Source organism: Methylobacter sp. S3L5C (assembly GCF_022788635.1).
Classification (GTDB): Bacteria; Pseudomonadota; Gammaproteobacteria; order Methylococcales; family Methylomonadaceae; genus Methylobacter_C.
On sequence record NZ_CP076024.1, the window covers coordinates 2939322 to 3170007 of the forward strand.

Here is a 230686-nt window from a genome sequence, read left to right on the forward strand (position 1 = left end):
TTTTAATACAGAATTTGTCAGGCCCGTACACTGGGCAGTTTTACTGTACGGCGATAGTGTTATTAATACGGAAATTTTAGGTTTGGAAACGGGTGTGACTACGCAGGGACACCGCTTCCATGCACCAGAAAAATTGACTATTAGCAATCCTGAAACCTATCAAGACCTCTTGTATCAGCAAGGTAAAGTGATTGTTGATTTTGAACAAAGAAAAGAGCTGATTCGTAAGGCGGCACAAGCCGCAGCTTTAGCGGTCAACGGTATTGCTTACATAGAAGACGATTTGCTGGAAGAAATTGCCGCTTTAAATGAATGGCCGGTACCGATTACCGGATGTTTTGATCCGCGATTTCTTGATTTGCCCGCAGAAGTGTTAATTACCACCATGCAAACCAACCAGAAATACTTCCCGGTTAAAAATGCGGAGGGTGGTTTATTGGCGAATTTTATTACTTTTAGTAATATTGAAAGTAGCCGGCCCGAATCCATACAACACGGTAATGAACGGGTGGTTACACCGCGACTTGCAGATGCTGAATTTTTCTGGAAACAGGATAGAAAAAAATCACTGGCGGATAGGGTTGAAAGTTTATCAACCATTGTTTTTCAAGAAAAATTAGGCACCGTTGCCGAAAAATCGCAACGAGTCAGCAAGCTTGCCGAATTTATTGCCCTGCGTTTCAATGCCGATGTTACCTTGGCAAAACGTGCCGCTTTGTTAGCAAAAACTGATTTAATGACGGAAATGGTCGGCGAATTTGGCAATCTACAAGGTCTTATGGGCCGCTATTATGCACTGGCTGATAACGAACCTGCTGAAGTGGCGTTGGCGTTGGAAGAGCAGTATTTTCCAAAACAGTCTGGCAGTGCTACTGCGAGCAGCCCAATCGGGCAAGTTTTGGCGATTGCTGAAAAAATTGACACGCTTACCGGTATTTTTAGTGCCGGTATGATTCCGACCGGCGATAAAGACCCGTATGCGTTACGTCGCGCTGCCCTGGGCACATTACGCACGCTGATTGAAAATAAGTTAACCCTCGATATTCGGGAATTAATAGCCTTTTCTTCTAAGCTGTTCACGCATTCATTTGATGTTGCCGGTACTCAAACGGCGGTGATTGATTTTGTTTTTGACCGTTTAAAAGGCTATTGTTTGGATAAAGGTTATAGCGCCGATGAATTTGATGCGGTGATGACAGTGAAACCGGTTGATCCTTTGGATTTCATGCAACGCTTGGCGGCTGTTAAAGCTTTTAGACAGTTACCCGAAGCCGAAAGCCTTGCCTCTGCCAATAAACGCATACACAATATTCTAAAAAAATCAGAGTCATCGCCAGTAACGACGGTAGGTACTTTGGTTGAGCCTGCCGAATTGCAATTGTTGGCTAGCGCAAAGCTCGCCGCTATCGCCATTACTCCGCTACTTGCCGAGCATGATTATGCGGCAACACTAACTCGTTTAGCGGCTTTACGCCAAGATGTCGATACGTTTTTTGATAGTGTTATGGTGATGTGCGATGATCTTGATTTACGCGCTAATCGCTTGGCTTTGCTTAATATGTTATCGGAACAGTTTTTAACTTGTGCGGATATTTCCAGGTTGCAATCTTGATGCGGTGTTGTTGGGTTACAACTAGTGCTTAACCCAACAAACAATATTGTTACCCTAAAAATCGGCTTGCGTAAATAAATACTCATGCTTAAAAAACGTTATATTTTACTGGATCGGGATGGTGTGATTAATCACGATTCCGATGCCTTTATCAAATCTCCCGATGAGTGGCTGCCGATTGAAGGGAGTCTTGAAGCGATTGCCTTGCTTAATACACAGGGCTACCAAGTCATTGTTGTTACCAATCAATCAGGTGTTGCGCGAGGCTTGTTTGATGAAGCTATGCTGGGAAAAATACACACTAAAATGCGCCGTTTGGTCAGTGAAAAAGGCGGTGATATTACTGCCATTTATTATTGTCCACACGGTGCGGATAGTGCTTGTGAATGCCGTAAACCCAAGTCGGGTTTACTAAAAGCCTTTGCGGCTGATTTTAATGCCGATTTAACGACGGTTTCAGTCATTGGTGATTCCTTGCGTGATTTGCAAGCCGCCGAGGCTGTTGGTGCTCAGCCAATACTGGTTAAAACCGGCAAAGGACAAAAAACTTTGCTAAATAATCAACAACTCAACATTCTTGTTTTTGAAAACTTATATGACGCAGCAAAATACATTACATCAAGACACGCGGCCTAAAAATTACCTGGGCTCGGTGTTGTTATTTCTGGGTATTTTTATTACCGCCACTATCGTTGGTATATTACTTATTTTAGGTATGCTAACGACCTTTAAAATACGCTGGAAAATAGGTTATATTTGGTGTGCTATTATCGGCTGGATGACCAAGGTTTTTTGCGGCTTAACCTACGAAATAGAAGGGCTGGAAAATATCAATCCACAGCAACCGGCAATTTTATTAAGTAATCATCAGTCAGCATGGGAAACACTGGCATTACGATATATTCTGCCGCCGCATTCCGTTGTCATAAAGCGAGAATTATTATTTCTGCCGATTTGGGGCTGGTCTCTACTCACATTAAAATCCATCGTGATAGACAGGAAAAACCAACGAGCTTCATTACGTGTTTTACTCAAAGACGGTGCTGAATATTTAAATCAGGGCTTATCGGTGCTGATTTTTCCGGAAGGCACTCGCGCCCCAGCCAGGGAAGTTTTGAAGTTTAATATTGGCGGTGCCATTCTGGCTCAAAAAACGGGTTTTCCCATTATTCCCATCGCGCATAACGCCGGTGATTATTGGCCTCGCTATAGTTTTTTTAAATATCCAGGAGTCATCAAAGTGAAAATTGGCCCGATGATTGAAACTAAAGGACGTAAAGCTGCAGATATTAATGCTGAAGCTGAAGGCTGGATAACGCAAGCAATGAAGGCGATGGATTAAGGACTTAAGTAATTTCCAACCTTTTATCTTGAACCGGGCTTACATTCGTATAAATTCCGCATATTGCATTTTTACTAAATAATGGTAACTCACATGAAAAAACTACTACTAATTTCCCTATCCGTATTAATACTTCCGGCTTGCGCTGATAAAAATCAATATGAACAAGCCGTATTAGAACAAATGCAGAAAGAGGCTGATATTAAGGATTATAAAATAACACCTGAATATATGACTAAATGTGTCGTAGATACAACTGCACAAAATATGCCCGGTATTTTTGCTTTTGACCCTACTCGTATGACAGCTTATCGTAACTATACAAAAATGTTGACGTTAACCAATTCTGGAGATCCTAAAAAGACGCTGGAAGAATTGCGTGTTGATTTTGGGTCAGCTAAAGATCTTGCTGAAGCACATACTAATTACACTGAAAGTTTAATGGAATGTTATTCTGCAGTTATTTCAGAATCTGAAAAATTAGCAAAAGAAGAAAAATAAAATCTGTACAGCCAGTGGAATACTTTTAAAGTTCTGCTTTTGTTAAATGGTAATGTAATAATTTTTTTGGCAAAAAACGGAGTATTTACGTTTTTTATTGCTGATCTTGTCAAAGAAATGCCTTGGAAGAGTTGGTCGTCAAACGTTTACCGTCTATTGAGAGGAAGCGCATTGATCACACATTCCGCACCCGTCATAAATAGGCTTGATTAATATTGGTATTTATAATGGGTGCGGAATAGAGATTGTTTTATTTAACAATCCAGCATCAGTCTCATTTTACACGCATTCCTGCAACGGCTCCTTCGTCAGGGCTTAAAATCCAAATATCTTTATCGCCAGGGCCTGCTGCTAATACCATGCCTTCAGAGATCCCAAAACGCATTTTTCTGGGTGCAAGATTAGCAATGACGAGGGTTAATTTACCTTCCAGATCTTCCGGTGCGTAAGCTGATTTAATGCCAGCCAATATATTGCGGGTTTCATCTCCAATATCAACGGTTAGTTGCAGTAATTTATCCGAGTCTTTTACATGATTGGCTTTGATGATTTTGGCAATACGTAAATCCAGTTTGGCAAAATCATCAAATTGGATGGTTTCGGCTATAGGTTCAAATTTTTTCTCGGGTTTAACGGGAGTCTGTTGATCAACGGCTTTTTCCAGGTTATCTTTTGAAGCTTCAACAATCGCAGTAATTTTATCTGCTTCAACCCGGGTCATTAATGGTTTAAATTCATTAACGGCGAGATTTAACAAGGGCTGTAGAGTGGCAGTTGGCCAAGCTTGTGAGTCTATATTTAAAAAGCTTTCAGCTTCCTTTACCAAAGCCGGAATGACCGGTTTAAGATAAGCCGTCAGTAAGCAGAACAGGTTAATACCCATTGAGCAAACATCGTGTAATTCTGTGTCACTACCTTCCTGTTTGGCAATCAACCAGGGCTTCTTTTCATCAATATATTGGTTGGCTTTATCTGCCAGCGCCATAATTTCACGCATGGCTTTACCAAACTCACGGGTTTCATAAAACTCGGCAATTTGCTCGTTAGTGTTGATAAAGTCTTGAAATAAAACCGGTTCCGGGCAGTTGGCAGATAGTTTATTGGCAAAACGTTTGCTGATAAAACCGCTGCATCGGCTGGCAATATTAACAACTTTACCGACCAGGTCTGAGTTAACTCGTTGACTGAAATCATCAAAGTTTAAGTCTATATCATCAATGCCCGCACTGAGTTTGGCGGTAAAATAATAACGCAGGTATTCCGGGTTTAAGTGTTCCAGATAAGTTCTTGCCGTAATAAAAGTACCACGGGATTTGGACATTTTTTCGCCATTGACAGTTAAAAAACCGTGCGCAAAAATCGCAGTAGGTGTTCTAAATTGAGCACCGTTTAACATTGCCGGCCAAAACAAAGCGTGGAAATAAATAATGTCTTTACCGATAAAATGGTATAGCTCTGCACTGCTGTCCAGTGCCCAAAAGTCATCAAAATTCAGCCCTTGTTTGGTACATAGATTTTTAAAACTGGCCATGTAACCTATCGGAGCATCCAGCCACACATAAAAATATTTTCCTGGAGCATCCGGAATTTCAAAGCCAAAATAAGGTGCGTCGCGGGAAATATCCCATTGTTGCAAGCCACCCTCTAACCATTCTGCCAACTTATTACGCACTTCTGCTTGCAAATGACCGGCGCTGGTCCATTCTCTAAGCATTTCGGTAAAATCAGCCAGATTAAAAAAGTAATGTACAGAGTCTTTTTCAACAGGTTTAGCGCCAGAAATAGCGGAAACCGCATTTTTGAGGTCAGTTGGGGAATAGGTTGCACCGCATACTTCACAACCATCGCCGTATTGATCAGCCGCCCCGCATTTTGGACATTCACCTTTAATAAAGCGGTCGGACAAAAACATGTTTTTAACCGGATCATAGGCTTGGGTAATCGTCCGTGAACTGATATGTCCGGCATCCCGCAAACGTGTATAGATAAGCGATGAAAAGCTTCGGTTTTCTTCGGAGTGAGTACTATGATAATTATCAAACTCCACGCCAAATTCAGTAAAATCAGCTAAGTGCTCTTTACCCACCTGGGCGATGAGCTGTTCAGGGGTAATACCCTCCCGATCAGCCTTTAGCATAATAGGTGTGCCGTGAGTATCATCCGCGCAAACAAAATAACATTGGTTACCACGTTGTTTTTGGAATCGCACCCAGACATCGGTTTGAATATATTCAACCAGATGACCTAAATGAATTGGACCGTTGGCATAGGGTAGGGCGCTGGTGACGAGAATTTTTCTATCTGACATGATGCAAAGGATTAAGGGCTATGAAAACAAACAATTAGGTGATTATCGCATAAAATTAACGCTGCTAGAGAATAGAACATCGCTAAAAAATAAATTTTATTAAAAAAACTGTAGAATACTCATTATCTTAAGTGGGTTCAGTGGTTAAAATTGAATTTACTTACAAGTCGTATCGACTAAAATTACTGAGGGAATAAGCATGGGACACCTGGAAAAAACGGCTGTAGAAAATCTTTTAAGGACATTTATTGATCCTAATCATGGTGTCGATCTGGTTACCGCCAAATCCGTTAAAGCCATTAAAATAGACGGTGCCAACATCAATGTTAATCTGGAGTTGGGGTATCCTGCAAAAAGCACTATGAATGACCTAAAAGTCGCTGTTGAGCAGCTTTTGAGAACGCTGGACGGAGTCGAGTCTGTTACTGTTGACGTTACTGTAAAAATTCTTTCTCATGCTGTGCAGCAAGCCTTAAAACCTCAGGTTAATATAAAAAATATTATTGCTGTCGCTTCCGGGAAAGGTGGGGTAGGTAAGTCAACGACGGCAGTTAATATTGCGTTGGCATTGGCGGCAGAAGGCGCTAATGTAGGTATACTTGATGCTGATATTTATGGTCCCAGTATTCCAACCATGTTGGGCTTGTCCGGTTTACCTGAAAGCGTTGATAACAAAACCATGATGCCTAAAATGGCTTATGGGTTGCAAACCATGTCAATTGGTTATTTAATTGATGCCGGTCAGCCGATGATTTGGCGAGGACCAATGGCGACCAACACCCTGCAGCAATTATTAAGAGATACCAACTGGGTTGATGTCGATTATTTAATCATTGATTTACCGCCGGGTACCGGTGATATTCAATTGACCTTGGCGCAACAAATTCCTGTTAGTGGTGCAATTATAGTTACGACACCTCAGGATATCTCTCTAATTGACGCGCAGCGCGGCTTGGGTATGTTTGCAAAGGTTAATGTGCCAATATTGGGCATTGTTGAAAATATGAGTATGCATATTTGCAGTGCCTGTGGCCATGCAGAAGCTATTTTTGGGGAAGGTGGCGGTATTGCCATGTCTGATAAAAACAAGGTGGATTTTTTGGGATCCCTACCGCTGGATATTGCCATCCGACAATGTGCAGATTCAGGAAAACCTACCGTAGTTGCTGATCCTGATGGGCAAGCAGCCCAAATGTATAAAACAATTGCACGTAAGGCAGCAGCTATGTTGGCATTAAAAACCAAAGATTTTAGCACCCGATTTCCCAATATTGTGGTGCAGAATACTTGAGATATAATGTCTACGGTGCGATTGGCCTTTAGCCTAATCCATCGCTATGTAAAAATTAAATAATTTAACAAATCAGGTAATTAATATTTCATGAGTATAAAGTCGGACAAGTGGATACGCCGGATGGCGCAACAGCACGGCATGATAGAACCGTTTGAAAGTGGTCAGGTCAAGGATACTGAAAACGGGCGAGTTATTTCTTACGGCACGTCGAGTTATGGCTACGATGTTCGTTGCTCTGACGAGTTTAAGATTTTTACCAACATTAATTCTGCTATTGTTGATCCCAAAAACTTTGATTCAAACAGCTTTGTTGATGTTAAAGCGGATGTTTGTATTATTCCACCCAATTCTTTTGCGTTAGCTCGCACCGTTGAGTTTTTTCGGATCCCGCGTGATGTGTTGACTATCTGTTTAGGCAAATCAACTTACGCTCGCTGCGGGATTATTGTTAACGTTACACCGCTGGAACCAGAATGGGAAGGTCATGTAACATTAGAGTTTTCCAATACCACAACGCTTCCTGCAAAAATATATGCCAATGAAGGTGTTGCTCAAATGCTCTTTTTTGGTAGCGATGAAGTGTGTGAGACTTCTTATAAAGACAGGGCAGGCAAGTATCAGGGGCAGACCGGAGTTACTTTACCAAAAGCGTAAACAGACTGTCTCTTGGCCAGGATAGCAAAGAGTGATGCTGTTTACGCAGTCTCTCTTTGCGGTGGCAACTGTACAAAAAAACCTGACTCCTTAAGGGTGGCGATAACTTTCATGGCATCTTCCCTCGCTAACTTGCTATCTGGAGATAGCTCTATATTCATCACAAATTCCATTTTTCCAAAACTGCCAAGCAGTGCTTCCGGCACTTTTGAAAAATCATCTTTGTTAACTATATACAAATAAAGGTAGTCTTTTTTCAGGCTTTTATAGATAAAACACTGCATGATATTGAGTAATAATGAATTAAAACAACTATTTTAACCATTTTTGTTTAGAATGCCTCATTGTTAATTTTTACAAATACAGTCAATGAGTAAATCTCCATTCAAATCTAATGATTTTTTTAAATCGGCCTGTTATTTTGAGGCATCACTGGTTTTGGTCGCCATTATTTTAGGGTGGGTTGCTGATATCAATCCGTTTCAAAATATTTATTTTTCGGAAGCAGCCATTACTTATGGCTTGATAGGGACAATACCTTTATTTTTGATGTTTCTGGCGCTGGAAAAAATACAGGGGGGATCAGTCGTCAAAATCAGGGAATTATTGCTGGATACGTTAGGGCCAGGATTACATCGTTATCGTTGGACAGACTTATTTTTACTGGCTGCAATAGCAGGAATAGCAGAAGAATTGCTGTTTCGCGGTGTAATTCAACCATGGATAGAGGGAGCGTGGGGTCTTACAGCAGGATTGGTTGTTAGTAATGTTGTTTTTGGCTTGGTGCACGCAGTGACACCACTTTATGCTGTGTTGGCGGCTTTAGTTGGGTTTTATTTAGGTTTATCTTTAGATTATGGTGGTGAAAGAAACTTGCTAATTCCTGTCATTATTCACGGATTTTATGATTTTCTGGCTTTTGTTGCGTTGATGCGAGTGTATCGCTCCAGTTTGACAGCCTCGACAAAGGATTAATGCGTATAGTTTCCGCAAACGTCTCAATTTACTCCCGAAACTGATGCGGATCCTCCTACATTATGGATTGTTGGTTTGGGGCTATGTTTGGTTTCTTTGGGCTTTAAAATAAAATAAAATCGAATCGAATAAAATACAGCGGAATTAATGTACTGTTAATCTTGCGGGATGTTCGCTCACCAATATCTTTGCAAAGTTAATTTATAGGACATTAATAATTAATTCCAACAAAAACCAATCGCTCCAGTGAGTGAGCAGTCCAGTGAGTGAGCAGTCCAGTAACCGACCATAAAGTACAATAAGCATTTTTTTGTACTCCTTTATAACTTTTTTCACGCGCTGTTATGCCCCAAAAACCATCTCCATTTAAAAGGTCTTTATCATTCCAAAATCGGACGATAGCTTTTTTTTATACGCAAATTGAGCAACAACAACGAATTTTGCAACGCATACGGACGGTTTTGCCTGAAGTATTGGCAAAACAGGTTCGGCATAGTCTTATAAGGGACAAAAAATTGCTGATTTATACGGATTCTGCCGCATGGGCATCACAGTTACGATTTTATAAAAGCGTAATTCTTGCTTCTACTGCAACATTAACCAGAGCGCCCGCTGAAATATTGCAAATCAAAATTATTTCCGGTCAAACAGGGCTTTTTTTAGGGACTGAACGGAAGGCAAAAATACCCTCTATAGATAAAATAGAGGTTATCCGAAACCATGGCCTGACAGTTTCGGATAATCAACTCAGATCTGCACTGCTAAGACTAAGTACAACACTGGAAAGGCTATCCAGTAAGGTTTAACTGGTTTTCTACGCTTTATCAGGAATCCAATCGGGGAGATTCTGCGGAACGCATAAAAGAAATTGGCGCTTCATCTTCATCAGAAAAAGTAACCATTTCCCAGGCATCTTTGTTATCCAATAAGGTACGAAGTAATTTATTATTTAAGCCGTGACCTGATTTATAGCCGGTAAATTCACCAATCAAGCTGTGTCCCAACAAATATAAGTCGCCAATCGCGTCAAGAATTTTATGCTTTACAAATTCATCAGCGTAGCGGAGTCCATCTTCGTTGAGGATTTTATTATCATCAACAACTATAGCATTATCAAGACTTCCACCCAGAGCAAGATTGTTTTCTCTTAGCATATCGATATCTTTCATGAAGCCAAAGGTTCTTGCTCGACTCACTTCTTTAACAAAAGTAGTTGAAGAAAAATCCATCGTGGCTGTTTTCACATGTTCTTCAAAAGCCGGATGCTCAAAGTCAATCGTAAAAGTTACTTTAAAGCCTTCGAATGGATTAAATTCAGCCCATTTATCGTCATCTTCAACCCTGATGCTTTGCTTGATTCGAATATATTGTTTTGGGGAGTCCTGCTCCTCAACTCCGGCTGCTTGAAGCAAAAATACAAAGGGCCCTGCGCTACCGTCCATGATCGGTATTTCTGCCGCATCGACATCAATAATAGCGTTGTCTATTCCTAATCCCGCAAAAGCCGAGAGTAAATGCTCTATTGTTGAAATCTTTACCTCACCGACAACCAACGTCGTTGATAGTACAGTTTCACCAACGTTTTTTGGTGTTGCCTGAATAGTCACTGGTTCGGCCAAATCCACTCTGCGAAATCTGATCCCCGTATTGGGTTCAGCAGGCCGTAAAGTTAAATTTACTTTATCGCCTGTATGTAATCCTACGCCTGTAGCTCTTATGGTATTTTTTAAAGTTCGCTGTTTAATCATAAAATAAATAACGCCGAATGGATTGGCAAAAAATTGCTAATTCTACCACAATTTGATTCCAAAAAAGATATTGAATCTACTTTCATTTTAATTAGGGCAAGGTGGCAATATTTTTTTGTCAAAAAAGACCTAATCTGAGTATTGATAGTTAAGCTTTACTCATTAAATGCCCGGACATTTGGATTAGCTAAACCCGTTATAATTAATGCTAATATAAGCAATGTTTTTTAGTCACTGCCGATATGTTAAAGAAAATCTTTCAACGAAAAATTCCTCAGCAATTTCCTGATTTAACAGGATTACTTGAAAAGCAATATTACGATCAGGTAGCCCAACAACATATACAGTTTGATAACGCGCAATTTTTAGCCTTACAACACTTACAGATTCTTCTTGATCATCTCTTGGATACTGTCAATTATGGCCAAAAATCAGCTACGTATAAGTTATTTTCCGTGCCGCCAGAAAAATGCCAAAGTTTGTATCTATACGGCGACGTTGGTCGCGGCAAATCAATGTTGATGACGTTATTTTATGAAACTTGCCCTATTGAGCAAAAAAAACGCATACACTTCACTATGTTTATGTTGGACGTTCATGCTTTTATTCACAAATGGCGACAGCATAATAATACCGATGCGGTTTCTGCTTTGGCAAAAAAAACCAGATCATCGGCTCTGCTGCTTTGTGTGGATGAGTTTCATGTTACTGATATAGCGGATGCCATGATTTTGAAAAGATTGTTCACTCAGCTTTTTAAGTTGGGGGTATTAGTGGTTATAACGTCTAACCGTCATCCGGATGATTTATATCAGGGTGGCTTGCAAAGAGAACAATTCTTGGGCTTCACCAAGTTGTTGCAAGAAGAATCCAAAATTATTGAACTAGTTACCAAAGAAGATTATCGTCTCATGCATTTATGTTCACTTAAAACGACTTATTATTTTCCTTTGGATACACAGTCGGGCAGCTTTGTGCAGCGAACTTATAACGAATTGACGCATTGTTCAGCACTCAAAACCGGTATTTTGTCCTTGTTGGGAAGGCAGCTTATGTTATCCTCCGTACACGAAGATATTGCTCTTGGTACTTTTGATGAGCTCTGTGTGCAACCTTTGGGTTCGGCTGACTATAAGCTGATTGCTCATAAATTCAGTACGTTGATTATCTCTGAAATTCCCAAGCTATCAGCAGAAAGGCATAATCAGGCCAAACGTTTTATGACATTAATAGATGCGCTTTATGAGTATAAAGTAAAGGTGGTATGTACCGCTGAAGTCCCACCTCAAGAGCTTTATGCCGAAGGTGAAGGAGCATTTGAATTTAGACGTACAGTATCAAGATTAATTGAAATGCAATCAGAGGCTTATTTGCAGAGCAAGCATATTAATGACTTATAAACAGGCTTTATTTACCATGAAGATAGCAGTTGTTTTTGTGCGTATCCTTCGGTAATTATGAATTTTCAAGGTTTTCTGTTTGGTTACCTTCCGCTAACAAGCAGTTGTCTGGCAAGATATTTATGAGGTGTAATAATGGTATTATTAACAACGCCAATTTGTGATTTTGGTAAAAAATCGGTTGATTTTAGCTTGCCGGGTGTTGATGGTCGCATCTGGTCGCTAGAACAATGCCGGGGGAAAAATGGTTTATTGATACTGTTTATTTGTAATCATTGCCCTTATGTTAAAGCGGTGCAAGAACGGATTGTTAGAGATACTCTCGAACTTAAAAAGTTTGGTATTGGATCGGTTGCCATTATGTCGAATGATCCTTCTGAATACCCGGAAGATTCGTTCAATAATATGAAGTTGCTTGCTTCCCGACTTGATTTTGGTTTTCCTTATTTATTAGACGAAACCCAGCAGGTTGCCAAGCAGTACGATGCTATCTGCACACCAGACTTTTTTGGGTATAATAGCCGTCTTGAATTACAGTGTAGAGGCCGACTTGATGCCAGCAGAAAGGAAACCGCTCCTGCTGATACCCGTCGCGACCTTTTTGAAGCCATGAAGCTGGTTGCTGAAACTGGCAAAGGCCCGCAACAACAGATTTCCGGCATGGGTTGTTCCATCAAATGGAAATAGACACATTAAACACACAAACTGAGAGAGTAAAATATGTCAATTCAAAACATGGTTGATCTGGATTTATCAGGAAAGCGGGTATTAATTCGTCAGGATCTTAATGTCCCTGTAAAAAATGGCGAAGTCACCAGCGATATTCGCATTCAGGCCAGTGTTCCAACCATTGAAAAAGCATTGTCTGCGGGCGCTGCCGTGATGTTGTTATCACATCTTGGTCGCCCTGTTGAAGGTCAGTATGACGAAGCATCTTCTTTAAAACCTGTTGCTGAACGCTTGTCAAAATTGTTGGGCAAGCCTGTCAGATTAGAACAGGACTGGCTGGAGGGTATTGTTATTGCACCGGGCGAAGTTGTACTGTGTGAAAACGTGCGCTTTAATGTGGGTGAAGAAAAAAATAGTGACGAGTTAGGCAGGAAAATGGCTACCCTTTGTGACGTTTTTGTGATGGATGCTTTTGGTACTGCTCACAGGGCACAAGCTTCAACCCACAGTGTCGCCAAATTTGCACCGATTGTTTGTGCAGGGCCTTTATTGGCCAGCGAACTGGAAGCCTTGGGTAAGGCATTGGAAACACCTGCCAAGCCATTGGTAGCGATAGTTGGTGGCTCTAAAGTATCAACCAAATTAACGGTATTAAAATCATTATCTGAAAAAGTCGATCAGTTAATTGTTGGTGGCGGCATTGCCAATACTTTTATAGCTGCTGCCGGTTTTGAAGTTGGTAAATCGCTATATGAAGCTGATTTATTGGAAGAGGCAAAACAATTAATCGCTGCTGCAAAAAAAGCAGGCTCTGCCATCCCTATTCCTGTTGATGTGGTTTGTGCCAAAGAATTCTCTGAAACTGCAATCGCCACAATAAAGAAGGTTGAAGATGTTGAAGCCGATGATTTAATTCTGGATATAGGGCCTGATACAGCAAAACAGTATGCCGAATTGATAAAATCTGCCGGTACTATTGTTTGGAATGGCCCGGTCGGCGTATTTGAAATTGAACAGTTTAGCCATGGCACCCAAGCACTGGCAACGGCTATCGCTGAAAGCAGTGCTTTTTCAATTGCCGGTGGTGGTGATACCTTGGCGGCTATTGATAAATACGGCATCAATGATCATGTCTCATATACATCTACAGGTGGCGGTGCTTTTCTTGAGTTTCTTGAGGGTAAAGAGCTACCGGCTGTTGCCATCTTAAAAACACGCAGCCAGTAATAAAACAGGGTATCAAGATTATAAAATCTTGTACCTTGACCCTGTATCCTGTAACTTGTACTGTGGAATCACCTTCAGCCTGATTAGTCGGGCTGATTATTTTTTACTTATTTTAGGTTTAATAATGGCCAGAGTTACTATCGAAGATTGTTTGGAAAATGTAGAAAACCGTTTTAAACTGGTTTTATTGGCTAGCACAAGAGCGCGTCAGTTAAGCCATGGTGCGACCGAGTTCCTTCCTCGTGATAAAGATAAAGATACCGTTCTTGCCTTGCGCGAAATCGCTGCAGGTCACGTCACCACCGAGAATATCAATCTGCTTCATCGTGTTGGTGAAACTCACGACCATAACCCCATTTTCTAATTATCTGCATTAATGTCGAAAATAGCTGACACTATTGGATCAGCACTGCTTCAGGACGAACTGATTCAGCGTTTATGTACCACGTTGTCCAGCTATTTAGATCAAACACAAATTGATGATTGTGTCCGTGCTTATGAATTTAGCGCGGACGCACATTCAGGTCAATTTCGTAAAAGTGGCGAAGCTTATATTTGCCATCCGGTTTCCGTTGCTATCACGCTTGCCGAGATGCGCATGGATGCCAGCGGCATTATGGCGGCTATTCTGCATGATGTCATTGAAGATACCCCAATCAGCAAAAAAGAACTGGCTAGTCAGTTTAGTGAAGAAGTTGCCGAACTGGTTGATGGCGTTACCAAATTAACAAAAATTGACGGTAAGTCGCAAACTCGGGCTGAAGCGCAAGCTGAAAATGTTCGTAAAATGTTTCTGGCGATGGGTAAGGACTTGCGAGTAATTTTGGTCAAGCTGGCAGATCGATTGCATAACATGCAAACGCTAGGTGTCATGCCCGCAGAAAAAAAACGCCGCATTGCACGAGAAACTCTGGATATTTACGCCCCGATTGCCAATCGTCTGGGGATGAATAAAATCCGACACAAACTTGAAGCGCTCAGCTTTGAAGCTATGTACCCACGGCGTTATGTTATTTTAACCAATGCCATAAAAAAAGCCCGTGGTAATCGCAGTAAAATCGTCTCTACCATTGAAAGTACGATAAAAAATCGTCTGGAACAAGCCGGTCTCGATTGTGAAGTTTCAGGACGGGAAAAAAATATTTACAGCATTTATCAAAAAATGCTCCAGAAAAAAGTGTCTTTGGCATCAATTTTTGATCTGTATGCTTTTAGAATTTTTTGTGTTGATGTGGATGCCTGTTACCGCTCATTAGGTGTTATCCATAACTTGTATAAACCGATTCCAGGTCGATTTAAAGATTATATCGCCCTGCCCAAAGCCAATGGTTATCAATCTTTACATACCATTGTTATTGGTCCTTATGGCGTTCCTATCGAGATACAGATCAGAACTCATGATATGCATCGCATGGCGGAATCGGGTATTGCCGCGCACTGGCTCTATAAATCTGATGATGATAAATCTGAAAAATTTCAGACACGAGCCAATGAATGGCTAAGAGATTTATTGGAGATTCAGAAGACTGTCGGTGATTCGCTCGAATTTATTGATAATTTAAAAGTTGATCTGTTTCCACAGGAAGTTTTTGTATTTACTCCGAAAGGAGGGATTATTAAAATACCCAGAGGCGCAACAATCATCGATTTTGCTTACGCCGTACATACCGATATCGGTAATGCCTGCGTATCTGCCAGAATAGATAAACAACTGGTGCCGCTGCAAACCAAGCTGGAAAATGGCATGACCGTAGAAATTATCACGGCGACCTGGGCAAGACCTAATGCGCTGTGGCTTAATTATGTGACTACGGTAAAAGCGCGTTCCAGTATCCGTAACCATCTGAAAAATTTTAAACAGCAAGAAGCGATTAGTTTAGGTAGGCGATTACTGGAAAAAGAATTGCAAACCATGCACCTGAATCTGGAAAATATTGATGAGATTCGGATACAAGCATTGCTTAACGTCATGGCTATACCCTCCATGAACGAGTTAATGGAAGATATTGGCTTGGGCAACAAAATGCCTTTTCTTATTGCAAAACAGTTAACTCAGGATGATATTAACGCCAACATTAAACTGGATGATACCGGCAAAATTCAGCAAACCCCCCTTATTATAAAAGGTACGGAAGGCATGGTGATCACTATGGCAAAATGCTGTAGACCCATTCCTGGTGATTCAATCATTGGTTATTTTAATCCGGGAAAAGGCATTGTGGTGCATCATCATGAATGCCGCAATCGCTCTATTGTCAGAAAAAAGCACACTAACTGGTTGGATGTTGAGTGGTTTAATGAGGTAGTAGGAGATTTTCCTACTGAACTTCGTATTGAAATTCTTAACCAGCGCGGAACGTTGGCGACTATTGCTTCAACTATTTCCGAAGAAGGGTCGAATATTGAAAATGTCACCGTTGTCGATCAGGATGATCGCGTTTGCGTTGATTTAATTACCCTGACAGTTAAAGACCGCGTACATTTAGCCAAAATTATGCGCCGCTTGAAAGAATTATCTATCGTTTTAAAGATTACCCGGGTTAAGGGTTAGTCAATTAAGGTCTGAAAAAAGGCCGAAGACAAGCTATAGCGCCTAGTACCGGTCCTGTGTCTATCCTCAGTGTAACCATAATGAATCCCCCTGAAGTAATTGAAGTCAGCTTAATCTTTACTGTTTATTTTTGACAGGTAGACGTGCTTTTTTAAGCATGTTTTTTATACGTTGTGCGTTAATGATGATAAAAAAAGGTATCGCACCGCCTATTAATGCACTCAGCAGCAATACCGCCACCGTTAACCGAGTCCAGTTAACAGGGTAAACATCGGCTCTGACGGGTTTGCTGATGCCGGGAATACTGGGTAAATCACCATCCCCTCCATCAACTTTTAATTGCGCTTTCATGCCTTTTTCCATGTGTTGCGGTAATTCGCAATGAACCAGATAGGTTTTTTTCTGGCTGGGCATAATCAGGGATGCCTGCAACTGACCTGCGCCGTAAAGTTCTAAATGGAACATGCCTTCAGGGTATATATAACCGGGTAAACCATGAATCATCAGTTGGTGACGTATCTGGTCATCGTTGATAAAGGTAATGTTTATTTTGGCGCAGGGTTTGACATCCCACTCTTGCTGGTCAAAAGCAAACATTTTTCCGGTAAATTTCAACGCATGTTTTTGACCGGCATGAATCGTTATATCGACATTTTCAGAAATTTTGGTGCAGTCACGCGGAAGGTTGTCACTATTGGCATTCATAATCATGCCCTTTTCATCCATCAACATGCCACCATGGTTCATTGCAGCAACCGACTGCATAACGCCCAGCATGATTAAACCCAGCATTAATGCTTTCATTGATTTTGTTTCCGTTTATAAATCAGCACACTAAACACCAGCAGGCCGATGATTAAACCCACAATCAGGCCAAAAATAATAATCTGCAAATAATTCGGTGCGAGTAGACCTGCATCTCCCAGTAACGGAGCAAAATCACCAACACCCCATATCGCCATTTTTTTAGCATAGTAGTCTTTATTAAATACCTGATCGAATAATTCATTGTGCATGGTTGGCATCCCTTGCTCGTCAAGATAAGGCTTGTAAGCCAGTATTGCCATATTACCACCCGGTTCCATACCATCCGTCGTAGTACCCGTTGGCACATGGTCATGAAACATCCAGAGACCGGGGCCATAACTGTGTAAACCATCGTTTTGGGTTTGCAGGTGTAAATCAGTTCGTTGCGCCGGAGCAATATCAAAAACATCACGCGTTATTTGCATCCCAACCGGTTGGTCAACACCATCCAATGCCGTAATGGTGGCTTTATGGCCGTGGATATGCAGTGCCACTGAAGAGCGCTGTAAGTTGGCAACATGCAATTTAATATTTTCATTTTCAGAAGCAATAATCATCCCGTCACGTAGTGTATAAGGGAAAGAATGGCCATTGAGCATGAAGTAGTTTTCAAACGATTCTGTCATGTTATAGTCACGGCCCATGCGTTGCGCAATTAATCTGGGATCATTGGCCGTCTGGATGATTTTTGCCAGTTTTTTATCGACGGATTGATAATGCAAATCATATTCCTGACTGTAAGATTTTTTTACGGCAACCGAAGGGTGGCGTACTTGTCCGGCACCGATATTGAAGGTTTGCAGCCAGTTATCAGGCTGATTTTCTTCGACAATAAACATCCCGCTCAAGCCCATCATAAAATGCTGCGCCGTTTGCACATGGCAATGATAGAGCATGGTGCCGGCATGTCTGGGCTGGATTTCATAGGTATGGCTTTTCCCGGGAAAAACCGCATGTTCTTCCATGCCATCATTATCCTCACCTTTTGCCGTTAGCCAGGGATGATCGACACCATGCAGATGAATGGTGTGGGGTAAATAATGGGTATTTTCCAGGGTGATATAAACCTTGTCACCTTGTTCAACGCGAATAACCGGGGAGGGCGCTCGCAACAAGGGATTAGCGACTACCGAGTTAAAATTTTTAAGCGCCATACCACGAGATTTAGGTGCATAAACCCAAAGCCCCGGCTGAATTCCAGGGGCAATGTTAAAGGTATTAATTAAAAATTCGCCATCAGGGCTTGCGCCATTAAGCTCGACAACTTCCAGCTTAATGTGAATAACATCAGGATCGCCATCATTATCCAGATCGTCGGTCATGGTTAGCGCGTCCTGAGCCAGATTGGTCTGCATCAGTGTTGCCATGGATACATTATTAGTGCCTTTAACCGACGCAGCCACATCATAAGGATTGTCAGGTTCACAAGCCGGTGACTCATCAATGTTTACACCCTCAATTACTTGCGCGGGACGCCATTCCGGATGCTCATTAGAGCAAGGCTTTTCAATACTGTTATTGTCTGAGCGACTATAAACAGTTTCAGGGGGGGCAACACCCGCTTGCTGTTGTAATCCGGGCACCACAAAAACAGCGATGGTAATTAATACAGGGACAAGAAACAGCAGCAGTATTAATAAAATTAGGTGTTTTTTGATCATATACCGATAAGATAATTTTAAAATTATCGCTATTGTAAAGGTCGGATTGATTTAAGCCTAGGCACGTTTTTAAAGCGCTATAACGGGAGCGCTTTAACGGGGTAAGTTTTTACGTTATAGCCATTATTTAACTGCCCAAGGTAGCTAACTGGTTAGCTTTCCAGTTAGCTCACAGAGGCGTTAATTTTACAATCTTGTTATGTAAATCCCCCTTGGAGGAATTTATAGTCAGTTTCGTATATCGACTTCAAGAGTATTCGTTAAATCGCCAGCGTTATCCCTTACACCCGGCAGAGGTTCAAGCCCAAAGCGGCGAGTAATAAATTTGATGATGGAGGTGGTATCGTAGAGTGTATTGTCGATGCTGTGTTTTTTAGCGAATGGTGAAATGATGATGGCAGGAATTCTTGATCCCGGGCCCCAGCGATCACCTTTTGGCGGTGATACGTGATCCCAAAATCCGCCATTTTCATCGTACGTAACGATGATGAACATGTTCGGCCATTGCGGACTGGCTTGTAGTTGTTTGACAAGCTCGGCGATATGCGCATCACCTGACATTACGTCGGTATAGCCAGGATGCTGATTCAAGCTACCCTGAGGTTTGTAGAAAGTCACGGCTGGCAGCGTACCTTTAGCAATATCTGTTTGTAAATCGGTATAATCTTTGAGATGTGCGATGCGTTGTTCGCGACCGTTCGCTGTCGTTGGATCAAAGCGGCTAAAGTAATTGAAGGGCTGATGATGAGCTTGAAAGTTAGCGGCACCTGCGCCGGTTTTATAAATAACGCTACGCGCTTTGTCAGGGCTTTGCATTCCGTCGGTTACCGCTGCATCCCATGCTCCAGCATACCAGGCCCAATTAATTTGCCTTGCCGACAAAGTATCTCCAAGCGTTTTTTCAGTTTGAGGGTCAAGGACAACTACCCCGTTTTTAATACCTGAATCGGCCAACAGCCGATTACCGGTCTTTGCTGGTGGAGTGCCACTGGGCTGAAAGGGTGGTTGAGCCATATTAACAGCATAGTTGCGTTGGTTGGTGTTATCGGCGGGCGTAAAGTTAAAATCACCCAAATAGTGAGGTGCCATCTGCAAAGCACTGGAGGGTTTAAATGCCAACATACCGGTTTTATCGTCAAGTATCGATACTTGGTCAGTCGATACATTTGCCATCGAAGGTGTACAGGCACAGACCAGCCAAAAATGATTAAGAAAGGATCCCCCAAAAGCACCCATAAAAAAATTGTCAGCCAGCGTGTATTCCTTAGCAAGCTGCCAAAGCGCCATGCTTGAGCCGTCATAATAACCCATCGTCAAGCCACCGGCATTGGAAAACGCCGCAAATTGGTTATTACTGCCAACATTAATTTGCATTTGGTTATGATAAAATTTATGCACTAAATCCGGTGAAACGTTTTTTATACCATTACTTGAAGGCGCGTCGCCAGGAGCGGCATCAATTTGAAACGGTTTATTGGGCAAGTCGGCAATAAACGACCAGTTTGGATTGTTTTTGTTCCAAATAGGTGGCAATGAAGGTAGTACGGTTTTGCCATCACGATCCAGTTGCAAATAAGTTTCGGGGTGCTCCAAGGCATTGTGGATGCCATTGGCACCTGGAAATAATCCGTAAAGGTTATCAAAACTGCGGTTTTCGGCATAGATCACCACAATCGTATTGATCTTGTTTAGTGTCGATTCAGCGATAGTTGAGTCTGAATTGATCTGGCCATTACTGGTGCAACCAGTGATTATTAGCACATAACTTATCAATAATACGATAGTGATGTGGTGAAGTTTGACGGCCATACTAAATTCCTGTGTCGACTAAAAAAAAATCTGCTCAACCACGTATTATCCATGTTTCATGAACGAAGCCAGCATCTGTTAGGTAGTGATGGGGTTACTGGCATTGATTAAGCATTCGGATGAATCTTATCTTTCTCGCAATTCGCTGGTTTAGTTTTTATAAAGAATGGTTTTTAGAAAGCACTGGTTTAGTGCGTGCTGGCCCTTTAACTCACTATTTTGGTACGCTTATATTGAGCCTCCAGAACGACTATTATTGGGTGATTATTGTCAGGGCACGTCAGTGGCGGGCTAATAACAATCAAAAAATACAGTCCATTATTGGTATAAATAGTGCATGTTTTTTATTATCAGGAATCAATGTCTTGCGCTACCTGGTTTAGATACTTAAGGAGAAAATTATGATGGCTATAATACTTTCTTTTTTGTTGCTGCTGTATATATGTGTTTAATAAAATCACATTTTAAGGACAATGACCATAAATAGTACTAAATTCGGCCTCCAGGAGGCTATCCGACTACTGGTGAAGATCAATATTCAACCTAAACAGGACGAGGTATGTAGCCTCGTCCTACTTCAAAAATACCAATAATGACTTGTTCAGAATTAACGAACGGTTACATAAAAGTTGAATTATTGGCTGATGGTCCGTTCATTACTATCGAAATATGCATTATTTCAGATCATACTGGTCATCAAAAATCTTATTGTTTGAATTGACGAGGTGCTGAATGCTCGATAAAACCCTGACGATTATACTGGCTGGCGGTGTCGGTTCGCGATTACATCCATTGACTGCCGACCGAGCCAAGCCAGCCGTTCCCTTCGGTGGCAATTACCGGATAATCGACTTTACACTGTCGAACTGCCTGCACTCTGGCTTAAGACGTATATTGGTGCTCACTCAATACAAGTCGCATTCATTACAAAAGCATCTACGTGATGGCTGGTCTATCTTTAATCCTGAAATCTCTGAATACATTACACCTGTGCCGCCACAGATGCGAACCGGAGAGTCTTGGTACTCAGGCACAGCCGATGCCATCCGCCAGAATCTGTACTTACTTCAACGTAGTAACGCCAACTATATAGTCATCTTATCTGGAGACCATATTTATCGAATGGATTACGCTGCCATGCTCCAGTTTCATCGTGATCAGGGAGCGGGATTAACGATTGCCTGCATGCCTGTGCCGCTCCACAGTGCCAGCTCTTTTGGTATTATGTCGGTAGATGATACACAGCGAATTCGGGCATTTAATGAGAAACCAAAACAACCCAAGCCCTTGCCGAATGACCCGCATCATGCACTGGCATCAATGGGTATCTATATTTTCAATATGGATTTACTTAGCCGCGAATTACAAACTGACTCGGGTCTCAGCGCATCAAGTCATGATTTCGGTAAGGACATTATCCCGCGACTCATTGAGACACATTGTGTCTGCGCTTACCGGTTTGGCGGAGAAACCGGGCGCGTAACGCAGGATAAATACTGGCGTGATGTCGGTACAATTGATTCATATTACACCGCGAATATGGATTTACTTGCGTTGGTTCCTCCACTGAACCTCTATCAACCGGACTGGCCTATTCGCACCTACCAAGGACAAAATCCTCCTGCACGCATGGCCCCAGGACCTCTCGGGAAAGAAGGGCAACTGGTCAATTCTCAGCTCGGTAGCGGAACCGTTGTTTATGGTGGTACAGTCAGGCACTCAATCCTGTTCTCGCAAGTCCAGGTCGATGAAAATGCCGTTGTCGAAGATTCCATTTTGTTTGATGGGGTACATGTTGGAGTCGGTGCACATTTGAAACGTTGTATCATTGACAAAAATGTGTGGATTCCACCCGGTGAGCGGATTGGGTTTAACCATGTTGTCGATGCAACCCGTTTTGCTGTTTCGGAATCGGGTATTACTGTAATTCCCAAGGATTATCATTTTCTGGCTAATACTGGATAACATCAGTAATTAATATTCCCATCCACCGGAAACCGTAAGACATGATCCTGTCATAGCTTCCGGGCTGTCAAAAAAATCAACCATTTGACGGTTTTTCCTATTTCATCAGGATATATCGGGCGGCCGTAGGGGATTTGATTCGCCATATCTTGCCGCTCTTCAATGGAAATATTGCCTTCCTCGACCAGACCTGGACAGATTGCGTTGACTCTTGCTTTAAATGGCGCCAAAGCGGTAGCCTCGCTGATCTTTGTTTCGACTAAGTTCGCGTGAAAGGCTACTTTGGTTTCGCCCCAGGGATTTAGCGATTTGATTCTGAGGTATTCCCTTTTTTAATTCGATTTCTATATAATGTTTCTCTTCAGGACGTAGGTGTTTATAGCTCATTTGTAGCCTTTGTAGATCGTTTGGTAGCTGTTTACATTACGCCTATGTCTTGATTCAATTCAATTATGGTGTATTGCTAACAGTTACTTGCAGAAGTTATGCACTTATTATACGAATTCAGGTTTTATTAATTAAATCCACTTTTAAAATATCTTTATTCGCCAAGAAAGGCAATACTGTTGCTTTGTTATTGCCGGTTAACGTATTCATAATTACTCGATATCAATATGTACTTCATTATGACGAAGAAACGGCAACGTCCAAGGTGGGTCATAAGCGGCAGAACGAGAGGGAGAAATAATTTTGTAATCGTGATTGGTTAACCAGGTTGTTAATTCATCCGACTTTAATTTAATGTCTTGTCCAGATAATTCTCCCGAATAGCGAATAACAGCAACTTTTTTTTCGGGTATGGCCTTAATCGATACCTTGCCATCTCCGGGTACCGGTGCTGTTGTTAACGTATAGCCTTGGGGAAGTACAAAAGCCATAAGCCAAATTTCGTCCGACTTTTGTTGAAGGACAGGTGCTGTCATGGCTATTTTTTCAGCTTGTTGTTCCTGAATAACCGGTGCTGTCATGCTTAATTTTTGCTGTTTTTGGTTGTTGCCAAAAATATATCCGGCAAGGCGTTTAAATCCCTTATTACTACTGTTTTTATAATCGCCAATAATTTCAGTTTGAGCTATAAGCAGGGCGGGGTAGTGTCTTATTTGGATGTGTCCGTAATCATTAAGTACTTGGTAATTTGGCTGATCTGCAGATCGTATTCCAAACAGACTACAGCCGGTGAGAAAAAGGGTAGTTATAACAGTGATCAGTTTCTGCATGGGATGTCCTTGGGACGGTTGTAAATCAGTTTAGCCGCAGCGGATTCGAAAAATCATTATAATCCGCGAAGTGAATGTCAATCCAATGTTGTTTATCGAGCAATGATAAAGGTGTAGAGAAATTCTTTAAAACAGTTTGTAAAAGCAGTTTTCTGGTGAGCCGAAAGTAGATAAAAAGACAAATCAAGATATGCAAGTTATAAAATTACCATTCGTTGATAGCATTCTTGTTTATATTGCCCTACTATGACAGATTTTTAGCTACGCCTGGTCGGCATTTACTCAAGTGACAGAATTGGAATCATTTTTTAGCGATAATGGCGCTTTATCCACCGTTATATCAGGTTACCAGCCACGTTCGGCTCAGCTTGAAATGGCGACAGCCATTGCTGATGCGATTAAACAAAAGCAGAATCTGATAGCAGAAGCGGGAACCGGAACCGGCAAGACGTTTGCCTATCTGGTGCCTGCTATTTTATCGGGCAAAAAAGCTATTATTTCGACTGGAACCAAAAATCTTCAGGATCAACTGTTTAATAAAGATTTGCCGGTTATTCGTAAAGCCATAAAAAAGCCTTTTATTGCTGCGCTATTAAAAGGCAGAAGCAATTATTTATGTACCTATCGATTACAAAATGCACTAGCGTCCAATTTGGGTTTTAGTAAAGAAGATGCGCTTGCTTTAGGGAAAATAAAAGCTTGGGCGCAACGTACCAAAGCGGGTGATATTTCTGAAATGTCCGGTGTCACTGAAGGTGATCCGGTTTGGTATCAGGCAACGTCTACCCAAGATAATTGTTTGGGACAGGATTGCCCTGATTACGCTGAGTGCTTTTTGGTTAAGGCACGTAAGAAAGCTCAGGAAGCCGATGTCTTGGTGGTTAATCATCATTTATTATGTGCCGACTGGTCACTACGAGATGGTGGTTTTGGTGAATTATTACCCAATGCCGAAGTGGTTGTTATTGACGAAGCCCATCAATTAGCTGAAACCGCATCCAATTTTCTAGGGATTAACATCGGCGCCAAGCAATTGAATGATTTGGCGCAGGATTCGCTGGTGGAATATTACAAAGATGCGACTGATATACCGGCTTTGCGAACCGCCTGCGAAGATCTTGATCATGAAATTAAAGATTTGCGCTTGGCTTTTGGCATGGAGCTTAAGCGGGGTGAGTGGCAGGATATTGAAAATAATCCAAAAATATGGGGTGGGTTAAATGCGGTTAAAGAGCAATTGCAGCGTTTGACTGATCAATTAATGCTGGCAGCCGTTAAAACCAAAGCATTGGACGCCTGTTTTAAACGCGCAGAGGAGATGGTTCAGAGGCTGGATTTAATTCTGAATGATCATAGTGGCAAATGGATTCGCTGGTACGAGATACATAGGAAGACATTTACGTTAAGTCTTACACCGCTGGACATTGCGGCAGAATTTCATGGTTTTATGCAGCAACATAAGGCGGCATGGATTTTTACGTCAGCGACTTTGAGTATTGCCAGCAAGTTTGATTATTTTTCCCATAATCTGGGTCTTAATAATGCCGCCAGTGCAAGCTGGGGCAGTCCTTTTGATTATCCTAATCAATCCCTTTTTTATCATCCTAAAGGCTTGCCACAGCCGAATGACCCCGGTTTTATCCCCATGATTGTTGATTTTGCCTTGCCGGTGTTACAGGCAAGCAAGGGCAGGGCATTCTTTTTATTCACCAGTCATCGTGCCCTTAATCAAGCGGCGGAAATACTGGGAAAAAAACTAACTTATCCCTTGTTGATTCAAGGGAGTCGGCCTAAGGCGCTGTTGTTGAAACAGTTTAAAGAAGCCGGGAATGCCGTTTTGTTGGGAACATCCAGTTTTTGGGAGGGCGTGGATGTCAGAGGGGAAGCATTATCCTGCGTTATTATTGACAAGCTTCCTTTTGCATCTCCTGGGGATCCGGTGTTAAAAGCGCGTCTGGAAGCGATGGCACAACAGGGCAAAAATCCGTTTTTTGAATATCAACTACCTACTGCGGTGATTGCTTTAAGGCAGGGTATCGGCCGATTGATTCGTGATGTAACTGATCGGGGAGTATTGATGGTTTGTGATCCACGGTTATTAAAGCGATCTTACGGGCAGTTATTTTTAGATAGTATTCCAGCCATGAGGCGGACGCGCGATATAACGGATGTACATGCATTTTTTCAAGAAGAGAAGCAATCATGAAATTATTGGCGGTAGAGACGTCGACTGAGGCTTGTTCAGCCGCATTAATTATTGATGGTGTTGTTAGTGAGCGTTTTGAATTGGCACCTAAAGAACATACACGACTGATTTTGCCGATGATAGATGCATTAATGTCAGAAGCTGGATTGAAGCCCCAGCAACTTGATGCGCTGGCATTTAGTTGTGGTCCCGGTTCGTTTACCGGCGTGCGGATTGCTACCGCAGTGATTCAGGGTATCGCTTTGGGTGCCGATTTGCCGATAGTGCCGGTATCTACCTTGGCGGCAATCGCCCAGGATTTTTTTGATAAAAATAATGATAAGCCTCAAATCGAAAGTTTAAAAATAGCGTCGACAAGTTGCAATATTGCTTTTACGGCAATGGATGCCAGAATGGGTGAGATATTTTGGGGGGTTTATCAATGTAACGAACAGGGGTTTGCCGAATTAATTGGCAAAGAAGCTGTTACGCCTGCTGTTGATGTCGAGTTTCCCAATTTGATAGGTATTGGTGTTGGTTCAGGATGGGGCGTTTACCATGATGCGTTAATTGGGCGGTTGGCAGGTCGGGTTAGTTACTGTGAAAGCGATAATCTACCCAGAGCTGGGGCGATTGCAAGATTAGGCGTGAAAGCCTTCGAGCAGGGTCTGGCAGTAGCGGTTGAACAGGCCATGCCGGTTTATTTGCGCGATAAGGTGGCAAAAAAAGAATCAGAGCGATAATCTCTGCATGCGCTGATGCTATTTAAGCTGGTATTCATGTATTTTTACCCTATTGGTAAGTGATAAAAAGATTTGTACATTGGACATATTCTGCACAGGAAGTCGCTTGGGGGGTTGCGTAACTAAAATCTATAGGTATAATAGCCGGCTATTGAAGAGATAATACTTCAGGCGCGTAGCTCAGCTGGTTAGAGCACCACCTTGACATGGTGGGGGTCGTTGGTTCGAGTCCAATCGTGCCTACCAACATTAAAGCACTGCTAAAGCGGTGCTTTTTTTATTGTAGCAACCAGAAAAATATAAACATGCCCGTAATTACCCTTCCGGATGGTTCCCGTCGTGAGTTTGATCACGCTGTTACAGTAATGGATGTCGCTCAATCCATTGGTTCAGGATTGGCCAAGGCAACTTTGGCTGGTCGGGTTAACGATGTATTGGTTGATGCCAGTACCTTAATCGACCAGGATGCTACCTTAAAAATTATTACCGCAAAAGATGAAGAGGGTGTTGACGTCATTCGTCATTCCACGGCACATCTTTTGGCTCAGGCCGTAAAACAATTATTTCCTGATGCACAAGTCACTATTGGCCCGGTTATAGAAAACGGCTTTTACTATGACTTTGCTTACCAACGGCCTTTTACGCCTGATGATCTGACAGCTATTGAAGCAAAAATGCAGCAGCTGGTCTCTGAAGATCATGCAATTAGTCGTACGGTATTGGGTAGGGATGACGCAGTAAAGTTTTTTAAAGGTCAGGGCGAAAGCTATAAAGCCGAGCTTATCGAATCCATACCGGCAGATCAGGATTTATCCCTTTATCAACAAGGTGGATTTACTGATCTTTGTCGCGGTCCACATGTACCCAGTACCGGTAAAATAAGTGCTTTTAAATTAATGAAGATTGCCGGCGCTTATTGGCGAGGCAACTCTGACAATGAAATGTTACAGCGCATATACGGTACAGCATGGGGCGACAAAAAAGAATTACAGGCTTATTTGCATCGTTTGGAAGAAGCAGAAAAACGTGATCACCGTAAGCTGGCAAAAACGCTGAATTTGTTTCATACCCAAGAAGAAGCTCCCGGCATGGTCTTCTGGCACGAGAAAGGCTGGATCATTTACCAACAGGTCGAGCAATTTATTCGTGAAAAATTACGGGTAAACGGTTACGGCGAAGTTAAAACGCCGCAACTGGTAGACCGGTCCCTTTGGGAAAAATCAGGTCACTGGGATAAATTCGGTGCCATGATTTTTACCACACATTCGGAAAATCGTGATTATGCGATTAAGCCAATGAATTGTCCTTGTCATGTGCAAATTTATAACCAAGGTATAAAAAGTTATCGCGATTTACCTATTCGTATCGCAGAGTTTGGTTCTTGTCACCGTAATGAGCCCTCAGGTACGCTGCATGGGTTGATGAGAGTCAGGAATTTTGTTCAGGATGATGCGCATATCTTTTGTACAGAAAGCCAAATTCAGGATGAGGTATCGACTTTTATTGATATGTTGTTCTCTGTTTATAAAGACTTTGGCTTTGAAGAAGTTATTATGAAATTATCAACACGTCCTGAAAGCAGGGTGGGTGATGATTCGGTCTGGGATAAAGCAGAGAATGCCCTTGAATTGGCACTAAACAACAAGGGCCTGAAATGGGATTTACAGCCGGGTGAGGGTGCTTTTTACGGACCTAAAATTGAATTTTCTTTAAAAGACTGTATTGGACGCGTTTGGCAATGCGGTACCATTCAAGTTGATTTTTCCATGCCGGGTCGCTTGGGCGCAACCTATATTGCTGAAGACGGTTCAAAACAGGTTCCGGTTATGCTTCATAGGGCTATATTGGGTTCCCTGGAGCGTTTTATCGGTATTTTGATCGAAGAATATGCTGGAACCTTCCCTGTTTGGCTATCTCCCGTTCAAGTTATGGTAATTAATATTGCTGGCCGACATGCAGACTATGCATCAAAAATCATGAATGATCTAGAGCAACAAGGCTTCAGGGCAAAAATAGACTTGAGAAATGAGAAGATCGGGTTTAAAATTCGCGATCACTCTATGCAACGAGTGCCGTATCTTGTCATTATTGGTGATAAAGAGTTAGAAGATCAAAATATTACGGTACGTACGCAAAAAGGTGAAGATTTAGGTAGTCTGTCAATCTGTGAATTTGCCGAACGGCTAAAGCAAGAGATTGCGGACAGAAAACAATAGTATTTTTGGAGGATTAGGGTATCGCTGCTAAAAAAGATGAAACGCGCCTGAATGATGCAATCACTGCAAGAAGAGTGAGAGTAACAGGTGCTGAGGGTGAAGCATTAGGTATTATCTCGCTGGATGAGGCCAAACAGATTGCTTATGCAGCAGACTTGGATTTAGTAGAAATATCACCAAACGCGGATCCACCCGTTTGCAAGATAATGAACTACGGCAAATACCAGTTTGAGCTTAATAAAAAACTTCAAATTGCCAAAAAGAAACAAAAGCAAATCCAGGTTAAAGAAATTAAATTCAGACCCGGTACTGACGAAGGTGATTACCAGGTTAAGTTACGGAGTTTGGTTAAATTTCTTAACGATGGTGATAAAACCAAAGTTACCGTACGTTACCGTGGTCGTGAAATGGCGCATCGGGAAATCGGTATGGATTTGCTAAAGCGTATCGAAAAAGATTTGGAAGAAATAGCCATTGTCGAGCAGTTCCCAAAAATGGAAGGTCGACAAATGATTATGGTTATGTCACCAAAAAAGAAAAAATAATAATGATTAAGCCACATTGTTCGCACAGTTTATAGTTGTTTATCAGCGCTGTGCAGACAATGGTAATAATTGTCGAGTCGTTGCCTTGCAACGTCTCTGCACAAAGTAGCAAAGGATCTGCTATTTAAAGGGATCATTTATGATCCCGGTAATTCTTCAGGGCCATGCATTTTGCCTTGTTGGGTTATATCTCAGGGACTTTTTTTATATTATTGGAGCAAACAAATGCCAAAAATAAAAACTAACCGTGGTGCTGCCAAGCGTTTTAGACGTACTGGCAATGGCGGTTTTAAGTGTGGACAGTCGCATCGTCGTCATATTTTGACCAAGAAATCGACCAAGAGAAAAAGACAGTTACGCTCGCCCGCAACTATTCATCCATCAGATGTGCGCATGGCCGCACGTATGATGCCTTACAGTTAATAATAGAGGAGAATAGGAATGCCTAGAGTTAAACGCGGCGTAACAGCCAGAGCAAGACATAAAAAAGTTTTAAAACAAGCCAAAGGTTACTATGGTGCCCGTAGTCGGGTTTATCGTGTAGCTAAACAAGCGGTAATCAAAGCGGGTCAATATGCGTACCGCGATCGCAAACAAAGAAAACGTCAATTCCGCGCCTTGTGGATTGTCCGTATTAATGCTGCTGCACGCATGTATGGAATATCTTACAGTCGCTTGATCAATGGCTTAACAAAAGCCAATGTAAAGATTGACCGTAAAGTTTTAGCGGACATCGCAGTACGTGACATTGAATCATTTGGCAAAATAGCAGAAATCGCTATAGCCAATCAAAGTCAGCCTTAAGAAAGACGCAGTTTTTCATTTCTGAGGCATCTTTATGATGCCACTCGTCTCTTGTTAAAGAGGCGAGTGTTTCAGGATCGTTATCCTGAAACTTATTTAAAAATTCTCCTACCCCTAATCAAAGCGAGCAGTGCAGTGTCGGCTATCCTTGAAGAGATTCTCGCGCAGGCATTACAAGAGCTTGCGGCAGTAAATGACCTTAATCAATTCGATAAGGTTCGTGTCCACTACCTTGGTAAAAAAGGTTTGTTTACCCTACAGATGAAAGAGCTTGGCAACCTTGAGCCCGAGCAGCGACGATCTGTTGGACAAATAATCAACCAGGCTAAAGATCAGTTTCAGCAACAGCTGGAAACTTGCAAAAATCAGTTGGAAAACGTCGCGTTAGCTGAAAGACTAGCTGGCGAACGTATTGACGTGAGCTTGCCTGGACGCGGTCAATCAGTGGCAGGATTACATCCTGTGACTACAACGCTTCGGCGTATTTCTAAAATATTTGCCAGTGTCGGCTTTAAAGTGGTTGAAGGTCCTGAAATCGAAGACGATTATCATAACTTTGAAGCGCTTAATATTCCCAGTTCTCATCCGGCCAGGGCAATGCATGATACGTTTTATTTTGACGCCCATATTCTTCTAAGAACGCATACATCCCCAGTGCAAATTAGAACGATGGAATCCGAACAGCCGCCATTAAAAGTGATTGCGCCTGGTCGAGTTTATCGTTGCGATTCAGATATTACGCATACCCCCATGTTTCATCAAGTAGAAGGCTTTTTGGTTGATACCGATGTCAGCTTTGCCGACTTGAAAGGTGTGGTTTACGAATTTCTTCGCGCATTTTTTGAAAAAGATATTCAAGTACGATTTAGACCTTCTTACTTTCCCTTTACCGAGCCTTCTGCGGAAGTTGATATTGAATGCGTTATGTGTAATGGCGAAGGCTGTCGCGTATGTAGTCAAACCGGATGGTTGGAAGTGATGGGTTGCGGCATGATTCATCCCGAAGTTTTTAAAGCAGTTAATATTGATAGCGAACAATACGGCGGCTTTGCTTTTGGTATGGGTGTCGAACGCCTCGCAATGTTGCGCTATGGTATTAATGATTTACGGTTGTTTTTTGAAAATGATCTTAAATTTTTAGAGCAATTTCATTAAGTTGTTGTTACACAGGAAAATTTGAATCATGCAAATTAGTGAAGCTTGGTTAAGATCGTATGTTAATCCGGCAATCAGTACTGAAGAACTGGTTGAACAGTTAACAATGGCAGGACTGGAGGTCGGATCTGTAGAGCCCGCCGCTGCAATATTCAGCGGTGTTGTTGTTGGTGAAGTCATGTCTATGCATCAGCATCCTGATGCCGATCGCCTGCGTATTTGTCATGTGGCTGTAGGTCAGGCAGAGCCTTTACAAATTGTCTGCGGTGCAAGTAATGTCCGTGTCGGCTTAAAAATCCCTGCGGCATTAATCGGTGCCATCTTGCCGGGTGATTTTAAAATAAAAAGATCAAAGCTGCGTGGCGAAGAATCTTTTGGCATGTTGTGTTCAGAAAAGGAATTGGGGTTGGCGACGGATGCCAATGGTTTAATGGAATTGGCCGATGATGCTCCTGTTGGTGTTGATATTCGTGACTATTTATCACTTGATGACAATATTATCGAAGTTGATTTAACGCCTAACAGAGCTGATTGTTTATGTGTTGAAGGTTTAGCGCGTGAAGTCGCAGTTCTCAACAAGATGGATTGGACCACGACTCAGATTGATAGTGTTACGATTGGCTGCCAAGACGTCTTAAGCGTATCAGTAGAAGCGACAGAAGCCTGTCCTCGTTATCTGGGACGCTTGATTAATAGTGTAAATGCCAAAGCAGTAACACCACACTGGATGCAGGAGCGTCTTCGTCGTTCCGGTTTAAGAAGCCTCGGGCCTTTGGTCGATGTTACTAATTATGTATTGATAGAACTGGGACAGCCTTTGCATGTATTTGATACGGCAAAGCTGTCTGGTGGTATTACCGTCCGTTTGGCTAAAGCCGATGAAGCTCTAACATTGTTAAATAATCAGGTTATTAAACTTGATAATGAAGCTTTGGTTATTGCCGATGACAAGCAAGTTCTGGCACTTGCCGGTATTATGGGTGGCAGTGATTCTGCTGTTAATAACGATACCCGGTCAGTATTTTTGGAATGTGCGTTCTTTGCACCTCATGCGATAGCTGGCAAAGCCCGTCGATTTGGTTTACATACCGATTCGTCACATCGTTTTGAGCGAGGCGTTGATGCGACTTTGCAATTAAGAGCCATTGAGCGTGCTACGCAATTAATCATTGATATTACTGGCGGCGAGCCAGGTCCTATTACCGAGGTAACAACTGACGTGGCTTTGCCACAACGCCAGGCGGTCTTGTTAAGGCGAGAACGCATAGCGAAAACGCTGGGTATTGCCTTGGCCGATGAACACGTTGTTGATATTTTTCAACGCTTGGCAATGGTTGTCCAAACACAAACCGATGGCTGGCAAATTAGTCCGCCGGGTTTTCGTTTTGACATTGCTATTGAAGCCGATTTAATTGAAGAAGTAGCCCGCATCTATGGTTATAACAATTTACCAAGCAGTAGCTTGTTAATGCGTTCCGAATTAAGCTCAGTTACTGAAGCATTACTGGAAATTGACAGGGTTAAAGATTTACTGGTTGACAGAGGTTACCAAGAAGCAATTACTTATAGCTTTGTTGATGAAGATATCCAAAAAGCTATCGCCCCTGAAATGGACGTTATTCGCTTACAAAATCCGATTTCTTCAGAGTTGGCGGTGATGCGCACGACGCTTTGGTGTGGCTTGTTAAAAGCGGCTCTTTACAACACCAATCGTCAGCAAAATAGGGTTCGACTATTCGAAGCGGGTCTACGTTTTATTAAAAAAGACGGTGAAACGCAGCAACAGAAAATGCTGGCAGGTTTAGTTTTAGGCGATGTTTATAGCGATCAATGGGGCGATAAAGCCCGTAAAGTTGATTTTTTTGATATGAAAGCCGATATAGAAGCAATTTTTACATTAACTGGTTGTCAGGTAAAATTTTCATCGGCACAGCAACCGGCATTGCATCCCGGACAAACCGCTGAAATTTTGACATCCGATTGTGAAACAGTCGGATGGATGGGGATGTTGCATCCAAATCTGGAAAAACAATTAGGCTTTGACACTCAGGTTTTTTTATTTGAACTGGATCAAAACCGGTTACTTAACAAGCGTATTCCTGTCTTTAAATCGCTGTCAAAGTATCCATCCGTAAAACGTGATTTAGCATTAATCGTTAACGAAGATGTCTCTGCGAGTGAAATCGTCAACTGCATAATGGCCAGTGCAGAGCCAGCTTTGCAAGAGGTCGTTATTTTTGACATATACCGTGGTAAAGGTGTCGAAGAAGGCAGTAAAAGTATCGCCTTAACGTTAGTTATGCAAGATTATAAACAAACACTAACAGATCCTGAAATAGATGCTATCGTTGGCAGGCTGTTAACCCTATTGAACACTGAAAAAAATGCAAGGCTGAGGGATTGATTTATGGCATTAACAAAAGCAGATTTTGCCGAAAGGCTGTTCGACGAGCTAGGCTTAAACAAGCGCGAAGCAAAAGAAATGGTGGAGCTGTTTTTTGAAGAAATCAAAAGTTCTTTGGAGCAGGGTAAGCAGGTAAAAATTTCTGGTTTTGGAAAATTTGAACTTCGTGATAAAACCAGTCGTCCGGGTAGAAATCCAAAAACTGGAGAAGAAATCCCCATAACTGCCAGGCGTGTGGTAACATTCAGGTCCGGACAGAAACTTAAGGCCCGAGTAGAAACGTATGTTGGAGTCGAGCAATAAGAATGAACACCCAGCCATACCTGAAAAGCGTTATTTCACAATAGGTGAAGTGAGTGAGTTGTGTGGTGTTAAGCCACACGTACTCCGCTATTGGGAGCAAGAATTTACCGAGTTGAGTCCGGTAAAAAGGCGTGGTAATCGTCGTTATTATCAGCATCACGAAGTCCTGATGATACGACAAATAAGGGCATTGTTATATGAGCAAGGCTACACAATCGGTGGTGCCAGGGCACATTTAATTAGTGATAGTACAAAAGAAGACGTCAACAAGTCAAAGCAATTAATACGCCAAATGATTGCTGAACTTGAAGATATTTTATACTTACTTAAATAGGCGCTTACAGTTAAGCGTATTATGTAGTATAATTTGCGCTTAGTTGTTAGGGATTGTGTTCACAATCCTTTCAGTTTTATACAATTATTTCAATGTCGGGGCGTAGCGCAGCTTGGTAGCGCACTTGTCTGGGGGACAAGGGGTCACAGGTTCAAATCCTGTCGTCCCGACCAATTGAAACAATGACTTACGGGTATTTTACCCTAGTCATTTTTATCCTCTGTAGTAAATTTGTCACAACTTTTTGAATTTTCCGCATATTCCTCCAAGTGTCGACTGGATAAATGAGCGTATCTCAGCACCATACTCAAATCAGCCCATCCTCCTAATTCTTTAAGTATATGTAATGGAGTTCCATTTTGGATATGCCATGATGCCCATGTATGTCTTAAATCATGCCACCGAAAATCTTCAATGCCAGCGCGTTTTAATGCGTTACGCCACGATTTGGTGCTTGCATCATTAACTGTTTTACCTTTAAATGTAAATACCCGTACAGGATGCTTACCAATTTGGCTACGAATAACCGTGAGCGCATCGTCATTTAAAGGAACGGCTATGGCTTTCTTGCCTTTTGCCTGGTCAGCATGAATCCACGCACAACGCCGTTGTATATCTATTTGTCGCCATTCAAGCTTGGTGACATTGGATTCTCGTAATCCTGTCGCTAATGTAAACCGCATCATTGCTTGAAGGTGGTCTGGTAACTCCTTCAATAAGTGAGTCGCTTCATCATGAGTAAGCCAGCGGACTCGACCTGACGGCTCTGGCAATAAACGAATACCAGGTACAGAATCAAGCCATTCCCAGTCATTTTGTGCACGGGTCAGAATAGACCTTAATATTGCAAGCACCCGATTGACAGTTGAATTACTGACACCTGTTTGCTTTTTAGCCTGTTTTATCTGGTCTATCATGGCCTTATTTATCTCATCAAGTCGGTTATTTTGCAAATGCTCATTAAGCCATCGCAAGTGTACCTTATCTGTTTCGATGCTTTTTTTGTGGCTTTGTTCAGTTAACCATCTGACGACGGCTTCTTGCCAAGTATGGCGGGGTTTATCACCCAAATTTTTAACTCGCCACGCCTCTGCTTTTAATTGATCATGTAATTGTTGTGCCTCCTGTTTTATTTGAGTCCCAGTAGTTTGTTGTACTCTGCGTCCGTCAGGTGCGGTGAACTGAATCCACCACGTTTCTTTTCGCTTGTAGATTGACATGGTTTTTTATCCTCTTGCGTCGATTTGTCAATCACTTGCAGTTCTCGCCGGGGTTCAGAATAACGCCCGGACACCCAATCAGCAAGATGTTCTTTAACAAAAATCCAGCATTTCCCTGCCTTTCTTCCCGGTACCTGTCCAGCCCTGGCTTTACGGCGTAAAACTTCTGGGTTCATTTTAAGAAAGCTGGCGGCTTCATTTAAATCTAGCGTATTCACATTTTCTCCGGTGCAGTATTGGGTCACACACAGTCTATGATGCTGTCACGTACGATTGGCTAATCAACAAATATCAGATATTTTGCAATCCATTTTAAAACGCCATGATTAATTAAAAGTCTCTACTTGTTTCGGTGACCTTAGTTTTGCAAACACAGCAACGCTCTACATTATATTCGCGTGCATTTAATAGAACCGGTGCGCGACAATGGTGACATTTGATAATATGAGTTATACCGCGTTGCAAATCTCTTGCGACTACCCAGGCCGCAGAAAAATCAAGTTGACTGACGGGATATGATTTTTTATAAATATCAAAAGCGTTAATAATGATCCGGATGTCGCTGTTCTGGCTTCTAGAGACGACTTTTTCAAAGCAAACTGCAAACAATGTCACCTCTTTGTACTTTTTGAGCGTCCTGGTCAGTCCTTGCGTTGAATATTTTAATGCGCCCGGATGCGCAGAGCAGCCATGAAACTCCCGATAGGTTTTCCGAAGCAGTGGTTTGGATAAGCCGGTTTCCCGATGAACAATTGAAACTCTGGCATGACGTTTCAGTAACTCCAGTGCCAATAACTGTTTATTGATGGTTTTTAACATACACCACCTCATTAGAGTGAGCCACTGAGACCTAGCAGTACATCCACCACGTCACGGCGTTGGGTGGTCATGCTATGGATAAAGTGAGTCGTAAAGCGTGGCGAAAAGCATAACCATCCGGATTGGGCAATATGCCGAATGTCTTCAATGGATAACTGGGTGAGAGCTAAGCGCATGTCGTCTTCCCCAATACCCATCGTCAACTCCGCCAGCAGTGAATTTTCTTTAGCTAATTCACGGGCCTTGATCAACCAGGCTACATTCAGCTCATAAAAATCTACGTCACAGGCCTTGTTTGTAAATAGTGGCCGTTGTTCAGAATAATCGTCTGTATTTTTAAAGGGCCATTGTATACAGGCTTTGATAGAAGAACTGACGTTAGTTAACTGTAAATGCTGATTTAGAAATTCGCTGCCAAATTCTGTTATCAATGGCTTTATAAAGGCCTGAAAAAATTCCTCAGCAAAGTTGTCAACGCCAGTAAAATCTATCGTCAGTGGTTGACGATTAACGAAACATTCACGGGCTAATCGTGCCAGATTACTGCCATGACAAGGTTGGTGTGTTTGTCGATCGGTGATGCTGCTAACAACGATATACACTTAAGTTCTCCTAGTCGGTTATAAAGATTCACTGGTTAAGCTGGTTAGGCGTCAGTGATCCTGATTTTTAGTGTTTTTTCGGGGCTTAACGGTCATCCATCGTCGCCGTCCTGATTTATCTGCCCAGACAGCGCAGATGGGGCATTGCTGAAAAGGTTTTGGCATATTATTTACCACCACATAACGGGCTTGGCACTGTGCGCAGTGCATCAGGCTCATTACACCGGCAGTCAATTGTCCGAACAACTGCCAGGCACGGTTGATATCCAGTAAAATAGCATGGGGAGCATTCGCTTCCCGCTTGCCGGGATTAGGGTTAGTTGTAACGATACGGCAATACAAGTCATATGCAGTAATGAGTATCTCAGCATTGCAGGGGACTTGGCTTTGCTGTTGCTGCTGTTGAGAAAAATCGTGGATAAGGCCAAGGAAAATTGAGGCATGACAGTTATGTACCGAGGATCGTACAGTCCAAAAGGGATCATAAGGCAACATACCTTGTCGGGGTGAGCGCTGGTGAATAGTCTTGTAAAGACGTATGGCGGTTTTTTTGCCTAGATGACAGACAGCACAGACGACCGGTGGCCGAGCACCCAAGCTATAAAGTTTATCGGCCAGGACTAAGTAGTGTTTGAACGGTAATAAATTATTTAATACAAAACAATAAGTTGCGATAAAATAGGCTATTGAAAATCAAATAACAGCCTATTGGCGTATAAAATGCTGAATTTAAGTAACTTGCTGATAATTATGATTATTATTTTCATCGAAAAGGGCTTGGCAAAAGCTACCTCCCGGATAAGCGCCTCAGCTTTCAAATTCTCGTTGGAAAACTCCCGATGAGAAAGGTATTTTCTCCACAAATGAGCATCGGTCAACGCGATATTGCTGATATCAAAATAGATGTTTCCTCCCGTGATGACATTCCGATCATCTTGCTGGGCTTGCAACACATTTATACGACTCAGCCATTAAGGGATGCTGTTTTTAAAATACTGGAGGATGTGGTGCCTACTAAAATTGACGCCGAAGTGACAAAAATCGTTGCCATCGACAAAGGCCGCCCCGGTATGAATCAATGGTCGATTTTGGTGTTAGGATCGCTACGCGTAGGACTGAATACAGACTATGATCGCATTCTGGAGTTGGCCAATCAGCATAACACCCTACGTGAAATGCTCGGTCTTGGTTGCTTTGATGCCGACAAACGCTATCGCCTGCAAACCTTGAAAGACAATCTCAAGCTGTTTACGCCAGCGATCATGGCGCGTATTAGTACTGAAGTTATTCGAGCCGGCTATCAATTACTGGATCTGGATATTCATGCGCTGATCAGAGGCCGTTGCGATTCTTTTGTGTTAAAAACCAACGTGCATTTTCCAACCGATATCAGTTTACTGCATGATGCGATCCGGATTCTGATTCGGACGTGCGTCAAATGGAGCTTGCAACATGCCTTGCCTGAATGGCGATTGCATAAGCACAACCTGTCTAAATTTAAAAGGCGGTATCGCACGCTGCAAAAACTCAAACATTCCACGTCAAAAAATGACGCTATCAAGGCCGCCAAAGCACTTGAGATCAAACAGGCCTACCAGGACTATATTGATTTGGCAGGGTTTTATCTTGAGCGCACTAAAGCCAGTATGTTGACGTTAAAAAATCACTTTCACATACCAGAAGTGTTGCTTACCGATCTGAGCACTTTTAGCCTGCATGCCGAACGTCAAATCGAGCAGATTAGACGTCGCGCTATTCAAGGAGAAACCATTCCCCATGATGAAAAAGTCTTTTCCCTGTTCCAGACCCACACCGAATGGATCAGCAAAGGCAAAGCCGGAGTCCCGGTTGAACTGGGCTTGCGGGTCTGTATCATGGAAGACCATCAGGGCTTTATATTGCACAGTCAAGTCATGCAAAAGACTACCGACGACAAAGTCGCCGTGCCGATGGTTAAAGCGACTCAAGTAAAATTCCCAAGTTTTAACGCCTGTAGCTTTGACAAAGGTTTCCACAGTCCGGCCAATCAAACCGACCTGAAAGCCCTCCTTGAGCAAGTCGTTTTACCCAAAAAAGGCAAGCTATCCAAAGCCGACCAGAATCGTGAATACACCGCGGAATTTAAACAGGCAAAAAAGCAACATTCCGCCGTAGAATCGGCTATTAATGCGTTAGAAGTACATGGGCTGGATAAGTGCCTTGATCATGGCATTGAAGCCTTCGAGCGTTATGTTGGCTTAGCCGTGTTATCGCGTAACATTCAAAAGCTCGGCACAATTAAACGCGACATGGAACGGCTAAGGCTTGTTAACGAGCAACAAAAACTAGCTGCCTGACGCTTTTTTGAGAACAGCCAACAGGTTATCCACAGGAAAGGTGCGCTTATAATTTGTGATTATTAGAAATAATTCTGAAAAACTGATGGTAAATCAGAAAATAAGTCGTTTGTTCCACTCCGGAAAGATTTTTCCAAAAAATATTTCCGGATGTTGAGCTGGTTTTTTTGAAAAGTGGCTTTTTCGTTCAGGCACTAAGTAATAGCCCTGGTTTGACAACTTCGTCAAGCGTAAGTGAATCATTGCGTTTCCCTCCCTGTCACTTTAGGCAATGTCAGCAAAGCCGCGTGTGTCGCTAACGAAATATTTTTGGGCGTATCCATGGGTATTACCGTCACCACCGTTCTGGCAATACTGGCTAATTCCCGAATATTTTCCACAGAAAATTCAGCAATTTCTTCTATTTGTTTACGGTCAACACCAAATCGCCACGCAGCTTCCATGAGATTGTTTCTGGCACATTCACGTGCCAGCATTAAGTATTCAAAATTCAGGTGAGCAAGATCTTGTTCGAGAGTGGACATGATGTAGTTTCCTCGGCTAAATAACGATAGTGGGTTTTATGGTAGAGGGGCATAGCGTATTTGTCCCGAACGAAAGGTTGCTGTAGGGAGTACACAAAACGCGAGAAGACTCATGGTTCGGGAGATTACGAATTTTTGAAAAAATCCCAATAGGTATAATTGGTTCTTGAAATGCCTGGGTGTAAGCTAATTTAGGCATTATGCTTACAAAAAAGCATGGTTCACTTGTATCTACCGGCTTTATAGCTATGCTGTTAGATAAGACTACAAATAAGCCGTTACTGCATGATCCGTAGCTGGCTTCTAAAATATGAGTCATCTGATTTAATGATCCAATCTCAAACTGAGTGCTCATTGTTATCTCCCGCAAACTTAAGTTATGGAGGTACAATTTTATGAATCCATTGCTCAGTAACCAGATGCAAACCCCCAGTAACCTGGTTGGAGGTAGTTTGCGTGAAGTGATTCAGTGTCTGATTGACTGGCTTGAGAAGGAGCCTAGCGATGAGAAGTCGCATCGTCTATTGCATGCCTTAGCGAATGAATCGCTCAAAAAAGCCGGTTTCGAAGACCGTAAGCGACGCTTTACCGCTGATGAACTGGTGGCTGCTGCAGGGGAAATACCTGTACCCGCCGATGCCAAAAAATGGCTTGATTGGCCAGGGTCTTTTTCAAATTACTGGCAGACCCGAGAGCTCCAAGTAATAGAATTTGCCAGGCAACAAGGATTACAGTTTTATCCCAAACCGGAACGTATTAGTACCAAAGGCGGACCGGGGAACTTTGTTACTTTTTGCATTAAAGCACTGCCTATTCCTGAAATGAGCGATGAGGAGAAACTGTTTCAGTCGCAACAAGACAGGGACTCCGGATTACAGCAGGCCTGTTATGAAACGGCCTTACTCGGTGAAGTAAAAACATCCTGGTTGGTAAAAGGATTATTTCGTGATGGTCAGATACACTTAAAACGTTGGCATATTGGCTTGATCTTAACGGGTATTAGTGTGACTGCATTAGTCTATGTGAGTTGGCTCGCACTCTCTGTACCTCAACCAGTTACTACGCGCGACTTAACTCTGTTTTTAAGCATTTTTGGGCTGCCTTATCTCGTTTGGACTATGGTTATCAGGCCTTGGGTGCGCCTTTTCGATGACCGTATTGTGCTTGCGCATGATCTATTGGTAGACTTTAATGAAAAGCCGGCACAATTTGAATTATTAAAAGATGGCGAGTTAAGGCTCATTCGACTGGTTCGTTATTCCGCTTCTTGTCCAATCTGCGGTGCTACTCTTTATCTTAAGGATGGTGCGCCTGATTATCCGCGCCGCTTGGTTGGGCGTTGTCATGAAAGTCCCAGGGAGCATGTGTTCAGTTTTGATCGCGTGACGCGGAGAGGAAGTATCTTGAGAGCGAAGTAATTGAAATTTTCTTATTGATTATTTTTACATTTCAGTTAAAGAGTTCACTCAAAATAACAACTAAGGAACGAGCACGAAATAACTTGAGCAACTTATAAAATTGCCGATTCAGGCATGGCGACATAATTCCATTGCCTCAGATGCTTATCAAATACAATTCGCATTGATTCTTTAAACCCTGCCATAACTTTTCTGCCTGTTTCATAAACCCTATTAAAAATACAGGCAAAGACTTTTAAGCCTGTTTTTGTTGTTGTTTTTTCTATTAACTCTTTCATAAATAGATGGCTGGTTAAAACCATGCCAGACATGGCGCGAGTAATATGAGGGAATACCAGATGCTCAATAGGGTTCCATTTAGACGTGTACGGGGGATAATGCGCTATCCTTATTTCAATGCCAATTTTTTCCACTAATGCCTGTAAATCCTGCTTGAAAATATAGTGTCTGGAGGAGTTACTACCGCCGCCATCCATTAACATTAAAATGGATGTTGCCAGTGGATAATACTGGATGCCATAGGTGTACCACCAGTGCCGAATCGAATCACAGGAAAACTCGCTGGTGTCACGACTCGTCCCAATGTTAACGTAGGCTTCGTTGCGGTCTATGTCATAAAGTGTATGAGGTACGCCTACACCTTCGGCTAATGAAGGAAAATCATGATCAAAAACCTCGATAGTTTTAGTCGTATAGACCTTACCTTCGCGAAACAGATCACCTATCAATTCCTTTTTTTTGCTATCCACGCTGAGAACAGGATTGCCCGTAGCCGTATATAAATCCCTCAACTCAGCGATCCGTTCAAACTGGGCGTTGCGGTTTATATGCCCGCCAGTCGCTTTGTTTTTCAGGGCCTTGCGCTTCACATAACTATTCTTTTTTAATAATTTCCTGACAATATTACGACTGACTTTAAAATTCTCTTCAGCCAATAGAGAGCCAATTTTGGCACAGGTCAAATTTGTCCATTTTTTCATTTCATCCATCGGATCACCTGCCGTATGTTCTTTTAAAATAGACAAAAATACGTCATTAATATCTGTTTTTTTTTGAATAATTTGTTTTCGGCCACCGCCCGCTTTTCTGTCCCGTCTTTTGGGGATAGTTGCCTTCTCTTTCAGTTCATTTATCCCGCGTCCAATAGTATTGCGAGAACAGAAAAACAGTTGAGCAATATAACTGATGCCCCCATAAGGAAATTTTGATGCTTCAACCCCCGCATACAACCGCTTATCTTTTTCGGATAGGCGGTTGAACACTTCTTGCATTTGTTTTTCAATTTCTATTGGGTAAGCCGGCTGCATTATAAGTTTTTTGGGCAATGTTTTAGTTCTTTAACTTTACCGCATTACAACGACTACTTGCTCAAGTTATTTCGTGCTCGTTCCTAAGCAGCCGTTGGTGATTAAGGAATTTGTGTTGATTGGCGGTCTCAGAACGGCCACTTGGCCGGACAGTTACTGTAATAAACGTCAGATTCTTTACCCATAGCTGACCTTCATGACCGGTTGGCAGTGTTTTTTCAAAATGCACCGCGAGATTCAATAAATAATTAGTTGGCCGACCTTAAAGATTCGTGCCAGCACTTTAGTTACTATCGGAGGAACGGCAGGTTTTGTCTGGATTATTTTAGCTAAATAATTACTTATACGACTTCACGTCGCATTATGCAGGAATCCTTACGATCGGCCTATATTCACTTAATAATATACCAGCCAATACACAATAAAACTTACCTTCGCTGGCATCTAACAGCAATGAATTAAATAATGATCCAATAACAATTGTTAATATCAACCCACGCAATGCTGAACTATCTTGAGCAGAGCCAATATGGTAAGAAGCTTTCCAATGGGATAGCCACATTAAAATGAGCATGGCAAGCCCAATAATACCAAGCTCTTGGGTAGTGAGTAAAAATTGATTATGAGGATTAGTGACGTTTGTCAAAGTAAAGTTTTTATTTTTAGCGAGTATCTCGTATTCATTTGCCAAACTGGCAGTTCCACCACCAAACAGAGGATGATCTTTTATTAAAGTAAGAGTATTTTTATACATTTCCATACGCTCTCCTGAAGACGTTTGAACGCCATTCGGTTGGTGGTCTGAAATTTCTTGTTGTATGCTCATCAAACGCGAGTTTGATAAACCAGGCATCGTCTGGTGGAATGCCATTCCTATCAGAACCAAACCAATCCAGTATTTTAATGATTTTATTCCCCATACTTCAATCGTAAACCAAACGATTAGAGTCATCATAGTAATCTGGCCTGTACGACCATTCACTAAAAACAGAATATTTAACACTGCTAATAGGCTGAGTATTATCCAGGTCACTCGTATTAATCTTGCTGATTTCAGTGCGCGATACATCATCAGAAACATCGCAAAAGACATAAAAATGTTATGGGCTATTCTGCCTTTAAATACAAAATAACCTTCGCCAATATCATCATGTGGCACAATACCCAGCCATTTTAGATAAGAAATAATCAGCACCATAATCATGCTTAATAAAAAAGCATTCATAGCGTATTGTCTTAGCTTTTCAGAGTGAATTACACTCACGATTAAAGGGATATATAAAAGCTTCTGATATTTCCCTAAAAAGCATAGCCGATGATCCCAAGATGCACTGGAATATAAAGTCCCTATGGCATATAAGCAAAATAAAGCTATGGATGCAAGCGCTGCAGGATTGCTACTGATACGTTCAAATTTGATTTTATAATCGCCCGAAATAGCCCAAAAAATCATAAACAGCACCGTAGCTATGCTCATGAAAGTAGTAGGCAATACAATGCTAACACTTGTAAAAACGATGAGCCATAAAGTGGTACTTTGCGTAACTTTCAAATAACTACTTATCATCAGAAATATATTTAATAAATCCATTCAGAATTATATTCATCATTTCCTCTTTTTTTCGCCTCCTCCTTCGTGTCCTGGAATGATGATTTCCCGATACTGATTCTGATCCATCCTTACTTGCACTGGTGGGCATTACATAAAAAAAAGGTGATTCTTCCCCATAATTTTTAACCCAAAGATCATCATATCCATAATGTCCTTTTGTTGCTGAACTTCCTTTTATAGAAACATGATATTGCGCTTTTAAACCAAGAATGGTTTTTATATCAAGAGCCTGGGTTATTGCTTTAAGAGCTATAACAAGTGCTGTAGCAGGACATATTTCATTATTCTTCTTTGATGCCGCTCTTATCAGTTCAGAGCTCCCACGAAGCCCTTGCGATCCTCCAATTAATATCATTTGTTCGTCGTTCATTTCCATCAGTTTTCCATCAACAAATGAGAATGTAAGTTGATAAATTAAGTTTTTATTAAAGTGATACTCTAACAGTAAGTCACCCTCTGAGCTTGTTTTCTCAGGAACCTTTAATAAAATCTGATGCGCATCACATTCACTCTCTAATTCCCATACGACAATGCCCTTATTCAGATGTATAAAGAAATTATCATTAAGGTTCTTGTCAATAAAATCGTAATGACGACTATAAATGTTAATTCTGTGCTCTAAAAGTAGAAAACTCGTCAAATAGGGGAATGAAAATTTTCTTTTAATTTTTTTCCTTACAGAAGGCGTCACTTCATTTAGGACTACACTGAATTTACTCGCACATAATTTCCTATAAAAAACGCTAAACTGATAAAAATAATAAACTCGAATTCCTATCCTTAATGTCCTGTTTTTCCACTTGGTTAAACTTAACCAAATAGCATTATTTACTTCCAATTTGTTACTTATTAACATAAAAAAATTACAAAATAATATAAAATAGTTAAAATAAAATCAACTGAAGTTTTCCAGTTTTTGTGTTCCTGACGTATATTAGGAAAACCAATACCTTATAGCTGTCGGATTTAGTAAGCTGTCACGCGAAAATTAAGTGCGAATGACTGCTATGGAGCTACATGAAATTCCCGGTATCAATGCCGAGCTTATCGAAACAAATCACTTATGGAAAAATTAAAGGTCTTAAGCAGGGCATGGAATTCGGGGATTCCCACCCTTGGCTGTTGGAAGATCAGGTACAACGGTTCCCTGTGCACGATGCCGAATTTCTCCCAGAAGCGGGTTTTTCCGTGCTGAGGTACCATCTTGTTTGATAGCTTGTAGAACCTGCGTGCCAAAGCAGAAGAGAGGGCGCCAAATCCCTGAATTTCTCCAAGTAAAGCCTTTGGTCCGACACCAAGGCACACGGCTTCCTCGCCTTCTTCGCGCAATGCTTGGAAGGCGGACACCACCATAAGTTCGTTGGTTTGTCGCGGTGCGCCCGGTGTGGAGAAAACGAGGTCAATCAAATACCGGGAACCGACGCAGTTTATTTGCATCATGTAGAGCACGCCGACGACACTGCCGGCATATTCAGCAACGAACCAGCGGCATCCCGACCGGTTCGCGAAGAGGCGGGGCGACCCGAGATACATTTGGAAGCCCTTGCGGCCGGCACGCCAACTAGCCAAGGCCGCCATGGCCTGAGCTTCCAGTTCGTTATCGGGTGATCCACTCCCTTGGTATTCGCGAACCGTCACACCCTGCCGGCGGGTATGGTTAAGGTTCCAACGAAGGTGGCGCCCCTTCGAGCCTGCCTCCAGATTATGCTGCGGGTTGGCTATTAACAGGTCGGCAAACTCGAGCATACCGCCACCGGATTTGTTGACGAAGTTTCGCATATTTCCCGTGGCGACGGCGTAAATAACCGACCAATTGTTGTCTGCGCAATATTTCACGAAGGCGGCAGTCAATTCATCACGCTGTGCGGGCGGACACATCGGGTCCCCTAATACCACCGCGCACCGGTGAGTGAGCAAGAACCCGACTAAGCCGTCGATGCCGGGAGTCCGGAAAGTGCGATGAGATGGGTTCAACGCGGCATGCGAGACAGGTCCACCGTATCGCCGCACCAGGTCTATGTCGGATGACGGTCGCAAATCGAAGGCGCAAGTCGGGTTGGTTTCGTGATTGAGCCCCCATGCCTTTCTGTCTAAATATAAGGAATCCTCATAATCAAGCAGCATTCCCGGTCCTCCAGACCTTGACATACTTCAATACATTGATCACGTAGACATGCATATTATCTGGCGCGATGTTTTTCCTGCCGAAGCTTTGGTATTGGCTTAAGGTCACGGGAATATCTTTCTGGTTTGGTAACGGGTCACCTAGCGCGAGAGGCTGAATATAAGCGCATACTTTTTTCATGGGTTTTACCGTTGACTGAAAATTGAATATAAATTGTTATATAGCAATTGTCATGCCGTCATGTGAAGTATAGTAACTCTATGGATATCCACCGATAGATCACAGGAAAAAGGTTGAATGCGACCATATTTAGCGGTGGTTTTCAACCACTAGACTGGGTGCCCACCAATTAATTATCATCTGGATTTGTTTGGGTTCTCTGATGGCGCTATCTATCCGATGCTGGTTTCGCACTAGGGCCTCACTCATCCAGAAAAAATGGAATTTACCGGTTTTAGCCATGTAACCTATAGAGAAGCTGAAGACAAAGGCATTGCCCAAGAGGGGACATGTGAAATGGTTTAATAAAACAGGACTCTTCTAAAAGACAACTTTATAATGTCAACATAAAGTGAATATGAGTAATAAAACTAAACAAACACCATCGGCGACTAAGAAAAGCGTTTTGAACTTGATTGATCAAGGTTAGTTAGCTCGTTTATGTAAAGAAGTTGAATAGTTGCAAATGGAGTGCAAAATATTACAACAAGATGCCCTTACGTTGTCGTAGTATCAGTTGATTTATTAAAATTGACTGACAGCTATATGTGAAACTGCTGCCGCTCGTAAATCTTGCTTCAATGACGGCTGTGGGTCGATTGAACTCAGTGACGAACGACCGCTTTCCGGTGATGAATCTGATGAGACGACGGTCGCGTCGCGACCCACTGTCGTCATTCAGATATGTATTTAAGTTTCCCAAAACCTGCCATTCACCGAGTAGCATTATCGACCCCAAGGGGTTGTTCGTCCAATGCTTACGAATAGCCGCATACCAACATAAAGCTGACAGTGGATCCCTGTGGACAAGTTTCAATCATAATGACTTAATTATGACAAAATTGTAATGTTCTTGTCATGCTGCTGTTTGGAATGAATTGTTAATATCCAGACATGCAAAAACTATTTCGTTTATTTTTTATATTCAGCTTTTTGAGTCTATTACTCATCAGCTGCGCTCAATTTCAAGATCGTCCGCTAAAGCCCGACGAAACTGCCCTGCGCATAGAGTCACGCACATTGACTGGCGCAGGACTACAGGTGTTTATCGAGAGTGTTGTTGGGCGGAAGACTATCTGGCCTTTTAAACTGTGGGATATTGATCAGCTAACCCTTGCTGCGATTTATTACCATCCCGACTTGGCATTGGCACGCGCCCAAGCTGATACTGCAGAGGCCGCCAACATCACGGCAGCACAACGTCCTAATCCCAGTATCACAGTCACACCGACCTGGGTACGCAATCTAGCGACAGCCGCAGTCCCGTGGATTGCGGCCAGCGCCATTAGTATTCCTATTGAAACCGCCGGTAAACGCGATTTTCGGATCAAGAAAGCCGACCATCTTGCTGACGCAGCTCGTTTACGAATAAGGGATGCGGCCTGGCTAGCGCGTGGACGATTACGCTTGGCTATGCTGGAAGTGTTTGCTGCTCAGGAAGCCGAAAGGCTACTGCAACAGCAAGTCAGTATTCAAAAAGCGATGTCTGAACGCTTGGAACAGCAATTATCAGCCGGTGAAATATCGCGACTCGAAGTGATGCGAGCACATATTACATTGAACCAATTGCAACTTAACGTCAGTACGGCACGAAAACGAGTCGCGGAAAGCCGGGTGATGTTAGCCGCTTCTATCGGGGTAGGAGTCGATGCACTATCTGATATTAAACTCGACTTTACTACTCTATCCAAACCGTCCGTATTGGATAGCATCCCCACCCAAAACTTGAAAGAAGTCGCCTTGCGAGAGCGTTCCGATTTATTAGCTGCTTTGGCGGACTACGATGCTGCTCAATCTGCCTTACAACTCGAAATCGCCAACCAGTATCCCAACATTCAAGCTAACCCTGGTTACGCCTGGGAAATGGGTGAGCATCGCTGGGCATTGGGAGCAACCATGCCGTTGCCGGTATTGCATCAAAATCAAGGTCCCATTGCTGAAGCCGATGCTAAACGACGAGAGCTGATGATACGTTTTGAAGCCTTGCAACTGCGCATACTGGGAGACGTTGATCGTGCTCGGGCAGGTTTGGAAGCTGTACTTACCAAGTGGAGTGATGCCGAACAGCAAAAGCAGCTACAGCAAGATAATCTGAATTCAGCGCAGGCCTTATTCAACGTAGGGGAAACCGACCATCTGGCTTTGCTCGGTACGGAACTAGAAAATGCAGTTGCTGAACGTGCTCGTCTGGATGTTTTGATCGAGATACAACAAGCACTTAATGCACTGGAAGATACCTTGCGTTATCCCATTTCCTCCAAGCTCACGACGACAATGATCGCTGATTCTGCCAATAAAAAAATACCTCAATGAAATTCAGCCCTTGGTTAATAGTCACAATCATACTGGGTTATATTTGTTGGGGTATTACCGCTGTTTCAGGGGAAGCACCAGAACTTGCCACCGAAGTATCTGTGCATACAAGTAAGGTCATCAAGACAACTTTGCATAGATATATTTCAGCATACGGCATGATTGAGCCAGAACCAGCCAGGAATGGAAAATCATCGGCAAGTTCGAAGATTGCTGCACCGATGGCGGGACTCCTTATGCAAATTTATTGTGAGGAAGGCCAACAGGTTAAAAAAGGCGATTTATTGTTTGAACTGGATACACGCAGTAGCGATGCGCTGATAGCCAAGGCAGAAGTGGCGGTTGAATTTGCCCAAAAGAATTTTGCCCGTAAACAGCAACTCAATATAACTGATAATATCTCGCGCAAACTTTACGATGAAGGAGAACAACTACTGCAAACTGCCCGTAAGGACTTAATCAGCGCAAAAACTCAACGCGAGTTATTACAAATCAAGGCGCCTTTGTCCGGTACCGTGGCAGTGATTTATTTCAAAGTCGGTGAGATGATTAATTTGGCAACGGTATTGGCAGACGTGATTAATCTAAATCGTTTGAATATCGCTATCCGAGTACCTAGTCCCGAAGCTACCGATATCCGTTTAGGGCAATCCGTAGCAATCACAGTTGGATCTTCACCTGTAACAGCGCCCATGAACGCGCCACCGATTCAACGTGGGACAGTGACTTTTATCAGCTCTCAAATTGATCCATTGACCGATACTGTTTTGGTTCGGACGTCCCTAAACGCATACGTCGGCTTACGCTCTGGTCAATTTGTCAGTGTCCGACTCCTCGTTGAAAAACGGCCAGATCGTTTCGCTGTACCCGTCGAAAGCGTGGTCAGCAACGACGGAGGGAGTGTGATTGCCGTGGTTGAAGGGGATAGGGCCAAGCAGAAGATTATCAAGCGGGGTTTACGGGATGGCAACCTCATTGAAATAGAAGGCGATGATTTGCGAGACGGCATGACTATCGTGACTCAAGGCATGTATGGCTTACCGCCGGAAACACGGATTCGGGTGATAAAATAATGCGCAGTTCACCAATCGCATCGTTCGCGACTCATAACGGTTTGGCCATCGTTTTTTTGTGTATCGCACTGTGTCTGGCCGGTGCCTATGCCGCACTGGGTATGCCCTCATCAATCTTTCCGCAGACCAACTTTCCCCGCGTGGTCATTCTGATTGACAATGGCGTGATGCCGGCCAACGAAATGATGGCCACCATCACTCGACCGGTCGAAGAAGCGATGAAAGACATTCCTGGGGTGCGCACCGTGCGTTCTAAAACAGGCCGTGGTTCGGCGGAAATCAATGTGTTTTTCACCTGGCAAACCGATATGGTGCATGCTGAGCTTTTTGTCCAGGGCCGCCTGGCTGTCGTGCAAAAATCGCTGCCGGTGACGGCAAGTTCAGCTGTGTGGCGCTTGACGTTTGCTGCTTTTCCGGTCGTAGGGCTGAGTCTGACTGGTTCCAATCACTCGCTGACCGAGTTGTGGGAAACCGCGCGCTACACGATACAGCCACGATTGTTACGCATACCTGGCGTAGCCCGCACGGGTATCGTCGGCGGACGAGCGCCGGAATATCACATCATCGTTGATCCTTTACGCTTGCAGGCCGTGAATCTAAGTATCAGCCAAGTCAGCGATGCCTTGGTCAGAAACAATATGATCACACCCACCGGAATGCTGGAAGAAGATTACAAGCTCTATCTGACGTTGGTAGATGGCCGCGTTCATACACTCGAAGACATAGAAAATCTCACGGTCTCGGTATCTGGCAATACACTCGTTGCGGCTGGTTTACCTCCGATTGCAATTCCTCATCCGATTCGTATCAAGGATTTTGCGCACGTTGAACGTAGTCAAGAACCGGTTTTTAATGTCGTAACGGCTAACGGTGTTAATGCCGTGCTGCTCAATATCTACAGTCAGCCGGACGGCAGTACTCTCGATATTGCCAAGCAACTAAAACAGGAACTGGAAGCGCTAAAAAAATCGTTGCCGCCGGGTATGCAAGCGAGCGTGTTTTACGACCAGTCGCTGTTAGTCGGCGATTCTATCCAAAGTGTTTGGGAGGCGATAATTTTAGGTCTGATTCTATCCATCGCCATTCTTTATATTTTCTTGAAGAATTGGGGGGCGACGTTGATCGCGGCAGTGGTGATTCCAGTCACGGTATTGATAACCTTGCTCGCTCTTCGCATGATAGGTTTGGGTTTTAATTTAATGACGCTGGGCGGCATTGCGGCGGCCATTGGTTTGATTATTGATGATGCTATTGTGGTGGTTGAAGCGGTCCACGCCAAAATTTCTACCGGTGTACAGCGCTTGGCAGCAGTCCAGCAAGCCGTAGCAGAAATTTTCCGGCCTTTGTTGGCTTCGACACTGACACCCGTGGTGGTGTTTATCCCGCTGGCCTTTCTCGATGGTGTCGCTGGTAGTTTTTTCCAAGCCTTAGCATTAACCATGGTTGTCTCGTTGTTAACCTCGTTAGTGTTGGCCGTCACGCTGATTCCAACGTTGGCCGCTTGGTGGATGCCGAATACCGGGCATTTGCCTATCCAACCGGTACCAATTAATACAGTCACGTCTCCAGCAGACTGCTCAAGTTGGCTTGAGCACTTGATTATAGTCTATGAAAAAATGCTGCGTACCGTTCTCAAGCAGGCAGGTAAGGTACTGATTGGTTGCACATTAATATTAATACTGGGTGTCTGGTTATACGGACGATTGGACAGTGAGTTCTTGCCTTTCATGGATGAAGGTGGCTTTGTACTGGATTACCATGCACCGTGGGGAACCAGTCTGACCGAAACTGACCGACAATTGCGACAAGCTGAAACTGTTCTGCGAGCCGTCCCGGAGTTAGAAGGCTATTCACGACGTACAGGTGCGCGATTGGCATTGGGTATTTCCCAAGCGCATAAAGGTGATTTTTTGGTGAAGTTGAAAACTAACCGCCAACGAAAAACCGATGAAGTCGTTGCCGAACTCCGTCAGCAACTGAATTCTGCCGTACCTGGGTTGCATTGGGAATTTGCCGGTATTCTTGGCGATCTGATCGGCGATTTAACCTGGTCACCTCGACCAATTGAAGTCAAACTCTTTTCTACTGATGTTGAATGGCTAAAGCAAAAAGCCCCGCAAATAGAAGCCGAACTGGGCAAAATTCAAGGCGTGGTTGATACCTTTGACGGCTTGGAAACCACCGGTCCTTCATTGAATTTACGTGTGCGCTACAGTGATGCCCAGCGCTTTGGTCTGACTGTTAATGATGTCGCATTAGCGGTCAGTACCGCCATGCTTGGACAAAAGGCCTCTTATGTTTTGGAAGGCGACCGTATTATCAATATCCGTGTAAGAATGAATACCGAAACGACCAGTCAAATTGCCAACCTGCGCGACTTGCCGTTGCGATCCTTGGATGGTAGAACCATCAAATTATCGCAAGTAGCCGAGGTAATCACCGAGTCAGGACAATTGGAACTACACCGTGAAGATCTACGCCAACTCGTAGCGGTGTCAGCCCGCTTGGAGAATCGTGACTTGGGCAGTGCCATCGCCGAAATCAAGGCCAAATTCAGTCAGGATCAGACACTGCCGCCAGGTATATTGGAGTTCGGCGGACTCTATCAGCAACAACAGGAGTCCTTCCATAATCTGTTGATAGTGCTACTAGCATCGGTCTTCCTGGTGTTCACCGTTTTGCTGATTGAATTCGGATCATTTTACGAACCTGTTGCCATCGTGTTCGGTTCTCTGCTGGCCTTGTGCGGCACCGTTCTGGCATGGTTTATAACCGGTACTTCGGTCAATATTGTGTCTATACTGGGCGCAATTATTGGTATTGGTGTGGTCGCTAAAAATGGTATCCTGATGCTGGATTCAGTGCATCGCTTCGAGTCGCAAGGTAAAAATCTGGCCGATGCACTGGCTGAATCTGGCCGGCGGCGATTACGTCCAGTGTTGATGACATCATTGGCGGCGGCGCTGGGTCTGTTACCCTTAGCCTACGGCATTGGCGCTGGCTCGGACATGCTTAAACCCTTGGCTATCGCGGTCATTGGTGCATTGACACTTTCGGTACTATTATCTTTGATTGCCACTCCGACGGTATATTTTTTGATGCGGACATTAAGAAAATAATTCGATGAACCATACTTTCCATACAATGCCACTTATTTTCTTCCCGTTATGATTAGCTTCGATACTCTTCAATGACAACTCAACCAGATTGCCAGATCAGCGTTGGATTGCGAAGTTTCAGGGCGAGTCTATCTCATAGAAAAGTTAAGCCATGCACATCCTGATTATTGAAGACGAAAAGAAAACTGCAGCTTATTTGCAAAAAGGGTTGACCGAGCAAGGTTTTACCGTCGATGTTAGTAACGATGGCGCAGAAGGACTGCTGCTTGCCAGCACGGTAGACTATGACCTCATCATTCTCGACGTGATGATGCCGCTGCGGGATGGTTGGTCGGTACTTCAAGAGCTTCGCCAAAGTGGCAAGCTGACACCTGTGCTATTTTTGACTGCGCGGGATTCTGTTGATGACCGGGTGAAAGGCTTGGAACTGGGGGCCGATGACTATTTGGTCAAACCGTTTGCCTTTGTTGAATTACTCGCCCGCATCCGCTCAATTTTACGGCGTGGTCCGGTGCGACAAACAGAACAGTTGGGAGTGGCCGATCTGATGCTTGATCCTTTTCGGCACAAGGCATTTCGTAACAACCAGCGGCTAGATTTATCGCCCAAAGAGTTTGCCTTGCTATCGCTATTCCTACAACGGCCTGGGGAAGTATTATCTCGGACGCTGATTGCTGAGCAGGTCTGGGATGTTCACTTCGACAGTGATACCAATATTGTCGATGTGGCAGTGCGCCGTTTACGGCAGAAGATTGACGATCCATTCCCCCAAAAACTGCTGCACACTGTTCGCGGAGTGGGTTATGTCCTTGAAGAGCGTTAATCCTTGGTCGATAACTGCCCGTCTTACCTTTTTATCTATTCTTTCGGCGTCAATCATTTTGTCTGCGATAGGCGGGTACCTGTATCAATCCTTAGGGGATACCTTTACTCAAGATAACAGGCAGTTTCTCATCAAAGAAATCCGGTTATTAAAAATGGTATTGCAAGAACAACCGGTTAATCTTGAACGATTGGCAGATGAACAGAGCGAAGGGCTTGATCTGTCTGTAGGCCAATATTATTCGAAAATTCTGGATGGATCGGGTTATCGCTTGATTGAAACACCCGGGATGGAATTATTACCGAAGGTCATAGCGTTTCCAGTAGCCACCGAAATATCCGCTGCAAAAGGTACGATACAGAAAATTTCTGATGGCCGCACATTTATGCTTATGACAGTGCTGGATAAAACCAGTCCGTCATACACTATTCAAATAGCGCTGGATATTACTCACGAAGCGAAACTCTTGGCTAAATACCAGCGCAATCTCATAGGTGTACTGTGTTTGGGGTTGCTGTTTTCAACGTTAGCCGCTATGTTGGTTGTCAGGCGAGGGTTAAGTCCTCTTACTGATATGACACGATACATGGAGGGCATCACTGCCAACCAGCTTCACGAACAACTTAATGTGGCCGATTGGCCGAAAGAGTTATCGATAATGGCCGTGGCCTTTAATGCCATGCTGCTGCGTCTTGCCAAATCCTTTACTCAACTGAATCAGTTCTCCGCCGATTTATCTCATGAACTGCGCACACCAATCAATAATCTGATGGGAGAAACTGAGGTAGCTTTATCAAAATCAAGAAATGCCGACGAATACCGTGAAATTCTTGAATCCAATCTTGAAGAATATGGACGACTGTCTCGAATCGTCAAAACGCTATTGTTTTTAGCGCGTGCGGAGAATACAGAGATTTCCTTGCGCAAAACACGACTGGATGGCAAAGCTGAATTGGCAGCAATCTGCAGCTATCATGAAGCAATGGCAGAGGAAAAAAGTATTCAGTTGGTTTGCCAAGGCCAGGGATTCCTGAATGCCGATGCCCAGTTGTTAAAACGTGTTCTCAGTAATTTATTACTGAATGCCATTCAGCATACGGCTATCGGTGGCGAAGTCCGCTTAACATTGTGTTCTGGTGACGATGGATCAGTAGATATCTGTGTGCAGGATAACGGCTACGGTATTACGGCAGAACATTTGCCAAAATTATTTGACCGATTTTATCGGGTAGATCCCGCTCGCTCCGAGGAAGGCACGGGGCTGGGTTTAGCCATTGTCAAATCCATCATGGACTTACATGGCGGTTCAGTGACCGTTAGTAGCAAAATTGGAAAGGGCACTGTTGTTAAGCTTCATTTCTTGGCTCAATAAAGATCTGGCTGATATCAAACAGCATTGGTATTTGAACTCTATTCATACCCTAACACTTGTCACACTGCATAAAAATTTCGGAAAATGCATGCGTCAGTAGTCAATTCAAATCTGATACAGTGGATGTTTGATTTGAACGGGTAGTTTCTCGGATAAAATTGATCAGTTTCTGATGCCTTTTATCCCAGGGAGTACAAAGGACCTATGTTAAGTACTCTTGTGTAATTTGCCGTGGTAATATTAGCTAAATGAAACCAATCTTACTGCTGCTGTTAATCATTCCCCTCAATTCCTATGCCAAGGGAGCGCATAAGCTATCTAAAACGGTCACCAGTATTATGGGTATTGATGCCGAGGATAAGGACGAAGATCGACTGGCGCTGAACTTTGAAACGGATGTCTATTACTACCAAGCAACGGATTACGCGGCACCTATGCTCACTTACTCGACGCATGGTTGGGATATGGGAGTCTCGTCGCAAAACGTGTTGATGAGTGGCGGAGGTGGTTCACAGAACTTCCAGAACGACACCTATTTGAACATAGCAAAGACCTTCAAATATGGCCAGTTTCATAAACATCTGGACTCGCTATCCACGACAGTTGGTACACAGAATGGTTTGGTGATACCGCTCAACAACAGCGTGGAACCAGGCAAGATCAATCACAACACCCTGCATCAGTTCTACTTTATCGATACCGATATTACGCTTATCAAGAATCGTCTGTCGATACATGTTGGTCCATACTATGTCAATCAGGCACTTTCCACAACAACCTCGTATTTTGGCTATGAGACCGGCATTCAGGTGGTGCTAATACCGAAAAAGCTTAGATTTAATGCGGATTATTATTCCGGCAACCATGGAGTAAATTCCAATGTCAGCGGTGCCGTCGCTCAAATGACCTACTCGTACATCAGGTCGTTTGAGCTGTTTGCTGGCGTAGGTGTACCGGAAACTGCAAGTGGTAATGAGTTTTACGGCTTGATGGGTTTCAATCTTTTCAAGATTTTTAACTAATTTTAGTCGTGATAGTTTAATCGATTTTTTATGGAAACAAATCAACCAGAACCGTAAAGAACACCTAACTAGTGCCTGAACGAAAAAGCCACTTTTCAAAAAAACCAGCTCAACATCCGGAAATATTTTTTGGAAAAATCTTTCCGGAGTGGAACAAACGACTCAATTTCTGCTTTACCATCAGTTTTTCAGAATTATTCCTAACAATCATAAATTATAAGCGCACCTTTCCTGTGGAACCTGTTGGCTGTTCTCAAAAAAGTGTCAGGCAACTAGTTTTTGTTGCCCGTTAAAAAGCCTTAGCCGGTCCATGTCGCGTTTAATTGTGCCGAGCTTTTGAATGTTACGCGATAACACGGCTAAGCCAACATAACGCTCGAAAGCCTCAATGCCATGATCAAGGCACTTATCCAGTCCATGTACTTCTAGCGCATTAATAGCCGATTCTACGGCGGAATGTTGCTTTTTTGCCTGTTTAAATTCCGCTGCGTATTCACGATTCTGGTCGGCTTTGGATAGCTTGCCTTTTTTGGGTAAAACGACTTGCTCAAGGAGGGCTTTCAGGTCGGTTTGATTGGCGGGACTGTGGAAGCCTTTGTCAAAGCTACAGGCGTTAAAGCGTAGGAATTTTGCTTGAGTCGCTTTAACCATCGGTACGGCGACTTTGTCGTCGGTAGTTTTTTGCATGACTTGACTGTGCAAGATAAAGCCCTGATGATCTTCCATGATACAGACCCGCAAGCCCAGTTCAACCGGGACTCCGGCTTTGCCTTTGCTGATCCATTCGGTGTGGGTCTGGAACAGGGAAAAGACTTTTTCATCATGGGGAATGGTTTCTCCTTGAATAGCGCGACGTCTAATCTGCTCGATTTGACGTTCGGCATGCAGGCTAAAAGTGCTCAGATCGGTAAGCAACACTTCTGGTATGTGAAAGTGATTTTTTAACGTCAACATACTGGCTTTAGTGCGCTCAAGATAAAACCCTGCCAAATCAATATAGTCCTGGTAGGCCTGTTTGATCTCAAGTGCTTTGGCGGCCTTGATAGCGTCATTTTTTGACGTGGAATGTTTGAGTTTTTGCAGCGTGCGATACCGCCTTTTAAATTTAGACAGGTTGTGCTTATGCAATCGCCATTCAGGCAAGGCATGTTGCAAGCTCCATTTGACGCACGTCCGAATCAGAATCCGGATCGCATCATGCAGTAAACTGATATCGGTTGGAAAATGCACGTTGGTTTTTAACACAAAAGAATCGCAACGGCCTCTGATCAGCGCATGAATATCCAGATCCAGTAATTGATAGCCGGCTCGAATAACTTCAGTACTAATACGCGCCATGATCGCTGGCGTAAACAGCTTGAGATTGTCTTTCAAGGTTTGCAGGCGATAGCGTTTGTCGGCATCAAAGCAACCAAGACCGAGCATTTCACGTAGGGTGTTATGCTGATTGGCCAACTCCAGAATGCGATCATAGTCTGTATTCAGTCCTACGCGTAGCGATCCTAACACCAAAATCGACCATTGATTCATACCGGGGCGGCCTTTGTCGATGGCAACGATTTTTGTCACTTCGGCGTCAATTTTAGTAGGCACCACATCCTCCAGTATTTTAAAAACAGCATCCCTTAATGGCTGAGTCGTATAAATGTGTTGCAAGCCCAGCAAGATGATCGGAATGTCATCACGGGAGGAAACATCTATTTTGATATCAGCAATATCGCGTTGACCGATGCTCATTTGTGGAGAAAATACCTTTCTCATCGGGAGTTTTCCAACGAGAATTTGAAAGCTGAGGCGCTTATCCGGGAGGTAGCTTTTGCCAAGCCCTTTTCGATGAAAATAATAATCATAATTATCAGCAAGTTACTTAAATTCAGCATTTTATACGCCAATAGGCTGTTATTTGATTTTCAATAGCCTATTTTATCGCAACTTATTGTTTTGTATTAAATAATTTATTACCGTTCAAACACTAAATAATTTATTACCGTTCAAGCACTAACTATTATTTGACAGTTTTAAAAAACCAATCTTAATGCCGGCCATTTAAAGCTGTAACTCCACGTTCGCTCATTTTTTCTAGTGGTTCGTAAGATTTAAAAACACTACATATAGTGTTTTCAGGAGTTTTTATAAGAAATTATCGCCTGGCGATGATTTGATGTCAGAAACTTCATGTCTTGTATCTAAAAAAATGATATTTAAAATTGAAAGCGAGTGATTTTGTCTTTTTTATGCAACAAATAATACCAATCTTTCGAACTGCCTTTAAAAATGGGCGAACCGTGAGCTGTAATATCGGTAACGCGATAAAAGTCTCCATCCGACCCACAAGAGTGACTAAATCGATATTTCCGACTGGTCGCCTGCTCATGGAAATAGGCAATTCAGAGATTCTCGGTGAGCTGCAGCGGCATACAATGAGACACAACTCTGGTTGAAAAGACAAGTCACAACCACATCGTCATCTTGCAAAAAAAAACGCTAGTACAGCTATCATTGAAGCTTCCGATTTAACCTTGGGCAAGCCGGCTTACTGTCGAAAGATGGAGGGAACTATAAAATAGGGACTTATTTTTAGTTCTGTTAGGCAAGCCTAAAATAGCCCGGCGTGCAATCAGGCGTTTTTTTTATAGGAGGCAAGTCACTTTTCGTTGAAAATAGTCCTTTTATAAAAGGCTATACCACAAACAATAATGCTCACACCTCCATTTACAATACGGCCTTGGCTGGCGGCTTTACCCTTTTCTCTGTTGACAGTGCCGGTGTATGCGGCAGATATTTCTTCAACGCCTCTCATCCAGCCCGTGCCACTATTTAGTCGTTCGTTTATGGCCCCAGAGCAGTCTGAAACTAAAGCGCCTGTAAAAGCTGATGATAAAGAACTCAAGGTAGCCGGTAACGGGGGAAATCAGACTGTCGTTACTGCGCATCCGGTTGATGTTTTTGAACTGCCCGATATAGAAGTCGTCAGTAATACGCCGTTGGGAACTACTGGCCTTGAACTTAAAAAAATTCCCGGTAATGTCCAGTCTGCTGAGGATGAGGACATTAATCGTCACGAAGCTTTTGGTTTGACGGACTTTATGAATCGTCGCCTGGAAAGCGTCAATATTAATGACACCCAGAACAATACCTACCAGCCGGATATTTCTTATCGTGGCTTTACTGCATCTCCTCTTTTGGGTACGCCTATAGGCATATCCGTTTATCAGGATGGCGTGCGTGTCAACGAACCGTTTGGCGACACCGTCAACTGGGATTTGATTCCGCAAATAGCAATTGCCAGCATGGAAATGATTCCGGGCTCCAACCCGTTATTTGGTTTAAATACACTCGGCGGCGCATTGTCAGTCAGAACCAAAAGCGGGATTAGTCATCCCGGCTTTAATGCGCAATCCAGTGGCGGCTCTTATGGTCGCCAAACTTATCAGGCCGAATACGGTGGCTCCAAAGGTAATTTTGATTGGTATGTTGCCGGCAATATTTTCCGTGACAATGGCTGGCGTCCTTATTCTCCAACCAGTGTTAATCAGACGTTTGGTAAGGTCGGCTGGGAAAATGATCGTACCGATCTTGATCTATCATTTACTTTTGCCGACAACAATATGCAAGGTGTAGGTGGTACCCCGCAAAACATGTTAGAGCAAAGCTGGACTGCTATTTATACGGCTCCAGACGTGACTAAAAATACCCTGTATTTTTTTAATCTAAAAGGTAGCCATAAGATTACTGATAAATTGCAATTGACCGGCAATAGCTATAATCGCAATAACAACAGCAGTAGCCTTAACAGTAATACCGATGGAAACTGTTCTAACGGGGTTACTGGGGTCACGGACTCTCAATGTTTTGATATCGACGGTAATCTTCTTGTTGATGCTAAAACTGGCGCTCCCGGCTCTTTTCAAGCCACTCAAACGAAACAAAACGGAACGGGTGTCAATTTACAATTAACTTCCGATTACAAAATCTACGCACATGATAATCAACTGGTCGTTGGTGGTGGTTATAATGTTGGTGATACCCATTTTTCTATGGGATCGCAGGATGCGGTTTTTATGCCAAACCGGAATGAAGTCGCCACCACTCCACTGGCAACCAGTGTGATGATCAATGGGCAAAATACTTACTCGACTGTTTTTGCTACCAATACTTATTCCTTGTTTGACTGGCTACATGCCAACACGTCAATAAACTGGATGCAGGCACAGGTTCGAACTACCGATCAAATAGGAACGGCACTGAACGGTAAAGACGTTTATCAACGTGCAAACCCGTCAGCAGGCTTAACGTTTAATCCATTGGATGCGTTTGCGTTGGACACCCCGCTTGAAGAATTTACGACCTATTTTAACTACAACGAAGGTTTTCGGGCACCGACTGCGGTTGAGTTAAGCTGCGCAGATCCCCTTGCACCGTGTAGTTTGCCGAACAGCATGATTTCCGATCCACCCTTGAAGGCCGTGGTTTCTCATACTTTAGAAGTGGGTGCGCGTGGCAAATTTAGTCAGGTGCTCAAATGGAATTTTGCGTTGTATCAGACTCGCAATACCGATGATATCTTGTTTCTGAGTAGCGAAGGTAGCAATGTAAATGGTTATTTTCAAAATGTAGGCGCAACACTACGTCAAGGTGCAGAGTTTGGTTTAAGCGGTCTGGCCTGGAATAAATTGAATTGGTATATGAGTTACGGTTTTGTTAATGCGACCTATCAAACGACAGCCGTGCTCAATAATGCACTGGGGCCGGAAACGGTTACACCGGGTAGTAGAATCCCCAGTATTCCGCAAAACACACTTAAGATTGGTGTCGAATATCAAGTATTTCATAACGGTTTTTTGGGCAGCGATTTACAGCATGTTTCCAGCCAATATGCCCGCGGCGATGATCAGAATCTCTATTCACAAATACCGGGTTATACGGTGGTTAACCTTAATGCCCGTTATGTTGTAACCAAAAATATTGAGTTGTTTGCCACAGGTCGCAACATTCTCGATAACCACTACACTTCGTTTGGACAACTGGGAACAAATTTTTTCCAAAACAATCAGTCAACTACATTTATGGGGCCGGGTGCGCCTGCAACCGGTTATGCTGGCATCCGCGTACATTGGAACTGATTAGTATTTTGTGGTTTATCTTCCTGAAAATATAACGTAAAACTAACCGGGCGAGGCTTGAAAAGCTGAAAAAATCGCCTGATAACCTCGCTCCGGCTGAGCATTGATGTGGTATACGTATCAGGAAGCTGAGGTCGCTGCTGTTAATCTCTAACGGTGCAAAAAGCACCGCTAGTCTACACACTCTTTTTTCCTTAAAGTAAAAACTGTCAAAGTTAAGAAAAAATAATCTCTGATTTTTATGTAACCATAAAATACTGTCTATTTTAACTAAAAATTGATTGTAGAGGCTAGCGTGAATTTTGCTGCTGTTGTACAATAATGCGCGTCATCTGCTTTAGGGATCAAACTTTTAAGTGTGGACTCATGGCGTTTAGTATTTTTATGTTTTCGTTCATCGTCAGTTTGGGTGCGAATGCTGTTTTATAAGCCGTATTCCAGCTTCTTTAATCTTTCTTCATCTTCTGATAGCGCTATAAATTACTCATATCAATTAGCAAAGATATTGATTTATAAAATACCATGAAATAAGGTTGTTTTATTAAATTATAGTTTATGGTTTTTGTAACAAGAATGAAGTACTATACCCACACAAATTTTAGTGTTTTTATTTTCACTAACTTTGTATCTGCGTAGTTCATTTTTGTTAAAAGACTTTAAACTTAGCCCTTGTAAAGTGAAAATTAGCTAATCAGATTCCGTAAACAATACTTATTCCATCAGCATCACGACAACTATGTGTCAATTAGCAGATGGGCATAATTTCAACGTTAAAAATAAGGCGTACTATGCAGATTTTTTTAAAACGGACGTACGATGCAGGCTTTTTTTTGCATCGCCTTTAGCTCTTGCATCAATTATTTTAGTAGCCAGTCCGGGTGTGGAAGCTACGCCAAGTTTTTCCCGGCAAACAGGGCAAAACTGTAGTACCTGCCATACGCAAGCTTTCGGGCCTAACTTGACGCCTTTCGGTCGCGATTTCAAATTGGGTGGCTATACCATGAGTGGCGGTTCCGGCATTGCTGCCAAATTACCAGCACTGAGCGGCATGGTAACGGGATCATTTACCAATACTCAAAAAGATCAACCCAGCGGCACTCTCGCTCCTGGTTATAATCAAAACAATAATTTCACTTTTGACCAAGCGTCTTTGTTTTATGCGGGTCGTGTCTATGGCAAAGTGGGCGCCTTCAGTCAGTTAACGTATGACGGTTATAGTGATCGGCTTGCCTTGGATAATACCGATATCCGTTTTGCCGACCAATTAGATTTGGATTCCTTAATAGGTTTGGATATTCCAATGACTTATGGGGTGTCTTTAAATAATAATCCAACCGTTCAGGACTTATGGAATACAACGCCAGTCTGGGGCTTTCCTTATACCAGTAGCGGCGTGCAACCGGGTAGTGTAGCTGCACCCTTGATTGACGGTGCATTGGGATCTCAAGTAGGCGGAGCTACCGCCTATACCATGATTAATAACCTGCTTTATCTGGAAGCGGGCGCTTATGGTTCATTTTCCAGCAATTCCCAGAGAGCCTTTGGTGTTGCCGGGCCTGACCGGGTTAGTCTGAGTAGTCCTGCGCCTTATTGGCGTGCCGCATTGCAACAGAACTGGAAAGGGCACTATTTCTCGGTAGGCCATTACGGTATGAGTGCCGATGTTGTTCCCGGACGTGACCAGACCAATGGTGCCGATCATTATACGGATGTTGCTGTCGATGCGAATTATCAATATATGGCGAATCCAAAACATATTTTTGAAGCCAAAACATCATATATCTATGAAGATCAGCGACTGTCTGCAGGACGACAGGCAGTCGGTGATCCTTCTACCGGTAACACCTTTTTGACGTCGTATAAACTGAATCTGGCTTATACCTTCAACCAGACTTACGGTATTACTTTCGCTTATAACAAAACTAACGGATCACGCGGCCCCATTATTGACCCTGCTGCTCCCGCTGATGCAATCAAACCCAATAGTCAATTTTATACCGCAGAATTGGTTTATGTCCCGTTTGGTAAATCCAGTTCGTATTTATATCTGATGAATTTGCGTACCAGCCTGCAGTATATAGGTTACTCTCAATATAACGGCACCAATACTGATGCCCAGAATAATAATACTTTCATGGTCAATGGTTGGTTGGCGTTCTAAGCCCAATTAACCTACCTGTTTTTTTCGAATCGATTTGCTGACCTTACAAAGTATGGGCAAGGTAAAAATGACCTTGCCTGTAGCTCTGCTTTCAGAAAACTTCACCACGATACTCATCTCCTCATTGTTTAAAAAATATTATGGTCAAAGAACGTTATACCCGCTTTAAAGATATTTCCGTTAGCGAACGAATTTTAAATACGGTGTTTTTGTTAACCATAGGTTTAGGTTATCTGATGGCGCTTGCGAATATGTATTACACCCATCAAGGGCTTGACGGTAAAGCAGGACTGTCTATTGAAGATGTTGTCATTAGTTATCATGGCTCAAGTAATCAAACGCGATTGGGTAGCGCAATTAACGGGATTATGGAATCCAATTTAAAATATAACAGCGATAAAGATATTATTTTGCAATGGATAGAGCATGGCGCCAACGAGCCGGAATATAACGAAAAAATCGCTCCGATATTAAATCGTGATTGTATCCTGTGTCATACACCCAGTGTTAATCCGTCATTACCTGATTTAACGCATTATGCGACGGTATCAGAGGTTGCGCATGCCGGTGGTGCAACAATTCCTACTTTGGTTCGCGTATCGCATATTCATTTATTTGGCATTGCCTTTATTCTGTTTTTTATTGGAGCCACTTGCAAAATTATCGACCGAAAAACGCGGTAAGTTGCACATGACTTCTAATAAGTCGTTTTTTGAACAAATGGCTCACTATTAGGCCATTTACACTGTAATCTTATCGTTTGTATAAGAATCAGGACATAGTTATCCCTACTATCCATAAAATAACCTTGTTATAGCCGTCAAAATGATTTCTAGGTCACTAAAATCACCATCTGATTGGCTGTTAAGGCAAGAAGGCCAAACATCAAATGACACATCACCTTTGCATGACCGCGGACTCGCACAACCCGTCCACCAAACTCATCTTTCAGTCGACCATTAACACGCTCAACAGTACTACGCTCGTTATAGCGTATTGCTTCGGCCATTCTATGTCCGACCAATCGACAACGTTTATTTTCAGCCGTCAGTTCTTCTTTTAAGGCTTTATCCCGACGAGGATGCACATCAATCAGCGGAATGTGCCCCAACTGTCGGCTCATGTCGTGAATCTGCGGCACATCATAAGCAGAATCCATGACATCATAAAGATTAGTAACGCGCTCATTACTTATTATTGCTAATGGAATAGCAACCTGGCTGTCGTGAGTAGAGGCGGAGGTCAATACCGCGCTGATAGGAATACCGCCATCCGCCACATCGATGTGTAACTTATAGCCGATCCAGCTGACTTTATAACCCTTACTGTTTTTCTTGGTGCCTACGTCGCAAGCTGTCGGCAAATCGTTAAGCATGTCCGCCATATCCATACCACTGGCTTGCCGCTCAATACGGGTCAATGGTTTAATGCGTTCTTCGCCTTTTTTAGGACGTCCACGTTTTGCTGCTATTTTCTGGATAGGTTCCTTTTTGAGCGGCTTTTCCCGTGCCTCTATCGCGGTTGAATCGCGAGAATTATGCCCCACGATTTCGCCTGCATAGCTTTTTTTAATAAACGCTTCATGAACCCGCTCAGGTAAACGATATTTCGAGAACTCGGCAAATGCCCTTGAGAATGTCCACTCATCAGGGACATCGTTTTTGCGCTCCCAACCGCAAATCCTTCTTAAGGCGCTATCAGCCTCTAATCGATCCAGTAAAGCGCGTGTCGTCGGCAGGTTATAAATCGTTTTTGCCACAAATGCCCTGGCTATGGCCGAGCGGTCTTGAGGCGGACGTCCTGGAAATCCAGCACTGGAATAGATGAATTCTTCGATGCGTACCACTTCTAAGGTGGTCACCAATTCCTGTTGTTTCTCGGTCAGTGGCCCCAGTTCTTCTGATAACCAAGGAAATAATGAGCTTTGTATATTAAGCCATGTCTGTGATAATGTATCTCGTAACCTACTCATACTATTAATAATAATTAGATTTTTAATCTTCTATTTTATCATTTTGAGCCAGTTGTTTTTCTTTTTTGGCTATTCTGGCTACTAATTCCGCTCGCTTTAACGGGTTTTGCAAGTTCCTCATTGGTAAAATGTTTTTGCTCTGTGACCTTAATGTTTATGTGAAAAGAGTCGCGGTAGTTATTCCTTTTGCTGCCATGCTTTTGGATATTTTGTCCTGGTTTATTACCAAATCCACGCCTGCGTTTGCCTATGTGGTTGTATATAGCGGAGCCTTAATGGGCTTGTCAATGGGCCTGCAAATCCTGCTCAGCATTTATCAGATGTGGTTTTATTCCAGGAAAATAACGGATAATTGATTGTTTCAGTATGTCACGTAGTGGTTCAAGCTTGTAACTATACAAGATATAACGGGGTGAGTTTTAAGAATAGTTTTATAAGCTTTTGAGCTGCGATAAGGCCTAAATTTCTATGAATACCAGAATGTTATGCAGTAATTGGGTTTGCCACACCCAGCACCGAAGCTTTTAACAGGAATATCTTAAAAGCGAGGCGAACAGGATTAATCGGTAACCTGGCAGGTTTTAGCTCGTTCTCAAGTTTCGGTTGGGAGCGCCATTTTCTTTTGCCGGGCAAAGAAAATGTTTTTGCCTTCGGGGCGATAATCAGATCAACATCACACGTTGCAATAATGCAACGAACGCTGGCTATATAATTATCTGCTTAACAGCAGTTAGCTTATGATAAAAATATCAAACCCCCGTTATTTTTCTCCCATTTTTACCTCGTGATGACCTTATTTTTTGGAAAAAAAGGTGATTTGATTAGCTGACAAATGCTGGCAGCTTATTAAACTATGTTATTTAACACAACGTAGTCTGTTTATTGTGTTAAATAACATAGTTTAATAAATAACATAATTCTATTTATAGGCTGTAGTCAGTATTTTCGTGGTGTGTGCTGATTGGCATCAAACGTGCTTTATCATATGAAGATTCTTTTTTCAAATATAACCACACGACACTTGCGATGCTTAACCTTATATTTTTTAACGAGCAAAAAAAATGGTTTCTTTTATATGGCATTTTTTTGATATTACCATTTCAAAATGTGTTGGCAACTACGTCGTTCGCAAGACAAACCGGTGAACCTTGTACGGCATGTCATGTGCAGGCTTATGGGCCTTGGTTAACGCAATACGGCCAAAAATTCAAGCTTGATGGCTATGTTGCCGGTCATGCCAACAAGTTACCTGACGTAATCAATCCGTTAGCCGTCCAAATAATAGGCTCGGTGACTAATACGCAGCAGAACAATGATAGTGACCCGTATTACAGTAATACCGCCGGACACTCAAACTCCAACAATAATGTGCTGGCTGACTGGGCGGCGGTGTATTACACCGGCCGGATTACTGATAAAATCGGCAGTTATCTTCAGTTGAACATCAATCCGCAAGCGGGACGCTCAGTCAGTCTTGCCATGGCCGATATACGGGTGGCTGATCATGCAAATATCAGGGGCAACGCTATTACTTACGGACTTACCGTAAATAATGCGCCGACTATATCTGATTTTTGGATGACAACGCCAGCGTGGATGTATCCTTACACCCAATCTTCAGTGACCATAAAACCCGCTGCCCAGCCTTGGCTACAGGCTTTAATGGCGGGTGCCAATACGGCCGGTGCAACCGCTTATACAATGATCAATAATCATCTTTATCTGGAAGCCGGTGGTTATACGTCTCAGTCGCAAAATATGGCGCAAGGCTTGGGAGTGTGGAACGCCGGCTCTCAAAGTTCAGGGCCGCAAGGTGGGCTTATTGATGGTGGTGCCCCTTATTGGCGGATGTTTCTACAACACAGTATGGGGCCACATACCATGATGATTGGCACTTACGGCTTGGCAGCCAAAGTTATTCCCTATTATACAACCGGTATTGGCAGCAATTCTTATGTGGAATACAATGCTGACGCCAATTATTCGTACATGCTGGATGACGATAATATGCTAATGGCAATGACCAAATATACGCATGACACGATGAAGATGGACGCTTCTTATCGGGGTGGCTATGCGAGCAATACCAGTAATTATCTCGACAGCGTTATGATGATGGGAATGTGGACTTACCGGCAGACTTACAATTTGTCGGTAGGGTGGAACTATATGAAAGGCAGTTCAGATATGACAATTTATAACGGTGCTGCAAATTATAATCCTGATAACCCGGTAAATCCTGTGTTTGGCAGTGCCAACGGCTCGCCAAACACTAATTCGTTTCTTTTTGAAGCGGACTATATACCGTTTGGTAAGGGCACCTTTGGCGCTGACCCCTATTTAAATATGCGTCTTTCGATACAATATTGGGCTTATACCCAATTTAATGGCGCATCGACAAACTATGATGGTTCAGGACGTAATGCGGCAGGAAACAACACGCTTTACTTTGTCGGCAACGTAATGTTTTGAGGTAAATCGCTATGAAATATAATTCAAAAACGAAGACTGTTGTAATGACTTCCATCCTGTTATGCCTGTTGGGTTTTTTCATCCAGTCTCATGCCGTGCGTCTATCCGGTTCATGCCCTACAAGCCACACTATGGATATGAGCGGGATGGCTACGAATAATAATGCAATTAAATCCGTTGGCAAGCTTGCAGAAGCGCAATGTAGTAATTGCCACGGGATAGACGGTAATGGCGTCAATGCCTCTGATGATGTACCTAATTTAGCGGGGCAAGAATTTATGTATTTGTGTGCCTGGCTAAGTGAATGTCGTAAACGAGGCAATAAATGTGAAGGTCATGAAGATATTGCTGCTCATCTTAGCGATCATGACATTGTTGGTTTAGCCATGTTTTATACCCACTCCCCCTCTAAATGGTAGCCTGAGTTATGGAAACTATTAAAATATTGCGGCTATTGATGGCCTGTGGCCTTATAGCGTTCACTTTCTATCTGTCTGGATGCTCAATCTTTGAAAAAGAAAATGCCGCCGATACCATGGCTGCGACAGAACAAACGGCTTACTATACTTGCGATGGATGCCATGGACCCAATAATATCCGTGTTGAGTCTATGTCACCAAAAATTATAGGACAGAAGAAAGTTTATCTTGCTGCCAAATTACGTGATTTCCGGGATATGAAACGGATTAATCCCTATATGAATGGTGTTGTGGCAAAACTTACCGATCAGGATATCGATAATTTGGCCGCTTATTATTCAAATTATGGGCGCAATTGATATGACTGTGCTTCGTCAATTGGGTTACCTTTATTCTCATGTTTGAGAGTGTATCCAAGGTGATTTTATAACCAGAAGCCAAGATAATTAGTCTTTCTAATAGAGGCATTAAGTCTTTAGAGCCCAAGCTGTTAACTTACAAAAGATCATCATGAAATATATAGGCATCGCTCTCCTGGCCAGTTTGGTCATTACTTTTTCTGCCAGGGCAGAGCAACCGCAGGATTTTCTCAGTATCTTTGCTGCACAGGCAAAGCTGGATAAGGCTGGTTTTGCCGGCTTTGATGTCAGTCGTGGTCAGCAATTCTTTAAGTCACAACACGGTGCTGACTGGAGTTGTTCTAGTTGCCACACCGATAATCCCACTTCGATGGGTCAACATATTGTGACTAAAAAAGACATAAAGCCAATGGCGCCATTAGTTAATTCTGAACGCTTTACCAATCCCGAAAAAGTTGAAAAATGGTTTAAACGCAATTGCAAGGATGTGCTGAAGCGTGAATGCACCGCTCAAGAGAAAGGTGATGTATTAGTCTACTTACTGTCATTGGGTCGCTAAAAAGATGAGAGAAATTTCGTGAGTCAACGCATACTCGTATGGGATCTGCCGACCCGTATTTTTCACTGGATGCTGGTGCTGAGCTTTACCGGGGCCTTTTTAACTGGTGAAAGCGAGCGTTGGCGTGACTTCCATGTGCTGTTTGGCTATACCGTGCTGGGTCTGGTCACGTTTCGTCTGATCTGGGGCGTTATTGGTTCGCGCTATTCACGTTTCTCGGAATTTGTGCGCAATCCGGTTTATGTCATTCGTTATCTTGTCCAATTAGTTAGAAGGCATGAACGGCATTCTGTCGGTCATAATCCACTGGGCGCATTTGCCATTCTGTTACTATTGCTGCTTGGCATTGCCAGTGGCATATCCGGTTGGGCAGTTTACGAAGAAATTGATAGTGATTGGTTGGAAGCGTTTCACAACTTAACATCTACTGCAATGTTGGTAGTGGTCTTTATACATATTACCGGTGTATTGTTTAGCAGTTACTTTCATGGTGAAAATCTTATCATTGCGATGATTACAGGTAAAAAGCGAGGAAGAACCGATCAGGGTATCTCTACTAGTCACCCTCTGATAACCATGCTCTTGTTAACAGCACTTATCGGCTTTTGGATTTTTGCCTGGCCCGGAGTCAAGAGATGAACAATGGTTTCGTAAAGTCTTACAGGGAGTTATGATAATCTTCTACGAACCATCTTTATTGGTACTGATGAGGTAGCATGGAATGTTATCGTTCAGCAGATTATGCTGCTTTATCAGAACGATTTAAGTCAATTTTTGGTATTTTATGCTTTAACTTGATGTTTAAGTTTTTAATTCTTGATTTTAAAGAATGCTGTTAAATAAGGCATTACAATCAATCATCTATGATGCTACACCTGAACTCATTGACGAAAATTCCTTGATTTATCTATCCTGGATAATTATAAGCGATAGTCTGACTTATAAAAGTATTAACACCGTTTCAATATAATGCCGTTAGCCACTGATATGGAACCGTCCTGATGGATTATCATAACCGCTAACGAACTGCGTCCCCGAAGTTTGGGAGGTTCTAGTTGCTTGCCGCTTTGGTTATCGGGCAACCATTTCGTAACGACTACCCGCACACGGTTTTAGCATTTTTTATAAGGCACAGAAACATTACATTTTTACCAACCGGTAAAAGATATATTTGGCTATTTCAGCCGTTGCAAGGTAAAGCACCACAATCACAGTCAGCATAACGATTAAAGACAACGGTAGCGGCACAAAGCCGACTAAATGTGCGATCGGTGTATAGGGCAAGATCAGCGTGATGATGACAACGGTTAAGGTTGCCGCTACCAGATATTTACCGGGTCGGGTTTTAAAAAAAGGGCTGCTGCTACGTACTACAAACACAATCATCGCCGCCGAAACCACCGATTCCAAAAACCAGGCCGTACGAAATTGTTCAGCCGAGACGTCTAGCGTTAGCAATAATCCAAAAGTCATAAAATCGAATAAGGAACTGACGATGCCAAAAGTGATCATGAATTTACGAATAAATTTAATATCCCAGCGTCGGGGCTGCGCGACCATTTGTGCATCAACATTATCAGAGGCTATGGTCATTTCCGGAAAATCAGTCAGCAAATTGGTCAACAGTATTTGCTTGGGTAACAACGGTAAAAAGGGCAGAAACAACGAGGCACCTGCCATACTGAACATATTACCAAAATTTGAACTGGTGGCCATAAAGACATACTTTAAGGTATTGGCAAAAGTCATCCGCCCCTCTTTTACACCTTGTACCAGTACCCCCAGATCTTTTTCAAGCAGGACAATTTGCGCCGTTTCCTTGGCGACATCCGCCGCGCTATCGACAGATATGCCAACATCGGCGGCGTGTAAGGCAGAGACATCATTAATACCATCACCCATATAACCCACGACAAAACCGGCTTTTTTCAACGCGAGGATAATACGTTCTTTTTGGTTCGGTTCGATTTCGGCAAATAAATTGACTCCCGCCACCTGATTAATTAGCGCCAGATCACTCATTTCGCGAATTTCGGAACCGGTAAGAATTTCGTGCTCGGCAACTCCCAGTTGCTTGGCGACTGTCGCTGCCACCAGTCGATTATCGCCGGTAATAATCTTGAGCGTTAACCCCAGTTCTCGTAATTGCTTGATCGTTTCAGTGCAGTCTGCTTTGGGTGGATCGAAAAATACCAGAAAACCCAAAAAACACATATCGCTTTCATCGGTTTTATCCAGATCGTTTTGGTTTGCCAATGTCTTACAGGCCAGTCCCAATGTACGAAACCCCTGCCTGCTAAAGGCATCATAACGCTGTTCAATTTGAGCACGCGCTTGGTCAATAGCAACCGAAGAGCCATCACTCATTTCTGCCTCAGAGCAAATGGCAAGAACATTAGTCAATGCACCTTTAGTCACCAGAATAGTGTTACCTTGATCTTTCAACAACAGGCTCAAGCGTTTACGATAAAAATCATAAGGAATTTTCGCGAGCTTCTCACAACCTTTTAAATCAAATTGCCGATACTGTCTGATCGCTTCATCAATGGGATTGCAAAAGCCGGTTTCGTAAACCGCATTGAGATAGGCATATCGCGCTATTTTATCGCTGGTGTTACCTGATAAATCCACGGCACTTTGCAGGTTAACAACGCCTTCGGTTAGTGTGCCGGTTTTATCTGAACAAAGTACGTTCATGCTACCAAAGTTTTCAATGGCGGCCAGTTGTTTGACGATAACTTTCTGTTCTGCCATGCGTCTGGCACCGTGAGCCAGATTGACACTGATTATTGCCGGCAATAATTGCGGTGTTAAACCAACGGCCAGTGCCAAGGCAAACAAGAACGAATCAATAACCGGTTTGGCAAGATAAACATTCACGGCAAAAATGAGTATGACCAAAATTAAAGTGATTTCCATCAGTAGATAGCCGAAACGTCTGACACCACGTTCAAATTCTGTTTCAGGCGCTTTGAGTTTGATACGGAGTGACAGTTTGCCGAATTCTGTCGCTTGACCTGTGGTAATCACCACGGCGGTAGCTTTGCCGCTTTGTACGTGTGTCCCCATCCATAAGGCGTTAGTACGCTGACTTAATGGTGTCTCTGCAGGCAATACTCCCGGCAGTTTTTCTGCCGGATAACTTTCTCCGGTTAAAATGGCTTCATCGATAAAAAGATTGTCGGACTCCAGAATTAAACAATCTCCCGGAATAACGTCCCCGGCTTTGAGCAAGATGATATCGCCAGGAATCAGGTTTTCGCTGGGAATCTCCGTTGCAATGCCATCGCGCAGCACGCTAACGGTAATTTGCACCATGGCGAGTAAGTTCTTTACGGCATTGGCTGCGCCTTTTTCTTGCCAGAAACCCAAACAACCGCTGATTAAAACAATGGTTAAAATTATGCATGCGTCCAGCCGGTCATTTAAAAAGAATGATAAGCCGGTAGCAAAGAGCAGAATGAGGATAATGGAGTTTTTAAACTGGGCAAAAAACAGCCGTATATTGCCATTTTGGTTGTTGTTATTTAATCGATTGGCACCATAGCGTTTTATTCGTCGCCCGGCTTCTTCATTGCTGAGTCCTTCAGGTGTTGTCGTTAACCGATTGAGTTGCTGCTGTGCGGAACAATTCCAGAAAGTGCTACCATTATCTGGAGTATTCGATTTTTCTGTGTTGTTCATTGCTGCATTCCATTGAGATTTAATTTTCACTTTTACCCGTTCAAAAGGGACAATGGTATATTGGCACCGATGTAGTTAACTCACCAAAATGCAATTCAAGGAGAAATAACTAATTTAGGGAAGTCCAAAACGCGATTTGACTTGTCCTGTATTACTCTGCGCCTTTTATGTAGTATTATCAGCTTATGATATATCGCATAGTAAAATGACTGTATGACTATTATTGTTCTTGTCTTTCTGATCGTTCTCAGCGGTGTCTTCGTTATGTCGGAAATGGCGATTGTGTCGGCACGCAAGGCGCGCTTGCAACAGTGGCGCGAAGACGGCCGAACCGGTGCCGGTTGTGCGCTCGCACTCGCCAATAAGCCCGCGAATTTTCTTTCGACAGTACAGTTTGTTATCACGGTTATCTCGATTCTTAGTGGTGCAATAGGCGAACACACCTTGTCCGAACAAGTTGCCGGAAGTCTCGCTCAGATCGCATGGCTAGAGCCTTATGCCGACCGACTGGCATTCTGGATCCCGGTGACAGGAATAGCGGTTTTCTCGCTAATTATTGGCGAACTCGTCCCCAAGCGCTTGGCCCTTTTAAATCCGGAAGGCATCGCCAGCACCATGGCTCAGCCGATGGAGCTTATCTCAGTAATCGCATTTCCTCTGGTGCGGTTAATGAACTTCGCTACTAATCTGGTGCTTTGGATGCTCAGGGTAAGGACACCGGGATATCCTCCCATCACCAAAGAAGAAATCAACGTGCTCATGGAGCAGGGCGCGGAAGCGGGGGTGTTCGAAAAGCACGAGCAGGCACTGGTGTCGCGTATTTTTCGGCTGGACGATCAAGCGATCAGGAGCGTGATGACACCTCGGGGCGATATCGTGTATGTTGATCTGAATGACTCCTTTGAGACCAACCGTAAAAAGTTGTTGCGCAGTGGTCACTCGCGGCTTCTCATCTGCTACGGTGGGCTCGGTAATGTGGCCGGTATACTTCGGGCCAAATCCGTGCTGGATGCTTTCCTTGAAAGCAAGCCATTTGATTTTGCAAGCGATGCTATTAAGCCGCTTTATGTGCCGGAAACCTTGACGATGATCGAATTGCTCGAAGCCTTCTAAAAGCACCGCCAGCATCTCGCCTTGGTAATTGATGAATATGGCGAGCATCAGGGACTGGTGACGCTGAATAACGTGATGGAGATATTGGTCGGAGATGTCGCGATCGTCGAAGACGAAGCGCAACCCGAAATTGTGCAAAGAGAAGATGGATCATGGCTAGTTAGCGGCAATATTTCAATCGAACGTTTTAAGGTGGCTTTGAAACTCGATTACCACCTACCGGGTGAGGATATTCAGGCCTACCGGACGTTGGGTGGCTTTGCCATGATCTGCCTCGGACGCGTGCCACATGTCGAAGATCAATTCGTCAGTACCGGCCTTCGGTTCGAGGTCGTCGACATGGATCAGAATCGTGTGGACAAACTCATCGTCTCTAGGATCAGCGTGGAACCGATCCCTCTGGATGAAGTAAAGCTCGGTAAGCAAGACGAAGATAAGTAAGAGCCGCTGTTATTCGAAACCGAACGTGAGTCAAGGCGAAAATCTGCAAATGACTTCGTTTAATTTTGTCCTAAATAAAGGCTGCTTAAGGAGCTGCGATAGAACTATCAAAGTAACCATTGAAAATCAATAAATTTGCAGTTAGCTGGTCGGCATTAGTACTCCGGACTTATGAGGATTGCGATGCCCGACATATTCTTCAAGTGCTGCACGGAATTACCAGCGATTTACTCTGTGTACCAGTTTAACTATATGAAGATAGCTCTCGTTATGTTTGCCTTGTGTGAAACTGATTGAAGAACTCATTACAAAATGAAGCCATCTAACCAACCTTACTGTTGAAAAATTGATTTCTTTAATGACTCTAATTTGAAAGAAGAATCTATGCAAAAAAAATGAACTCCTGTCTTAAGTTAAACACTTAGAAGCGTAAATCACCTCTATTGACGTGTTAGACTTTGGGCGTCCAAATCGATCCAGTATGTATATTCAAATTAACCGAAATATACAAAAAACACTGCCTCGAAATTTATTAACGCTGAGCTAATATAAAAAGACAATGAATCTATCAAAAAGTGGATATGTTTTTTCCGGCACTTGCCTTTCTGCTTTATGCTTGTAGCAGCAAGGCACCTGTCGTCAAGTACGATAACACTATGATATACCAAACCATGATTCAACCGCGAACGGTTCCATGGCAAAATATCTATAACTCGAAGGCTCGCTCCGGCATATTCCAAAAACCAGTCGAACTAGAACCTGCAGTAGAATTCTGATGTAAAACCTATGCGACATGGCATCGTTCGGAAATCGCAATTCACGACGACCGTTATCTGGATGTGATATACGAAGTGATGGTATTGCCCGGCTATGTCGATGAAAGTCTGACCAGCGAGCAAAAGGAAATGATCAAGCAACGCTGTGATTTTTGGAAAGTCCAATTGTTCGTTTTAGAGAGTAAATTTCGCTACCACGCACCGTTAAATCCTATTGACAGGCAAATAATCGCTAAATTGCAAAGTAGCGGCAGACAACTTAACAGCGCATTGAACGGCGCTGCCGAGCGGGTGCGTTCCCAACGTGGTACCCGCGAACGTTTCATACATGGACTCGAGATCAGTCGCCGCTATGATGGGCCATTTAGAAAAATATTCCGTGATGCCAGCTTACCGGAAGATTTGGCCTACCTGCCACATGTCGAATCCTCGTTTCAACCGGCAGCCAAATCCTCCGCCGGTGCCATGGGCATGTGGCAATTTACCAAAGGCGCAGCGAAAACTTTCATGCCCGGCGGGAGAGTGGATCTATGCCTTGATCCTTTTCTTCAGCCATCGGTGCAGCCAATTACCTGAGTTACGCCTATAGTAAACTGGGTGACTGGCCAGCAGCGATTACCTCCTACAACCACGGTATCGGCGGCATGAAACGTGCACAAAATCAAGTCGGTCGGGATTTTGCTCACATCGTAAAGCTGTATGACGGCCCGGCGTTCGGTTTTGCCTCCCGAAACTATTATGCCCAATTTTTAGCGGCACGTGAAATTGCCAGCAACCCGATGCAATATTTTCCGTAAGGCGCGTAATACGAAAATATCTAAAGATAAGCGTTTGTATACGGGGATCGTGTATTACCATTTTCTTACAGTGGTATTGGCTATATTAATCAACTGTTTGCCTAATCTCGCAATATAATTTAGCGAGATAAAGAAAGATCTGTCCTTCCATATATTGGGTGTTTTACACTACATATTTGATGATAACTGGTTGCTTTTCACCTTTTATACTGAAATGATTATTACCAATCATATCTTACTGATTGAATTATATAAATTTTCAGTTATTGGCCTATAAATTGCTAAAAATATGTAGAACGTCTTAATAAACGTAGTCTTGCAAAAATTGACTTCATCAATATCCGAGGTAACAATGATGAATAAAAATAGATCGGCGTCTTATGGAGTTTTATGCTTTTTTTTAAAAAAATAATGTAGGGATTACTTTATGAAATACACACATCAAATGACGATATCTATTTTTGTTCGATCAGTTCTAATAACTGATCGAAATGCCGTGGCTAAATCGACGGATGTCGCTGATACACTCTGACAGAATGACTAGTGCATAGAGAATCCGGTATAAAACAAACTACGGTCTAAGCAGGAAAACCAAGCTGCACGGCCTTTTCGGCAGCGTTATGTCGGATTTAATTTTTGAAAAATACCGCCGATGCGGAATGGAGATTTCAATGAAACAAATCACAGCAGTATTTATGGTCATTGCCTTAATCGGCCTAATGACGGGCAATCCTGTATGGGCGCATGGTGGTGGGGGTGGTCATTATGGCGGTGGTTATGGTGGAGGCGGTCATTATGGCGGTGGTCACTATTATGGTCATGGCTATTATAACGGCTACTATTATGGGGGGCTCGGCTTGGGACTGGGTCTAGGGTATGGTCTGGGCTATTATGGGAATCCTTATTATGTCTATCCCCCCGCTGTGATCGCTGTGCCGACAGCACCGCCGGTTTATATCCAACAAGCCCCTCCGGTAGTCCAACAAAATCCATCCGGTTACTGGTATTACTGTAACAACCCACAAGGTTATTACCCTTCTATCAAGGAGTGCCTCGGCGGTTGGCAACAAGTAGCACCAATACTGCCACGCTAAGCAAAGGAGAATTAATATGTCACGTTTTATTATGGTAATTTCTATCACAATCATACTGGCAGTAACGGGTTGTGTCAGCATGCCCAGTGGCCCTAGCGTTATGGTACTGCCTGGCTCAGGAATGTCTTTTGAACGGTTTAGTACTGACAATTCTGTCTGTCAGCAATTCGCCTCTTTTCAGGTAGGCGGTACTACTGCCAATCAGGCGCAAATGAGTAGCGGCTTTACTAGCGCCGCAGTCGGGACAGCTGTCGGGGCGGCTGCTGGCGCTGCCATAGGTGCAGCTAGCGGCAATGCAGCCGCCGGCGCTGCTATAGGCAGTGGCACCGGCTTAATTGGCGGTAGTATGGTCGGAGTAGGGAAGGCCAGTAGCTCCTATTACGAGGCTCAACAGCGCTACGATACCGCTTATATACAGTGCATGTACGCCAAAGGCCATCAAGTTCCGGTATCTGGGCAGTTCTCAGGGGCAATACCAAAAGAAGTAATTGTTTTACCGCCACCTACTTTATCTGGTCCATCCTCATCCGAGGATATTCCACCCCCGCCATCCGGCTCACCACCACCAGCGCCACACAATAGTATTGTCGGAGTTATGCATTGACAAATAGACACACATATTGCGCTGCTGGTAATAATACCTCCCCTCCGCCAAAATTCAAACTGCTCTTACATGAATCCTATCATTTTCTACGGCTTAAAAGTTTGTAAATACGGTAAAAGTAATAGCGAATAATAAGAAGATTCTGAACAAGTGCATCGAAGCTAATTTTTTAATAACTAATTTCCATGCATTTTATTGAGGTATATACGATCAATACTTCGGATAGTTTTTATCAGATCACAGTCCGTAGAAAGTTAACTAATTAAAAAATATAGAGTTTAACTTTTTAAGTGATATTTTTAAAGTTCTTTAAAATAACAATACTTCGGACAGTTTTGATTTGATTAAAAAATAGTCTGGAAGCCTCCAACATGTGAAGATGTAGTCAACGACGATAACAGCCCAACACGCCAAAGGCTTCCATGCACTTAATAGAACCCATTCTGCAGCAAATGTCCAGCGTAGCAAAACCACAACGTAAGTGAAATGGTTTAATTAAACAGGACACTTCTACAATACCTTCGCCAATTGGTATGAGTGATTTATACTCGATGTTCAAGTTTTTAAATTCTTTACATTCTTATTTTTGGCAAATCATCCAGCGGCACGGTACTGTAGCGAAGTCGTGGGTTCCAGTCGGCCTAAATCTCTGCCAACCATATGCTTGCCGGAAGGCATTAACTGAAAAATATCGTCAACAAGTACAGCCAATTCTTTAAGTTTCTCTGCTGGATTCTGGTGCTCCAGCAATGTTTTGATAAATTCGAGCAGCACATCCATTTGAGACTTTCTTTGCAGGCTACCTACGGTATACGCGGGCAGTTTGTTTTCTATACGGGCCATCTGCTCTGGGTGAAGGAGAAGGCAATGGTCAAGCAACAGACTCAGAATCAGGCCACGGCTTGATCCCTCTTCATCCAATTGTTTGGCCTCACGCCCCCATCCTTCATAAAGCTTCCAGTCCTCAAAGAAAACCTCTACAAGCCATCTCAATGTGTAGGCTTGAATAATATCCATGGTGCGCCACGTCATATTGGTGGCCACTAAATAGCGGTAATCGCTTTCGCCTTCATATTTCAGGGCAACGACTAAGCGTTTCTTGCCATGCGCAAGCACTTTTAATCGAGCACTGCTCACGGTCGCTTTAACCTCTTCACCGCCACGCACCCGCAAAGTCACTTCTACGCCGTTGTTGATGGTATTGAAATAGTCCTTCAAATTCCTTTTCTTGCTTCGATATTCAATGATCTGGTTCTCGCGTAACTGGCTGATAACTTGGTTAATATCAAATATCCGTGAAGCGGTATCCATAAAACCCGCTTCGCCGTACAAGGCATCAGCCAACACGGCTTTGATTTTGATATCACCATGGGCATCCTTAAAAGCTTGCAGCAGTCGTAAAGCAAGTTGCGTTTTTGTTGGATACCGACTATCGCGCATAGGCTGAACAGGGCGATCTTTTTTCGCCATGCCCGCTTTTTTCAAGCGTTTATCTTCCTTACTCCATGCCGTTAGCGCCGGATCAGGCCTGTAAAAAGCAAAGCCTACCGGAAGCGTGACGGTCTGCGTCACCAGCAATAATAAAACCACCGTCTGTCCGTTGACATAGCCCCCTGAAACCTTGTGTTTTTGCTTATGAACGCCATAAATTCGCTTGGTTCGCTTTGAGCGTGCCCGATCCGATTCATCGAGGACCAGTACACCTTCTGTAATCCCGTGCCGTTTCAAAACCAATGTCACACTCGCCAAAAGCAAATAATCCCAGGCTACTTTTGCTTCGCGAAACATCCACGAAAGTGCGGCAATCTTGCGTTCTCCCAAGCTCGCACGCTCGAACTTCGCCCAGCACACCGAATTGGTCAGTAATATTCCCGTCAAACAAAATCCCAACCAAATCTTTTGTAGTGGCGTCAGTTTAGCGGTGGGCTTTAGCTTTCTCAGAGCCGCATCTAAATCGGTGACAAAAGTTTTTATAAACTGCGCAGGCTCGTTCATCAACATATTGTTGAAATACGTCCAATTCTAGCACTGATTGGCTTACCCGTTTTCCTGCTGTTTTTCTAAGCTAAAAAACTTGAACATTGAGTGATCAGACTTTGTAATACTCAAAATTCTACCAGAATAGTGCTTGATCTTTATCTTATTATTTGCGTATCTAACTGTAACTTATAGATTAATTACATTTGCGGTAGCAGTATTAGTGTGGGACGCCTATTTATCTGTCAAAGCCAATAAAGGCTCTGCAGGTATTGATGGGCAAACAATGGAGGATTTTGAGTCTGAATTGAAAAACAATTTGTATAAAATCTGGAATCGACTGTCATCAGGAAGTTATTTCCCTCCACCCGTAAGGCGTGTAGAGATTCCGAAGTCTAATGGTCAGGTACGGCCACTAGGAATACCAACCATTTCGGACAGAATTGCACAAATGGTCATTAAGAAACGTTTGGAACCCCTTGTGGAACCTTACTTTCACCCTGATTCGTATGGGTATCGTCCGGGAAAATCAGCGCTTGACGCCATAGCGAAAGCCCGTGAGCGGTGCTGGAGAGATGACTGGGTTTTAGATATGGATATTAAAGGATTCTTTGATGCTTTAGATCATGCATTAGTATTGAGAGGCGTATCAAAATTTACTCAGTGTAAATGGACACTGCTTTACATCGAACGTTGGTTAAAAGCCGATGTCATTCTCCCAAATGGTGAGCTATTGCAACGTACGCAAGGCACTCCACAATGGGGCGTGATCACGCCATAGACACAAAAGATAACTTTGAATTTGAACGGCAGATAGAATTCAGTCGTTCAAATTTACCAGTTGACATGAGACGTAAAAGGTAATAAATATATGTCTCATGACGCGATCCTCAAATACCGACAAAACCCACCGGCTGAATGCCGCATTCAACTTGCTGGCACAGGACTGCCCCTTGGCCGAAGCTGCCGAAGCATTGACCCAACAGTTTGGCTTGTCTCGCCGACAGGCATACCGATATCTTCAGGAAGCGCAGGGAATCGATGCGCCAGTCTTGGTCGCTTCACCCTCTATTCCGATCACCATCAAAATACCTGCGGATGTCGTGGAGCGGCTTCGGTCGCATGCTCAAACCAGCGGTATGGCTATTGGCGAGATTGTGGCACATGCCATCGTCAGTTTTCTCGACAAGTTGCACCGCCATGGCTAATCGCCATCGGCGAAGTCATGATATTGAGTTGGAATTTGCTTTTGATCGTCTGCATGTCACAAAACTGGAGCAGGTCTTTGCCATCCTGGTTCCGAACCAGGAACGTCGAATTGATGAATCCACAGGACTAAAAGGAGAAAGCCATGAAAATAGCCGCCATCTACGCCCGTGTCTCTTCGGATCAACAGAAAGAGGAGAAGACCATAGCCAGCCAGACGGCGGCGCTGATAGAATTTTCCCGCCAAGAAAATTACCAAGTACCGGATGAATGGGTTTTCGAAGATGAAGGTTATAGTGGGGCCAATTTAATCAGGCCAGGGCTTGAGCGAATAAGAGATTTAGCCGCAGAAGGTCAAATCCAAGCGGTTTTGGCGCTGTCACCTGATCGGTTGAGCCGGAAATACGCCTATCAGGTCTTGCTGATTGAGGAATTAGCCCGTCATGGCGTCGATATGGTCTTCATCAAAGCGCCGCATTCAGGTACCCCAGAAGATCAATTGCTGTTACAGTTTCAAGGTATGATTGCTGAATACGAGCGGGCGCAAATTTTGGAACGCTCACGGCGTGGCAAGCGTCATCGGGCAAAACAAGGTAAAGTCAGCGTATTAAGTGGTGCGCCCTATGGTTATCGCTATATCCGTAAGACCGAGGAAACGGCAGCCTACTACGAAATTATCGAAACCGAAGCAGATGTGGTGCGTAAGGTGTTCAATCTCTACACAGTTGAAGGACTGAGCATTGGTGCGATTACTCGCCAGTTAACTGAATTAGGTTTGCCAACCCGTAAACAAAAGGCCCGTTGGGAACGTTCTGTTATATGGGCAATGCTGCGTAATCCTGCCTACCAAGGCCGCGCCTGTTTTGGTAAAACGGGTATGGCGGCACGTCAACGCATTACCCGACCACTACGTTTACGCGGCGGTTTTGCAGAATCAAACAGTGCTAGCCATGAGTGTCCACGCACCGAATGGTTAGAGATTCCTGTACCCGCTTTAATCAGTGAAGAAACATTTGCCATGGCTCAGGAAAATTTGGAATACAACAAACAGCATGGGCCACGACGTACCATTGAGCCCAGTATTCTCCAGGGAATGGTGCATTGTCGTCAGTGTAGCTATGCGCTCTATCGAAGCTCGACACGTACGTCAGCACGTAAAATTTACTATTATCGTTGTTCCGGATCCGATGCCTATCGTCATGGTGGGAAAGCCATCTGTGATCAAAAACCCATTCGTCAGGATTTACTCGATCAGCTGGTTTGGACTGAAATTCTCCGCCTACTGGAGGATCCGACACTCATCCAGAACGAGCTAAATCGCCGACTGGAAGCCGCCCGTGATTCCAGTCCAACCAAACGTCGGCAGGAAACGCTGAACCGCGATTTGATTCGGGTGCGTAAAAGCATGGAGCGATTATTAACGGCCTACCAGGAAGAACTGCTGACGCTTGACGAACTTCGCGTCAGAATGCCGCCATTGCGGCAACGAGAACAAACGATACAGGCAGAACTTCAAGCGATCAATCACCAAACAGCGGATCGTGCGGCGTATTTACAGCTTGCCGAAACCCTCACAGCGTTTCTGGAACGCTTGCGCTCAAACGCCGATACCCTCGACATTGGTCAACGCCAACGAATTATGAGACTGCTGGTCAAAGAGGTGATTGTGGGAAAAGATTTGATCACAATTAAACATTCGATACCAAGACAGGTTACGCCGACGGGAGGCAATCCGCAATCGTCGAAACCGCCTACACAGCACAATACGACTCAGATCGATAAAAGTTATCCTTTGTGTAAGGGGCGTGGCTAGTCCGTTACTGGCAAATATATTTCTTCATCTTGGCTTTGATCAATGGATGCACAAAGAATTTCCCTGCATTCATTTTGAAAGATATGCTGACGATATTGTAGTGCATTGTCGCAGTCAGAAGCAGCTGGAATATATTGAAAGTAAAATAAAAGTACGATTTACTCAATGTAAACTTGAGCTTTGCCCAGAGAAAACCAAGATTGTTTATTGCAAGGATACTAACCGTAATGGGGATTATCCAATTCAGAGCTTTGATTTTCTGGGTTACACATTCAGACCAAGAAGTAGTCGGAGCCGTGATGGTAGGTTTTTCGTTAGTTTTTCACCTGCTGTAAGTCGTAAAGCGTTAAAAGCGATGCGGCTTAAGGTAAAAGAGCATCCTGTGGTTGAACGATGCTTTAGTAACAGTGTTGAGGAACTAGCCATAGCGATTAATCCGATGATTCAAGGCTGGATAAATTATTATAGTCGTTTCAGGAAATCAGCAATGTCGACTATTTATGATTATATCAATGGTAAAATCATAAAATGGGCGAGACGAAAATTCAAGCAATTGAAAAGTCGAAAATGGCGCTCTGGTGAATGGTTGCGAAAATTGTACTTAGAAAATCCATTGTTGTTTGCACATTGGCGAGTTTGGAATTGGATGGCTAAATAACAAGAGCCGTATGAGTCGAGAGGCTCACGTACGGTTCTGTGAGAAACTGAAGGGGGCAGTTCCCTTCGGTTTACTCGACCGCCGACCGAGCGGTTTTTTCGAAGCTTAAAACATGAGCAACTAAACTACGAAAAATTCAAGACTAAAGAGGCGGCAAAGCTGAGTATTATTGATTATTTGGCGTTTTATAATGGCAAACGATTGCATTCAACATTAGGCTACCAATCCCCGCTGGAATTTGAACGGGAATTTTACAAGAAGACTGCTTAAGAAAGTGTCCGGTTTTACTTGACCATTACACATAAGGAGTCATGGCTATCCGTGTTTTCAGAGGTAGATCGCTATTTTAATCCTATCAAAGCCAAATTCTCTGTCAATTATTTAGGAAAGATGTCTAGTGTTGCTTATGAAAGTCTGGTGCAACAAGTCGGGCATCACCATCACCCCGTTATTGGCTCTTATGCAGCAACCAGTCCAGCCGAGTTTTTTGCGGTAATCAGCGAATATTTTTTCTGCGCGCCGGAAATTTTGCAGTCGCATTTTGCTGAAGTTTATCAACAACTACAACTTTATTACCGGCAAGATCCGTTACTGCGGCAACATCCTGTTTGCTGAAAATTCCTTACCAGTATCGGGAAGTTCCTGAGGCAATTATACACTGCCATTCATGTTTAGGCAGTTAATCAAGCCGTATGGTGTTTTGGTATTTTGATAGATAGCGCTACTTTTGTATCAAGTTCTTCTGTCATTATATTAAGTTCAGTCGGGCTGCCCATACACAGTCTTTGGAATACCCGGGCGGCAGCGATACCATTGATAACGAAAGCAACAGTGATAGGCAGTGCAAACCAGGGTGCATGATTACTGGCATGAGAAAGCAATAAATCTTCGCCGAGAAAAGCCGGTGAAATAGGAAAGCCGACTAGCCCCAAGAAACTCAAAAACAATAGCAGAGAAAGTTTCGGCTGGGTTTCTGCCATCGCCCGATAAGCAAAGGGTGATTCGGAAAAGTTGTCATTTTTTAGCAGTTTTGCCAAGACAACTATCCCTAATATCCAGGCGGGGATAATGCCACTGGCAAATATCACCACATCGAACCAGGCGGCAGGATTTAAAAACCAAACTGCGACGCCTGCCAAAATCGCGCTTAAGCCGATGGCATTCCAAACCTTGAAGGGGCTGTGTTTTTGACTGAAGGCGCTTAATGATGCCAATACCATCAATACGGATATCGGTATCGATAGATATTTGGTATTAATGCTGGCGGCTACGATGATCAAGCCAACCAAAGCGAAACTGCCTAAAGCATACAGGAGTTTTAGCCAGATATTTAGCGCATTAATAGTTGCACCTATACGTTTTAAGGGATTCCACAGTACAGAGCGCACCAAAAGTTCCAAATTACCTTCTTGCAGCGAGAAGACATACAGTGTGTTTTGTAAGACTTCCGGCAAGGTATTGCGAAGTGATACTGGCAGAAACTCGAATCTTGAATGATTTCTGATATAGAAATCGCTATCAGCAGAGCCTTCCACTCTTAATAAATGGGCTACGATTGATGGTGAAACTAATAATTGATAGCACCGCAGAAAAGCATTACCCAGAAAGTGAATAAGCACCAGCGATTCAAGACCCAAAGCTAGTTCCATGAACATAAAGCCCACTTGGGTAATTGAGGCATAAGCAATTTGGCCTTTGATATTGGACTGTGTTTTCTCAGAAATACTGGCCACAATGACGGTCAGTAAACCAATCATAAATACGCTAAAGCGGGTTGAATAATAATAAGACCATATTGGCGTAGTTCTCAGTAATAAAAATACTCCCAGATGCACTGATAAGGCACCATAAAAAATAGCGCTGGAAGGCGTTGGCCCTTCCATAGCCCTGGGTAGCCAAAAGCAGAAAGGGAACTGTGCCGATTTACCGGAGGCTGCAATCAGGATTAAGGTCGATACCAATAGTAAAGAGGCGTAGCCTGCCGGAGGCATCGCCGGGTTATTAAACAAGTCGGCCAGTTGACTAAAATGCTGGCTTTCATGAAATAATAAATGGCTCATCCAGGCACCCAACAATAAGCCAATGTCGCAAAACCGGTAAATCGTATAAGCTCTTAAGGCGTTACGTACCGGTTGTGCGCGGTGTCTATAAAAAGCGATTAACAAAAATGAGGCGATGCCGACAATTTCCCAACCGGCAAACAATATATCGATAGAACCTGACAAGATGACCAGATTCAGTCCGAACACAAAACCAAAAATAGTCAGGAAAAAACGCTTATAACCGCTTTCCCGATGTAAATAGACGCGGCAATATTTGACGATAATGGAGAAAATTGCCCATACGCAAAAAAGATAAACAGCGCCGATTCGATCCAGATAAAACAAGATGGGGAAGCTGTAGTCGCCGGTTTCATAGAGTGTAAACCACTCATATTCATGATTTGGAAAACCGGCAAGCGCCCACACGATCAGTAAGGCAATAATACTGAGCCCCATGACGTGACTACACCAGAAACTGATGGTCGCAATTTTTTTCTCGTTCCTGTCAGTTAGGAAAATCAATAAAAAGCCCAATAAAGGGAGCGCCAGACTGGTTAAGAGTAAGCCGTTCATGCGTGTATCCGAATAAATTGATGCACCGGTATGGTTTCTGTTTGGCCCAAAAGTATTTCCTCTGAAAGGTTCGCTTGGGGAGTTTCGTTGTCATCCGCAAACTCAACTGTTTCCCAGCCGTTAACGGAATACAGGAAAAGTTGACGGTTTTCAGGGTGGCAAGCAACGAATCTAACCCATTCGTTATCCAACCATTCCTTAAGCGCCCCCAATTTGGCGATGGTTTTATCCAGAATAGCGGGCGTTTGCTCGACGACGATCAGTAATCTCGAAGGCTGATGTACTTCGATCATTTGCGATGGTAAACCCGTGCGTAGATCGCCTTCGACACCGTTGGCAACGCCAAGCAAGCCGATGACATTATGGGGTAGTTTTGTGCCAGCTCCATAAACTGAATTGTCGATGCGTGAAAACAGGTATTCCAGATTAATGCCGCCGCAGACCGGAATAACGGCGGACAGAATTCGGGCCATAATGTCGCCTTGCGCATCCGTCTGAGAGTCGTAGGAATGCAAAAAAGCACGTCGATCCATAAACAAATTTTTGGTTAACGCTCTTCGACCGACGATAGCATAAAGATTATTGGAGTGATTGTATTCCGGGCGCGGTTCAAATATCGAAGACGATCGTTCTATAACATGCTGGTGCGCTTTTTCATTGGGTTGCGATTGTGGGCCCAGCTCAAACCAGCGGCAGCGTTCTCCGGCATTGTTTTCTAAAGCCTGTTTCATGGCTTTCTGAAAAGCAGGTAAACCGGGAGCCGGATGCTGTTCCAACAACTGTTTGTCGAAATAGGTGATTTCATCACGACTGGTATTGTGTAGCGCAGCTACAAATCGGGTGCTGACGGGAATTTCGATGCCGCGATCAAACAGGATTGCCCGCACTGCGTCATGATTAGCCATCCAGGCAAAGGCACGGGCATTGGGTGCGCCAGGCTTTCCTGAACACGCGCCGCAATCGTAAGCGGCAAAATGTGGATTGTTGACGCTACTGGAGCCGTGCGCAACGATGACCACCAGCGGTGAAAAATGTTGTGTCAAGCCGATATTGCGCAATAATCCACCCACGCGGTCCGCCATTTCCGGAAAGGAAAAGCCCAGTAAATAACCCTCTTCCGTGGGTTCCTCTGATTCTCGGAGCAAATGCAGGTGAGTGTGTGTTTCAACTTCGCTTAAGGTTCTTATGTTGGGCAATTTGGAACCTGGACGAAATACATTCCAGGCCATTCTAATGGCGTAACCAATTCCCAGTGTTTGAGTAAAGAGCCAGCCCCTGAACATTGAATGTGCAGTAAAGTGCATATTGGTCAGGTTACCTGACTTGCTCCTGGTTTTATCGCTTGGTTTTTGTTGACTGCTGGCTTCCTTGATCAGATGCTTGGGAATAATAATGTTGGGACATTGGGCAACCGGGTAAGCATCATCCAGGCCTTGATAGAGAAAGTCAATGCCAAAAAATCCGGCAGCACCGAGTGTTTCTATAGCCGGATTGCTTGCTTCAAGATGACGTCTTAATGAACATTCGCGGTCATCGATACAGAATAGTGCCTGGGCTTCAGGTAGAAGCTTTGATTCGGATGCATTAGTTTGCGTATCTTTGGGTTTTAGAGCCTGGAGTAATTCGCTATGCAGCGACCATTCCATCGCTTCGTGCCAGACTCTCAGACGTAACGGAATGATTGGCTTAAAACCGCCATCTTTAAGTAGCGGCGTTCCACTGGTATAGGGCAGGGCGGCAATACCTAAAAACTGGGTGCCTTTTTTCTTATGCAGAAAAGCCAGTTCAATAGCCAGCTCTACAGCAATCATTTCTTTCAGTGAAATTTCGCGGCGGGCAAGCAGGGATTTCGGATTTTGTTCAATGACGTGTACCATACCGGCCCAGCCAGGGTGAGCCAAGAGCATTTCTAAAAGGTATTGTTCGTAAAGTTCCTCATTACCAACTATTTTTTTCAGGCAAACTTTAATGACATCATCAGGGCTTGCAGATAATAATTCATGGACAACGGGTTCATTTAACGGATATAGCGGTAATAAACTGTTTTTTGCCAAGCGCAGTACGCTGTCCCAGAAATGTTCGCCATTTTTGGGTAAGCTCCAGCGACTAATTCCCTGATCCAAAAAGTTACCCAACAACCGGAATAATATCGGATGCACCAGAGCATTGAGATTAACTTCAAGCTGAGTCAACCAGGCGTTGCGAATCCCATGGTTAGCCAGCGAAATGGGTGGATAATGACTGGTCGCATCGGCTTCGAACAAGGTTTCTCTAAGTGCCTCTTGCTTTGGTTTTGTGCAATCGGAGTGTTCGATAGCCCATTCAATCGCCGCTTTGTTAATCCGGCCTTGTTGGTACATTGCTTGATAATCTTCCAAAGGCAAATAACTACGTGCGCCGAAAGTTTTTGCGGCGATAGCGATACCTTCATGAAAAGGATGTTGCTGAAAAGCGTGTAAGGTATTGTGATGAATAAAATCTTTTATCGGCCCCTGGGCAGGAAGCCAGTGAGCAATATGTTCTATTGAGGCATCCAGATTAAACACAGTTTTTTTTGATGTTGCCGTGGAGTTTTCCACAAGCGGTTGGGTGATTTCACGATAAGCCATGTTGTTATTTTTAACCTCGGCATTGTTGGTAAAGGTGCGATACCGTATAAGAGTTAATATCTGATAAAGACTGCATTACACATTAACAAGCACCAAACATGCCAAGCAATAAATGGTTTACCAACGAGCCTGATAGTTTTATTTAACCAATTAATAACTCGATGATAAATAATAGTAATTTACTCTTTATGGGATAGTTTATTGTTATCACCGGAGGTGTTTTAATTGGCTAAAGGTTGAAAATTCTGCCGGGGCAGTGTTTAAATCAACCAAAGCTTTTGGTTGAAATCCCCCGATTCCAATTTTTCTGGTGCAGTAGGAGGCTGTCCGAAAATAGAAAACCTACTGCGGAAAAGCTATTTTGGCCATATTTTCCGTTTATTTTCGTTTAATAGAACAGCTATTTGTCTCAAATGACCAAAATAGCTTTCCCTAGTCGCTACGGTTCCTATTCTCGGACAGACTTCTTGAGTCAATGGCAAATAGATTCTTTAAGATAGATAACTCTGAAATCGGTTTTTGTGGCGTTTTGTATTTGCTTGGTTTTATCAGCAATTCTCATTATGACGAAAACCTATCCGATTTCAGGCTTCGGGGGGCGATTGATTGGGCTTCCCGGTTTATATGACCAGCCTTCCAGCATGAAATCGAGCAGGTGCTCCCAGTTATCGAAACAAAAGTAGGTAGTCAGAGCCTTCATATCATCAAACAAACGTTTACGGGAAGGTAGTTTTTGACGAAGCAAGCAAAACTTGTCGTCCATTAAATCCAGCAGGGTATGTAACAAGTAGGCGAGTAAAATCAGAGTCGCCAGCAAGGAAGACAAGAATTGCTGGCCGTGACCGAAGTTATGCTCGAAGCGATAGCCCTTGGTCTTCAGGGTATTATTGTTTTCATTTTCAATCTTCCACCTGGCGCGTCCGGAGGCAACTATTTCGACAACGTTAGCGTCATCAATCCTCAAGGAGGTTGCGAACGCATTTCGATACAGTACCTTACCGTCTGCCGTGCGGGTGGTGATCTCGCACCAGTTCACCATTAAGGCATCATCGGCATCACGCAAGGGCACGTTGCTGACATAACGATAAGTGTCTGTTTCATGGCGTTTGCCGGTCCAGCGAGTCTGCACCAAGGTTTTAACAATACCGTTACGCGCCAGATCATCAACCCATTCGTACAGCGTCTTATGAGAGTCGGGTTTACAGACCAGGGTGAATTCAAGTCCTTTGGCCAGCAACGCCCGACAAAATGGCTCGTGACAATACAAATCATCGCCGAGCACGGTAGTGCGCAGCGCGGCGTACTGGCTACCCCGACTTTCCAGCCAGCGCAGAGAGGCGTTGATCTCGCAATCCTGTTTTTCATGACCGTCCTGCGGGCGAACAAATTCTGGCGCCAGTGAAATAACCTTGTCACTGCCAGACTTAACCAGCACCGGCGTTATTACTTTGTGCGAATAGCTGACTTTACCGTTACGGTGTGTTTTGCTTGAACAGCAGGGACCGTGGAGCTTTTGTGACGAAAAATAGTCGGTTCCATCCAATGCCAGCAGTAATCGATTGTCTGCTGAGCGAAAAGTATCGATTACCCCCGCCCGTTACAAACCGTCAAATACAAAATCAAACAGCGGATACACTGTCGCAGGCTCTACCGCATCAAGCAGGCTTCGGATGTGATTGTCTGTTGGGATCTTAAAAACACCGAACAGTGTTTGTGCATTGTTTTTCCCTTGTGTATCTTGCATGGTCCGCTGAAAATCTAAAAATGACGGGCTTTGCATGAAAAATACTGAAAATGCACTTAGTCCAGCATCAGTCATCGTATAGTTCGTATTTTTGCCGGTTCGCGGATCAGAAAAAGTTTCAAAAGTGGTATGTAATTGTTTGACTACATCACTAAAGGTCAAGGCATTTAATCCAAAGGGGGCACTCATATCATAGGTCTCAATAAGAATCGGTCTGCCATTTTAGGTGATTAACGTCATAATGAGAATTGCTGTGGTTTTATGGCTTATCACCCTGATTTATCGAAGACATTCATTAATTGCTTAGCCGACAAATCGGCTTGATAATTAAAACTTGGCATATCAATCTCGATTACCAGAGACAAGATTATGAAAAATTTTAATGAGTTGAATAAAAAGTGAAAGAGATTGAGTGGCTTACCGATCTGGAAGAGCATAACTACTCTGCGGCTGAATCTTATCTTATGCTTTTGTACAATAGACATCTTTCCTAAATAATCGACATAGAATTTGGCCTTTATAAGGTTAAAATAGCGATCTACCTCTGAAAACACGGATAGCCATGACACTCCTTATGCCCAATTGCCAAGACACAAGCCTGAAGAATTTTTAAGGACTGTCGGCCTGTCACCAGAAGATTTTCTGCATCTTCACGGTAAGCTGGCGACTTACCTGGACGAACAAAAAGTCCTTAATCCACTGACTAGACGGGGACGAAAAGACTCTAAGCTGGCTTTAGAAGACCGCTTGTTACTGACACTCTATTATCTTCGTCACTATCCGACGTTGATAAACCTGGCTGCGGTCTTCGACATCAGCGAATCTTATTGCCATAAAATTTATGCTCGCACAGTAAGGCTATTGGTCAAAATCGAAAAACTGCCCAACCGCAAGGCACTGTTGGAAGATCCCGCAGCTACCGTGGTCATTGATGTTTCGGAGCAGCCTATCGAGCGCCCTGTTAAAAACCAGAAAGCGTACTTTTCAGGAAAAAAAACGCCACACGATCAAAGTCCAACTCGTGATCTGCCTATTGACGATGACTATACTCTCCGTAGTGATAGGTAAAGGTCAACAGCATGATTTTTCTATCTTCAAAGACAGCCGTCTATTGTTACATCCTGATGCCCTGTTGTTGGCGGATTCCGGATACCAAGGGATAAAGAAACACCATCAGAACTCGACTCTACCGGTTAAAAAGAAAAAAAGGCCAACCGCTTTCGGCAGAAGACAAAGCCGATAATAAGGCACTATCAAAACAGCGTATTTTTATTGAGCATGTTAATCGTCGATGCAAAATTTTCAGGATTACCAAAGATGTTTATCGGGGCAAGCATAAGCATTACTCCCTGACCTGGAATTTAGTGGCTGCTCTTGTTAACTTACGCTATGGCTGTATTTAGGAAAGATGTCTAGTGAATAATCAGTATGGTTACGCTATAGACGATTTAGTTTTAAATTAACATTAAAGCGAACAGTAGAGAGATATAGATTTTTAAATAAATAATCTCTATGCAAAAAGATACTATTCCTTGAAGAGATATTATCTGTGTGAACTTACCGCGGTGTGAATTGGAAAATTTAATTTTCAAAAGGTTATAGATTTAATGACACCCGCTTTTCGGTAAAAAACTGGCATCGATTGCAGTTACCTATTTACTTTTATCCGGTAAGTTATTTAAGGTTAGAAAATTAAAAGAGCGGAGAGATTATCGTAAAAAGGTTTTTTCATTCAGAGAGCTATAATGGCTAAGGTTTCGAAAATTTATCCGTCCTGGCAGGTACGTTAGAGTAGTTAGTAAGATGAAGACAAGCTTACTCTACAGTTTTTCTACGCGGGACATTTTCTGTAGAACAGATGCTATGTAAGTGCATGGAAGCCTTTGGTATGTCGGGCTATTATCATCGTTAACTACATCTTTACATCTTGGAAGCTTCCAGACGGTTTTTTAAATAAAAACTGTCCAAAAATTCGCTTTCATAGCCACATCCATAATGTACCGATCACCAGGGTAATAATGGTTAACGGTGCCCCGACCCGGAAATAATCCCAAAAGCTGATCACAACGCCTTGCTCGGCGGCTTTTTGCACGACAATCAAATTCGCGATTGAACCCAAAATGGTAAAGTTACCCGCCAAAGTCGACGACATGGCGATCGTCAGCCAAGCCGTGTCATGATTTGCCAGTGACTCAACAAACGGCTTTATTATCAGTACAGCAGGTACGTTACTAACCAGATTAGACAGTACCGCCGTGACTGCACTCAAGATGGGTACCTGATCCAAATGCAGATGACTCACGGCAATAATCCAGTCAGGTGTCAACAGGGTACGCTGCGCTCCCGCGACGATAATAAACAAGCCGGCAAACATCAACAAAAGCGACCAATCTATTTCCGCATAAATACGTTTGCTTTTAACGCGCCGCGTCAATAACAGTAAACCACCAATGATGATTGCGGCCTTGGCGGGCGGTTGACCGGCAAAAAACAGCGCAATCATAACGACAGTCGCCAATAACGCGCGTATGACCAGCACACGCTTAATGCGCAGTTTTGGCTTTACCACGAGCAGCGGTTCGGCACCAACAAATTCTTTACGGTAAAACAGGACTATCAATGCCGCTGTTATCAACAACCCGATTAACGCTACCGGCCCCAGTGCCAGCGCAAAGGTCGGGTAAGGAATACGGGAAAAACTGCCAATCATAATATTCTGAGGATTGCCGGTGATTGTAGCTGTCGACCCCACATTCGATGCCATCGCAACTGCCAACAGATAAGGCACCGGATTACGCCCCATTCGCCGCGTCAGTTCCAGCACCAAGGGTGCGAGTACCAGACAAATTGCGTCGTTAACCAAAAAAGCAGAAAATATCCCGGATATTGCAGTAATTGCGCACAGTAAAATTAATGGTTTTTTCGCGTGCTCCATAACCCAAATGGTGGCAATCGCAAAGAAACCGGACAGACGCAAACTAGCGACAAGAATCATCATGCCGAGCAGCAAGGTAATCGTATCAAGATCAACGGCTTTATAGGCTTCTTCCAGCGACAGTGCACCGGAAGTGACCATTAAACCGGCACCGACCAGCGCCACACCAGCCCGATCGATATTCAATCCGGGTATTTTACCAATAGCCAGCGCCAGATAACTGCCAACGAAGATAACAGCGGCCGCGATTTTCTTGATTTCATCATCGAAGCCCAAACTGGCCGGTAGCAAGCCGGGGGTTACGGCAGCGATCAGCGCGATAGCGATGATGAGGAGAATCAAAGTAATACTGGCAAAGCGAGGCCAATGACGCTGCCTTGACAGTGACTTTATCTTTAGTGGGATGGTTTCGGGTACCGAGGAGCTTACCTTAGGCATCCTGCATAGCCGTCGTTAAGATCGGTATTAATTTGGCAGGACCTGTTTCAGGCATCGCTATCCAATACAACAAGAAAGCGATTAACGCAATACCCGAGAGAAACAAGAAGGCCGCATCAAAGCCTGCCGAATCGACGATCAGACCCGCCACCATATGGCTCATTGCAGCGCCCAAGCTCCAGCATGTTGAGAGCACACCAAGAGCGAAGCCATAATGTCCGGTTCCTTTGGTAAGGTCGGCAACCACAATAAAAAACAGGGCGCCAAAAATACCGGCACCGATACCGTCAAGAACTTGTATCGACACCAAAAAAATCGGATCTTGTGAAAACGTATAAAGCAAACCGCGGAGAGGCAGTACGGCAAAACCCACCAGAAAAAATGCTTTGCGCCCCCAAATATCGGCTTTACTGCCGACCAACATCGCGGTGGGAATCATGACAATTTGTGCCGTGATAATGCAGGCTGCCATAACCAGACTCTCGGAACCGGGTTGACTTTGTGCAAGCTCTTGGCCCAACATGGGTAACATTGCCGCATTGGCAAAATGGAACAGGGTGATTAAAGCGGCAAAGATTTGCAATGGCTTGCTCTGAAACAATTCACGCAGGCTCACCGGTTGTTGGTTATGATCATGTTCCTCCATGCCACGCGCCTTATCGTTGTCGATTGCCGTAGCCTTTATGCTCAATACGGCCACTATGCTGAAAACCGCTGCCAGGGCAACCAACCATAACATCGCTTCTTGAGCCAGTGCCCAACCAGCGACACCCGCCAGCAGAGCCGTGACTACATTACCGGCATGATTAAACGCTTCATTACGCCCGATCCTATAAGTAATGGCCCGAGAACCGACCAGGCCCAAAGAAATAGCCGCGATAGCAGAGGGTAACAAGGCATCGGCGACACCAATCACCGTTTGGGCGACAGCCACCGCCCAAAAACCATGAAACCAGGTGATCAGTAACGAACAGATAGCAACCACAACTGCCGCACCGACAATAAGACCACGTTTGGATGAGCTCCAATCGATAAGTGCGCCCATGGGGGCTCGTGCCAAAGCGGTTGCCGTGCCACCAATCATCATAATGATCCCGATCTGGCCAGAGTCCCAATGTTGGCTGGAAAAAAGGTATATAGCCAAGAAAGGGCCAAGACCGTCTTTAACATCGGCAATAAGAAAATTTAGCCAATCGAGAGCAGAGGTACTTTTAATGGTTCGAGTAAATTTTCCGAGAGGGGTATTATTTTGGTCATTAATGGCTGTTGTGGTCATGGAATAGCTCACTTGGGTTGGTATTGTTGAGTTGTTACTATTAATCCATTAAAAGCAGTCAAACCGCTTTCTAAAGACCGTTGATGAAGATGTTATCGTTATTAGTACTTACCTGTACCAAGTAACGAGACTATCAAAATCTTATTATCATTCTAGCTTTAACTATTGAAGCATTCCGTACGGTGGCGCACATGGAAGCATAATGTAGCTACACTTAACCGTACACCTATTTTAAAACAACCCGAAAAATAGGGAATGTGTGTCGAATATGAATCAAGAAAAAACAAAAAATAAAAGTATATGCTCGATACTCACGTTTTTAAGCTTAGGAAAACAGCGGATAATCAGGTGACTGTTAGAATCTGATATATTCCAGCAATATGTTAATGCACGAGTTAGCGCACATTATAAAAACCTTTGTAGTTGATTTAGGTGTAGCGTTAGCTAAGGAACGAGCACGAAATAACTTGAGCAACTTATAAAATTGCCGATTCAGGCATGGCGACATAATTCCATTGCCTCAGATGTTTATCAAATACAATTCGCATTGATTCTTTAAACCCTGCCATAACTTTTCTGCCTGTTTCATAAACCCTATTAAAAATACAGGCAAAGACTTTTAAGCCTGTTTTTGTTGTTGTTTTTTCTATTAACTCTTTCATAAATAGATGGCTGGTTAAAACCATGCCAGACATGGCGCGAGTAATATGAGGGAATACCAGATGCTCAATAGGGTTCCATTTAGACGTGTACGGGGGATAATGCGCTATCCTTATTTCAATGCCAATTTTTTCCACTAATGCCTGTAAATCCTGCTTGAAAATATAGTGTCTGGAGGAGTTACTACCGCCGCCATCCATTAACATTAAAATGGATGTTGCCAGTGGATAATACTGGATGCCATAGGTGTACCACCAGTGCCGAATCGAATCACAGGAAAACTCGCTGGTGTCACGACTCGTCCCAATGTTAACGTAGGCTTCGTTGCGGTCTATGTCATAAAGTGTATGAGGTACGCCTACACCTTCGGCTAATGAAGGAAAATCATGATCAAAAACCTCGATAGTTTTAGTCGTATAGACCTTACCTTCGCGAAACAGATCACCTATCAATTCCTTTTTTTTGCTATCCACGCTGAGAACAGGATTGCCCGTAGCCGTATATAAATCCCTAAACTCAGCGATCCGTTCAAACTGGGCGTTGCGGTTTATATGCCCGCCAGTCGCTTTGTTTTTCAGGGCCTTGCGCTTCACATAACTATTCTGTTTTAATAATTTTCTGACAATATTGCGACTGACTTTAAAATTCTCTTCAGCCAATAGAGAGCCAATTTTGGCACAGGTCAAATTTGTCCATTTTTTCATTTCATTCATCGGATCACCTGCCGTATGTTCTTTTAAAATAGACAAAAATACGTCATTAATATCTGTTTGTTTTTGAATAATTTGTTTTCGGCCACCGCCCGCTTTTCTGTCCCGTCTTTTGGGGATAGTTGCCTTCTCTTTCAGTTCATTTATCCCGCGTCCAATAGTATTGCGAGAACAGAAAAACAGTTGAGCAATATAACTGATGCCCCCATAAGGAAATTTTGATGCTTCAACCCCCGCATACAACCGCTTATCTTTTTCGGATAGGCGGTTGAACACTTCTTGCATTTGTTTTTCAATTTCTATTGGGTAAGCCGGCTGCATTATAAGTTTTTTTGGCAATGTTTTAGTTCTTTAACTTTACCGCATTACAACGACTACTTGCTCAAGTTATTTCGTGCTCGTTCCTAAGCTGTAACCTAAGCAAGGATTTACTAATATACAAAAATTTTGGTTGGTTTTTTGTTTGACGGGGATGTCAAAAATATCCACTGACAGTTTACTGATGCTGATTGTCAGGAGAGCATCAGTAGTTGAAAAAAACCTTATTTAAAGGCTTATTTCAACCGTTAGCATCCTTCCCAATTGTTTTAAGCCCCTTTTGTTTAGCATATCATATTGATTTTACTACTGTTATTTTTATCGTTAACTTATGGCACAGAAATAGCTTAATTGTGTAAGAGAAGACAATTTAATTTTACTCGAGAGAAGTGACATGAAAAAAACATATCAATAAAACAGCTAGAGATGATGACTATTACAAAAGTGGCGTGAATTTTTATGGTTGTATGCTATCCGCTCGTTGTATTTACAGTTGATGCCACCGACAGTGATCAATATTGCAGCCGACTATATCGGTCGCTTTGTAAAAGCTATATAACCTAAGGACTCCTGATGACTTTATCCACAAATATTAACCGTTATCAAGGTGACGGTTTCAAGGCAAAAAATATGAAAAACATAGTAGGTATATTTATCATAATTTTTTTTATCACGGGATGTGATAGTAAGATTTTTTTAGAAAAAATAGGCTTGAAAGAAAAAATTAGTACGGTTATTCAAACAAGAAATGAGCTTGTATATTTACCTAATAGTGATGAACCCTTTACAGGTAGCTACGTAACCTATTATTTAAACGGGCAGAAAAAGACTGCAATAAATTACAAAAACGGGAAAAGAAATGGATTAACTACCGGATGGTATGAAAATGGGCAGAAGGAGAGTGAAACAAACTTCAAAGAGGGTAAGGAAAATATATTAGCTACCGCGTGGTATGAAAATGGACAGAAAGAGAGTGAGACAAATTTCAAAGAGGGAAAACGAAATGGATTAACGACTCTGTGGGACAAAAACGGACATAAAGAAACTGAAAACAATTACAAAGAGGGAAAGGAAAATGGACTAGCCATACTGTGGTATGAAAATGGAAAGAAAGAGAGTGAAACACTTTACAACGATGGAAAGGAAAATGGATTAGCCACTCTGTGGCATGAAAACGGGCAGAAAGACAGTGAAATAAATTATAAGGATGGGAAACGAAATGGGTTATCTATTGGATGGTATGAAAACGGTCAGAAAAATAGTGAAATAAACTATCAAGATGGAAAGTTACATGGATTAGCTACCGAGTGGTTTGAAGATGGCCAGAAAGAGAGTGAAATAAATTACCAAGGTGGGCAGAAAAATGGATTAGCGACCGAATGGTATGAAAATGGCCAGAAAGAGAGTGAAACAAACTACCAAGACGGGCAAAAGGTAAGCCAAACAAATTACCAAGACGAACAGGAAAGTGGATTAGTTAACGGGCGATATGAAAACGGACCCAAAAAGAATGAAACAAACGACGGTAATGGAATTTGACATAGTTTTGTAGGATTTAAAACCAAAAACAAACCCAGTGCTCTCAATGGTGCTGGATTGGGCTTAGAAGACAGAAACAGGGTACGCGATATGATGAATGAAAAAATAAAGACAGTAGCAATGACGGTAACGATTCTATGTTCTACATGCATGGTAACGACAGCAGAGTCGTCGACCGCGGTGGTACAGGATGATTTGCTTCAGGATGCCGGCGCTTGGGCGCAGGTCGTGGGAGAGGGTAGTCTGAAGGTGGTAGATCCGAGTCTGGAAAAAACGCGTATCTGGCTGGAGGGGCAATCTCGTTGGGACGATAACTTTAGTCATTGGTATCAAGGCATGGCACGCGCAGCGGTTGGCTATTCGCTTACTGACCGCGCAACGATTTGGGCAGGTTACACCTATCTACCCACTCAAAATGTTGGCAAGCACTCGGTCGCTCAGCAAGATGTGTGGCCCGCATTCCGCTATGTCATGCCGACCAGTCTTGGAACGCTCAGTTTTAGAACCATGATCGAAAGCAATTTCTTACCGGGCAATAATAATGAAGTCAGGGTACGTCCACGGCAGATGATTAAATTCATGCACCCGTTGGATTTTGATCCGCGCTTGAGCGTGATTGCATGGGATGAGTTCTTCGTGATACTCAATTCGACGCGCTCAGGGGGACAATCCGGCTTTAATCAAAACCGTGCATTTGCTGGACTTGGCTGGACTTTTAATAAAAACTTCCGGGTCGAAGGTGGATATCTCAATCAGTATCTGGATGATGCGACACATACCAATAACACCATGCACCACTTAATGATGGGGTCTTTGTTTGCCAATTTTTAACTTTATTTGAAAAACTTTTCATCGACTTGCCAGTTTATTAGTAAGCCATTGAACGATTGGCTGACTACATAGGGGGTTAATGTGCAGTGGAACGAATAACTGTGTTAGCGTCTAACAATACTTCAGGCAGTTATCGTTGTTGAGTACATTTTTACCTGCTGGAGGTTCCCTAGCCATTTTTTAATCAAATCAAAACTGTTCGAAGTATTGATTAATTGACTCGATTTATAAAGAAATGTGTTAAGAAGAAAACGCTTCGGACTTCGCTTAATCCGCATTGCCGTTCACTATAATCTTGAATTAGGTACTTTAATGAGTTACATAGGAAGTTTAAATGTGTGTTTGTCCAGAAAATAAGCTGTAAAATGTATCTTAAAGCACTGCTTCGGTCTTTGTCGCACCGTAATTTTCGCCTTTTTTTTCTTGGACAAGGCATTTCGCTGATCGGTACGTGGATGCAGCAAATCGGCATGTCGTGGGTGGTATTCCAGTTGACGGGATCTTCTTTTCAGTTGGGTCTTGTGCTTTTCTGTGGACAGCTTCCCGCGCTCTTTCTATCTCCGCTGGCAGGCGTATTGGTTGATCGCTGGAACCGCCGTCGATTACTGTTGCTTACCCAAAGCATTGCCATGATTCAGGCATTTGGGCTGGCTGTTCTTGACATGTCCGGAACGATCGCCGTTTGGCAGATATTGTTGGCCGATTGGGTGAGGTCGCCAACGACTGCTTTGTAGCACTCCAGTTCTCAGAATCTGGATTTGACTGACTGACCGCTTTGGAGAAACGCGACAGGCGGGTTTGGGTCGAAACTGCTCATTGAACAAAGAATAGCTCCATTCATTTTTTTATCAAACTTGGCAGTCCCAGTTCGGCCAACAGCTGCCCGACAGCTACTCCCAACCAGCATCTGCAATATGTGCAATTGCTGTCGTTTAGGCACTTTTTACTACTAGAGATTTGAAGCGCAACGGTACGAAAAGTAACGGTAGTCTCTAAATTTAGAGTACATAGAACTGACAATTGTCCTATAGTAGCTCGACTAATAGATTATTTTCCAAGAATTAGAATGCAAAAAATTTAAAAACTTGAACATCAATTTATAGGTAATATTGAAAAGTCGTACGGCATTAAGTACATTAACCTGCATTATTTTGTTTCATTATATTATCGTATTCACCGGTGACTGCATCAGGACTTATAAATCCTTCTAACCTAATCCAAGGTTTACCTGCGTATGCTCTCATAAAAATAACAGGCGTATGGTTCATCTTGTCACCTCGATAAACATTAAAAGCCTTTTGAATAGCGATACTTGCCTCTCTGGTACCTGTGTAAAAATCCCAGCCTGATCCTGCACCAAATTTTTTGGCATATTCAGTTAAAGTTGCTGGTGTATCGCTTTCCGGATCAATTGAAATAGATATTAAATGAGCTTTCTTGCCGTCCTTATTCAATTGCGTTTCGATTTTTGAAAAGACATGACTAAGCATTGGGCATATTGCCGAACAAGAGACAAATACAAAATTGAGAATCACCGGACGACCATCGTCTAATTCTTGGCTAAAAACTAATTTTTTGCCATCCTGACGAACCATGCCAACATCAGGTACTTCGTAATTAACAACGGTACGGATAAAATCGGAAGTAGCCGTTTTTTGCCCAGGATCATTTAACGCCGTAGCCCTTAAAGGATAAGACGAACAGAAAACAACACAGAAAATTATAAGGGGTAGTTTAGTCAAAAGGCTCATTAAATGCCTGGTTTGATTGAAGTAATACATATTATTTTTCATTGGGTTATATTGTTCTTTCTGTGAAGTCACGGCACTATCCACCCGGAATCAGTCACCAACTTGCCATCATGGGCAATGTGCGCAATATATGCACCCTTGGAAGCAAAACGTTGTTCACGAGCAAGGCTTAAGTGCGGATAGGCTGAGACATTGGAACCCGTGCTCAACATGTCCTCGGCACGTTCTATCATATAATCTCGATAAAGATTATCCAGCATTTGAGAACTAAGATCAGTCAAGAACAACACGTTAAAAAAAACCTCGGCCTGAAATGCCTCATTAACCAATGGCAGTTGCCAGGTTTTTAACCATTCTTTCATTGTTGCTATATTTTTCTGTCGTTTATCACCCAATTCATAAGGATAAACTACTTGAACATGAGACTTCCATGGCTTTGAAACAAAGCTATAGTTATCCTCAGACAAAAACCCGGATAAATAGATTACAGCTGGTGGATGTTTTTGTGCGGCTTTGTTGACCGCCGACAAATCTGCCGGACGTAACCACAACATGACTGCATCTTTACTGGAAAGACCTTTCAATGCCGCTTTCAAACCTGCCGGTTCTTGACCGTGAAGCACACGATTTTCAATCTTGATATGAGAACCTTGCAAAGCATTGGTCAGCGCATTGGCCGCCCCACGCCCCATTTCGTCATCTTGGTAGATTTGAAGTAACCGGCTAGGCGCTTTTTTTCCTTTATCGCGTAAATGTTTGGCGAGAACGTCTGCTTCCAACGCCACACCCCGAGAATAATAAAGTGAATAAAAATTCGTCTGGGCAGGCAACAGGAAAACACTAGGAAACAAACACGGTAATTTTTCTTGCTGACAAAACGTATCTACCGGTGCCCAAGTGGTTGTTGAAAGTCCCGAAATCACCGAAAAAACAGGTTCTTTATTATATTTTTCAACTAGTTGCTTACCCCAGGTGTCTGGCGCTCCCTGTAATTCCCAAACCGTCAACTCCCAATTACGCAAAGTACGTGGAATAAGGTCCAGAGGCGAGCGCATACGTCCAGAGTATGATTGTTGACTGGCATTGCGCTGAGCAAAAGCTGAACGAATCATCTTTACCATCACTTCACTTTGTTTCGGATCAACATCTGGCGTAATGATAGTAGCAAAATGCAGGCTATCAGCACCGACACCAGGCGACACTTCGGTGGATAGTTGCCGCAAATAAGCTGTTAATGCCTTAATCTCTATATCGTTTAAGGCATATTTTGGCATCAGAGGACTCAGTGGGCTTCCATTGATATTAACTCCCTCTCGGAGTGACTTGCTTAACGATGCTTCAGTATAAGGTGCATGTGCTCTTGTTAAGTTTTTGGCTGCACGCGGGTCAACCAAGGCAAGTGGACGATTATCTTCCGTAGCAAACAAAAAATGGCCAGTAATGGGTGTTATTGCAATATTACCTTCCAGACTTCCCATACCACTATTCCGATGACAGGTCTCACAGGATGCTGAAGGTCCTTCGACATCAACGGCATTAAGACGCTTACCAATCAACGGTTCACCGGACGGTAAAATACCTTCCATATAAATTCGTTTACCCAGCCCCACTTCCTCGTTACTGGTAACTGACTGTTCGGCAGGCGCAATTAATGCCAAGGAAACTAACCCCAAACAAATTAACCAGCGGCTTGACAATAACCATGAAAATTCCTTACGAGTACTTGGAGAAACAGCAGTTTTTGGCATTATGTAAATTTCCCAATAAAATTAATAAATCAGACTGTAAGCCTGATTTAAAGTGAAGTTGGTTTCGCTTCGCCTGACTGTATACCGATCAGTTCCACCTCAAAAGATAACGTAGCGTTCGGACCGATATCGCGACCAGCACCCCTCTGTGCATAAGCGAGTTGCGGTGGAACGATGATCAGCCATTTAGAACCTACCGGCATCAACTTTAGCGCTTCCTGCCAGCCGGGAATAACACCACCAACCATAAATAATGCAGGCTTACCCGTCTGGTAAGAGCTATCAAATACAGTTCCGTCAAGTAGCGTACCTCGATAATTACATAACACAGTATCTTCTGCTGTTGGTACATTACCCTCTCCTTTGGTAAGAATTTTGTACTGCAAGCCACTTGGTAGAGTCACCACACCTTCCTTCTTGCTATTTTCAGCCAGAAAAGCCTCACCCGCTTTTTGATTGGCATCGCCTATCGTTTTCAGGGCAATGATCTGCTTTTGCTTTAGTTCATTTTGATAAGTACTCATAATAGTGCGCAATTCGTCCTCTGAGAGGTCAAGCTTTTTACCTGCATTGGCATCTTTAAGGCCTTTAGCCAGGATATCTAAATCCAGATCAAGTCCGAGACGTTTAAAGTTCCTGCCGATATCAACACCGACGCCGTAACTGACCGACTTCTTATCAAACTTTTCTACGACTGCTACAGTGCTTTTCACAGCAGATTTCAAAGGGGCAGAATCGTTGGCATTAGCCATCGATAACAAAGCGCAACCCGTTATCAAGGCTGCCAACCCGTTCCATTTTTTTTGCATTGTCATTATGACCTCATAAATAATTAAACTTGCGGATAAAATCCACCTTAAAAAATCATCGTTTAAACTGCCAAAACCAGATTATCTTAGGTCTATATACAATTGCTAACGAGTACATTTTTTTGGATAAGTAATTAGTAAAATGTTAAGCCCAATTTTTTCAACAATATATTGGATTATGACAAAACTGTTGTAATTGTGTATTTACAGCAAACCATTACTTTTACTTTGTTAATCAATCTTCCTTGTTGCTTTAAATCTTAGCCTTTAGGCAGAATAGAGCACCCCATAAAAAGCTGAGTAAAGCTACTTTATTGGTCCCGGATTGGGAAGGGATGTATACATCTTCCCAATCTTTGGCTTCATTCCAGCATCCCCAACGGGATGTTTCCTTATTGCTGATTAAAAATTAGCTGTTTTTTTACGATGGCTTAATGACAATAAACCCATCAAACCACTACCGAATAACCAGACAGCAACAGGTGTCGGTACAGCCGTAACTAGCGTACCGTTAAGGGAGAACGCACGGTCCCTAGATCCTGGATTACAACTATAACTATTTGCATCGCAATATTGAATATTAGAACTGCCACCGGTCCCACTGGCTGCCCAGCTCCACAGGGTGCTACCGTTGGATTCAATGTTAATCCAGTAACCGGTGTTCTTGACAAGATTGAACGGAGTCGGCAGATCCATAGTAAAATTATAATATAAGGGAAGTGTATTTGTGCCGACTGGGCCGTCAGTCTGATTAGCATTTCCCGGAACAGTGCTAGTCATCAGAGGCTTCACGGTTGAGAGCTCGGGAAGCACAGCTGAATCGATTAAACCTGAGAGGATCGAGATGGTAAACCCGCTATTGATAACGGGTTGCGCGTCGCCCTGCCAAGTGATGTTTGAAACGGCACCGGATTGAGTGGCTATAAAATAGTTATAGAGCCAGCCATTGCCAGTCGACGAATCCATGGGATTAAGGAAAGATGACGGTGTCTGGGAATAAAGTGTACTGGCAAAAGCCGGGAGCGAAGCCAAGGATGCACAAATGACACCCCCTAAGACAAACGCTTGTCTTGCGCTTCGCATGACACCGTTGAATCCGTTCAAAGGTAAGTTTTTTGATGCCTGTGGCCCTAACAAAGAAATTTGATCCTGCCCATGATATAAGCCCGCTTCCACTTTATGTTGTTGTTTTTTTTTCATTATTTCTTTCCTCTTGTAAAGATTGTTTTAAAAATTTTTATTTCGGTTGTTCAACAGGGATAGCGTTGATCCAGCTTTAATTTATTAAGTGTAGTTATTAAGGTGGTCAACGTCAGTTTATCTGCCACCTAAAATGTTTAAACCAGCCTTCCTGTCAAGCCGGTATTATTTCTTTTTTGGATGCTATCGAAACCTTCTATAGCATCCAAAAAAGATCGGGAATCCCTCCCGACCGTATTTAAAATGGGTCAACGATAGTGCTGCTGACCCGGTTTTATTAAAATAAGGCTAACTTCACGGTGGTTTGTCAAGCCGGCCTGATCAGTTTAGTTAACAATAATGGTAACGGTAGCTGGATTTGAAGTGACGCCGCCATAAGTGACTGTATAGGTAAAGCTATAGGTACCTCGCTTCGATACTTGTCTAGCAGAATTGCCTGCATTGCCATTAGTGGTAACCGGTGAAGTCAATACCATACTTACAGCCCCAGTACCCGTTATAGATACAATTGCCGTAGCGGGAGTAGTGCCTCCACCTGTATGAGTTACCATACTGACATTGGTTACCGTCCGACCAGCGATACCTAAAGGCAGTGAATTGGTCAATACGTTCACCCCAATATTCGTAGCGCTAAGATTTTGCGATGCAGTAGCTGTTGCAGTTGCATTTGCACCAGATGTCACTGAATACGCAGCCGCCACAGGAATTGCTATACCCGTTGCCGTCAGCACCACATTCTGCGTACCGGCACCGTCAACAATAGCCAGGGTCGCAGGCAAAGCCGCCGCTGTAGCCCCCGGCGTGAATGTCACTCCGATGTTACAAGCCGCGCCTACTGCCAGAGGTGAAACACAGGTGTTCGATGTCAGTGAGTACTTGGCAGGATTAGTGCCAGCTAACGTTGCACTGGTGTAGCTTAGCTGACCGATCCCCGTGTTGGTCAGTGTCACGAGCATTGGAGTGCTGGTAGTACCTACCTGAACATTTCCAAATGCAAGCGACGTGGTAGCTGTTGCTGCCGGATTGGTCGCTGTTGCTGTCAATGCCACCGCACCGTAAACAGCTGGCGCAGTCCCCAAGGTACCGAAGTTAGCCACTCTCATATAGGCAGTTTTAGCACCGGCAGTTGTAGGCGTCAGTGTGATGGTAATAGTACAACTTGCGCCTGCAGCAACTCTCGTACCGCAAGTATTCACTTGTGAATAGTTTGCAGGTGCGCCAGTTTTAGTGCAATTACTGAGAGCACCAGTACCTGTCGTACATAACACCGGAGTAGTAAACGTCTTTGCAACTGCACTCGTGTTAGTGACAGTCACAAGTTGTACGCTGGATGAAGGTACAAGGGCTGAAGTGACCTGCATGTTTCCAAAAGCAAGTGCTGTTGGCGATAACAGTAGTATTCGCGAGCCTACTCCGGTTGCACCGGAAGAAAAGGCTGACTCGGTCGTGACATTGTCATAACCTGCCAAACCAGGCGTTAACGGAGTGACAGCACCATTAGCAATGGTTGGAAGCAGAACGGGAAGCGTACGATTGGCATCGCCAGCACCCACTGTATTGTTAGCCATTACCCGGTAATAGACCGAGCTTTGTAATGCTCCAACAGAACTATCAACAAAGTTACGGGCACAGCCTGTCTGAACAGTACACTCTGGTTCTTGCACATTGAAGGTCGTCAAGCCGGTCGTGAAACCCATATCTGACGCCCGTTGGATAGTAACCCAGTTAGATATAAGGGAGTTATCGATCCAGTTGACAGTAACAGTAGTGGCAGTACCTGTAACCGATACGGCACTAGGAGTATCTGGCGTTTGTGCTACAGCGATAGTCCGCATCATGTCGTTTTCTTCATGACCCAGAATATGGCAATGCCAGATGTATTCCCAACCGTAATTAACATTGACGTTAGTGACGGTGGACGCATTACCGGTAATTGGATCCAGATTAAAGAAGCCATTACCGGCACCAGGTACCTGTGCTGGATCCAAAAGACGATGACTATTAGGTACTTTAAATGGCAGTGTGGTCATGACCTTGGGACGCAGGGCGACAACAACATCCTCCAACGGATTCATTCGCACGGTGTCTTTCCAACCTAGTTCGTTAGGTTCTGTTGGACGGATAGTGCCATCCCAACCGACCCGGTTGACTATTTGAACATGAAACAGATGGAAATGCATCGCATGAGAATCAACACCATTGTGAGTAATTCTCCACAATGTAGTACCATCCGTAAGTGGTGCAGCGCCAACAGCAGAACTGTCGTTGGGCGATATTTTGACCAGCTCGGTAGGTGGATCAATATAACCCAAGGGCAACGCAGTATTGGTAGTTGCCGTCGTTTTTGGAAGTTCTACACCGAGCAGAGCGTTCATACGGCCATAATCCATCGTCCAATCTTCGATGATGGTTTTTGGCTGCATGTCCATCAATACCGGCGCAGTGACTGCACCACTATTTACTGGATCGGCATAAGGCGTGTAGTTCAGCGAATAATCCTGAATCAGCGCTAGGTTATGGTTCGCATTACTTGCCAGCGTACTATCGTTAACAGTCGAATTGTAAACTGCATTGTATGCAGCTTGCGGAACGATAATCGGCTCTTGGCTGGTTCTGAACGCTGTTTGTACGGCAGTGGTAAGATTGGCTATGTTAATGGTGCCGGTATCATCCACAGGGTGGGAGCCACCTGAACCGCTAACCTGAATCTGCATGAGAGTACGGGTATTTGGCCCGTAGCCTGGCAGAGTCGAAAACGCGCCACCGGTATCGGTATTGTCATAATCGCCGGTAAAGTAATCCAAACGTAAATCAAATGCCGGCATCGGCGCTGGCGCGTCATTGTACATCAGCAACGTAGAGCCAGCGAAGTTACTAAAATCAACCACAACATCGGCACGTTCTGCAGGGCCTAGCAACAAAGCATGTTGTTTGACATTGGTAACGACGATATTTTTCAGGTTATATTCGTAGTTAACTGGCTGATTTTGGATGACCACTGGCGTCGACAAAAAGCCGCCATCGGTGCCAATTTGAACCATCGCAGGACCACGTGAAGCCGGATCGAACACGCCCGATGGACGTCCATCAAACGTTACGCCACCTTTTTGCAGGGTATACCACCAATCCGGAAATTTGGACACCTTATGCTGAGTGGCATTGAACGGCACCATTCTGGCTTCGGTACATAATGAGGGATCAACTGTTGTACTGCCATCGCACATTACCGTAGGGTTGGCAGTCGGGACTGCTGTCTGAAGTGCAGTGTTTGGGGTGTCATTTTTTGCTGCTACGACCAGCGACAAATTAAGCATGCGGTCGTTACCAACACTTAGAATACGCAAACGATACTGCTTGGGATCCACTTTTAATACAGGGTAAGCTGTACCATTAACCAGAGGGGTGTCATTGAAGGATTCCGGTGTGCCGGTAGGTTGGCCCAGCGTTAAAAGAGTGGGGTCAAAAGTAACCGGTAAAGTTGTTGAAGTATAGGTATTACCGTTAGGTACACCCGGTATGTACTGCCCTTCGCAATAGTTAGATACCGATGATACACAAGTAGCATCGTAATAAGGATTAACAACTGCTCCGTGCGTTATGCCAGTGAACGGTGGCCAGAACCAAGGACCATAATCCCAACGCCCGAAACTGTTGGCACCGGAAATATCACCAGGATTCTGGTTCGGCATGTAAACATGGGGAACCCAGAGGTCGCCAGTACCGTTGGGGTTTATGCTGGTAGCAGCCACGCCGCTACCCCAGCGCCATGTTGGATCAGAGGAACTAAGCTGGGAAGCAAACGGACCGAAAAAATTTAATACTGGTGTAGTATTGTCAGGCACAAAGGTCTTTTCTTGAATCACCAGAGGAATAGTGTCCTCAATAGGTGGCAAGACTTGAAGCAGTGCTGCGTTATTTCCCGATACATTGGTTCCCTTGACCAGATCCTGCTCGGTATCATCTTGAAGTATATAGCCAGCCGCCAGACCGTCATATACGTTCAAACGAGTAAGGCCTTCAGCGTGATCGTGATAAAACATTAATCGGGCACTTTGCTCGTTGGTAAAGAAGAAAGTAAGCGCACCATCACCAGGATTAGTAGTTGCGTTTGCAGGAAGTTTGGTTTGCGATTGGCCTGCTGGTAATGAACAGCTCGACGTAACTGTTGTACTACAGGCTCGCACAACCGCACCCGCTACAAAATACATATCCGGAACATTAGTTGTACTGACACCTTTGTTGGCACCCACTTCACCAGCAGGTTTAATCCACTCGCGAGGTGTTCCATCACTGATCCACGGAGTGTTACCGCCATGCATGTGTAAGGCAGTACGGTTATCGGTGTCAGTAGCGCCGGTAGCACCCATGTAAGTATGATCAACCGGGAGTGGCAACTGATCACCGTTATTAGTGCCTTTAATCGGCAACTGGTTAACCAGCTTCACCCGCACTGGACGGTTTTTTAGGGCGATAATGATCGGGCCTAAATACTGGTTACTGACTGATGCACTACCGACAGGAGCATTTAGTTGCTTGTAACCACGCAAATGGGTAGCCGGCAGGCCGGAGTGTAGTTGCTGAATATACGCCGTTTCAGCGATTTCATAATAATCGGAACCTGGGAAAGTAGTGGTATCGGCAACCGCTACTGGTAAACCTTGACCGAGGTCATTAAATCCTTTGGTGTAATCAGCGCCTGAGGTGTACGAAGAAACACCTGGAATACCTGATAAATAGTTGATAAATTTCTTCAGACCGGTTCCGGTGACTGGAACGGTAAAGCCTGTACCTAAATAAGTTACTGGTGTCGCCAGGTTACCGATGTAACTTGGATTAGGTGCAGTGGTATTAAGGCCTGTAGTTGTATCCCGTACAAAAGGATTAAACTCCAAAATACCAACAATGACCCCATTAAAAATTTCCGGAGTTACCGTAATTGAGGTTACACCGACACCACCGTTAATGGTAACCACTGTACTTGCATCGTAGCCAATGCCGCCATTAAGAATCTGGACATCAGAAATACCACCTGTATAAGCCCCGGGCTCGATAGATTGGTAATCATAAGTAGTTGCCGCCGCGATTGCGCCAGTGCCTGATCCAGTAATTGCAACCTTAGCCAAAACCGGCTGCGGGCTGTTTGCGTAGTTACCTGTTACACCAAAATAATCCGGTATTTGGCCTGGTCCCGGCGGTGGATTTTGAAGGCCAATCGCAGCCAGCGAACCCGCAGCAAAAGTGGCTGTGCCACAAGCCAACATTATTTGCCTGATCGATTTATTTAGATTCATTGTTCACCTCTCTGACCATTTCCAGTGTAGCCTATTTCCAGCTTGGCAATACCTTGTAGTTGTTGTTGATGTTGTTGCCCATGAGACTGTCTGAGACGAACAGCAGAAGCTTTGCGGTCACTATGAGGCATCTTATGCCGACTGTTTCTTGACTGAATCTGATCTGAGTTGTTTATTTGATCAGGAGTTGAGTTATCGCCTTTAGCATACGCTACCCCCCATCCCCAGATCACACCGAAAATTATCAAAGATAACCCCGTTACAAATTTATTTTTTTTCATTACGTTTATCCTTCATTCTCGGAATTTAAAAAGTTGTTTTTTTATTCTTGGCCATAAGCTTTATCTAAATGATTTTTTGTTAATAAAATTTTTAGTAACCTGACTCATTTCGATAGGAGCATGGGTCCAACATAAACTTCAATTAGACTTACAGAAGTAACAAGCAAATTTTAAGCCAAAAACATATACTGATGATTTCAATAGATATTTCTCAATCTATTGAAAATAAAGACTGGATACATGCAAGTATCACTGTAATATTTTTATTACATAAAAAGAGGCCTTGCATAAAGAGAACACAAGAATAATGCGAGGAGTCACTGTAATATTTCTGATACACAGAAAAAATACTTAATCAGTGCAGAATGAAAAAAAACAAGAAAATGATGCTAATGACTGGCAATCGCTGAAAATCTTAGAAACGGAGCGACAGCGAAGTGGTGCGACTGGCATGGTAGTCAGCTAGCTGGTGTAAGTCCAGCCATTGCCCTGTGAGAAGGGAAAATGTAGGCGAAGGCAAGGGTGTCCAAAGAAACTTTCAATAGCTACTCAACAGGGAAACACGGTTATTGATAGCCAATGCGGAATCTGAAGGAAGCCCTAGCCAAATCAGTCACCTAAACGAAAGTGAACCTTCGTAAGGCGGCAACATGAGGGTAAGGTGCCCGCGACCACCGAAGCCCAATATTCTCACCGTAAACGTGTTGTCGTATTGAAGGTAGGTGGATTGAGAAAGTAGACTATCTTACCCAGTGACGGGCCGTCGGATTCGGGTCGGAGTAACTGCGACTCTTTAAGCCCTAAGCGCAGCAGTAATGTTGACGTTATGAACCGAGGGTCTTCAGACGAAGCCATAGTAATCGTAAAGTTCTGTGCCGTTGAATTCATGGTGACATGAAGGAGGGTAAAACACAGGATCAGCAACAGGATGTTAGAGGTGAAGGGCGGAACATGTAAGCGGCCATGGTCGTTACATTTGACTGGCAGTTTGAGATCAGCCAACTAAGGAGCCAACGACTATCCGCGCCGTAAACAGTGGACGAATCGTTGGTGCACGATTGACGAAAGACTGCTGCAACATGAGTAAAATGAGCGATATGAGCCTATTAATAGAGGAACCAAGACTTTTCGACAACCTATGCTCAACGCTGTATTTGGGAGTAGGCTTTAAATTGGTTAAGAAGAACAAAGGTGCGGCCGGTATAGATGGTGTGAGCATTGATGACTTTGAAGCCAATTTAGACGAGGAGCTAAGTCAATTGCAACAGGAGCTTTGTAATTGGACTTATCAACCTTCGCCGGTACGACGAGTAGAAATCCTTAAGCCTGATGGCAAAGGTGTGCGTTTACTTGGCATACCGACGGTGCGTGACCGCGTGGTGCAAACAACACTAAAGCTGTTACTGGAACCGATTTTTGAGCCGTGTTTTTCACCGCACAGTTACGGATTTCGTCCAAGTCGCAGCGCGCATCAAGCCGTAGCAGCGGCACAACAGATTATCAATAATGGTAAACCTTACGTGGTGGACATCGACCTAGAAAAGTTCTTTGATCGAATAAATCACGATCGGCTGATAGCCCGCATGGGTGAAAAGATCAGCGATAAACGGCTACTGAGATTGGTGGGGATACTGTTGCGCAGCGGCGTTATGGTCAATGGTGTTGTTAACCCCAGCAAGGAAGGTGCAATGCAGGGCGGTCCTTTAAGCCCGTTGCTTAGCAATATAGTACTGGATGAGTTAGATCAGGAATTGGAGCGGCGAGATCTGGAATTTTGCCGGTTTGCTGATGATTGCAATATATTCGTAAAATCGCAAAAAGCAGCGGAACGGGTGATGGAAAAGGTCAGCCAATTCATAGAAAAGAAACTGAAGTTAAAAGTGAATCAAGATAAAAGCCAAGTTGCTTTATCTGATAAGGTGAAGTTCTTAGGTTTTACCGTGGTCAACGGGACGATTGCGATAGCGCATAAAGCCCTGCAAATGGCCATGAATAAAGTCAAAGCACTGATACCAAGAGGCACTCATAACACTCTGGAAACGACCATGGACAAGATCAATCAATGGTATGTGGGCTGGTCGAACTATTATAATTTGACCAACTATCCCTCACAATTGGGGAAAATAGAAGCCCATATCCGGCGGAGACTAAGATCAAGGCTAGTGAGTCAACAAAAGAGAAGACAGTTTCTTTATCAAAACCTGGTAAAACGGGGAGTACCGTTCAAGCAAGCGTCAAAAGCCGCCTTTTCAAATAACAAACGATGGGCGCTCTCTAATACCCGAGCGGTAACGAAAGCCTATCCCAATAGTTGGTTTATTAACCTGAAAGGGCAGGAAATACGCTCCGATCAAAAGCTAGCGCATTGGTTTGATGTTTCTCAATGGATAAGCCTTGCATGAGGAGCCGTGTACGGATCCGTACGCACGGTTCTGTGGGCAGACGGAGGCTGCGGCCTCCTCTGACCCGATAAGATTTTTAGTCCGCGATAGCTGTAGGGCATGTGTTTTCACGAAGCGTAGCGTAGTGAAAATGCAGGCTTTACGAAACAGCGTCAAGTCATTTGGAACCTATGTTTCGACCCCTTGTTGGGTCGAAACGAGGTGACGAGGACGAATCGGGGCAGCCGAAGGCATTGGCGGTCGCGTAATTTTTTGCTGATTTTTCGAGCAGGAAGCCCGGAAAAATCTTTCGCAAAAATAGCGACTCCCTTTTAGGCATTAAAAATTTACCGATAACAGGCTATTAAATTCAAAGGCTTAGAAATTAATAAGCGTTGCAGGAATTATCGCAAGTGCTTCAACTTTTTTTAAGAATGACCAAGTGGTTAATAAACCGGATTAGGTATTATTTTTTAACTGTTACCTAATTGATATACTTGGAGGCTGACCGGGAATAGGAACCATAGCGAGGGGGTAGCTATTTTGGTCATTTAAGGTAAATAATTGTTCTATATAAACGAAAATGAGCGGAAAAATGGATCCAAAATAACTTTTCCGCAGTCGATTTTTTATTCATGGACAGCCTGCAAATAAACCTATTGATTAAAAAAATATACCAATTTAAGTTCGGGCAGGATGAGTTTGAGCCGTTCATGGTGAGTCATTTACACCATGAACGGCTCAACCATCAACCTTCGATTAACTCAGGGCAAATTGACCTCTACTTGTTAAGATACCCATGACTAAAGGCCAAAGTTTAGGTCAGCATGGATTATTGATTAAAAATTTAGGCATTCTTCATCCCTCGGAGGAACTTGCAAAACCCGTTAAAGCGAGCGGAATTAGTAGCCAGAATAGCCAAAAAAGAAAAACAACTGGTTCAAAATGATAAAATAAAAGATTAAAAATCTAATTATTATTAATAGTATGAGTAGGTTACGAGATACATTATCACAGACATGGCTTAATATACAAAGCTCATTATTTCCTTGGTTATCAGAAGAACTGGGGCCACTGACCGAGAAACAACAGGAATTGGTGACCACCTTAGAAGTGGTGCGTATCGAAGAATTCATCTATTCCAGTGCTGGATTTCCAGGACGTCCGCCTCAAGACCGCTCGGCCATAGCCAGGGCATTTGTGGCAAAAACGATTTATAACCTGCCGACGACACGCGCTTTACTGGATCGATTAGAGGCTGATAGTGCCTTAAGAAGGATTTGCGGTTGGGAGCGCAAAAACGATGTCCACTGATGAGTGGACATTCTCAAGGGCATTTGCCGAGTTCTCGAAATATCGTTTACCTGAGCGGGTTCATGAAGCGTTTATTAAAAAAAGCTATGCAGGCGAAATCGTGGGGCATAATTCTCGCGATTCAACCGCGATAGAGGCACGGGAAAAGCCGCTCAAAAAGGAACCTATCCAGAAAATAGCAGCAAAACGTGGACGTCCTAAAAAAGGCGAAGAACGCATTAAACCATTGACCCGTATTGAGCGGCAAGCCAGTGGTATGGATATGGCGGACATGCTTAACGATTTGCCGACAGCTTGCGACGTAGGCACCAAGAAAAACAGTAAGGGTTATAAAGTCAGCTGGATCGGCTATAAGTTACACATCGATGTGGCGGATGGCGGTATTCCTATCAGCGCGGTATTGACCTCCGCCTCTACTCACGACAGCCAGGTTGCTATTCCATTAGCAATAATAAGTAATGAGCGCGTTACTAATCTTTATGATGTCATGGATTCTGCTTATGATGTGCCGCAGATTCACGACATGAGCCGACAGTTGGGGCACATTCCGCTGATTGATGTGCATCCTCGTCGGGATAAAGCCTTAAAAGAAGAGCTGACGGCTGAAAATAAACGTTGTCGATTGGTCGGACATAGAATGGCCGAAGCAATACGCTATAACGAGCGTAGTACTGTTGAGCGTGTTAATGGTCGACTGAAAGATGAGTTTGGTGGACGGGTTGTGCGAGTCCGCGGTCATGCAAAGGTGATGTGTCATTTGATGTTTGGCCTTCTGGCCTTAACAGCCAATCAGATGGTGATTTTAGTGACCTAGAAATCATTTTGACGGCTATAACATGGTTATTTTATGGATAGTAGGGATAACTATGCCCTGATTCTTATACAAACGATAAGATTACAGTGTAAATGGCCTAATAGTGAGCCATTTGTTCAAAAAACGACTTATTAGAAGTCATGTGCAACTTACCGCGTTTTTCGGTCGATAATTTTGCAAGTGGCTCCTCGGTTTACACTTTTTGCAATTACAGGTTTTATAAACCAAGAAAAAGGGATCCCTTCGATGTACAAATGAATCAGAAAAACCTTCAGCTCATTGTACACTGAAGGTTTATATTCATGCCATTTGCCAATCCAGCAGATTTCCACTTTCCACTTGAAGAGCCTTTTTACGGAAGGCTATTTACGCGGCCTCCCGATCTTACCAACGATATTCGTTTACTCATCGGCACTAACGCTCTTCATGCCCTATTGAACGGTGTCTGGGGAACAATAACTCATTTGGCGGATCAATATGGCATTTCCAGAACGTTCATTTATGCGCTGGCAAATATAGATACCGAAGCTAATAAAAGGCCATGATAAAAAATTAGCCAATGCTGACCTTGGTTAGCAAGCTCACCTATGTAGTTTAATTAGCTTCGATATCTATAGTTATTCTAAATAAATGAAAATGATCGGAAAATTTATGTGCTGCCAGATAGATGAAGCTCTAAAAATCCAAATTCTCTATAGTATACTTATGCATCAACCGGTAGAGGCTTACACGCGAAATACCCAGTAATTGCGCAGAGCGACTAATATTGTTGTTGGTATGACGCAGGGTTGTAAAGATCAACTCACGGTCGGTAATTGCCCTAGCCTGCTCAAGGGTCTGTAATGTACGATTTTTATGACGTTTCTCCAGCCCTAGATCCATCGGAGTAAGTAGACGATTTTCCGACAAGACAATAGCATGACGAATAACATTCATTAATTGCCGGACATTGCCAGGCCACTCGTAATTTTTTAACAGGAAAAGAGCATCTAAACTAAATCCTCTCGACTTGTAATTTCTACCTGCAGAAAATTTATTGAAATAATAGTAAGCAAGTAGTTCTATGTCATTTTCCCTCATTCGCAATGATGGCGTTTTTATTTGCAGTACCTGAAGACGGTAATAAAGATCTTCCCTGAAGGTTCCGTTTAGTACCGCTGCTTTAAGATCTACATGGGTTGCAGCAATTACCCGCACATCAATAGCAATTTTCGCTGACCCACCAATACGCTCAATTGTTCTGTCCTCAAGAAAACGTAACAGATTAATTTGTTGTTCAAAAGGTAAATCCCCTATCTCATCCAAAAACAGGGTTCCACCCTGTGCCGATTCAATACGGCCAATTTTAGATTGCTGTGCTCCGGTAAATGCGCCTTTTTCATAGCCAAATAACTCTGCCTGAATTAAATCTTTTGGAAATGCACCACAGTTTATTGCAACAAGCGGATATTTGGAGCGGTTAGAATTATTATGAATGGCGTTAGCAACCAATTCCTTGCCGGTTCCGGTTTCGCCTTCGATAAGAACTGAACAGTCTTCTTTAGAAACTTTTTGAAGCCGGTTAAATAAATCAACCATCAATGAACTATTGCCAATAATTCCAAAGCGGGAAGGATAGTGAGTGATTTGTTTTTCGACAGGCAGATCAAATTTATTTGTACCATAAGCATGACCCAAAGCAATTAACAAGTCCTTAATATCAACTGACAAACTGGTGTCATCGTCGCAATATTTAGCGATTAACTTACTGGAATTAAAATCAGGCGATATTTGTGATCGGCACTCTTTATGCAAACCTGTTATCCAATTAATGGGTACATCTGAATTAAATAATAAATGTAGCTTGGCCAGCAGCTTTCCGTTTGTGCAATTATCGATCAAACAGTTGTCGCCGCACATCATGTCGTTCAGATACAAGCCTACCTTGAACTTATGTTTATATAATAATTGTGTCGCTTGCTCCAGATCATTGGCAATATACACAACCCAATTGTGAAGCAATAATTGATTACTAATTTGATTTCCAAATATCGATGGCTGAAAAACGATCAAATTGCGAGTTGCTACAGACATAAGTCAATAAACTCCTTATCAAACGTTAATATAAATTTTAGCATTAGCCATATACAATTCTAATCTATCTATTCCATGTGTGTAAGTATTCAGTCCCCCCCTCTTTGAAAAAGAGGGGTTAGGGGAGATTTTATTAGATTAATTCCCTTCAATCCCTTTTTTTCAAAGGGGGTGGTGAATATTTACCAATGTGTTTGTCTATTTATTTATAGTCTTTACTAAAGTTACAATAGCGAAAATAGTACATCTTTTACCCCTATAGATTCTCAAATAAATAATTTCGATGCTACCAGATAACCTTCGCTGGAAGGGAGGTTATCTGGTAGCCTTAAAACGAAAATTTAATCTACATGTAAAGCATAGTTTACAAAATAACATTCAACTCATAAGTACTGTCGATAATTATTGGATTTGCAGAAGAACACCCAAAATCAGATTTTCGTGTTTATGTATTCAAATGGCGTGTAAGCAAAAGTACAATGCGTGTTACCGGTCACTATTAGCCATTGACGCACGAATGGGAGTCCACCTTGGCTCAAGTATTTGCCTTCAGGGCATAATTTCGGCAATAGTCGAAAGAGCTATGGTACTAAGTCACTCAAAGGACATCAGGACATACTTCAAATCGAAACGCCACAAGACCGTAACGGCACTTTTGAACCCCTGTTTTTAAACAAAGCCAATCACGCTGTCTATGCTGAATAGAGTTTTATGAAGGAGTTGCGTCATTTATAGAAAACCCCACTTTAATTGGTTTTGCTATAACCTGAGTTCGAGATAAGAGATAATCACAATGATAACAAATCTCTTCTTCGTAAATTGAACTCAGGCTTTTTATCTTGGTAAAAATTAAGCGACTAAAAAGACGATAACATTGATCATATAATTTGTCATGGAACGATGCCTGGAGTGCTAAGCTGAAAAATATTTTTGAGCCCACCATTAATAGTTTTAATAATCCTGGATTTTCTCAGTAAAAGTACATCAACAGCGCTGATAAATTTGGGTTTCATATTTTTTTTGATTGTTGTAATTAACTCAACATCAATTGCCAATAGTTTATTTTCTTTCACCAGTTTCTATTAACTTTTTCCCATTCTGGAGTAAATGTCTGACATAAATCGTCCATATCACAAAATAATCTCGTTAAAATTATAATTCGACAGCCTTTTAAAAAATATAATCTTGATCGATTTTATAAAAGCTGCCAATTTTTTTATCCAGAACTCAGGTTATATAAGTCACAAGTACAAAAACTGGCAAACTTAGATGCACAAAAACAATTGGAATATTAAGCCACTTCTTTTACTCAAAACTTGTTATTCAAATAAATAATGATAAATTTAAGTACATGAAGTTTCCAGTTTTAAAATATAGCCAATTACGTAGCCTATGCGGGATAAAGACTTAATGAAGAGTTTTAGTAATTTATAGCAAACCTCAGTTTAATTAGTTTCCCTATATGTAACGAGAAAAAAATGGCAATCTTCAGCTTTTAACTAAAGCAACTGTAAATGGTGAGTCTTCGAATTATTATTTGTTTCTTATAGGCAGGTATAGAGCTATGGCCAAGCAAAACAGGACCATAAAAAATGGTTTTTTAAAGGAACAAAAAATCTGGCGCTTTTTGTTAACTGTGATGGCATTAAGTATGATTTCTCCCGTGCTTTCTGCAAATATGCCGGATTCTATAGCGATGATTCAACAATTAGGAATTAAACCACAAGATCTTGCGAGCCTGGATCAGGGAGGAATTGTTTTTTTCAATGTTGCAGGAAGTAGCGAAAAAGAGTTAACCATAGGTGCTGCAATGTATTTGTTGGCAGAGCCCTCCAAAATTATTGAGTTGATCAAGAGGGAAGACTTGGTATCCTTGGATACCGGCGTTCTTGCTGCGGGTGACATTCCGTTACAGGCAACGCAGGATGTGTTCAAAGGTTTTGCTTTGCGAGCTGGGAGCGCTGCCGCTGAAGATTTTTTGGCGGCAACGCCAGGCAGTCAATTTAATTTGTCCACACAAGAATTTCAGATTATACGAACTATAAGTACGGCACTACCTGATGCGGCATCCGAAGTTTATAGAAAGATTTTATGGCAGCGATGGCAGTCTTATCGTAAGACAGGCTTGAAGGGCATTGCAAATTATGATCGTGGTGATGGCACGGAAGCTAATCCGGCGGGAGAGTTACAGACAGCGGCGTTAGAAAGCAAAGTGCTGGCGCATTATTTTCCTGAATTATTTAAGGCTTGGCTGAATTATCCGGTTGCTTTACCGATTGGTGTCGAAGAAGCATTTTTCTGGAGTAATCGCGAAGTCCAAGGTAGTCCCACGGCTATTCTTGTTCACCGTGTCATGTTGAGTGAGCGTGGTGGCGAGTTGATTCTTACCCTGCAATTTTATGCCGGGCATTCTTTTAATTCTAATCAGCTAGTTATTGTTTGCTTACCCTATCGTGATGGTTCCCTGGTTTTCTATGAAAATCGAAACTTTACTGATCAAGTTGCTGGTTTTGGAAGCAATTTAAAACATGCTATAGGCAATAGTATGGCGCAAAATGAAATCAGTAAGTTACTGAAAGATTTGCGTAAGTCTCTTAAATAGAAATCTTTTCTAAATACTGCCATAGCGTAAGTTAACAAGAGCAGCCACTAAATGACATATCAGGGAGTAATGTGTGTGCTCTTCCAAGTAAGCTGCCAGCTTGAGGTGAAGATGCAGAAAATATTCTGGTGATAGGCCGCAATCCCTGGGAATTCTTCAGGCTTGTGTGCGGCCAGTTGGTCATAAGGGATTGGGTATCCAGGTTTTCAGCGGTGGATTGTTATTTTAACCTTATCAAGGCCAATTTTTATGTCGGTTATTTAAGAAATATATCTAATTAAAATAATCAGTTACACGAAATCATTTACACCCTTTGGAAAATATTATGAAAACCTCGTTAGAAAACGAAAAGCAACTTTTTGACCGTAATTCCTTGGTAAACCTGGTGCGTAAATGGGGCGATGTAAATACCGAAGGTATATTGTCAGCCACATGCCAAATTTTTTCCGATCCATGTATCGAAGGTTTTATTGGCTATCGTATCGAAACCGGTAACGCAGTAGTTTTTGGTGATCCAGTATGCGCCGCAGTAAATAAACAAGCACTAGCCAAAATGTTTCAACAGTATTGCCTAAGCCTGAAAATAGGTGTTGTTTACATCATTGTATCAGAAGAATTTGCCAACTTGGCAGTGCAAAATCTCGGTTCTGTTCTGATTGAATTCGGGGAAAAATTTGTATTAAATCCTCTCAGTAATCCCATTGACCGTAAAGGCTCAAAAGCTGGACTTGTCCGCAACAGGGTGAAGCGCGCACGACTGGAAGGGGCTTTGGTACAAGAATACTCTGGAGATAATTCTGACATTGAAAAAGCATTGCAAGAAGTCGCAATAACATGGCAAAAGGAACGCCAAGGACCTCAAGTCTTTTTAGCTGACTTTACTTTGTTTAATGATCGTGTAGGCAAACGTTGGTTCTATGCCAAAAAAGAAGAAAAAATAGTTGGAGTTATACTACTCAGCGAACTTCAATCGCATAATGGATGGCTTATAAATAGTATTCTAACAACTAAAGATGCCCCCCATGGTATTTCAGAATTATTGGTCATCTCTGTGCTACAAACTTTAGCACAAGAGAATTGTCAATACGTTTCAATGGGGCCTGTTCCGGGGAACCAACTGGGAGAAATCATCGGACTGAATGACTTTTCCAAAACAGTTGCACACTGGGTCTATCAATTAGCAAAGAAAGTTTTTCATCTCGGCGGCCGAGCAGCCTTCTGGAAAAAATTCGAACCAATAATTCACCCCTCATATTTGTTGTTTCCTGAAAAAAACCTATCCTATTCAAGTATAAAATCTCTTCTTAAAGCCCTCAATGCTCATGTTTAAAAAACCAAACACCTCACTTCCAATCCTAGATTAATATCAAGGATGCTTACACAAAACATGGTGTTAATTATCTGAAAATATATAGATCACTTGGTATAACTTCCAATGGAGCAATATAGCACTGACACAGCGTAGCAGAAAAAATTCAAATCTATCGGCAATTGTGGGATAGCTATTTTTGGTCATTTAAGCCAAATATAGATACCGAAGCTAATAAAAGGCCATGATAAAAAATTAGCCAATGCTGACCTTGGTTAGCAAGCTCACCTATGTAGTTTAATTAGCTTCGATATCTATAGTTATTCTAAATAAATGAAAATGATCGGAAAATTTATGTGCTGCCAGATAGATAAAGCTCTAAAAATCCAAATTCTCTATAGTATACTTATGCATCAACCGGTAGAGGCTTACACGCGAAATACCCAGTAATTGCGCAGAGCGACTAATATTGTTGTTGGTATGACGCAGGGTTGTAAAGATCAACTCACGGTCGGTAATTGCCCTAGCCTGCTCAAGGGTCTGTAATGTGCTATTTTTATGATGCTTATCCAACCCTAGATCCGCCGGAGTAAGTAGACGATTTTCCGACAAGACAATAGCATGACGAATAACATTCATTAATTGCCGAACATTGCCAGGCCACTCGTAATTTTTTAACAGGAAAAGAGCATCTAAATTAAATCCTCTCGACTTGTAATTTCCACCTGCAGAAAATTTATTGAAATAATAGTAAGCAAGTAGTTCTATGTCATTTTCCCTCATTCGCAATGATGGCGTTTTTATTTGCAGTACCTGAAGACGGTAATAAAGATCTTCCCTGAAGGTTCCGTTTAGTACCGCTGCTTTAAGATCTACATGGGTTGCAGCAATTACCCGCACATCAATAGCAATTTTCGCTGACCCACCAATACGCTCAATTGTTCTGTCCTCAAGAAAACGTAACAGATTAATTTGTTGTTCAAAAGGTAAATCCCCTATCTCATCCAAAAACAGGGTTCCACCCTGTGCCGATTCAATACGGCCAATTTTAGATTGCTGTGCTCCGGTAAATGCGCCTTTTTCATAGCCAAATAACTCTGCCTGAATTAAATCTTTTGGAAATGCACCACAGTTTATTGCAACAAGCGGATATTTGGAGCGGTTAGAATTATTATGAATGGCGTTAGCAACCAATTCCTTGCCGGTTCCGGTTTCGCCTTCGATAAGAACTGAACAGTTTTCTTTAGAAACTTTTTGAAGCCGGTTAAATAAATCAACCATCAATGAACTATTGCCAATAATTCCAAAGCGGGAAGGATAGTGAGTGATTTGTTTTTCGACAGGCAGATCAAATTTATTTGTACCATAAGCATGACCCAAAGCAATTAACAAGTCCTCAATATCAACTGACAAACTGGTGTCATCGTCGCAATATTTAGCAATTAACTTACTGGAATTAAAATCAGGCGATATTGGACATCGGCACTCTTTATGCAAACCCATTATCCAGTTAATAGGTACATCTGAATTAAATAATAAATGTAGCTTGGCCAGAAGCTTCCCGTTTGTACAATTATCGATCAAACAGTTGTTGTCGCACATCATGTCGCTCAAATACAAGCCTACCTTGAACTTATGTTTATATAATAATTGTGTCGCTTGCTCCAGATCATTGGCAATATAAACTTCCCAATTGCGTACTAATAATTGATTTATAATTTGATTTCCAAATATAAATGGTTGATAAACAATCAAGTTGCGTGTTGTGAAAGGCATAAACTAATAAGCTCCTTATCAAGTATCACTGAACGACCATCAGCTAAAGCTGGTGGGTTAGTATAATGAACTGACATCTGGATACGGGTTATAAAGCCCGTTTAACCCTTTGTTTTAAAAATTTTATTCTATTTTATCGTCAGAAAATTTTTTAACGTGAAAAAGTCGGGCACGAAAATATGTGCCCGACCTGGCTAAAATAAGCGGACGGTGATTTATAGAGCGGATCCGGTAATATTAATAGCTCCCATCATCCCGCCATCTTCATGATCTAAAATATGGCAATGGAACACAAAGTCACCTGCGATAGCAAAAGGAATTTCTACAACAACCGGAGTGGTTTGACAAGAACCATTTCTCCAACTTGCAACCGTACCATCACAATTAACCGTTCCCGATAAAATCGGCACATTGTCTTGTAATATCGCTTTGGAAGACCGGCCTGACGTCCCATCCAATATTTCTCCAGCCGTTAAAACCCGAAATTTAGTTTGATGAATATGGAAGTTATGATCTTCATTGGCTAAGTTAATTAGTTCCCATTTTTCATAGACGGGGGTATTGCCCGTACCTAAAGGTAGACAAATTGATTTGGCTGCATTTGGATATGCTGCTACATCCTGAAATGAATTAGGTACTTGGTTACCTTTATCATCTACTAATTCAAAGCCCAGACCAAAATTATCTATAGTAGGATTACCATAAAAAATTCGGCGTTTCCAACCTTTAGGTAATGGTTTGCAAGCCGCATTGGGTAAAACTGAGGCATTTGATGTCGCGAGATCTTTAGCAAGTGCAATATTATTGATGCCACTACCGCCATTGTGCATGGGGTCATTGATTTGCAGTACCTTGGGAATATTGCTTTGACCAGGACCGGTAAATGTAATTTGCGCTAAATCAATTGCTGGCCATGCATCACCGCTGATTCCTGTTATATAACCAGTGGTTTGTAATACCGCTTTACTGTCGTCCGGATTGATAATGCTGCCATTGGCATCACGATTAATTACCCATACTTCAGCACGAGCTGATGGCATTAAGTGTAGTTTATCGGTACAAATGGTTGGAGGGCTATTACTGGTGATGCCAGGACAAGGAATAGGTCTGAATTTACCGCCGCCTATTTGTTTCAAATCCCCCATACTTATAGCAGCGGTCGGTGTTGCACTAATACCATCTACTGATAGTATTTGTAACGCCATACCGGTTGATGAAGCTGCTCCGCCTGTAATCTTCTTGGAAAGTTGCAAGTCATAAGTAACACTACCGGACGAATTGACAATTCTTCAAACTTGTCCTGTTGCATTTACATTAATGGATGGGTTTAATTGACCGCTTAAAGTAAAATACCATTTGCCATTGTTAGCACCATTGCAAAAACCGGGTTGAGTTGCTAATGAAGTGCAAAATCCGGGGTCCTCTTGATCATTTATTGTGTTATCGCCATTGACCTGAATATCTTTCAAAATAAGATTGTTGACTTTTGTACTTGCAGGAAGTCCTGTAACATAATCAGTTAACTGTCCAACCGTAAGAGCACCGGATAAGCCTGCAGAAATCTGATTCATCGAAATTCCATGCGCATGCGGATGAAACCAAAATAATCCAGAGGGGTGATGTGCAGGAACAGTGATTTGATAATCCGTTGAATCCATATTGACATCGCCATGAACGTGTGTGTTGGGCGTGATTATCGGTTGGCCATTATTAATATTAAAAGTTAAGACAAATATATTGTCACCGTATTTGGTATTCGGGGTATTGGGCAATAAAGAAGTGGGGGTTACCAGCATCCCATGGGTATGGATGTTAGTCGGGTTTTGTATTAAGAATTGTTCACCCGGATCAAATTGGTGTATTGCTTCTGGCGCTAAAGGAAGTTCATTGATTAGATGTATTTTTAAGGTATCCCCTTGGTTAATTTGTAAGCGAGATCCACCATAAGGATTCGGGTTGGTTTTATCCTTCTGGCATTGATCACCTATGCTGTATTTACGTTCGCAAATATTATAGACCCAGCCATTAACGCCCGGTAAGGCATTGATGGGCCCAGGTTTAGCGACCATTAGTAAATCCAGTGTTTTAGTATTACGGTCACTGGTAAAGACAAAAGGGTCTACAAATTGGGTTGCATTTGCAATTAGACTTGTGCTGGCTAATACCAAACCGTACAAGGTGTTTCTACATAATTTTGTTTTCATGATCTATTCAGAATGGTTAGATTTAAAGTTGCTAATTTGTAGGTAAATACCCACAAAAATGATTATGGCGTTTTCTTTTTTACAAGAAATCAAATACAGTGCCATTCTGTAGATTGCTAACAAAAACTACTGTTGCGAATCTCACATCAAATCATCTTTAGCTGATAGTTACTTTATATCAACTCCAAGAAACACTATATGTAGTGTTTTTTAAATCTCACGAACCACTAGAAAAATAAGCGAAGGGTGGGTGTAATGCCTTAGTCCCGATTTTTAACCGCATTGATGAATTGCAGATAATTTTAAATATATGACTTCCAAGTAGGTAATCAAAAATATCTTAACAAAATCAATTATTACTAACGCCATATTGATGTATCAGCTACTTGCTATATAGCAAATTATTAATGCAGGGTACGTTTAAAAAAACGACAGATTTGTTTCGCGGGGCTTTTTCAATGCTACGGCTGGCATAGCTTTAGAGTACTTTTGAACTTCTGAAATTTAATTATGTCTGATTATACTTTTTTGAAAAGTATCTGCCATCGGTGCTCACAAGTAGATCGGCCACACTGAGCGAAAATAACCGTTCAAAGGTTATTTAACATTTTTAGGGGAATTTTACTTTCAGGCGAAATTTACGGTATAAGATTTGCTAATGTTAGCCAAGATTTCAAAACGATTCATAGGTATAAAAAGATATCCTACTTATCTGTCAATGAAGACTAATTTAATACGTTTATCCACCTCATTTTCAAGATAACTTTGAATAAATTTGACTTGTTTTATTTAAAATAATTTATGATGTTTGAATGACTATTGTTACATAATTAGCTGATAATTTTAAATATGTCGTAAATGTCGCTTATATGTCAAGAATTCGTGAAAAATACAATTTATGCAAAATATGGCTTTCATAAGGCTATCTGCCAAGTTCTGGGGTTACTATTTGTCGACTATTTTGTGTGTGGTTTTTATCCTGTAAAAACTAGAAGTATAACTCAGCGCTGATAAAAGCATAAATCCCTTCGAAGAATTCATTTCTGCGACTAAAAGAAGGCTTTTATGCCCCCAATGCGGTTATGAGAGCCGCAGTGCCCATGATATTCATGACTCGCTTCAAATTATAGGCAAGCACATGCAAGCTCATTTCTGCACTAACCTTATCTAATGTTCGCATTTGGAAGTGCGTGTAACTCATCCAGAGCTTAAGCGTTCCAAAAGGATGCTCTACATTTTCTCGCCTGACTTTCATCATTTCCGGTGCTTGGTTAATGCGTTTTTCTAAAGCATCTAATACGGCTTCATGTTCCCAGCGACTAATGCGCCGATTGACACCGGTGGTACATTGCGGTTTCATGGTACATTTAACACAGGAAGAAGACCAATAACGCCGCATGGTTTTACCTTTGTCCAGTGAATCATAGCGGAAGATTGCCCGCTCACCAGCAGGGCATTCGTACTCATCATCTTCAGGTTTATAGATAAAATCCCGCTTACCGAAGAGTCCTTTGGCTTGATTACCCGACGTTTCTGATTTAGGGAGATACAACTCGATATTTGCTTCACCGCAAGATTTTATTTCTTGGCCACTGTAATAACCCCGATCAGCGACGGCGGTTAAGGCATCAACGTCAAGAGCGGCTTTAGCTTGCCGAGCCATATTGGCTAACTGGGCACGATCATTACCTACATTAGTCACTTCGTGAGCAACGATAAGGTGATGTTTAGTATCTACGGCGGTTTGCACGTTATAGCCAACCAGGCCGTTACCCGCACTGATCATGGAGCGAGCATCCGGATCGGTTAGCGAAATTTGCTTATCGGGGCTGGCCTGTAATTGCACTTCAATTATACTTCAATTATATTGAGTCGCCCGATTTCCTTTTTGAGTTTTTCAATCTTATTTTCCAGTCGTTCTGTTTTACCCTTAGCAACTGAATCGTCCAGTCGATCTGCGCTGGTAATTTGCCCCAGATAGCGGGCAATACTTTCATCAATTAATTCGAGTCTGCGCTTTAATTTAGCTTGCGTGTAATTCCGGTCACGGTTGTTGACGGCCTTAAATTTACTACCATCAATGGCAACAAACGCCTCACTAAAAAGCTTGAGTTTACGGCAAATAATAACAAACTCACGACAAACCAATCTGATGGCTTTAGTATTATTTTTGCGAAAATCAGCAATGGTTTTAAAATCCGGAGCCAAACGCTTCAGTAACCACATCAGCTCAACATTACATCCGGCTTCCCGTTCTAATCGGCGCGATGATTGAACGCGATTTAGGTAGCCATACACATAAAGCTTTAGCAGGGTTTCAGGATGATATCCAGGTCGACCAGTGGCAGCCGCTAGGGTTTTAAACCCCGTAGCCGACAGATCAATACCATCAATGAATATGTCGATTACTCTGGTGGCATTGTCTGCCGAGATGTAATCATCGAGTTTTTCTGGAAATAAGGTCGCATGAGTGCGAGCTTCGCCCGTTATAAATCCGCTCATATTGATATACTTTCAATTGAAAATATAATTATAGCTGGATTGTAGTTTTCACACAGTCTGGGCCAATTGCGGACCGCTACGTTGTATGCGTCAGTGACAGCAGTTGAGTCGATAGCTGCCTGTTAGACAAGATGCGTGATTGCAAGACCCCTTGGCCTCTTGTTAGGTGCTTAGTATTTTTTATAGCTATCAAGTGACAGTCCTTGCTCACCAGATATTTTAATAATGTCACAAACAATTTCAAAGTATTGAGGCTGAATACCCGGTTATTTTGGGCTACGTCGCTTATTCGAAGTTTGACCAGATCGCAGCCACGTAATTTGCTGTCAATGGCCAAGTTGAACAACGCCAACTCCCGAGTGTTTTTAGCCATCTGCAAACGAATCCGAATTGCCCAAATCTCTTTCAATTTGAGCGGTGATTTCTGACCAATCAATTTGCCCTTGTTCCATGGGACTTGATAGTTCTTTTGATCGTTGGTATCTTGCTTCATAACAAACTCCTAAAATGTAAGTAAAGGAGTCTTATTGTTATACTGCTTCCAGTAAGTGGTCAGTGACTAATTGGCTATAAACCAACCGACCAGTATGAGACAGATGCTGGTTTACAATGAACGGCTGCTTAACCCTTGAAAACAGTCATTCAGAGTCCTCCAGAGATAGGCACCCAAGTGTCCAATCGACCCTATTCTCAGACAGCAAAATAGGATCCAAGCCATCCTTTTTTCTTCCCTAGTACTCATCTAATGAACGCCATATTAATGGTGATAACGTCTGAAGCAATTGATCATCTTGTGCAGGTTTTTTGACTTGATATAAACATATTGTCAATTCTGGCTATCTAAAAAATCAACATTTTAGCTTATCCCTCCAAAGACACCGGAATGTAATCAGGGTCTTATTATTATGTTTTATGGAATGGTATCTTGCAAATGATGGCTATTCTTCTTTTCAAATAGGTCTTGTAAACTTTAACCACTCGCAACACTGTGAGTAAGGCAACTACATTAACTTATCTTGGAGAATCATCATGAACCGAATTGCTATCCCAACTACAGAACAAACCCCTGCCGCCTCTTTGCCGTTACTGGATGCTGTTAAAAAGCAATTGGGTGTCGTGCCCAATTTAATGAAGCTGGTGGGCAATAGTCCGGCAGCTTTGGAAGGCTATTTGAGCCTTAATAATGCTTTAGGTAAAGGAGCGCTTGATCCAAAAACCAGAGAACGTATCGCCCTGGCTATTGCAGAAATCAATGGTTGCAGTTACTGTCTGTCCGCTCATACTTATCTCGGCAAAAACATCGCAAAGCTTGATGATGCTGAAATCGCGGCGAACCGTAACGGGCATTCATCTGATCTTAAAGCCGCCGCTGCCGTCAAATTTGCCACCCGCGTGGCGCTGGAACGTGGACATGTTTCCGATGCCGACCTTGCTGCGGTAAAAGCGGCTGGCTACAGTAATGCTGAAATTGTGGAAATAGTGCTTCATGTTGCACTGAATACATTGACCAACTATATCAACGAGGTTGCCCAGACTGAAATAGATTTTCCTAAAGTTGATCTGAAAATCGCGGCATAAACGTTATGTTTTGAACCTTATCCGGCGGCGATCAATACCGCCGGTTCTTTTTGGAGATCTATCATGGCTACTGCCTTTGCTGAAATCGCCTTTACTCCCAGCGTCAAAGCAGCTCAAAACCGTTATGGTAGCCGGGAGGCCAATAGTCGCTTTGAATTGGCCGATGATCCAGGGTTTGGGATGACTGAACAGGAAATTGACTTTATCGGCGAACGAGACAGTTTTTATCAAGCCACGGTATCGGAAACCGGCTGGCCTTATGTCCAGCATCGGGGCGGAGCTAAAGGCTATTTAAAAGTGCTTGATGAATGCACCATCGGTTTTGCCGACTTTCGCGGCAATCGTCAATACCTGAGCGTCGGCAATCTCAATGCGAATGATCGTATCTCGATGATTTTGATGGACTACCCGAACCGGCAACGCCTTAAAATTTGGGGGCGAGCGCGTATTGTCCATGAACACGAAGATCCCGAATTAATTGCGCAACTCCAAGTACCGTCCTGTCGCGCCCGTGTTGAACGCGGTATCGTCATTCATGTTGAAGCCTGTGAATGGAATTGCCCTCAACACATTACACCGCGCTATTCTAAAGCTGAAGTCGATCATTTATTAACGCCCTTGCTTGAGGAAATTCAATCGCTAAAAGCACAGCTTTCTTTGTCAAGGCTATCAACTTAAAGAGAGAAAACTCACAAATATTTATTCAATTAACCAGGAGTTATCAATGAACACTACCGAAGCAGCACGTCCACCCCTACCGCCTTTTACTCATGAAACGGCGGCCCAAAAAGTACGCATGGCCGAAGATGGCTGGAATGGCCGCAATCCGGAAAAAGTTGCCTTGGCCTATACGATTGACAGCCAGTGGCGAAATCGTGCCGAATTTCCCGTAGGCCGGGAGCAAATCATCGCGTTCCTAACACAAAAATGGGCGAAAGAGCATGAGTATCGCTTGATAAAAGAGCTTTGGGCTTATGAAGGCAACCGCATCGCAGTCCGCTTTGCCTACGAGTGGCACAGCGACAACGACGAGTGGTTCCGTTCTTACGGCAATGAAAACTGGGAATTCGACCAGAACGGCTTGATGCAGCGTCGCTACGCCTGTATCAATGATTTACCAATTAAAGAATCTGACCGAAAATTCCATTGGCCGCTGGGGCGTCGACCGGATGATCATCCTGGATTAAGCGACCTCGGACTGTAAAGCACCCATCAATACAGGGCTATATGAAAGCCTGAAGCTCCCATTTGTAATGGAATACGTTGTGCCCTACTTCTTTTTTCATAAACGCACTATTTAAAAAATGAGGCCTGAACATGACCCAGAACTCCAGAAGTTATCACCTTGTTCGATCAGGTGAAACAAACAAGCTTATTTGTAGCGATAATGCAGCTCCCAAACCTGATCATCATCAGGTATTGATTCGGATGGGCGCAGCCAGCCTCAACTATCGAGACCTGCTAACCCGGCAGGACATCACTTCAAACCGTGCCGGCTTGATCCCTCTGTCTGACGGTGCCGGCACCGTTGTGGCCGTGGGTTCTGAGGTGTCGCAATGGAAAGAAGGCGACCGTGTCAGTCCCAACTTTTTCCCGAACTGGCACGGCGGTGCTTTCTCGCTCACATATCCTGCAAAGGCCTTGGGTGGTGGCCAGACCGATGGTGTTCTGAGTGACTACATCGTCACCGAGGAATCTTCCCTGGTCGAGGTTGCGTCGCACCTGACGCTGGCCGAAGCGGCCTGTTTGCCTTGTGCAGGTCTGACTGCCTGGCAGGCGCTATTCGAGCGTGGCGGACTGAAGGCTGGCGATACGGTTCTCGTTCAAGGCACGGGAGGAGTGGCTTTATTCGGTCTTCAGTTGGCCACCGCATACGGTGCTCGGGTGATAATGATTTCGTCGTCAGACGCCAAGCTGGAACGCGCACGTAACTTCGGCGCCTGGCAAACTATCAACTACCGCACCCAACCCGAGTGGGACAAGGTCGCACTTGATCTTACCGATGGCAAGGAGGTGGATCATATTCTTGAGCTTGGTGGTCCCGATACCTACAACCGTTCTATTGCCGCGATTGCTGCCGGTGGCCGTATTGCTCAAATCGGCGTGCTGACCGGCTTTGCCTTACAGCCTGACATTCTCCCGTTAATGTTCAAGAACGCCAGTATTAACGGCATCTGCGTAGGATCGGTCACGCATTTTGAGCGGCTCAATCGCTATATCTCCGATCATCAGATTCACCCGGTGATCGAACAGGTTTTCGGCTTCGATGACGTGCCTGAAGCCTATGAACTGCTGAAGTCCGCGTCTCATTTCGGCAAGATTGTTATCGACCTGTCCTGAACCGTGGTGCGGGTGACGGAAGGCATTCGCACTAACCCTCGTGACTATAATGATTCAGATTTTCTGCCTGACTGTCAAAGTCGACAGATTAAGCATTGCCTCTGGAATGAGGACGTCGTATTCTAATGATACAGGGACACGAAGCCTGGCTCGAGGGAATACGCTTACGCGAAAGCTATAACACGACTTCTACAGGTGATGAGGATAGGACAATGATTACTCTCTGCGGTTTTGGTGTCAGCAATTATTACAACAAACTCAAGCTGATACTGCTTGAGAAGGAAATCCCGTTTCACGAACGATTGGTCTATCCGTGGCAGCGTGAATCGTTCAGGGAATCTTCGCCGCTCGGCAAGATTCCCTTTATAGAGACAGAGTATGGCAGTTTGTCAGAATCCCAGGTTATTCTGGACTACTTGGTAGAACGCTATCCAGAACAGCCACTGTATCCAGCGACGGTATTTGCGCGGGCCAAGTGTCGGGAGCTTATTCAGAACCTTGAACTTAACTCAGAGTGGGTGGCCCGGCGTCTCTATAAGGAGTCATTCTTTGGCGGCAGCGTTTCGGAAGAAACCAAACGCGAAGCCAAAGAAAGATTAACCAGCGGTCTGAAAGCCGTGGCTCAGTTGGCACAGTTTTCCCCATACATTTTAGGTTCCACTTTCACCGCAGCCGACTGTGTCGCCTACGTCCACTTTTTGATGATTGACCAGACAACGATGAAGATCTATGGTGAAAACATGCTTGAGCGATATCTGCCCAATGTAGTCGCCTATATGAAGTTTATGGACTCCCGTCCCCCTATTCAGACTATGATGGAGGATCGGGATGCCGCCCTAGCCGCTTTCCTGAAGCTTAACGTAAAATACGATGGCTAGCGATAGCTTGCAGTTCAAAAAGAGCACTGGCAATGGCTATCGATATTTCCGGGTGATTCGCAATTTCATCTTCTGTGAGCGAGGAGCTTAGCAGCCGAACGGAGATAGATGCAGACTCGACAAGCTCAGCGGACATGGTTTTGAGTATTTCACGCAATGCTGCATCGGAATGACGTGCCCGTGGCGACGCATTCAGCAACGCCACGGGTTTATTGGCGAACGGCTCGAAGCTAACCAGCCAATCCAGCGCATTTTTGAGGCTGCCGGTCACGCCGTGCGCATATTCCGGACTTGCGATCAGCAATGCCTGTGAGTCAGCCACTTGAGTACGAAACTTCGCAACTTGGACAGGGACGCAATGTTCAAGGTCTGGATTGTACGAGGGCAATTTCCCAATGTCCGGAAACATGACAATTTCCATGTCGGGTGGCGATAGCCGAATTGCGGCATGCAGCAGCATACGGTTGATTGACACTGACCGCAAACTGCCACAGATCGCCAGTACGTTCATGATAGCCATCCTTTGCGGGGTATCATGGGTATGTTCAATCCACTCAGCCAATAGATCAAACGAATCCCCAGCAACAGGCCAAGCAACACTGCAAAAGTCAGCGGATTGGTCAGGTCTTTTTTTACCAGCCACCAATAATGCACGACGCCACCAACGGCACACAGATACACCAAGCGATGTAACAGCAGCCAGCGTTTGCCGCCCAATAACTTGATCATACGATTATTTGAGGTAATGGCGAGTGGAACAAGTAGGATAAAAGCTGGGAAACCGACCGTAATATAAGGCCGCTTGACAATATCGTTAACGATACTTGCCCAATCGAAAAATTGATCCAGCACCAAGTAGGTCAAAAAATGCAGACTGGCGTAAAAGAACACGAACAAGCCCAACATACGCCGCAAACGCATTAGCCAATTCCAGCCTGAGACGCGCCGCAACGGTGTAATTGTTAACGAAATTAATAAAAAAGTAAGCGCCCAATAACCTGTTGTTCGGGTTATTTTTTCAATAGGATTGGCACCCAGACTGTCTAAATAAGCAGAGATTCCTAAGTTAGCCAACGGAATTAAGGCCAGCAGAAACACGGTGATTTTCACCCAGGCGATTATCTTGTTATCAAGCTTTTTAATCGAGATCATCTTCAGAAATTTTTAGTCAGATCCATGCCGGAATACAATTGCGCAACTTGGTCTGCGTAACCGTTAAAAGGCAGGGTGGGGCGTTTTAAAAACTCGCCGATGCGTCGCTCTTTCGCCTGCGTCCAGCGTGGATGATCGACGGCTGGATTCACATTTGAGTAAAAACCGTATTCGTTAGGTCCGGCTTCCATCCAGCTGGTCATGGGCTGTTTTTCCACCAGGCGGATTTTTACGATGGATTTGGCGCTTTTATAACCGTACTTCCACGGCACCACGAGGCGTATCGGTGCGCCATTCTGATTGGGCAATACTTCACCATAAAGACCGACGGCCAGCAATGTTAAGGGATGCATGGCTTCGTCAATGCGCAAGCCTTCCCGATAAGGCCAGTTTAACGTAGCTGATTTTTGTCCGGGCATTTGCTTAGGGTCTTCCAGACTGACGAATTCGACAAATTTGGCCTTACCGGTTGGTTCTACGTGTTTAAGTAATTCAGCTAACGAATAGCCAATCCAGGGAATGACCATCGACCAGGCTTCTACGCAACGCAGGCGATAAACGCGCTCTTCCAATGGGGCAAGCTTTAGCAGTTCCTCCATATCAAATACTTTGGGTTTATTAACTTCGCCTTCCACGGTGATAGACCACGGGCGCGTTTTTAGGCTACCCGCGTTTTGGGCAGGGTCTTCCTTACCGGTACCAAATTCATAGAAGTTGTTGTAATGGGTCACATCTTTGAAAGGCGTTAATTCGTCAGGTAAACTTCCAGCCGCTTTTTTAACGTTTGCCAATTGTTCACCAGCTAAGACACTATGAGGCAATAAACTCGCCAGGGTCGCGCCTGCTGCTAACTCCATAAAATGCCGCCTGTTATAAAATAATTCTCGTGGCGTGATCTCTGATGATGGGATGATGGGGATAAGAGCAGTCATGGTTTTAATCTCAATTAATAGGATAGCAAGCGCTAAGGACAGGAGGCCTAAGCGCTTGCTAAATCCAATGCTATTGGTTTAACGTACAATTAGCCCGGTGACGCCGATGGGCAGGGCGTCGAGATTTTCCAGTTGTTGCAGTGTACCGCCTTTTTGAATTTTGTAAACGCCGATATGATGTTCGCCGCCACTGAGCGTATAGAGAACCGAACCATCCGAGGCCACGGCCAAGTCTGTTGGCCGGGTTTCTTGGGCTGCTTTCGAATTCAACAGCGCTACATGACCGGTACGGTCGATCGCAAACGAGGAAATGGCACTGGCCGGGGTATCGGCAGTGAAGGCCATCCGCCCGTTGGGCGTAGTGATCAGCCAGCAGGCTGCCGTTTGTCCAGCCGCAATGGCACCGTCTATCAGTTGAGCAGTTCCATCTTCCAGTAGTTGATAAGAAGAAACCGTTGCGCCGTTGACGGCACCGCCCTGGGCTTCGGCGACAAAAAATTGACCGTGTTTACCGAAGGAGAAACCAAACGGTGTCGTTCCGGCAGAGTCGATAACATGACGTTCCAACGGCAGACCTTCTTTATTCAGAGAGAAGGTAGTGATTTTGTTGGTCGCTTTTTCGGTGACGACCAACGCATCCGCATCCCTATCAAAGCTGATTTGGGCAGGACTGGTGCCTTCGGCACTGAGTTTACGGTATGATTTTGGTAGTGGTTTCAGTTTGCCGGTTTCAGGATTGAATTCAAACCCGAAGATCGAATCATCACCCGCATTGACCACATAAACCCGGTTATGACTGACGGTCACACTAACTGGCGTCAAGCCTTTATCAGCAGCACGGTCGACCAGTATCAGCTCATCATCCTTTACGCGAAATACCGAAACGTCGTTGCTACCGGCATTGACGGCAAACAAATAACGTTTGTTGTCGCTGAGCGCCAGAGCACCCTGGTTGCCCAGGCCGTGACCAGTCCCCACGCCGCCGGTGGCAAAATGACCGGCAGCTTCCATGTGTCCGTTAGTAAAACGCTGAAAAGCCAGTACCTCATTTTGTCCGGCATCGTTGGACAGGGTATATAGGGTTTCGTTGGACTTATCCGAATCGGCAAAGCCGACGGTGGGTAGGCATGAGGCGAAACACAGTGAGATAGCGGTCAGTTTGAATTTGTTTTTAATGAGGATGGCGGTGGTTGGATTAACGGCAGTAATGCTTGACATAATGGTTCTCCCAAGACGAGTAGTTTAAGATTTATGATAGTGCCTGGCTTTATTCTTGGCACGGAGATAGGTTACGGTATTTTAAAAAAGTAATGAATAGTCTAAAATCACAAGACACTCTTTCATTATTTGGAATAATTTATGGATCGCTTTCACTCCATGCAGGTGTTCGCTGCGGTAGCGGATACTCAAGGTTTTGCTTCGGCGGCCAGGAAACTGTATATGTCACCGCCTGCTGTCACGCGAACCATCGCGGCCTTGGAAGATCATCTTGGTGTGATGCTTTTTCATCGAACGACCCGGTTAGTTAAGCCGACTGACGCGGGTATACGTTTTTTGGAAGATTGCCGACGTATTCTGGCTGATCTTGATGAAGCCGAGGAATCTGTAGCCGGTGCTCACCGCGTTCCCCGGGGAAAATTATTCGTAACGGCATCCTCGCGATTTGGATGTCTGCACGTAGCACCGCTGTTAATTGAATTTCTGGAACGTTACCCCGAAGTTTCTGTGCAAACGCTATTCGTGGATCGTGTGGTCAATCTGATTGATGAGGGACTCGATGTGGCAATACGGATTGGCGAATTGCCGGATTCGTCCTTGACAGCCATTCGAGTAGGGTGGGTGCGCAGGGTGATTTGTGCTTCGCCCGAGTACCTTGATGCTCGCGGTATCCCGCAAGTGCCAGAGGGCATCAGAGCACACGACATCGTGCAGTTTTCGAGTCTGGCGTCTAAGGCCGAATGGCACTTCAAAGGACAATATGGTGACATCACCGTCCCTTTCTCAACCCGACTTACCGTCAACACCGCAGATGTCGCGATTGCAGCCGCCGTTGCCGGACGCGGGTTAACCCTGGTCTTGTCGTACATGATTGCGCCCGAGGTTGTATCAGGAAGACTCAAGATTGTTCTCGCCGACTATGAAAATGCGTCATTACCTGTTCATGTGGTCTATCAGGAAGGCCGAAAAGCGGCTGCGAAGGTACGCGCCTTTGTCGATTTCGCAGTAGAACGCTTGCGGGAACTGACATCAATTAATTGACAGTTATTGCACTGAATAAAAAACGCTGCTAATTTATCAGCAAACTAAGAATTCGTGGATGATTCAAATGTTACCCGGGCTTTCAAGGTGACTGTCTGCGGTACTCACGCGAATAATGATACGACAAAGAAGTGCTGCTTTTTGACATACTGATAGTCGATAGTCGGCCAATTGATCTAATTGCCCCGTTGAATTGACCGTCAGCTTAGGGTTAGTTAGCCGACAGTCGAAAATCTGAGGTGAATGTCTCTTATGGGTCGCTATGTATAGCTATGCATAGTGGTAAATAAGAGTCCGATATTGGAGGCATGAATGATACCGTTTGTCGGCGGTGTTAAAGCTGCGGCCAGAAAAAGATAACGCAGCTTGGCGATAACGACGCCAAACCCCATCATTGCCATGCCCGTTCTGAGCCAAGCGAGGGATGTAAGCTCATTTGCAAGGTGATCGCGTATGCGTTCATCATCGTTTGAATCTTGCATTTTGTTGTCCGGTAGACTGTACTTCGAGATTCTATAGAAGAAACGAGAAGACGTTATTTATAAATTATCCGTTGAGTGCCGTTGACCTCCATGTGATCTGGGGCAAGCCCTCCTAGCGTTTACTATTAACGGCTTTTATCAATAGTTAAAAGCTGCTTACGGAACCGTGATAACTTTATAATTTTGCTGTCAATCCGGCTCGGCCAAAATTGATCGAACTGTTTCTATTGTCATAACGAGGGTCATTGGTTGCAAGGGCGATTCCACAAAGCCGCGTGACAGATAGAACTGCTTGGCTTGGTCAGAAAGAGCATGAACCAATAGGGCGAACACACCCGCATCGCTGGAGACGTTGATCGCCCGCATCATCGCATCGCGCAGTAGTGCCTGCCCAATTCCCTGATTGTGGTAGCGCTTATCGACGGCGAGTCGACCAAGCAACAGGACTGGTAACGGGTTGGGCATATTGCGCCGCATCGCTTTGGGGGCGGCCTCATGGCTGATCGCACCAGCCGATAGGCTGTAGAAGCCAATAACGTCCGAACCGGTACACAACACGAAGCAGCGCGAAGCCCCAGTCGCATGGTTCTTGAACGCCCGCTTCTTGAGCCATTCGTTCAGGGACAATTCGCCGCTGTCAAAATTTGCCAGTTTTTGATCAGCCGTGATCGGTGCGGGCGGTGTGAGATTGAGCGCGATCATTTTTCCCAAGGTGCTTTCGTCTTGAGTAACCGACGGAGCTTGTCAGTTGGCGGTAACGGTTGATCGAGCAGTGCATGAAATTTAGCAAAGGTGCCTTCATCGACCGTAAAGAACGCCTGATCGAGCAAAACATCTTCCGCTTCACGACAAGCGGCTTCAAGCATAAAATCCGACCGACTGCGGCCTAGACGTTCTGCGGCCTGATCAATGAGATCGCGCTGCCTGGCCTTTGCGCGGATATTGATGGAAACGGAAACCGTTTCTCTGGTTTGTGCATGGAACATGGTAATACTCCTTTGTATATGCTTTAACTATACATTTCTGTATAGAATATTACAACACAAATAACGTTGTGTCCCATCCTCTTTTATACATATAATGTCCTTTGACAAACTAACGAAAGCGGTTTGTCTCGATCATTTAGGCCTGAAAACATTCATTTTTTTTTTGCCCGAATTAATTGCAAATCAGAAAATACAGGCTATTCCAATGAAAGCAATGGGATGGACTCCTCTCATCTTGCTGCATCGAAGCGCCAGATTGCTAGAATATAATTTTCCAAACATACATCGGAGGAATCCGAAATGAATATTAAACACATAGACATTGATTTAGCAAAAACAGTATTTCAATTACATGGTGTGGAGTCGCGAACAACCGGTATTGCGCAAGAAATTGAAACGTGAGCAGATGTTAATCTATTTTCGCATTATCGCTCCCTGTTTGACTGGCATGGAAGCCTGCAGTGGGACCCATTATTAGGCACGGGAACTACAAAAACTTGGGCATTCTGTTAAACTGACTGCGCCCCAATTTGTGAAGCCTTGTCCCGGCAAACGATGTGGCTAATTTGTTTCATTAAGGTGGATAGGTTGTTTATTTTAGACTGAGTCACGACTTTACTTAAGGTGGCGAAACCCACGGTATATTGAGCAGTTTTGGGTCATGACCCCGATTCAAATGGCTGATTTTATGCCTGACCTGGATTAAGCAAAACCGCTAAAGCCGTCTGTCTTTTGCTAACATCCTGTTGGCGTATGGCCATGGCTAAGGCTTTCCGGGTGCCGACCAGAACCGCCAAGGTCTTGGCCCTGGTTAATGCGGTATAAATAAGGTTCCGATACAGCATCTTAAAATGTTGGCCAAGGACAGGAATAATAACGGCTTTAAATTCACTGCCCTGAGACTTATGAATGGTAATCGCATAAGCCAGATCGAGTTCCATAATGTCGTCTTTTTGATAGTGCACGACCCGGTGATCCGGATAAAAACTGACCACAGCCGTCAACTCCTCATTATCCAGGCTAACGATTTTGCCAATGTCGCCATTGAACACATTAAGATCGTAATTATTACGTCGATGAATCACTCGATCGCCTTCCCTGAACAGGCGTTCTCCCACTTTCAATTGGCACTTGTTGTCTGCGGGCGGATTGGCTTGTTCCTGAATCACCCTGTTGAGATTGGCAGAACCCAGACTGCCACGGGTCATGGGGGTTAAAATTTGAATTTCGGTATCCGCACCGTGATATTTGGGAATCCATTCAAGATAGAGTTTAACCACACTGTCAACCGCAGAGAGGCCATAATGCAGTGACGACCACGGATGTATCTTCCTGACCACGGCTTTCAGCGCCTCAACCTGATCCTCGCTTTGCGTTAATTGCGCAATAGCGACATGTTTGAATTTATCGGGGACGACGAATTCTACTTCATAAGCAGACTTGATCGGCTCTTCTATTCTGAACTCAAAAGGTGATTGCGTGAACTGATCGGCGGTCAATGTCTCCAGTTCCGTTGTTTTCCAATCAAAATGCCGCTTCACCCGGGTAATAAAACCCAGTTGCTCTTGCGTCGCCTCATCCGAATCAATAAACAAACAATCGGCTTGGGTATGCCAGAGTTCAGGATTTTTAAACGGCGACCCCATGGCCGGTGTTTGGCCCTTATTAATCTGGTGGGCGTATTGGATGATCAAGGACGCTTGCGCCTGCCGAAACACCTGCGTTAATCGAAAGCAAGGGATAACCGCAGAAGCGATCATATCCTTGAGGACATTACCGGCACCGACGGCGGGTAATTGATCCGGATCACCGATAAACAGTACCTGACAGTCAAGTGGTACCGCTTTTAATAAGGCCGCTGTTAAGCTGATATCCAACATTGAGCATTCATCAACAATCAGGACATCGGTTGTTAAGGTGGAGTCGGCATTCATCTGAAACTCACCGCCTTTCCATTCCAGCAGTCGATGAATGGTTTTGGCTTCTCGGCCAATCACCTCGCTCATCCGTTGTGCAGCGCGTCCGGTTGGCGCTGCCAGTAACACGGTCTTGTTCATGGCCTCCAACAACCGCACGATGACGAGAGTCGTCGTAGTTTTACCGCAGCCCGGCCCGCCTGTGAGTATTGAAAAACGCTGTTGTGCCACGCCGTTAACGGCATCGGTTTGTTCTTCGCTTAACGCGATGTTTTCACGCTCACAATAACGGCTGACCCATTGGGCAATGCGTGCCGGCTCACTGACAATAGGATCCTGCATGCCGCGTAGTATCGTGGCAACCGCCGTTTCATCATAAAAAAGACTCTTTGAGTAATAGCCGATGCAATCCACGTTCTCGTGCTTAAGGTATCGGGTACACAGTAAACCGGTTTGCTTCATGACACCCAGATAGTCGTTTAATCGTTCGCCCAGGTTAATATCAATCAGTTCAATGATGCCGGTAGTAATCTGCTGTGCCGTCAGATAACAATGGCCTTGCTCACGACTCGCGGCCCCCCTGCGTCAGAATAGTTGTCGCCTCAACTTTTAAGAAAAAATAAAATTTGAGAGTAGAAATGAAAAAATATAAAAGGTATTCAGTAGGCTTCAGAGAGCAGGCCCTGGTAAAAGTATACAATCGTAGTAATGACCAATCAGTTCAGTCCGTCGCAAACGAATTGAATATCCATTTAACAACCTTGAAGGCTTGGATGAAACAGAAGGAACAGGACGTCAAACTTGCACCGCTAAAATCAAAGCGTCCCGAAGATTGGAGCTCTGAAGAACGCTTTACTGCTTTACAAAAAACCTATAATTTGATCGGTGAAGACTTAAATGCCTGGTGTCGTGAACGCGGCGTTTTTATTCATCAGTTGGAACAATGGAAAGCTGATTTCTGCCGCCAGGATGACTTAGTAGACAAGCGTGAAGAAGCGCGGGTCCTGCGTATATTGAAAGAAGAAGTCCAAAGCCTTGAGCGCAATTTATTGCGTAAAGACAAAGCCTTAGCAGAAGCCGCAGCGCTGTTGGTACTGCAAAAAAAGTTCCGGGCGCTCTTGGGGGGAGAGGTCGAATGACTGGCCACGAAGAGCGCGAACAAGTGATTGCTTTACTTAATGAATCAGTAACTGCGGGAGCACGTCAAGCTAAAGCCTGTGAAGTATTAGGACTTAGTGAGCGTACCTTACAACGCTGGCAGACAGGTGAGACGATTCACTGCGATCAACGCCCCTTGCGTGACTATCAACCGCCACACAAACTAACAGCAATCGAGCGTGCCGAGGTGCTGATCGTCGCTAATTCAGATGAATTTGGTCATCTGCCACCGAGTCAGATCGTGCCACGACTGGCCGACCAAGGTAGCTATCTGGCGTCTGAGTCGACCTTCTATCGCATCCTGCGCGAGGAAAAACAGCTTACCCATCGGCGTAGCGAACGTCCGGCTCAAACACGAACAAAGCCACGCGCGGCATGTGCTACAGCACCTAATCAACTGTACAGTTGGGACATTACTTATCTGCCATCACTGATCCGTGGACAGTTTTTCTATCTGTATCTATTTGTTGATATTTTCAGCCGAAAGATCGTCGGTTGGCAGGTGTATGAAGAAGAAAACAGCGCCTTGGCTGGCGAATTGTTACGTGATCTCTGTCATCGTGAAGGGATACAGGCAGAACAGCTTATCCTGCATTCTGACAACGGCAGTCCGATGAAGGGATCGACTATGCTGGCGACCTTGCAACAACTGGGTGTCATGCCTTCGTTTAGTCGGCCATCGGTTAGCAACGATAATCCGTACTCAGAATCGTTGTTTAAGACCTTGAAATATCGTCCTAACTATCCGCTAAAGCCGTTCGCCGATGTTACGGAAGCGCGTCAGTGGGTCACAAGCTTAGTGGAATGGTACAACCATGAGCATCGTCACAGCGCTATTCGGTTTATTACTCCAGCGCAACGCCATGAAGGCTTGGACGACAAGCTTCTGGATAACCGTAAAGTCGTCTACGAAGCAGCACGTGCTAAACATCCGCAACGCTGGACTGGAAGTTCCCGTAATTGGGAAAAAATCCAGACAGCCCACCTTAACCCAGACAAGGTCTAAACAAAAAAATGCTACCAAGGAAGTGATTATTTAGAAAACAAACCAGAGTAAGATTTAACCGTCGAGGCGACAACTACATTGACAATTACCGCGGCCAAGACATGGCGGATAGCGGCAAGCAGTCGTTGTTGACTGTCTTTTGCCAAACCAATACTCAGCGCGACTTTATCCGCCGAGAAAAAGCCAATCCCATAAAAATCATTAGCCAGCCGATAGGGATCTTCAGTGACCATCGCTATCGCCTTATCGCCATAGACTTTGTAAATACGCACCGCAAACAGGGTGCTGATACCATGACCCTGAAGAAACAGCATTACGGTTCTAATGGCGCGATGCTCAATCCAGGCCTGCTCAATGATGTTCAGTTTCTTGGTGGCGATGCCCGGTACTTCCATTAAGCGGTGAATGGCATGTTCAAAAATATCCAGGGTTTCTTTCTGGAAATAATGCACGATCTTTTTGGCGGTTTGCGGGCCCACCCCTTTAATAAGACCCGAGCCCAGATATTTTTCAATGGCGGCGGTAGTGGCCGGTTTTTTTTCCAGTGCTTCGGTGGCTTTGAATTGGCGCCCGTACTTATTATCAAGAGTCCAGGCACCACGAAATTCCATGGTGGCACCGGCAAAAACTTTGGTTTGATGCACTGTCACCGTTTCTTGTTGTGCTGATTGAAACGGCTGCACACGCAAAACAGACCAGCCCGTCGCGGCGTTGTGATAGGTTACCCGATTGACAATGCCGGTCAACGTTTCGGTAAGCGTGGGTGTCGACGCCACTTTAACGTACGTTGCTCATGAACGGCTAGCGGGTAACAGCGATGAAACAGGGGGTATGTCGGTATTATGAGGCCGGGATGAACTGATATCAGGCAAGCCTTGCCGATAAATCACCTCAGGTTGGTGACTAACATAAGACGGGGAAATAACTTCCTGCCAATAATTATCCGATAAACCGTATTTCAGCAGACTTTCTAACGAACGAGTTAAAGCCTTTTCATCAATCGTTGGCAGGGCTTCTATTCGCTGTTGGGTATGGCTATAAATCGCCGGTAACGGATTATGTGCCGCTTTAATAACTGCTTCTGTGGTCATGATTTGCTTGAGCGGCGCTTCTGTTGATAGGCATTGAGATCAATAATCTTATTCACCAGGGACTGGTTGAGTCGTTTTGATACATTAGCGGCTATTTTTCTCATGGCTTACTGTACGTGAATGAGGATAAATGAACAAGGGGTGACAACTTTTCAAGATGCTCGGTCCATAAAGGGCAAGTTAACAGCTTAGGTTGTCAGGTAATGTTACGTGCTGCCGTTCATAAAATTTATAAGCACTCATCATATTCACAAGTCGGCGGTCATAATGCTGTTATGTGTCGCCAGGTATAGGCTGGAATCAGATCGACCAAAAATTGGTCAATTGATGGCATAATAACGGGAGCCATCGGATTACTTATCGCGGGGTATGCCTAAATAAGGCAGTCTTCTTGTCGACGGTTCTGCTGCACTCAACCGTTCCGGTATTTTGTAGCCATATCATTGATACGCCCGGGCATCGGTGTAAAATACCAAGCGGTTTGTCGGGATCATCGTCAGAAGTGGATACGCGGCCTAAAACGCCGTACCTTTCAGGTTCGTTTAACTGACCGCGCTATAATCAAAACGTGAGTAAAATGCTACGATCAAGACTGCCTCACCATTTATTCGCCAGTATTTTATTTAAGGAGCTTTTTATGAACAAGTCGGAATTAATTGCCGCCATCGCTGAACACGCCAATCTCACCAAAACCGATGCAAACCGTGCGTTGGACGGCTTGCTTAAAGCCGTTGAAACCACCCTGGCATCGGGTGATTCCGTGGCATTGGTCGGTTTTGGCTCATTCGAGGTGAAGGCAAGGGCAGAACGTAAGGGCCGTAACCCACAAACTGGCGCGGAAATTACCATTTCTGCGGCAAATATCCCTTCTTTTAAGCCCGGTAAGGCTTTGAAAGACGCTGTTAATCAGTAACGTTAACAGGTTAAGAGCCTTATAGCATAGATTTTTAACCGATACCCATCATGAAAAAAGGCAGAAAGCATGGCATTAACGAAGGCAGATTTCAGCGCACAATTGTTTGATGAATTGCGCTTAAGCAAGCCCATGATAAAAGACCTGGTTGATTTGTTTTTTGAAGAAATCAAAGTGACTTTGGAGCACGGTGAGTTTGTCAAAATATCCGGCTTCGGTAAATTTGAGCTTCGCGACAAAGTTGCCCGCCCCGGCAGGAATCCGAAAACCGGTGTAGCGATACCCATCACTGCCCGGCGAGTGGTCACCTTCAAACCCGGCACTCTGCTAAAAGCAAAAATTGACAGGGTAGCGACTGCCTCTTAACGGTATATAACGGTTTTTTGTGGATCGTTAGGAATATTCTAAATTGTTGTTAGTTAAAATGCGGTAATGGGTATAAGGCCATTAGCGGTTTGTCATGAAGGACCGCTAATATGGCGATGAATATAGCTGAGTGAAATTGACCATTACATTGGCCAAAAAATCGTTTATAGAAATCAAGTAAGCTCCAGTCGTTTTAGTAAGCGATGGAAATTACCCCGTTCCAGACCCAGCATGCGTGCAGTAGCGGCTATATTGCCCTGCTGTGCTGCAAGCTGTTGCTGAATCAGTTGACGCTGAAACTCGTCAACGGAATTTTTTAAATTTATGGGCGCAGATGGCGCTGTTATTGTCTTTAAATCCTGATGACTCAACTGCTTGGCCTGAACAGGCATGATGTTCAGATAAGCGAGTGACAGGGTTATAAAATCCGCTTGACGATTTTCCGTAGTCGCTGATTTCAATGCCGCGCGACTCAATAAATGCTCAAGCTCACGAATATTCCCAGGCCAGTCGTAAGCCAATAAGGCTTGTTTGGCATCTTGATCCAGACGCAATTTTTTAATGCCCAGACGTTGCTGATTTTTTTCCAGAAAGGCACCCGTTAGCAATAACACGTCTTTGCCTCGTTCCCGCAAGGCCGAAACCTGCATGGGATAAACCGCTAATCGATGATAAAGATCCGGACGAAACAAGCCTGCAGAGACTTCCTGTTGCAAATTACGGTTGGTTGCGGCAATAATCCGCAGATTGACTTTAATTTGCCGATCGCTACCGACGCGCTGGATCTCGCCATTTTGCAGAGTGCGTAATAATTTGGCCTGAATAGACAGCGGTAATTCTCCGATCTCATCCAGAAAAATCGTGCCGCCGTCAGCTAATTCAAACTTGCCGGTTCGATCAGCAATAGCACCGGAAAATGCCCCTTTGACGTGACCAAACAATTCACTTTCGGCAATACTCTCAGGCAAGGCCGCGCAATTGACATACACCATGACTTGATCGGCGCGATTCGATTCACTATGGATGCGCTGTGCAACCAATTCTTTACCGACACCCGTTTCGCCCAAAATTAAAACGGCCAAATCCGACGGTGCGACGATAGAAATTTCGTTACGCAATGTTTTCATGCAATCACTATCACCGATCATCTGCTGGGCAGTATTATCCTTTAATAAGGTTTGCGTCGCATAACGTACGCGCTGCTCTAAAGAAGTAATTAGTCCGGCCGCCTTGACTGTGGCAGCGGTCAGGCTGATAAAGGTACTCAGTTCGATCGGATCAATATGATCAAAAGTTCCGGGAGTCAGTGCATCCAGCGTTAAAACCCCCCAAGGTTCTCCATCGATAAACAGCGTAACGCCCATACAATCATGCACCAGTAATTGATCATCAGCTGATTCAACGAGTCCATCGTAAGGATCGGGCAGGTCGGAATCAGCAGCAAAGCGCACCGCTTGATCGGATGCTAAAATCCGGGCCAGACGCGGATGTTCACTGACGATAAAACGCCGACCCAAGGTGTCTTCCGATAAGCCGTTAACTGCCAGTGGTATCAAACTATGGTTTTCAAACTTCAATAATGCAGAGGCATCACAAGGAAAAATTCGGCCTAAGTGTTGTAATAAACGTTGATAACGTTGCTCGGCAGACATGCGTATAGACAGGTCGGCAACCATCGAAATTAGCGAAGTAAAAAACAGGTTTGTAGTCATAATGATAGCATTGTTGTTAATTTAACACCTTGCGGCGATGTTAAATTGACAACAATACCTTTAATAGCCCTATAAATACAAGGTTTATTGCTTGGCATGGTAAGTGCTTTTACGTAGGCAGTGGGGAAGAAATTCCAATTAACCTATGTCCGACCTTCCATTCAATCCAGTTAGGAGAATATTTGATGTTTTGTTACCAATGCGAACAAACCGATCGTTCCAATATCGACAGCGGTTGTGCAAGTGCCAAAGGCATGTGTGGCAAAGATGCTACAACCTCTGATTTGCAGGATTTACTGATACACGGCATCGAGGGTATAGCCCAATATGCCAAACGCGCTCGCGCCCTGAATGTACCGGATAATGCAGCCGGTGAATTTATGCTGTATGGAATGTTTACTACCCTAACTAATGTCAATTTCAATGCGACCCGTTTCAGTACGCTGCTACAGGAAGCTGCGCTGGTGCGTGACCGGGTCAAGACCGGTTATATTACTGCTGCGCTTGCCGCCGGCCAAATACCTGAAGAACTGACCGGTTCTGCTGTCTGGCAACCGGCTGCGGACCTGGAGGGTTTACTCAAACAAGCTGCCGAAGTGGGTATCAATGCCGGACTTGAAGTAGTCGGTCCAGACATCATCGGCTTACGCTCATTGGTACTTTATGGTCTAAAGGGTGTTTGCGCCTATGCTCATCATGCTTATGCATTGGGCAGGGAAAGCGCTACCGTTTATGCGGGTATCGAAGAGGCGCTGGATTTTTTAAGCTCGGCGCCTACCGATGTCGACGCGTTACTGAATCAATCAATGGCGTTGGGTACCTTAAACCTTGAAGTAATGGCTTTACTGGATGAAGCCAACACCGGCAGTTTTGGTGCGCAACAGCCGACTCAGGTCTTGGTCACACCGACTATGGGTAAAGCCATCCTGGTTTCCGGTCACGATTTGGGTGATCTGGCGGCATTGCTGGAGCAAACCAAAGATGCCGGTGTCAATATTTATACGCACGGCGAGATGCTGCCTGCTCATGCATACCCAAAGCTGAAAGCTTATCCGCATCTGGTTGGAAATTACGGGGGTGCCTGGCAGGATCAGCAAAAAGAATTTTCCGAGTTTCCCGGTGCCATTTTAATGACATCCAACTGTATCATTGAGCCGCAACCCCAATACCGTCAACGTATTTTTACCGCAGGTCCGGTAGGCTGGCCCGGCGTCCGTCATATCAGCGACAAGAACTTTACGCCATTAATTCAGGCGGCGAAGGCCTCGCCCGGTTTTAAAGATAATGTCATCGAAAAAACCATTACCATTGGTTTCGGTCATGATGCGGTACTGAGTGTGGCCGACAAAGTGATAGCGGCGGTCAAGTCGGGGGCGATCAGGCACTTCTTTTTGGTCGGTGGTTGTGATGGCGCGGCATCCGGTCGTAATTATTACACTGATTTTGCCGAACAAGCACCACAGGATACCGTGATCATGACCTTGGGCTGTGCCAAATATCGCTTTAATCAGCATGACTTTGGTGATATTGGTGGTATTCCACGCCTGCTGGATTTAGGGCAATGTAACGATAGTTATTCGGCAATTAAAATTGCTACCGCGCTGGCTGGTGCTTTTGAATGCGGTGTCAATGAACTGCCCTTATCATTGGTGATATCCTGGTTTGAACAAAAAGCCGCCGCTGTGTTACTGACCTTACTGGCGTTGGGTGTCCGTAATATTCGTCTGGGACCCACGCTACCGGCTTTCCTGACACCCAATCTGGTTCAGGTCATGGTCGACAAGTTTGGACTACTACCCAATACCACTGCACAGGCTGACATCGAGGCATCATTGTCACGCAAAGCGGCTTAATCCTTTTTGCTGCCGGAATTATTTTAGTGCTTCCGGTAGTGCTTTTCTGAAGCCCGGATAAAACATGAATATACACGCTATTGAACTCACTACCCGCGACGGTAATCAGCTTCGTTTCGATTGCACAGACGATCAGAATCTGCTGGAAGCCGCCGTTAATGCTCATATTGTTTTACCTGCCCAGTGTGGCCAAGGAAATTGCGGTACTTGTTATGCCGAGATTACCCATGGCGACTTTACACTTGGCAAGCATAATCCTTCCGCACTGTCCTTGGAAGATAAAGAAAAAGGTGGAACACTGCTGTGCTGCACCTTTCCTCATAGTGATTTACATATTTCGTTGCCCTTTAATCATGACCGTATTTTAATCGGTGAAATAAAGAGTAGAAATGCCGAAATTATCGCCATCGAAACGGTGGGTGAAAACACCCTGCGCCTCGAACTACAATTAGCAGCAGATGAAGACGGCAATAGCGTGGCCGAATTTGAGCCTGGCCAGTTTATGGAACTAGAGGTGCCGGAACGGGGCATCAAACGTGCCTATTCTCTGTCCAATACCGGAAACTGGGAAGGGCGTCTGGAATTTTTGATTCGTCTGCAACCCGGTGGATTATTTTCTACCTGGTTAAAAGAACAGGCAGCAATTGGACAGACGCTGCTCGTACATGGCCCCAAAGGTGCATTCGGCTTGTACGAGAGCGGCTTAAGACCCCGCTGGTTTGTGGCTGGCGGCACCGGTCTGGCACCGATGCTGTCGATGTTAAGGCGCATGGCCGAGTTTCAGGAACCCCATCCCGCCCGGCTTTATTTTGGCGCAAATCGGGCTGAAGACTTGTTTTGCCTGACCGAACTAAAAACCTTGCAAGCAGAACTGCCTCAGCTCCAAGTCATTTACTGCGTATGGAAGCCTGATGAGAGCTGGGAGGGTTTTCGTGGTACGCCGGTGGATGCGTTAACTAAAGATCTAGCGGCCGCGACAGTTATACCGGATATTTATCTGTGCGGCCCACCAGCGCTGATAGATGCTGCTGAAGCGACCGCAAGAGCTCATGGCGTACCCCATAAACAAATATTAATTGAAAGATTTCTGCCTGCGTAAATTTTTACAAAGATGGCGTCAATTAATAGCGCTACTTTGCCAATGACCGGTATCGAAAAGTGTAAATACCTATACCAAGGCTTGGCGTGGATCGTGTGCTGACTGTTGATAGCGACTCTGGCCAACACTGTTTGCGGGTACATTTTTTTGCATAAAAATATCGCTTATGTCACAAGTCGAGGTTCTTCGCGGCGGTGAAAATAGGGGCTACTTCAATCAGTTTTGTTTTTCTGTAATCAACTGCTTCAATAACGCTTTGCAGTCAGCCATTTTCTTCTCGGCATGCTCGTTGTGATCACTATACCACCAGTCTTGCCTAACCTGGTATTTTGGAGCCAGTCGATCAATCATTAACAACTTATAGATATTGATCCATTCATCATCGACTTTGAGTGCCAGTTTGGGATTGAAAATATAAGCCCCGCGCAACACACGACAGAACAGTTTGCGGTTATATTTATCGTCTTTGTCGATTTCGTTTTTGGACAAAATACCGGATAAATAAGCGCGTTGTTTGCGGCGTTCCGGCAGAATGCTGTCGGGGATGTGGTGCATGGCAGCGATGAAATCCTGGGTAGAAAAACCTTCAATGCGATAGGTCATTTTTTTCGGCATCACCCGGTAAAATAGCGCAATCATTAGATTGAGCATAAAAAACTCCATGCTGTTTTTGTCGAGCTTGATCAGGCGACCATCGACCTGAATACTCATGCTGGTCGGTTCCAGTTGTTCGTAAATATCAACCAGCTTCTTTTTGGCGTAAGTTTCACTGCGATCGGTTTGCGCCAAGGCGATTTGAAAAGCCGTTAGCCCGTTGCCGTCGACTTTTTCGGTGTTGGCACCCAGTTCAAATAGTGCCTTAATCACTTCGGTATTACCCATCCAGGCCGCAACCATTAACGGCGTTTGATTAAAAATATTGCGAAAATCAGGGCCGTATTGATCAATTTGTTTGAGTACGGCATCCGGTTTTTTAAAGCTGTAACTGCTGTAATGCTTTTGCTGTAGTAGCTGCAAGCCTTTGTCCAGTTGCTTGGCGGCTTTAAAATCGATTTTAAGCAAGCTGTTGATGATGTCACGGTCTTCATAAACCAAGCCATATTCAAACAAGGTCATCTTGGCATTTTTATCGTTGCCTTCAAAGGCCTTACGTTTTAGCTCGACCAGTGTTGCCGGTGTAATAACTTCCCAGTCAGGGGTTTTTTGTTTAAGGATTTCGCTGCGAATTCGCTCGGCTTGTTCCTGTTTGCCTTGCAGTTCAAGTTTATGTGCTTCCTGACGCCAAGCGTCAAGACTGGAATTTTGATTGGCGAGTTGCAAACTGCCCTGGGCATCGCGTAAACCCACCAGACCGAGTAACGGTTGCTTGGGGCTACTCTCAATCCAATACAGATTTTTAACGGCCCGGGTGATGGCAACATACAAGGCGTTAACATAAAACTTATAGACCTCCAGGGATTTGTCGGTTTTATCCTTGCCACGGGTATATTTAAGATCCAGTTCCAAATCTGCCGCACTGACGCCTTTAGTGATTTCCCGGTAGCGGGCTTCTTCCTGGCTTAAAAAGTTATAGAGAATAATATTTTCATATTCCAGACCTTTGGCTTCCTGGATGGTAAACACCAAGGGCGTACTAAAATGTTGCTGTGCTGCGGGTTTTTGGTCGATTGTCATAACAATAACCGCAAACAGCGTAGAGGCTTTGGTTTTACTGTCCAGCTCTTGGCGAATGGTGGCCGTGTCTTGCAAAAACAGCACTTCGCCCTGATTATGGCCGTTACTTTCCACCAGATAATGACTTTCTTTATCAATAGAGCCAAAGCGCTGGTTTTTAATTTTTAAAATCTTGTTGGCAATATCGGTAACTTGCGGCGAATTGCGATAATTGGTGTTAAGAATCCGGATCAGCTCATCAGAGGTTTGTAACTCATCCTGCCGGTAAAACAGGCTTTTCACTTTCGACCAGGAAAAGAAGTTGGGATGGACAATCTGATTGGAATCGCCGCACAAGATAAAATCCTGCGCCCGGCGTAGTGATTTGATAATCAGATACAGTTGGATATTGGTTAAATCCTGTACTTCATCGACAATGACAAAATCGTAACGGGGTTCAATAGACTGTAGATAGTGGTGACTGACAATGTTGCTGTCGTAGAGCTGCTGTTCTTGTAAAAAAACCAGATATTTTTCAAAAACGGCATACACCGACTCCCGTTCTTCCGCGAGAAAGATGGATTCTTTAATGCCCAGATTTAGATAATCTTCACGGCTTAACCAGCTTTTATCGGTAGCAGGGCCGGTGATAACGCCGCGAAACTCCTCAAACAGTTTATGCGCATCTTTCAGCTGACCGTGGCGATGGCGGCTAAACCATTGCTGAAAAGCCTGAAAAGTAACCGGTTTACCGGCTGGTACCTGGATGCTCTCCAGAAACTCTTGAAACGATAAAAAGTCGATTTGTTGATCAGCATTATCGTAATGATGAGCGTAATACAGGTCCCGGGAGTTTTTAACCAGATAAGCCGACTGCGTTACATACAGCACATCGCCCACGGCCTGTTTCATTTTTTCCAGGGTCAGGGCAGTTTTACCACTACCGGCTGAACCGATCACAATCAACGGTGGTTGCAAATCAAAAATCGACTGCTGACGATCATCAAACGAGATAATTTTATCCAGCAGGTTAAATGAGCCGTGGTTGGGATTAAGATAAACCAGGGCTTTCTCACTGGTTTCATCGGGCTTGTCTATAACGGGGATTTTATCTTCATCGATACTGCTGACCTGGCGTAAAAAGCGCGAATCCTGGTAAGTGTGGTTTTTGATAAACTCCAGCAGCAGTGCGTAGTTTTGTTCCTGATGACGATAAATGGAAAACAATAAGCGGTCGCGTTGATTAAGGCGTGCCCGGTATAAATTATCACCGACTTTTTTAACCTCAGCCGATTTAAAATCATCATCTTCCAGATAGCTTTTAAGTTTGGCAAAGCCCGGAATGGTTTTGGGATTAAGTTCGTTGTAGACCAGGACTTTCATTTTTCTGATAACAGTTAGGCTGTGGCAGCGGTTAAAAAATAATTTATTGGGTTTTCTGATTATACCGGTTTTTACCAAGCCTTTTAGCCTGACAGCGATTGCTGATTTAATTTCATTCCTCCATTCAGTATTAATGATATCAGGCATTACGTAGTTATCACTGGAAAATAAACAGACAAATCAGCGCTTTCAAAAAAACTGATTTATTCACCAGTCCTTCTCAAAGCGTGTTGATTTTTAGCTCGGATTTAGTATGCTATTAACAGGATGGTCTGGTGTATAGCATGGAAAAAATTATGCGATTGCCGTCGCGTATGTAAACTCTCCTCGATAAAGTATTGTGCAAACAATGGCTCTGCTTTGATGCCATGTAAAACTTCCTGCGTAGCGCAAGCAATCAGCATCTTGATCTTAACGGGACGATAGTGAAGTTTCTTCAGCAACGGCATAATCTTCAATCAGCGTAATGAAATTACTGTTAATGGCAGCGCAGATGCTATCAAACGCGCACACCAGTTCGACACGATTACGCAGCGCTGCCATTGACCAGTCGCCGGACACGATATAAAGTAACTAAATCCTTTAACTTTAAGGAAAAGCTATGTTTAAGCCATTTTCCAGCATTTTTCATTTCCTCAGTCCTGGCAGGACCGGGCAATGCTTTCAGCCACGAAAACCGATGGCCATTCCGGTTGCTACGGACGCTCATAACATTCAGTTATGCAAAAAACTTTTCACTCAACTGGATGACGCGGAAGCCGAGATATTGAATGACATCAACGATCCGGAAAAGGCTTGGCAACTCTTGAGTAAAATTCGCCAACTGAGACGAGAAAGCCAACAAGAATTTGCCATCCTGTTACCGGCGGGTTCAATAGCAATCATTAGTGATAATGAAACCGCACTAAATCCTGTTCGCACCGTGATGACGCGAACAGGTTTTCAGTGGACTATTTTCAATGGCGGACGTTCTGGGTAGATGCATCTGCCTTAATGTTGCCGCCCTTCAAAGCTGCGCGTAATTGCTGCACCTGATGTGATCTTGTGGAGGGCAGGGTGTCTAAAACCTCGGAAGTATCCTGTTTTGATGGTCTGCGCTTTTTTCCTGTCTCCGGCTCTTGTAAAACCACAGCGGGTTTGATTTTGAGTAATTCCTGCTCCAGTTTGGCGATTTGAATATCGGCTTTGAATAACTCCATGGTTTTCAATTTCACCTGTAACTGGGCATCCAATCGATCGGCTTCACGGCTAACCCCGGTGTTGCGCCGATGAATTTCATGGCGAAGACTATCCGCCATTATGTCCCACTCAACAGGGTGTGGCAGACAGGGCATAATAACAGGCGCGGATGCTCGTAAAGCTTGCTTTGCCATACGCTGTTGGAGAACCTGAAGTCCGGATTTCAAAAAAACGAGAGTTTGCAACAACGTTGCCCAAATCACCCTGACGGCGATGATGAGCAACGCCAACACAATAATGCCAAAAATAAAGTTCATGGAAAGTCTCCTTAAAAGTACCTCGAATAAACAGTTCCCCATCGGGCCATGATCGTCCGAAGCGGGATTAAAAAATAATGCCAAAGGCAATACAAATAACTGACGGGCTTGACGCACCCGATACATGCTGGGTTTCCCCTGCTCGCCGCCTAAAGACGGAACGCCGGTCAAAGCCGGATTCAGCATTCCCGAAGGAACGCATGAATAGTCTGTTTTTCCATTGGTCTCGACTAATAACAAGACCATTGGAAAAAACCTCTGATTAATAAGCGATCAATAGCCACAACCCCCCGGCTTGATGCCAGGGATTGGGCTACTGATTGCTGACCAGGGCTTAGGCCACCAGCAACAACGCTTTCGAGAGTTCGAACAATTGCGTTCGCAACGCCTGAAGATCGCTAATGGCAAGGGCGACCGGAAACAGATGACTGACATCGACTCCCAAGCCAATACCCACGGTTTCGATACCGCTGTCACGGCAGCGCTGCAAAATATCCAGCGTACTCCCGATATCATCCGGTTGACCATCGGTAATCACCATCAGCACTTTGCGGGGTTCCCGGCAGTGCAACAAAGCAGCAGCACTAAACCAAACAGCTTCAGTCATCGGCGTACTGCCAGTCCCTGCCAACGAAAAGTTCCCCGTTCGTTGCCGGATGCGTTGACCATGATCCAGCAGACGGTATACCGAACCTTCTTCCTGGTTACCCGGAAAGGCGGTTATGCCCGGATTAACTCCGGCCATACCTTCAAATGCCAAGGCCAGCGCCAACGTCGCTTCCAGGGCAATCGGGATGCGCGAACCCAGGGGTTGTCCCAGTCTGTCCAACACCGGATAGCCCATGCTTTCCGATTTGTCGAGCAACAAATGAATAGCCGTATTCGGTGACGGTTTGACGCTACTACGCTGAAATACGTGGGTATCTCCCAAGCATAAACGGTGTAAACGCTTACCATTGAGTCGTCCCCGGCCGCCAGGCTGCGAGTGGTTCAAGCTATGCGACTGCACCAGTCCTTGCAGCGCGGCGCGGATTTTTCCCGATTCACCCTGTACCTTTTGAAACAGCTGCAAACCGGCCCGATTATCCGTCGGCGGTTCATCGCCGACGGGCATGACGTACTCGGACACACTGTCAGGTTCCAAAGCCAGTGCCGCTTTAACGGTTTCAAACACATCCTGTTCAATATCGCCCTCTTCAGTAGTCAATAACGCTGTCAAGACCGGATTGTGATCAGGGCTTTCACCGTCATCATCGCCGCCAGGGTTGGCGGTAGGGTCTTCGGCCGGATGGCTTGGCTCATCGTCAGCTTGCGTAGCCTGAGTGATGTCGTCATCCACCTCGTCAGCATGACCGGACTCATCGGAAGTCGTGGAGTCATCCGCTTGCTTCGCTTCGGCGTCAGCAGAGGATGGATTATCCTTCGCCAACGCAGGGGCTGACTGATTACTTTGTCTTGGCTGCTCGCATTCTTGTTGAATCATCGTCAGTATGCGATCGGCCAGATGCAGGCAATCGCTTTCCGAGGTCAGGCCATTGGGCACTTCCGACAACAAATCCTTAAGCCGTATCACGGCACCTTTAGGAAAACAGGCGTTCAGCGCCGTTTCAGTCAAGTCGACCAACGGCTTCAAGGCTGCTTGGCCAAGTACCCTTGCTCGCAGGCTTTTCAACACATAGCCATAAAGAATATTGGCCGGATGTTCAGCGCTGCTGCAGGCGGTAAAACCACCGTTGGCGATCATTTTTTCAATCACCGCTCTGAGCGTCAGCCGGGTGCCGGGAAAATCTTTCGCCAGTTCATGTTCGATACGGACATCTTCAATAGCCCCGCATAAGCGCCGACGCAATACCGAGTCGCCATAAGTAAGGGTAAAGTCCGAATAACGAATATGGGCGGCCTCGTGCGCCAGCAGTCCCCAGGCAACTTCCTGATAATCCGGATCATCGCCATCGTAAGCCGGCAACTGGATTGCCGAGCCCGTGGTATAAGCCTGATCGCCGCCGACACTGACCTTGATGCCAAAGCGATTGCCAATCGCGGCGGCAACAATGGGAAATGCGTGTTGCAATGTTTTGTTTTTCATGAATTGCTCCTGTTGGTGAGGGCAAACCATGCTCCCGCCGGGACAATGGTTTGCCCCAAGGGGTTAAAAAATACGCAGGGTCAGAACCAGTAGTCCTGAGCCGTGCTTTCCTCTGACGTTACCACTTCAAGCCCGGCTTCATCATTGGGTCGGGTCAAAATCGCTGCAGTGCTTTGACGTTGAGCGATCAGCGTATCGATCGCCTCGTTGCCTGCTTCATCCTCACTCTCAATATCGCCATCAAAAATGCCGTCAAACAGATTGGAAAAACCAGTCGGAATCTGCTCTGCATCAGCATCAATGACGTTTGGAATTTTATCAACCGGTACAAACGTTTCCGGCACCGGTGTCGGTATTGCCAACACAGATACTGGTTCATCGACAGTCAATTCAGCAATTTCATCCTCGGCACTGTCTGCCTTCGGTAAATTCTGAGCTACCAACAAGCCCTCACCGTGACGCCGGGTTTTAACCGGATCGGCCAACAGCAGGGCAGTCGCTAGTATCTCTTGCAAAATACCGCCGGTAATTGCGCCTTTGACAGGGATTTTTACCAACAAGTCGTCAATGGTATTGACCACCGGTGCAACCCGATAATCGAGAAAGCTCAAGCCATCAAGTTTCTCACGCATGCGGCGTATCGGTCGTAGCGCGCTACGCGTGACTTGATCCTTACCCAATAGTGATTGCTCGATAAATTGATTGGCTTCCACCGCTATTTCGTAGAACATCTGCTCGCTCATAGAACCTATTTTGGTCTCCAATCGCGTAACATCTTCCAGTGGTAGTGCTTCTGGCATGCCGACGGTGACCAGTAAATAGTCAAACGATAACCGCGTCGACACAAACTCAACCGAATCCACGGCTTGCTCGATGATGCCGGCAAATTCAGGATGGCGCACCACCCAATCGGTCACCGCTGCATCATAGCCGGCCAAAAAATTGGTTTTTGCCACAGCAAAGTCTCGGGCAATACGCTCAAGCTCTGCGGTAATATCTGCGGCCGACTCGTTAGGGATGGCAAAACCGCCCAAAAATCGGGTGCCGACTCGCAAACAAATGCGTTCGGCTTCCTTTTTCAGACGGTTGAATACCGTTAACTGGTCTGGATCAAGTAAGCGCTTGGAACCCAGACTGGCCAAATCCTCGGGTGGCAGTTTGCTGCCATCGGCCAGCACCAGATCTTCTTTTTTCAGTTTTTTACGGGCACCGTAGATGTTGGCTTCGACTTTTACCAATACAACGCGCTCTAAAATGATGTTTGCTTCATGAGTCATGTGAACCTCCTGAGTGAAAGAGGCACACCACGTCCCGAATGGGCTGGATTGCCCCTTTCGGGTTAAATAAAATGCATAAAACGTTGTTTAAAACCAGCAATCGTCAGTGTCGCATAAAGCTAAAGCCAGATTCAATCGGGGTTTAAGCAAGCCTAACAGTTCAGCTATTGCTCTAATGCTATCCAGATCAGTGCCGAAAAACGCCAGAATGTCCGGCTCAGCCTTCAGATCGACTGACACCTCGCGACTGCTTTCGGTGGCCATGCCGATCTCAACGCCGTTAATGGCTTGGCGTTTTAATGCCAGTAAAAATAACCAGGGTAGAACACCGTGCGCTTGTCTGATCTGCCCGCTTTGTACAAACGGCTCGGCGTTTACACTGAGATCAAGTAGTTGTTGCCATCCCGACCAGGTTTGCTCGTGGATAGCTTCATACTCTGTCAAAGCTTGCACAACGTCGAACAGTCGTCTGATTTCGCTGGCCAAAGCCATGCCGGTGGCAGGATTGGCTCGATATTCGATATGCCAATACAACGTACCAATCGCGGGTAGTGGCGATTCTGGATGTTCATGCATGGCTTGCCCAGATAAAAACACTTGGCCTTCGCTGTCAATGTCGACTTCGGCCACGAATACATAACCTTTGGCCTGTTTCTGCCGTTCAATGTCGAACTGCCTGATACCGTTGCGGGTACTAACCCCTGGCAAGCGGGCTGCGGTTTTTCCCCAACGGCTGGTAATACTGCCATCAGGGTTGGTTTTGACCGCCCAGTCTTTGGAGCCGCCGTCACTGTTACGGTGACGGTATAAACGCCAGGCTGCCATGACTATACCTGCCAGTCATCACCGAACACGTCCCGTGCGATGCGATGAATCGCTTCGCGTTCGGCCGGTTCTGCCCTGAAAGTTAACGCTCTGTCCAGGGAATAGGCCAAGGCATTGGGAGCACTTTTAAAGGTGGCTACCAGGGACGCCCAGCGTACCAAGCCTCGGGTCGAAAGCGTTACCGACAACATGCCGCCGCCATCTTGCCCACCAATAAACACCTTGCGGATCTGATTGGCGACCTTGATCATACTTGCGCGTACCGTTTCCGGCATGCTAGGCACCACAGTAGCCAGCAGTTTCATTTCGTCTTCCGGGTCGGGGTAACCCACTTCCAGTAAACGAAAACGATCCAGGAATGCCAAGTTTTGTCTCAACACGCCCTGATACAAGCCCGACTGATCGCCAGAACCCCGACTGTTGCCGGTGGCCGCCAGTCTAAACTTGGGGTGCGGCATGATCACATCTCCGGTTTGCGGAATTGTCAACGGCTTACCTTCAACGACTTCGTTCAAGCCAATCAATTCAGCCGGATCGACCGCATCAATTTCATTAAGTAATAACACATGGCCTAGACGCACCGCCAGGGTCAACGGGCCATCAACCCATCGCATGGCACCGCTCTCGACCAGCATATACTGACCCAGTAAATCGTTGAGCTCCAAACGACCGTGCCCGGTGACGGCATGGACGCCCCATTGCAGTCTTGCAGCAACCTGTTCCAGTAACGAGGTTTTACCTGAGCCGGTAGGGCCGGTCAGATACAAACCATCGCCATTAGGAAAGCCCAGAAAAGCCAGCACATCACGTAAGTGATCTTTACGAAACACATATGGCTTGTTAACCGGCACATACGGATTTTGTGCAGGACTAAAACCTTCCACCGTCATGGCCGCCGGCGCCAAAATGCCGAAAGTGTCGGCAATAGAGTAATGTTGAATCATGGTGAACTCCTTAAAATTGGGTTGAAACCCGAAAGATAAGGCACACCAAACCCCGGAAGGGCATAGTGTCGCCCCTTCGGGTTGATTGGTTTCCTGAAAATAACCAGGGATGTGTCAGTTGAATTTAGGTTAAGAAATCCCGCTTATCGAGCCATGGATAACCGACTGACGTTCGCCACTTCCGCGCGGGCGACAAACTCCTCGTCCATTAAGCGCAAGATCCGGCGAATATCGGTTTTTAGACCCAGATCGTTGGACTCGCCGAGCATGTGCTGCACTAATTGTTGCTTGACAGTGATTTCTTCCAGACTGGCCGTTTCCAGCCAGCAATACAGGGTTTTCCAAAAGTCTTTGTTCATGAGTGACCTCCTACAATGAAAACAGGGGGCACCCTGACCCGACCGGGCAAGAAACCCCGACGGGACTGAAAAATCAGGCTTGACGCACCTGATACAGGAAAGGGCTTACCTTTTCCTGCCGCTGAACAGCGGAACGCCGGTTGAGACCGGATTCGGGCCTCCTCGAAAGGAATGCCTGAAATGTGCTGATTTTTCCTTTAGCCTTGGCTGACAAGGACAGAGGAAAAACCAGGACACCCTGCAGGCCTCAGTAGCCATGCAGGGCGTTCTGTTCTGGATAAAAACAACCCTTAAAACCAGTAGTCGACCCGGATCAGGTCTTTCAACACCTCGGCATCGAAAGGCACTTCAGCCCGTTTTCCGTCATCCTCGCGACAGGTGATACGGACTCGGTTAGCCGGTTTTTTGCGATAAGCCTCCAGCACAGCTTCTTGCAATTCAGGCAACTGAGCGTTCAGCACCGCTTTGTAATCAATACTGCCTTGCACCTGAAAGCGATTGACCCGCAAGCCGGAGTGCTCGGCCGACATGAATTCGCCCATCAAGCCCACCAAGGTTTGTTCGATGCCGGCTTGCTGTAATTCCAGAGCTTTGAGCCGAGTTTTGATATCGTCAATCTTCATTGCGTTCTGACGATAGTTAGCCGCCAGCTGTTGCCACTGTTGTTTTGTAGTGCCGTTGGGTAAATAAAGATCACGTTCAGTATCTTTCGGCGGCTCCCTCCCGGTTTTTACCGCTGACAAAAAGTCCATGGCGGTTGCGATGAGCTGCGTAAGAAAGGCTTCATTACGCGCAATCTCAAACTCTACATCTTGCCCTTGGTGATAAAAGAACAAGAAACCGCGCGTTGCATCGGCTACCAGCAGTTGTTGTTGTACTTGGCACCAATACAGTTGATAGGCCGCAGCTTGCTTGCGGTTTAACAGCACATCCAGAAAAGTCGTTTCATGAGGACATTTGACTTCTACCGGCTCATTGTTTTCGGATAAACCATCAAACGACGCTCGCATCAGCGGATAGCGCTCGGACTCGCCGCACAACGGCAGCAACAGGACATCGTGTTTTTCCTCAAAGCATTGCAGGGCTTTGGATTCGGTTTCGATACCGAACCGGATCAAGGGATTGTTGTCCAGCGGTTGTTCCAGCACCAGTCCGGTCTTTTCTGCCCACAATCGCCAGGGCGTCTTATACGGAGAGCGCCCCATGATAATCGCCGCCTCACTGGCGCTAAGGCCTTGTGAGCGCCACAAGCGCCATTCGGGTGAACGTTGCGATACATTAATGACGTTCATCAGTCAGCTCCGTGCAGTTGAATATGGCAACCCCAACGCTGGGTCGACAGACCGAGCTTAAGCAGTTGAAGGTCGCAACGTCTGGCCCAGTGATAGTCATCAAAAATCAGCAGTAGCTGACCGGCCGTAGTCAGGCATTGGCCGCCATAGCTTTCAGCCAGCTTGTGCAATTGGGTATCGGATAACGTGGCTGAGTTTTTTATTGTCAATCCCGATTTCCAGGAGCACTCCAGAAAATCGCGACCGTGGCGGCGAAGCACTGTGGGTGAATCGTAGCGGTGCCAGTCGGTATGCCAGGGTATTCGGTTGGATGATTGATCAATGGCATTCATAACATCTCCTTTTAATAAAGAGCATCATCCATCGTCCCTAGGGCGATGGATGATGCCCGGAAGGGTTTGATAAAGACGAGCTTGGTAGCCGGTATGAACAGAAACGGTTTTTACGTCAATTAGCGTAGCGAAGCCAAGGTCTCGCGTGCTTTGGTTAAGGCTTCCGATGCTGGCGTAGATACTGACGGTATGGCAGCATCATCGGTCGGCGCAGTCTCACCGTCAAAGGAATATGACTCCATCTTGGTGACTTGTTCTGCTTGTGCCGCTTTGTCCAGTTCGGCGTTGGCGTAAGTCAAATCAAGGCCCGAGAACTTGCAGTTGGCATAGTCGTAAGCGGCTTTCCAGGCACCGGCCAGGGTGGTGCGCCTGACCAGTTCCGTGACCGCTTTTTGAATACGGGGGCTGATCATGGACAGATCTACCACGCGGTGTAATTCCCCTCTATCGACTTCATTAATGCGACTGGCCGTGCCGTTAAGCACCGTGCCATCATTTATATCGTTCAGGCTTTTACCGTCCATTTCCTCGGCGGCATAGCCGCATTCTTCGGGAAAAGCAGCTCGTAGCGAGGCCGCTTTGCCGCATTTACCTAACTGGCCTTTAGGGCGTTTTATCCACATGGCCGTCGGTAACTGCGAGTTTTTCCCGCCAGCCGTGCTGTAGGCCTCCAGCCAGTACACTTCTTCAGTGAAGGGACAGCGACGACCACCAACCAGACGGTAAACCGTCACCGCCACCCACTCGGGAAACGTCACCGTAATGGTATTTTCTTGCCAGGTGTCATTGTCGTCTTTAAAGCGCCCGGTAAAGGACTGAGTCACATCAGGGCCCCAGACCGGTCTATCCATCCCTGCCCACAGACCGGTTCGGGATGCCGTGGTCTGGATTTCCATAATCGAAGGCCAGACGGTTTCGACACTACGCCCCAAAGCGGCACTCCACATTGGCACCACATGCACCGGTTTTTTAAAAATATCAAGCTTGCGGGCTTTGCAGTAATCCAGTGCCATCATGATGGCTTCCGGAGTTTTGGCCGTGGGGAAAGTCACTTCGGTGAGTACTTTCCAGGATTGTTCAGACAGACCGTAAACCTGATTGGCGTCAACCGGCATCGGCAGGTTGCGGGTTTTTTGAGGATTATTTATGGATGAATTGCTCATTGCGTTTCTCCTTGTAAAAAACAGAGGACGCACTGCCCCAACTTGGGAACGCGTCCCCAGAGGGTTAAAAACCGGTACAGCGGTGACTGTAACGGCAGGATTATCAATGTTGGGTTTGCATTTAAAATCATCGGGCTTAACGCACCCGACACGTCGATGAATCTCATCCACGCCGCCTAAAGGCGGAACGCCGACGAAAAGTCGGATCAAACCATCCCGAAAGACAGCATGAATTGTTAGGTTTTAGTTAAAAGGTAATACGCCCAAGGAAAAAACGAATCAGCGTAATTGCCGGCTATTGAAACGGATACCATTGGCTTAGTGTTTGCAAAAGATTGTTAAAACGGCTATTTTTTGCAGGTTTGGACAGACAAAAGAAACCTACCATCGAATATTATTCGACCCTCCTCAGAGGAAAAGGTATGGCAGACAATACCGCCCAGGAAAAGATCGTTCGTCCGGCGATTAGTCGTCCGGTATTTGAACGCAGTATTAAAATTCAAAGCGAACAAGCGATTCGGGTGATTCGCCGCAGTTATGGCCGCTTGATTCGATCGCTGTATGCGATTGATGTCATCTTGCGGATAGTTGGACAAGAGCAGGCAATTGACGATGTCGAAGACGTGGTCAGTAAAATGATCAGTGACTGTGCCGAGCAGTTGCAGCAGGAAAAAGCCCGCCTTGACAAATTGTGTACTGATAACGGCATTGCCGAGGCGCCGGGCTATACTCATCCCGCCGATTTTAAAGCCAGAATCACTTCGCCGCAGATTGCCCAGTTTGTGGAGCTGATCCGGTTATTGGATCAATTGATGATTGCCATGGATACCCTGTGGTTGTGCCAGATACTCACCAGCAAACAATGCTCAGTTGCCAGGTATCAATGGCAACAACGGTTACACCGATTAGCGCGGCGAATTATCTTGATAGAACAGCGTGCCCATCAGGCCGCTTATGCGCAGGGTCGGGGGGAAGAAATCCGGTTGGCCAGGGAAGAGTCGGGATTGATGGCAGAACCCGAGTTTATAAAAGAAAATGATAATGAAGGTAGTGGGTTTGAGGAAAAAGCCGATGAAAATTGACCAGCCCATCCGAGGAATCCAATCATAATTTATCAGCTATTTGTGGTGATGAAAGGCCGCGAGAATGCTGTTAAATTTAATGACTTAGGGGGGCGCTTGACCAAAACGCTACACAAACTTGACCTTATTGCCGTTCGGAAGGCTATTCGCAGGGTTATTATCCAAGTCAGGATCGAAACCAGCCTCAACATACTGTTGGATAACATCTCTACAACTATTCTGACTCAGGGGGCCTACAGAGACCCTAAGTTTGAGCTTGTGAACTAGCGGTAATGCTTCCGGCTTTCCATGAAGATCAAAACTAAAGAGTTTAAATTTTCAACAGGTATTCATCAAATACCCAACGCAGATAAGATTTTTAAACTATTTGTTATCGTTACAATACTTCCTTAATAGCCCTACACGCTGGATAACCCGTACAGCCCAAAAACTGTTTTCCTTGATTAACGCCGCTTCTTGCCGTTCTTAATACCATAGGCTTACCGCATTTCAAGCAAAAACTCTCATCTTGTTTCTGTTTTGCCACGACAATCGTTTTAACATGTTTGACGTGATTAATATGTGTTCTAAGTGAGGGTTTTAAACGATTGGCTTTAATTTTATTACAAATAACCGCCACTTCATGGTCACTTAAGAGTAGTTGCTTTTTACTCTTGATAAACCGGATATAACCACCCGCGTAAACAACATTTTCCGGCATAGTAGTTTTAAATGTACTATCGCCTACAAAAATAACCACTGAAAAAACCTTGCCGGAATCAAGCTCCAAAGCTGCTTGCAAGGTTTGGGTATGCTTATAATTTTGATGCAAGGGATTCTGGAATTTCGTGGTGTGCCGATAAATTTTTTGAGTCCAAGTTTTTTGTTGAGGATCACCAAATATCCAACCTTTCATATTTTTGGTTTCGATAACAAAAACACCATGTCTTGATACGATGACATGATCAATTTGGGTCGTGCCATCTTCTGTTGGTAGCGTAATATTTTTAAACAATGTGTAGATTCGTTTATCCAGACGTACTTTAGCGACAATATTAACAAATAGTTCCCCTAACATCCCTTTCATGAAAGGAGTTTTAAATATGGAAAGCAGAAAAAGCAGTGGAATTATCCACCAATAGGTTTTTATAAACGGGGTAAAAGCATTAATAAGTATTTGCTGAATATTCATTGGTTTCCTTGATTAACGTGAGATTACTCTTGGTAAGTTGATCAGACTTTTTCCGGCTCTTGGGCAAAAAAATAAAAACGGTCTTAAGCTGACAGATCCTATTAACGTCAAAAACCATAGGACTATATCAGTATTTAAATTTATCGATCAGATCATGAACTGTAAATTTCTGCCAGAATTTTAATTCACAAATCCGCCATAAGCAGGCCATAAAAGCCTAGCTGTAAGCCAAGCTGGAACTTGGTAACCTGTAAAAATTACAAAAATACAGCAGTAAAAAGGCTGTTATCAAGGCCGGAAAACTAACCCCAAAATGGGTTCACCGTCAGGCCGATATTTATGTAAATGCTTTGTATGAAAGCCCAAGGTCTATCGCTGGGTGCAAGTTTTTATAAAAGCAATCAATGCCCACAGTACAGGATTTGATCGGTTATTGATGGATTACCTGTTTGCCTAAAATAATAAAACCATACGCTTTAGTTCCTAATCACTAGTTAATCGATACTTAAAACAATAAATATAATTATATTAGAAGATTTGCGTCGTATTAGTGCTAAACTACGCCATAAGTTATTTTTTATGCTAAAAAATTATAAAATTAGCACTTTTTACATAAAATAATTTTTAAAATTAAAAATGGATAGTCTGATCAAACCACCATTAAGTTGGGCTCTGGAAAAAAACAGGGTTAACAATATTAATATTGGTTGCGTGCCATCTCAATGCTTGACGATTCAGTAGAGGGGTTTGTTGTAACAGCTATTGGTAACGCCGTTTTTTCCGAAGACGGCTGGGATCAGTATCTTGAAGACGAAGTCACTATTTGGTTAGTTCATTGGTTATTGGAAACCTATTTTTTGAGACGGCTACGGCCTGGTATTGGTTTTTTAATTGCTTTCATACATCAGAATTTACTAATAAATAAGCCTTAGCAGAGTTTGTCAGAATTAACCTATCGGGTAAGCATTCCGAAAAAACGGTCAAACAAGAAGTGGCCATGATCTTGAGGATTTACACATTACCCCGGATACATGCCAAAGTAGAAATGGAAGACGGTTTGGATGCACGATTAACTTCCTTAAAGTTAATCGTAGCCGCTGAAAGCGTACATCTGTATCGCTCTTTTGCCAGTATCCAGCTTTATCGTTAGATTTTCTACGTAACCATTATCAACCAACGGCATGAACAATATCATACAGCTAGATGCACACTACACGCGCTCTATCAATCTTGAAAGAGATGCGGATTCCAGTGACGTACTTAATGCTTATATTCCAAATTATGGCTCTTAATATTGCTCATCTATCGGACATACATTTTTCCTGCGACTCTGATCAAATTGGTCATAATCCTAATGAGTATATGCGCAACGAATTGGTTCGTGACCTTGTTAAACAAACAAATAAGTACGGTGGTTTACACGCAATTATTATTTCAGGAGATATTGCCTACGGGGGAAAAGTTGAGGAATATAAACTCGCTAATGACTGGATTCAGCAATTGTGTGCAAAAACAGATTGTCCAATCACGAACGTTTTCATCTGTCCAGGTAACCATGACATCGACCATGATGTTCTTAAAAAAAGTAGAATGCTTGAAGACGCGCATAAAATTATTCGGTCAGCATCAAATAACGAACAACGTAATGCTGAACTGATAAACCGATTACAAGAGCCTAATTATAAAAAGTTATTTTACGAACCGTTAGGCAACTATAATGATTTTGCCAAAAACTATAATAGCTGTTTTTTTGCGAATCGTGAAAATTACGCTTGGTCTCGGGATTTAGAATTAAATGATGGTTCGATACTTCGTATTCGCGGATTGAATTCGGCAATTCTGTCAGGGCAGAAAGACAATAAAGAGTCTTTATTTTTAGGCCGGCAGGCATGGAGTATTAATCAAGAAGACGGTGTCGAGTATTTGGCTTTTTCACATCATCCTCCTATATGGTTGTTGGACGGTAACGATATGCTAAATGAGTTAAATGATCGTGCTCGTATTCAGTTGTATGGACATGAACATAGCGCTCGTATTGAACGCCTTCAAGAAACTATTAAGCTATATGCGGGTGCAGTTAATCCGCATCGTGACCAGAGTAATTGGTCGCCAGGCTATAATTTTCTACAGATTTCTGTTCATAATGATGGCCATAATCGAATAATGAAAGTGAAGGTTCATGCTCTTGAATGGCAAGATAAAAGTCCTGCGCAGTTCAAAGTGTATGCTGGAAATTCCAATGATGATGGTAGCCACGAGGTTGATTTTAAACTCAGTCCGTGGACTGCTAAGTCTTCAATACCGGAAGAAAGTACACCAACTCATTCCCCTATTTCTCCAAACGATCAACCGAGGGTTGCTGATCCGATAATTTTTGCTAAAGAACCTTCTCTGGATAAGCTCCTTTTTCCATTTATGTATCTTGATCGTCAGCAGCAGAAAGAAATTATTGAACAACTCAATCTTAAAGACGATATGGATAATGAGTTAACTGAATTGTTAAAATTAAATACTGCATTACAACGTGCTAAAGAACGTGGGCAGCTTACGCAGTTAGAAGAACTTATAAAACGGATGAATGTAAATGGCCATTGAACAACAATATCTCGGCGCTCTGTATAAAAAATTGGGTTTGCAAGTCGAGGCTCAATTAATTGAACGGCGTGCGAAAGTTTTAGAATCTCTTACTGACAATATAGGTAAGAAAGAAACTCTATCATTAGTTGCTATAGTCTATGGCGTCGAAATACCAGAAGATGACATTAGTTGGTTTCTTTCGGCATTTCAACAAGATGATCCTGGATTTGCTTCAGATGGAGTTGATCGAGAGATTGAACTATTAGCTACCGCATCTCTTCGGAACGAAATTGATAGTTATAATGATGACTCTGGAATATGGCCTTGTCTTTTATTAGAGACTGCCAACTTTGGTGGTTTGCGGATATGCAAAGGCGATCCGACACTTATAGACCATGCTCGTAAGAAATTGCAAGAATTTCAAACAGCTCATAACGTCTTAAAGCAAGCTGCACATCAAAAAAAAATTGATATTAATGCGCTTTACCAACCTGTTGAAACGGCAGCACAACAAAACAATTGGCCTATAGCTCTACAATCCGTGAAACAAACGATCGAGGCTGCTTTAGATTACACCGAACAGGGGCTAATATCGCAGGCAACTCAGTTGAACAATGCCATCAACTATATTCAGTACCTAGAAGAGCAGACGCAGACGCAATGGTGGGCTATAGCTGGCTGGAGTCGAAGCACGAACACGCCATATGCAAAGCAGAAACTAGAAGAAGCTATTGTGCGCTCTGCTGTCGAGTTAAAAAACATCACTCTATCCACTTTAGCAGGGCCCGTTGCTGCGCCTGCATTATTCAGCATGGTTCTTACACAAGATCGAAAACCTGCTCAATTGAAAAAAATGGCATTAAAAAATGTCATTACTGCTACACCGAGAGAATGGAGAAAGTCTTGGCTAAATATAGATACGAAAGACCCTTATGTTCACCTGTTTCCAATAGCATTAGCTATTGGGCTGGCGACAGAAAGTAATGACGAACCAGACTGGGAAGCTCAGTTTGCACGAAAAGTAACTATTAACCTCGCAGCCGAAATGACACCAATCGAAATTGCTACGCAGCTGTTTCGCGAGCTTCTCGTTTTAAAAGGACGTGATTGAGACATGTCAACAGTGAATACCGATTTTCGCTGTAAGCGAGATGGATGTACGCCGGAAGAATCTGGTGACTGTATTGATGGACTTCCATTATCGGATTGTCCCAATCGTTATGTTTTTGAGCCTGTAGATGAAGAGTTTGTAAATATAGATTCTTCTTTAGTGAAATCTTTTGAGGCTGATGGAATTCGACATCATAACGGGGAAGCCTTAAATACAACTGAGGCAGATATACATCTTCGTAAACATGGAGCAACTGTGGTGGCTTTTATAGGGTATCCAGGTGCAGGAAAAACTACAACGGCTGTCATGTTGTATGAGTTATCAAAGCGACGCAATCTTGAGCCGTTCGGTTTTGCTGGCTCTTACACAATTCGAGGATTTCAAGAGCGAGCTCACATGGCACTGTTGACATCTGGTCGACGAATTCCTGATACAGCACGCACAACTTTAGGTACTCCCGTTTCGTTTTTGCATTTGCGATTGCAAAAAACAGGGGGAGACAATGAGTCCATTGAATTGTTGCTATCTGACCGATCAGGGGAAGATTTTGAACAATGTCTTAATAAACCAGCTCTATGCGAGACATTTCCTGAAATTATCCGTGCAAATTGTCATGTTTTGCTGATCGATGGAGAAAAACTAGTAAATTCAGATGTCGCCTCAAAACATATTAGCGATATTAAACGACTTGTTTTAGCTCTAAATCAATACGGCCTCCTTTCTGCGTCTGGATTAGTGCAGGTTGTGTTGACTAAGTACGATTTAGTGAATCAGTCCGAGCATAGAGAAAAAGCGCTTCAGCGATTTAACCTCATCATCGAAGAGATAAAAAAGAGGCTATATGGGACAGTTCGAATAACAGAGTATAAACTTGCAGCAAGACCGTTATGTAGTCAATTTAACTTAGGGGATGGGCTTGTGAATTTGATTAATGATTGGTTTCCAACAAAGCAGGAAGCCGAGTACCATTTAGTCATACCGACACTGACGACCGGAACTCCCTATGATCTTCTGATTAATACGGTTCGGGAGTAGCTTTATGGAACATACGCAACTTATTGTTGGCATGCCTAGTTCAGGGAAGTCTACGTTTATTGCTGCTTTCGGTGAAGTGCTCCTTAGCGACGACATCAAGTCAAAGTTAACTATAAAATCTTTGGCAGAAAGCGAAAGTCACATGATTTCATTGCAAGAACATTGGCTCACGTTTCAAGTTTTGGACCGTACTAGTAACGGGGATGAAAATTGGCTCTCGTTTCATGTAATCGGCGAAAACAATATTAGCTCAACAATCCACTTGCCTGATTTGTCAGGTGAGTCACTCCGCGATGCTGTTGTTACAGGTGTTTACCCTGAGAAGTTACATCAAGCGCTAAATAACTGTGATGGTATATTATTGTTTACCAATGCGATTACACGACACGATGACGTTCCTATAACAGCATTCTCAGATATACTTAGCACTGAAACGTCAACTATCAACACGAAGGCAGAATCCGAAATCGAAGATAACAACGGTAAACCGTTTGATCCGTTTGAAATGCCTGAACAACCAAAACTCGTTCAATTGCTTCAAACAATAGCCAGACTAAATTTTTCTCACCAGAGGCGTTTAGTCGTCATGGTGTCTGCGTGGGATACGGTGGTTGAGCAAGAAAAAACACCAGACGAATGGTTCTACGAAAATCGAAGCATGTTATCGCAGTATCTTCAATTTAATCCAAAACAATGGAATATACGTATCTATGGAGTTAGTGCACAAGGTGGTGTTCTTCCTGGTGACAAAGAAATATTACAAAATATACTGAAGCCTTCAGAACGTGTCCTAATTGTTGGTCACGAAGCTGCAGTGCATGACCTTACTGCTCCCATTAAGTGGCTGTTGGATGGCCAATCAGGTTGAACAATATGGTTGCTGTTAAAAAAAGAAATATTATTGAAAATGTATTGCACGGCTATCGTGATGGCCATAAATTGCTCGCAAGTTCATCAAAAATCGATGAATCATCCACAACAATAATGGCACGTATGAGTGATATGCACCCTAGGGCGCTAAATAGCTCATCTTCATACATTAGTGCTTATCCCTTGAAGAAAGCAAGCAAATACGTTATCGCCAGGACTTGGCCTGCGAATGAAATGCGTCGGCCAGGATGTGTATGGACGCATTCGCTATTAGTAGATTATGCAACTATCGCAAAAATCGATGATATTACAAAATTATTTGATCTTTTGAGACGGCCACAAGATAGCCATTTCGAGTCCTATCATCAACCGACAGATATTACAGATATTATTCAAGTAGATTCGCTATATGTTATGCCACAAAGGCTTGAAAGTACGAATATTGAGGATTTTAGGGAAGCTATAACTACACTCTATGGTCGTGATGAGAACAGGACTTTACTGGCTGCACATTGCGATGAACGAATTGATGAAGCTATTGTAATTGCAATCTGGAACCAAATGCCGCCCCGGTTGCGTCGAGATTTTGTAGTCTGTACAGCCGCAAACCTTCAGTCAAATATGCCAGAGGCGGAAATTTATCTTTTGTTTTGCAGAGACTCCGATATAGAAAGAGTACAAGCAATTCAAAAATCACCTGTCCAAGTCGATGATTCTATAAATTTTTTAGCGTTTGATGCATTGCATGCAAATAGATCATCACTAAGATCATTTCTTGCCCGTTATATAGTAGATGCTGAATATCCCCGAAAATCGGTCTTAAAGTTGGTACGTGTTGCTTCAAACCTTTTTTTGGAAGACATCAGAATCGGGCTTAGAAGTGCAGCAGCTGAAATCGTGTCGTCGTTTTCCAGTCCAAATGATTGCAAACTATTAAAGAAAGACCTTCTAACAGGAGAGTTCTTCGTTAACTCAAATAACAAATTGCTAGAACATGCTATCCCACTTATAGTATCGGAGATTCTGCCTTTGCTGGGGCCGCTTACTGAGTTCGATGTTACTGCAATAGATAGCTTTTTGAATTTGGTAGTCAACAACAATCAGTTCTTGCTCAACAATGTTGTGGATATATGTGAGAGCTATAATAGCGATACCTTCGGGGCGCTTGTTATACAAAGAATAGCGGAAATATTGCCAACGGAAGTTGTCGCAGGGATTTGCGCGAACGCGGGAGCGAAATTCAAGTTGGCATCATGGAAACCTGAATTGCTAACCCATAGGAGTTTTTGGACATCCCTTAACTCTAAACCCACAGAGATAGAATGGAGTTTACTTAACATTAGGGGGCAGATAAAAAAGCTTCTTTTAGATTTTCTAAATGCAAGGATGTTCGAGGCGCTTTGTGAATTAGTTATTAAGCAACCATCATTTTTCACATCAATCCTGGTTCTTGAATTGGGTCGATTTGATAGTGATACACAACTAGCTATTTTCGCTGCACTGAGAAATTATCGATTTGAACTCATAGCAGCTATGTCCTCGGCACGTCCAATGTCAGTACAAGTTGTTGAGTCATTAGCCAAAGATATCTTCTTACATCAATATCCCGAGCCTAGGCCAATAGCATGGCAAGCATTGCTTGTCATGCTGCAAAATGATGGGATAGCTGCTTCACCTTTTCTATCGTATGTTTTGTTTTTAACGGCAAAAAATGCAGATTTAAAAAGCGCAAAAGACTTATATACTTACTCTTTTCAATCACTTCATAACTTACTGACAGAAGGACATAAACCAGAGTTGGAGGACATTCGCTCAAGAGTTCTTCGTGACTTCTCCGCAATAAGTTACGGAAATGATTGGGATTTATGCGGGCGTATTCGTGGTGCTCTTGCAAGACATTTTGTCAGCGCCGTAGATGTTGACGAACAGTTTTTGCGATGTGCGAAAGATATTCTGACGCTCACAGCCTTAGTTAGATCAATGGCAGAGACGCCAAAAGGCAGAAGTTGGCTGAAATTGCTGCTCAAGGCAAACATAAAAAAAGATATTCTTTTAACTGAAAGGGAGGTTTCAGTTATGGAAGCGGCAATTGCTGAGACTCGTAGATTTTTTTGAGCAATGGCTTATCTCGGAATGTTAATATGTACTTGTAAAAAGAGCTTGGAAAATTTGCCAGATTTACAAAAAATATGTTCGTATGGCAGGTAATTTGATCGGGTGGAGATAACGGGCGCAATCCCATTATTTCCGCCCGATCGCCATGCTATTTTCGTTGTTTCCTAAGCTCCAACTTGAAAATCCGCAACAGGGTTTTATCACTTAATGTCTAAATTTTATGAAATAGAACCAAATCTGGAAAACTACTGGCGTTCAATCATTCTGTTTGGCCGTAATGTTGCGTCGTATAAATTTGCCTTAGCCAAAGCACTCTATGATTTAAAAGATAGCGGTGATTCTGTTATTAGCCTGGAACAATTGGCGGTGCCGTTTTCCAGACATATTGCCGAACATTTGGTTATTTGTGATAAACAAATTACTTCGGCAAGTAGTAAGTTTCTGGATGGCTGTCGGGATTTTAATGCCAAGCAAATCAATCAGGATGCTTTGATTGATTTAACCGTTCAGTTGGGTTTTAACAATGTGCTGGATGCCTTTCATAATGTCCATAATATAGTGGATCCCGAAATCCGGACAATAGTTTAAGCTATAGCCTGTCATGAAAAGAGAGGTCGATAATGAGCCAGACTGTGTGAAAACTCCAATTTATGCAAGATATGGCCTTCATAAGACTATCTGCCAAGTTCTGGGGGTACTATTTGTCGACTATTTTGTGTGTGGTTTTTATCCTGTAAAAACTAAAAGTGCAATTCAGCGCTGATAAAGACAAAAATCCTGTTGAAGAATTCCTTTCTGCGACTAAAGAAGGCTTTTATGCCTTCAAAGCCTCTATGAGAGCCGCAGTGCCCATGATATTCATGACTCGCTTCAAATTATAGGCAAGCACATGTAAGCTCATTTCTGCACTAACCTTATCTAATGTTCGCATTTGGAAGTGCGTGTAACCCATCCAGAGCTTAAGCGTTCCAAAAGGATGCTCTACAGTTTCTCGCCTGACTTTCATCATTTCCGGTGCTTGGTTAATGCGTTTTTCTAAAGCATCTACTACGGCTTCATGTTCCCAGCGACTAATGCGCCGATTGACACCGGTGGTACATTGCGGTTTCATGGTACATTTAACACAGGAAGAAGACCAATAACGCCGCATGGTTTTACCTTTGTCCAGTGAATTATAGCGGAAGATTGCCCGCTCACCAGCAATAAAAAAACAGGCTATCGATTTTAAGGCTATAGGGGTGTCAATATAACCGAATTACGCAGGACTTTTGGGATTTATTTTCATCATAAACTGGTACAAAAGGTGTGCATCAGTTTTTATATGGCAGTTAATTAGTTACTGTTATGCCATTTGTTGACTGATTTTTATGGGATACATAACTACGGGCCCATGCTCCAGCCTTCGAGTTCTGCCTGCCGTTTGACACTCGGTGCGTCCAGTCCGGTCATGCGGCCTTGGGTACGGGTTAATGTATCCAGGCGGTTGCTGGTTGCAGCTCCGTATTTTTGGGGATTCAATCGGCTGCCCGTACCGGTCAATTGATCAAGATTGAGCAGGGCAGCGGCGTTTCCTGCGGTGGGCAAATGGTCGGTTTCTGCGAGAATGCCCAACCATTCATCGAGATTAACCCGGCTCCAGTCAACTTTATCCAGATCAGACACCAAGATACCAGTACAGACGGGGCTTTCAGGTGTGCCAAAATCAATGCCTAATTGCGGCTTGATTTGTTCATTTAGTATGCGTGCCAGCGGCGAGTTATAGCAGCAGTAGCTTTCCTTACGGATCAGACAGAGTCCAGTGATCGGTTCCTTACTGGCACAGAAGGTCCCCAAGTCTTTACAGACTTTCAGTTGTTTTTTGGCAGCCAATTCGTATTCCGGCATTTCGCATGACCAGATCATCTGGATAACCATGATCACGATCATCACTACCGTGTAGGCTGCCATCAGGGTACTGAGCATTTCACCGGCAAGCGCAGCACCACCGCCAAGTTCGACACCGCCCGATTGCGCGGCCGGCGTCAGGTTGCCCATCGCATCAAACGCCACCTGACCGCCGGCACTGAACAAGGCATTGCCGGCGGCTTCCCCAAAAGTACTACCGATCCATTCGGCCACCGAAGTCATCAGTTCGCCTTTCAGTGAGTCCAGCAAACCTTGTTCCGCGACATCGCTGACACTGAGCATATCCGAGCCGACCAAAGCGTTAACATTCGAGGAAAAATCTGCCTGTACACTGTTCCAGGCATCACCCGCCATAGTCAAAGGCGTGCGCATCGTTTCCCAAGCACCCCTCACTGCAAAAGTGCTATCCATGCGCATCACTGCATTATCCAGTTGACTGGTGGCCACTAATAAATCGATATACTGACCCAGTCCCATACTACCAGACGGTGCTTGACAACAATCGACCAGTGTTACTACGCCCCCGACGATTTTACAACTAGCATCTTTACCTTTAAACACTTGGCAGGTACCAGGATCTTTTTGTTGCAGGCCGGTATTGGCATAATCACAGGTCATATCCATTGCCATTTGCTGGGCGGTATTGAGTAAAGCGACTGCCTTGGTGAAATCCTGGCTCTGGGTACGATTGACGGTGATACAGTCTTCACCCATGCAGCGAATCGGTCCTGAGCATTGTTGTTGCGTGCTGCTTTGAATGCCGGGAATGCCGACTTGCTGGCCACAGTCATAGGTATCCACGCTATCCCAGCAAGTACCTGACGTCAGGGTATCGAGGCATTGGCTTTTAATGAAGGCACAACCCTGGTTTTCCAACGCGGAGCAGTTGGTGGTCGGCGTTCCAGAAACAGGCGGCGTCAGACAGTGGGTACCCGCAGTGTCGGTCCAGCATTGTCCGGTACTGTTGAGATCGCATTGGCCTGTCGCAGTGATGTTCATACAGGTATTTGTAATACCTGTGGAACCGGCCACCGGGGCAGGGCGCAGGGCAGTGTCACAGATCATGATTTGTGACACCGGATCGAGATAACACCCCGAGCCATTGGCCGGATCATTGCTACAACCAAGTTGGCTGCCTGCTTGGCAAATGCCGTCGGTGATTGCATTGGCAAGATTTTGGCAGTTCGGGCCGCTCCAGCTCCATTGATCCCGAGTTATTAGTTTGGATACATCATAGTGAAGTCGGATACGGGCATAGCCTTCACCCTGGTCGCCGACGAGCGTATCTTGTCGGAAGACCTTATTGCCGGTGCTGTTAAATACCGACGTGATATCGGTATTGGGATGATCCACCCAGTTTTTACTGAGTTCACAAGCGCCACCCCAACCGGTTGACCCGGTATAAATCAGGTTGCCGCCATAAAAAACCCGGGCATGATCGTCGAACTCGACATCGGCAAGGGTCGCACTGATAATCGCTTCCGGATGCAATACGTTATAAGTGACCTGCCAGGTAAAAACTGCGCAGCCTGCCGACCAGTAATTGTCGCCGACTACACCAACATACAGATCCATGCACCCCGGCCCGCAATTTGATAAGCCGCCGTTACCCGAGACATAAGTCAGCAAGGGGGCGACAGTAACTTGATGGCTTGCGGTGCAACTTTGCGGTACCGTCGATTGGCGCAGGCATAACTGATAGTCAGGTACATGTACTGTATGGCTGGTCGCGGTTTGAGTGGTCGTGGTGGTACAGTCTGAAAACGACTGTGCCCAGGGCGTAAAATTGGCAAACACCTGATCGCCGCTTTTCCAAAGCGTATCATTTTGTAAATCCGGATGCGATTGGTGGGCATTGTTGATCAGCGTGCGATAAGCTTCTCCGGTAGCACTGGTTTCGCCGTTCAGTGTGGTTTGGGCATTGAGTCCTGCGGCCATCGTGCCGGGATTATTGCCATACAAACTGGTTATGTTGGCAGTGGTACTATTACTGCTGGCCGAATCCGGAAACAGCGTGTTGATAGTGATCGCGCTTTGCTGAGATGTACCGGGATTTAGGGTTATGACGCCACTACCGGCATCCACTGGGAACTGAAAACTACCCAGAATTTGGTGTCCGGTTTGCTGCCCGTCATTACCTGCCGTCTGCATGGCATCGGCCCAGACTACAGCGAACGGTGTCCAGGCCATAGCGATGCTCAATATCATGGCCAGACTGCGGGTGAAGCGCACATGACCGTCAAAAAATGCGCCCAGTTCCATCTACAGTCCTACACAACAATCTTGCCAGCGCCAAAGGATATAAAGATGATCTTCACCTGGCCCCGGATAACTGCGACCGGCACCCCAGGTAAAGGTGGTTTCGCCGATGGCATGATTGGAGTCGGTTTCCGCCACCGGATAAAACAGACTGAGTCGGTATTGTGATTTGGGAATAAACGGATAAATCATCCCACCACATAAGGCATCGTTTCCGGCGGTTTTCCAGGCTAGCCCTCGGCGATGCAAGGCTGCCGTTGCGCGGGTTGCCAATAAACTGGTAATGCGCGGATCGGTGCCGTAACTGGTTGGTGAAATACCGGACAAGGGATAGAGGTGGCCCCACGCTCCGGCACACCAGAACAAGGCGTCGATTGGCTTGCCGGTAGCCGCAGCCGCCGCATCGGCGACACAAGCAGCAATCGCTGCCGGATTGGCAAACAACGCCGTTTCCGGACTGGTGAAAAAGGCCAGCAAATCGCTGTTCCAGGTGGGATCGAGTTCCGAGACATACAGCAGATCAAAATCCCGATAGCCGTCGGCGTTACAGCGGTCATCCCAAAACAGATCCAACATAATGGTAAGCGGAAAGGCGAAGTAATGGTAATTGAAAAACGACATCTCGCTGGCATCAAAATCCGCCTTGCCGGTAGTGGCGATCAAACGCACTTGTGACGCGCTAAAGGTTATGCCGCCCAAGGCTGGTGAGCACCAAGGGTTTCTGACCACTTCGATCAATCGTGCCGGATTCCACAAGCCCACAGTCATTCCCAATTGTGGCAGCCCCAGTGGGTCGTTGCAAAAGCAGAATTTCTGGTCAGTAGCGATAGAAGGGACATTGCCGCCGCCTAACGACGCACCGGCGGCACGAATAGGAAATAAACAGTTCCAGCAAATATCGCTGACCAGTTTTCCTGACCACAGTTCGGCATCGGCGCATAGCGGATCAATAGATTTGTTGACTGTTTCAGCATGACAGACGACAGCCAGATTTAGCAAAACCCATAATAATAGCCCCTTAGAAAGCATCCGATTCATGACGGTTCACCGGTCGCCGCAGAAATAATCACTTTTCGTTCCCGTATCACCACCCGGTTGCCGGACTGTTCCACCAGTGTTGGTGTTTTTTGTAACTGAAAGCGCTGCCGTACATCAGGGGTCAGTAAATACACCGGTGCATTCAGAACCGTTTCCAGTGCTTTCAAGCCTTCCCAACCGTCTTGGCGAGACAGAGATGTTGCCAGATACAACATCCGTGCTTTCTTGTCCCGGCAGGATAACTTCCGGACAGTATCAATCTGGGCTTTTTGGGTGGCATCGAAGATAAACAAACACAGGTCAAAAGCCATCTTGTCCAAGGGATTGACTGTTTGTCCGGCCTGGATAATAAGCTTGCCATTCGAGGCGATAAGATCGCGTGGCGCGGTGACAGTCAGATCAATCATTCGATCCCGATCTTCTTGAGCGACGGGCAATACTTCAAACCGGTGCTGTTCCCAAAAGCGGACAAGGGCCTGTCGTTGTTTCTGCGGCCAATTGATTGCCGCCAGACGGCGTTTGATTTCTTCGAGCAGATCAATTTCGGCAATCTCATATACTTCGCCGAAACGCCCCAGATCGCCTTGCCGACCAGCCTCCTGACGGGATTTTAACCACGCCAGACTGGTCACGCCCTTAACGCGGAGACGGGTTTTATCATGATCTTCTACCACAATCTCGGGCACGGTGGTCACCGCCCATTTCTGGAAACGGGTGGGATCAATGACAATATTGGGCACCGGTTCGATGTCTTTCAATAATACCTTCAGTTCAGCGAACAGATCCGGTAGCTTTTGCCTTGGCCTGGGGCCGCGCAGGACCAGTAATACGTCATCCTGCCCCGAAGCTTCTTCAAAAATACCTTTGAGCACCGACTTGCCCAGCGAGAACGACACAAACATCACCCGTAACGGTTTGGACTTATCATTATTCAGCGGTTTTTGGGTGTCGGATAGCGTATTCAAGATAACAGGCTTGGAGGCGTTGACGATGTCTGATGCTTGCCGCTGGGCATCAGCTTGATAGGGATTACTGTTCAACCAGTCTGGCCGTGATTGTCCTGCCAGATTATTGAGGATGTGTTGGGAGCGGGTGAACCACTCCTCTTCGGCATGAGCGGACCACTGTCCACACAAAGCGGCGATCAGCAAAGTATTTTTAAAAAAGTGCATAAGCCCTGCCAATTACCTGATAGTCGTAGACATAGCCCCAGTAACGCGAATCAAAACTTTTCGGTGCTTTACCTGTTACCCAATAAGCTCCTGCGGGTATGGTTTCGTCGCGTTTGAATGTGACCGGCAATTTTCTGAGTTTGTCGGCCAGTGGTAAACCATCAATAATCAATGAGTCATTGATCGTGGTTTGCTGACTATCGACCTGGACGTGGTCACCGGCAACGCCGGCGGCAATTTTGATAATCACCTGGCTATCCTTAAAATACGGGGCCATGCGTTCAGCCCGAAAGGCGATCAGATCGCCCCGCCAGATATCCTTGTTGTAGGTGTCGATGATATAAATACGTTTGTCAGGTAAACAGCGGTCGACCTGATCATCACCGCCGATTAAAAACCGTTGGCCGATAGTATGTTCAACAGTCAACACTAACAACAGGATGGGTACGGCTTTAAGCAAGAATACCTTGAGTGGCATTTTAGGTTTAATGACGGGAGGAGGGGGCTTTGCTTTCATGATCTTAATGTCCCTCGGGTCGAACATAGATATCGTCGGGCGCGGCCAGTACGGCCGTCGAATCCAATATCAGGTAACCGGCATCGCTTAAGCGGTTGGCCAGGCGTTGCCAGTCTTCCACCGCCCTGGTCATTTGTTCGGGTGTTGCATTTGGTGACAAGTCTCTGATTAGTCGGCTACGATCCAGTACAAAAGCCGGTGTGGACAGACTCAAGCGTTGTAATGGTACTTTCATGAGTTGATTAACCGCCAATGCGCCACCGGCCAAGCCTGATACAAAAGCCAACAGACCCAAGGCAAACCAGAACCAGCGGGTTGACCACTCTGGTTTATTTTCCATAGCAGGCCTCCCGCTCTTTGGGTTTACGGTTGTTGAGCAATTGCTGAATGGCCTCACCCAAACTCAAACCTTGGCGTCTGAGTTGCCGCAGTGCCTGAACATCTTCGGGTTTCGTAGAAAACAAAATCCGTTTGAACGGATCTACGATCAGGCGACCTATGCCCGAACCCATTTCGGTCAGGAAGAAGATTTCCGAATAAACACCGGGCAGGGTATGGACGGTTTTGAGCAATTCGTAACCGCCGTCCGATAGCGGTAAGCGCCGATCCTGTTTCATGCCTTCAATGACTTCTGCTTTCTGGCCTAACAGATACATATTGGCCGAGTTTTCAACAATGGCACGGCCAGCAGCATTACGGTACAGGTCGTTCACCGACTGGGTGATGGTGACCGCCGCACCGCCATATTTACGAAAGCGCCGATAGCCGTGCTCCATGAATTTGGCGACATCACCTTCGGTAAGCAAGTCCCAGGCTTCATCGATGATCACGATCTTGGGCCGATTGCGTTCGCCCAGATACATCTCCTGCTGGATTTGGTAAATCAGTTGCAGTAGCACCACTTGTTGCAGGTGTTTGCGGCCTTTCAGTTCTTCCAGTTCCAGGACAGTGAAATCATTGGCAAAGCGGGCATTATTACGACCGTTGAAATAGCGGCCGTATTCGCCTCGGGTGGTAAAAGGAAATAGTTGCTCACCGACATCCTTCAGGCGTTGATCGTCTTCTGCGCATAACGCAAAAGCGATGTCATCAACGGACATGGATTGGGCTTTTTCGGTCCACAGCGTTTTCAGGATGCGTTTTAAGCCGGCTGTTTGGAAGTCGCTGAGTTTTTCCGTAGGCGCGGCCATTTGACTGACCAGTCCTGCCAGCATGTCGGCTTCTTCTTCAAAGTTCTGCACGATTTCGAAGGGATTCATACAAATTCCCGAGCTATGGGTAAACTTGACGAAATCACCTTCCAGCACTTCACAAAGGTTTTCATAAGACCGGCCGACATCAATCGCCCAGATTTGTGCCCCTTCGGTTAAATAGCTGACGATGATCTCGTTGGTTAAAAACGATTTGCCCTTGCCGGATTCGGCGGCTATGCACAGATTGTAGTTGCCGGTCGTATCGAACAATGACACCGCCATGTGTTCGCCATTGCGGGAGACAAAATTTAAGGTTGGTGTACCGGTGCCGGCCCAATCACCGAATAGCGGTAGTAACGGAATAGCATGGCGAGTGGCCAGGGTACGATAGCGCTTAAGATCGGATATCGCCGCCCGTTCCGCACCGAACGGCAGGCAGTTGAGAAAAAACGGCAGACAAAAAAACTTATCTTCCAATAATTGAAAGCCAAGTTCCCGAAAGTAGACACGGGCATTGGAAATGGCGGCCGCTTCCTCCTGGTCATCGCAGAACAACACCATCCCAAAATAACTGCGTATCGGCCGGTCGCCGTCGCTATAGGCATCAAACAGTACATCAAAGTTATGTTTACGTTGCACCAACACCGGCAAAAAGCGAGCAATCGGGGTATTAACCTGATTAGTGATGAACTGTCTGAGGCCTTCCTGACGGGTGCGAGTGGATTCGGCATCCGGGTAATGCAAGGTCAGACTGATTAACGCATTCTGGCGGATACCACGAGTGCCAGACAACAGATCGCCCAGATAGCTTTTGGCGCTGCCAAAATAAAAATGATCGGGCGTGCGTTTGGCCGATAAGGTTTTAACCCGTTTTAGGCCAAGCCAAACGCCTTTTTCATCTGTTTGTAATGCATTGTCATAATCCATTAGTTGATCGCGAATCAATTGGGTCGGATCACATTCGGGCACCACCCGATCTTTCCAACCGGCATCGGGACTCCAGTTCAGCAAGGTGTTGAGCAAGCGGACGTAGTGATCGGCATCGAGAATCCCCGGATAAAGCCCGATGGTAGCCAACGATTGTTGGGTCGCCATCTGCAATTCAGCGGCACTCCGCAGCTCGCCGTCACTGGGTTTTGGGGTATTAATGGGCAGTTTGACGGTGACGATCACATGACTCCGTCTTAGGCATGCCCCTGAAATCGCTTCTGGTGCTTTGCAAGTCCCTTGCCGTAAAAAATCGATACTGGCCTGGGTCATGGCTTTATACGTGGACTTTTGCTGTTTCAGCCGACGGGTTTGCATCACCGCCAAGGCTTCTTCAATATCCGGTGATGTCCACAGACTGACTTGTAGTAAGGTTTCGGTGGGCCAATCTTGATTTAGCAACACATTGACTCGGGCCGAAACGCTGGCATCGGCACCGGTCAGCGGTTGGCAGATAAAGCCAAAGCCGATACTGGCGTCGGCCAGCAGAAAGAGGTGTTGATCGGGGTCGTAAGCCAAGGCTGAAAACAGGGTATCGGCGGTATGAATGCGGGGTTGTTTCATGAGGGTTCCTGTTGAGTAGGGATGGCATGAACCTCGTGCCGACTTACATCCAACAAGCGTATTGTGTACGGATGGCGGCAAATGCGAATGGCACGTTGCTTCCGAATGAGTTCACGGGCGCGGGCCGGATGACAGGGATTAAGTGGTCGGCCATCGCCAGCCACCACGAGAACTGTCAACAAGGGTGAAAGACGAGGAGCAACCCGAGTTAAGGTACGACGGTTGCCCGCCGTCTTCTCGGTACGGTGTCCGGTGTTATTACTCATACCGGGTTTACAGCGTTGCGGTGACAATATTGGTAATGATTGTCGGTGCTGCAAACAAGCCGACACCGCTGGCAATGCCCAGTACAAAGCCCATAATGCTGCCTCGCACTACGCCCGCGACCAAGCCCACAATCACAAAAACGATGGCGATAATCCGGCCGAGTAAACCTTCGACCCAGCCGGTGAGTAGCGTCCAGACGTTGTTGAACTCGGTGCCACCGGCACCGGCCAGTGCGTCAGGGGCCAGCAACACCAGCATTACGGACACCAGGGCTGCCAGCGTCCCGGTTCGACGTGACAATTTCATAGTAAACGACCTCATGGGTAAATGAAAAAGCGGTTGCCCGCTGGTTCTCGCTCATCCCGATGGAACTGGCGGTACGTTGCATCAATGCGTGTTCGTCGCCTTTAACGGCTCTGGCGGAAAATTACGTGGCTCGGTATCCGTTTGTTCACGCTCCAGGGTTTTTTCCGATGGACGTTGTTCGATTTGTAGCGGAATCAGTGACGGACTTAACGTCGGTGCGCTTTTACCGATCATCCAGCGCCTTGGTTCCAGTTCGGTATAGACATAATTGGAGACCATCAGATCGCCTTCGTTATCTTCCCAGGGTGCAATCCAAATGCGCATCACCTGTGCCGGGGTGCGAATCGGCGTGGGGTCATCGATTTTGGGAACCGGTTGTCGCTGTGCTGGAGACAGCTTGCTCACTGTCACGCCGGGTTGGACTGTGGCATCCAGTTTCGGTGGTTCGGGTAAGGCTTTATCGGTAAGCTGATAGGCTTCGGTAGTTGACAGGCAGGTGGGATCGTCGGGCATGCCTTTACAGCCGTATTGCGTCGCGCAACCGTCTAATAAAGCAGTCAGCAACACAACAATGATTCGGTTTAACAGGCGAGAGTTCACGGTTTCTTCTCCGATTTATCAGCGTTGGCAGGCGCTGCTACGACAGCTGGTTTGTTTGCCAGCCAGTCGGTTAATGAGTCGGGCGCACCGCTGTGGATACGGCCATCCGGGGCAATCAGATACGGCACACCGGGCAGGCCAAACAGCTTGGCGGTAACAATGGCTTTTTGCAAGGGTTCCTTGTTGCATTGCGCGGGGTTATCGGTAGGCAGACCTGCAAAATCCTGTGTCAATAAACGCTGACGGACACTGTCCTGAATTTTTTTATCCCCTGAGGCTTGCTGACAGGCTAATTGCACCACGACATTTTGCGATTCCTGACCCAGTATCGGCACCATCACCAGTTTAAAAGTGTAGCGATCTTGCAAGGCTTGCAGATCTTTCATGACTTTGCCGCAATAAGGGCAGCGAGGATCGATGATAACCAGTACGATCTCTTTGCCGTGACCGACAGTGACCGGCCCCAAATCGTCGATGTTGAGCTTCATTCGAGACAAATCAATACGATTGGCGACCCGGTCAATATCGGAAAGCTCCTTGATTTCCTGCTGCATCCAGACATCGAGTAATTTGCCGTCGTACAAGGCAAAGCGGCCATTGCTGGACATAAATACGACCTTGTCGCCGGTTTTGATCATCTTGAGACCGGTAATCGGCAAATCCTGCATGCCATCGATTTTTACCGACAGTAAACCTGCGGCGATGTCGGCAGAGCTGAGTTTGGGCGTAGTGTCTGCCATGACGGCAGCACCTGTAAAAAGTAGCGGTAGCAGGGTTAAGCGTCTGAGAGTGTTCATAATGACTATCACAGATAATGGGTCAATGGATACGGTATTAGCTTACTTATTCGTAGCAGGGTGGTACTGACAAAAAATTACTAAAACGGCGATTTTTTGCATTAGGCCGGTGTTTTTAGTTTAAGCGCAGTGCCTTTTTGCACGATAAAATTGACCTGCCGGGTGGCGTCGACTTCGATCACCGGATAAATCTCTTCGGCCATATCCATATAAAAGTGTGAAAGCCGTTCCATGGCGTAACCGGCTCCTTTCAAGGTGCCACCCTCCATGGATTGGGCCGAGAAGGCGCTTTGAAACGGTGTGGTGGCGGGTAGGCCACCCACGCCGCCGGTCATCAGCATCGGAATCTGGTTGCGGCCAAAAGCATCGGAAAAGCCACGCAGAAAACCGGCCATCATGGCTTGGGCCAGTAACGCGCCTTGCTTGGAGACAACACGGCCTCTGACGCCATTTTTGCCATCTTCGCCGGTGGCATAGGCGTTCATTGGTACTTCAATGACGCCGCCGTCCTGGCGCACACAGGAAAAAGTCTCGCCGCGAAAATAAGCCCGCTCGGCGCTTAAATCGCCAAAGCCTGCTGCCAGTAGAAAGCATTCGCGTAAATCGGCATGAAAGCGATTAGGCAGTATGGCTTCTTTTTTAATCCGAAACAGTACCGGCATCGGTTCCTTCTTGGATTTTTTACCGGTAGGCGCATCCAGACCATTTAACAAGACACCTGTTAAAATAGTGCCGGCGGGAATGAACACGTCACTGTGCCTGGACATCTGATCTGAGACTGGTTTAGCGTCCTGTGCAGACGGTGACGCTTTTTCATCTTTGATCACTCGGATTTGTAAAGCGGCTTGAGCTTGGGTATTTTGAGATGAACGTCCGCTCGAGATACCTGGATTGCCTAAATTCGGTCCGGGTACGGCGGCCTGATCGAAAACACTGGCCAGATCATTGGGATCAGGTCTTGATCTTGGTGTACTTAATCGTCGATCGGCAGGATTTGACGTAGACAACACCGTGTCCGGTGATGTCAAAGGGTTAGCTGAAGCTGATTGACCGGAAGCGCCCGGTTTGTTTTTGAGTGATTCCACTTCACCGGAAACTGCTTTTAATTTACTGTCATAGGCTTCCCGCTCCGACAACGTCCATTGTTTAAAACGCTGTTCATCGGATTGTTGTTCGTGTTTTTGTTGTTCTTCAAGGGTGGCCAGACGCCGGTTTTGCTCTTCGTTTTTTTGCAATAGATCACGCAACTGGGCGGAAATGCCATCGATTCCCAATGAACGGGGATCGCTGTCGGTAAGTATGTGCTGGATAGTGGCTTGTTTACTGGAAGGCTTGGCCACCTCTGGAGAAACCGAAGCCAGCGCGATGATAGCAGCAATTAACACCGTGCCGATGCTGCCCACCGCCAGATTACGTTTGGCAGTTGGACTAAGCGCCGACCACCAGTTATCAATGCTCACCATTAGGGTACGCTCCTGTTGAGTAACGACGGCCTGAGCGTGGCAGTCTGTTCGGCAGGTCGTCTGACTGCGACATAAAGCTCGGTAGCTTCACCGGGTCTTAGCACCACTTTAGGCCAGGCGGCAACGGCCAATACCTCATCGTTGCCGGTGGCGCAGGCACGTTCATTGAATTCGGTTGAAGTAACGCCGGTGTTACGGGCGACACCCACTAAAATCAACAGATCCTGGCCTTCGAGTAGCTGGCCGGTGCTAATTTGAAGCCGGTCTTGGTGACAGTGGATGCTTTCTGCGTGACTAGGTTCGCGTAAAGAGAATCCCGGCGGTGTTTTTTGCAGTCCCAGATTACGAAACAACTGCTTTAGCGTGGTAATGTATTCCTGTTCCTTATCTGCTGCTTTTCCAACAGTATTCGAGGACTGCTGCTGCAATTTGGTCAGTATTTTATAGGTGTCTATGTCCAAGCTGAGATGAATTTCACGGGCGGGAATACGTTTGGGAATCAGCGTCAGCGATAAGGCGATGTCCTGATTGTCGCCGGGCGTAATATACAAGGTAACCGGCGTTTCATCAGGGGTAGCGACATAGACGATCTTGCCTTTGGTACTGGTGGTCGCTTGACTGGTGGTGGTCACCACCGGATTGTCAAACGGCGTCACCAGACGGTTTAAATGCCCGACCGCAATCGGTATCAGTTCGTTGATGCCGGGTTTGACTTGAAGTTGTTGCGGGACTACCGAAGTAGCCTGTTGATTGGCGGCTTTTAAAATGTTGGCATCGACCGGCGGCAGTTCGATTTGTGGAGCAGTCACAGTATCCGGCATAGCCACCAAAGGCATGACTTCCATAGCGTTACCCGCCGATGGCGGTACAGCGGGCAAACCGTTAACCGGTAATTCCTGAGCGGATAAGGGTGTACTGATGATCAGTAGTAACACGAAGGGGTAGCAGTTTTTTTTCATGGTTGTGATGCTCTCTGTTGCGACTGCACGGCTTTTAGCCGTTCCACCGTTCTGGGATCTTCAGGGTAGACATCGATAAACTCCAGGCGTGGGCGGTAATTTTTGATGGCGATGATGAATTCGTAGGTGCGCGGCTTGATGTCCGGCTTGGAACTGGGACCCTGGCTTTTGAGCTCGCCGCTAACAAAGACCTTGTTGGTCTCGGTTTCATAAGCGACATGCCGGGGTGTGAAGCTAATGGCGACCCGGTCCATCTTGATTGCCTTGATCTGATCGGTCATCGCATCCAGTACGGTGCGGTAGATGTCAGGGGCTAGCAACGGTTCGATGGCAGTTTTCAGGAAATCGGCATTGGCGGGGGTCGTATTGCCCAACAGTTCGGCCAGAAACAAGCCCCAGGACTCCTTAAATTCACTGGATGCGGTGGTTCGGGTGACTTCGACTTCCTTGGTTAGCGTCGGTGGTACCAGAATGATACTGCGCTCGGTACGCCAGGCGGCTAATGACGTGATCACGGACACCACCAGCAAGCCCAGAATGATCAGGCGACTAAACCGGTTCTCGGCCTCATGACCTTCCCAGGTACGAAGAAAGTCCGAAAGCCTCACGGGTAAAATCGCCGGATAAAGGGATTGGGAATAGTGATTGCCTTGCTGGGCAGCAAACCCAGCCAGTAGATGGTATGCAAGGTATAACCGTCCGGGCGGTTGTCACGAAAGCGTCGGTAGAATTTTACGGCGATGACGCCAATAGCCAACGCGGGAATGAGTTGGTCAATCAGCATGCCGGTGAGCATGCACACCATGAAGGGCACTATCTCGTCGGCACTCCACAACAGAATGTGGATAGGATCGTCGATGGCTTTAGGGATCGCAACGGGTTCCATAATGAGCTCCAGTAAGGATGATCATTATTTTGATGAATTGAATGAACTTAGAGGCAGCAATAAATCGGGTTATTGCGAATTTTTTGTTATAGGCGGTGCTGTTTACTGTGGTCGGTAGCCAACATAATCAGGGCGATTTGTTTATTATGTGAGATAACAAAAGAAGCCACTACTGCCGATTATTCTTGGTTCTATTAATTTTTGGATATCACCTTAAAAGGCTAGACTTGCCGGACCAGCTTTTAATACCTGTGTAATAGTAGAATCAAATGCCCTCTTAAAATCCGGGTCTGTGGAATAACGCTTATATAGATCAAGCTCGCGTTTTCGTTCTATGCTGATGGCGCTCTGTATCAACTTTTCCAGAGCCAACTGTCGATTCTGACTGTCTTGATTATCTTCGACTTGCGCCTTGTAGTCGGGATTTTTCATGACATGCTTGGCGATGTTAATGAGTTTCACCCGTTGCTCTTCGGGTGTGGCTTCCCAGCCTGCAAAGTGCCGGTCATTGAAGGCTTTAAGGATTTCATCAAGCGGATCTTTTTCCATGCCGCCGGGGAAATAGCCACGCAGTTTCGGATTCTGTGGCTCTAATTCGGTTTCGGATGAGTCCAGGCCGATTACAGTATTCAGCTTGGATCGCTCCAAGCCATAGGTAGAAAGGTCTACGCTGTTCAGTAGTTCATCCAGCTTATCCTGATCAGGGTCTTTAACCTTGAGCTTCGGTATCAGAAACTTGAGAAACCAGTGCAACATTTCCCAGTTCACGATGTTGAACGGAGTAATGGAAGCGATCTGTGCATAGATTTTGACAAATTGCTTGGCTTTGATCTTGAAATCAATGCGTTGCTCGTCATCGAGATCAGCGTCGAAGCGGTCGACGACTCTATCGATTATCGGGTGCAGTTCTTCAGCTTCTGCGCTGGCGAAGAATTTGTCGTTAAAATCGGTTACCTCGGCCCAATCGTAGAGGGCAAAGTTATCTAACTCAACCTTCAGATCATGCAGCACGTTGACGTCGGTAGGTTCGCTGAGAGTAGTCGAAGTATAGAACGGATCGAAAGCCGACTTGATATCCTCTACCGAGTTGTAGAAGTCGAGCACGAAGGTGTCGGTTTTGCCCAGCTTCCAATTACAGCGGTTCAAACGCGACAAAGCCTGTACGGCAAGAACGCCTTGCAGTTTCTTGTCCACATACATGGTGTGCAACATGGGTTCATCAAAGCCGGTCAAATATTTGTTGGCGACCACTAATATTTTATAATCGTCCTTCTCGAATGCTTCGGGTAAGTCGCGAGCAGCAATACCGTTGATACTGTCTTCGGTGTACTTGATTCCGTCTACCGTTTTTTCGCCTGAAAATGCTATCAGCACCTTGAATGGTGAATTGGCTTCAAGTAAGGCGGCGCGAATAGCAAAAAAGTAGCGGATGGTGCATTCGATATTGCGGGTTACCACCATCGCCTTGGCTTTACCTTTCAATTTCTTGGGCTGCCATACGTTTGACATGAAATGGTCGACGATAATCCGGGCCTTGACTTCAATGGTTTTCGGGCTGGCCTCGACAAAAGCCTTGAGCTTTTTTTGTGCCTTGGCGGTGTTAAACAGCGGATTTTCTTCCACCGATTTCTGTATTTCGTAGTAACTTTTATAGGTGGTGTAGTTGGCCAGCACGTCGAGGATGAATTTTTCTTCGATGGCCTGCTTCATTGAGTACAGATGAAAGGGGTAGAACTTACCATCAGGCCCTTGGCGACCAAACTTTTCCAGAGTCGCAGGCTTGGGCGTGGCAGTAAATGCAAAGTAGCTGGCGTTCTTGCTCATCTTGCGGCTAGCCATTATCGCCAGAATCTTGTCCTGAGTATCTTCAGGTTCATCTTCATCCAGTCCGGTTAAGGTTTCATTAATCCTGTCAGCAGCTGTGCCGGATTGCGATGAATGGGCTTCGTCAATGATCACGGCAAAGTTACGGTTCGATAGCTCCCCAATGCCGTCCACGATAAAAGGAAATTTCTGTACCGTGGTGATGATGATCTTTTTACCCGCCTCCAGATTGTATTTCAACTCAACGGCGCTTTCGCAGTAGGCGATGATGTTCTTGGTTTCGGAGAACAGCTTGATGTTATCTTTGAGCTGGGTATCCAGTACGCGGCGGTCGGTTACTACCACTACCGAATCAAATACATTTTTGTTGCCTGTGATGTCGTACAACTCCACCAGTTGGTATGCCAGCCAAGTCAGCGAATTAGACTTGCCGGAACCGGCCGAGTGATGGATTAAATAGGTCTGGCCAACACCGTTCTGCTTGGCGTCGGCGAGTATGCCCAGCACCACGTCCCGCTGATGATAGCGGGGGAAGTACAACGATTTACGCTCCTTACCGGTCTTTTTGTCTTTCTCAATCGTGAATTTGGCAAACTGCTCGATGATATTGGTCAGGCTTTTTCGGGTCAGAATATCTTGCCAGAGATAGGCTGATTTGTGTCCATTCGGGTTGACCGGGTTGCCTTTACCATAGTTATAACCCTTGTTAAACGGCAGGAAGTTGCTGTCGTTGCCGGTAAGCCGGGTACACATATAAGCTTCGTCCGGGTCTACGGCGAAGTGAACCAGGCAGCGACCAAACTCGAACAGCGGTTCTTTTGGATCGCGGTCAGTACGGTATTGCTTGATGGCATTGTAGATATTCTGGCCGGTCCAGGGATTCTTGAGTTCCAGTGTAGATAAGGCCAAACCGTTGACAAAAAGGACCATATCCACTGACTTGAGACTGGTAGCTTCGCTGTAATGTACTTGCCGGGTAACACTGAAGATGTTGGCTTCGAAATTGGCCAGCACCTCGGGATTCAGATCATTGTAAGGTAATCGGTACAGCAGATCAAAGTGGGCATCATCGATGTCCAGGCCTTTTTTGAGTACCGCCAGAATGCTGCTTTTTTTAATCCTTTTGTTCAGCCGCTCCAGTACCAGTCGCTGCCAGTTGGGCCAGTCTTTTAGCTTAACCAGTTCCTTGGGCTGAGTGGCTTCCAGAAACTCCCAAAATAGCTTGCCGTCGATAGCGAACTCCCGGTCAAAGTCTGCCGGTAAACCTAGGTGATAACCCTCTTTGGCGAGAGCCTGTTCGATATGGTTTTCCAGTGCTGCTTCGTTGGTTTGGCTGGTCATGGTAGCATCCTTGTCAGTGAGTGATGGCGGCGTCTTTTTTTAGCAAGGCAGCAGAATAGCGCAGGAATTCATCCAAATGTTGAGTAATGATATTCACCGTGATCGGCATTTGCAGGCTTTGATAATCATGCACCGCGATATTGCGAAAGCCGACCATGCGCTTTAGCGACTCTGCCAATGCGCTATCTATCCAGTCGGCTTGTGCCAACAACGCAAATACATCACGGGCGCTTTGCGGCACACCCAGTTTTTCGCGTCTTATCAAGTGCTGACCCATATCCAAAGCGGCTTCGCATGCGCGTTGAATATTTAAAATCGCCGCGTCCTGGCGAGTATGATTATCGGCAAAACCAGCCGGATCGATTTGGTATTCTTCACGGGCACGAGCCACGCAGCGTTCTATGCTGGCGGCTTTATTGAGTAATACATCATCGACCATAAATATGTCCCCGGGTTTGAATATCGGCCAACAAGTCGGCGCGGGCGCTATTGAGCGCGGTTTTTTCACTGAGCACATAACATTCGAACAAACCGGCCGCCGGCTCTTGTCCCCACAGGCGGCGACCGGTTTGCAAAATTTGGTGCTGCATCACTGTTGATGCGGCGCGCATATCCAGCAAATCCACGGGACATCCGGTAAGGTCGGCCAATTCGCCGGATAAATCCCAAAGCTGTAACGGCTCGGCATAACCTGCGACCAGTACCGCCAAATCCAGATCGCTGTCGGCATGGGCAGTGGCCTTGATGCGGCTGCCAAAGGCATAAATAGCCAAGGACTGGGGAAAGGCCGAACGGATTGCGTTCACTACTGCACCGTTGCTGGCGAGGATGGTTTCTATGTGGGTATAAGGCATGGTCATAAGATGTCTTCCCACAAGTCACGCCACGTTGGATTGTCTTTTTCGATCATCATTAGTTTCCAATTACGATTCCATTTTTTCAATTGCTTTTCACGAGTAATCGCTGACAACATGTCGTTGTGTAGCTCATAATAAACCAATATATGTACTTGATATTTTTTCGTAAAACCTTCAAACAGATCAATCTTATGTTGCCATACACGCTGAATCAAATTACTGGTTACACCGATATACAAAGTGCCATTACGGTGGCTGGCGAGAATGTAAACAGCTGGTTGTTTTGTATCCGCCATACCCAACTCAATATTTGCAGAAGTGCTCGTCATACCCGCCGGGAAGCGGGTATCCAGTGCCAGGGATAGCGGGCTTTAGCTTCATAACGTGTAGTTTCACCTCCCTGTGATGGATTCCGGCCAACCCTCGCTTCGCTCTCCCTGCCGGAACGACGGAGGCTTTTGAAGTTGCTGCGTTAGTTTGGTTCATATCATGTTATTTACAGGTATTGTCATACTCGTCGGGAAGCGGGTATCCAGTGCCAGGGATGGCAAGCTTGAATTACATAACGGTATTTGCCATATTGTAGCTTCACCTCTCTGTGACTGGATTCCGGCCAACCCTCGCTTCGCTCTCCCTGCCGGAACGACGGAGGCTTTTGAAGTTGCTGCGTTGGTTTGGTTCATATCATGTTATTTACAGGTATCGTCATACTCGTCGGGAAGCGGGTATCCAGTGCCAGGGATGGCAAGCTTGAATTACATAACGGTATTTGCCATATTGTAGTTTCACCTCCCTGTGACTGGATTCCGGCAATCCCTGCCGGAATGACGGGGACTTTTGAAGTTGCTGAGTTAGTTTGATTGATCATGATGTTCATTAAATTTTTGTGCCTCCTGTGACTACAGCGGCAACGAGTGAATTGCGAAATACGTGCAAGTTCTCGATCTGAACAAGGGTCTTTTCAATTAATGATGCAGTTTTTGCGAGCACACGATCTGCATAGGCGGCTATCTGTACCTGCTCATCAATTGGTGGCAACAGGGATGTGAGCTGTTTGAATTCATTCCAGTATAAGCGCTTTCGGAAGTCCGTGATGCCTTTAGAATAGCGATCCATTTCACGTATGAATCCTTGCGTTCGGTATAGGTACTCGAAGTAGGAGCCGTTAATCGACTCCCTAGGCTCAGCAACTACATAGGCGGGACTAACCAAACCATCAACGCGAACAACCCCAATTGCACCTTGCCATGCTCGCATCATATTGTACGCAACATCCCCTGGATACACTCGCTTATACATGGTTTTGTCCTGTATACGTACCTTTGCCCTGATATTCTCTGTCTCGTCCTGTTCTTTGTCAGATATACCGGAATGAAGTGACACAGAAAGAATTGGCAGGTCATTTTTACCGGGTTCATTCCGTTGGTGAAACAAGGCCTTATTTCGTAGTTGTTGCCAATGCTTTGGAATCTCACCAATCCATTCGACACCAGAATCACGCATAGTCACATTTGGGTTCAGGCCACGAGTGACGGCCTGATTTATCAGGATGTTTTTCTGCTCTTGCAGCAACTCAATTAGCCGTTTCTTTTTGGCAATGGCTACGTCGATCTCGGTGGTTTTTTGGTCAAGGAAGGTGACGATGCGGTCTTGCTCGGCTCGTGGTGGCAGAGGGATTTGTATTTTTCGGAATGAATCACGCTGCAATTCAGTTTGATTGGTTGAACCTTCTGATAGACAAGCATTAATCATTTCATATTGCGTGCTCAGTAGATAAAATACGAACTTTGCGGGTAACCTTCCCTTCGAGTCGCGTACAATTGTGACATGAGAGTCAACAAAACCTTCGACTTCAGAATTGACAAAGCAACATTTCCCAAGTACACCACGTCCTGTAGAAGCGATTAGTATATCTCCTTTTTTAAGAAGTCCTCGGGACTTACGAAAATCTTCCTTTGAAAAGTGATATTTTGCTTTGCTCAAGTTTAATTCATAGGTACTCAAGCACGCTTGGTTAATTACCAATATTCCGTTATCAGCATACGATGGAGCTGTGCCGCGCTCTACAAAATCAGCTAACCATCGTAATTGCCTTGTTTTCCAATGATCCGGAATATCTCCTAACCACTCAACGCCACTCGGTTTATAGCTTTCATACCGCTGCATTAGACGGCCTCTACAAAACTGATCAATTGTTTCAATAAACCATCAGTCTCCGTTTCCAGAGTCAGAATTTCCTGGGTGACTTCTTGCAAGCTACGTAGCGGTTTGTGCTGGTAGAAGTATTTGTTGAAACTGATTTCATAGCCAATTACGGTTTTGTTCAGCGTGATCCAGGCGTCGTCAACATGTGGGCGCACTTCCAGCATGAAGTAGTCATGGATAATGCTGGAAGTTGACGTTTCGGCATTGTTAGCCAATGGTATATTTTCGGTGTCACGCAGTTCGCTGTCAGCTTCGTATTCAATATAGTCGCCCGCCTTATTGGTCGGCCAGTAGCCATAGTCGATCAGTTTGTCATTTGTGGTTTTCAGATCTTCTTCTAAATCGCGTAGCTTTGAACCACTGAGCTTATGCAGTTTTTTGATCACTTTGGCGGCACGCTCGTCACGCCAGCTTACTGCATTGATTATTTGCTTAAGCTCTTGAGCCGATAGCTTTAAGCCTAAAGCTTTGATGGTATCGTCTATCTGCGCCTCAAATTGATTAAAGTCGAGATACTCATCAGTGCCGATTTTTTCGGCGATTTGTTGCGCTGCCTGCATAATGTTTCGCTGTGCGCACCAGGTTGCCTCAGAAACCAGCTCTTTGCAATTCTTGGGCGAAAGGGTTATTTCCTCGTGCTCCAGATGCGTTTCGATAGCTTTGGCATGGGGTTTCAGGTCGGCGTAGACTTCTTCGCCGTATTTACCGTAGGCCCATTCCATGATTTCCTGCATGCCCGGCGTAAACCGGAGAGTGGCGATACGTTCGGCGTTAAATTGTGCCGCAAGCCGCAAGGGCCTATCAATGGTGACTTTGTAGTAGCCAAAATCACGATTACTAAAAACTTTGGATATACCTTCATCGGGTATATCGAGATAAAGCCGGGTAATCTGGCTGATATGATCGTCGCTAAACTCGCAGTTTTTTGCGCCAAGGTTTTTGCGTAGCTTCTGATACAGATTTGAAGCATCGATCAACTGAACTTTGCCCTGGCGTTGTTTAGTCTTGTGATTCGACAGTACCCAGACGTAAGTGATGATTCCGGTGTTATAGAAGAGGTTATTGGGCAGTTGGATAATAGCTTCAAGATAGTCGTTCTCGATGATATGACGGCGGATGTTGCTTTCGCCGCTGCCCGCGTCACCGGTGAAGAGCGCCGACCCGTTATGAACGGAGGCAATACGTGAGCCCAACGGGCTGTCGGTGCGACGCTTCATCTTGTCTACCATTTCCATCAGAAATAGCAGTTGACCATCTGACGAACGGGGTATGGCGCGTTCTTTTTTGGCGTCGCCATTGCGAAAATCGCTAAGTTCAACTTCAAAACGTTGATCCACAACATCTTTACCATCCAGAATATGTCGTTGCTCGCTGGACCATGATTTTCCATAGGGCGGATTGGTCAACATAAAGTCAAAGCGTTTGCCCGAGAAGTCGTTAGTCGCCAACGTGGAGCCAAAGCGGATGTTCTCGGGATCGTTGCCCTTGATCATCATATCGGATTTACAGATGGCGTAAGTTTCCGGGTTGATCTCTTTGCCGTACAGGTACACGCCGACTTTGGCTTTGATCTCACCTTCAGGATCGGTGATGAAGTCCTGCGACTCGGTGAGCATGCCGCCGCTACCGCAAGCCGGGTCGTAGATTGTCAGTGGATTTGGTAGCTGATCTTTAACCGGAATGAAGACCAAATTCGTCATCAATTTAATAACTTCGCGCGGCGTGAAATGCTCGCCGGCCTCTTCGTTATTTTCTTCGTTGAATTTACGGATCAGCTCTTCGAACACATAACCCATGCCAAGGTTGGATAGGCCGGTCAGCGTGCGGCCATCAGGCCCTTTACGATCATCCGGGCTGAGATTGATCTCTTCGGAGACAAATTTCTCAATCACATCGTGCAACACATCAGATTGCTGCATCTTGCGAATCTGGTTGCGTAAATCAAATTTGTCGATTATTTCCTTTACGTTATCCGAGAAACCGTCCAGATAATTCTTGAGATTGGCTTCCAACTGGGAATGATTTCCGAGCAGGGTTTTTAACGTAAAGCGGGAGGTATTGTAAAACACATAGCCGGAAGCATCGCGAAGGCCGTGGGGATCAAGATCGGCCATGTCGGCGTCATCATGCTGAAAGCGAATTTCTTCGAGTACAGCTGCTTTGCTTGGCTCTAATAAACAGTCCAAACGCCGCAAGACGAACATCGGCAGAATGACATCGCGATACTTGCCGCGTACAAAAACATCCCTAAGGCAGTCGTCTGCGATTGACCAGATAAAGCTGACAATTTTATTATGTGTAGAGTGATCCATGTGCTCTTTTTGTTGAATGACGGGGCGACAAGCTCCATAAACGATCTGCTTTAACGGCATCTTGCCGATCGTAAACGTCAGGAAGGAAAAAACAGTACTGGCTGCAATGATACCTTTTTAATCATTGGAATGCACTCAGCCCGGTTGCTCAACTATCGGTATAAATTACCGTTAACAGCTATTTTTACCTAAAAATTATATAAATAGTCTATGTTATTTAGTCTTTGATAAATAATTTATTAACATTTTATAAAAGAACAGGATGAAATCCAAATCTTGGCTAATGTTGGAAAAATCAATCGCAGCAATGTTTTCTGCTATTGAAATCTACAATAAACATCCTTCCTAAATACAGTCATAGCGTAAGTTAACAAGAGCAATCACTAAATTCCATGTCAGGAAATAATGTTTGTGCTTGCCTGTAACTGCTTGGGATGCTTGAGTAAATGAGCTATTTTTACAGGCTGAACATTTATGAGTGAATTGGCGCTGATTGAGTACCGTGATGAATGATGGGTGCTAATAAACAAAAGGCACTAAAGTTCACAGAATTTAATGGGGGTTATTTAACCGTTGCGGCTTGGTAATGTTGCATAAATTTAGCAACGAAGAGTACGTCCTTTTTAACAGCAAGGTTCAGAATCATTTTTGGCCAGAAAAATCGGTTCAACAATCTTGGTAAAGAACAGTGAGTCCGGACAGGGTAATTGTCGTCGAACAAAGCTAAGGTAACTCGCAATAAATACCACCCAATCATTGCCTGACTCTGGGAGTACCATCGACTTAATGATTCCTGCAACGCTGTGTACGAAGCGTGTGGAGACTATTGCGAGTTGCCTAACCTAAAGGCCGGAGTACAAACTTAGGTTTGCACTCCAAATTATCAAGGTGTCAGGTATAGTCACTGCCATTACGTTAAGTATGTGGAGACTATAAATTGTGGGCTTATTTATTGCGAGTTACCTAACATACAATTTTTCCGAATTCTACGGCTACCCCTTGTAGGAAAAAAATTTATTGACAAAATATATGACCGGTCGTATATTTTGTACCCACTATGAACAGCAAGCTATCCAAACGCACAAAATTACTAGATCAGGGGGTTTATCTGATGATGAACCAGGGCTATCATGCAACCGGTATTAACGAAATTGTAAATGCCGTACAGGTGCCCAAGGGTTCATTTTATAGCTACTTTGATAGCAAAGAAGAATTTGCTGCTCAAGCCATTACCCATTATATAGAACCCTTTATACAGCTATTAACGAGGCACCTACAACACTCACAAGTCGATCCGCTCTCTGCTTTAAAAAACTACTATGCAGAGCTTATTGTTGCAGTGGAAAAGAATGGATACAAAGGTGGATGTTTATTGGGCAACCTGATGGGGGAAATTGGCGATACCAGTGAACTGTGCAACCATGCGTTAAAGTCTGCTGTTGATCGCTACAAAGTGCTGCAATATAAAGCGTTACTGCAAGCACAAAAGGAAGGTACGGTACGTCATGATAGGAGTGCCGAAATCATGGCTAACTTATTGATAAATAATTGGCAAGGCGCGTTGTTACGGATGAAAATCGAACAGTCCGTGCAACCTTTGCAAGAGTTTTTCGATACCTTACTGAATGATTATTTTGTTGCCTAGTCGATTTAGATTAGGAGCAAGGTAAGACGACACAACCGCCGGTTGTCCGGGTATTTTTTTACGCCCAATAACAAGACATCCGGTCATATATTAATCATGGGATTTTGATATGAGCGAAGAAAAAACCTTAATGGATTTTGTTAAACAAGCAAAATCACAAATACACGAAATAGAGGTATTAAATGTTAAACCTCTCTTGGATGAAGGCTATCAGGTACTGGATGTTCGCGAACCTGCCGAATTTATGTCAGGTACTATTGAGGGCGCGTTAAATATTCCGCGTGGAACACTGGAAGCGGCGGCAGACCGTCAATACGCAGGTCGTCGTGAAGAATTAATGGATCGCGATAAAAAATGGCTGCTACTTTGTGCCAGTTCGGGGCGCTCTGCAATGGCGGCGGCCGTAATGCAACAAATGGGCTTTAAAAATATCAGGAATATTAATGGTGGCATTGCAGCCTGGAAAGCGGCCGAATTAGCCGTGAACATTCCACCACAAACTTAAGAATTAATCATTTTAAAAAACTGTTTAACTAACAAACTTTTAAACGATATCGCCATGATGGCCTATATCGTTTTTTTTAACAACCAACTAAATACGACTGGTCGTATAACAGCATAGGAGACAATATGCCTAAATATATTATTGAACGAGAAATCCCTAATGCAGGCCAATTAACCGCGGCAGACTTGCAACAAATATCACAAAAATCTTGCTGCGTTCTGAACGACATGGGGCCGCAAATTCAGTGGGTGGAAAGTTATGTGACAGACGACAAAATCTATTGCATTTACATCGCCCCCGATAAACAAAGCATTAAAACACATGCGGAACGTGGTGAGTTTCCGGCAAATTCTATTGCCGAAGTAAAAACCATGATTAATCCAACAACAGCTGAAAATAGCAGGGGCTAAGCATCATGAAAATACAGTGGGATAAACAAAAATGCTCTCATTCTGGCAACTGTGTCAAATCACTGCCTGAGGTATTTAAAGTGGTAGACGGACAATTTATTATCGAGCCTGATAAAGCGACTTCTGCTGAAGCCGTTAAAGTTATCAATCAATGCCCTTCCGGCGCACTTAAACGTATCGACTAACTAATTAAAACGAATCTTCTTGTACTTGGCGCTATATTTTTATGGTTAGCATGCTTCTGCAAGTTGACTCTTTAATGAATAACCTATTAAAGGAGTCATTATGACTAACACAACCAAACGTATTATCGTTGTTGGCGGCGGGATTGGTGGCACGATGACCGCTAATAATTTAGTCGTTAAATTTTATCCGGAAATTCTAAAAGGTGAAATTGAGATTATGATGCTCTCAAATTCCCCCAACCATATTTACAAACCTGCCAATATGTATGTGGCTTTTAATGCCTATCATCCCCATGAACTGGTGCGTAAACAACGTTCGTTATTACGCCCGGAAATTATTTTTCATGTCGATGGTGTGGAAGGCTTTGAATTTGAGCAAAATCGCGTCCTCTGTGAAAGCGGCAAACGCTATGATTATGAGTATCTTGTTATTTCAACAGGCTGTATTCCGGCACCAGAACGTATCGAAGGGCTGAAAGAGGCAGGCGATCATTTTTATCAGACTAAAGCGGCCCAACAACTCGCGCATAAATTACGCACCATCGAAGAGGGTCGCATATTTATTACGGTCAATTTTCCTAAAACGCCCAATGTACCTCATCAATGCGGCATTGCCCCTATCGAAACCACGTTAATGCTTGATGAATATTTACGTAAACGCGGCGTGCGAGACCGTGTAGAGATTATTTACAGCTATCCAACCGTCTCTCAATTATTGCGTAATTGTTTATTTTTACAGAAACCAACCTGCGATGTGTTGCCTACCATTTTCGATAGTAAAAATATTAAATATCAACGCGGTTTTACTTTAGATAAGGTCGATCCCGAAGCAAAAATAGCTTATTCGGAAGAAGGTAATTCTCAAGAATTTGATATTTTAATGGCCACTCCACCTATTCGCGCGGTAGATGCCGTCATTAATTCAGGGAAATCACAAGCCCAAAATAATGAAGGATGGTTACCCACCGACTTTGAAACCTTGAAAATGTACGGTACCGATAATGTCTATGTGATGGGAGATACCGTTGATTTGCCGGTTAGTAAAGCCGGTGGCACTTGTCATAACCAATCACCTGTCGTCGTGGAAAATATCGCCTCGGAAATTCGTCGCGGTTACACATCTGCTATCTATGATGGGAAAGTACAGGCAATCGCTCAGATGGGATTGGAAGCCGGCATGCCACTCTGGTACGACTATAAGCATGATGTACAGGTCGCACCACCTACCAAGCTCGGGGGATTAATGCGTAAAACGTTTAATCGCGGCATTTATTGGGCTGTTGCGCGTGGAATAGTTTGATTACAGAGGAATTACTTATGTCTGAAGAAAAGCAGTTAAATACAAATGTAGAAAAACTTATGTCGGATACGGTTCTTAATGACCCGGCAACCATCGATGGCATTAAGAATCTAATCGATAAAGCCGCCCCCTTAGTACAAGCCGGACGCTTCAACAATATCATCGATTTATTGTCAATCATATCCGACAATATCGAATTTCTTGATGAAGCGGCACTTGAAAAAACCACTAAAGTAGGCGAAGAAATTTTAGCAATGGGTTGGACAGCCGGTAATGCCGTGCGTATGGCGCATGCTCAAACAGAAGCATTAGAAAAGCCATCCGGTTTGTTTCAATTAATGAGCTCCCTAAACGACCCGGATGTCCGCCGTTCATTACATTTTTTTATCGGGACCATGCGTATTATTGGCAGGCAGATGAAAAATGATTAATCCCTGTGCACGACAAAAAATCTCAACAAAACAAAAGGAATTGATTTGCAATATATGAGTATCTTGCATAGGTAGGTTGGGTAGGGCGTTAGCGAAACCCTTCTTATCGTCTTAATCGTAACTTATTTAACAGGTCATTAAACTTTAGTGATCCACTTACGATTGTTCACTCAGTTATGCAGACTAAAGAGCCGCTCGCTTCACAGAGTACTGTTCTGTAGAGTAACTCTTTAACCTGTTGATATTATTTTTCAGCAAACTTAATTTATAAACACGATTATTTTCATGAGGATTTATCTATGCTAAATGGTATTGATGTTGACGCACTAAAAAATATAACAGACCAAGTTACAAAAAACCCGCGGCAAGGCATGACCTCATGGGGCGCAACAACAACATGGCAGGGTGGCACTCGCTCAGATACACAGATTAATGCTTTTTCAGTGGGTGGTGAAAAGGTTGAAAGAAATTTCAACCTTAAAGTGGATGAGCCTTCTGAATTTTTAGGCACCAATCAATTTGCAAACCCTCAAGATTATCTATTAACCGCTTTGAATGCCTGCATAATAGTTGGGTACGTGACACTTTGTGCCGCTGAAGGAATTAAAATAGATATTTTGCGCATAGAAACAACTGGAGATATTGATTTACGGGGTTTCTTGGGAATAGACTCCGCTGTCAAGAACGGCTATGACACAATAAAATTTACTGTTTTTATAACAGGAGATGCGACAGCCGAACAATTTCAAAAAATTCATGAAAAGGTTAAGGCAAGTTCTCCCAATTTATTTAACCTGGCCAACCCTATTAACTTTGAAACATCATTAATCGTAAAGATGGCAGACTGTCCTTTACCCTATTGAAAATAAAAGTGTAGCTAACCTGCCCTAATTCAATAAAGAAATGTTTATGAAAAAAAATCACAATTGGGTGGTCAAGTGAATGCAATTACGCATTTTTATATTAGTAGATGAACGAAAATAGCCATCTAAGATATGTTTGACAGGGCATTCTCCTGCTAACCTCATCGGTCATGAATTCTATAACATAGTTAATAGCTATATTATTCAATAACTTATAAAAAATATATCAGTCGAATTTAAAATCGATATTCCGGCTACAAGCCACTGATACCAAGGGTTACAGGGGTGTCGCTGGACAAACCGTTCTTTTGGTTAATTAATCCCATCTTGATCGATTCTTAGGGAAAAAACCGCTATATGAAATATGACATCATTGCTTTTATGGTTAGTTTCCTGTTGATAATCACTTATTATCTATATTTAGGACGACGAACTCGCCGCGTACCCGATTCGAGCGTACATAGGTTAAATGCGAGGGTACGGGAGCGATGGGTAGACATGATTATGACTAATGACAATATGAATATTCTTGCCATCCAAACCTTACGTAATTCAGTTATGGCGGCAAATTTCATGGCTTCAACCTCGATATTATTAATAATCGGCACCTTAAATATCAGTGAAAAAATCGGACGATGGGCACTCAATTGGCATCCCTATGGTTTAGCTCAACCCTTTTCTGCTGAATTATGGCAATTAAAACTGTGTTTATTACTGCTGGATTTTTCCATTGCGTTTTACTGTTTTTCTATGGCGATACGCTTTTTCAATCATGTTGGCTATATGATTAATCTACCCATCGATACCTCGTCAGACAATGGCTTATACAAACAAACCTGCGCTTATTTAAACAGGGCAGGTAGATACTATACATTGGGTACACGCGCATTCTTTTTCGGCTTGCCGATTATATTATGGTTTTTCGGTCCTTATTTTCTGGTTCTGGCAACAATTGGATTAATAGCTGGGCTTGCCGTGCTTGACAAGGTACCAAGCTGAGTCTTTACGATAAAATCAGCTATCTTCCATAGAGTTCTTGCTCTGTTATTGGCTCTCTTCAGGGCTCTAAAGTTCATAGCCGAGCAGCCATGTTTTACTCGGTAGTTGATACTCGGTAATAGCCATTTTTTGATACGCTCATTTTCGGGCCATTTTGTGTAATTTAGTTAATTTCAAGTACAAATATACAACACAAGCTCGCCTTTTGTGTGTGCAACTAGATATTGCCTATAATCCGAACGGCATCGGCGATGTTATCAATCGAACCATCGTGAAACTAAGGGTAAGTCAGTTCTATATCACGTAATACGGGCACCTTGAAATAATCCTGTTTGATGCCTATTTTTTGTCTTTAAGGTCGTTGTATTCAGGGTCATAGCTATTTACACCACTGACATAAGAAAATCTTGGGCTGTTTCATGTAAAACAGCAAGCTCCTCAAGAGAATAGCAATTCAATACTTCCTGCATGGAAATAAACACCCACAAGCGAGCCAATAACGCGGGATTAGTAAATAACTTGTCTCGCGCTATTTGCCTACCGCTTAACTTGATTAACAAAGTACACAATGCCTGTACTTTTTCGTCTTTAGCCGCCGCTATTTCTCAAACAACTACACAAGCCATACTGACCACGAGTAAACGTTTGGCAATAAACAGGCCGGTTTCCTGATGCCAAGATTCCAGATCGTTTCCGGCTTTTTTTAGCAGCTTGAAAAATATTCAATTTGCCAGAGCCAGTAATACCGAAGGGCAATCTTACTGGCTTCTACATCAATTACGTAAAGGCTTCGAGATCCATTTGATGTGGCCTGGTTTATTTGACGTCTTCGGTAGTTAACTGAGCGAGTGGTTTATTCTTATATTCCCCGGTCAGCGTTTTGAGGAAAGCAACTATTTTTCCAATTTCATCACCGGTAAAGTCCTTGTCGACTTGAACCTTACCCATAATCCGAACGGCATCGGCGAGATTGTCAACCGAACCATCGTGAAAATAAGGGTGAGTCAGTTCTATATTACGCAATAGGGGTACTTTGAAAAAATAGCGGTCTTTTTCCTGTTTGGTGACGTTGAAACGACCATTATCAACGTCTGTTAATTTGCCTCCGCGCAGTTTGAAATAATCTTGTTTGACACCCATTTTTTCGTAAGATAATCCACCGAGTACCGGGCCGAAGTGGCAGGAGGCGCAATTCGCTTTAAACAAGTTGTATCCAGCCTTTTCATCCTTTGTTAGAACGTCTTGTTTACCGCGTAGATACTCATCGAAACGGGCATTGGGCGTTACCAGTGATTGTTCAAAAACAGCAATCGCATCGGTCACTGTCGTTTTAGTCAGACCTAGTGCCGGGTAAAGTTTGTTAAAAGTATTTTGATAGTCACTGGCTTGCTTAAGTTTTTCGACAACGTTATCCCATTGCGCGCCCATTTCCATAGGATTGGCTACAGGACCTGCGGCTTGTTCCTGAAGGTCTTTGGCACGGCCATCCCAGAATTGAGCGATGTTGTACATTGCATTATAGATGGTCGGAGAATTGATTGGCCCCTGTTGCCCGCGAATGCCGGTGGACACTTTTGCCTGATCGGTGCCGCCCCGAGTTAAATCGTGGCAGGAAGCGCAATTTAAGGTGTCGTCTCCCGACAGTAGGCGATCGTGGAAGAGTTTGTCACCTAGAGCGACTTTGTCCGGATTGAGGTCAACCTTTAATGGAATCGGTTGTATGGGTTCGCCTTTTAGCGTTTTTGCAGAGTCAAGACTCCAGGACGATTTTGCCCGCTCCTCGGCAATCCAAGTCAGGATGATTGCTTTTTCATCATCGTTTAAATTGTCCGTCCAGTGCATTAGCAGGAATTGTGCGGGCGGCATACTGCCGTTGTTAATAACCTTTTCCAATCTGGCTAGCATTAGCGGGGTAAAAGCTTCTGCACCGCTGTAAATCTCTTTAGATAAAATCAGCCTAGCCCCTGCTTCCTCGATATCTTTTGCCATGAGTTGTTTGGCTATTGGCAGTTCTGAATAGAACGGCAGTCGGGTCATGCCGGGTGAATGACAATCCACACATTTATTCTGTAAAATCTGAGTAACTTTGATGAAATTATCGGATTTCCCGGAAACAGGCAAAATCGGCTTATTTTTACCCGTCAAACCAATCAGGTTGGAAACGGGAAAAAATAAAACTAGGGCCAGAAGTAATAGTAAAAATAAGGGTAATTTTTTCATGTATGCTTAAGATGTTTATTGGTTGAGAATATACGGCTTGCTCAAGAGCCATTACTATAGATTCGGTAACTCATGAAATACAAATGATTGTCCTAAAAAGCGACTGTTTATTGACAATGCATTCAATTGTACTCACCGGGCCTATTTTTTGTCTTTAAGCTCGTTGTCTTCAGGGCAGCCAAAATTTTTGGCGGTGTAAGACAAGATTAAAATGGCAATACTGAGCAGGGCAATGGCAACAGTGATGCTCAGTAGTAAATAAAGATGAAAACTATCAGCCACTTTTTGTACGTCAATAACTAAATGGCGTGATAATGCGGTAATGGCGATATAAATCAGAAACTGTACCGGTAGTCGACGAGTTTTAAAGTAGGTACCGACCATAGCACCTAATTCAAGGTAAATAAATAATAACAGTATTTCTTCAAGGCTGGCATGTCCTGATTTCATCATCGCGATATAGTCATAAACAGCAGACCAGACTATCGTGGCACCTATGCCAAATAATGCGAGATAGTGAAAGCTATCGACCAGGATGTCGCCAATTTTATGAATAATAACCGTCTTATTGTGCATGGATTACCTTAGGCTTTAATCTGACTGGTTGTGTAAGGCTGTCGGTAGTAGTTATGCCAGTTTTTGCAGACTACTTTTTGCGGTTGCAATGTTGATTAATTTACTGACTTCATGGGCAGTATTATCTGATACATTGGGCAATGCAGAGAATTCAGCAACGCCGGTAGTTACTTCAACAGCCAGATCTTTGTGCGCTTTGATATGCTCCAGGATTTCATGCTTTACTTGTGCAGCAATTTCCTCGGCTTTTTTCAAGGGCGAACCCGGCATGGCAATAAGAAAATCCTGATTATCCATTCTCGCTGCAATATCAACACCCAGTCTGATATTTTCTTTAAAGCAGTCGACGACGCTACGTAATAGAGCCTCCATTTCATAAGCCGGTAAAGGGTTACCGGATTTAAAATCTTTTAAGCTGATAAAAAGAATGGAAAAAGGAAAGCCGTTACGTTTGGAGTTATCCACTTTTTCCTGTAGGCGGCCCAACATGGTTTCTTTGGTGATTAATTGTGTTATCGGATCTAAATCAATATGTTCTTTATCCCAGGTTTCTTGGGCTTCCAGTCTAAGTACGTTGATAATGCCTAATGAGCAGGCCAGTAATAATCCAAGTATCCAGGTAAAATACCACATAATAATCTCCTAATAAGCGGTATGGTCGTTTTGATGAATGTGTTCTACCGTTATTTTGCCGCGCAACACACGGAACACCCAAGTGGTGTAAGTAATAACAACAGGCAAAAGAATCACCGTCACCCAGAACATGATTTTTAAGGTACCAAGGCTGGAACTGGCATCCCATATGGTTAAAGAGCTGTTGATGGCAGAACTTGACGGTATCAGAAAAGGAAACATGGACACGCCGGCGGTTAAAATAACGGCGGCCAAGGTTAATGAGCTGGTTATAAATGCCAAACCCGGACGCCCGATTGTTGATAGCGCCATGGTTAATGCTCCAGCACAAAATGCCAAGCCGGGAACCGCCCACAACAGCGGATAATGCGCATAGTTATCCAGCCATAAGCCCGTTTCTTTATTGACTATTTTTGCCAGTGGGTTAGATGGTGCGTTAGGTAAAACGTCACTGCTGATCTGGTAGCCATCAATATTGGCAATCCAGATGCCCGCCAGAGCAAAAATGACCAGTGTTATTATGGCAAAAATAGCGACTACTTTTTTACAACGACGATTAATATCGCCGGTGGTCTTGATTTGTAAAAATACTGCACCGTGCATAACTATCATGGATAAGCTAACAAGCCCGGCTGCCAAGGCAAACGGGTTTAATAAGGCCCAGAATGAACCGGTGTAAAAAATACGCATATCGTTGTCAAAATAAAACGGTACACCTTTTAATAAATTGCCAAAGGCCACGCCAAAAATTAACGCAGGGACAAAGCCACCGACAAACAAGGCGATATCCCAGTTGTTGCGCCATTTTTGGCTGGGTAATTTACTCCGGTAATCAAAGCCTATCGGCCGCATAAATAACGCAAACAAGGTTAACAGCAAGGCAAAATAAAATCCTGAAAATGCCACGGAATAGGCTACGGGCCAGGCTGCAAATAAGGACGCGCCGGCAGTGACAAACCAAACCTGATTACCTTCCCAGGTAGCGCCGATAGAGTTAATAATCACACGGCGTTCGGTATCATTTTTACCTAAAAAAGGTAGCAAGATGGCGACGCCCAGGTCAAAGCCGCCGGTAATGGCAAAGCCGATCAATAAGGCACCTAAAAATCCCCACCAGATCAAGCGCATGGTTTCATAATCAAACATCATGGTGTGACTCCTGAAGCAATTTCAAAATGGTAACGGCCTTTATGCAGGCTGCTGGGGCCTAACTTGATAAATTTAAGCATCAAGAACATTTCGATGACCAAAAATACCGTATATAAGCCGATATAACCAGCCAGGCTAAGATATAAATCCAGTTCGGTTAAGGAGGATGCACTTAAAAAGGTCGGTAAAATTTCTGCAATTGTCCAGGGTTGTCGGCCAAATTCGGCGACAAACCAACCCATTTCGCAGGCAATCCAGGGTAACGGCATCATCAAAAGACTGGCACGTAATAACCAGGTTTGCCGGCATTTTCGAATGGAACTGGCAATAACGGCCATAACAAATATCACCAGCATAATAAAGCCGCAAACGACCATGATCCGAAAGGTCCAGAATAACGGTACGACTCTGGGCAGCGAATATTGTGCGGCCGACTCTATTTGTGCCTCAGTCGCATCAACGACCTTATCCGTATAACGTTTGAGTAACAAGCCATAGCCCAGGTCTTGTTTATAGCGGTCAAATTCTGCCAGGGTAATTGCATTCCTGTTACCGGCTCTTATTGTTTGCAACGCGGCGTAAGCTTTGATGCCCTCACGTACCCGTAAACGATTTTTTTCCAGAATTTCCGATAATCCGGTGATGGGTTCATCAATAGAGCGCGTACCGATCAGGCCAAGTACCCAGGGAATTTTTACCGCATAACGTGTTTCCATGGTTTCCTGATCAGGAATACCGATTACGGTAAATGCTGCCGGCGGTAGTTCGGTGTGCCATTCGGCTTCAATCGCAGCGAGTTTGGCTTTTTGTACCTCGCCATCGGTATAGCCACTTTCATCACCTAAAATAATGACTGACAAGACGGCGGCCAGACCAAAACCTGCCGCAATGGTATAAGAGCGTTGTGCAAAAGCGGCATCACGACCTTTTAACATGTAATAAGCACTGATGCCGAGTACAAAAGCAGAGGCAGTTGTGTAACCTGCAGCAACGGTATGAACAAATTTAACCTGGGCAGACGGATTAAATAACAGCGAGCCAAAGCTGGAAAGTTCCATGCGCATGGTTTCATAATTAAAGTCGGCGCCGACCGGATTTTGCATCCAGCCATTAGCGACCAGAATCCATAATGCGGATAAATTGGAGCCTAAAGCCACCAGCCAGGTCACTGTCAAATGTTGGCCTTTACCGAGTTTATCCCAGCCAAAGAAAAACAGGCCGACAAAAGTCGATTCCAGAAAAAATGCCATCAAGCCTTCAATGGCCAGCGGCGCACCAAAAACATCACCGACATAATGTGAAAAGTAGGACCAGTTCATGCCAAATTGAAATTCCATGGTCAAGCCGGTCGTCACGCCCAAGGCAAAATTTATCCCGAATAATTTCCCCCAAAACTGGGTCATATCCTTGTAAATTTCTTTGCCGGTCATGACATAGGTTGATTCCATAATCGCCAGTAAAAACGATAAGCCCAAGGTCAAAGGAACAAACAAAAAATGGTATAAAGAGGTTACTGCAAATTGCCAACGAGATAAATCAACGACGGCTTCTGAAATCATAAACTTCCCCTGTGAGTTGCCGTTCTGTAAGCCAGAACCTGAGGTAAACAACAGTAAATACAAAGTAAATCAACACGTTTTGTGTGTAAATTAAATGTCTTGTTAAAAGCATACTTTTTGTCCGGGTTTACCCTGACTAATTAGTATTGTATGCTAGGGTTAATTTATGTTATTGTCTAGCAATATTAACAAATACTAATATATATTTTTGCTTTCACGGTGCCTTTATCTGATCAAGTGCAGGTTAATGATTTTTTCGTTGTTCAGGGTATGTGCCGATTCACTTTAATGGGGATGTCAATTGACAGCACGTCAATTGAAAAATGTAACGCACGTAGTAATAACTATAAATAAGGAGAATAATCATGGCTCGTATTGTAATTTTAGGTGCCGGTATTGGTGGCGTACCAATGGCTTATGAAATGAAGGAAACCGTAGGAAAAAAACACGATGTTATTGTGATTTCCGACTCACCTACTTTTCATTTTGTACCTTCAAATCCTTGGGTTCCACCACGATGGCGAACACCGGAAGACTTAAAGATTGAGTTGGCGCCGGTGATGAAAAAGAAAGGTATTGAATTCATTCAAAAAGCGGCAGAAAAAGTTGATCCGTTTAATAATCAGGTTCAGTTGGTCGATGGTTCAGCCGTTGCTTACGACTTTTTGATTATAGCGACAGGACCGCGACTGGCCTTTGATGAAATTCCCGGCTTGGGACCTGACGGTTTTACTTCATCCGTCTGTCATGTTGACCATGCCGCTGTGGCTGCAGAAGATTGGGACAGATTTATGGAGAATCCGGGGCCGATTGTTATCGGTGCAGTACAAGGAGCTTCTTGCTATGGTCCTGCGTATGAATACTTAATGATTATGGAAACGGAATTACGCAATAAAAAAGTACGCGATAAAGTACCGATGACTTTTGTTACCTCAGAACCTTATATCGGCCATTTAGGTTTAGGGGGTGTTGGCGATACTAAAGGTTTGATGGAAAGTGCCTTGCGTGAGAAGTCCATTAAATGGATAACGAATGCCAAGGTCGATAAAGTTGAATCCGGCATGATGTTTGTAACTGAAGTTGATGAAGACGGCAACGACAAGAAAAAACATGAGCTGCCTTTTAAGCATTCAATGATGCTGCCGGCCTTTACCGGCGTTGATGCGGTGCGTCATGTCGGTGTTGAAGGGCTGGTCAATCCGCGCGGCTTTGTGTTGGTGGATGAGCACCAGCGTAACGCAACATTTAAAAATATCTATTCCGTTGGTGTTTGTATTGCCATTCCGCCAATAGAAAAGACACCCGTGCCGGTCGGTGTTCCAAAAACCGGTTATATGATTGAATCAATGGTGACTACCACCGCACACAATATTGCCGATGAACTGGCAGGTAAAGAACCAACACATGTAGCCACATGGAATGCTTTGTGCCTGGCTGATTTTGGTGATTCCGGAGTGGCTTTTCTGGCTATGCCCCAAATTCCTCCGCGTAACACAACTTGGTCTGCGGAAGGTAAATGGGTGCATCTGGCTAAAATCGGTTTCGAGAAGTACTTCATGCGTAAAATACGCAAAGGTATCAGTGAGCCTTATTATGAAAAGTTAATGCTCAAATTAATGGGCGTAGTACGCATAAAAGGTGAATAAGATGAGTATTGATAGAATCGTGTTTGCTGTTGCCGGCAGTTTTATCCTGATCAGTTTGTTGCTGGCACATTATCATTCTGATTTGTGGCTATGGTTTACGGCTTTTGTTGGCGCTAATTTGTTGCAATCAGCCTTTACGGGGTTTTGTCCGATGGCAATGCTGCTTAAAAAGTTGGGTGTCAAGCCGGGTTGTGCTTTCTGATTACGTACAGTTTTATATAAGTTTTCGGCGAAAAACACGGTTATATTTTTCACCACGAAGACACGAAGAGAAACATGATCCTTCGTGCTCTTCGTGCCTTCGTGGTGAATAAAAAATATCAACAGACTTTTAACAGGTATTGTTAAACCTGACACATGTACGTGAAGATTATGCTTAAAATAATAAAAAACAGTTTGGCATTAAGTCTGTTACCGGTACTGTTGCTATCAGGCTTGTCGTCAGTCGTAGCCGATCCTGTTACTAAAAGTGCTGTCGATAAAGCGACGCCGGAAAAATTAACCAGCCAATCTTTTACGCTGGATCAGGCCATTGACTATGCAATCGCCAATAATCCTGACTTGCAAATCGCCATTGAACGCATCAATCAGGCTCAAGCCCAATTAGGTGTGGCACTGTCTGCATTCTATCCGCAAGTAACGGCCAGAGTGGGTTATGAAACATCCAACAATCCGGCTCAGGTCTTTTCGATGATTGTCTCGCAAAGAGATTTTGAACCCAATAACATCAATTATATTAATAATCCGGGTTACCGACAAAATTTTCGTCCTGAAATCATAGGAAAACTGTCGCTGTTCCGTGGTGGTCAGGATTATCAAAATAGTAAAGCGGCGGAGTTGGGCATAGACGCTGCCGAGTTTGAGCGCTCAACCGTTCATAACGCCTTGATTGAAGCGGTAACGGCTTCTTATTATGCTTATTTGGCCTCTATAGAAGCGCAAAAAGTCGCCCAGGACTCTATTTCCGCAATCACCAGTGAGTTAAATCAAACAAAACGACAGTACGAAGCCGGAACCGTACTTAAATCAGATGTATTATCACTGGAAGTAAAATTGGCTGAAGTAGAGGATGCCAAAATCAGGGCAACCAACGGTATTGAATTATCCAAAGCCGGAATCGCCAACTTGCTGGGCTTGTCCAGTTATCAAGCTTTTACGGTCGCACCGTCAGCTTCGCTGTTAACCAAGCCCAAGTTGACAGGATCGTTTAATGATTTGCTTGAACTTGCCATGACGCAGCGTCCTGAAGTAAAAGCTGCCGCCAAACAAGTAGAAATTAGTTTACGCAAGTTAAAAAGTGAGCAGGGCGCTTATTTACCCAAGGCCGATGCTTATGTCAGTTACGGGCAAAATAGCCAAGCGCCCGGATTTTCCGGTAACAAAGATAATGTTACCGCTGGCGTTACTGTCGAAATGGATTTGTTTTCAGGATTTAGTACCCAACAACGGGTTAGTGCGGCAGAGCGAAAAGCCGCCGAAGTTAGGGAAATAGAAAGAAAAACCAGGCTGGGTATTGAGCAGGAAGTAAAAATTGCCTATTTAAAATTGCAGGAAGGTTTGGCGCGTTTGCGTGTTACCGAAGTCTCGGTGCTCGCCGCCGACGAGGCCTTACGGCTGGTAAATGAAGAAAGACGCGCTGAAGTGGTTACGGTCACCCGTTATATCGAATCGGAAGTTGCCAGAAATAAAGCGCAATCGAATACTATCGCAGCGCATTACGATGCCCTGAGTGCAGAAGCGGCATTAAAAAAAGCGGTCGGCGACTGGAAATAACAGCGATTTTTCGTAGCCCCAATGATTTATCCAAAATACAGGAGTTCTCATGTCACAACCTGAACACAAAAACCGTAACAAAATTATCGCTATTGCCATCGCCGTTTTAGCCTTGATTTTGTTGCTGCTTTACATTCAAGGGACTTTTGTCAGTAAAGTATCGCCCGGCTTAAGCCCACTGGTTAACGATGTAAATACCCCCAAAAGCGAAACTGCCGTGGTTGAAAAAAAACAGGTTGACGATATTCTTAACTGGCCTGGCACGGTAAGATCAAGAATCGTGGCTAATATTGCTCCCAAAATGACAGCCCGCATTATCGAGATTAAGGTTCATGCCAGCGATAAAGTTAAAAAAGGCGAGGTGATTGCCATTCTGGATGAGCGTGATATCAGGGCGCAGGAAAATGTCGCCCTTGCCGCACTTGCCGGTGCAACTGCGCAAGCCGGTCGTGCCAAAGCAGACGAGCAACGGATCAAAAGCTTGTACAGTAAAGAAGCTGCAACCCGTGAAAATTTTGATGCCGTCGTCGCCCGTGCAAAAGAGGCGCAAGCGGCAGTCAGTCAGGCAACCAGTAAGCTAAGTGAAGTCAGAACCCATTTGGCTGATACGCTATTACTGGCACCATTTGATGGCACTGTTGTCAAGCGCCTTAAAGAGCCCGGTGACATGGGTTTGCCCGGTGTGCCGGTGGTCACATTACAGATACCACAAGGTTTAAGGCTTGAAGCCGACGTACCCGGCACTTGTGCCGTACGTTATCGTACGGGCATGGAGGTTAGGGTACTTATTGATACCTTGGGCCAAACGGTTACGGCTCAAGTCGACGAAATTAGTCCTGATGTTGACCCGCAAACCCGCACCCGATTGATTAAAATTGCCTTGCCGGCAATGGCAGGTTTGCAAGCGGGATCTTTTGGTTGGCTGGAACAAGCTTGCGGCCAACATGACGCTTTATTGATTCCCGTCAGCGCAGTGCAGCAGATTGGTCAACTGGAAGTGGTTACGGTCTGGTCAGAAGGCCGGCAGCTTATGCGCCATATCAGAACAGCCAAAACTTTTGGCAACAGGATTGAAGTTATTTCCGGTTTACACGCTGGTGAAATCGTCATCGTTAATCCACCGCAGGTACCATAATGGACGAACTGCAAAATCAAAAACCGAAACGTGGCTTGACGACCAAGATTGTCGAAATTTTTACCACCTCACAGTTATCCATTTTATTTCTGATTATTTCGCTGTTGGCTGGAGCTGCAGCACTGGTTCTTACACCACGTGAAGAAGATCCACAGATTGTCGTGCCGGTTATGGATGTGCTGATTGAATATCCGGGGGCTTCCAGCGAAGAAGTTGAAAAGCTGGTGTCGACACCGCTGGAGGTTTTGCTCAAACAAATTGAAGGTGTGGAATATGTCTATTCCATCTCCAAGCCCGGTGCGGCGATGGTTACCGTGCGTTATTTTGTCGGCCAGGATTTTGAAGACAGTCTGGTTAAAACCTGGGATCGGCTTATGTCCAACCAGAACCTTATTCCACCGGGGGTTACGCACTGGAAAGTAAGTCCTGTAGAAATTGATAACGTGCCTATCGTGTTACTGACACTTTCTGCACAGAATAATAATTATGATTCTATGGCATTACGCCGCATTGCCGATGAGCTGATTATTTCTCTAAGAAGTGTGGGCGATGTGGGTAAAAGTTGGGTGGTTGGCGGCGAACAACGCCAAGTCTCCATTTATGCCAACCCGGCCAGTCTTGCCGCGCATGGCGTAACGCTGATTGAAGTGACTCAGGCGCTGGCCAATGCCAATGTTAATTTGCAAGCGGGTAGCTTTGAAAGTAATAATCGTGAAATTTTACTGGAAGCCGGCCCGCATTTTAGTTCATCACCAGAAGTGGGCGCGACCGTTATAAAAAGTGTTGCCGGACGTCCTGTTTATCTGCGGGATGTGGCGCGTATTGAAGATGGCCCGGCAGATGTCGACCATTACACGCGTATCGGCTTTGGCCCTGCTGTCGATGAAATGCCTACGATTGGCAAAGCTACCGGTAACCAGCCGCAAGTCGGGCAAGAACGGCCAATGGTCACTATTGCCGTTGCCAAACGTAAAGGCAGTAATGCCGTTCATGTTGCCGAAGCCGTTATTGCCAACGCAGAAAAAATGCACGGCACGCTGATTCCCGAAGATGTTTTGTTAACCGTTACCCGTGATTATGGCGAAACCGCTAACGATAAAGTGAACGAACTGGTTAAACATTTAAGCTTTGCCATCGTCATTATCGTGGTGTTACTGGCTTTTTCGTTGGGGCTGAAAGAGTCATTTATTGTGTCCATTGCCGTACCGATGACCTTGGCGCTGACTTTGTTACTGGATTATATTTCCGGTTACACCATTAATCGCGTTACTCTGTTTGCCTTGATTCTATCGTTGGGCTTATTGGTGGATGATCCGATAGTGGATGTTGAAAATATCCACAGGCACTATAAATTACGCAAAGAATCACCGCTGGAAGCGCTATTGACGGCGGTCGATGAAGTCAGGCCGCCGACTATTTTGGCGACTTTTACAGTGATTGTGTCATTTCTGCCGATGTTTTATATCACCGGCATGATGGGCCCCTATATGGCACCCATGGCTTTTAACGTGCCGATCGCCATGATTGTCTCGTTAATTGTGGCTTTTACTGTCACTCCTTGGGCCAGCTTCAAACTACTGCAAAGCGAATATCACAAGCATAGCGACGAAGCACCGGAAGTACTCGAAAAAATCTTTATCTATCGGACCTATCGCGCGGCCCTGGGCCCGCTGCTAGCGACTCCGAGGCGTGCCAAATTATTTTTACTCATTGTGCTGATAGCCTTTGTAGGTTCAACCATGCTGGCTATTACTCGCGCCGTGCCGCTTAAATTATTGCCTTTTGATAATAAAAACGAATTGCAAATCATGATCGATATGCCGCGTGGCTCAACCCTGGAAAAAACCGATGAAGTTGCGCGTGCCTTGGGTAGTTATTTGGCGACAGTCAATGAAGTGACTGATTATCAAACCTATACCGGCCTTGCTGCACCGATGGATTTTAACGGCATGGTTCGCCATTATTATCTACGCAGTGGTGGTTATGTGGGTGAAGTCAGAATTAATTTATTAGCTAAAGATAAGCGCGAGCAACAGTCGCATGAAATCGCTTTACGCATTCGTTCTGACATAGAAAAAATTGGTAAGCAATACGGCGCCAACCTTAAAATTGTTGAAATTCCGCCAGGGCCACCGGTGCTTTCCGGTCTGGTTGCTGAAATCTATGGCCCGCCTGAAGCGACTATTGACAGTTTGATAGCAGTATCCAAGCGGGTTAGAGCCGATATGGAAAAAACCGAAGGCGTAGTCGATGTGGATGATTTTTCCGAAGCGCAGCATGATAAAGTGCATTTTCAGTTAAATCGGGAAAAAGCGGCCTTGTCGGGTGTCAGTGTTGCGCAAGTTGCAGAAACGCTGCGTATCGCTTTGGCGGGTCAAACTGTGGGTATCGTACATGCGGACAGAGAGCGCCAACCCCTGGAAATTAACCTGCAATTACCGCGTGCGCTACGTTCATCTATTGCCGATTTATTGGCATTACGGGTAAAAATAGATCAAGGTGAACTAATACCCTTAAGTGAGCTAGGCACCGCTACCCTGGAAAACGAAGATCAGCCTATTTATCATAAAAATCTGCAACGGGTCAGTTACGTCATTGCCGAAATGGCAGGACGCAGTCCGGTAGAAGCCGTTTTTGATCTTAATGATACGTTTGCCGAACGCCCATTGCCGCCGGGTTATCGCGCCGAATTAGCGGGGGAGGGCGAATGGAAAATTACTGTTGATGTCTTTCGTGACCTTGGACTTGCTTTTGCAGCCGCGTTAGTGATGATTTATGTTTTATTGGTCGGGCAAACCGGATCACTGACCGTACCACTGGTTATGATGATCGCCATTCCCTTAACGGTGATTGGCATCATGCCGGGATTTTGGTTGCTGAACCAGTTTATGGCGACACCTGTTGCAGGTTATCCCAACCCGATTTATTTCACCGCCACCGCCATGATAGGTATGATTGCTTTGGCGGGTATTGTTGTGCGCAACTCCATTATCCTGATCGACTTTATCGAACGCATTCGTGCCCGTGCCGATGTAACGCTTGCCGATGCGCTGATTGAAGCGGGTGCGATTCGCTTACGGCCTATCTTTCTGACTGCGGGAGCGGCCATGTTCGGTGCCTTTGTAATTATTCTTGATCCGATATTTTCAGGACTGGCCTGGAGCTTTATCTTTGGTATTTTTGCCTCGACTTTATTCTCACTGTTGGTAATTCCGGTGGTTTATTTTTTGATTAACAAGGAAAAGGAAGTAAGTAACAAATAATAAATAAATTTTTTCTGGTTGCCAAGATCTTAATTGGGAGCCGTTAAGTTACGTAACAACAGCTAAAGTTCCTATTAATTATGAATCGTACATTTGCTAACATCATCATCGACATCATTGCGGCACTTCTACTCTTAGGTATGATTACGACAGGATACATATTGCGTTTTCCGTTGCCACCAAGTAGCAACAAAACCTTGAGTTTGTGGGGTTATACCCGTCATCAATGGGGCGATGGCCATTTCTGGATCAGTCTGGGGCTTTTGATAATCCTTATTATTCATTTGGTTTTACATTGGAATTGGATAGTTACCGTAATAGGTAAACGCTGTCATTTGTTACAAACTGCGCACCCTTCACTAATTCGCAGTGGAATATTAACAGGTGGTATAGTTATCTGTCTTATGACGATTTTTGCTTGGACTGCTGAAAATAGCGTTAAAGAAATAGCCGGTCCAATGCGAGGAAAACACTTGGGGCATAGGGGGAATGCTGATCCGGTTAACGAATCTTTAACCACTTTGCCGATACACAATAGTATTGATCAACAAGCTGTAGGGTTATGGAAAGATATCTACCCAATATTCGAGAACAATTGCCTGTCATGCCATGGTCCACAAAAACAGTTAGCTAATTTTCGTGTTGATCGCCGGGAAGATTTCTTCGGAAGTAATGGGCGATCACCTTTAATTTTACCGGGACAGGGCGCTGCAAGTCCGTTAATTGCTATTGTATCCGGGATAAGAAAGGACATGCCGATGGCTAATGTACATAAGCTTTCTGAACAAGATGTTTTGAAACTGAAAGCCTGGATAGATTCGGGAGCAGAGTGGACGGTAAAAAGCTGAGGTTGGGAAATAAGCCTGACAGGTCAGGCATGCTTTCCATGCCGGATATTTAGCGGTCGTTTATAGAACTGATAATCGGTTTACTCACAGATATTTTATTAATGAAGCCTGTCCAACAGTGGCTCTTAAGTAACAGGCTTATTTTTTTAATCATAGGTAAGTTATCAAGGCAAACACATGAATATCTGGAGAATTTAAACATACGGGATAAAATTCCTATAGACTTTCTACTCAGCAACGCTGTTTCCATATTAGCACGAACTTTATTTAGAGCTTCCCTAACGTGGCTTTAATAAATAGATTTTCTCCTGTAAACGATTCAGTCCCTGAGCTTGAAGTTGGGGATATTCATCCAGTACGTCTTGTTTGCAGAGTAGTATGATTTCATGATCTTCCTGATAAAGGTCGCGAATCTCGTTTTCACTGACGGAAAAAGGCGGACCATTCATTTCTTTTTGTTCATAGTCAAATGTCATCAGTAAAGTTTTCACGTTATCCGGCAAAATGTTTTTTAAATGTTGAACGTATTGTTGACGGAGTTCGACAGGCAAGGCAACCAGTGAAGCACGATCAAAAACACAGGCTATGTCCTGAACCTGATCGCTATTAATATTGAAAAAATCACCTTGAAGAATGACCAAACTATCGGCTTCCCAACGGCAAAAGTTATCTTGTTGAACGATTTCAGGATTTAAACTGCTTTCAGTAAAAAAATCGCGTACAGCAAGCGGGCTTATTTCGACGCCAAGAACCCGGTATCCTTGTCCGCATAGCCATAACATATCGCGGGTTTTTCCACATAACGGAACCAATACACGGCAATGTTTGGTAGCGTTTAAATGCTGCCAATACGATTTAAGATGACTATTGATTTCCTGTTGGTGAAAACCAATTTTATTTTTTTCCCAACTTTCAAGCCAGAATTCAGTATTCATAATAGCGGCCTCACCAGTGATTGAAAATGCTGTATAAGTGGGTAGTAAAATCAAAGTCCGTCGTTACACGGACAAAGAAAAAGAAGTTATCTAGCAACTTCCTCATTTGTATGTCAAACAAAGTTAGTTTGCCATAGATGATATTTTCTCGGTACTAAACTGGTGTTGTTCAATAAATCGAATTATTGGTGATAAAAGTTTTTCATGACGGCCATCAGCAGTCATTCCGGACTTACAGCAATAACTATTAAAGAGCGGCAATTAAATATTCCCCAAACTATCTGTGTTGGCACGAGAGTTTTTGAACAACATCGACAACTCGTATCGGAATCGCTATTCAATACTGCTCTGGGAAATTTTCAATATTTAACGCTGACTTAGCTTTTTGATAGAGTCAAGATACCTTTAATGCCAACCACCGTATTGTGTCGTCGGATCACCTCGCCAGCCAGTAGTGGTTTTATTCGCATCAGGCGTATGTACGGTATCTTCCGCAGCGCGGATCATATTAACACGAGTATACCCCCCCATTGTTTTCGCTACTTTAGCAATTGCCGTTGTTGATGGATTAATAAAATATTTCGTAATCGTGTCATCAATAACAGCAGTGACTAGTTTTTCTGCGCTTGAGTCAGAAGAAAACGTTAACAGAATTGGTAAAACCGTATTGGCTGGAATTTCCACGCGGAAATGGCTATTGTCCACCGCCACATGGGTAATGATACGATCGCTTTCATCAGTCACTTTAACTATACCCGTTTTAATCGCACCTTTGTCATTGCTAACAATACCCTCTATAAAAGTCGCTTGTGTGTATTTTTTTGCCATAGATTGACTCACCTTCGCAGTTTTTTGACCTTGATCACAACCAGTGATCAAGAAACAGCTTAAGTTCACCAGTAATAATGAAAATAAAATTTTATGCTTCATAATAGCTCTCAATAATTCCTAGTGATATAGGAAAGTATACTAAATTAAGTAACAATACCTTCGCCAAAATTTAAGCTGCTCTTGCATGAATCTTACCTATTTCTTCGGCTTTGGAAGATACGGTAGTCGATTAAAAATGTGTCATCATTCTTGCAATACCTTCGTCAAAAAATTACCCCTCGAACATAGAAAACATAGGATGTTTAACTTATTGATAGTACGTGTTTATATTAAAAACTATGTCAGCAAAATGCCCAATCGAATTATTAATAACTAATGCCATTGCCTCATTATTATGAATCATTAGGTTACAAACGAAAAATTGGCGAAGGTATTGTACAAACCATCAATGCGATAATATAAATTATCGCAACTAATTGATTTTATGGACTTGCACTGTTTTGTAGAGACTATCTAAAATCCTATGAAACAATTCTGTCGATTGTTTAAACTCACCCAATAGTGGTTATACCATTACTTGTTCAAATTAGTTTTGTAGGAATAACCGCTATCTATCCATGCAGAAATGCCACCTGGCGCACGGTATACATTGGTGTAGCCTAGTTTTTTTGCCCAAGATGCCGCATTATGTGAGCGGCCACATTTGGTAAGACCGCAATAAGTGACGATTTTCTTGTTTTTATCAGCGCCCAGCAAGACACGATAATCCTCTTGCGTAAAACTATCAGGCATCGCTATATCTTTTTCCCAATTACCCGAGTGATTAGATTGAAAACCGAAATGCCGTGCGCCATCAATATAAGCCAGATTGTATTCTTCGGTAGGGTGTGCGTCGATTAGTACAAAGTTTTCTTTGGCATCAATCATTTGTTTAAGCTCAGCCACGCTCAAAAGTTTATAACTACCTTGCATGGTTTCTGTGGCTACTTTAAGCGCCACCGCTTCAATGTCAGTTTCTTTTAACAAACTATTGCCCGCCAACGCGCCATTAGTCACAAACAGGCATAAAACTATCAGGATACGGTACATTTTTTTCATCATCTTTCCTTGGCTATTAGTTTTTTAAGTGTGTCAAGTGGATCCCCAAGTAGCAAGAAAACCGTTCCAATAAATGGGTGTCAATTGGTATAGAGAATTAACCAAAAACAGACGAGAATTCATTCAAAATTGCGGGCAGGAATGCAATTATAATTCCTGCATACGAATCCTGTGGAGGATAATAGACCATACTCGCTCCAGAGGATAAGGAGGCGAGCATGTTTGAACGGTTATTAACTAACTCTACCGACTTCTGTCGCGGCGGGTACTTCAATTAGCCGGCCTGATTTAACGTCGTAGATGTAACCGTAAATGGGGATGTCGGAAGGAACCAGCGGATGATTTTTAATGCGGGTTACATCTTCAAAAACGCTTTGTTCCTGGTCTTTAATGGTCAACCAGTCGATATATTTGCCTTCTGCTGAACCTGGACCTTCGCAGCAATCATGCCAGCCGTTGGCATCGACGGAGGCAGTTTTTAAGCTGCTGCCTAACAGGCCGCGCATGATATCGTCGGTAAACGTTTCCATGCCGCAGTCGGTATGATGAACGACAAACCATTCGCGGGTTCCCAGTAATTTATAGGAGATAACCAAAGAACGAATGGCGTCCTCACTGGCTCGGCCGCCAGCATTACGAATTACGTGGGCATCACCTTCAGATAAGCCCGCATATTTGGCGGGATCCAAACGGGCATCCATACAGGTTAAAATCGCAAAATGTCTTCCGGGAGGCATAGGTAAAGCACCTTTGTCACCAAAATCATTCGCGTAATCTCTGTTTGCCGCTAAAACTTCATTAAGAATTTTACCCATAAACACCTCTCATTATTATTGTTGGGCCATAAAAAAACCGCTTGCTCCTGATCATTAAGGAATGAAAAAGACCAAGCGGCAATTAGAACAACTATCTCCAGTTCAAAGTTTACTCCAATAAAGCATGGTTTTAAATAGCGATATAGGTTATACAATATAAACTCAAAGTTTATAAAAGATCGAATATGGCTAAATTAAATAATACACAGGTATTTTGCCGAATTGTTGAGTTGGGTACTTTTACAGCGGTTGCCCGCGAAATGAATCTTTCTGCGATGATGATTAGTAAATACATGGCTCAGCTGGAAGAATCTTTAGGGGTTGCCTTATTAAACAGAACAACCAGGCGACTCAGCATGACCGAAGCGGGGGAAATATACTATCACCGCAGCAAGCAATTGCTGGAGGATTTTTCGGAACTGGAAGAATATACCTCGCAGATGGGTTTACAGGTAAAAGGTACTTTAAAAATCAGCGCATCAATTGATTTTGGCGGACTTTATATGGTGCCTGCCATTGATGCTTATCAGCGGGAATATCCCGATGTTAAAATTTTGATGACCTTGCATAACAGCCAAGTTAATTTAAGCGAAGGCAGTTTCGATTTGTCTATTCTGGTCACGGATACGCTTGATTTTGGCGTAGTTGCCAGAAAAATTGCCCAAACCCGATTATGCACTTATGCATCTCCTGACTATATCGCTGAACACGGTGAACCACAACACATTAACGAGTTAAGCTCGCATCGCTGTCTGCATTATATGGATACGCCACATAAAGATTATTGGGTGTTTAATGACGGTGGCGAGGAGGTTAAAATTAAGGCGAACTGGCATTTTGCCTCAAACAATGGCAGGGCCCTGTGTCAGGCAGCCGCTTTGGGTATGGGCATAACCCAGGCACCTGAATTATCGGTGATGAATTATTTGGAACAGGGTCAGTTGATCGAAATTTTGCCGAATTTTCGCATTCCCTCGTTAAAGATTTATGCGACTTATCTGCAAAGACGCTTTCTGCCCGCCAAGTTAGCTACATTTGTGGAGTTTTTAATCAAATACTTTGCAAAAAACAACCGACTCTCAAGCTAACTTGAAATTTATCTAAAGGCACACCATATGGTAAGAGGCTAATATTACCCATCCCCCGAAATTGTAAAATCAGTAGCCAAAGGGGGTATACTGAAATTGACTAACGTAGCCAATAATTAAATATACAATGTAATTGGGCTACTTTCTAATTGGTCATCTATATTGGCTATGTGTTGGGTCAATGTGACTTCAAACGGTGCGAATTTCGATAAAAACCTCATTGTTCCGTCAAAGCTGTTTTTTGCGACTCAGATGTGAACACAGCTGACACTGGATTTGAAAAGTTACAATACTATTCCTGTTTTACATGCTATTCTTTGCGTATCTTTTTTGATACACTATAAATATGACGCCAATACTTTCTGTTAATTTTTTTGCAACTGAAGCAGGTAGCGAACCCGTTAGAGAATGGTTAAAAGATTTATCTGCTCAAGATAGAAAAACTATTGGCGAAGATATTAAAACGGTGCAATTCGGTTGGCCTCTTGGTATGACGTTAGTCGATCACATTGAAGGCGACATTTGGGAAGTCAGAATTAAGCTTGATAATCGGATAGCGCGAGTTCTGTTTGTAATCGTCAAAAAAACAATGATTCTGCTGCATGGCTTTATCAAGAAAGATCAAAAAACACCGAAACCAGAGCTTGATTTGGCAAAACAAAGATTAAAGACCTTGCGGGGGAAAAGATGAATAATCAACACAAAGAAAACCTTCATATTGGCAGCAGCTTTGACGACTTTCTTAGCGAAGAAGCGATTCTCGAAGAAGTAACTGCCGTAGCAACAAAACGTGTTATTGCTTGGCAAATTTCAGAAGGTATGTCTTCGCTTAAGCTGAGTAAAACGGCAATGGCAAAAAAAATGCATACCAGCAGAGCATCGCTTAATAGGTTGTTGGATGAAAAAGACACCAGTTTAACTCTTACAACCTTAATGAGTGCCGCCGCCGCTCTTGGAAAAAAAGTAAGAATAGAACTGGAATCAGTCTGAATTTTATTTACAGCTCCCACGATGTAGGTAAGTCGAAGGGTCATTTATTGGGTAGTGGGTGAAATCTGTAATTTTCAATATACTTGAGGTTATGACATTAAGTAGGTAGCCAAAAGTCTTTTAACAAAATAGTAAATGCAGTTTTTTGCCTAAGAAATCGTATTTAAACTTAAAAAATCTCCATTACTGGATTATTTGCTAAATAATCGATGATTTTATTTTTGAAAATGTTAAATAACTTTTGAACGACTACTTACGATTAAACCCCCATAATATTGACCATGACCTGTTATCAAGAAGTTACCTGTCGTCAGTGTAACAGCAACCCTATTTCGTCAGCCGGATATAATGCGCACGGTGAACAACGTTACCGTTGCCAAGAGCCAAATTGCCCAGCTAAAACCTTTATGCTGAAATATCGTTACCGGGAGCCTGCGAGCTAGGCATAAAGGAGCGGGTAATAGATATGGCAATCAATGGCAGTGGCATTCGTGATACGGGTCGTGTGCTAAAAATCGATAAGAATACGGTTATTAACACGTTAAGAAATAAAGCCGTCAGTCTTGTTTAGGTTAATCCCAAAATAGTTGGGCTGAGTGCCAGCGGCGAACTGAACGTCAGGCTAGAGGACGCGGGTTATGAGGCAGAACTCGACGAACAGTGGTCTTATGTCGGTAATAAATCTAATCAACGTTGGCTCTGGCACGCTATTGACCACGCTACCAACATCGTGCTTGCCTATATGTTCGGTAAGCGTAAGGATGTGGTTTTTCAAAAACTCAAAGCGTTACTTGAACCATTTGGTATCAAGCGGTACTACACTGATCATTGGGGAGCCTATGAACGCCATCTCGATGCCGACAAGCATGAAATTGGTAAGCGCAATACCCAAAAAATAGAACGTAAAAACCTAAACTTTAGGACGTGGATTAAACGTCTGGCATGCAAAACAATTCCTGATTAGCAAGATGCTTCAGCCGACCGAAGCCATACCTCTGAACGAGGCCCAATGGCAATAGCCGCGACAAGAAGACGCGATGGAAGCTTATCGAGTTGGAAGCGGCTATTGAAGCGATAGGCAAATGCTGCCAAATAGTGCGAGGTGTGTTTTGCGAAGCCAAAGGCATGATAAGCACCACCCAGGCTGGTTTTTAGATTACCTAATATCGTATTAATCCAAAGAAATTCCGGCATATCTTTAAGTTTTCGACCGTCGACTATAATAGCCCGATGCTGACACCCAGCCTCGGATACCGCAGCAAAACAGCTCAAGCCATCAGAAAGCACGGAGCAATCAGGTACAAGGTTGATTTTAGCCCAGTCAGCAATGGCTTTTTTAGTGAAGCCGGAGACCGGTGTTAATTTGATGCGTAAAGGATGGCCATCGTCTCCTCCCGGCGTGATCGCGTTGCCGATCAAATACCAGTCTTTAATGCCGCTGATACGGAATAAAGGAACATCCGTTTTATCTGTATTGATACGTAATTTTCAGCTTAACAAGTTACCTTTTGCAAACTGAGCGTTATCGCTTATTCGTCACTTCCAGTTCCTCACTACCTGAGAAGTGCCGCATTCCGTAACGCGATAATCGGTATTGAGATCTTTCTTATGGCCTCCTCCGCGATTATGTAAATTGATGATTCGGCCATTGGGGCATTCCAGTTGCACCAGAAGATCGCCAATGTGAGGATGAGCAATATGAATATCGACAGCCTTAACAAACACAAAATCGTCAACCCTACGCGCTCAGGGGGACAATCCGGCTTTAATCAAAACCGTGCATTTGCTCGACTTGGCTGGACTTTTAATAAAAACCTCCGGGTCGAAGGGGGATATCTCAATCAGTATCTGGATGATGCGACACATACCAATAACACCATGCACCACTTGATGATGGGGTCTTTGTTTGCCAATTTTTAACTTTATTTGGCATAGCCACTTTACTCGATAAACTTTCTATCTGTTAGGAATTGCCGGTTATTCTTAACGATGTGGCCCTATTTCCCCACTCAGTCTCTATAATCAGTTTAAATTCGCTTTTGGGTATTGGCTAACAACACATTCATGGCAAAAGCCACGACGAAAATACCTACCGGTATCGATTGCGGTGGTATCGGAAACGGTAGCGTTAAGCCCATAAACAATAGATACACCGCGCCCAGAATGACATAAAGGCTGTAGCGATGCGCCAGGGGACTGGGATAGTCGAAATTGGTCTGGCTGACTTTTCGCCGGATCAGTCCATCAACTGCAAAAGGGGGTAAAGTTACCATGAAAAAGGGAAGCCATATCCATGCCATGATAAAGCGTTTGATCATTTGATATACAGTACCCATAAGCACATCTAGTCGGCTCTGGATAAAAGGAAATAAATCATGGCGACCAACATCTTCGAAACCTTTGGATAGCTGCCGTTCGCGCTCGGTCGGAATGAAGTAGCGGTAAATACTCTCCTTGATTCCGGTTCGGACAAAGAGCCGATCAAACCATTTTTGGCTGGTCTCCCGGATTTCGGATTCTTTCTCTACACCAATATATGCGACCAGCATCCGGTCTTCGGCGGCTTGAATTTCCCGTGTCCAGCGATCCGATACAAAGCTGGCCACCAGAATAATTTCTAATAGCCAGATCAACAGGCTGAGCAGTAAATTGCGCTGCATGGTCATTCATTAGTGGTATCGTGTGATGAACGTAGGATTGGTAGTCGCCCTTTGACGATTCGTCCTCCTGATAATTTGGCGATGTAATGCAGATCCGGCAGTTGCCCCAGTAACTGCGGCGCAAACAAATCACCTTCTTCTTCCATCAGGCGCTCACCAACATTGCCGGAAAAAATGCCAGGATGGGTAGCGCTGGTGGCGACGCCTTGGGTGCGCATGATATATTTCAGCCGGGTTTTGGGCAGATTGTCGGTAATGTACTGCTGGGTTTCGCTATCCATGATGCGCAGGGCAATCAGGTTGTTGACGTTACCGAGCACTTGCCGAGCCTTATCTTGGGAACCCGTGCGTGCCGAAAAGTCGGCAAAGGTTTGGGTGGCAATAAACAGCCGTATTTTAGCGCCGCGACCTTTGTTCAATACCTGGATAAAGGGATCGTTAATCACTTCAGCGGCTTCATCGACAAATACATTCACCGGTCTGTCCGAGACTCCGTAGTTATACCTATCACCGGCAACGGCAGCGAGATCGGCCAGTAGTATTGAACCGATGGCACTGCCGACCAGTCCATCCGATAGCGAATCCAGACCGATATATGCGACTTGGGCTTTTTCGATGATATGCCCCGTATTGGTGATGGGGCGACGATCATCGACATCATTGGGGTTGGGCGATAGCAAAGGCCCTAATGGGCCTGACGTCAGCATATTCATGATCGGAATCAAGGACGCGACCATCTTGCTGAAATGGGTACGATCATGTTCGAACAGGGATAATAAGCCCTCCAGATCAAGATTGGCAGCTTGCTGTTGCACCACATCGCGATAAAAGCGCACCAAGCCGGCGGCCTTGGAGTCGATGTCTTTGGCTGTTTTCAAATAGGGTCTGGCATCGCATCGCCAATCACCCAAGATGTTGTCGTAATAACGTTCTAAGGCCTGAATCACCAAGGTTGATGGACCACCTTCCAGGTAGCGACGCAATTTGGCTAAAGTTGGACGCTCTTCAATTACCATCAATCCTTGAATTACATTATCCAGTGATTTCTGTCCAAAGGCCTTAAAAGGATCAGTGGTGGTTTCGCCTGGTGAAATGGCGGTAATACGGCTGGCGATTTCCGAAGGCCGATTGAAATTATGTAAAGGATCCAAACGTACACTATCTTCCGGAAATGCTGGATGAAAATAGACAAACCGTTCAGGACGCTCCGCCAAGAGACAGGCCCGTTTGGCCGATGCCATTAAATCCTTGTCGCCTTTGGGGTCTATAATGATCACCGCTTCACCGCGCAGCACGGCTTGTGTTACCAGCAAATCAAACGCCCGAGTCTTACCTGCACCGGTGGTGCCGACGATCAGAGTATGACCGGCGGTATGTTGTATCGGTTGACGGACAGCGCTTTCCGAGATTTCCAGCCCATGTATCCAGGCTGAGCCCATGCGTTGATGATTTGTTAAAATCAGCGTAGAGATATCGCGTTTGAGAATTTCGTAAGCCAGTTGGGCATGTTTTTGCACCCAATCAAAGCCCCAACCAAACCATAACTCCTCCGGATGGCGTTTCACAAACTGTTTGAGTTGGTCGGCCTCCAGATATTGAAACTTGAATTGTCGAAGATGTCTTTTCCGGTACCAGAGATTCAGCGCAGGCGGCAGTCGCCACAATGCCATTACTCCGCAGGTACTCATTAGCCAGTCGAAAGGTTCACGCGGCAAGCCTGACCAATGATAGGTCAGATAGACGAAGACGGCATCGCCCAGCCAGCCGGCAATAGCGGTGATTTCGAAGATGGGTCGCCAGGGGAATTGATAATCGTAATCAGATTTCATGGACTTATCCTGACTTTGATGCCGCCTTCATCAATTTGACAATCCGGGTGATTGGCCATTTCACGCAACAAGGCGCTACGCTTGAGTCCGGGATGCTGTTGCAGACATTGGGCTATCTCGGACTCTTCTACATTATACCAAGCTCTATCTGGCGTGGCTGGCTCTGAAACCGGTCTGGTTTTTTGCAGATGACTGATCAAGGCCATGACTGCCGGACTACCCACTAGAGTGTTGTGGTTTGAGTGCAGGGCAGCGGCTGTTTTCATTACAGCTTCCACAAGTTTTTTTTGTTTTTCAGGTTTTTGCGTAATGGCTGGCTCTGTTACAGATTGAGGTTTGGGTTGGGAGAACACTTCGGGTTTGATTGGCGTTGATTTTAACGATGTGGATTTGGATAGCTGTGTTTCTGCGGGTTTTGGTTGGTCTGTAATTAAAGATTGTTGTTGGTCATGGCTTTTTTCAGACTTTGCACTCTTGACCGATGACAGTTTTGTTTTCTTGTTCTTTGTGGGGGCTTGATTAATGATTTCTGAAGGCTGATTGGATGTTGCCGTGATTACCGGCAAGGTTAAAACATCAAGTAATTCCTTCAAAAAACCACTGGGCACTGTGGCCAATAGCAGTCCCCGCACCTGATTGATTACCTGTACTTTGCGCATCGGCGAGAGAATATCTGTCACCAGCCAGCCTTTCTCATCCAGAGTTTTGATGAAGAGATTGGGTTCAACATTAAGTTTTTGAGCGCAGCTCGGATACGGCAATAACCACTTGTCCTGGGTTTCCAACAGATCGACACCCAATTGTAAACGCTGTGCGTTGATTTCAGCGGCTAGTTGAATGAGCCATATTCCAGCCAGATCATGGGTATACAGCCAATTTCGGGCGCTGTCGATGCGGTCGGCCTCGGACTGATGAACGATGACTTGTTCGCTTATGTCATCAGGCTTGGATGGATTGTTTGTCCATTCGGTTTTTTTAGCGGTGTCGGCGACTGCGGTGGGTTTTACTATTTGTTGGGAATTGTCAGTATCGTCGCTTGTTGATTGGGTCATGATCAACAGGGGTAACGGCGTATCTCCACTTAGGTCATTATTTGATTGCTCCTGGTAGGTTTGAGTGGGTTGTTGATCAGACGAAGTCGCACATTCCGGGGTGCTGCCAGGCTTCTCAATCTGTACATCCGGTTGCAACACCTGTTGTGTACTGTTTTGTCCTGACTCAGCGTTAACGGTTTCTTCGGATGCTTCATCAACTTCGATTCCTTCTACTACGACTGGTGGTTCATTAGTGAAAATCAATTCGGCAGAGGCCAAACGCAGCATGTACAAGGTCACTTCCAGACTCTGAGGTTGCATGCGCCAATAACGATAATGCCGGCCATCCGGCAATATTTTGGGAATTGCCAGGCCGCGCTCGATCAGAATATCGGCCAAGGTGTCTTCGTCACGCGGAATGCCAGGGACTTTGTCTTTGATCAAGGTGTCCACGATGTCCCGGGCACCGCTGCGCCAGACGATATGCAGGCCTTCCTTGAACCGCCAGAGGCGTGCGCCTTTTTCGTTGGCCAGCCAGTGACCGGACTTGATCAAGCGTCGCATGGCATCGAACAGGTATTTTTCAACCGGCATGCCCATGGCCGAATCGACAGTGTGGGAGTGTGCTTTCAGATCGCGCTCCACGCTTTTGCAATCCGCCGTCATCACCAGTTCATACAATTTGGCACCACGATCCAGACCATGGATGGTTTCCAGCATCGCCTGCATGATGTCGGGGCCGGGAGCCAAGAGGTACGTTCTTGAGGCCCGTGTGAGTACGCGTTCGATCACCAAGGCGGAGAACTGTTCATGACGCTTGTGACGGTTTTCCCGCCAGCGTAAAAAGTAACGGTCGATACCGTTTTGGGCTGCCCAATCGGTCAGGTTTTCATCGCAGGGATTCCAGGTATATTCACCGTGTCGATCAACGACCGCCATATCGGAAACCGGTTTGCCGATGTCATGCAGCAAACCGGCAAAACAGACCGCGAGACGCCACCGGAGTTCTTGCTCCTTGCGTTCGCGGGGCGTAGCTTGAGTGGCAAACAAACAGCCTTGCGCGGCTTGTGTGGCCCAGTGCGCCACCTCCAGACCATGCCGAAAAAGCCCGCCGGCACCGCGATGATGATGCGACTCCGAGGCGGGTAACAGATGGCTGAAAGCCGCGTAACGCGCAATGACTGGTACCGCGATGGTTTGGTAGAGGTCATCAGGCAAGGACAGTGCGTGTTCAATGGCGTTGATCAGGTCGATTTGAGTGTCCAGGATGCGATCCACTGGCGCAGCCGGAAGCCCCTTCATGAATGGCGGGTAACGCGGAATCTCCTCGTCGGGTGCTGGCGACTGCTCGGGTAGTAACGAGGGTCGGTCACCGAACAGGCTTTTTCCGTAGCGGTTGATAAAAGCAGTAATGATTTTTCCCATAGCGGTATAGGGTGGCAAAAATAGTTGATATGGGTCTTAAAAAAAATTGTCAAACATGCAATTTTTTGTACTATCACAGTGCTTTGTTACTTTTAGTGTGGTGATTTTCTATTTCACTCTGGAGAGTCACCATGAAATCCACATTACCGTACTACACCCTCCTCATCAGTGCCGTGTTGAACACGGGCTGCACCCATATTGCACCATCGGCTACGGTGAGTGAAGCCGTGATTGAATCAATTTTGCCCTCAACACAACCTGAAAAGCCTTGGCGGCTGGATAGCGCCTGGCAAGGCGGTAGACTGGGCGGCTCCGCATTACGTGGATCGTCGATTGAGCATGTGATTCGACAAGTTGACAACAAACCGTCGAGTCTCCCTTCAGCGTCACGTTCGACTGACATTAGGCTCAAGCCGGTTCCACGAGCGGTGTCTAAACCTGACTGCAAGCCCGACAGCGTGTTGAAGTGAGGTGGTTATGAAAAACTCGGAGTCTTCAGAAAAACCAGTAACCGCCAACGGTAAAAATTCTGCTCAGGACAGCCTGGACGGACTTACCGAGCGCTTCCAAAGCATGGTCCAGCGTAAAAAAGCACAGCTACACCTTGTCAAACCGGTGACCGCCACACCTAACTGGCCGGCGCCGATGCGAGGCACACCCAATGCCTGTTTACGCAGCGCGTTATTTGCCGGTATCCAGGGCAACGAGCGCATCGCCTACAAAAAGCGCACCTTACTGGCGTCGGTGGACGGTATTGAAGTCCGCTTTCTGGGTGTACAGCTTAACCAGTCGGATCTTGATGTCTGGATGCAAATTGTACATCTGTCCAGGCAACAGTTGCCGGGCTACAATGTCTGCTTCAGTGCTCACGCCATGCTGACTGCATTGAGCAAAGGCACCGGCAAAAGCCAGCATGAGTGGCTGAAGGAATCGATGGCAAGACTCGGCGGCGCTTTTGTGGAAATGACTTTCCAGGGTCGCGACAGTTTTGGTGAAAAAGGCTTTCTGCGTTATTACCGAGACGAGACCACTCAGCGTTACGTGGTTGAACTCACTGAATCGATGCTACGACTTTTTGAGGATGGCTACACGTACATTGAATTTGAGCAGCGGCAAAAACTGCGTAAACAACCGTTGGCATTGTGGCTGCATGGATTTCTGTCATCCCATGCCGCGCCTTATCCGTTGAAGATCATCACGCTACACAAGCTAAGTGGGAGCGTTACCCGAAACCTTCGGGACTTCAAACTCAGGCTACGCAAAACCTTGGAAACGCTGATCGCAATTGGCATTGTTGAAAGTTTTGTGATTGACGAGGACACGGTAAAGATCAAAAAAATTCCTACCCCAAGTCAACGACGCCATCTGAACAGCAAATAAAATGCCACCAAAAGCACGGCATTCGACTGACGCACTTTTAGGCATGTCATTGACCCTGAGGCACGGCATTCGACCGACGCTGGCACGGCATTCGGCTGATAGAGACACGGCATTCGACTGACAAGGTAACGGCATTCGGCTGACACTCCACGGCATTTGACTGACACAAAGCACGGCATTCGACTGACAAATGGCACGGCATTCGACCGACATCAAGTCGATTTGT

206 protein-coding genes, 2 tRNA genes and 9 pseudogenes (1 of these 217 running past the window's edge) are annotated in these 230686 nt (G+C 44.5%); 115 read left to right on the top strand and 102 right to left on the bottom strand.

The features are described from left to right. The 4 genes from glyS to KKZ03_RS13150 form a co-directional block, all read left to right on the top strand. Positions 1 to 1612, top strand: the 3' portion of a protein-coding gene (gene glyS, locus KKZ03_RS13135) for a glycine--tRNA ligase subunit beta (RefSeq protein ID WP_243217282.1). The gene continues 458 nt to the left of window position 1, outside the view; 1612 of the gene's 2070 nt are visible here — the last part of the coding sequence; its start codon lies off the left edge, out of view; it ends in the stop codon at positions 1610 to 1612. A gap of 84 nt (positions 1613 to 1696) precedes the next feature. Next, complete coding sequence (gmhB, locus tag KKZ03_RS13140) at positions 1697 to 2248, top strand: D-glycero-beta-D-manno-heptose 1,7-bisphosphate 7-phosphatase (RefSeq protein ID WP_243217283.1); 552 nt, start codon at positions 1697 to 1699, stop codon at positions 2246 to 2248. Then, entirely contained in the window at positions 2208 to 2954 is a 747-nt protein-coding gene (locus KKZ03_RS13145; protein ID WP_243217284.1) for a 1-acyl-sn-glycerol-3-phosphate acyltransferase, read from the top strand. The genes gmhB and KKZ03_RS13145 overlap by 41 nt, the downstream gene beginning before the upstream one ends. A gap of 93 nt (positions 2955 to 3047) precedes the next feature. After that, on the top strand, positions 3048 to 3455 hold the full coding sequence (locus KKZ03_RS13150; RefSeq protein WP_243217285.1) for a hypothetical protein: 408 nt from the start codon (positions 3048 to 3050) through the stop codon (positions 3453 to 3455). A 274-nt stretch (positions 3456 to 3729) separates the two neighbouring features. On the opposite strand, the gene metG is transcribed toward KKZ03_RS13150, so the two are convergent. After that, positions 3730 to 5763: a methionine--tRNA ligase gene (gene metG / locus KKZ03_RS13155; protein WP_243217286.1), complete on the bottom strand. Its 2034-nt coding sequence runs from the start codon at positions 5761 to 5763 to the stop codon at positions 3730 to 3732. Between the two features lie 199 nt (positions 5764 to 5962). Between metG and apbC the strand changes: the two genes are divergently transcribed. Together apbC and dcd are read left to right on the top strand one after the other, a co-directional pair. Further along, positions 5963 to 7054, top strand: coding sequence for an iron-sulfur cluster carrier protein ApbC (gene apbC, locus KKZ03_RS13160; protein ID WP_243217287.1), 1092 nt, complete (start codon positions 5963 to 5965; stop codon positions 7052 to 7054). A 90-nt stretch (positions 7055 to 7144) separates the two neighbouring features. Next, a complete protein-coding gene (gene dcd / locus KKZ03_RS13165; RefSeq protein ID WP_243217288.1) occupies positions 7145 to 7711 on the top strand; it encodes a dCTP deaminase in 567 nt (188 codons plus the stop codon). A 41-nt stretch (positions 7712 to 7752) separates the two neighbouring features. Here the strand turns inward: dcd and KKZ03_RS13170 are convergent, their stop codons facing one another. Continuing rightward, positions 7753 to 7995: a YcgL domain-containing protein gene (locus KKZ03_RS13170; protein ID WP_243217289.1), complete on the bottom strand. Its 243-nt coding sequence runs from the start codon at positions 7993 to 7995 to the stop codon at positions 7753 to 7755. Positions 7996 to 8080: 85 nt separating this feature from the next. Here KKZ03_RS13170 and KKZ03_RS13175 point away from each other — a divergent pair, with 85 nt between their 5' ends. Beyond that, positions 8081 to 8686 carry a CPBP family intramembrane glutamic endopeptidase gene (locus KKZ03_RS13175; RefSeq protein ID WP_243217290.1) on the top strand — a complete coding sequence of 202 codons (606 nt, stop codon included), beginning with the start codon at positions 8081 to 8083 and terminating at the stop codon, positions 8684 to 8686. 344 nt (positions 8687 to 9030) lie between these two features. Then, positions 9031 to 9492 carry a DUF721 domain-containing protein gene (locus KKZ03_RS13180; RefSeq protein WP_243217291.1) on the top strand — a complete coding sequence of 154 codons (462 nt, stop codon included), beginning with the start codon at positions 9031 to 9033 and terminating at the stop codon, positions 9490 to 9492. 18 nt (positions 9493 to 9510) lie between these two features. On the opposite strand, the gene lpxC is transcribed toward KKZ03_RS13180, so the two are convergent. Further along, complete coding sequence (lpxC, locus tag KKZ03_RS13185; RefSeq protein ID WP_243217292.1) at positions 9511 to 10434, bottom strand: UDP-3-O-acyl-N-acetylglucosamine deacetylase; 924 nt, start codon at positions 10432 to 10434, stop codon at positions 9511 to 9513. Between the two features lie 242 nt (positions 10435 to 10676). On the opposite strand from lpxC, the gene zapE reads away from it, so the two are divergent. The 5 genes from zapE (at position 10677) to KKZ03_RS13210 (ending at position 16281) form a co-directional block, all read left to right on the top strand. Beyond that, complete coding sequence (gene zapE, locus KKZ03_RS13190) at positions 10677 to 11834, top strand: cell division protein ZapE (RefSeq protein ID WP_243217293.1); 1158 nt, start codon at positions 10677 to 10679, stop codon at positions 11832 to 11834. 135 nt (positions 11835 to 11969) lie between these two features. Further along, positions 11970 to 12521 (top strand): thioredoxin family protein, encoded by a 552-nt coding sequence (locus KKZ03_RS13195; RefSeq protein ID WP_243217294.1) that lies wholly within the window; start codon positions 11970 to 11972, stop codon positions 12519 to 12521. Between the two features lie 33 nt (positions 12522 to 12554). After that, positions 12555 to 13730 carry a phosphoglycerate kinase gene (locus KKZ03_RS13200; RefSeq protein ID WP_243217295.1) on the top strand — a complete coding sequence of 392 codons (1176 nt, stop codon included), beginning with the start codon at positions 12555 to 12557 and terminating at the stop codon, positions 13728 to 13730. Positions 13731 to 13854: 124 nt separating this feature from the next. Further along, positions 13855 to 14094, top strand: a complete 240-nt coding sequence (gene rpoZ / locus KKZ03_RS13205) for a DNA-directed RNA polymerase subunit omega (RefSeq protein WP_243217296.1) — start codon at positions 13855 to 13857, stop codon at positions 14092 to 14094. Between the two features lie 12 nt (positions 14095 to 14106). Next, on the top strand, positions 14107 to 16281 hold the full coding sequence (locus KKZ03_RS13210) for a bifunctional (p)ppGpp synthetase/guanosine-3',5'-bis(diphosphate) 3'-pyrophosphohydrolase (protein ID WP_243217297.1): 2175 nt from the start codon (positions 14107 to 14109) through the stop codon (positions 16279 to 16281). Positions 16282 to 16398: 117 nt separating this feature from the next. Here the strand turns inward: KKZ03_RS13210 and KKZ03_RS13215 are convergent, their stop codons facing one another. The 3 genes from KKZ03_RS13215 to acpA form a co-directional block, all read right to left on the bottom strand. Then, entirely contained in the window at positions 16399 to 17085 is a 687-nt protein-coding gene (locus tag KKZ03_RS13215) for a copper oxidase (protein ID WP_243217298.1), read from the bottom strand. Continuing rightward, positions 17082 to 18749, bottom strand: a complete 1668-nt coding sequence (locus tag KKZ03_RS13220; RefSeq protein ID WP_243217299.1) for a multicopper oxidase domain-containing protein — start codon at positions 18747 to 18749, stop codon at positions 17082 to 17084. The genes KKZ03_RS13215 and KKZ03_RS13220 overlap by 4 nt, the downstream gene beginning before the upstream one ends. A 228-nt stretch (positions 18750 to 18977) precedes the next feature. Further along, on the bottom strand, positions 18978 to 20558 hold the full coding sequence (gene acpA / locus KKZ03_RS13225; protein ID WP_243217300.1) for an acid phosphatase: 1581 nt from the start codon (positions 20556 to 20558) through the stop codon (positions 18978 to 18980). A 119-nt stretch (positions 20559 to 20677) separates the two neighbouring features. Here acpA and KKZ03_RS13230 point away from each other — a divergent pair, with 119 nt between their 5' ends. Then, positions 20678 to 20941 carry a hypothetical protein gene (locus tag KKZ03_RS13230; RefSeq protein ID WP_243217301.1) on the top strand — a complete coding sequence of 88 codons (264 nt, stop codon included), beginning with the start codon at positions 20678 to 20680 and terminating at the stop codon, positions 20939 to 20941. 349 nt (positions 20942 to 21290) lie between these two features. Continuing rightward, entirely contained in the window at positions 21291 to 22523 is a 1233-nt protein-coding gene (gene glgC, locus KKZ03_RS13235) for a glucose-1-phosphate adenylyltransferase (protein ID WP_243217302.1), read from the top strand. A gap of 50 nt (positions 22524 to 22573) precedes the next feature. Here glgC and KKZ03_RS13240 read toward each other — a convergent pair whose 3' ends face one another. The 3 genes from KKZ03_RS13240 to KKZ03_RS13250 all read right to left on the bottom strand — a co-directional run bounded on the left by KKZ03_RS13240 (position 22574) and on the right by KKZ03_RS13250 (position 23740). Continuing rightward, the gene (locus tag KKZ03_RS13240; protein WP_243217303.1) at positions 22574 to 22753 is read right to left on the bottom strand and encodes a hypothetical protein; all 180 of its coding nucleotides are present in this window, start codon (positions 22751 to 22753) and stop codon (positions 22574 to 22576) included. Further along, positions 22740 to 22910 (bottom strand): helix-turn-helix domain-containing protein, encoded by a 171-nt coding sequence (locus tag KKZ03_RS13245; RefSeq protein ID WP_243217304.1) that lies wholly within the window; start codon positions 22908 to 22910, stop codon positions 22740 to 22742. The genes KKZ03_RS13240 and KKZ03_RS13245 overlap by 14 nt, the downstream gene beginning before the upstream one ends. Before the next feature lie 212 nt (positions 22911 to 23122). Next, positions 23123 to 23740, bottom strand: coding sequence for a heme-binding protein (locus KKZ03_RS13250; protein WP_243217305.1), 618 nt, complete (start codon positions 23738 to 23740; stop codon positions 23123 to 23125). A 286-nt stretch (positions 23741 to 24026) separates the two neighbouring features. On the opposite strand from KKZ03_RS13250, the gene KKZ03_RS13255 reads away from it, so the two are divergent. The 12 genes from KKZ03_RS13255 (at position 24027) to KKZ03_RS13310 (ending at position 34602) form a co-directional block, all read left to right on the top strand. Next, complete coding sequence (locus KKZ03_RS13255) at positions 24027 to 25946, top strand: ATP-dependent DNA helicase (RefSeq protein ID WP_243217306.1); 1920 nt, start codon at positions 24027 to 24029, stop codon at positions 25944 to 25946. After that, positions 25943 to 26668, top strand: coding sequence for a tRNA (adenosine(37)-N6)-threonylcarbamoyltransferase complex dimerization subunit type 1 TsaB (gene tsaB / locus KKZ03_RS13260; protein WP_243217307.1), 726 nt, complete (start codon positions 25943 to 25945; stop codon positions 26666 to 26668). Before KKZ03_RS13255 ends, tsaB begins: the two co-directional genes overlap by 4 nt. A gap of 169 nt (positions 26669 to 26837) precedes the next feature. Then, a tRNA-Val gene (locus KKZ03_RS13265) sits at positions 26838 to 26914 on the top strand. A 59-nt stretch (positions 26915 to 26973) separates the two neighbouring features. After that, on the top strand, positions 26974 to 28884 hold the full coding sequence (gene thrS / locus KKZ03_RS13270) for a threonine--tRNA ligase (protein WP_243217308.1): 1911 nt from the start codon (positions 26974 to 26976) through the stop codon (positions 28882 to 28884). A gap of 20 nt (positions 28885 to 28904) precedes the next feature. Then, positions 28905 to 29429 carry a translation initiation factor IF-3 gene (gene infC / locus KKZ03_RS13275; protein ID WP_243221624.1) on the top strand — a complete coding sequence of 175 codons (525 nt, stop codon included), beginning with the start codon at positions 28905 to 28907 and terminating at the stop codon, positions 29427 to 29429. A 225-nt stretch (positions 29430 to 29654) separates the two neighbouring features. Further along, positions 29655 to 29852 (top strand): 50S ribosomal protein L35, encoded by a 198-nt coding sequence (gene rpmI, locus KKZ03_RS13280; RefSeq protein WP_006892999.1) that lies wholly within the window; start codon positions 29655 to 29657, stop codon positions 29850 to 29852. Between the two features lie 18 nt (positions 29853 to 29870). Then, positions 29871 to 30233: a 50S ribosomal protein L20 gene (rplT, locus tag KKZ03_RS13285; RefSeq protein WP_243217309.1), complete on the top strand. Its 363-nt coding sequence runs from the start codon at positions 29871 to 29873 to the stop codon at positions 30231 to 30233. A 135-nt stretch (positions 30234 to 30368) separates the two neighbouring features. Then, positions 30369 to 31388: a phenylalanine--tRNA ligase subunit alpha gene (pheS, locus tag KKZ03_RS13290; RefSeq protein ID WP_243221626.1), complete on the top strand. Its 1020-nt coding sequence runs from the start codon at positions 30369 to 30371 to the stop codon at positions 31386 to 31388. Positions 31389 to 31416: 28 nt separating this feature from the next. Continuing rightward, positions 31417 to 33792, top strand: coding sequence for a phenylalanine--tRNA ligase subunit beta (gene pheT, locus KKZ03_RS13295; protein WP_243217310.1), 2376 nt, complete (start codon positions 31417 to 31419; stop codon positions 33790 to 33792). Between the two features lie 3 nt (positions 33793 to 33795). Then, positions 33796 to 34095, top strand: coding sequence for an integration host factor subunit alpha (gene ihfA / locus KKZ03_RS13300; RefSeq protein ID WP_243217311.1), 300 nt, complete (start codon positions 33796 to 33798; stop codon positions 34093 to 34095). Further along, a complete protein-coding gene (locus tag KKZ03_RS13305; RefSeq protein WP_243217312.1) occupies positions 34076 to 34429 on the top strand; it encodes a MerR family transcriptional regulator in 354 nt (117 codons plus the stop codon). The genes ihfA and KKZ03_RS13305 overlap by 20 nt, the downstream gene beginning before the upstream one ends. Positions 34430 to 34525: 96 nt before the next feature. Then, positions 34526 to 34602, top strand: a tRNA-Pro gene (locus KKZ03_RS13310). Positions 34603 to 34632: 30 nt separating this feature from the next. Here the strand turns inward: KKZ03_RS13310 and KKZ03_RS13315 are convergent. The 5 genes from KKZ03_RS13315 to KKZ03_RS13335 all read right to left on the bottom strand — a co-directional run bounded on the left by KKZ03_RS13315 (position 34633) and on the right by KKZ03_RS13335 (position 37757). After that, positions 34633 to 35649, bottom strand: coding sequence for a site-specific integrase (locus KKZ03_RS13315; RefSeq protein WP_243217313.1), 1017 nt, complete (start codon positions 35647 to 35649; stop codon positions 34633 to 34635). Continuing rightward, positions 35559 to 35867, bottom strand: a complete 309-nt coding sequence (locus tag KKZ03_RS13320) for a helix-turn-helix domain-containing protein (protein ID WP_243217314.1) — start codon at positions 35865 to 35867, stop codon at positions 35559 to 35561. The genes KKZ03_RS13315 and KKZ03_RS13320 overlap by 91 nt, the downstream gene beginning before the upstream one ends. A gap of 112 nt (positions 35868 to 35979) precedes the next feature. After that, the gene (locus KKZ03_RS13325) at positions 35980 to 36468 is read right to left on the bottom strand and encodes a FlhC family transcriptional regulator (RefSeq protein WP_243217315.1); all 489 of its coding nucleotides are present in this window, start codon (positions 36466 to 36468) and stop codon (positions 35980 to 35982) included. A gap of 11 nt (positions 36469 to 36479) precedes the next feature. Beyond that, positions 36480 to 37070 carry an STAS-like domain-containing protein gene (locus KKZ03_RS13330; RefSeq protein ID WP_243217316.1) on the bottom strand — a complete coding sequence of 197 codons (591 nt, stop codon included), beginning with the start codon at positions 37068 to 37070 and terminating at the stop codon, positions 36480 to 36482. Positions 37071 to 37121: 51 nt separating this feature from the next. Next, complete coding sequence (locus tag KKZ03_RS13335) at positions 37122 to 37757, bottom strand: FlhC family transcriptional regulator (RefSeq protein WP_371744902.1); 636 nt, start codon at positions 37755 to 37757, stop codon at positions 37122 to 37124. A 152-nt stretch (positions 37758 to 37909) separates the two neighbouring features. Between KKZ03_RS13335 and KKZ03_RS13340 the strand changes: the two genes are divergently transcribed. After that, entirely contained in the window at positions 37910 to 39406 is a 1497-nt protein-coding gene (locus KKZ03_RS13340) for an ISNCY family transposase (protein ID WP_243216937.1), read from the top strand. 239 nt (positions 39407 to 39645) lie between these two features. On the opposite strand, the gene KKZ03_RS13345 is transcribed toward KKZ03_RS13340, so the two are convergent. Next, positions 39646 to 39930, bottom strand: a complete 285-nt coding sequence (locus KKZ03_RS13345) for a flagellar transcriptional regulator FlhD (RefSeq protein WP_243217318.1) — start codon at positions 39928 to 39930, stop codon at positions 39646 to 39648. Positions 39931 to 40325: 395 nt separating this feature from the next. Here KKZ03_RS13345 and KKZ03_RS13350 point away from each other — a divergent pair, with 395 nt between their 5' ends. Further along, positions 40326 to 41348, top strand: coding sequence for a hypothetical protein (locus KKZ03_RS13350; RefSeq protein ID WP_243217319.1), 1023 nt, complete (start codon positions 40326 to 40328; stop codon positions 41346 to 41348). 92 nt (positions 41349 to 41440) lie between these two features. Here the strand turns inward: KKZ03_RS13350 and KKZ03_RS13355 are convergent, their stop codons facing one another. The 4 genes from KKZ03_RS13355 to KKZ03_RS13370 form a co-directional block, all read right to left on the bottom strand. Next, positions 41441 to 42655 (bottom strand): ISAzo13 family transposase, encoded by a 1215-nt coding sequence (locus KKZ03_RS13355; RefSeq protein WP_243217320.1) that lies wholly within the window; start codon positions 42653 to 42655, stop codon positions 41441 to 41443. Between the two features lie 361 nt (positions 42656 to 43016). Beyond that, a complete protein-coding gene (locus KKZ03_RS13360) occupies positions 43017 to 44246 on the bottom strand; it encodes an O-antigen ligase (protein WP_243217321.1) in 1230 nt (409 codons plus the stop codon). Next, positions 44212 to 45123, bottom strand: a complete 912-nt coding sequence (locus KKZ03_RS13365; protein WP_243217322.1) for a DUF535 family protein — start codon at positions 45121 to 45123, stop codon at positions 44212 to 44214. The genes KKZ03_RS13360 and KKZ03_RS13365 overlap by 35 nt, the downstream gene beginning before the upstream one ends. A gap of 188 nt (positions 45124 to 45311) precedes the next feature. After that, on the bottom strand, positions 45312 to 46415 hold the full coding sequence (locus KKZ03_RS13370; protein WP_371744730.1) for a phosphatidylglycerol lysyltransferase domain-containing protein: 1104 nt from the start codon (positions 46413 to 46415) through the stop codon (positions 45312 to 45314). 1090 nt (positions 46416 to 47505) lie between these two features. On the opposite strand from KKZ03_RS13370, the gene KKZ03_RS13375 reads away from it, so the two are divergent. The 6 genes from KKZ03_RS13375 to KKZ03_RS13400 all read left to right on the top strand — a co-directional run bounded on the left by KKZ03_RS13375 (position 47506) and on the right by KKZ03_RS13400 (position 56333). After that, positions 47506 to 48924: a TolC family protein gene (locus KKZ03_RS13375; RefSeq protein WP_243217324.1), complete on the top strand. Its 1419-nt coding sequence runs from the start codon at positions 47506 to 47508 to the stop codon at positions 48922 to 48924. Beyond that, a complete protein-coding gene (locus KKZ03_RS13380; RefSeq protein ID WP_243217325.1) occupies positions 48921 to 49997 on the top strand; it encodes an efflux RND transporter periplasmic adaptor subunit in 1077 nt (358 codons plus the stop codon). Before KKZ03_RS13375 ends, KKZ03_RS13380 begins: the two co-directional genes overlap by 4 nt. After that, positions 49997 to 53116: an efflux RND transporter permease subunit gene (locus KKZ03_RS13385; RefSeq protein ID WP_243217326.1), complete on the top strand. Its 3120-nt coding sequence runs from the start codon at positions 49997 to 49999 to the stop codon at positions 53114 to 53116. Before KKZ03_RS13380 ends, KKZ03_RS13385 begins: the two co-directional genes overlap by 1 nt. A 151-nt stretch (positions 53117 to 53267) precedes the next feature. Next, positions 53268 to 53939, top strand: a complete 672-nt coding sequence (locus KKZ03_RS13390; RefSeq protein WP_243217327.1) for a heavy metal response regulator transcription factor — start codon at positions 53268 to 53270, stop codon at positions 53937 to 53939. Next, entirely contained in the window at positions 53920 to 55311 is a 1392-nt protein-coding gene (locus tag KKZ03_RS13395; protein WP_243217328.1) for a heavy metal sensor histidine kinase, read from the top strand. Before KKZ03_RS13390 ends, KKZ03_RS13395 begins: the two co-directional genes overlap by 20 nt. A gap of 248 nt (positions 55312 to 55559) precedes the next feature. Further along, positions 55560 to 56333, top strand: coding sequence for a hypothetical protein (locus KKZ03_RS13400; RefSeq protein WP_243217329.1), 774 nt, complete (start codon positions 55560 to 55562; stop codon positions 56331 to 56333). A 264-nt stretch (positions 56334 to 56597) separates the two neighbouring features. On the opposite strand, the gene KKZ03_RS13405 is transcribed toward KKZ03_RS13400, so the two are convergent. Beyond that, complete coding sequence (locus KKZ03_RS13405; RefSeq protein ID WP_243217103.1) at positions 56598 to 58094, bottom strand: ISNCY family transposase; 1497 nt, start codon at positions 58092 to 58094, stop codon at positions 56598 to 56600. 935 nt (positions 58095 to 59029) lie between these two features. Here KKZ03_RS13405 and KKZ03_RS13410 point away from each other — a divergent pair. The 3 genes from KKZ03_RS13410 (at position 59030) to KKZ03_RS13420 (ending at position 64300) form a co-directional block, all read left to right on the top strand. Next, entirely contained in the window at positions 59030 to 61456 is a 2427-nt protein-coding gene (locus KKZ03_RS13410) for a TonB-dependent receptor (RefSeq protein ID WP_243217330.1), read from the top strand. A gap of 736 nt (positions 61457 to 62192) precedes the next feature. Then, positions 62193 to 63617: a cytochrome C gene (locus KKZ03_RS13415; protein ID WP_243217331.1), complete on the top strand. Its 1425-nt coding sequence runs from the start codon at positions 62193 to 62195 to the stop codon at positions 63615 to 63617. Between the two features lie 140 nt (positions 63618 to 63757). Next, entirely contained in the window at positions 63758 to 64300 is a 543-nt protein-coding gene (locus KKZ03_RS13420) for a hypothetical protein (protein WP_243217332.1), read from the top strand. Between the two features lie 149 nt (positions 64301 to 64449). On the opposite strand, the gene KKZ03_RS13425 is transcribed toward KKZ03_RS13420, so the two are convergent. Further along, a complete protein-coding gene (locus tag KKZ03_RS13425; protein ID WP_243217333.1) occupies positions 64450 to 65589 on the bottom strand; it encodes a transposase in 1140 nt (379 codons plus the stop codon). A gap of 128 nt (positions 65590 to 65717) precedes the next feature. On the opposite strand from KKZ03_RS13425, the gene KKZ03_RS13430 reads away from it, so the two are divergent. The 6 genes from KKZ03_RS13430 to KKZ03_RS13455 all read left to right on the top strand — a co-directional run bounded on the left by KKZ03_RS13430 (position 65718) and on the right by KKZ03_RS13455 (position 70037). Beyond that, positions 65718 to 65945, top strand: a complete 228-nt coding sequence (locus KKZ03_RS13430) for a hypothetical protein (protein WP_243217334.1) — start codon at positions 65718 to 65720, stop codon at positions 65943 to 65945. Positions 65946 to 66675: 730 nt separating this feature from the next. Beyond that, positions 66676 to 68061, top strand: a complete 1386-nt coding sequence (locus tag KKZ03_RS13435; RefSeq protein ID WP_243217335.1) for a hypothetical protein — start codon at positions 66676 to 66678, stop codon at positions 68059 to 68061. 11 nt (positions 68062 to 68072) lie between these two features. Then, complete coding sequence (locus KKZ03_RS13440) at positions 68073 to 68480, top strand: c-type cytochrome (RefSeq protein ID WP_243217336.1); 408 nt, start codon at positions 68073 to 68075, stop codon at positions 68478 to 68480. Positions 68481 to 68488: 8 nt separating this feature from the next. Continuing rightward, positions 68489 to 68839, top strand: coding sequence for a c-type cytochrome (locus tag KKZ03_RS13445; protein ID WP_243217337.1), 351 nt, complete (start codon positions 68489 to 68491; stop codon positions 68837 to 68839). A 151-nt stretch (positions 68840 to 68990) separates the two neighbouring features. Then, the gene (locus KKZ03_RS13450) at positions 68991 to 69398 is read left to right on the top strand and encodes a DUF1924 domain-containing protein (RefSeq protein WP_243217338.1); all 408 of its coding nucleotides are present in this window, start codon (positions 68991 to 68993) and stop codon (positions 69396 to 69398) included. Positions 69399 to 69416: 18 nt separating this feature from the next. Beyond that, complete coding sequence (locus KKZ03_RS13455) at positions 69417 to 70037, top strand: cytochrome b/b6 domain-containing protein (protein WP_243217339.1); 621 nt, start codon at positions 69417 to 69419, stop codon at positions 70035 to 70037. Positions 70038 to 70538: 501 nt separating this feature from the next. Here KKZ03_RS13455 and mgtA read toward each other — a convergent pair. Further along, the gene (gene mgtA / locus KKZ03_RS13460; protein WP_243217340.1) at positions 70539 to 73082 is read right to left on the bottom strand and encodes a magnesium-translocating P-type ATPase; all 2544 of its coding nucleotides are present in this window, start codon (positions 73080 to 73082) and stop codon (positions 70539 to 70541) included. Positions 73083 to 73295: 213 nt separating this feature from the next. Here mgtA and KKZ03_RS13465 point away from each other — a divergent pair, with 213 nt between their 5' ends. The 6 genes from KKZ03_RS13465 (at position 73296) to KKZ03_RS13490 (ending at position 77907) form a co-directional block, all read left to right on the top strand. Continuing rightward, on the top strand, positions 73296 to 74195 hold the full coding sequence (locus KKZ03_RS13465) for a hemolysin family protein (protein ID WP_243217341.1): 900 nt from the start codon (positions 73296 to 73298) through the stop codon (positions 74193 to 74195). 21 nt (positions 74196 to 74216) lie between these two features. Then, positions 74217 to 74636: a transporter associated domain-containing protein gene (locus KKZ03_RS13470; protein WP_243217342.1), complete on the top strand. Its 420-nt coding sequence runs from the start codon at positions 74217 to 74219 to the stop codon at positions 74634 to 74636. Between the two features lie 854 nt (positions 74637 to 75490). Continuing rightward, on the top strand, positions 75491 to 75988 hold the full coding sequence (locus KKZ03_RS13475) for a transglycosylase SLT domain-containing protein (protein WP_256452030.1): 498 nt from the start codon (positions 75491 to 75493) through the stop codon (positions 75986 to 75988). Between the two features lie 68 nt (positions 75989 to 76056). Further along, positions 76057 to 76209, top strand: coding sequence for a hypothetical protein (locus KKZ03_RS13480; RefSeq protein WP_243221752.1), 153 nt, complete (start codon positions 76057 to 76059; stop codon positions 76207 to 76209). Positions 76210 to 76880: 671 nt separating this feature from the next. Further along, complete coding sequence (locus tag KKZ03_RS13485) at positions 76881 to 77303, top strand: hypothetical protein (protein WP_243217343.1); 423 nt, start codon at positions 76881 to 76883, stop codon at positions 77301 to 77303. A 16-nt stretch (positions 77304 to 77319) separates the two neighbouring features. Then, positions 77320 to 77907, top strand: coding sequence for a glycine zipper family protein (locus KKZ03_RS13490; RefSeq protein WP_243217344.1), 588 nt, complete (start codon positions 77320 to 77322; stop codon positions 77905 to 77907). A gap of 594 nt (positions 77908 to 78501) precedes the next feature. Here KKZ03_RS13490 and KKZ03_RS13495 read toward each other — a convergent pair. Next, on the bottom strand, positions 78502 to 79902 hold the full coding sequence (locus KKZ03_RS13495; protein WP_243217345.1) for a transposase: 1401 nt from the start codon (positions 79900 to 79902) through the stop codon (positions 78502 to 78504). Between the two features lie 205 nt (positions 79903 to 80107). Between KKZ03_RS13495 and KKZ03_RS13500 the strand changes: the two genes are divergently transcribed. The 6 genes and pseudogenes from KKZ03_RS13500 (at position 80108) to KKZ03_RS13520 (ending at position 84176) form a co-directional block, all read left to right on the top strand. Then, on the top strand, positions 80108 to 80665 hold the full coding sequence (locus KKZ03_RS13500; protein ID WP_243217346.1) for a reverse transcriptase domain-containing protein: 558 nt from the start codon (positions 80108 to 80110) through the stop codon (positions 80663 to 80665). A gap of 97 nt (positions 80666 to 80762) precedes the next feature. Beyond that, positions 80763 to 81092, top strand: a complete 330-nt coding sequence (locus KKZ03_RS13505) for a hypothetical protein (protein WP_243217347.1) — start codon at positions 80763 to 80765, stop codon at positions 81090 to 81092. Between the two features lie 143 nt (positions 81093 to 81235). Then, entirely contained in the window at positions 81236 to 82903 is a 1668-nt protein-coding gene (locus KKZ03_RS13510) for a recombinase family protein (protein ID WP_243217348.1), read from the top strand. 46 nt (positions 82904 to 82949) lie between these two features. Beyond that, positions 82950 to 83561, top strand: coding sequence for a group II intron maturase-specific domain-containing protein (locus KKZ03_RS13515; RefSeq protein WP_243217349.1), 612 nt, complete (start codon positions 82950 to 82952; stop codon positions 83559 to 83561). A gap of 96 nt (positions 83562 to 83657) precedes the next feature. Further along, a pseudogene (locus tag KKZ03_RS22070) lies at positions 83658 to 83831 on the top strand (IS3 family transposase); the annotation flags it as partial. Positions 83832 to 83849: 18 nt separating this feature from the next. Further along, positions 83850 to 84176, top strand: a complete 327-nt coding sequence (locus tag KKZ03_RS13520) for a zinc-dependent peptidase (RefSeq protein WP_243217350.1) — start codon at positions 83850 to 83852, stop codon at positions 84174 to 84176. Between the two features lie 68 nt (positions 84177 to 84244). On the opposite strand, the gene KKZ03_RS13525 is transcribed toward KKZ03_RS13520, so the two are convergent. From KKZ03_RS13525 to KKZ03_RS13535, 3 genes and pseudogenes are all read right to left on the bottom strand, one after another. After that, positions 84245 to 86176 (bottom strand): proton-conducting transporter membrane subunit, encoded by a 1932-nt coding sequence (locus tag KKZ03_RS13525; RefSeq protein WP_243217351.1) that lies wholly within the window; start codon positions 86174 to 86176, stop codon positions 84245 to 84247. Further along, positions 86173 to 88785, bottom strand: a complete 2613-nt coding sequence (locus KKZ03_RS13530) for a YbcC family protein (protein ID WP_243217352.1) — start codon at positions 88783 to 88785, stop codon at positions 86173 to 86175. Before KKZ03_RS13530 ends, KKZ03_RS13525 begins: the two co-directional genes overlap by 4 nt. 574 nt (positions 88786 to 89359) lie before the next feature. Then, positions 89360 to 90718: pseudogene (locus KKZ03_RS13535) on the bottom strand (ISNCY family transposase). A 393-nt stretch (positions 90719 to 91111) separates the two neighbouring features. On the opposite strand from KKZ03_RS13535, the gene KKZ03_RS13540 reads away from it, so the two are divergent. Genes KKZ03_RS13540 through KKZ03_RS21925 form a run of 3 tightly spaced genes read left to right on the top strand, consistent with a single transcriptional unit; the run spans position 91112 to position 91932 of the window. After that, on the top strand, positions 91112 to 91597 hold the full coding sequence (locus KKZ03_RS13540) for a transposase family protein (protein ID WP_243217353.1): 486 nt from the start codon (positions 91112 to 91114) through the stop codon (positions 91595 to 91597). Next, positions 91551 to 91772 carry a transposase gene (locus KKZ03_RS13545; RefSeq protein ID WP_305852352.1) on the top strand — a complete coding sequence of 74 codons (222 nt, stop codon included), beginning with the start codon at positions 91551 to 91553 and terminating at the stop codon, positions 91770 to 91772. The genes KKZ03_RS13540 and KKZ03_RS13545 overlap by 47 nt, the downstream gene beginning before the upstream one ends. Next, a complete protein-coding gene (locus KKZ03_RS21925; RefSeq protein ID WP_305852382.1) occupies positions 91702 to 91932 on the top strand; it encodes a transposase family protein in 231 nt (76 codons plus the stop codon). The genes KKZ03_RS13545 and KKZ03_RS21925 overlap by 71 nt, the downstream gene beginning before the upstream one ends. Positions 91933 to 92507: 575 nt before the next feature. Here KKZ03_RS21925 and KKZ03_RS13550 read toward each other — a convergent pair. The 3 genes from KKZ03_RS13550 to KKZ03_RS13560 all read right to left on the bottom strand — a co-directional run bounded on the left by KKZ03_RS13550 (position 92508) and on the right by KKZ03_RS13560 (position 96869). Next, the gene (locus KKZ03_RS13550) at positions 92508 to 93902 is read right to left on the bottom strand and encodes an anion transporter (protein WP_243217354.1); all 1395 of its coding nucleotides are present in this window, start codon (positions 93900 to 93902) and stop codon (positions 92508 to 92510) included. Next, positions 93895 to 95178 carry an MFS transporter gene (locus tag KKZ03_RS13555; protein ID WP_243217355.1) on the bottom strand — a complete coding sequence of 428 codons (1284 nt, stop codon included), beginning with the start codon at positions 95176 to 95178 and terminating at the stop codon, positions 93895 to 93897. Before KKZ03_RS13555 ends, KKZ03_RS13550 begins: the two co-directional genes overlap by 8 nt. A gap of 476 nt (positions 95179 to 95654) precedes the next feature. Then, entirely contained in the window at positions 95655 to 96869 is a 1215-nt protein-coding gene (locus KKZ03_RS13560) for an ISAzo13 family transposase (protein ID WP_243217356.1), read from the bottom strand. A 570-nt stretch (positions 96870 to 97439) separates the two neighbouring features. On the opposite strand from KKZ03_RS13560, the gene KKZ03_RS13565 reads away from it, so the two are divergent. The 3 genes from KKZ03_RS13565 (at position 97440) to KKZ03_RS13575 (ending at position 99970) form a co-directional block, all read left to right on the top strand. Then, positions 97440 to 98405, top strand: a complete 966-nt coding sequence (locus KKZ03_RS13565; RefSeq protein ID WP_243217357.1) for a toxin-antitoxin system YwqK family antitoxin — start codon at positions 97440 to 97442, stop codon at positions 98403 to 98405. A gap of 180 nt (positions 98406 to 98585) precedes the next feature. Further along, complete coding sequence (locus KKZ03_RS13570; RefSeq protein WP_243217358.1) at positions 98586 to 99236, top strand: DUF2490 domain-containing protein; 651 nt, start codon at positions 98586 to 98588, stop codon at positions 99234 to 99236. Positions 99237 to 99601: 365 nt separating this feature from the next. Beyond that, positions 99602 to 99970 carry an MFS transporter gene (locus KKZ03_RS13575; RefSeq protein ID WP_243217359.1) on the top strand — a complete coding sequence of 123 codons (369 nt, stop codon included), beginning with the start codon at positions 99602 to 99604 and terminating at the stop codon, positions 99968 to 99970. 402 nt (positions 99971 to 100372) lie between these two features. On the opposite strand, the gene KKZ03_RS13580 is transcribed toward KKZ03_RS13575, so the two are convergent. The 7 genes from KKZ03_RS13580 to KKZ03_RS13610 form a co-directional block, all read right to left on the bottom strand. Continuing rightward, positions 100373 to 101059, bottom strand: a complete 687-nt coding sequence (locus KKZ03_RS13580; protein WP_243217360.1) for an SCO family protein — start codon at positions 101057 to 101059, stop codon at positions 100373 to 100375. Beyond that, a complete protein-coding gene (locus tag KKZ03_RS13585; RefSeq protein WP_243217361.1) occupies positions 101056 to 102735 on the bottom strand; it encodes a c-type cytochrome in 1680 nt (559 codons plus the stop codon). Before KKZ03_RS13585 ends, KKZ03_RS13580 begins: the two co-directional genes overlap by 4 nt. Positions 102736 to 102782: 47 nt before the next feature. Further along, complete coding sequence (locus tag KKZ03_RS13590; RefSeq protein ID WP_243217362.1) at positions 102783 to 103550, bottom strand: FKBP-type peptidyl-prolyl cis-trans isomerase; 768 nt, start codon at positions 103548 to 103550, stop codon at positions 102783 to 102785. Between the two features lie 396 nt (positions 103551 to 103946). Continuing rightward, positions 103947 to 104744: a hypothetical protein gene (locus KKZ03_RS13595; RefSeq protein WP_243217363.1), complete on the bottom strand. Its 798-nt coding sequence runs from the start codon at positions 104742 to 104744 to the stop codon at positions 103947 to 103949. Between the two features lie 326 nt (positions 104745 to 105070). After that, entirely contained in the window at positions 105071 to 110035 is a 4965-nt protein-coding gene (locus tag KKZ03_RS13600; RefSeq protein WP_243217364.1) for a choice-of-anchor D domain-containing protein, read from the bottom strand. Next, complete coding sequence (locus KKZ03_RS13605) at positions 110032 to 110316, bottom strand: hypothetical protein (RefSeq protein WP_243217365.1); 285 nt, start codon at positions 110314 to 110316, stop codon at positions 110032 to 110034. The genes KKZ03_RS13600 and KKZ03_RS13605 overlap by 4 nt, the downstream gene beginning before the upstream one ends. Positions 110317 to 111006: 690 nt before the next feature. Next, the gene (locus KKZ03_RS13610) at positions 111007 to 111318 is read right to left on the bottom strand and encodes a hypothetical protein (protein WP_243217366.1); all 312 of its coding nucleotides are present in this window, start codon (positions 111316 to 111318) and stop codon (positions 111007 to 111009) included. Positions 111319 to 111413: 95 nt separating this feature from the next. Here KKZ03_RS13610 and ltrA point away from each other — a divergent pair, with 95 nt between their 5' ends. The 4 genes and pseudogenes from ltrA (at position 111414) to KKZ03_RS13635 (ending at position 115370) form a co-directional block, all read left to right on the top strand. Further along, positions 111414 to 112718 carry a group II intron reverse transcriptase/maturase gene (gene ltrA, locus KKZ03_RS13615; protein WP_243217367.1) on the top strand — a complete coding sequence of 435 codons (1305 nt, stop codon included), beginning with the start codon at positions 111414 to 111416 and terminating at the stop codon, positions 112716 to 112718. Between the two features lie 778 nt (positions 112719 to 113496). Continuing rightward, complete coding sequence (locus tag KKZ03_RS13620) at positions 113497 to 113646, top strand: hypothetical protein (RefSeq protein ID WP_243217368.1); 150 nt, start codon at positions 113497 to 113499, stop codon at positions 113644 to 113646. A 38-nt stretch (positions 113647 to 113684) separates the two neighbouring features. Further along, positions 113685 to 114825: pseudogene (locus KKZ03_RS13630) on the top strand (transposase). Positions 114826 to 115127: 302 nt separating this feature from the next. Continuing rightward, positions 115128 to 115370 (top strand): hypothetical protein, encoded by a 243-nt coding sequence (locus KKZ03_RS13635; protein WP_243217371.1) that lies wholly within the window; start codon positions 115128 to 115130, stop codon positions 115368 to 115370. A gap of 130 nt (positions 115371 to 115500) precedes the next feature. On the opposite strand, the gene KKZ03_RS13640 is transcribed toward KKZ03_RS13635, so the two are convergent. Further along, the gene (locus KKZ03_RS13640) at positions 115501 to 116898 is read right to left on the bottom strand and encodes a sigma-54-dependent Fis family transcriptional regulator (RefSeq protein WP_243217372.1); all 1398 of its coding nucleotides are present in this window, start codon (positions 116896 to 116898) and stop codon (positions 115501 to 115503) included. 890 nt (positions 116899 to 117788) lie between these two features. Continuing rightward, entirely contained in the window at positions 117789 to 117971 is a 183-nt protein-coding gene (locus tag KKZ03_RS13645) for a transposase (protein ID WP_243217373.1), read from the bottom strand. A 491-nt stretch (positions 117972 to 118462) separates the two neighbouring features. Between KKZ03_RS13645 and KKZ03_RS13650 the strand changes: the two genes are divergently transcribed. Both KKZ03_RS13650 and KKZ03_RS13655 read left to right on the top strand, forming a co-directional pair. Continuing rightward, the gene (locus tag KKZ03_RS13650) at positions 118463 to 119500 is read left to right on the top strand and encodes a hypothetical protein (RefSeq protein WP_243217374.1); all 1038 of its coding nucleotides are present in this window, start codon (positions 118463 to 118465) and stop codon (positions 119498 to 119500) included. 325 nt (positions 119501 to 119825) lie between these two features. After that, positions 119826 to 120830: a DUF2156 domain-containing protein gene (locus KKZ03_RS13655; protein WP_243217375.1), complete on the top strand. Its 1005-nt coding sequence runs from the start codon at positions 119826 to 119828 to the stop codon at positions 120828 to 120830. A gap of 357 nt (positions 120831 to 121187) precedes the next feature. Here KKZ03_RS13655 and KKZ03_RS13660 read toward each other — a convergent pair whose 3' ends face one another. From KKZ03_RS13660 to KKZ03_RS13680, 5 genes and pseudogenes are all read right to left on the bottom strand, one after another. After that, complete coding sequence (locus tag KKZ03_RS13660; RefSeq protein ID WP_243217376.1) at positions 121188 to 122585, bottom strand: sigma-54-dependent Fis family transcriptional regulator; 1398 nt, start codon at positions 122583 to 122585, stop codon at positions 121188 to 121190. 215 nt (positions 122586 to 122800) lie between these two features. Next, on the bottom strand, positions 122801 to 123838 hold the full coding sequence (locus KKZ03_RS13665) for a multicopper oxidase domain-containing protein (protein ID WP_243217377.1): 1038 nt from the start codon (positions 123836 to 123838) through the stop codon (positions 122801 to 122803). Between the two features lie 36 nt (positions 123839 to 123874). Beyond that, positions 123875 to 124789, bottom strand: a complete 915-nt coding sequence (locus tag KKZ03_RS13670) for a hypothetical protein (RefSeq protein ID WP_243217378.1) — start codon at positions 124787 to 124789, stop codon at positions 123875 to 123877. A gap of 1063 nt (positions 124790 to 125852) precedes the next feature. Further along, positions 125853 to 127291: pseudogene (locus tag KKZ03_RS13675) on the bottom strand (IS1182 family transposase). A 76-nt stretch (positions 127292 to 127367) separates the two neighbouring features. Next, positions 127368 to 127784 carry a hypothetical protein gene (locus KKZ03_RS13680; RefSeq protein WP_243217379.1) on the bottom strand — a complete coding sequence of 139 codons (417 nt, stop codon included), beginning with the start codon at positions 127782 to 127784 and terminating at the stop codon, positions 127368 to 127370. Positions 127785 to 128320: 536 nt separating this feature from the next. On the opposite strand from KKZ03_RS13680, the gene KKZ03_RS13685 reads away from it, so the two are divergent. The 5 genes from KKZ03_RS13685 to KKZ03_RS13705 all read left to right on the top strand — a co-directional run bounded on the left by KKZ03_RS13685 (position 128321) and on the right by KKZ03_RS13705 (position 132087). After that, positions 128321 to 128869 carry a carboxymuconolactone decarboxylase family protein gene (locus tag KKZ03_RS13685; RefSeq protein WP_243217380.1) on the top strand — a complete coding sequence of 183 codons (549 nt, stop codon included), beginning with the start codon at positions 128321 to 128323 and terminating at the stop codon, positions 128867 to 128869. A gap of 63 nt (positions 128870 to 128932) precedes the next feature. Then, positions 128933 to 129547, top strand: coding sequence for a pyridoxamine 5'-phosphate oxidase family protein (locus tag KKZ03_RS13690; protein ID WP_243217381.1), 615 nt, complete (start codon positions 128933 to 128935; stop codon positions 129545 to 129547). A 46-nt stretch (positions 129548 to 129593) separates the two neighbouring features. Continuing rightward, a complete protein-coding gene (locus KKZ03_RS13695) occupies positions 129594 to 130073 on the top strand; it encodes a nuclear transport factor 2 family protein (protein WP_243217382.1) in 480 nt (159 codons plus the stop codon). A gap of 113 nt (positions 130074 to 130186) precedes the next feature. Then, complete coding sequence (locus KKZ03_RS13700; RefSeq protein WP_243217383.1) at positions 130187 to 131209, top strand: NAD(P)-dependent alcohol dehydrogenase; 1023 nt, start codon at positions 130187 to 130189, stop codon at positions 131207 to 131209. A gap of 212 nt (positions 131210 to 131421) precedes the next feature. After that, positions 131422 to 132087, top strand: coding sequence for a glutathione S-transferase family protein (locus tag KKZ03_RS13705; protein WP_243217384.1), 666 nt, complete (start codon positions 131422 to 131424; stop codon positions 132085 to 132087). On the opposite strand, the gene KKZ03_RS13710 is transcribed toward KKZ03_RS13705, so the two are convergent. The 4 genes from KKZ03_RS13710 to KKZ03_RS13725 all read right to left on the bottom strand — a co-directional run bounded on the left by KKZ03_RS13710 (position 132065) and on the right by KKZ03_RS13725 (position 135389). Next, positions 132065 to 132598 (bottom strand): NADPH-dependent FMN reductase, encoded by a 534-nt coding sequence (locus KKZ03_RS13710; protein ID WP_243217385.1) that lies wholly within the window; start codon positions 132596 to 132598, stop codon positions 132065 to 132067. The two genes, KKZ03_RS13705 and KKZ03_RS13710, sit on opposite strands and share 23 nt — an antisense overlap. Then, complete coding sequence (locus KKZ03_RS13715) at positions 132595 to 133239, bottom strand: sulfite oxidase heme-binding subunit YedZ (protein WP_243217386.1); 645 nt, start codon at positions 133237 to 133239, stop codon at positions 132595 to 132597. Before KKZ03_RS13715 ends, KKZ03_RS13710 begins: the two co-directional genes overlap by 4 nt. Before the next feature lie 2 nt (positions 133240 to 133241). Next, positions 133242 to 134171, bottom strand: coding sequence for a protein-methionine-sulfoxide reductase catalytic subunit MsrP (msrP, locus tag KKZ03_RS13720; RefSeq protein ID WP_243217387.1), 930 nt, complete (start codon positions 134169 to 134171; stop codon positions 133242 to 133244). A 78-nt stretch (positions 134172 to 134249) separates the two neighbouring features. Continuing rightward, positions 134250 to 135389, bottom strand: a complete 1140-nt coding sequence (locus KKZ03_RS13725; RefSeq protein ID WP_243217388.1) for a beta-propeller fold lactonase family protein — start codon at positions 135387 to 135389, stop codon at positions 134250 to 134252. 159 nt (positions 135390 to 135548) lie between these two features. Here KKZ03_RS13725 and KKZ03_RS13730 point away from each other — a divergent pair, with 159 nt between their 5' ends. Beyond that, on the top strand, positions 135549 to 136430 hold the full coding sequence (locus tag KKZ03_RS13730; RefSeq protein WP_243217389.1) for a LysR substrate-binding domain-containing protein: 882 nt from the start codon (positions 135549 to 135551) through the stop codon (positions 136428 to 136430). Positions 136431 to 136690: 260 nt separating this feature from the next. Here the strand turns inward: KKZ03_RS13730 and KKZ03_RS13735 are convergent, their stop codons facing one another. The 3 genes from KKZ03_RS13735 to KKZ03_RS13745 all read right to left on the bottom strand — a co-directional run bounded on the left by KKZ03_RS13735 (position 136691) and on the right by KKZ03_RS13745 (position 137898). Then, positions 136691 to 136912 (bottom strand): YidH family protein, encoded by a 222-nt coding sequence (locus KKZ03_RS13735; RefSeq protein WP_243217390.1) that lies wholly within the window; start codon positions 136910 to 136912, stop codon positions 136691 to 136693. A 189-nt stretch (positions 136913 to 137101) separates the two neighbouring features. Then, the gene (locus KKZ03_RS13740) at positions 137102 to 137614 is read right to left on the bottom strand and encodes a GNAT family N-acetyltransferase (RefSeq protein ID WP_243221628.1); all 513 of its coding nucleotides are present in this window, start codon (positions 137612 to 137614) and stop codon (positions 137102 to 137104) included. Further along, complete coding sequence (locus tag KKZ03_RS13745; RefSeq protein ID WP_243217391.1) at positions 137611 to 137898, bottom strand: DUF1778 domain-containing protein; 288 nt, start codon at positions 137896 to 137898, stop codon at positions 137611 to 137613. The genes KKZ03_RS13740 and KKZ03_RS13745 overlap by 4 nt, the downstream gene beginning before the upstream one ends. 300 nt (positions 137899 to 138198) lie before the next feature. On the opposite strand from KKZ03_RS13745, the pseudogene KKZ03_RS13750 reads away from it, so the two are divergent. Beyond that, positions 138199 to 138439 (top strand): annotated as a pseudogene (locus KKZ03_RS13750) (IS110 family transposase); the annotation flags it as partial. Between the two features lie 145 nt (positions 138440 to 138584). Here the strand turns inward: KKZ03_RS13750 and KKZ03_RS13755 are convergent. Beyond that, positions 138585 to 140276 carry an ATP-dependent RecD-like DNA helicase gene (locus KKZ03_RS13755; RefSeq protein ID WP_243217392.1) on the bottom strand — a complete coding sequence of 564 codons (1692 nt, stop codon included), beginning with the start codon at positions 140274 to 140276 and terminating at the stop codon, positions 138585 to 138587. 176 nt (positions 140277 to 140452) lie between these two features. On the opposite strand from KKZ03_RS13755, the pseudogene KKZ03_RS13760 reads away from it, so the two are divergent. Continuing rightward, positions 140453 to 141978, top strand: a pseudogene (locus tag KKZ03_RS13760) (IS3 family transposase). Between the two features lie 26 nt (positions 141979 to 142004). Here the strand turns inward: KKZ03_RS13760 and KKZ03_RS13765 are convergent. Both KKZ03_RS13765 and KKZ03_RS13770 read right to left on the bottom strand, forming a co-directional pair. Then, the gene (locus KKZ03_RS13765; RefSeq protein ID WP_243217393.1) at positions 142005 to 142754 is read right to left on the bottom strand and encodes a helix-hairpin-helix domain-containing protein; all 750 of its coding nucleotides are present in this window, start codon (positions 142752 to 142754) and stop codon (positions 142005 to 142007) included. A 15-nt stretch (positions 142755 to 142769) separates the two neighbouring features. Continuing rightward, the gene (locus KKZ03_RS13770; RefSeq protein WP_243217394.1) at positions 142770 to 143069 is read right to left on the bottom strand and encodes a hypothetical protein; all 300 of its coding nucleotides are present in this window, start codon (positions 143067 to 143069) and stop codon (positions 142770 to 142772) included. A gap of 637 nt (positions 143070 to 143706) precedes the next feature. Here KKZ03_RS13770 and KKZ03_RS13775 point away from each other — a divergent pair. Together KKZ03_RS13775 and KKZ03_RS13780 are read left to right on the top strand one after the other, a co-directional pair. Next, positions 143707 to 143982: an HU family DNA-binding protein gene (locus tag KKZ03_RS13775; RefSeq protein ID WP_243217395.1), complete on the top strand. Its 276-nt coding sequence runs from the start codon at positions 143707 to 143709 to the stop codon at positions 143980 to 143982. A gap of 69 nt (positions 143983 to 144051) precedes the next feature. After that, complete coding sequence (locus tag KKZ03_RS13780) at positions 144052 to 144348, top strand: integration host factor subunit alpha (protein WP_243217396.1); 297 nt, start codon at positions 144052 to 144054, stop codon at positions 144346 to 144348. Between the two features lie 173 nt (positions 144349 to 144521). Here the strand turns inward: KKZ03_RS13780 and norR are convergent, their stop codons facing one another. Continuing rightward, positions 144522 to 146060 carry a nitric oxide reductase transcriptional regulator NorR gene (gene norR / locus KKZ03_RS13785; protein WP_243217397.1) on the bottom strand — a complete coding sequence of 513 codons (1539 nt, stop codon included), beginning with the start codon at positions 146058 to 146060 and terminating at the stop codon, positions 144522 to 144524. A gap of 185 nt (positions 146061 to 146245) precedes the next feature. Here norR and hcp point away from each other — a divergent pair, with 185 nt between their 5' ends. Together hcp and mmoC are read left to right on the top strand one after the other, a co-directional pair. Beyond that, positions 146246 to 147913, top strand: a complete 1668-nt coding sequence (hcp, locus tag KKZ03_RS13790) for a hydroxylamine reductase (RefSeq protein WP_243217398.1) — start codon at positions 146246 to 146248, stop codon at positions 147911 to 147913. A gap of 64 nt (positions 147914 to 147977) precedes the next feature. Beyond that, positions 147978 to 149012 (top strand): aromatic/alkene monooxygenase hydroxylase FAD-binding subunit MmoC, encoded by a 1035-nt coding sequence (gene mmoC / locus KKZ03_RS13795; protein ID WP_243217399.1) that lies wholly within the window; start codon positions 147978 to 147980, stop codon positions 149010 to 149012. A gap of 216 nt (positions 149013 to 149228) precedes the next feature. Here mmoC and KKZ03_RS13800 read toward each other — a convergent pair whose 3' ends face one another. After that, entirely contained in the window at positions 149229 to 152195 is a 2967-nt protein-coding gene (locus KKZ03_RS13800) for a UvrD-helicase domain-containing protein (protein ID WP_243217400.1), read from the bottom strand. A 264-nt stretch (positions 152196 to 152459) separates the two neighbouring features. Next, on the bottom strand, positions 152460 to 152591 hold the full coding sequence (locus tag KKZ03_RS21820) for a hypothetical protein (protein ID WP_256451973.1): 132 nt from the start codon (positions 152589 to 152591) through the stop codon (positions 152460 to 152462). Positions 152592 to 152649: 58 nt separating this feature from the next. On the opposite strand from KKZ03_RS21820, the gene KKZ03_RS13805 reads away from it, so the two are divergent. Then, a complete protein-coding gene (locus KKZ03_RS13805; protein ID WP_243217401.1) occupies positions 152650 to 153027 on the top strand; it encodes a hypothetical protein in 378 nt (125 codons plus the stop codon). On the opposite strand, the gene KKZ03_RS13810 is transcribed toward KKZ03_RS13805, so the two are convergent. The 10 genes from KKZ03_RS13810 to KKZ03_RS13855 form a co-directional block, all read right to left on the bottom strand. Next, the gene (locus tag KKZ03_RS13810; RefSeq protein ID WP_243217402.1) at positions 153005 to 153790 is read right to left on the bottom strand and encodes a hypothetical protein; all 786 of its coding nucleotides are present in this window, start codon (positions 153788 to 153790) and stop codon (positions 153005 to 153007) included. The two genes, KKZ03_RS13805 and KKZ03_RS13810, sit on opposite strands and share 23 nt — an antisense overlap. Before the next feature lie 88 nt (positions 153791 to 153878). Further along, positions 153879 to 155630, bottom strand: a complete 1752-nt coding sequence (locus KKZ03_RS13815; protein WP_243217403.1) for a VWA domain-containing protein — start codon at positions 155628 to 155630, stop codon at positions 153879 to 153881. A gap of 80 nt (positions 155631 to 155710) precedes the next feature. Further along, positions 155711 to 156907 (bottom strand): DUF3150 domain-containing protein, encoded by a 1197-nt coding sequence (locus KKZ03_RS13820; protein WP_243217404.1) that lies wholly within the window; start codon positions 156905 to 156907, stop codon positions 155711 to 155713. Between the two features lie 87 nt (positions 156908 to 156994). Continuing rightward, positions 156995 to 157732, bottom strand: a complete 738-nt coding sequence (locus KKZ03_RS13825) for a hypothetical protein (RefSeq protein ID WP_243217405.1) — start codon at positions 157730 to 157732, stop codon at positions 156995 to 156997. Positions 157733 to 157734: 2 nt separating this feature from the next. Further along, positions 157735 to 158676, bottom strand: coding sequence for an AAA family ATPase (locus tag KKZ03_RS13830; protein ID WP_243217406.1), 942 nt, complete (start codon positions 158674 to 158676; stop codon positions 157735 to 157737). A 143-nt stretch (positions 158677 to 158819) separates the two neighbouring features. Beyond that, positions 158820 to 159035, bottom strand: coding sequence for a hypothetical protein (locus KKZ03_RS13835; protein WP_243217407.1), 216 nt, complete (start codon positions 159033 to 159035; stop codon positions 158820 to 158822). Positions 159036 to 159325: 290 nt separating this feature from the next. Further along, on the bottom strand, positions 159326 to 160327 hold the full coding sequence (locus KKZ03_RS13840) for a YqaJ viral recombinase family protein (protein ID WP_243217408.1): 1002 nt from the start codon (positions 160325 to 160327) through the stop codon (positions 159326 to 159328). Beyond that, the gene (locus tag KKZ03_RS13845; RefSeq protein WP_243217409.1) at positions 160327 to 160659 is read right to left on the bottom strand and encodes a hypothetical protein; all 333 of its coding nucleotides are present in this window, start codon (positions 160657 to 160659) and stop codon (positions 160327 to 160329) included. The genes KKZ03_RS13840 and KKZ03_RS13845 overlap by 1 nt, the downstream gene beginning before the upstream one ends. Positions 160660 to 160778: 119 nt before the next feature. Beyond that, positions 160779 to 161822, bottom strand: a complete 1044-nt coding sequence (gene bet / locus KKZ03_RS13850; protein ID WP_243217410.1) for a phage recombination protein Bet — start codon at positions 161820 to 161822, stop codon at positions 160779 to 160781. Then, positions 161819 to 161989 (bottom strand): hypothetical protein, encoded by a 171-nt coding sequence (locus KKZ03_RS13855; protein WP_243217411.1) that lies wholly within the window; start codon positions 161987 to 161989, stop codon positions 161819 to 161821. The genes bet and KKZ03_RS13855 overlap by 4 nt, the downstream gene beginning before the upstream one ends. Before the next feature lie 255 nt (positions 161990 to 162244). Here KKZ03_RS13855 and KKZ03_RS13860 point away from each other — a divergent pair, with 255 nt between their 5' ends. After that, positions 162245 to 162904, top strand: a complete 660-nt coding sequence (locus KKZ03_RS13860) for a hypothetical protein (RefSeq protein WP_243217412.1) — start codon at positions 162245 to 162247, stop codon at positions 162902 to 162904. A 376-nt stretch (positions 162905 to 163280) separates the two neighbouring features. Here KKZ03_RS13860 and KKZ03_RS13865 read toward each other — a convergent pair whose 3' ends face one another. Beyond that, positions 163281 to 164075, bottom strand: coding sequence for a nuclease-related domain-containing protein (locus KKZ03_RS13865; protein WP_243217413.1), 795 nt, complete (start codon positions 164073 to 164075; stop codon positions 163281 to 163283). A 722-nt stretch (positions 164076 to 164797) separates the two neighbouring features. Between KKZ03_RS13865 and KKZ03_RS22075 the strand changes: the two genes are divergently transcribed. From KKZ03_RS22075 to KKZ03_RS13900, 8 genes are all read left to right on the top strand, one after another. Next, positions 164798 to 165007 carry a DUF4007 family protein gene (locus KKZ03_RS22075; RefSeq protein WP_371744733.1) on the top strand — a complete coding sequence of 70 codons (210 nt, stop codon included), beginning with the start codon at positions 164798 to 164800 and terminating at the stop codon, positions 165005 to 165007. 65 nt (positions 165008 to 165072) lie between these two features. Further along, positions 165073 to 165225, top strand: coding sequence for a hypothetical protein (locus KKZ03_RS13870; RefSeq protein WP_243217414.1), 153 nt, complete (start codon positions 165073 to 165075; stop codon positions 165223 to 165225). Positions 165226 to 165278: 53 nt separating this feature from the next. Then, on the top strand, positions 165279 to 166670 hold the full coding sequence (locus KKZ03_RS13875; RefSeq protein ID WP_243217415.1) for a metallophosphoesterase: 1392 nt from the start codon (positions 165279 to 165281) through the stop codon (positions 166668 to 166670). Further along, complete coding sequence (locus KKZ03_RS13880; RefSeq protein ID WP_243217416.1) at positions 166660 to 167763, top strand: GTPase-associated system all-helical protein GASH; 1104 nt, start codon at positions 166660 to 166662, stop codon at positions 167761 to 167763. The genes KKZ03_RS13875 and KKZ03_RS13880 overlap by 11 nt, the downstream gene beginning before the upstream one ends. A gap of 3 nt (positions 167764 to 167766) precedes the next feature. Then, positions 167767 to 168798 (top strand): hypothetical protein, encoded by a 1032-nt coding sequence (locus tag KKZ03_RS13885; RefSeq protein ID WP_243217417.1) that lies wholly within the window; start codon positions 167767 to 167769, stop codon positions 168796 to 168798. Between the two features lie 4 nt (positions 168799 to 168802). Continuing rightward, positions 168803 to 169666, top strand: a complete 864-nt coding sequence (locus KKZ03_RS13890; protein ID WP_243217418.1) for a hypothetical protein — start codon at positions 168803 to 168805, stop codon at positions 169664 to 169666. Positions 169667 to 169671: 5 nt separating this feature from the next. After that, entirely contained in the window at positions 169672 to 171783 is a 2112-nt protein-coding gene (locus KKZ03_RS13895) for a hypothetical protein (protein WP_243217419.1), read from the top strand. 207 nt (positions 171784 to 171990) lie between these two features. Then, positions 171991 to 172371: a hypothetical protein gene (locus KKZ03_RS13900; RefSeq protein WP_243217420.1), complete on the top strand. Its 381-nt coding sequence runs from the start codon at positions 171991 to 171993 to the stop codon at positions 172369 to 172371. A 226-nt stretch (positions 172372 to 172597) separates the two neighbouring features. Here the strand turns inward: KKZ03_RS13900 and KKZ03_RS13905 are convergent. From KKZ03_RS13905 to KKZ03_RS13995, 19 genes and pseudogenes are all read right to left on the bottom strand, one after another. Beyond that, positions 172598 to 172984, bottom strand: a pseudogene (locus KKZ03_RS13905) (transposase); the annotation flags it as partial. Between the two features lie 179 nt (positions 172985 to 173163). Beyond that, entirely contained in the window at positions 173164 to 175950 is a 2787-nt protein-coding gene (traN, locus tag KKZ03_RS13910) for a conjugal transfer mating pair stabilization protein TraN (protein WP_243217421.1), read from the bottom strand. After that, positions 175951 to 176985: a TraU family protein gene (locus KKZ03_RS13915; RefSeq protein ID WP_243217422.1), complete on the bottom strand. Its 1035-nt coding sequence runs from the start codon at positions 176983 to 176985 to the stop codon at positions 175951 to 175953. Beyond that, entirely contained in the window at positions 176982 to 178157 is a 1176-nt protein-coding gene (locus tag KKZ03_RS13920) for a TrbC family F-type conjugative pilus assembly protein (protein ID WP_243217423.1), read from the bottom strand. Before KKZ03_RS13920 ends, KKZ03_RS13915 begins: the two co-directional genes overlap by 4 nt. After that, positions 178144 to 178674: a signal peptidase I gene (lepB, locus tag KKZ03_RS13925; protein ID WP_243217424.1), complete on the bottom strand. Its 531-nt coding sequence runs from the start codon at positions 178672 to 178674 to the stop codon at positions 178144 to 178146. Before lepB ends, KKZ03_RS13920 begins: the two co-directional genes overlap by 14 nt. A 4-nt stretch (positions 178675 to 178678) precedes the next feature. Then, positions 178679 to 179014, bottom strand: coding sequence for a hypothetical protein (locus tag KKZ03_RS13930; RefSeq protein WP_243217425.1), 336 nt, complete (start codon positions 179012 to 179014; stop codon positions 178679 to 178681). Next, on the bottom strand, positions 179004 to 181418 hold the full coding sequence (gene traC / locus KKZ03_RS13935; protein ID WP_243217426.1) for a type IV secretion system protein TraC: 2415 nt from the start codon (positions 181416 to 181418) through the stop codon (positions 179004 to 179006). The genes KKZ03_RS13930 and traC overlap by 11 nt, the downstream gene beginning before the upstream one ends. Then, positions 181415 to 181684 carry an RRXRR domain-containing protein gene (locus KKZ03_RS13940; protein ID WP_243217427.1) on the bottom strand — a complete coding sequence of 90 codons (270 nt, stop codon included), beginning with the start codon at positions 181682 to 181684 and terminating at the stop codon, positions 181415 to 181417. Before KKZ03_RS13940 ends, traC begins: the two co-directional genes overlap by 4 nt. 7 nt (positions 181685 to 181691) lie before the next feature. Next, positions 181692 to 182006, bottom strand: a complete 315-nt coding sequence (gene traA / locus KKZ03_RS13945; RefSeq protein WP_243217428.1) for a TraA family conjugative transfer protein — start codon at positions 182004 to 182006, stop codon at positions 181692 to 181694. 66 nt (positions 182007 to 182072) lie between these two features. Continuing rightward, the gene (locus KKZ03_RS13950; protein WP_243217429.1) at positions 182073 to 182591 is read right to left on the bottom strand and encodes a TraV family lipoprotein; all 519 of its coding nucleotides are present in this window, start codon (positions 182589 to 182591) and stop codon (positions 182073 to 182075) included. Beyond that, a complete protein-coding gene (locus KKZ03_RS13955) occupies positions 182588 to 183388 on the bottom strand; it encodes a thioredoxin fold domain-containing protein (RefSeq protein ID WP_243217430.1) in 801 nt (266 codons plus the stop codon). Before KKZ03_RS13955 ends, KKZ03_RS13950 begins: the two co-directional genes overlap by 4 nt. 101 nt (positions 183389 to 183489) lie before the next feature. Further along, complete coding sequence (locus KKZ03_RS13960; RefSeq protein ID WP_243217431.1) at positions 183490 to 184851, bottom strand: TraB/VirB10 family protein; 1362 nt, start codon at positions 184849 to 184851, stop codon at positions 183490 to 183492. Then, the gene (locus KKZ03_RS13965) at positions 184851 to 185810 is read right to left on the bottom strand and encodes a type-F conjugative transfer system secretin TraK (RefSeq protein WP_243217432.1); all 960 of its coding nucleotides are present in this window, start codon (positions 185808 to 185810) and stop codon (positions 184851 to 184853) included. The genes KKZ03_RS13960 and KKZ03_RS13965 overlap by 1 nt, the downstream gene beginning before the upstream one ends. Then, the gene (locus KKZ03_RS13970) at positions 185807 to 186418 is read right to left on the bottom strand and encodes a type IV conjugative transfer system protein TraE (RefSeq protein ID WP_243217433.1); all 612 of its coding nucleotides are present in this window, start codon (positions 186416 to 186418) and stop codon (positions 185807 to 185809) included. Before KKZ03_RS13970 ends, KKZ03_RS13965 begins: the two co-directional genes overlap by 4 nt. After that, on the bottom strand, positions 186415 to 186696 hold the full coding sequence (gene traL, locus KKZ03_RS13975) for a type IV conjugative transfer system protein TraL (protein ID WP_243217434.1): 282 nt from the start codon (positions 186694 to 186696) through the stop codon (positions 186415 to 186417). Before traL ends, KKZ03_RS13970 begins: the two co-directional genes overlap by 4 nt. A 213-nt stretch (positions 186697 to 186909) precedes the next feature. Then, positions 186910 to 189861 carry a type I restriction endonuclease subunit R gene (locus KKZ03_RS13980; protein WP_243217435.1) on the bottom strand — a complete coding sequence of 984 codons (2952 nt, stop codon included), beginning with the start codon at positions 189859 to 189861 and terminating at the stop codon, positions 186910 to 186912. Between the two features lie 13 nt (positions 189862 to 189874). Then, positions 189875 to 190300 carry a DUF86 domain-containing protein gene (locus tag KKZ03_RS13985; RefSeq protein WP_243217436.1) on the bottom strand — a complete coding sequence of 142 codons (426 nt, stop codon included), beginning with the start codon at positions 190298 to 190300 and terminating at the stop codon, positions 189875 to 189877. Next, complete coding sequence (locus tag KKZ03_RS13990) at positions 190290 to 190721, bottom strand: nucleotidyltransferase domain-containing protein (protein WP_243217437.1); 432 nt, start codon at positions 190719 to 190721, stop codon at positions 190290 to 190292. The genes KKZ03_RS13985 and KKZ03_RS13990 overlap by 11 nt, the downstream gene beginning before the upstream one ends. Further along, positions 190718 to 191014 carry a GIY-YIG nuclease family protein gene (locus tag KKZ03_RS13995; protein ID WP_243217438.1) on the bottom strand — a complete coding sequence of 99 codons (297 nt, stop codon included), beginning with the start codon at positions 191012 to 191014 and terminating at the stop codon, positions 190718 to 190720. Before KKZ03_RS13995 ends, KKZ03_RS13990 begins: the two co-directional genes overlap by 4 nt. Positions 191015 to 191404: 390 nt before the next feature. Between KKZ03_RS13995 and KKZ03_RS14000 the strand changes: the two genes are divergently transcribed. Further along, positions 191405 to 191578 carry a hypothetical protein gene (locus KKZ03_RS14000; protein WP_243217439.1) on the top strand — a complete coding sequence of 58 codons (174 nt, stop codon included), beginning with the start codon at positions 191405 to 191407 and terminating at the stop codon, positions 191576 to 191578. A 16-nt stretch (positions 191579 to 191594) separates the two neighbouring features. Here KKZ03_RS14000 and KKZ03_RS14005 read toward each other — a convergent pair whose 3' ends face one another. Together KKZ03_RS14005 and KKZ03_RS14010 are read right to left on the bottom strand one after the other, a co-directional pair. Next, entirely contained in the window at positions 191595 to 192884 is a 1290-nt protein-coding gene (locus tag KKZ03_RS14005; protein ID WP_243217440.1) for a restriction endonuclease subunit S, read from the bottom strand. Next, positions 192884 to 195235 (bottom strand): class I SAM-dependent DNA methyltransferase, encoded by a 2352-nt coding sequence (locus tag KKZ03_RS14010; protein ID WP_243217441.1) that lies wholly within the window; start codon positions 195233 to 195235, stop codon positions 192884 to 192886. The genes KKZ03_RS14005 and KKZ03_RS14010 overlap by 1 nt, the downstream gene beginning before the upstream one ends. A 1057-nt stretch (positions 195236 to 196292) precedes the next feature. Between KKZ03_RS14010 and KKZ03_RS14015 the strand changes: the two genes are divergently transcribed. From KKZ03_RS14015 to KKZ03_RS14055, 9 genes are all read left to right on the top strand, one after another. After that, positions 196293 to 196880, top strand: coding sequence for a TetR/AcrR family transcriptional regulator (locus KKZ03_RS14015; RefSeq protein ID WP_243217442.1), 588 nt, complete (start codon positions 196293 to 196295; stop codon positions 196878 to 196880). A 109-nt stretch (positions 196881 to 196989) separates the two neighbouring features. Beyond that, a complete protein-coding gene (locus KKZ03_RS14020) occupies positions 196990 to 197385 on the top strand; it encodes a rhodanese-like domain-containing protein (RefSeq protein ID WP_243217443.1) in 396 nt (131 codons plus the stop codon). Between the two features lie 125 nt (positions 197386 to 197510). Further along, a complete protein-coding gene (locus KKZ03_RS14025) occupies positions 197511 to 197795 on the top strand; it encodes a DUF4242 domain-containing protein (RefSeq protein ID WP_243217444.1) in 285 nt (94 codons plus the stop codon). A 5-nt stretch (positions 197796 to 197800) separates the two neighbouring features. Next, positions 197801 to 197980, top strand: a complete 180-nt coding sequence (locus KKZ03_RS14030; protein WP_243217445.1) for a (4Fe-4S)-binding protein — start codon at positions 197801 to 197803, stop codon at positions 197978 to 197980. 100 nt (positions 197981 to 198080) lie between these two features. Beyond that, entirely contained in the window at positions 198081 to 199280 is a 1200-nt protein-coding gene (locus KKZ03_RS14035) for an FAD/NAD(P)-binding oxidoreductase (protein ID WP_243217446.1), read from the top strand. Positions 199281 to 199297: 17 nt separating this feature from the next. Continuing rightward, on the top strand, positions 199298 to 199711 hold the full coding sequence (locus KKZ03_RS14040; protein ID WP_243217447.1) for a DUF1641 domain-containing protein: 414 nt from the start codon (positions 199298 to 199300) through the stop codon (positions 199709 to 199711). Positions 199712 to 200010: 299 nt separating this feature from the next. Next, complete coding sequence (locus tag KKZ03_RS14045; protein WP_243217448.1) at positions 200011 to 200574, top strand: OsmC family protein; 564 nt, start codon at positions 200011 to 200013, stop codon at positions 200572 to 200574. Between the two features lie 357 nt (positions 200575 to 200931). Next, positions 200932 to 201573 carry a DUF599 domain-containing protein gene (locus tag KKZ03_RS14050; RefSeq protein ID WP_243217449.1) on the top strand — a complete coding sequence of 214 codons (642 nt, stop codon included), beginning with the start codon at positions 200932 to 200934 and terminating at the stop codon, positions 201571 to 201573. A 468-nt stretch (positions 201574 to 202041) separates the two neighbouring features. Then, positions 202042 to 202245 carry a hypothetical protein gene (locus tag KKZ03_RS14055; RefSeq protein ID WP_243217450.1) on the top strand — a complete coding sequence of 68 codons (204 nt, stop codon included), beginning with the start codon at positions 202042 to 202044 and terminating at the stop codon, positions 202243 to 202245. A 144-nt stretch (positions 202246 to 202389) separates the two neighbouring features. On the opposite strand, the gene KKZ03_RS14060 is transcribed toward KKZ03_RS14055, so the two are convergent. From KKZ03_RS14060 to KKZ03_RS14085, 5 genes are all read right to left on the bottom strand, one after another. Next, entirely contained in the window at positions 202390 to 203793 is a 1404-nt protein-coding gene (locus tag KKZ03_RS14060) for a cytochrome c peroxidase (RefSeq protein WP_243217451.1), read from the bottom strand. Positions 203794 to 203934: 141 nt separating this feature from the next. Then, positions 203935 to 204369: a phosphate-starvation-inducible protein PsiE gene (locus KKZ03_RS14065; RefSeq protein ID WP_243217452.1), complete on the bottom strand. Its 435-nt coding sequence runs from the start codon at positions 204367 to 204369 to the stop codon at positions 203935 to 203937. Positions 204370 to 204420: 51 nt separating this feature from the next. Beyond that, positions 204421 to 205002 (bottom strand): cytochrome bd-I oxidase subunit CydX, encoded by a 582-nt coding sequence (cydX, locus tag KKZ03_RS14070; RefSeq protein ID WP_371744737.1) that lies wholly within the window; start codon positions 205000 to 205002, stop codon positions 204421 to 204423. Between the two features lie 9 nt (positions 205003 to 205011). Next, complete coding sequence (cydB, locus tag KKZ03_RS14080) at positions 205012 to 206151, bottom strand: cytochrome d ubiquinol oxidase subunit II (RefSeq protein ID WP_305852353.1); 1140 nt, start codon at positions 206149 to 206151, stop codon at positions 205012 to 205014. Continuing rightward, positions 206148 to 207710: a cytochrome ubiquinol oxidase subunit I gene (locus KKZ03_RS14085; protein WP_243217453.1), complete on the bottom strand. Its 1563-nt coding sequence runs from the start codon at positions 207708 to 207710 to the stop codon at positions 206148 to 206150. The genes cydB and KKZ03_RS14085 overlap by 4 nt, the downstream gene beginning before the upstream one ends. Before the next feature lie 365 nt (positions 207711 to 208075). Between KKZ03_RS14085 and KKZ03_RS14090 the strand changes: the two genes are divergently transcribed. The 6 genes from KKZ03_RS14090 to KKZ03_RS14115 all read left to right on the top strand — a co-directional run bounded on the left by KKZ03_RS14090 (position 208076) and on the right by KKZ03_RS14115 (position 216375). Then, positions 208076 to 209356 (top strand): NAD(P)/FAD-dependent oxidoreductase, encoded by a 1281-nt coding sequence (locus KKZ03_RS14090; protein ID WP_243217454.1) that lies wholly within the window; start codon positions 208076 to 208078, stop codon positions 209354 to 209356. A 1-nt stretch (position 209357) separates the two neighbouring features. After that, a complete protein-coding gene (locus KKZ03_RS14095) occupies positions 209358 to 209558 on the top strand; it encodes a DUF2892 domain-containing protein (protein WP_243217455.1) in 201 nt (66 codons plus the stop codon). 170 nt (positions 209559 to 209728) lie between these two features. Further along, entirely contained in the window at positions 209729 to 211129 is a 1401-nt protein-coding gene (locus tag KKZ03_RS14100; protein ID WP_243217456.1) for a TolC family protein, read from the top strand. A 49-nt stretch (positions 211130 to 211178) separates the two neighbouring features. Continuing rightward, positions 211179 to 212264 (top strand): efflux RND transporter periplasmic adaptor subunit, encoded by a 1086-nt coding sequence (locus KKZ03_RS14105; protein ID WP_243217457.1) that lies wholly within the window; start codon positions 211179 to 211181, stop codon positions 212262 to 212264. Next, a complete protein-coding gene (locus KKZ03_RS14110; protein ID WP_243217458.1) occupies positions 212264 to 215527 on the top strand; it encodes an efflux RND transporter permease subunit in 3264 nt (1087 codons plus the stop codon). Before KKZ03_RS14105 ends, KKZ03_RS14110 begins: the two co-directional genes overlap by 1 nt. Before the next feature lie 80 nt (positions 215528 to 215607). Beyond that, complete coding sequence (locus tag KKZ03_RS14115; RefSeq protein ID WP_243217459.1) at positions 215608 to 216375, top strand: DUF4405 domain-containing protein; 768 nt, start codon at positions 215608 to 215610, stop codon at positions 216373 to 216375. A gap of 278 nt (positions 216376 to 216653) precedes the next feature. Here the strand turns inward: KKZ03_RS14115 and KKZ03_RS14120 are convergent, their stop codons facing one another. Next, the gene (locus tag KKZ03_RS14120) at positions 216654 to 217310 is read right to left on the bottom strand and encodes a thiopurine S-methyltransferase (RefSeq protein ID WP_243217460.1); all 657 of its coding nucleotides are present in this window, start codon (positions 217308 to 217310) and stop codon (positions 216654 to 216656) included. A 257-nt stretch (positions 217311 to 217567) separates the two neighbouring features. On the opposite strand from KKZ03_RS14120, the pseudogene KKZ03_RS14125 reads away from it, so the two are divergent. Beyond that, positions 217568 to 217691, top strand: a pseudogene (locus KKZ03_RS14125) (IS1595 family transposase); the annotation flags it as partial. A gap of 24 nt (positions 217692 to 217715) precedes the next feature. Here the strand turns inward: KKZ03_RS14125 and KKZ03_RS14130 are convergent. The 3 genes from KKZ03_RS14130 to KKZ03_RS14140 form a co-directional block, all read right to left on the bottom strand. Then, entirely contained in the window at positions 217716 to 218240 is a 525-nt protein-coding gene (locus KKZ03_RS14130) for a hypothetical protein (protein WP_243217461.1), read from the bottom strand. A 474-nt stretch (positions 218241 to 218714) separates the two neighbouring features. Then, positions 218715 to 219242, bottom strand: coding sequence for a rhodanese-like domain-containing protein (locus tag KKZ03_RS14135; protein ID WP_243217462.1), 528 nt, complete (start codon positions 219240 to 219242; stop codon positions 218715 to 218717). Between the two features lie 230 nt (positions 219243 to 219472). Further along, the gene (locus KKZ03_RS14140; protein ID WP_243217463.1) at positions 219473 to 220054 is read right to left on the bottom strand and encodes a carbonic anhydrase; all 582 of its coding nucleotides are present in this window, start codon (positions 220052 to 220054) and stop codon (positions 219473 to 219475) included. A 185-nt stretch (positions 220055 to 220239) separates the two neighbouring features. Here KKZ03_RS14140 and KKZ03_RS14145 point away from each other — a divergent pair, with 185 nt between their 5' ends. The 5 genes from KKZ03_RS14145 (at position 220240) to KKZ03_RS14165 (ending at position 223096) form a co-directional block, all read left to right on the top strand. Next, positions 220240 to 221142, top strand: a complete 903-nt coding sequence (locus tag KKZ03_RS14145; protein WP_243217464.1) for a LysR family transcriptional regulator — start codon at positions 220240 to 220242, stop codon at positions 221140 to 221142. A 346-nt stretch (positions 221143 to 221488) separates the two neighbouring features. Next, a complete protein-coding gene (locus tag KKZ03_RS14150) occupies positions 221489 to 221833 on the top strand; it encodes a type II toxin-antitoxin system RelE/ParE family toxin (RefSeq protein WP_243217465.1) in 345 nt (114 codons plus the stop codon). Beyond that, positions 221830 to 222132 (top strand): XRE family transcriptional regulator, encoded by a 303-nt coding sequence (locus KKZ03_RS14155; protein WP_243217201.1) that lies wholly within the window; start codon positions 221830 to 221832, stop codon positions 222130 to 222132. The genes KKZ03_RS14150 and KKZ03_RS14155 overlap by 4 nt, the downstream gene beginning before the upstream one ends. A 445-nt stretch (positions 222133 to 222577) precedes the next feature. Next, positions 222578 to 222703 (top strand): IS1-like element transposase, encoded by a 126-nt coding sequence (locus tag KKZ03_RS14160; protein WP_256452032.1) that lies wholly within the window; start codon positions 222578 to 222580, stop codon positions 222701 to 222703. Between the two features lie 39 nt (positions 222704 to 222742). Beyond that, positions 222743 to 223096: an IS1 family transposase gene (locus tag KKZ03_RS14165; RefSeq protein WP_243221633.1), complete on the top strand. Its 354-nt coding sequence runs from the start codon at positions 222743 to 222745 to the stop codon at positions 223094 to 223096. Here the strand turns inward: KKZ03_RS14165 and KKZ03_RS14170 are convergent. Next, a pseudogene (locus KKZ03_RS14170) lies at positions 223093 to 223515 on the bottom strand (transposase); the annotation flags it as partial. The gene KKZ03_RS14165 and the pseudogene KKZ03_RS14170 sit on opposite strands and share 4 nt — an antisense overlap. A 153-nt stretch (positions 223516 to 223668) precedes the next feature. Further along, the gene (locus KKZ03_RS22080; protein ID WP_371744738.1) at positions 223669 to 223857 is read right to left on the bottom strand and encodes a proprotein convertase P-domain-containing protein; all 189 of its coding nucleotides are present in this window, start codon (positions 223855 to 223857) and stop codon (positions 223669 to 223671) included. On the opposite strand from KKZ03_RS22080, the gene KKZ03_RS14175 reads away from it, so the two are divergent. Next, positions 223831 to 224052, top strand: coding sequence for a DUF2490 domain-containing protein (locus KKZ03_RS14175; RefSeq protein WP_243217467.1), 222 nt, complete (start codon positions 223831 to 223833; stop codon positions 224050 to 224052). The genes KKZ03_RS22080 and KKZ03_RS14175 overlap by 27 nt on opposite strands. A 107-nt stretch (positions 224053 to 224159) precedes the next feature. Here the strand turns inward: KKZ03_RS14175 and KKZ03_RS14180 are convergent, their stop codons facing one another. The 3 genes from KKZ03_RS14180 to mobH are packed head-to-tail and all read right to left on the bottom strand — an operon-like array spanning position 224160 to position 229080. Continuing rightward, entirely contained in the window at positions 224160 to 224792 is a 633-nt protein-coding gene (locus tag KKZ03_RS14180; protein WP_243217468.1) for a DUF4400 domain-containing protein, read from the bottom strand. A 2-nt stretch (positions 224793 to 224794) separates the two neighbouring features. Further along, positions 224795 to 226621, bottom strand: a complete 1827-nt coding sequence (gene traD / locus KKZ03_RS14185) for a conjugative transfer system coupling protein TraD (protein ID WP_243217469.1) — start codon at positions 226619 to 226621, stop codon at positions 224795 to 224797. Next, on the bottom strand, positions 226618 to 229080 hold the full coding sequence (gene mobH / locus KKZ03_RS14190) for a MobH family relaxase (protein WP_243217470.1): 2463 nt from the start codon (positions 229078 to 229080) through the stop codon (positions 226618 to 226620). Before mobH ends, traD begins: the two co-directional genes overlap by 4 nt. 227 nt (positions 229081 to 229307) lie before the next feature. Here mobH and KKZ03_RS14195 point away from each other — a divergent pair, with 227 nt between their 5' ends. Then, entirely contained in the window at positions 229308 to 229550 is a 243-nt protein-coding gene (locus KKZ03_RS14195) for a hypothetical protein (RefSeq protein ID WP_243217471.1), read from the top strand. A gap of 7 nt (positions 229551 to 229557) precedes the next feature. Next, positions 229558 to 230460 carry a plasmid replication initiator TrfA gene (gene trfA / locus KKZ03_RS14200; RefSeq protein WP_243217472.1) on the top strand — a complete coding sequence of 301 codons (903 nt, stop codon included), beginning with the start codon at positions 229558 to 229560 and terminating at the stop codon, positions 230458 to 230460. The last annotated feature ends 226 nt before the right edge of the window (positions 230461 to 230686 follow it).

Coding starts and splice junctions, on each gene's coding strand:
- gmhB (WP_243217283.1), top strand. CDS start 1,697: ATGCTTAAAAAACGTTATATTTTACTGGATCGGGATGGTGTGATTAAT.
- KKZ03_RS13145 (WP_243217284.1), top strand. CDS start 2,208: ATGACGCAGCAAAATACATTACATCAAGACACGCGGCCTAAAAATTAC.
- KKZ03_RS13150 (WP_243217285.1), top strand. CDS start 3,048: ATGAAAAAACTACTACTAATTTCCCTATCCGTATTAATACTTCCGGCT.
- metG (WP_243217286.1), bottom strand. CDS start 5,763: ATGTCAGATAGAAAAATTCTCGTCACCAGCGCCCTACCCTATGCCAAC.
- apbC (WP_243217287.1), top strand. CDS start 5,963: ATGGGACACCTGGAAAAAACGGCTGTAGAAAATCTTTTAAGGACATTT.
- dcd (WP_243217288.1), top strand. CDS start 7,145: ATGAGTATAAAGTCGGACAAGTGGATACGCCGGATGGCGCAACAGCAC.
- KKZ03_RS13170 (WP_243217289.1), bottom strand. CDS start 7,995: ATGCAGTGTTTTATCTATAAAAGCCTGAAAAAAGACTACCTTTATTTG.
- KKZ03_RS13175 (WP_243217290.1), top strand. CDS start 8,081: ATGAGTAAATCTCCATTCAAATCTAATGATTTTTTTAAATCGGCCTGT.
- KKZ03_RS13180 (WP_243217291.1), top strand. CDS start 9,031: ATGCCCCAAAAACCATCTCCATTTAAAAGGTCTTTATCATTCCAAAAT.
- lpxC (WP_243217292.1), bottom strand. CDS start 10,434: ATGATTAAACAGCGAACTTTAAAAAATACCATAAGAGCTACAGGCGTA.
- zapE (WP_243217293.1), top strand. CDS start 10,677: ATGTTAAAGAAAATCTTTCAACGAAAAATTCCTCAGCAATTTCCTGAT.
- KKZ03_RS13195 (WP_243217294.1), top strand. CDS start 11,970: ATGGTATTATTAACAACGCCAATTTGTGATTTTGGTAAAAAATCGGTT.
- KKZ03_RS13200 (WP_243217295.1), top strand. CDS start 12,555: ATGTCAATTCAAAACATGGTTGATCTGGATTTATCAGGAAAGCGGGTA.
- rpoZ (WP_243217296.1), top strand. CDS start 13,855: ATGGCCAGAGTTACTATCGAAGATTGTTTGGAAAATGTAGAAAACCGT.
- KKZ03_RS13210 (WP_243217297.1), top strand. CDS start 14,107: ATGTCGAAAATAGCTGACACTATTGGATCAGCACTGCTTCAGGACGAA.
- KKZ03_RS13215 (WP_243217298.1), bottom strand. CDS start 17,085: ATGAAAGCATTAATGCTGGGTTTAATCATGCTGGGCGTTATGCAGTCG.
- KKZ03_RS13220 (WP_243217299.1), bottom strand. CDS start 18,749: ATGATCAAAAAACACCTAATTTTATTAATACTGCTGCTGTTTCTTGTC.
- acpA (WP_243217300.1), bottom strand. CDS start 20,558: ATGGCCGTCAAACTTCACCACATCACTATCGTATTATTGATAAGTTAT.
- KKZ03_RS13230 (WP_243217301.1), top strand. CDS start 20,678: ATGAATCTTATCTTTCTCGCAATTCGCTGGTTTAGTTTTTATAAAGAA.
- glgC (WP_243217302.1), top strand. CDS start 21,291: ATGCTCGATAAAACCCTGACGATTATACTGGCTGGCGGTGTCGGTTCG.
- KKZ03_RS13245 (WP_243217304.1), bottom strand. CDS start 22,910: ATGAGCTATAAACACCTACGTCCTGAAGAGAAACATTATATAGAAATC.
- KKZ03_RS13250 (WP_243217305.1), bottom strand. CDS start 23,740: ATGCAGAAACTGATCACTGTTATAACTACCCTTTTTCTCACCGGCTGT.
- tsaB (WP_243217307.1), top strand. CDS start 25,943: ATGAAATTATTGGCGGTAGAGACGTCGACTGAGGCTTGTTCAGCCGCA.
- thrS (WP_243217308.1), top strand. CDS start 26,974: ATGCCCGTAATTACCCTTCCGGATGGTTCCCGTCGTGAGTTTGATCAC.
- rpmI (WP_006892999.1), top strand. CDS start 29,655: ATGCCAAAAATAAAAACTAACCGTGGTGCTGCCAAGCGTTTTAGACGT.
- rplT (WP_243217309.1), top strand. CDS start 29,871: ATGCCTAGAGTTAAACGCGGCGTAACAGCCAGAGCAAGACATAAAAAA.
- pheT (WP_243217310.1), top strand. CDS start 31,417: ATGCAAATTAGTGAAGCTTGGTTAAGATCGTATGTTAATCCGGCAATC.
- ihfA (WP_243217311.1), top strand. CDS start 33,796: ATGGCATTAACAAAAGCAGATTTTGCCGAAAGGCTGTTCGACGAGCTA.
- KKZ03_RS13305 (WP_243217312.1), top strand. CDS start 34,076: ATGTTGGAGTCGAGCAATAAGAATGAACACCCAGCCATACCTGAAAAG.
- KKZ03_RS13315 (WP_243217313.1), bottom strand. CDS start 35,649: ATGTCAATCTACAAGCGAAAAGAAACGTGGTGGATTCAGTTCACCGCA.
- KKZ03_RS13325 (WP_243217315.1), bottom strand. CDS start 36,468: ATGTTAAAAACCATCAATAAACAGTTATTGGCACTGGAGTTACTGAAA.
- KKZ03_RS13340 (WP_243216937.1), top strand. CDS start 37,910: ATGAGAAAGGTATTTTCTCCACAAATGAGCATCGGTCAACGCGATATT.
- KKZ03_RS13345 (WP_243217318.1), bottom strand. CDS start 39,930: ATGTCCACTCTCGAACAAGATCTTGCTCACCTGAATTTTGAATACTTA.
- KKZ03_RS13350 (WP_243217319.1), top strand. CDS start 40,326: ATGAATCCATTGCTCAGTAACCAGATGCAAACCCCCAGTAACCTGGTT.
- KKZ03_RS13355 (WP_243217320.1), bottom strand. CDS start 42,655: ATGCAGCCGGCTTACCCAATAGAAATTGAAAAACAAATGCAAGAAGTG.
- KKZ03_RS13360 (WP_243217321.1), bottom strand. CDS start 44,246: ATGGATTTATTAAATATATTTCTGATGATAAGTAGTTATTTGAAAGTT.
- KKZ03_RS13365 (WP_243217322.1), bottom strand. CDS start 45,123: ATGTTAATAAGTAACAAATTGGAAGTAAATAATGCTATTTGGTTAAGT.
- KKZ03_RS13370 (WP_371744730.1), bottom strand. CDS start 46,415: ATGTCAAGGTCTGGAGGACCGGGAATGCTGCTTGATTATGAGGATTCC.
- KKZ03_RS13375 (WP_243217324.1), top strand. CDS start 47,506: ATGCAAAAACTATTTCGTTTATTTTTTATATTCAGCTTTTTGAGTCTA.
- KKZ03_RS13380 (WP_243217325.1), top strand. CDS start 48,921: ATGAAATTCAGCCCTTGGTTAATAGTCACAATCATACTGGGTTATATT.
- KKZ03_RS13385 (WP_243217326.1), top strand. CDS start 49,997: ATGCGCAGTTCACCAATCGCATCGTTCGCGACTCATAACGGTTTGGCC.
- KKZ03_RS13390 (WP_243217327.1), top strand. CDS start 53,268: ATGCACATCCTGATTATTGAAGACGAAAAGAAAACTGCAGCTTATTTG.
- KKZ03_RS13395 (WP_243217328.1), top strand. CDS start 53,920: ATGTCCTTGAAGAGCGTTAATCCTTGGTCGATAACTGCCCGTCTTACC.
- KKZ03_RS13400 (WP_243217329.1), top strand. CDS start 55,560: ATGAAACCAATCTTACTGCTGCTGTTAATCATTCCCCTCAATTCCTAT.
- KKZ03_RS13405 (WP_243217103.1), bottom strand. CDS start 58,094: ATGAGAAAGGTATTTTCTCCACAAATGAGCATCGGTCAACGCGATATT.
- KKZ03_RS13410 (WP_243217330.1), top strand. CDS start 59,030: ATGCTCACACCTCCATTTACAATACGGCCTTGGCTGGCGGCTTTACCC.
- KKZ03_RS13415 (WP_243217331.1), top strand. CDS start 62,193: ATGTGTCAATTAGCAGATGGGCATAATTTCAACGTTAAAAATAAGGCG.
- KKZ03_RS13420 (WP_243217332.1), top strand. CDS start 63,758: ATGGTCAAAGAACGTTATACCCGCTTTAAAGATATTTCCGTTAGCGAA.
- KKZ03_RS13425 (WP_243217333.1), bottom strand. CDS start 65,589: ATGAGTAGGTTACGAGATACATTATCACAGACATGGCTTAATATACAA.
- KKZ03_RS13430 (WP_243217334.1), top strand. CDS start 65,718: ATGTTTTTGCTCTGTGACCTTAATGTTTATGTGAAAAGAGTCGCGGTA.
- KKZ03_RS13440 (WP_243217336.1), top strand. CDS start 68,073: ATGAAATATAATTCAAAAACGAAGACTGTTGTAATGACTTCCATCCTG.
- KKZ03_RS13445 (WP_243217337.1), top strand. CDS start 68,489: ATGGAAACTATTAAAATATTGCGGCTATTGATGGCCTGTGGCCTTATA.
- KKZ03_RS13450 (WP_243217338.1), top strand. CDS start 68,991: ATGAAATATATAGGCATCGCTCTCCTGGCCAGTTTGGTCATTACTTTT.
- mgtA (WP_243217340.1), bottom strand. CDS start 73,082: ATGAACAACACAGAAAAATCGAATACTCCAGATAATGGTAGCACTTTC.
- KKZ03_RS13465 (WP_243217341.1), top strand. CDS start 73,296: ATGACTATTATTGTTCTTGTCTTTCTGATCGTTCTCAGCGGTGTCTTC.
- KKZ03_RS13475 (WP_256452030.1), top strand. CDS start 75,491: ATGGTATTGCCCGGCTATGTCGATGAAAGTCTGACCAGCGAGCAAAAG.
- KKZ03_RS13480 (WP_243221752.1), top strand. CDS start 76,057: ATGAAACGTGCACAAAATCAAGTCGGTCGGGATTTTGCTCACATCGTA.
- KKZ03_RS13485 (WP_243217343.1), top strand. CDS start 76,881: ATGAAACAAATCACAGCAGTATTTATGGTCATTGCCTTAATCGGCCTA.
- KKZ03_RS13490 (WP_243217344.1), top strand. CDS start 77,320: ATGTCACGTTTTATTATGGTAATTTCTATCACAATCATACTGGCAGTA.
- KKZ03_RS13495 (WP_243217345.1), bottom strand. CDS start 79,902: ATGAACGAGCCTGCGCAGTTTATAAAAACTTTTGTCACCGATTTAGAT.
- KKZ03_RS13505 (WP_243217347.1), top strand. CDS start 80,763: ATGACGCGATCCTCAAATACCGACAAAACCCACCGGCTGAATGCCGCA.
- KKZ03_RS13510 (WP_243217348.1), top strand. CDS start 81,236: ATGAAAATAGCCGCCATCTACGCCCGTGTCTCTTCGGATCAACAGAAA.
- KKZ03_RS13515 (WP_243217349.1), top strand. CDS start 82,950: ATGCACAAAGAATTTCCCTGCATTCATTTTGAAAGATATGCTGACGAT.
- KKZ03_RS13525 (WP_243217351.1), bottom strand. CDS start 86,176: ATGAACGGCTTACTCTTAACCAGTCTGGCGCTCCCTTTATTGGGCTTT.
- KKZ03_RS13530 (WP_243217352.1), bottom strand. CDS start 88,785: ATGGCTTATCGTGAAATCACCCAACCGCTTGTGGAAAACTCCACGGCA.
- KKZ03_RS13550 (WP_243217354.1), bottom strand. CDS start 93,902: ATGCCTAAGGTAAGCTCCTCGGTACCCGAAACCATCCCACTAAAGATA.
- KKZ03_RS13555 (WP_243217355.1), bottom strand. CDS start 95,178: ATGACCACAACAGCCATTAATGACCAAAATAATACCCCTCTCGGAAAA.
- KKZ03_RS13560 (WP_243217356.1), bottom strand. CDS start 96,869: ATGCAGCCGGCTTACCCAATAGAAATTGAAAAACAAATGCAAGAAGTG.
- KKZ03_RS13565 (WP_243217357.1), top strand. CDS start 97,440: ATGACTTTATCCACAAATATTAACCGTTATCAAGGTGACGGTTTCAAG.
- KKZ03_RS13575 (WP_243217359.1), top strand. CDS start 99,602: ATGTATCTTAAAGCACTGCTTCGGTCTTTGTCGCACCGTAATTTTCGC.
- KKZ03_RS13585 (WP_243217361.1), bottom strand. CDS start 102,735: ATGCCAAAAACTGCTGTTTCTCCAAGTACTCGTAAGGAATTTTCATGG.
- KKZ03_RS13590 (WP_243217362.1), bottom strand. CDS start 103,550: ATGACAATGCAAAAAAAATGGAACGGGTTGGCAGCCTTGATAACGGGT.
- KKZ03_RS13595 (WP_243217363.1), bottom strand. CDS start 104,744: ATGAAAAAAAAACAACAACATAAAGTGGAAGCGGGCTTATATCATGGG.
- KKZ03_RS13600 (WP_243217364.1), bottom strand. CDS start 110,035: ATGAATCTAAATAAATCGATCAGGCAAATAATGTTGGCTTGTGGCACA.
- KKZ03_RS13605 (WP_243217365.1), bottom strand. CDS start 110,316: ATGAAAAAAAATAAATTTGTAACGGGGTTATCTTTGATAATTTTCGGT.
- ltrA (WP_243217367.1), top strand. CDS start 111,414: ATGAGCCTATTAATAGAGGAACCAAGACTTTTCGACAACCTATGCTCA.
- KKZ03_RS13620 (WP_243217368.1), top strand. CDS start 113,497: ATGACTAAAGGCCAAAGTTTAGGTCAGCATGGATTATTGATTAAAAAT.
- KKZ03_RS13635 (WP_243217371.1), top strand. CDS start 115,128: ATGCCATTTGCCAATCCAGCAGATTTCCACTTTCCACTTGAAGAGCCT.
- KKZ03_RS13640 (WP_243217372.1), bottom strand. CDS start 116,898: ATGTCTGTAGCAACTCGCAATTTGATCGTTTTTCAGCCATCGATATTT.
- KKZ03_RS13650 (WP_243217374.1), top strand. CDS start 118,463: ATGGCCAAGCAAAACAGGACCATAAAAAATGGTTTTTTAAAGGAACAA.
- KKZ03_RS13655 (WP_243217375.1), top strand. CDS start 119,826: ATGAAAACCTCGTTAGAAAACGAAAAGCAACTTTTTGACCGTAATTCC.
- KKZ03_RS13660 (WP_243217376.1), bottom strand. CDS start 122,585: ATGCCTTTCACAACACGCAACTTGATTGTTTATCAACCATTTATATTT.
- KKZ03_RS13670 (WP_243217378.1), bottom strand. CDS start 124,789: ATGAAAACAAAATTATGTAGAAACACCTTGTACGGTTTGGTATTAGCC.
- KKZ03_RS13680 (WP_243217379.1), bottom strand. CDS start 127,784: ATGAAGCAAGATACCAACGATCAAAAGAACTATCAAGTCCCATGGAAC.
- KKZ03_RS13685 (WP_243217380.1), top strand. CDS start 128,321: ATGAACCGAATTGCTATCCCAACTACAGAACAAACCCCTGCCGCCTCT.
- KKZ03_RS13690 (WP_243217381.1), top strand. CDS start 128,933: ATGGCTACTGCCTTTGCTGAAATCGCCTTTACTCCCAGCGTCAAAGCA.
- KKZ03_RS13695 (WP_243217382.1), top strand. CDS start 129,594: ATGAACACTACCGAAGCAGCACGTCCACCCCTACCGCCTTTTACTCAT.
- KKZ03_RS13700 (WP_243217383.1), top strand. CDS start 130,187: ATGACCCAGAACTCCAGAAGTTATCACCTTGTTCGATCAGGTGAAACA.
- KKZ03_RS13705 (WP_243217384.1), top strand. CDS start 131,422: ATGATTACTCTCTGCGGTTTTGGTGTCAGCAATTATTACAACAAACTC.
- KKZ03_RS13710 (WP_243217385.1), bottom strand. CDS start 132,598: ATGAACGTACTGGCGATCTGTGGCAGTTTGCGGTCAGTGTCAATCAAC.
- KKZ03_RS13715 (WP_243217386.1), bottom strand. CDS start 133,239: ATGATCTCGATTAAAAAGCTTGATAACAAGATAATCGCCTGGGTGAAA.
- msrP (WP_243217387.1), bottom strand. CDS start 134,171: ATGACTGCTCTTATCCCCATCATCCCATCATCAGAGATCACGCCACGA.
- KKZ03_RS13725 (WP_243217388.1), bottom strand. CDS start 135,389: ATGTCAAGCATTACTGCCGTTAATCCAACCACCGCCATCCTCATTAAA.
- KKZ03_RS13730 (WP_243217389.1), top strand. CDS start 135,549: ATGCAGGTGTTCGCTGCGGTAGCGGATACTCAAGGTTTTGCTTCGGCG.
- KKZ03_RS13735 (WP_243217390.1), bottom strand. CDS start 136,912: ATGCAAGATTCAAACGATGATGAACGCATACGCGATCACCTTGCAAAT.
- KKZ03_RS13740 (WP_243221628.1), bottom strand. CDS start 137,614: ATGATCGCGCTCAATCTCACACCGCCCGCACCGATCACGGCTGATCAA.
- KKZ03_RS13745 (WP_243217391.1), bottom strand. CDS start 137,898: ATGTTCCATGCACAAACCAGAGAAACGGTTTCCGTTTCCATCAATATC.
- KKZ03_RS13755 (WP_243217392.1), bottom strand. CDS start 140,276: ATGAAGCAAACCGGTTTACTGTGTACCCGATACCTTAAGCACGAGAAC.
- KKZ03_RS13770 (WP_243217394.1), bottom strand. CDS start 143,069: ATGACCACAGAAGCAGTTATTAAAGCGGCACATAATCCGTTACCGGCG.
- KKZ03_RS13775 (WP_243217395.1), top strand. CDS start 143,707: ATGAACAAGTCGGAATTAATTGCCGCCATCGCTGAACACGCCAATCTC.
- KKZ03_RS13780 (WP_243217396.1), top strand. CDS start 144,052: ATGGCATTAACGAAGGCAGATTTCAGCGCACAATTGTTTGATGAATTG.
- norR (WP_243217397.1), bottom strand. CDS start 146,060: ATGACTACAAACCTGTTTTTTACTTCGCTAATTTCGATGGTTGCCGAC.
- hcp (WP_243217398.1), top strand. CDS start 146,246: ATGTTTTGTTACCAATGCGAACAAACCGATCGTTCCAATATCGACAGC.
- mmoC (WP_243217399.1), top strand. CDS start 147,978: ATGAATATACACGCTATTGAACTCACTACCCGCGACGGTAATCAGCTT.
- KKZ03_RS13800 (WP_243217400.1), bottom strand. CDS start 152,195: ATGCCTGATATCATTAATACTGAATGGAGGAATGAAATTAAATCAGCA.
- KKZ03_RS21820 (WP_256451973.1), bottom strand. CDS start 152,591: ATGGCAGCGCTGCGTAATCGTGTCGAACTGGTGTGCGCGTTTGATAGC.
- KKZ03_RS13805 (WP_243217401.1), top strand. CDS start 152,650: ATGTTTAAGCCATTTTCCAGCATTTTTCATTTCCTCAGTCCTGGCAGG.
- KKZ03_RS13810 (WP_243217402.1), bottom strand. CDS start 153,790: ATGGTCTTGTTATTAGTCGAGACCAATGGAAAAACAGACTATTCATGC.
- KKZ03_RS13815 (WP_243217403.1), bottom strand. CDS start 155,630: ATGAAAAACAAAACATTGCAACACGCATTTCCCATTGTTGCCGCCGCG.
- KKZ03_RS13820 (WP_243217404.1), bottom strand. CDS start 156,907: ATGACTCATGAAGCAAACATCATTTTAGAGCGCGTTGTATTGGTAAAA.
- KKZ03_RS13825 (WP_243217405.1), bottom strand. CDS start 157,732: ATGGCAGCCTGGCGTTTATACCGTCACCGTAACAGTGACGGCGGCTCC.
- KKZ03_RS13830 (WP_243217406.1), bottom strand. CDS start 158,676: ATGATTCAACATTACTCTATTGCCGACACTTTCGGCATTTTGGCGCCG.
- KKZ03_RS13835 (WP_243217407.1), bottom strand. CDS start 159,035: ATGAACAAAGACTTTTGGAAAACCCTGTATTGCTGGCTGGAAACGGCC.
- KKZ03_RS13840 (WP_243217408.1), bottom strand. CDS start 160,327: ATGAACGTCATTAATGTATCGCAACGTTCACCCGAATGGCGCTTGTGG.
- KKZ03_RS13845 (WP_243217409.1), bottom strand. CDS start 160,659: ATGAATGCCATTGATCAATCATCCAACCGAATACCCTGGCATACCGAC.
- bet (WP_243217410.1), bottom strand. CDS start 161,822: ATGAGCAATTCATCCATAAATAATCCTCAAAAAACCCGCAACCTGCCG.
- KKZ03_RS13855 (WP_243217411.1), bottom strand. CDS start 161,989: ATGAGATTCATCGACGTGTCGGGTGCGTTAAGCCCGATGATTTTAAAT.
- KKZ03_RS13860 (WP_243217412.1), top strand. CDS start 162,245: ATGGCAGACAATACCGCCCAGGAAAAGATCGTTCGTCCGGCGATTAGT.
- KKZ03_RS13865 (WP_243217413.1), bottom strand. CDS start 164,075: ATGAATATTCAGCAAATACTTATTAATGCTTTTACCCCGTTTATAAAA.
- KKZ03_RS22075 (WP_371744733.1), top strand. CDS start 164,798: ATGCTTGACGATTCAGTAGAGGGGTTTGTTGTAACAGCTATTGGTAAC.
- KKZ03_RS13870 (WP_243217414.1), top strand. CDS start 165,073: ATGATCTTGAGGATTTACACATTACCCCGGATACATGCCAAAGTAGAA.
- KKZ03_RS13875 (WP_243217415.1), top strand. CDS start 165,279: ATGCACACTACACGCGCTCTATCAATCTTGAAAGAGATGCGGATTCCA.
- KKZ03_RS13880 (WP_243217416.1), top strand. CDS start 166,660: ATGGCCATTGAACAACAATATCTCGGCGCTCTGTATAAAAAATTGGGT.
- KKZ03_RS13885 (WP_243217417.1), top strand. CDS start 167,767: ATGTCAACAGTGAATACCGATTTTCGCTGTAAGCGAGATGGATGTACG.
- KKZ03_RS13890 (WP_243217418.1), top strand. CDS start 168,803: ATGGAACATACGCAACTTATTGTTGGCATGCCTAGTTCAGGGAAGTCT.
- KKZ03_RS13895 (WP_243217419.1), top strand. CDS start 169,672: ATGGTTGCTGTTAAAAAAAGAAATATTATTGAAAATGTATTGCACGGC.
- KKZ03_RS13900 (WP_243217420.1), top strand. CDS start 171,991: ATGTCTAAATTTTATGAAATAGAACCAAATCTGGAAAACTACTGGCGT.
- traN (WP_243217421.1), bottom strand. CDS start 175,950: ATGGAACTGGGCGCATTTTTTGACGGTCATGTGCGCTTCACCCGCAGT.
- KKZ03_RS13915 (WP_243217422.1), bottom strand. CDS start 176,985: ATGAATCGGATGCTTTCTAAGGGGCTATTATTATGGGTTTTGCTAAAT.
- KKZ03_RS13920 (WP_243217423.1), bottom strand. CDS start 178,157: ATGCACTTTTTTAAAAATACTTTGCTGATCGCCGCTTTGTGTGGACAG.
- lepB (WP_243217424.1), bottom strand. CDS start 178,674: ATGAAAGCAAAGCCCCCTCCTCCCGTCATTAAACCTAAAATGCCACTC.
- KKZ03_RS13930 (WP_243217425.1), bottom strand. CDS start 179,014: ATGGAAAATAAACCAGAGTGGTCAACCCGCTGGTTCTGGTTTGCCTTG.
- traC (WP_243217426.1), bottom strand. CDS start 181,418: ATGAAACAACCCCGCATTCATACCGCCGATACCCTGTTTTCAGCCTTG.
- KKZ03_RS13940 (WP_243217427.1), bottom strand. CDS start 181,684: ATGAGTAATAACACCGGACACCGTACCGAGAAGACGGCGGGCAACCGT.
- traA (WP_243217428.1), bottom strand. CDS start 182,006: ATGAGGTCGTTTACTATGAAATTGTCACGTCGAACCGGGACGCTGGCA.
- KKZ03_RS13955 (WP_243217430.1), bottom strand. CDS start 183,388: ATGAACACTCTCAGACGCTTAACCCTGCTACCGCTACTTTTTACAGGT.
- KKZ03_RS13960 (WP_243217431.1), bottom strand. CDS start 184,851: ATGGTGAGCATTGATAACTGGTGGTCGGCGCTTAGTCCAACTGCCAAA.
- KKZ03_RS13965 (WP_243217432.1), bottom strand. CDS start 185,810: ATGAAAAAAAACTGCTACCCCTTCGTGTTACTACTGATCATCAGTACA.
- traL (WP_243217434.1), bottom strand. CDS start 186,696: ATGGAACCCGTTGCGATCCCTAAAGCCATCGACGATCCTATCCACATT.
- KKZ03_RS13980 (WP_243217435.1), bottom strand. CDS start 189,861: ATGACCAGCCAAACCAACGAAGCAGCACTGGAAAACCATATCGAACAG.
- KKZ03_RS13985 (WP_243217436.1), bottom strand. CDS start 190,300: ATGGTCGATGATGTATTACTCAATAAAGCCGCCAGCATAGAACGCTGC.
- KKZ03_RS13990 (WP_243217437.1), bottom strand. CDS start 190,721: ATGACCATGCCTTATACCCACATAGAAACCATCCTCGCCAGCAACGGT.
- KKZ03_RS13995 (WP_243217438.1), bottom strand. CDS start 191,014: ATGGCGGATACAAAACAACCAGCTGTTTACATTCTCGCCAGCCACCGT.
- KKZ03_RS14000 (WP_243217439.1), top strand. CDS start 191,405: ATGTTATTTACAGGTATCGTCATACTCGTCGGGAAGCGGGTATCCAGT.
- KKZ03_RS14005 (WP_243217440.1), bottom strand. CDS start 192,884: ATGCAGCGGTATGAAAGCTATAAACCGAGTGGCGTTGAGTGGTTAGGA.
- KKZ03_RS14010 (WP_243217441.1), bottom strand. CDS start 195,235: ATGGATCACTCTACACATAATAAAATTGTCAGCTTTATCTGGTCAATC.
- KKZ03_RS14015 (WP_243217442.1), top strand. CDS start 196,293: ATGAACAGCAAGCTATCCAAACGCACAAAATTACTAGATCAGGGGGTT.
- KKZ03_RS14020 (WP_243217443.1), top strand. CDS start 196,990: ATGAGCGAAGAAAAAACCTTAATGGATTTTGTTAAACAAGCAAAATCA.
- KKZ03_RS14025 (WP_243217444.1), top strand. CDS start 197,511: ATGCCTAAATATATTATTGAACGAGAAATCCCTAATGCAGGCCAATTA.
- KKZ03_RS14030 (WP_243217445.1), top strand. CDS start 197,801: ATGAAAATACAGTGGGATAAACAAAAATGCTCTCATTCTGGCAACTGT.
- KKZ03_RS14035 (WP_243217446.1), top strand. CDS start 198,081: ATGACTAACACAACCAAACGTATTATCGTTGTTGGCGGCGGGATTGGT.
- KKZ03_RS14040 (WP_243217447.1), top strand. CDS start 199,298: ATGTCTGAAGAAAAGCAGTTAAATACAAATGTAGAAAAACTTATGTCG.
- KKZ03_RS14045 (WP_243217448.1), top strand. CDS start 200,011: ATGCTAAATGGTATTGATGTTGACGCACTAAAAAATATAACAGACCAA.
- KKZ03_RS14050 (WP_243217449.1), top strand. CDS start 200,932: ATGAAATATGACATCATTGCTTTTATGGTTAGTTTCCTGTTGATAATC.
- KKZ03_RS14055 (WP_243217450.1), top strand. CDS start 202,042: ATGGAAATAAACACCCACAAGCGAGCCAATAACGCGGGATTAGTAAAT.
- KKZ03_RS14060 (WP_243217451.1), bottom strand. CDS start 203,793: ATGAAAAAATTACCCTTATTTTTACTATTACTTCTGGCCCTAGTTTTA.
- KKZ03_RS14065 (WP_243217452.1), bottom strand. CDS start 204,369: ATGCACAATAAGACGGTTATTATTCATAAAATTGGCGACATCCTGGTC.
- cydX (WP_371744737.1), bottom strand. CDS start 205,002: ATGTGGTATTTTACCTGGATACTTGGATTATTACTGGCCTGCTCATTA.
- cydB (WP_305852353.1), bottom strand. CDS start 206,151: ATGATGTTTGATTATGAAACCATGCGCTTGATCTGGTGGGGATTTTTA.
- KKZ03_RS14085 (WP_243217453.1), bottom strand. CDS start 207,710: ATGATTTCAGAAGCCGTCGTTGATTTATCTCGTTGGCAATTTGCAGTA.
- KKZ03_RS14090 (WP_243217454.1), top strand. CDS start 208,076: ATGGCTCGTATTGTAATTTTAGGTGCCGGTATTGGTGGCGTACCAATG.
- KKZ03_RS14095 (WP_243217455.1), top strand. CDS start 209,358: ATGAGTATTGATAGAATCGTGTTTGCTGTTGCCGGCAGTTTTATCCTG.
- KKZ03_RS14100 (WP_243217456.1), top strand. CDS start 209,729: ATGCTTAAAATAATAAAAAACAGTTTGGCATTAAGTCTGTTACCGGTA.
- KKZ03_RS14105 (WP_243217457.1), top strand. CDS start 211,179: ATGTCACAACCTGAACACAAAAACCGTAACAAAATTATCGCTATTGCC.
- KKZ03_RS14110 (WP_243217458.1), top strand. CDS start 212,264: ATGGACGAACTGCAAAATCAAAAACCGAAACGTGGCTTGACGACCAAG.
- KKZ03_RS14115 (WP_243217459.1), top strand. CDS start 215,608: ATGAATCGTACATTTGCTAACATCATCATCGACATCATTGCGGCACTT.
- KKZ03_RS14120 (WP_243217460.1), bottom strand. CDS start 217,310: ATGAATACTGAATTCTGGCTTGAAAGTTGGGAAAAAAATAAAATTGGT.
- KKZ03_RS14130 (WP_243217461.1), bottom strand. CDS start 218,240: ATGAAGCATAAAATTTTATTTTCATTATTACTGGTGAACTTAAGCTGT.
- KKZ03_RS14135 (WP_243217462.1), bottom strand. CDS start 219,242: ATGATGAAAAAAATGTACCGTATCCTGATAGTTTTATGCCTGTTTGTG.
- KKZ03_RS14140 (WP_243217463.1), bottom strand. CDS start 220,054: ATGGGTAAAATTCTTAATGAAGTTTTAGCGGCAAACAGAGATTACGCG.
- KKZ03_RS14145 (WP_243217464.1), top strand. CDS start 220,240: ATGGCTAAATTAAATAATACACAGGTATTTTGCCGAATTGTTGAGTTG.
- KKZ03_RS14150 (WP_243217465.1), top strand. CDS start 221,489: ATGACGCCAATACTTTCTGTTAATTTTTTTGCAACTGAAGCAGGTAGC.
- KKZ03_RS14155 (WP_243217201.1), top strand. CDS start 221,830: ATGAATAATCAACACAAAGAAAACCTTCATATTGGCAGCAGCTTTGAC.
- KKZ03_RS14175 (WP_243217467.1), top strand. CDS start 223,831: ATGAATATCGACAGCCTTAACAAACACAAAATCGTCAACCCTACGCGC.
- KKZ03_RS14180 (WP_243217468.1), bottom strand. CDS start 224,792: ATGCAGCGCAATTTACTGCTCAGCCTGTTGATCTGGCTATTAGAAATT.
- traD (WP_243217469.1), bottom strand. CDS start 226,621: ATGAAATCTGATTACGATTATCAATTCCCCTGGCGACCCATCTTCGAA.
- mobH (WP_243217470.1), bottom strand. CDS start 229,080: ATGGGAAAAATCATTACTGCTTTTATCAACCGCTACGGAAAAAGCCTG.
- trfA (WP_243217472.1), top strand. CDS start 229,558: ATGAAAAACTCGGAGTCTTCAGAAAAACCAGTAACCGCCAACGGTAAA.